Origin of the sequence: Gemmata sp. SH-PL17 (assembly GCF_001610855.1) — a bacterium.
Taxonomy (GTDB): domain Bacteria; phylum Planctomycetota; class Planctomycetia; order Gemmatales; family Gemmataceae; genus Gemmata; species Gemmata massiliana.
Genome location: NZ_CP011271.1, coordinates 7,194,315 through 7,425,000, shown reverse-complemented (window position 1 = coordinate 7,425,000; position 230,686 = coordinate 7,194,315). Strand labels below are relative to the sequence as shown.

The following is a 230,686-nucleotide window of genomic DNA, read 5'->3' as shown; positions in this document are numbered from 1 at the left end:
TCATCTTGCGCATCACGAGTTGCAGGTCGAGCAACTCGTCGGTGGTGAGATCGTTCAGACCGGCCTTGTGCGCGAGCGGAGCGACCAGGAGGTGCCCGTTGTTGTACGGGAACCGGTTCAGCACCACGGCCGACAATGCGGTGCGGTACACCACCAAGTTCGCACGGTCCTCTTCCTTTGTGCCCGCTCCGGTGCGGCACAGGAAGCACTCGGGACCGGTCGCGGGTGGCTTCTCCTTCGGCGCGGTGATGTACGATAGCCGCCACGGTGCCCAGAGCGTATCCATAAAAGTCTCTCCCATCCCTCCCGTGCGTTTCGGGCGGGTCCAAAGCAGCCGGTACCTCGGACTCAGGACCGTTTTCTCCCGTTCTTTTTTACGGACCGGGAGCCGTTCTCCCCGCGAGAACGCTTTTGCCCACTGTCCGATTCCCGGTGGCGGCGTAACTTGTGATTTCACGAACGGGGGAGTGGGTGGGCGCGTTCCTTGACTGTCGCGGGGGGCGGTCCTAACATGACCGTCTTAACTCGGAATTCGACACGACCGCGAGAATCGTCATGGCAGTACCCAAAAGGCGCACCTCACGCTCCCGAAAAGGCACGCGGCGCAGTCACCACCACGTGACCGCGGTGCAGATCCAGTTCTGCGCCCGGTGCAACGAGCCGGTGATGCCGCACCGCGTTTGCTCCAACTGCGGGTTCTACCAGGGCCGCGACGCGATCCTGGTGGAAGACGACAAGCAAGGGAAGTGACCTATGCGGATCGCCCTCGACGCGATGGGCGGCGATCACGGACCGGCCCCGAACGTGGGCGGCGCCGCACTGGCGCTCGCCGCGAACCCCGACCTGACGCTGGTTTTTGTTGGCGACCAGGGGCAACTCGACCCGTTGCTCGCTGCCGCCTCGTTACCCGCCGGGCGGGTCGAGGTGGTTCACGCGCCGCAATTCGTTGAGATGAAGGAAAAGCCGGGCGAGGCGCTCCGCCGGAAACCGGGGGCGTCCATTTTTCGCGCCTGGCAACTGCTGGCCGAAGGCAAAGTGGACGGGCTCGTCTCGGCCGGTAACACCGGAGCCGTCGTCGCCGGCGGCCTGATGTCTCGCCGGTTCCTCAAGGGCGTCCACCGGCCCGGCATTGCGACGGTCATGCCCACCGCCAAGGGGCGCTGCGTCATTATGGACGTGGGCGCCAACGTTTTCCCCAAACCGCGTCACTTGCTCCAGTACGGCGTGATGGGGAGCGTGTTCGCCAAGCACATCCTCAACATCGAGCGCCCCAGCCTGGGCCTGATGAACGTCGGCGAGGAAGAGGGCAAGGGCCACGAACTCGTTCAGAAAACCTTTGAGTTATTCCGCTCCAGCACCTTCACCGACCGCTTTGTCGGGAACATTGAAGGCCGCGACATCCACCGCGGCGCCGTCGATGTGGTCGTCACCGACGGCTTCACCGGAAACGTGGTGCTGAAGCTCAGCGAGGGCGTGCTGGAATTCGTTGTGGGACTGGTGAACCACGAAGTGATCGGTTCACTCCAGGCCGAACGCGAACAGGCGCAACTCGCACTGAAGGGGCTGCTCGCCAAGTACCACTACAGCGCGGTCGGCGGCGCGCCGCTCCTGGGGGTCGAGGGCGTGTGCATCATTTGCCACGGTTCCTCGAAGGACAAGGCGATCGCGAGTGCGCTGGGGATGGCCGCACTCGACGTGCGCGTGAAACTGAACGAGAAGATCGTCACCGAACTCGAAGCGCTGCCCAACGGCGACGAGTAGGGAAGGATGAAGAGCCGCGGATCATGCAGATAACGCGGATCAGACAAAGACAATATTGATGGAACTAACGAGATCGCCAGGATGAATAAGTCCTGGCGATTTTTGTTTGATCTGCGTGATCCGCGTTATCTGCGGTTCTAATTTCATCCGCCGCCTCAGTGTGGCATGAGTACGGTGTAGCTGTACTTCAGCTTCTTTTCTTCGCCGCCCTTCAGTGGCAGTGTCCAAACTAGTTCCTGGCGCTTGTTCACCGAGTACACGCCTTCTTCGCGGAGCTGTTGCTTCGGTGATGCGTCTGCCTGAATCAGTTCACCCGAGAAACGCCGGCGCACCAGGACCGAGATCGTTTCCTTGCGGTGGTTGCTGACGGCCAGTTCACCCTCCACGGTCGTCTTGCGGTACTGCCGCCCGCCAATCCAGATGAGGTCGCGCCCGCTGCCGTCCTTGTTCAGTTGCTCGTTCTCCGTCGCCCGCGTGCGGACACTCAGAGCCTTCTCGACGCGGAGCAGCGTTTCCTCACCCGAATTGACCCAGTACGACGTGCGCTGACCGTTGAACTGGCCGTTTGCGGTGACCGTCGCGGGGCCGGTCGTCATCGGGAACGGGAGCGGGTTTTTGAACTTCAGTGCGTCCCACGCATCGCCCTCGCCGGCGTTCTCGGGCTGGCCGTAGGTGTTCCGCGTGTCGGGCACCATCCACTCGACGATGCGTTCGTACTCCGACTTCCCCTTCGCCACCGTCAGCGCGAGCGCATCGCCCTCGGCGAGCGTGCGCGGCCCGATCGACTGGTAGTGTAAGTCGACTCCTTCGCCGCTCGGGGTGGCGCCAAGAGCGAGTTCCGCGCGCCCGCTCCAGGGGTTACTGGTGATCCGTTGTTGTGAAGAGATGGAGTTGCCCAGTGCGTCGATCTCCCGTGCCCGGTACCCCGCAAGCTCACTGAAGAAATTCGCCCAACTCGTGCGCGGCGCGAGCGGCGAACGGACGTGGGCGTACTCGACGCTGGGGTATCCGGAGATGAGCCGCACCTCGGCCCCGGTGAGGTCGGCGAGTTCGTTGCGCACGACCGCGTGCTGTTCGAGTTGGAGCGTCTTCGGGTCGGAAATGTCGATCCGGTAGCTCGGCGCCCACGACAGTCCGTGCGCGATGTAGCGGATCGTCACCTTCGTTTCGGGCCGGTCGTTGTTCGGGAGCGTGAGAACGAGTTGCGGGCGCCGGCGGGTCACCTTGTCGCCCGCGTCCTCTGCTTCGACGGTGGCGACTTCGCTCGGGTCGACATACACGCGGCCCTTCGGCGTCTGGAGCACGAGGAACCGGCCCGCCGCGGCCTCTTCGCCATTCGCGGGCTTGATCTTCATCATTACCCCGGCGGCCGGGGCGCGCTTGTCGCTCTTGAAGTACACCGTCACCTTTTTGCCCGCGAGGTCGTCTTGCAGGTTGCCCGGGGGAGCCTCGGATACGGGCACTTCCACGTCGCGCATCTTCACGACGGCTTCAACGGTACCGGTGCTGTCGATCCAGAACGTGCCGTGGACCGGTTGCGGAACGTCGTCGACCGAGTACGAGCCGGCTTTGCCCAGCGTGACCTCGCGCTTGACGATGGCGAGGCCGTTCTTGAACAGGTCGACGCTGACGATCTTGCTCTTCACCGGTGGGTCATCGGCGCGGGCCGGTGCGGAAAACGTGGCGACCAGTGCGAGCGCGAGTGCGCGGAGCGTGCGCATGAGTTCCCTTTCGCAAGAGGAGGCTGGCCCGACAATGTAGCGTCTCCCGCTTACGAGCGAAACCGTTTTGCGCGTAACCCTTACAACCGCGTTACGTTTGGGGCGGGACCGGGGGCGTGCTTTGTTTGAGCAGGTCACGGATCTCGGTGAGCAGTTTTTCAGTCGGGGTCAGTTCGGCCGGCTTCACCTCGTCGTCCTTGAGAATGTACTTGTGCAGCGCGTTCATCCCCTTCACCACGAGGAACATGCAGAACCCGACGATGACGAACGTGATGAGCGTTTGGGCGAAGACGCCCCACGCGAGCTTCGCGTCCTTGTAGAGCGTGATCGACTGTGCGGACACGTCGAACCCGCCCGTTGCGAGGCCCACGATCGGCATGAAGATGTCGCGTACCAGCGATTCCACGATCTTCCCGAACGCGGTGCCGATCACGATCCCGACCGCGAGATCGACCACGTTGCCGCGCAGGATGAACTTCTTGAACTCCTCGAAGAACGAGCGCATGCCGCCTCCGGATTGAGAAAGGGGAAGGGAGATGCGCGGGAGACCTGCGAATTGCGTTCCGAACGGCCAAGAGGGACGAGCCGCTGTGGGGCACATGTGGCCCCACGGGTCAGTTCGTGACGTGCGAGCGGTTGTCACCGATGCGGCTGCCGATCCACGCGATGAGGATCACCAGGCCGATAATGCCCAGGATAATCAGGATGCCGTCGAGCGGCGGGTCTTCGCGCTCAGCACCCGGTTCGGCTTTGGTGCGGGCGGTCGCGCGCGCTGTCGGTTGTGCTTGTTCGGTTTGTGGCGTAGCAGTCGCCGTTGAGCCGGCGAAAATCAGCGCGACCGCGAGCAGCAGTGTGCGAACAGATGTAGCAACGTAAGCAGGCATCGGATGCCTCCCCGGTATGAGGTATGTGCCGGGAATCGTGTCCCTATTGACACCCGAGTTCACTCTATTGTTCGCTCGCCACGAGCCAAAATTAAAGGGGCACGCACACGAATTGCTGTACCGCGTGATACGAACAGGAGTTGGAGCAGAAACGCAACGAGGTCAACCACGAAAGGACACGCGAAGCAGAGGTGCGGGTCGGACAAGAGAAACGAAAACAGATTGGCCACAAAAAGGCACAAAGGGCACAAAAGAAAACCGAGCACCAAGCATTTCTACCTTCTGGTTTTCGGCTTTTTTTTGTGCCCTTTGTGCCTTTTTGTGGCCAATCTCTTAGCTACTCAGCCTCACGTCGCCTTGCGCGCGGCGGCGACGAGTTCCGAGCAGTGCCCTTCGAGGTCGCGGTTACCAGTGCGCCGAGCGGTTTCGAGTCCGCCTTCGGCGAAGTGCAGCGCCTTCGCCCCGTTCTTCATCCGGAGCATTTCTTCCGCGGCGGTCGTGTAAAACTTGCCCTCGTCCGGGTGCATCGCGACGAGCGCCTCGAACTCGGCCGCGGCCTTCTCCGCCTCCTTCGACTTCACGTAGAGTTGGGCCTTGCGGAGCTTGTACTCGGTCGCGCGGTGTCCGCCGTTGTGGTCCGCGTCGTACTTCGTGCCCTGGTCGATGAGTTCCACAGCACGTGCCGTGTCGCCGGTCGCTGCAGCGCCGGTGATCGCCGTCGCGTACAGTCGGTAGCGGTCCGGGGTGGTCGCGTCGAACGGCTTCAGCAACCCGGCCTGTGCGAGCGCGACCGCCAGTTCGCGGGCGTCGAGCTTCACGGCCGTCAGCATCGCCTGTTCCAGTTCGCCTACAGACAGCGCGGCCAAGTCCAGGGCCGCGAGTTCGGACGTGTTCATCGAGCCGATGTCGCGCTTCTTCGGAGCGGGCGGTGCTTCCGGCTGACGCGGGGCTTCGGGGGCCGCTTTCGCTTCGGCTGGCGCGTCGACAGGGACGTGAACTTGCGGCGGGGCCGCGCTCACGTACTCCATGCCGAGCTTGTGCCGGAGCTGCGCAAAGTCGTAAACCTCGATCGGGACGGCTTCTTCGCCGACTCGCTTGTGCGGCAGGGCCGATTTGAGGCAGTCTTCGAGGAACTTCACCACGCCGAACACGTGCTTGCGCAGCACCTTGCTGCCCATCGCGTCGATCGCGTTGTTCCCGGAGAGCGCCTTCAGCGGCTTGTGAATCCAGAGGTTCTCGAAGTAGTTGGTCGCGTGCCCGCGGAGCTTGGCCTCCAGCATGGCCTCGTCCCCGGACCCGGCCGGCTGCGCCAGGGCTTCCAGCACCACGTCGCGGAAGTTTAGCGGGTTGGTGCTCTCGACCGGTTGCTCGACGGCCAGTTGCAGCGCGGTGCGCAGCTCGTCGGCTACGCGCGCCACCGATTCGCGGTTCGGGTGGCTGAGCCGGACGATGCCCTGGCCGATGAGCACCGTAACGCGGGCCGTGATGCGGGCCAGGTTCACCGTGCCGACCGTGAGCAGCGACGGGATCTCTTCGACGATCAGCCCGAACAGGATGCCACGCTCCTGGTCGACCTGGGCGCCGCGGAGCTTACCGGCCTGTTCGTAGGCCCCGAGCAGGCGCATCACCGCGTTCTGGTCGCGGATCGGCAGCACGAACGAGTGGCCCAGGTGGTCGGAGTCGTTCTCCATCCCGAACCCGCACCGGAGCACTTCCGCCAGCGCGCCCGCTTCTTCCGCGCGGTAGTCGTCCGTTTCCAGTTCGATCGACTTCACGAGCGCGGCCACGGCCTTGGGCTGTTCACCCAGCCACGCGAACACGAGCCCCAGGTTGAACCACGCGGCGGGGTCGTCCGGGGTGACGGAGGTCAGGTTCTCGAACGCTTTGCGGGCGTCGGAGAGTTTACCGGTCGCGGCGCTTTCGGGAACCGGCTTCGCGGTCGGGCGGAACGTGTACTTCTTGCACGCCGCGGCCGGGAACGGACCGTCCGGGCCGAATTCGCCGTCGAGTTGCGCCCGCAGTTCGGCGTCAGCCGGTTGCACGTGGGCGGCCCGCTCCAGTGCCGCACGCGCGGCGACCGGGCGGTTCAGCATCGACTCGCTCTGGTAAATCTTGACGTACACGGCCGCGATCTGGTCGTGCGCTTCCGGGTCGTAGGCTTCCGCGGCCTTACGGTAGAGCAGGAGCGACCCGATGAGTTCGCCCTCGTTCTCGCGGAACTGCCCGCGGAGGAAATACGCCATCCCGAAGTTCGGGTTCAGTTCCAGCGCTTTGGACAGCGCTTCTTCTGCCTGCTCGAACTTCTGGGTGTACCCGGGTGGCGGTTCATTCGCGCCCGCCACCCTGCGCGCCGCAGGACCGCGTGCCGCGGTTTCGAGTTCCGCCGCGCCCGCCTTGTAGAGGAACTGGGCGTAGTACAGCCACACCGAAGGGTTAGTGGCGTGGGTCGTGAGCAGCCCCTTGATGGTCTGAAGCGCCGCGTCGTGTTGCCCCTGCTCCTCTTGGTCGAACGCCTTCTCGACGGTCTCGAAGTAGGGGGCGCAGCACCATTTAAACTTTTTCCCGCTGCCGCACGGGCACGAGACGTAGGGATCGAGAGGCATTTTCGGTCACCTTGGGGCGGAAATTGAGAGCCGACGATAGCGGTTGTCGGAGTTACAATGGTGTCGTGGGGCGAATCGCGCGACCCGATCGGGGGCGCGCCGGCTCCGACGTTACCGTTCGTTCTGCTCAGAATAGTGGGTCTGGTTACACCTGAAAACGGGACGGCGGTAGTTTGACAGGGGCAAAACTCGTCCTAATTTTGCGTGCCGCGATCCCGGTGTGGCGGAACGCGAATCCGTCGTGCGGGGTCGAAACCGCACCCCGACCCGACCAATTTGCCGGTCCGCACCGGCTTCTCGAAGGACGAATTCCCAATGGTGACGAGCGACCTCGGAGCGTGCGAGTGGTTCGTGTGGGACCTGCGGCGCAGCGGGCTCATCGACCGCGGCCCGCTCGATCAGATCGTCGGCGAGTTCCTCAAGCGCAACCCCCGTGCGGAAGCCCCGTCCCTGGCCGAGTTCCTCGTCGACCAGGGCACTCTGACCGCGTTCCAGGCCGAGCGAATTCTGAACGGTAAGAGCCAGGGCCTCGTGCTCGGGCCGTATGTGCTCCTCGACGCGATCGGCGCCGGGAGCATGGGGCAGGTCTACAAGGCCAGCTCGAAGAACGACAACAATCACTACGCGGTGAAGGTGCTCCCGCGGCGCAGCATGTGGAACGTCCGGCTGGCCCGGCGCCAGGTGCGGTCGTTCGGGAGCTTCACGCACCCGGCCGTCGTCCCGTTCGTGGACGTGGGTACCGCCGGCGGGCTGCACTACCTCGCGTGGCCCCTCGTTGAAGGCACCACGCTCGACGCGATCATCCAACACAACGGCAAACTGCCCCCGAACCAAGTCGCGCTCTATGGCGTGCAGATCGCGCAGGGGCTGACGATCGCTCACCAGAGCAACCTGTTCCACGGCCTCGTGAAGCCGTCGAACGTCATGATCGGCTCGGACAACCAGGCCCGGATGCTCGACTTCGGCATCGGGTCGCTGCTGGTCGAGAACGAGGGCGAGAGCCTCGTGGACACGATGTCCACCGCGAACACGCTGACGAGCGGCCTGGATTGCGCCAGCCCCGAAAGCATCATGGAGCCGACCAACCGGACCCCGGCCGGCGACCAGTACAGCCTGGGCTGCGTCCTGTACTACGCGCTCACGGGCCACGTGCCGTTCCCGGAAGGGTCGGCCGTCGAGAAGATGATGGCCCACCAGACGAAGGAGCCGACGCCGATCCGCGAACTGGCCCCGAACGTCCCGCCCGGCCTCGAAGAGATCGTGCAGCGGTTGATGGCGAAGGCGCCCGAAGGGCGCTACAGCGGGTGCGACGAAGTCGTCGAAGCGCTGGAGCCGTTCCTGGGCGACCTCAACCAGATCCCCGGCGGCATCCCGGGTGGGAGCCGCGCGGGAGCCGCCGGCCTCGGGAACCGTTCGAGCGGCCACATGCCCGGTCTGCCGGGCCGGTCGAACCCCGGATCGCGCATCACCCTTCCGAACAAACCCTCGCCGAGTTCCGGCGCCCGCCCAATTCCCAAACCGCAGTCCGGCCCGGTCACACCGAACACACAGACCCCGCAACCGCCCCGCTCCACGGTGAGCGCGAACCTCCCGGGCCGGGCCTCGTTCCAACTGCCCGTTCCGGACGAGAACGACACCGGAGCCGGCGTGCCGATCAACACCCCGCCCGCGGGCGCACGCAGCGCGCTGCCGAAGCTCCCGACTCGTAGCGCCACGAGCACCCGGCCCGAACCGAAGCCCGTGAAGGCCGCCCCGCCGCCCGCCCCGGTTATCGAGGAGGACGAGGCAGAACTCGCGGACGCTTGGGCCGAGGAAGTGCCGGAGCGCAAGAACAACACCGGGGCGATCGGGCTGGCCGCAATAGCGATCGTGCTGATGATCGCCGTCTACATCGGCGCGACCATGCTCATGAAGTAACCGCGTGAAGTGAACCACACCCGTCCGCCGACTCGCACGCCCCCGGGAGCGCCAGCTTCCGGGGGCGTTTCTTTTTCCAGGAGACGAGCCGCGACCGCTTGGTTTGGAGGAGGGCGGCGCTTGCCCCGCACGGATCGGGCGATTATCACTATGCCAGTCACCTAACTCGATGGAGGCTCACCCGTGTCGAGCACCCCAGAAAAGCGCGTTCAAGAACTGCACCTCACGCTCCCGCCGGCACCGAAGCCGGTCGCGGTGTACAAGACCGCGGTGAAGTTCGGCAACCTGCTGTTCGTGTCCGGGCACGGCCCGCTCAAGGCCGACAAGACGCTGATTACCGGGCGCGTCGGCAAGGATCTGAACACCGAACAGGGGAAAGAGGCGGCGCGCCAGACGGGGTTGGCCATCCTCGCGACCATCAAGGAGCAACTCGGTTCGCTCGACAAGGTGAAGAAACTGCTGAAGACCTACGGCATGGTGAACTGCACCGACGACTTCCTCGAGCAGCCGAAGGTCATCAACGGCTTCTCGGAACTGATGAAGGACGTGTTCGGCGACGACGGCGTCGGCGCGCGGAGCGCGGTCGGCCACAACTCGCTGCCGGGGAACATCGCCGTCGAGATCGAGTGCATTTTTGAAGTGGAAGCGTAATTGTCTGCAAAAAGTCGTCGGCCGGTTCGCGCCGGCTGATGAGAACTCGTTGCGCTGGGCGCGGAGTTTTCATCAGCCGGCGCGAACCGGCCGACGACTTTTTGCAGACAATTTACGACATCGCGGTGACGAATCGGCCCACGCCGTCGGCCTCGGTCACGAACTTCGCGCCGACGAACTCGGCGAACTTCTCGCGGCCCGCGGTGCGCTCCGAACCGACCACCACGACTTTCAAGTCGGGCAGCGTCTGGCGCAGTTTGACGCAGGCGAGGTACCCGCTCTCTTCCCCGGTGTTTTCGGGGAGCAGAACCGCGTGCGGATCGGTCTCCGCGGCGGTGGCGTGAACATCGTGATCGGCGTTAACCGTGTGAACCTCCCAGCCCAGCTTGCGGAAGTGGTCGGCCACGTTCGCTCCGAGCGCGAACCGGCCGGCCAGAACGACCCGCTTGGCGGCCCGTTGCGGAGTAAGTGTCGCGGTGCATTTGCTACCGGTGATAGTCATGATCCTCATTTTCCTTTCCTACCGACTCCCACCAGACAGACACGGTAGTTTCCCAATAGTTCGCGTCCGGGGGGATTAACTTGCGCCCGACGGCCAAAATTTGGCATTTCTTCGTCTGGGTTGCTGCCGTCGGGCGCTCGGGCGTGAAATCGGCGTGCGCGCTCCGGATACTTCTTGCCAGCGCCGAAAGTCGCGGCTAGAACCGAGCTTCCGGCGCCCTGATCCCGGCGCGATCTTCTGTCGAATGCACCAGCATAGAACAGAGTCCCGCGCCGAGGGAATGAGGAACATAGTGGGTGCGGTGGAGCGAGTCGAGGTCGGATGGTTTGAGGGACGCTCGCTATAATCACTTGCACCGGACCGCCGTTACGCTTCTCCCAATGTCACCAGAGGTTCCGTCATGGCGAAGGCTCGCATCTCGATCGGCACGTGGGCGTATTTATTTAACCAGGAACAACCGACGAACGACTTCCACGTCATTCTGCACAAGCTTCAGGATCTCGGTTACGACGGCGTGGAACTGGGCAGCTTCGGCCCGCACCCCAGCCCCGTGTCGCACCCGACAAAGGCCAGCCGCCAAAAACTCCGTAAAGAGATCGCCGATCACGGGTTAGCGCTCTCGGGGATCGCAGTGGACCTGTGGGCCTTTAAGAATCCTGGTACCTCCATTGTTGACGAGAACCCGGCCGCGTACCTAACGGCGTTCCTCGGGTGGTGCGCGTTCGCCGCGGACCTCGATGTTAAGACGATCCGGGTCGATACAGTGATTGCGCCGGATTATTTTGAAAAAGAAGGAAAAGAACTCGGCGCGGAAAAGGGGATGGAGCGGATCGCGTCCGCGTGGGACAAGGCGAGCAAGATAGCCGCGGACTACGGCATGAACATCTGCTGGGAGTTCGAGCCGGGCTTCGCGTTCAACAAGCCCTCGGAAATTGTGCGCCTGGTCGACATGGTACGGGCGAAGGGGAACAATAACTTCGGCGTGCTCTACGACACCTGCCACGCGCACATGTGCGCCGTGGTCGCGGCGAACCAGACCGGCACCAAGGAAACGCTCCCGGGCGGTGAACTGGAGTTGCTTGAGAAACTGAAGGGTAAGATCACCCACGTCCACGTGATCGACAGTGACGGCAGCCTGAACGAGCACAACACCTCGACGCACAACCCGTTCGGCACCGGCAAACTCGACTTCGACAAGCTCGCCCCGGCGCTCCTGAAGGCCGAGGTACCGCACGACTGGTGGTGCGTGGACCTGTGCTTCTGGCCGCACGCCTGGGACGTGACCGCACAGAGCAAGAAGTACCTCGACAAGCTCCGCGATAAGTTCGCCGCAGCGTGATACAATCGGGGCTGGCGAGCGGGGGGCGTGAAGCCCCCATTTCTTTCGTTTCGAGGGCCAGCGGATGGTGACGGCGACGGAGGCACCGTACTCCTTTGCGGACCTGCACGCACAGCTCGGCGGCATCCCGCTGAACCGCATCCGCATGCGCCCGTCGCCGGGCAGCGCGACGGAAAGCGATCTGGCGCGCGCGGGCAAGCCGGTCTGTGAATTAATCGACGGCGTCCTCGTGGAGAAGCCGATGGGGACGCTCGAATCGCTGCTGGGACTATACATCGGCCGGTTGATCGCTGCTCACGTAGAAGCCGGCGATCTGGGCGTCACGCTCGGTGAAGCGGGATTCATTCGATTGGGCGAGAATCTCGTTCGCGCGCCCGATGTGACGTTTATCCCGTGGTCCGAGTTCCCGAACGACGAGGTTCCCGCCGACGAAGCGTTCTGGACGGTCGCACCGGGCTTGGTCGTCGAGGTTCTCAGCCCGTCGAACACGGTCGCCGAGATCGATCGGAAGCTCGCGGAGTTTTTCGCGGTCGGGTGCAAGCTCGCGTGGACCATCGACCCGCGTGCGAAGACGGCGCGAGTGTACACCTCGGCGAAGAAGTTTAAGGAACTGGACGAGGCCGGTATTCTCAGTGGCGGAAAGGTGTTGCCGGGGTTCAGCCTCGCGCTCGCGGAGTTGTTCGCGGCGCCGAAGCGCAAGAAGAAAAAGCCGCGGTAAGGCTGTGCGCCCCTGCTGACCAATTCGCTCGTGCGTTTGAGCGGTCCCGCCGTTGCCGAAGGGCGCGCGGGTTCGCATACTCGCTCTAACTCCCCTCTCTTCACACCGCGATTCGGGCCTTCATGCACCGGGCGTATCACCGCTGGTGGAGTCCAGCGCTCCACCGCGATATGGAACTGCTTGAATTCGGGCACGGCGGGGCGCGGGTGATCGCGTTCCCCACGTCGCGCGGGCGCTTCTTCGAGTGGGAGAACCGCGGGCTGGTTCACGCACTGGGGCACGCGCTCGAAAACGGGTGGCTGCACCTCGTGTGCCTGGACGCGGTGGACGCCGAGAGCTGGTACGCCTACCACGAGCACCCCGGCGCCCGGGCGTGGCGCCACGAGCAGTACACAAACTACGTCATGAACGAGGCGCTCCCGTGGGCGCGATGGCGGAACGACCACCCGTTTACGATCTTCGCCGGGGCGAGTTTCGGGGCGTTCCACGCGCTGTCGATGGGGCTGCGGTACCCGGACCGGGTAAACCGCATTCTGAGCATGAGCGGGCTGACCGACATTAAGATGTTCATGGGCGGATACCACAACGAAACCGTTTACTCGCAGAACCCGGTAGACTTTATCCCGAACGAACACGACCCCTGGCGCCTGGACCGGCTCCGCGAGCAGGAACTCATTCTCGCGGTGGGGCGCGAGGACCGCTTACTGAACCAGAACCGGGAACTGTCGGGTAAACTGTGGGACAAGGGAATCGGGAACGCCCTGCGCGAGTGGGACGGCATGGCCCACGATTGGCCCGTGTGGCACGACATGGTTCGGATGTATATTGGTGGGCACGATTGATTGCGGTTTTTTGATCGCGGATTGGAAGGCACTCGGCGCGGATCGTTTCTCCGTTTTGCAATCAGCAATCTGCGATCGAAAATCTTGATTCACCGAGGGCATGACGTGAAACGTGTCGGCGTGATCGTGGGGCGCGAGTGGTCGTTCCCACCGCGGTTCATCGACGAGGTGAACGGGCGGAACGCGGGCGTCGTCGCGGAGTTCGCCAAGCTCGGCGGCACCCGGATGGACGAGCCGGTGCCGTACAGTGTGCTCGTGGACCGCATCTCACACGAGGTGCCGTACTACCGGAGCTACCTGAAGCACGCCGTTCTCGAAGGCGTAACGGTCATCAATAACCCGTTCATGTGGACGGCCGATGACAAGTTCTTCGGCGCGTCGCTGTGCGCGAAACTCGGCCTCGCGCACCCCAAGACGATGGCGCTGCCGAACAAGGACTACGTTCCCGGCATCGTGAAGACGGAGAGCTTGCGGAACCTCGAGTACCCCATTAACTGGCAGGGGATCGCGGACTACGTCGGGCTGCCGTGCATCCTCAAGGACGCCCACGGCGGGGGCTGGCGTGGGGTGTACGTGTGCCACAGCGTCGAGGAACTGATCCGCTACTACGACAGCTCCGGGCTGCTCACGATGATCGCCCAGGAGTTCATCCAGTGGGACCAGTACGTCCGGTGCATGTGCCTGGGCCGGAACCTCGTGCTCCCGATGCCCTACGACACCAACAATCGCCGGTACGTTCCCGACCAGAATTACCTCACGCCCGCGCTCCGGAACCGCGTGATCGACGACTCGCTGAAGCTCGTCGACGCGCTCGGTTACGACATGAACACGGTGGAGTGGGCGATCAAGGACGGCGTGCCCTACGCGATCGACTTCATGAACCCGGCGCCCGACATGGACGTGAACTCGCTCACCCCCGAATACTTCGAGTGGGTGGTGAAGCACATGGCCGATCTGGTCATCGACCAGGCACTCAACCCGCGCCCGCAGTTGGCGGAATTGAAGTGGGGCAAACTCTTTTAGGCGAACGGCCGGTGTGAGCCGGCTGGTTACTGTGTTGCGAGCGGCGTGGCGTAAGCCCGCCGGTTTTTTAAGGCACCACCGGCGGGCTTACGCCGCGCCGTTCGCCAATTCAGCGCGCAGAGAGGCACCAGCCGGCTCACGCCGGCCGTTCGCCCGGAGAGTTGCCATGTCCGACGCCATTTCCTGCTACCACGACCTGCTCGCGTCCGGGTCGGCGCTCGCGGCCGATTCGCAGGCCGCGCTGGAGAAGGTGCAGCAGCTCCGCGGGCTGCTTTTCGGGACGCGCCCCGTGTGTACCGTGTTGCGCCCGCGGTTCTTGACGCCGGCCCAGTACCGGCTACTGCACGACACGGTAAGCACGCTGCTCCCCGCGTTCCAGACGATGTACGACCGCGCGCTGGCCGATCCAACCTTTCGCCAGCAGTTCCGCGTGCTCGACTGGGAAGAGCAACTGCTCGGGATCGACCCCGGGTTCCCCGACCCCAGCCCGACGAGCCGCTTCGACACGTTCTTCGCGTCGGACGACGAGTTGCTGTTCACCGAGTTCAACACCGAAACCCCCGCCGGTGCCGGGTACTCCGACGCGCTCGCCGAGCTTTTCTACGGCGTACCAGTGTTCCAGGAGTTCCAGCGCCGGTTCCGCGTGAACCCGATCCCCGCGAAACCCGGTGTGTTGCACGCGCTCACGGACTCGTTCAAACAGTGGCAGGGGCACGTATCCGACGCACCGCGGATCGCGATCCTGGACTGGCGCGAGGTGCCCACGTTCAGCGAGTTCGTGCTCTTTTACGATTACTTCAAGGCGATGGGCATCGAGGCCCGGATCGTGGACCCGCGCGAGGTGGAGTACCGCGACGGCAAGCTCATGGCAGGCGACTACCACATCACGCTCATTTACAAGCGCGTACTCATCAGCGAGCTGGTCGAGCGCGGCGGGATCGATCACCCCGTTGTGCAGGCGGTGCGCGACCGCGCGGTCTGCATGGTGAACTCGTTCCGGTGCAAGATCCTGTTCAAGAAGGCGTCGCTCGCGGTGCTGTCCGATGAGCGGAACGCAGCGCTGTTCACGCCGTCACAACTAGCCGCGATCGCACGTCACATTCCGTGGACGCGCGTCATGGAGGCGCGAAAGACCACTATCGACGGCGTAGAGATCGACCTCGTGCCGTGGGCGTCGGCGAACAAGGACCGGCTCGTGCTGAAGCCGAACGACGACTACGGCGGGAAGGGGATCGTGCTCGGCTGGCTCGTCGACCAGCGCGCGTGGGACGACGCGATCCAGACCGCGCTCGCGCTGCCCTACGTCGTCCAACAGAAGGTGAAGCTCCCCTACGAGGCGTTCCCGAGCTTCGAGAACAATTCGCTCCACGTCCTCGACCGGATGCTGGACACGAACCCCTACGTCGCGTTCGGGGCGTTCATGCACGGGTGTCTCACGCGCATCTCGACCGAGGAACTCGTCAACGTCACCGCGGGCGGCGGGTCCACCGTGCCGACGTTTCTCGTTGAGCCCCGCTGACGCGAAGCGCGAAGTTCCAAGTTCCAAAGTTTCGAGTTCCGAGTTACAACACGGTACCTCTCTGGCTCGGAACTCGGAAACTTGTAACTCGGAACTTCTTTATGAAAGCCCCGTCGCTCACGCTCGGCATCGAGGAGGAGTACCAGATCATCGACCCCGCGACGGGGGAGTTGAGGTCGTACATCACGCAGATTCTGGACGAGGGCAAGGTCACCCTGAAGGAGCAGATCAAGGCCGAGTTGCACCAGTCGATGGTGGAAGTGGGCACCGAGATCTGTCAGACGCCGAACGATGCCCGCAACGAACTGGTGAAGCTGCGTCGGAGCATCAGCGAACTGGCGGGACGGCACGGGCTGGTGATCGCGGCCGCCGGTACGCACCCGTTCTCGAATTGGGAGAAGCAAGAGATCACGCCGTTCGAGCGCTACCTCGGCGTTCAGAACGACATGCAGGATCTCGCGCGCCAGTTGCTCATCTTCGGCACGCACGTTCACATCGGGATCGAGGACCGCGACTTCCTGATTGATGCGATGAACGTGGCCCGGTACTTCGCGCCGCACATCTTGTGTCTCAGCACGTCGTCGCCGTTCTGGACCGGGCGCAACACCGGTCTGAAGAGCTACCGCTCGATCATCTTCCGCCACTTCCCTCGATCCGGCGTCCCACCGCTGTTTACTGACTGGAGCGAGTACAGCGGCATGGTGGACACGATGACGCGAACCGGGTGCATCCCGGACGGGTCCAAAATCTGGTACGACGTGCGCCCGAACCACCGCTACCCGACTCTCGAATTCCGCATCTGCGACGTCTGCACAAAAGTGGATGAGGCGGTGTGCATCGCGGCGCTGTTCCAGGCGATCATCGCGAAACTGTGGAAACTCCGGCGCGACAACATGACGTTCCGCGTGTACCCGACCGAGTTGATCGAGGAGAACAAGTGGCGCGCGGTGCGGTACGGCCTGGACGGTAAGTTGCTCGATCTCGGCAAACAGAAAGAAGTGCCGGTCCGCGAGCTGATTCACGAGCTGATCGACTGGTTCCTGCGCGACGTGATCGACGAACTCGGCACGCGCAAGGAGATCGAGTATGCGTATAAGATTCTGGAAAGCGGTTCCAGCGCCGACCGCCAACTGAAGACGTACACTCAAACCGGCACGACGCGGTCAGTGGTCGACCAGTTGGTGCGGGAGACGCAGGAGGGGATTTCTTAGGCGAACGGCCGGCGTGAGCCGGCTGGTGGGAGCGTGCCTGTTGCACGAGGGCCTACCAACCGGCTCACACCGGCCGTTCGCTCGGAGACGAGCATGAACACATTTGAGCGCGACCGTATCGTCATTCGCTACCCAACGAACTGGACCGTGGACGAGGCCGAAGACCCCGAAAGCGGCGGCTGGACCGTGACCGTGTCCAGCCCGGATACCGCGTTCTTCATGATGTCGCTTCAGCCCGACGCCCGCGATCCGGGTGACCTCGCGGACCAGACGCTCGAGGCGCTGAAGGGCGAGTACAAGGAGCTGGACTCGGAAGAAGTGATGGAGACGATTTGCGGGCAGCCGGCTATCGGTTTCAACGCGGACTTCCTCACGGTCGACACGGCCACAAACTGTCGCGTGCGGTGCATGGACACGTTCGCGGGACCGTTGTTACTACTCACCCAAGTGAGCGAGTACGACCGTGAGCAAAACGAACCCGTGCTGAACGCCATCATCAAGTCGCTCAATGTCGATGCCGAGTGATGCGTACCGCGTTTCTCGTTCTGCTGGGCTGTGCCGCGCTCGATTTGATCGCAATTGTTGTGCTGCTCAGCATTGTGTGGGTGTTGCACCGGCAGATGCGCAAAGAGGCCGCGGCGCGAGGCGAGGTGATCGTGTCGGCCGCGTCGCAGTTCGGGTACGTTTTCGCGGGATTGATGTTGTTGCTCGCGTTGTGCTGCGGGTTGGCCGCGGCACTCGTGCTGTGAGCGTGACGGCTGTGTAACACGGACCGCGATTTTCTCATTTCACCGTTGCGTGCCGCGCGCCGGCTCGTTTCACTGATAGTTGCCTTTTTGTTCGTCGGCCCTGACCCATTGAGGGGCTGTCATGCGCCCGCTTGCTCGCAATCGTTGCGCGTTCACGCTGATCGAACTGTTGGTGGTGATTGCGATTATCGCGATCCTGATCGGGCTTTTACTCCCCGCGGTGCAGAAAGTCCGTGAGGCCGCGGCCCGGATTAAGTGCGCGAACAACATGAAGCAGGTCGGGCTCGCGTTCCACAACTACCTCTCCGCACACGACACGTTCCCGCCCGGCTGGCGCGCGGACTACCACAACTACGTGGTGTGGCTGTTGCCGTACATCGAGCAGACCGCGGTCGCGGCGCGGTACGATCTGAACCTGCCGTACACGCACGCCTCGAACGTCCCCGCGGTCGAAAATGACATCACGATTCTGGTGTGCCCGTCCGCACCGGCCCGGTCCCGGATGTTCGCGTGCGATTACCCCATTTCTGAATCGGTTTCTGTGACGCAGAGCGAGTTCGGGATACCGACCACGACCGACACGAACTGGAGGACCGGTTTCTTCCGCGCGAGCAACGAGTCGGTGCGGGTGAGCGCGGTCAGTGACGGACTCTCGAACACATTTATGGTGTTCGAGGACGGCGGGCGCCCGGAATCGTGGGCGAACGGGAAACGCATTTCTGGCGGGATCATGAACGGGAACGAGCGCTGGGCCGATTCCGAGAACCGGATCACGATCGAGGTGGTGTGCAACGGGACCAGCCCGATCAACTGCCACAACGGGAACGAGATCTATTCGTTCCACTCGGGCGGGGCGAACTTTCTTTTGGGTGACGGGGCCGTGCGGTTCTTCCGCCAGAACATACCCGGGGCCGCGTTCGTCGCGTTGTACAGCCGGGCCGCGGGCGACGTGGCGCCGAACGAGTGACGGCGGGTCGCGTTCCGGGGCGGCGGTCGGTAGGATGTTGACACCGACTGCTCCCGATGGAACCCCGAATGTCCACCGACCCGTTCGCCGTGAAGCGCCAGGAGATGCGCGACGAGTTCTTCGCCAAGTTGTTCTTACTCGGCGGGTGGCTCGGTGGGACCGATACGTACAAGCGCACGATGTGGACCGCGGTGCCCGAAATCGCGCTCCAGCGCGCGGCGTACACCCTCACGTTCCGCAAGGGTTTGCCCGAGGTCGGCGCGAACAATCGGCTCGTCATGGCCGGGCACGAAGCCATGCTCGCGCAGTGGTTCCACCGGCCGCTCAAGCGAGCCGACATCGAACTGTCACGCGCGTGGTACGCGACCCAATCTGCAACGAAAGCGTTTCCGACCGAAGTGTGGGACGCGGTACTCCAGCAACCGGGTGAAGACCTCACGTTACCCATCGACATTTGGGGCTTCCCCGGCGGGCAGACGTTCCTCGCCGGCGTACCGAGTATCACCTTTGAAGGCGCGGGCGGGCTGATTTCCTACCTCGAACCCGCGATGTGCCGCTACTTCGCGCCGATCATCCAGGCGACCAAGGCCCGCCTCATGAGCGAAGCGACCCCGCGCGACGCCGAGTTCGGGCTGCGCTCCGCGCCGGTCGAGGTGTGCAACCTCGTTCTGCTCCTCGCGCGGTTCGTCGGCGGGGCCGGGACATCGGGGGGCGCGCAACTCACTTCAAACGACACGGCCGAGTTCGTGTGGCCGGAGCTGTTCAAATCGATCGGCACGATCGGTCACGAAATGATGTGTGCCGCGCAGTCGTTCGATAAGACACTCGCGGCGAGCGAGTATGAGATGATGGACCGGTTCGTATCGAAGATGGGCACCGCGTCGCTGCTCTGTGACCTCGTGGACGCGGAAACTGTCGGCTTAGAGAACGCACTTCGGGTGATTCGCACGCACCCAGAAACCGACCGCGTGGGCGTGCGTGTCGATAGCGGCGACATCGCGGCGCAGTGCGTACTGTACTTCCAGCGCATGAAGGCGCTCGGTATCCCGCCGCGCGTGATCGTCTTCGAGGACGAAGTCACCCCCGACGGCGTGCGCCGCGTCTACGACGTGTTCCGCACGCAGACCGGTATCGAGCCGACGATGCTGTTCCCGGGGGCGGGCGGGTACTGGTGGAAGCTTGTTCATCGCGACACCGTGAGCGCGGTGTTCAAGCGCACCGCGACGGCGGACCGGCCGAACGTGAAGTTTTCTAATTCGCCGGGTAAAGAAACGATTCCGGGGTACGTCCGCGTGTACGCACGCGGCGATACGCTCGTCGTCGCGGACAAGAGCGAGGACATCGACGGCGAACCGCTGTTCGTGAAGCTAGTCGAGCAGGGCCGTGTGGTGTACTCGGAGGATTTCCGCACTCAAGCGGCTCGCGCGGAACGCACCTGGGCGCGGTACACGCGGTGGGAGCCGTCGCCGTTGGTAGCTGAACACCTGAGCCGCTTCAACGCGATGCGCACGGCTGAAGTCGCGGAGGCCCGCGCGAGGTTGTCGGTGGGGACTACGGAATAATTGCCCGTTCGCCACATCGCTGGTCGCTGCGCACGGGGGCGCACTTGGTAGAATGTTGGTGGAGGGCGAGCGATGGACGACGGGGTCCGACGTTCGGTACTGCAATTGCTCGGTAACGCGATGAGTGACATTTCGGAAGACTGCTGGGCCGCTGGGTGGCTCGGCGGAACCGAATATCACGTTCCGGAACTGTGCCGCCGGGCCGCCGAGTCCGGTCGCGCTCAACGTTGGGGCGCCGGTACGGTTACCCCTGATCGGGCGCTCGGCCTCGTGTACCTCACGGAACAAATTGGGTGCTGGGCGGATCTCGATGCTGCCGGTGTTGCGTATGTGCCTCATCACCCGTTCCCGATTCCGCTAGAACATCTCGCGGTACTGGACCGGCAGTAGTCGTAACGGCCGATTCGGTGCCCGGTGGATCAACGCCCTTGGTGCCTTGTGGCCATGAAGATAAACGGTTTCCTTCGCGTCGCGGCGGCCAGCCCGGAACTGCGGGTCGCCGATTGCCCGTTCAACGCGGACCGCACGCTCGCGCTCATGGCGCGGGCCGAGGGGCAGGGGGTCAACCTGCTCGTGTTCCCGGAGTGCGGGCTGACCGGCTACACCTGTCACGACCTGTTCCACCTGGCGTCGCTCCAGCGCGCCGCGGAGGAGGCGCTCGCGAAGGTGGTGGAGAAGGGTGCGACCGTGTTCCGCGGGGTCGCGGTGGTGGGGCTGCCGCTCGCGATCGAGGGGCAGCTCTTCAACTGCGCCGCGGTCATCCACGCGGGCAAGGTGCTCGGGATCGTCCCGAAGACGTACCTGCCGAATTACAAAGAGTTCTACGACGCCCGGTACTTCTGCCCGGCCGACAACGCGAACTTCTCCGCCGCGTCGTGTGCCGGCCAGAGCGTCCCGTTCGGCACGAACCTGCTGTTCGATTGCCGCACGATGAACGGGTTCACGCTCGGCGTCGAGATCTGCGAGGATCTCTGGATGCCGGTCGCCCCCAGCGCGCTTCAGGCGCTGATGGGTGCGACCGTGTTCGCGAACCTGTCCGCGAGCAACGAGGTGATCGGCAAGGCCGGGTACCGGCGTCAGTTGGTCAGCTCGCAGTCGGCCCGGTGCATCAGCGGGTACGTGTACGCTTGCTGTGGTGAGGGCGAATCGACGACCGACATCGTGTTCGGCGGGCACTGCATGGTGGCCGAGAACGGCGTGATCCTCGCCGAGTCCGAGCGGTTCCGCCACGGTCAACAGTTGCTCGTCACCGACCTCGACCTCGACCGGCTCCTGCACGATCGCATCCAGACGAACACGTTCCATGACGCCAACCGCGTCGCGGACTTGGGCCTGGGGAAGTATCGCACACTGTCGTTCGATTTGGAGGCTACCGCGCGCGAGCCGAAACTGGTGCGAGCGGTGGACGCGAGCCCCTTCATCCCGTCCGACCCGGCCACTCTCGACGACCGCTGCCGCGACATCTTCCAGACGCAGGTCGCAGCGCTCGGGCGCCGGCTCTCGCACGTCGGGCTGCCGACCGTTTCCATCGGCGTGTCGGGCGGGCTGGACTCCACGCTCGCGCTGCTCGTCGTGTGCAAGACGATGGACGAACTGGGGGTGCCGCGCGACGGCGTTCACGCGCTCACGATGCCCGGGTTCGGCACGAGCGCGGGCACGCGGACGAACGCACACGACCTCGCCCGGGCGCTCAACATCCAGTTGCGCGAGATCGACATCCGCTCGATGTGCCTGGACCAGATGCGGGCGCTCGGGCACGCCCCGTTCGGCATCCGGCTCGAGAACGAAACCGTGGTCTCGCTCTCGGAACGGCTGCTCCGGCTGGCGCCGGACAACCGCAGCGACCTCACATTCGAGAACGTGCAGGCCCGCGTGCGTACCGCTCTCCTGATGAACGCCGGGTTCGTGATCGGTACCGGCGACCTCTCGGAACTGGCGCTCGGGTGGTGCACTTACAACGCCGACCACATGAGCATGTACAACCCGAACGTGAGCATCCCGAAGACGCTGGTGAAGTTCCTGGTAGAGTGGGCCGCGCACAACGAGTTCGACGGACCCGCCCGAGACACGCTGCTCAAGATCGTGAACACGGAGATTTCGCCGGAACTATTGCCCACGACCGCGAGCGGCGAGATCGCGCAATCGACCGAATCGACGGTCGGCCCGTATGAGTTGGTGGACTTCTTCCTCTACCATTTCCTCCGCTTCGGTGCGGAACCCGAGAAGATTCTGTTCTTGGCGGGGCACGCAAAGTTCTCACGCGAGTACACCGCGGACACCTTGCGCCACTGGCTCCGGGTGTTCCTCAAACGATTCTTCGCGAACCAGTTCAAGCGGAGCTGCCTGCCCGACGGCCCGAAGGTGGGGTCGGTGAGCGTCTCGCCTCGTGGCGACTGGCGCATGCCCAGTGACGCCGCGGCCCGCGTGTGGCTCGATGCGGTGGAGCGGAGCGAGTAGGCTTTTAAACGAATCGTGAATCACGAAACGCCAGCGGGCCGATTGGATGAATCCAATCGGCCTGCCGTTTCACAGTAGGTTACTTCTGGTAGATCGGTAAGTAGTGCGTCGGCACGCTGAGGATCAGCACCGCGATGGCGGTCTGGTACGAGGCGCCGTAGGCCGCTTCGAGGCGCGAGTCGTACCACTCACCGTTGCCCTTCTGGTAGCCCGGCGAGAGCAGCTTGTCGCGCATCCGCTTGTAGTACTTCTCCCACAACTCGCCGCCAATCTGGTTCATCGCGTGGCAGGCGTAGTAGTGGCCGTACCAGTAGTGCGCGCGGTCGTCGCTCACCTTTTCCAGGTACTCCACCGCCTGCTTGATCTCGTCCGCGTCGTACTGGCCGCACAGTTGGAGCACGCACACCCCGGCGGCGGTCCGCGCGTAGCCCGCGCCGGCCGAAAAGGGCTGGTACTTGTAGCCCCCGGTGCGCCGGTCGTAACAGCGGTTCACGTACTTGATGGCGTCCTTCATCACCCGGTCCGGGACGTGGATGCCCGCGTCCTGCGCGCCGCGGAGCGCCATCACCTGCATGATCGTGACCGAGATGTCCGCGCCCGTGGGGGCCGGGTCGTAGCGCCACCCGCCCTCGTTGTTCTGCGTCTTGTTGATGAGGTCGATGGCGCGCTTGGTGACCTTCTTCACGTCCTCGTCGCCGGTCGTGCCGTAGGCCTGTGTGAGCGCGAGCGTGGCCATGCCGTGGCAGTACATGTTGCCGCCGCGTGCGCCGACCAGGTAGCCGTCCTCGCGCGCGACGGAGCACAGGTTCCGGATGCCCTTCGCGACCGCCCGGGCGTGGTCGCCCTGGGTCGGCATGTGCCCGTTCGACATGAACGCGAGGAGCACGAACCCAGTGATCGCCGTGTTCCCCCAGGAGCCGTCGGACTCCTGTTTGTCGGCGAGGTACTTGAGCGCCTTGTCGACCGCTTTCTTGGTGTCGTCGTCCATCTTCACGTTGTCTTTGGGGACAACGCTCATCGGCTTCTCGTCGGCCGCGGGCGGTTGAGTGGCGGCCGGGGCCGCGAACACGCCGCCGAGGGCAGCGGCGAGCACGGTCGCGAGGACGGTTCGGCGCATAGAAAGCTCCCGCGAACGAGATCCGGAGGGCACTTGCATTCTGTCGCTTAGCGGAACCGGTCGATTGGCTCGAACGGTTGCCAGGGACGGGACACCAGCGCTTTCCGCGAAGAGTCATTGAGACGGAAGGCCGGCGAACCGACACGTTCGGTTCCCGGCCCTCAAGGTCGTTACAGGTCGTGGGGCTTGTGGGTCACTTCCCGCTTCCCGGAGCGGGGGCATCCCGGCCGGTTTCCCGTTCTTGATGTTGATGTTGTACTGCTTAATCAACTCGCGGAACTCGGCCGGGAACTGAGTATCGGCGGTTTGCTGGACCTTGTCGCGGTCCTTGTTGCGCAACTTGATGAAGTTGCTGTCACCGGTCGCATTGTTCCCGGCGGACCCGGTGTTCTTCAGTTTGTCGCTGCCATTCACGTCGCCTTCGCTCACCCCCATGTTCATCGGCTGGCCCATGTTCATGCCCATGCCGGGTTGCATTCCGGGCTGCATACCCATGCCAGGCTGCATCCCCATACCGGGTTGCATGCCCATTCCGGGCTGCATCCCCATCCCCATCATTCCCATGTTCATACCCATGCCGGCCTGGGCCATCATCCCCATACCGGGTTGGGCACCCTGCATGCCCTGGGCCATTGCTGCTTGGTTGAGAGCTTCGAGTGCCTGTTGAAGCCCCTGGGCGGCTTGCTGTTGGTTCATCCCGGCCTGACCGGGTTGCCCCTGTTGGAGCTGGTCGTTGGCCTTGCCGAGTTGCTCACCGGCCTTTTGCAACTGGTTCTGCACGGCCATCGGCGCGTTCGCCTGGGCTTGTTGCAGCGCGGCTTGCGCCGCGGCGTTTGCTTGCTGCGACTGCTGGAGCGCCTTCGCTGCTTCGAGAATTTTCTGCTGCAGCTCGGCGAGGAACTCGGGCGTGGGATTCACGGGCAACCCGTCTTCGTCCAGTTCTTCAAACAGCTTCTTGTCTTCGGGTTGCAACTCTTTGTCGTTTGCCCCCTTCTCGTCCTTTTGCAAGCGATTCTCGTCTGGCTGCCCTTTCTCGTCCGGTTGGGCCTTCTTATTTTTCTCCTTCGCTTCGCAGACCTTTTTCAATTCGTCGAGCGCCTTGTACCCGTGCTCGACGGCCTTTGGCAGATCGCCCTTTTCGAGCGCTTGGGCGGCCAAGTCTGCGGCCTTCGCGGAATCAAGGAGTTTTTGTTCGGCCGCTTTCTTCGCGATGTACTTCTGAAGCTTCAGGATGCTCAGCTTCTTCTTGTTCATCATGTCGTTCATGTCGTCCATCATGCCCTTGTCGCCCATCATCGGGTTAACAATGGGGATGTCGGCCATGTTCGCTTTGTCGGCGGCCATGTTCGCTTGCTCGATGGCCTTGGCGAGTTGCTGAGCTGCTTGTTGCGGGTCCACCTTGTTCGGTTGCAGCGCGGCCTGGTCCACGGCTTCCTGGCTCTTCTTTTCGTCGAGCTTCTTTTGAACCTCTTTCGCGGCGTCGGCCAGTTTGTTGGCTGCGTCCATTGCTTTCTCGCCGCCCATCATCGGCATGTTCATGGCGAGGTCGTTCTTCGCGCCCTCTTGCTTCGTGGTGGCCTCGTCGACCTTCTTGGCCGCGTCCGGGGCGAGTTCCTTGAGTTCCATCCCCACGTCCTTCGTCGGCGGCGTGAGGTCGTCTTGCTTCTTGGCGAGGTCGCCCGTTTCGGGCTTCTTGGGGTCCGAAGCGGCCTTGTCCGCGGCCTTCGCCAGTTCCTTTTCGTTCTTAGCGAGTTCTTCGAGTTTGTTCTTCAGTTCGTCCAATTTGGCGATCTCGGCGCGGCGCTCTTCGATGGCCTTCGCTTGCTTTTCGAGTTCGTCCCGGGCGTCTTGCAGCGCTTTGAGGGCTTCCTGCTGGTTCGGCTTGGCGTCGACCGGCTTCTTGTTGTCGAGCTTATTGCTGGCCTGCTTTTGTGCGTCCACGGCCTTGTCGAGCGCTTTCTTGGCGTCGGTGTTCGGCGGGAGCGGGGTGTTGCGCAGATCGTCGGTCTTCTTGGCCACGTCCTTTTGGGCGTTGGCCGCGTCCGGGGTGCGGTTCGGTTGCTCCGCGGCCTTTTCGGTCTTGGCGTTCGTGTCCTTCTGTTCCTTGATGATCTGTTCGACCTGCTCGATGGCCTGTTTGGTCGCGGCCAGCGGATCGACCTTCGCGAGTTCCGCGGCGGCGATCTGGCGGTCGAGTTCGTCCTTCGCGGCCTTCAGTGCCTCGAGGGCCTTTTCCTGCGGCTCCTGGGCGCCGGGGATGTCGCGGTCGCGGAGCTTGTCCTCGGCCTTCCACTGCTGCGTTTCGGCCGGTTTGAGGGCGTCGGCAACTTCCGGGGCCGCTTTCTCGGCAGCCTTGCGCGCGTCGCGTGTGGCGAACTCGGCCTTAGTCTGTGCGTTCGCGAGTTCGTTCGCGCGGACGGTCTTCGGGTCGGTCCCGGGGCGCCGCGGGCGTTCCAGTTCGACGCGCTCGGGCTGTTCGGCGGTGTCCTTGTTCACCTTCGTCTGGGCGTCGATGGCCTTCGCGACCTGCTTCTGGGCCTCTTTCAGGGCCTCCATGCGGTTGCCGGGCGGGTTGCGGAGTGCGGCGGCGAGGTCTTTGAGTTCCTTCGCGTGCCGGCGCTGGCGCTCGACTGCTCCGCCTTCACCGACGAAGTTACCGGCACGAAGAGCCGGTACGGTGTTACCCATGTCGGCCGCGAGTTTGATCCCGCGGGCGTGAGCTTCGGCCTTTTCGACGCGGGCGAGTTGTTCCGGGGTGAGTTGCTTCTCGTCGATGAAGCGCTTCACCTGTTTGAACACCGCGAGCACTTCCGTGCGGAGGTCGGCTTGCTCGATGGCGAGTTCTTCGCGGTCGTCCATGCGGAAACCGGAACGCGCCGGCAGCGTGCTGTTGGTGTGCGCCGCGGTGACGAGCTTAATTTGCTTCTCGGCGGCGAGTTCCAACCGCTCGGCGGCTTCGTCGAGGTTCTTGATGACGTCGAGTTGGCCGAGCATGACCTTGAGCTGCTGCACGATCCGCAGGTGCTTCGCGTAGGCCTCTTTTTGTTCCTGGGTCGCGGCCACCGGGTTCGGCGCGTTCACGGCTTTTTCCAGGTGCGCGAGTACCTGGGCCATTTGTTCCTGGCTCAGCCCGCGGAGGTCGTCGGCGACGCCGCGGAGCATCTTCTGCTCGGCGTTGGGGGCGAGTCGCTGGAACATCATGGCGTCGAGCGTGGACGACGTGCGCCGGGCGGCTTCGTCCACGCGGGCCTTGACCTTCTTTTGCTCGTCCCGCTGCTTGATCGCTTCGGGGTCTTGGGAAATGGCCATCGGGACGACCGTCCCGACCAGCACCAGAGCGGCCACGAACCAACCACGGCGAGCGGTCATCGGCGGCCTCCTTGAGGCGGTTGGGACGCGGAGAGCGGCGGCCCGGTGAGAAGTCTTTCCAGTATCCAATCGCAGTAGACGGAATTCAATCGGAAAGCATTCGCTCTGTTACGCGAACGTTTCAGAAAACGCGCCCCGGCGGCAAGGCATGCAAATGACTCGCCGGGCGCCCGAAAATCCCCAGTAACTAATACCCGTTCCCGGCGCGGGTCAGACACCGGGGTTACTTTTTCGGCTCTTTCGGCGGAGTCACGGTTTCGCGGAAGACGTTCGCTTGGTCCGCGGCGAGATCGCGCAACTTGTCCTGGAGCCGGCGGTTCTGTTCGTCCCGCATCTTCAGGGCCAGCATCGCGTCCTCGGCACTCACGAGCGTTTTTCGACGCGCCTCTTTCGTGTACCCGGGCGCGCGCCCGGGCGTGGGGTTCTTATCGAACACCTCCATGAACAATTCAACCGTGTCGCCCAGTTCGAGTTTCGCGGTGGTGAATCCCCCGCCGCTGTCGGGCACCTTTTTAATGAGTCCGTCGATCTCGAACATGTACCGCCCGCCCGCTTCCAGTCCGCCCGGTTCGGTGCTCGGATCGGGTGAGGGGAACGAGTAAAATTCGACGTTCACGCGGAACCGGTCCAGTTTGCTCAACCCCTGCCAGGACTTCTCGAACAGACCTAGGTCCGGGACGTACTTGCCGACCGTTTTGAGGTCCGCCGTGACCGGCTTCAGCGTCAGTCGCGTGAACACCTTGTTCTCGGGATCTTGCCGCGGGTGCTGGATGTCCTGAAGCTCCTTCGGGTAGGCGTCCGGCGCGACGCCCTTGGGAATCACCCGGTACGCGATGTTCGCCCGGCTGATCCCCTGTTCGGACCGGGCGTGGTAAATCACCATGATCCGACCGCCCTCGGCCAGCGGGAACTTGTCGCCCCACTCGTGCGCGATCTTCGCGTCCGGGCTGCCGTCGTAGTCCGTCGGGTCCGGGTGGCGCATCGATTCGGGCATGAACGCGACGGTTGGGGGCCGATCTTCCAGCATGCGCACGTTGCGCCGGATCGGGACCGAGTTCACGAACCCGCGGTCGTCGGTCAGCTCGATCCGGTACCCGATGGTTTTGCCGGTGGTGGGGAACAGCCACACGGCGGACTTGCGATCCGCGCCAACGTCGCGCGGGGCGTGGAAGTCGGCGGGGCCGTCCGGGTAGTCCTTTTCGCGCACGCCGTCGCGCACGATGGGGATCAACCGCGCTTTCTGCACGGGCTTGTTGAACTTCGCTTCGACGAGGATCTGGGACAGTGGCAGGGCGTCCGTCACCTCTCCGCGCACTCCGCCGTCGCTCTTGCGGACGTAAGGCGCGCCGGTGGGTTGAGTGCCCAGGTACTTCGGGAGCCACTGCTCGGCGGTGATCGCGTCGCTGTCGCTGCTCAGTTGTGGCGGCGGCTCGAACCGGATGCGCCCCGATTCGCGCGTCCGCCCGTTGTCCAGGCGCGCGGTGAAACTGAAATCGAGCGACGACGCGGGGAGCTTCGCCACGAAGTACGCGGCCCCGTCCTCGCCCTCAATGGCCTTCTCGTAGACGAGGTCGTAGCTCTCTTCCGGTTGCCCGTCCGGTTCGACTCGCAGTCGCCCGGAGAACCCGCCCGTGGATGGGGGGAGCGTGAACCCGTGCTCCGCACGGAGCCACTCGGTGAACCACGGGCGCGGGTAATCACCGGTAACCTTGTACCGCACTTCGACTTCCGCGCCGGTCGGCCACACTTCTTGCGAAACGTTTTGCAGGTGAATTGTGCGAGGGATTTCCACGCTCTGGAGCAACTGGCGCTTCACCAGTACGCTGGCCAGCGCGGGCTTCGCGACCGCGTAAGCCGCCCACCCGCACAGTATCGGACCCGCGACCAGTGCCGCGAACGCGAGGCGCCGGTAGTCGATCAGCTTGAGGAGATTGTGGCGCGCCGCGATCTCGCCCGCTTCGCGCGTGACGTCCGCGATCAGTGACGGGGACATGCCCTGTGTGCGGGCCGTCGGGCGGTTCAGTTGGAGCGCGGTTACGAGCCGGTGCCCGAACTCGGGGATCGCTTCTTCGGCCCGGCCCGCGAGTTCGTCCACCGAGGGCGTTCTGCGCCACGGGCGGACGAGCAAGTAGTACGCGAGTACGAGCGCGAAGAGTACTTGCCCGCAGGTCATACAGACCCGGAGCCATTGGGGGGAGTCGTCGATAACGGCCGCGGCCGGGGGCCGGAACCCGTGGTGGAGCCGGAGGTGTTCGGTGAGCCAGCGCTCTTCGGCCGTGGGCGCCGAGGCGGGGGCGAAGACCCAGGTGTCTTTGAGAAACTGGCGCCACGACTCGGAACCGAGGTAACGGTCGGCGGTCCAGTCGATGAGGCACGCGACCGCGAGCACGGCGCCGACGGCGGCCCCCACCGCGCGCCGCCCCACGCGAGCCGGACCAGTCGCTCCGTGAACCGCCAGTGCTGGAGTTGTCCGAGTATGTGAGTCATGTGCAACGGCGCGAAGCAGGGGTTTTAGATTTAGCCCCGGAGGGCGTAGGCGCGTAGCCAGGGGTGAAACCCCTGGCGGGGCAATACCGGTCGGGGCACGCGCCCATTTACGTTGTGCCGGCGCGTCAGATCTACGCGCCCGCGGTCTCCAACACGAATACGGCTCCGGTCGGCTCGGGTAGCCCGCCAGGGGTTTCACCCCCGGCTACACGCCCACGCCCCTCCGGGGCTGAGTACCGAGAATCGCCCTCAACTCAGTCCGCAGAATTTACGCAAGAACCATTCGAGCGACAGCAAGCAGATCAGGAGCCCCATCCACCACTTGTTCCACAGGACGATTTCGTCGCGCCGGGTGAATTTCGTGTACTGCGGCTTCACTTCGTTTGGCAGTTTGAACAAGTCTTCCTCGTGGTAGAACTTGCCGGGCTGCTCGACCGCGCCGCTATCGGCCGCGAGTTTCATCATTTCGAGTTCCGCCAATCCGCCGGGCGCTTGCTCGTGGTCGGGCGGCAAGTTGACGCGGTATTCCAGGTTCGCGGGAGATTTGTTGTTCGGCGTCACCGTGAGTTTGAAGCGCCCGAACTGGTTGAACGGCAACGGGGCCACGAACTCACCGTCCTGCCCGTGGAGTTTCCGCAGCTTGATCGCCGAGGTGCGGTTCTGGTCGTTCGGGTCCGCGTCGAGTTTCTCCAAGGTCGCGTCGATCTCCTCGGCGGTGTACGGTTTGAAGTTCTCGTCGAGCACGCGGGCGTAAATCTGGCCGCTCTTGCCCTGTATCGGTTCGAGCGTGTCGAGTGACGCCTGCGTTAACTTGGTCCCGAGCGCGCGGGGCACGCCGGCCAGGTACACGCACTGGCTCCAGAACCGGCCGAAGTACCGGTCGGCCTCGTTGAACCGCCACCGCCAGGTGTCGTCGAACGCACAGAACAGGACGTAGCCCTTGCCGTAGTAGTGCCCCGCGAGCAGCGGCATCGCCCGATTGTCCGGTTCGGGAGTGCGAGCGGTCGGGTGAACGAGGAACGCTTCCGCGCCCGGCTTGAGGCGCATAACGGGGTAGTACCACTCGATCGGCTGGAGCTGTTTCTTTGCGGTGCGGCTCGAATCGGGGGCCGGAGGGGTGTCGATCATCCCGACCGGTGTGACGCGCCCCCACAAATCCCCGTTGTCGAGCGGGTCGTCTTCGAGGGTCACGAGCGGGTTTCGCGTCGCGGTCGGCGCGAGCGCCGGGACGAACGGCTGGTAGTACCGGCCCTGGGGCGGCTGGATCGCGAACTTGACCGGCTTCAACTCGACCGGCAGAACGTCGGCGATGGTCGCCTGCCCGCTCTCTTCGTTGAGCCACCCGGTCGGCCCGTTCCACTTCCCGGCGACGTGAACCATCCCGCCGCCCTCGGCCACGAACTCCTTGATGACCTGCTGCTGCTCGCGCGAGAAGAACTTGCCCGGTACGTCGCCGAGGATGAGCAGATCGTACTCGTTGATGAGCTTGCGGAACTCCTCGCGCTCCAGACTGAGCGTGCCGTTGAGTTGGCGCGTGAATTCGAGCAACCACGGGTAGCCGGACTTCATCGCTTCGCGGTCGCCCTCGGTGAGGAAGAACCGCGCGTCCACGCGGCGGTCGCGCAGGAGCGCCCGCTGGAGGAACTGGAAGTCCTTGCGGGGCAGCCCTTCGACTACCAGCACCTTCAGTTTCTTGGTGGTGACCTGTGTGGGCTTGGTGGTCGAGTCGGTGAGTGTGTCCGTGGCGACACCGGCTGCTCCACCGGGGGTTACTGTTATCGTGACGGTAATTTCTTGCTTCTTGGACTCCGAGTCCTCTTTGGTCGGCACGAAGGTGAGCACCTCGCGCAGGTCGTCGCCCGCGCGGACCGGGATGCCGCGCTTGGCTACGACTTCGCGGTCGCCGAACTTCGCCACAATGTCGACCGTCCCCTCGCGGACGCCCCGAACCGCGTAGCGGACCGGGATGGCTACGGTGTCGTCGATGAACACCGACTCCGGCACGCTCGCATCGCGCAACCGGAGCTGGCCGAACGAGGAGCTGCCGACGCCGTAGATGTGGAGCGGAATTCGGCGCACGCGGTACCGTTCCGCGAGTTCGGCGAGGCTCTTGTCGCTGGCGTTCTCGCGCCCGTCAGTGACAAGGACCACGGCCGCGGGTTGCTCGTTCTCGTCGCGGTTGAGTAGCTCAAGGGCGGCGCTCACTAGTGCGGTGCGCGGTTGGTCCGCGGTGACGGTCTTGATCCACGCGGTGTCGCCGGAATCGCGCCCGGCGCGGCTGGTGCCGAACGTGGAGATTTCGAGCGGGCCGACCTTTTTGAGCTTGTTGAGGAGGTCGAGTCGCGGATTCGTGAGTGCGGCGCGTGCGACCTCCAGGCGCGAGGGGCGCTCGGACCCCGGTCCCCGGTCCGGGGGCGACTCCGCGGGGAAGGGCTTGCCGGGTTCGAGGAGGTTGAACGCGAGGGCCGCGCGCCACTGATCGTCGGCGTTCGGGCGCGGGTCTTTTTGGTCCATGCTCTGCGACACGTCGATGAGCACGGCGACGGTCCGGGGGCGCTCGCCGGTTTTGTCACTGACCCACACCGGGCGCATCAAGAGGAACGCGACCACGACCAAAGTCGCCGCGCGCACGCCGGTAAGGAGCAACCGCTGGCCGGTCGTCAGGCGCCCGGCTTCCTTCGCGTAGAGCACGACGACCGCGGCGACCGCGATCAGCCCCAGTGGGATCGCCGCCCAGGGGACGATCCCGCCCCGAACTTGCGGTTCGCCAATGAATAAGCCCCAGAACAGCCCCACGAGGGGCGCGTCGGCGAACAACGAGGTGGGTGCGAACAGTGTGTTCATAAGTCGTTACACTCGTCGTGACCGGCCACCGTTGCGAACCCCACTCCGAAAACCCTCACCACGTTTTCCCACAGAACCACGCCCAGGTCGCCTCGCCGACCAGCAGGACCAGCAGACCCAACAGGAACCAGTGGGTCCACTCGCCGCGGGTGCGGCGCTCGCGCACGGCCGTTTCGGTCCCGGCCCCTGCCGTGATGATCGCGGGGCGGAACCCGAGCAATTTTTCCAACTCGCCGTCGGAAATCGCGTCGAGGTTCTCCGTTTCGCGCAGGTCGGGGTTCACGGCGAACGTGACGCCGTCCGTTTCCGGCGCGCCGACGGGTACGATCGCGTACTCACCGGCCACGAGCGCATCGGCGGTGCTCACAGTGAGCTTCTGCCCGACTTCGGACCGCGGTTCGGCGAGCTTCACGCGCGGGCGCACCTTGTCGCTCGCCTTGGCGCCGCGCGGGCGCGGTTTCACCAACTCGAACCCCGGCGCGATCATGGGGGGCGTCCAGCTCAGCGTGTCCCCGGCGGTGCGGGTGCCGCCCGGAACCTTGCGGCCCGTGAGGTGCGAGACGATGTACGTCGTCATCGGGACCGCGAGCTGCCCGTCGGACATCACGCGCCCCCAGGTTTCGTCGAGCGACGTGGCGAAGAAGATCACCTCGCCCTCGCCCACGACCCGGGATGCGACCAGCGGCGCGCCCTGCGTGGTGCGCATCAGAACGCGCCCGCCGTTCGGGGCCGATTCGTCGAGGTCGAACATGCGCGTGGCCGTCGCGCGGCGCAGCCAGTCGGTGTAGGGCTTCACCTGTCCGAACACGGACGCGGCGTCGATGCTCTCCGCGGCCGGGACGAACGGGGTCGCGTCCGGGGTGTCGCGCGCGTCGCGCAGCGGGAACGGGAGCAGCCCGGCCCCGGCGCTCCCGAGCACGCGGTTGTACGCGCCCGCCTGAACCAGGTCGCCGCACCCGATCACCAGCCCGCCCCCGGCCCGCACGAACTCGGTGAGCTTCGTCACGAACGCGGGCGACAGGCCCGAGAGCGGGTCGTCGGTCCGGGCCGCGGCGTTGAGGAGGTAAACGATGTCCTTCCCCGCGAGCTTCTCGGGGCTGACCTCTTGGGGGAGCGCGGATTCCGTTTCGATGAAGTACCGCTCGATCTTGTCCTTGTCGCGGTCCGGGTCGAACGGGACGAGTGCCTTCCGCACGAACCAGTCGCCCGCGTCGGTGGCGGGTTGGCCCGCGAACGGGTACGCGACCAGCAACACGCGCACCTTGTCGCGCACGCCGACGATCTTGTACAGCACGTTGTCCCCCTCGACCCCGTCGCCGTCCACGAACACCGCGAGGAGCCGCGCGCCGGCCTCGTCGAGGCTGCCCGTCAGGGTCACTTCCGCGTTCGTGCCCGGGTCGATGTGCTCGATCTGCACCACGTCGCGCTCGACCGCCTTGCCGTCGAGTTCGAGCGCCACCTTCACCCCGCGGACCGGTTCGCGGCCCGTGTTGCGGACCGTGACCACGAACGGCACGCGGGTCCGGGTGTGCGGAATCGCGGCGAGCAGTTTTACGTCGGTGATGGAGACGTTCGACACCTTGCGCTCCGGGTTCCCGCACCGGATGAAGACGAGGTTCGCCCGCGCTTTGATCTCCTCGCACTTGGCGCGCACGGCCCCTTGCTGGCGCTCGAACCCGCTCTTTTGCATGTCGGAGAAGACGTAGATCTCTTTCGCGGGGGCGGTGCCGCTCTCGGCCGCGGTCAGGGCGTCGGTCAGCCCCGGCAGGACGTCCGTCGAGAGGCTCGTGACCTCGACGGACTGGATGACCTGCCGCGCCTGGTCGCGGTTGTAGCGCGAGACCGGGCCGAGGAGACTGGCGCGGTCGGCGCAGGCGTAAATCTGGACCGACGACTTGTTGGGCAGCGTTTCGAGAACGGCGAGTGCGGCCTCCTTCGCGCGCTCGAGGCGCGTTCGCTCGCCGTCGCGCGCGGCCATGCTGTACGACGTATCAAACACGAACACCGCGTCGATAGTTTCGGCCCCGGTCGACGCGGTGGACTCGCGCCCCGGGCGGGCGATGGCGACGGCGAGCAGGATCAGCGCCAGGCACCGCAGCGCGAGCAGCACCCACTCTTGGAACTTGAGGCGCCGACTGGTCTGCTCGACGGCCTCCTTGATGAACTTCATCGGCGCCCACGGCAGCGGCTTGTACCGCGCGCGGTAGAAGAAGTGCAGCGCAATCGGCACGGTCACCGCGGTCGCGCCGAGCAACATCATGGGGGCCAGGAGCTGCATCGCGTGAGAACCTGGGAGGCGGTCGGAGTGCTACTTTGAACCGGTCGGCTGGGGCGGTTTCACGGGTTGAGCGACAGGTTTCTCTGTTGTCTTCGTGAACCGTAAGACCGTAACCATTGGGGCCGGAGGCTTTTGTGAGGGAACCTGTGCTTTAAATTCTGTCGGTGTTGTTCCGTCGCTGAATGCGACGACTATCGCGTCGCCCTCGAACTTGTAGATCCACACCTGCGCCGCACGAGCAGAGGGCTTACCGCCAGGCTCGATTGTGTTCAGGGTCAGCGTTTTGGGATTCTTGGTCGAATCCCATGTTGCCACGTGAGGTTCGCCGGGGTCCGTTGCGGATTCACGGAGGCTTAACCGGTCGCCCTCGACTTGGAGGCGAGGGACGCGATCCCCACTAAGCTCCTTCGGTCCCTTACCGTTATCGGCGGACGCCGCTTTCCACACCCCCTGGAAGCGTTCCTTGTCCGACAATGCGTTATCCGGGGATGGTCCGTTTGAGTTGGTTTCGGAAGCTCCGCCCCCGGTAGCGGACGAAGATGGTTCGGTTTTCTTGCAACCCGCGCCGAGCGCGATGAGGACCGCGAACAGTGCGAACACAGCGAACGTGCGCATCAATTCAACTCCTTTACTTGGCGGTGGCACGGGACGTACCGCGGAAGGTGCTTCGCGATGTGCCGGAGCGGGAGGTGCCGCTGAACGATCCCGACGACTCCTCGTTCGCCTTTTTCAGAACCATGAGAACGACGCCGGGCACATCGGGCTTCCCCGGTTCGGACACGTCCGGGCGGGACTTGAACTCCGTCGGAGGGGCCTTTTTCTCGTCCCGGGTGAACGCGACGATGAGCGCGTCCCCGTCGAACTTGTAGATCCACCTCCACCCGTTCGCCTCCTGCGGGGTCGCGGGGGCATCGCCCGATCGCGCGGTGCTGCGGACCGTTCCGCGGGTCGTGGCGCGTTGCGTACCCCGTGCGGTGCCTGGCGTCACCTCGTCCGCGCCGGCGCGGATGTGTGTCATGAGCTTCGGGTTCAGTTTTTCGTTGAGCGCGAACCGTGTAGCGAACTCTGCGCGCCCGTTGTCGAGGATCGTCATCCGGTCCCCGTCGAACCGGAACCGGACGTACTTCAGGTCTTCGTTGTCGCGGGCTTTCTCGGCGTCCGTGCGGTTCGGCCGACCGTTATCGAACGTGTCGATGCGCCACAAGCCCTGGAGTTTCTTGTGGTCGGCGCTGACGTCCGTAGAGCGCGCGTTTGGTTCGGTCAACCGGCCGCACCCGCCGCCGAGTGCGGCGCAGGACACGAGCAGCGTGAGCGCGATGAACTTGGGCATGACGGTCCCTCACTTTTTGGCGCGGGTAAAGGTCAGCGACGCGACGGTCTCCCCGTCCTTGCCGCTGAACCCCTTGGGGGCTTCCTTTTGGTCGCCGGTGTTGATGGCCAGAACGAGTGTATCGCCCTCGATCTTGTAAATCATCACGAACGCTTCGGGGGCCAAGGTCGCCGACGGTTTACCGTTGAGGTCGGTCTCCTTCATGTCGGTCGAGGTCAGGCGCCGCGGACTCGCGTTCGTGTCGAGCTTGAACGTACCGGACAACCGCGCGTTCAGTTTGGAGAGCGTGATCGCGACCGTGTTGTCACGCACCTCGGTGGTCACTTCCAGTTGATCCAGAATAACCGGCCCGAGCGAGGTGCCGTTGAGCCCGATGTCGGTGAGCGACCATTTTCCCTGCAGCGCGGCGAGGTCCGGGTGCTCACCCTCTTTCATGAGGTGTTTGGGCACCGGCGCCGCGGGTGTGGGGCCGACCAGTACGACGAGCAGCACCAGTACAGCGCAACGCACGGCGTTACCTCCCTTGCAGTTCCAGTACCCAAACCGGGGGACCGTCGTCCGCGTCGAACGTGGTCGGGCGCGGGAGCGGGTTGGGGGCGGTCACGAGTTTCGCTTTGTCGCCCTCGATCGTGTAAATCCCCCGGAGGACTACCGGCACGCTGCTTCCGCCGCGCCGCTCCTGGAGCGGGGAGTCGTCTGCGGTGAGTTGCGTGAGGTCGATTTCCTTCGGGTTCGTGTCGGGGCGGAGCGTCATTGCGTAGCGCTTCTGGTCCGTACCTCCGACCAACCAGGTCCACTTGTCACCGGACACGCGGACCGTGATCGGCATCTGCTTCTCGCGGTCGGCCACGGTCAACTTCCACTCACCCTGGAACCGGCTGAAGTCGTCGCGCGGCTCGGGTGTGCGGAACGCGAAGTACCACACGGCGAACGCGACGGCGGCGACCCCGGCTGCGGCAACTACGATCCGGCGACCTGTTCTTTGCCCCTCTCCCTTTGGGGGAGGGGGTGGAGAGGGGCTGGGGGCCGAACCTCCCCCCCCGTCCCCCCTCCCTGAAGGGAAGGGGGGGACAGAAGCTTCGCGCTCAATGAGAGCGCTGCCCGTTGCAGAGGAATCGCGCGCCTGCTCCCCCTTCCCTTCAGGGAGGGGGGACGGGGGGGGAGGTTCCACGGTCATCGTCGTCCCATCTGGAGCCGGCGCACGAGGTACTCGGACAGGGCCACCTCGAGCGGCCGGTCGGTCATCATCTGCACGTAGTCCACGCCGCTGCCGTCGCAGCCCTTTTGGATGTCCGCCAGGTACTTGTTTACGATCCGCAGGTACGCCGGGCGTAGCAAGTGCGGGCGCGTCATCCGCTCCTCGAACCCCTCCAGCCCGATGAAGCGGATGTTGCCGTCGAGCGGGAACTTGACCTCGTCCGGGTGGAGGACGTGGAACAGGATCACCTCGTGCCCGCGGAACCGCAGGTGCCGGAGCGCGGCGAGGATCGGGTCGAGGTCTTCGAGGCAATCGGAGATCAGGCACACGATCCCGCGCCGGCTGATGCGATCGGCCACCTCGTCGAGCAGCGGGCCGATGTTCGTGCGGTCGCGGGGCTGCGTGTCTTCGAGCGTGTGGGTGATCGCGTTGATGTGGGCCAGGGAGCTGCTCGCCGGCAGTTCCGCGACCCACCCGGTGTTGAAGATTCGCAGGCTCACGGTGTCGCGCTGGCGGATCGTCATGTACGCGATGGACGCGGCCAGGAGCTTCGCGAACTCGAGTTTGTTCGTGTCGCCGCGCCCGTACCGCATCGAGTTGCTGCCGTCGAGCAGCAGGTGGCACAGGAAGTTGGTTTCCTGCTCGTACTGCTTAATGGTGTAGCGCTCGGACCGGCCGTAGCTCTTCCAGTCGATGTGCCGGATGTCGTCGCCCGGGACGTACTCGCGGTGCTGGACGAACTCGACGGAGAAGCCCTTGAAGGGGCTCTTGTGGTCCCCGACGCGCAGCCCCTCGACCACCTGCCGGGCTTTCATGCCCAGGGCTTCGGCGCGGGCCAGGATTTGGGGATCGAGATAGGACGGCATCACTCAGTGTTCCACGTTCCACGTTTCAGAGTTCAGTGCAGCGCCCGAGTGGGTAGCTACTTCTTGTTGTTCAACTTGGAACATGGAACTTTGAAACTTGGAACTCTTTGTTACGCAGCTACCGCCTTCGCCGCGCTCTTCACGAGCTGGCGAATCACCTCGTCGATTGTAACGCCCTCGCTCTGCGCGGCGAAGTTGAGAATGAGCCGGTGGCGCAGGATCGGCGTCGCCACCGCGACCACGTCGTCGCCGGCCACGTGGTTCGAGCCGCGCAGGAGCGCGTGGGCTTTCGCCGCGAGGATCAGGTTCATGCTGGCGCGCGGCCCAGCGCCCCACGTGAGCCACTTCTGCACGAACTCCGCGGCCTCTGGGGTGCCCGGGCGCGACAGCCGGGTGATCCGCTTCGCGAAGTGGAACACCTTGTCGGACACCGGCACGCGGCGCACGATCTGCTGCAGCCCGAGGATGTCCTCGCCGTTGAGCACCGGGCTGACGCTCACCTTGGTGTCCGAGGTGCCCATGCGCATGATCTGTTCCTCTTCCTCGTCGGTCGGGTAATCGACCTTGATGAGGAACAGGAACCGGTCGAGTTGCGCTTCGGGGAGCGGGTACGTCCCTTCTTGCTCGATTGGGTTCTGCGTCGCGAGCACGAAGAACGGGCTGCGCATCGGGTGGTCGGTGCCGCCGATGGACACCTTGCGCTCCTGCATCGCTTCGAGGAGCGCGGCCTGGGTTTTGGGCGGGGTCCGGTTGATTTCGTCCGCCAGCACGATGTTCGAGAAGATCGGCCCGGCCATGAACTTGAACATGCGCTCGCGCGTCACCGGGTCGTCCTGGATCACCTCGGAGCCGGTGATGTCCGACGGCATCAGGTCGGGGGTGAACTGGATGCGCTTGAACCCGAGGTCGAGCGCCTGGGCCAGCGTCGAAACCATGAGTGTCTTCGCCAACCCCGGTACGCCCATGAGCAGCGCGTGGCTGCGGCAGAAGATCGCCATCAGCAGTTCGTCGACCACCTTCTCCTGGCCGACGATGACCTTGCCGATCTCTTTTTTCAACTTCTGGTGCGCGACCCGAAGTTTCTCGATCATCGCAACGTCGGTGTCCGCGTGGTCGGCGCTCATGGTTCGTTGATCGGTTTTGGTGGTGATTGGGCGGGAGAGGGGCCGGCAGGTCAGGATCTATCTAATCACACGGGGCGAACGGACGCAAAGGGATTAAACCCCGCTCGCGCCAGAAAGTAGCGACGAGAAATGGAGGAACGTTCGGGGCGCGATTTGATTCAAACCGTGATTGGTAACCGCGCCGGTTCATTGACCGGCGCGGTTCTGGGATTCGTCGTTCGTTCGGAACTTATTCCCCGAACCCGTTCGGGTGCGACTGGTGCCAGCGCCACGCGGTGTCGAGGATCGCGCGGAGGCTGTCGTACTTCGCGGACCAGCCGAGTTCGTGCCGGATCTTGTCCGCGCTCGCGACGAGTACCGGGGGGTCGCCGGCGCGCCGCGGGCCTTCTTTTACGGGTACCTTCAGCCCCGTGACGGCTTCTACTGCGGCGATCACCTCGCGCACACTGTACCCGCGCCCGAGTCCCACGTTGTACGCGAGCTTCGAGCCGGGGGCGATTTTGTCCAGCGCCAGAGCGTGGGCCGTGGCGAGGTCGTCCACGTGGACGTAGTCGCGAACGCAGGTGCCGTCCGGGGTCGGGTAATCGGTGCCGAAGACCGTGACGTGCGGGATCTTACCCTGCGCCGCCCGGAACGCGAGCGGAACGAGGTGCGTTTCCGGGGTGTGGTCCTCGCCAATGGAGCCGTCCGCGGCGGCGCCGGCCGCATTGAAGTACCGCAGCGTGCAGAACCCGAACGGGTGGGCCGCCGCGTAATCCGCCAGCGCGCGCTCGAACGCGAGCTTCGTGTGACCGTAGGGGTTCACCGGGTTTTGCGGCGCGTCTTCCGGGATCGGTACCTGTGTCGGTTCGCCGTAGGTCGCGCACGAGCTGGAGAAGACGAACTTCTGGATGCCGTTGCGCCGGCACCGGTCGAGCAGTTGCAGGGAGTAGATGAGGTTGTTCGTGTAATACTTCGCGGGGTTCGTGACGGACTCGCCCACAGAGGCGAGCGCCGCGAAGTGTATGACCGCCTCGATGCGGTTGACGACCAGCAGTTGGTCGAGGTGATCGATGTCTCGCAGGTTGCCCACTACAAGGGCTTCGGCCGGAACCGCTTGTCGGTGCCCGTACTCGAGGTTGTCGAATACGGTGACTTCGTGCCCGTTCGCGAGCAGGTGGCGGACCGTGTGCGAGCCGATGTACCCGGCCCCACCGGTGACGAGAATGCGCATGGTACTCTTGGAGTGTCCGTGTTCAGTGTTCAGCCAGGGGCGGGGCGCCCCTGACACTGTCGTTATGCGGACGCGGGAACACTTCGTCTGCTCCGGACGGGCACCGGGCGCGGACTAGCTCGTGATCCCCTTCGTGATGGTGAGGAAGATGTGCTCGATGTTGATCTCTTCTTCCCGGAAGCTGTGGAGCTTGAACCGGTCGGCGATGAGGCGCTCGGGGATGAAACTCCCGTCGTCGTAGTCCCCGCGGAGCGCGACGCGAACAGCGCCGGCCTTCGGGTCGAGTTCCGCGCTCGCGACCTCTTTAAACGCGCTTAACTTCTTGGCGGCTTCGGCGTTGCGCTCGCCGACGGAAACCAGGAACGCGCGCCCGCCGCGGAGCTTGCGGACCTCGTTCTCGGCTTCTTCGACGGTGCCATTGAAGATCAGCTTCCCGCGCTCGATGATGCCGAGCGTGTTACAGATCTCGGCCAGCTCCGGGAGGATGTGCGACGACAGCATGATCGTCTTCTGTTCCTGGCGCAGGCGCTTGATGAGTTCCCGCATTTCGATGCGGGCGCGGGGGTCGAGGCCGCTCGCGGGTTCGTCGAGGAGGAGCACCTGCGGGTCGTGGAGCAGCACGCGCGCGAGTCCGAGGCGCTGCGTCATCCCGCGGCTCAGGCTCGTCACGAGAGCGTCGCGCTTGTACCCGAGGTCGACGTAATCGAGCACCTGTTCGACCTTCTTCTTGCGCTCCGCGCCCTGGATGCGGTACGCGGCGGCGAAGAACTCCAGGTACTCGGTCACCTTCATGTCGTCGTACACGCCGAAGAAGTCCGGCATGTACCCGATCGCGCGGCGGATCTCCTTCGATCCGGTGTAGATCGAGTGCCCGCACACGGTCGCCTCGCCCCAACTGGGGTTCAGCAGCGTGGCGAGCATCCGCATCGTGGTGGTCTTCCCGGACCCGTTCGGCCCGATGAACCCGTACACGTCGCCCGGCGCCAGCTTCAGCGAAAGCCGGTCCACCGCGAACAACTCGCCGTACTTCTTCGTCAGGTCGCGGCACTCGATCATGGCGTGAGTTCCAAGTTCTGGAGTTCCAAGTTCTGGAGTTCCAAAGTTCCAAGCTTCTGTCCGCACACCTCATTCTGGCCGGCTCGGGGTTAGGCGTCTTCTGCGAACTTCCGACCTTTGAGGTCGGATTGGTCGAGGTAACGAATGAACCCCTGGACAAGCCTCGTCGTATCGAGGGCCAGTGTCGTGATGCGCTCGAACGTCTCTTGATCGATGTATTCCACGTCGAGGGCCGCGTAGAGTTGTGCGCGAACCTCGCCCGCCGACCCTTTTGCAATGTAAAGGAACTGTCGAAATTCCGCGTTCCCGTCCCTTTCGTACCCTTCCGCAATGTTCGACATCGCAGAAATTGTTGCTCTGCGAATTTGATCGCGGAGAGCGAAGCCACGAGCGAACGATTCTCCGCGCGTGATTCGGTAAACCTCGCGGTTCAACTCACGAGCTTTTTTCCAAGCTTCGATGTCCTCAAGTCGGCGGATCGTGGGCATGATCGCTCCGGTGTGATTTCAACTTGGAACATGGAACTTGAGAACTAGTGAACTATTTGACCGGGATGTAAAATCGGACCCACGTTTCTTGTCGCGCGGTGCCGGGGATCGGTCGGCGCTCGCCGGAACCCGGCAGGCCCTTCAGCCACAGTTTCGCGGGCGCGTTCGGACCGGTGAGGACGTCTTCTGCCGAACCGAGCGGCGGAGCGACGCGGCCGACGACGATTACTTCGTCGCGGTTGTCGGGTGCGAGCCGCCACGACTGATCCAGGCGCCGCAGTGATGCGTTCCCCGCGATCACGCCCTCGTCGTTCTTCAGTGCCCCCTCGTGGAACAGCATCCCCATGAGCGGGAGCGGGCCGCCGAGCGCCGTCTGTTGCAGCGACTGGCGCTGCACGTTCTTCTGTACGGGGCGCTGCGCGTAGGCCGGGTCGCGGGCGAGCAGTGCATCAAGTCCGGCGTTCTTCTGGAGCCACTGCGTTGCGGGGGTACCCTGATCGAGAACCAGGCGCACGGGGGCGCCGCGAACGATTACCTCGCCCGGGAGCGGGTAGGCGTGGCCCGCGTAGAACGCGACGCACTCCGTCAGTTCCGGGAGCGGGAGGTTGTGCTCGAAACTGCCGAGCACCTTCGCACGGTCGCCCGGCGGGTGGACGAGGTTCGCTTCGAGCCGGCGGTGCGTCTGGCCCGTCGGCGCTTGTGACGCTGGGATGTCCAACGGGGACGACCAGTTCGCGGAGAACGCCTTCGTGGACCATATTTGAATGGGCACGTTCTCCAAACCGGTAGGTTCCACCGCGTACTTGCGGCGGGTGATGCCCGCGCGCCCGCTTCGCGGCGCACCGATGCACTCGACCGCGGTCCCTTTGGGCTGTTCGTCGGTTCCCCAATCGCTACCCGGAGTCACACCGACGGTGTACGAATCGATCCGCGGGCTGAAGATCGTGAACCACGTGGTGCCGTAAATGCGGTTCGACGGCGCGTCCACGTCCACCACGTCGATCTTGTTTATCTTCAGGTCGCGCCCCTTCACCGCGGACGCGGAGACGTATGTCAGCACGCTCACGGTCAGCACGATGATCGGGAACGTGATCCAGGTGAGTTCGAGCCGGCCCAGGAACCGCTTCAGAACGTAATACTCGACCGGACCGATGAGCAGGATGTACAGCACGATGAGCAGCGCGACCCAGCCGAACGACACCACGGGAACGCCGTCGAACGTGTCGTTGTGAACGCGCATCGCGACCGTGGCCGAGTCCTCTTCTTCGGTCACCACCCCGGGCGGGCGCGGTTTCCCGTCGCCGCCACTGGAGGCCCGGTTCGCACCGCATTCGCGGAGCACGAAGTCCCAGAAATCGGGCCGGGCGGAGAACTCGGCGAACGGCGCGCTGTCCAGATCGAAGCCGATCACCGTGACGCGCCCGAGACCGAACGCCGCTTGCGCCACGATCGGCTGCCGCTCCTCGGTGGACTGACTCGGCGGGATCAGCACTCGCGCGGGCCGGTCCGATTGCGGCACCAAGTTCGCCATCGCGAATCGCGTCCCGCGCCCGGTTAGTGCCGCGCTCGCGGTGTTCGCCTGACCCGACCCCGCGGACCACACGAGACCAGTGATATCGACCTGGCGCGCTGGTGCGTCGGGCTTCACTGTGAACGGGAGGAGCGGCTTCAGTGCGGGAAGTTGAGCCACGAGCGCTGCGTTCGAGCCGGCTGAAATGACCAGACGTCCGCCGCGGCGCACCCACTCGATCAGTGCCTCGCGCTTCTGCTTGTTTTGAGCCGTGGCGTCGTCACCGAACAGTTGCTTCAGGAAGTCCGGGGCCGTGCCGGTGTTCAGGACGGCGAGGTCCGCGCCCTCGTAGCCGTACCATCGGTCCGGCAACTGGGCCACGCTCCCGATGTGTGTGAGTTCGACCCGGCCCGCACGAAGGGGGGCCGTTTCTGCGCTGGCGCCTGCGGGCTTGGGAAGCTCGAACCCCGCAGGAGCACCGCCCAGCGCGAGGACGACGTATTGCAGTGGCTCGTGGGGACGGACGCGAACACGGAACGGTTCGGAGAGCGCTCCCCCCTTCACGGCCCGCACGGTGATGGTGACCTCGCTCGCGGCGCCGCCCGGGCGCACGTAGCCGATCGCCGTGCGGTCGGTCGCGAGGTTCAGGGGCACGGCGAACGTGGTCGTAACCTCGTCCGCGTCCGGGGACTCGATCACAAGTTCCGCCGGCTCGGTCACTTCGCGGAGCGGTTCGAGTTGAACGTGGACCGGCGCCCACGCGCCGAACTTCGTCACGTGCGCATCATCGCGCCCGGTCGGTAACCCGACCGAGGCGCCGGTAATCTTCACACTGTCTTTGGCGCTAACGGGCGCGGGGATGAGTAGGAACGTGAACGCGACCGCGAGAATGCGCCCGATGGTGGCCGCCGTTGGCATGAATCGTCTCGGCTTCTTTCTTGCCCCCGCGCTGCGAGGGCGGGGCAAAAACTCACGGTTTGGCGGCGCCGCACACACAGGGTGTCGCGTGGCACTTCGGACAGCCGGCGCCGTACTTCTGCCGCATCGCGTCTTCGAGGTCCACGCCCGCGATGTTCGCGAGGGTCGCGAGCCACGCCAGCACGTCGGCGAACTCCAACCGGAGGTTGTCCGGGTCCGCGGACGGGTCGCGGAGCGCGGCCGACAGTTCGCCGACCTCCTCCATGAACCACATAAACGTGCCCTCGACGCCGCGCTTCCCGTCCTTGGCCCCGAACAGGGCGCGGATGCGGTGCTGAACGTCGCGGAGGGTCATTGGTGCTGGTTGTTCCGTCACGCACCTGATTCTACGGCCGAACGCGCTTGCCGGCAGCGCACGGAGGCGCGGCCGGTACCGGGCACGGTATTCGGTACGTGCGGAGCGGGAAGGGGGTTCGCGTGTTTGTGCTACGGCTTGACCTGGACCCAGCGCTTTTCCGATTCGACGGCGTCTGCGTCGTAGAAGAAGATGTCTTCGCGGGCCAGTTTGCCCGCCGGGGCGAAGGTGCGGGTAATTTTCCGGTACCAGTTCTCGGTTTTGGCGCCGACCGCTTTACCGCCGGTGAGAACCGTGTCGTACCGCTCCTCGTGCGTCGCCAAACCCGTGTCCGCGTCGTACTCGCGGTTCAGTCGGACCACGGACGGCCCTTGAGGGAGTCGGACGCACACCGCGCGCCGCTTCCCGGTTTCGGGATCGAACCCGGTGTTGACGTAATACGCTCCGGCGTCGAGGCCGAACTCGTTGTCCTTGCCCAACCTCGTGTGCGTTTCGGCGAGGAGCAGCACACCGGACGCGGGCATCTTTATCTCGAAGTCGCTCATCCCGCTCCACAACCCCCAGGATGCGTATGCGTCCACGCGCGTACCGGGAATCTCCTTTTCCCACAACATTTTCGCGTCCCTCTCGACGCGCACGCGCCATTTGTCCTTTTCGCTCACTCGCCCGTAGGTGAACTTTGTCTTCGGGTCGTACTGCGGGTGCCAGCGGAACGTATCGGCTTTTACCGCGTCGTCGAGGGCCTTCGCTTTCGGGTCTTTCTCTCCCAAGAAGTCGATGACGCCCTGATTGTGTTTCTCGTAATCCCAACGGGACGCGAACACGAGCCAGTACCGTTCGCCCTTTTTGAGCGAATCGGGTTTCAGCGGCAGAGACAGTTTCGGGACAAAGCCCGGCGGACGCAGGCCGCCGAACGCGGTGGTGACTCGGACCTCGCTACGGAACTCGCCCGATCCGCGCACGAGCTTGAATTTGAAGCACACGCCCGCATCACCGTCGGCCGGGCGCGCGTCGTACTCTTCGACACTCACGACCTCAATGAGCGCTACGCCCGATGCGTGCGGGGCGAGTTCGTCAAGCTTTGGATCGATCGCGCGCAAACCTGGCGTTAAAAGGAGCACGAACGCGAGAGGGGCGTAGTACCGCATGATGGCACCTCGGGTGTGGCTACTTCTCGGCGCGTTCGAGTTGAACCTTCGCGGCTTTTGCGGCCTCGTCGATCTTCTTTAAATCGTCCTTGGGCGGGAACTCGAACCCCTTGATTTGGTGGGTCCAGAACACCATCTCGTTTTCCGCGAGTAGTTTCAGAGCGGCGGTGAACTTGTCCGCGCCCGCGTAAACGGTCGGCGCGGTCTTCACCTCGTTCTCGGTCTTGTTGCGGTTCGTGCCGTCCATAATTGCGAACTGCCAGACGGCCTTATCGTTCTTCCAACTGTAAACCTCGACGCCCTTGAACCGCGGTTTCGGCTCACGTTTCGGTTCATCGGCCGCAGATGTGAACGGGCTGGCGAAGAAGACAGCGAGGCAAACGAGCACGAGCGTACCGAGCTTCATCTGAGTTCTCCGGAGGGGGCGTCATTTCGCCGGGAGTTCCAGTCGGAAACACGAACCGGAGGCGCCTTCCGCCGGGCGGTACGCGACCGTGCCACCGAGTACCCCGGCCCACTGTTTGGCGAGTGCCAAGCCCAATCCCGCGCCTCCGGCTGCGGCGTCCGCGCTCGCGCCGCGGCGGAACGGCTTGAAGATCGTTTTGCGCTCGCTCGGTGGCACCCCAACGCCGCGGTCTTCGACCTCGAAGATTATGCGGTTCAGGCCGTCGGGTTTGGCCCAGAGCCAGATGCGCTGGTCGGCGGCGTCGCGTGTGTACTTCCGCGCGTTGTCGATCAGGTTCCCGACGATCTGATGGACCATCGCCGTGTCGGTGCAGACTTCCAGGTCCGCCGGGAGTGTAGAGACGACAATCAGTTCCTTGCCGTCGGCCGCGACGCGGTCCGCCCACGTCTGTTGGAGTTGATCGAGCAATTTGCTGGCCTTGATCGGCTTCAAGTCGCCGTTTTTCCGGCGTTTTTCGAGCTTGGCGAAGTCCAGCACGTTGTCGATGAGCCGGTGCAGCCGGTCGGACTCGGTCGCGAGTGTGTTCAGGTATTCCTGCCGTTTCGCTTCGTCGTGAATCATCCCGCTCGTGAGCAGATCGAGGTACAGGCGAAGTGACGTGAGCGGCGTGCGCAGTTCGTGCGTCACGGCGGACACAAACCGGATTCGGCGCTCGGCGAGGTCGATGAGCGACCACCCGCTCAACCCGACCGCCGCGCACGCGATGAACGCTGCGACCCACGCCAGCACCAACCCGAGGCGCAGCGGGGTCCAGCCCGTGGGCGGCAATTCGGGCGCGAGGGCGGGGTCGAGTTGCACGGGCAGCGCGGTCATCGCGCGGTCGAGTGAAACGCCGTCGGGATTCTTCACTGGGACGAGGCGCGCGTCCGGGAATAGGTCGCGCACTTCGTCCTTCAGGACCGGCTCCAGTTTCGCCCAGTCGAGGATCACGCCCTGATAGACGGTTTTGTTGTCGAGTTTCGCGACCCGCACGAGAGCAAGCGTTTCCGAACCGTCGGCTGCGGTGATCCACTGGGGCCGCATCGACCCGAGGTGAATGCTGACACCCGGCGGACCCGCGAGCATATTGAACGGGTTGTTCAGAACCGTATTGCCGGTGGTGTTCGTCAGCGCCGGGCGCTCTTCGGCGGGCGGGACTGGGTGAGGGCTCCCGGTGAGGTACGCCGTCCCCGCGATGCTCCACGCAGCAGCGACCAGCGGTGGGGTGTCCGCGATCGACGACTTGCGGAATCGCTCCTGGAATTCATCGAGTGGGAGCCGACCGTCGAGTTTTGCGCGCAGAAGCGACAGGTGTTCCGAAAGCGAATCGATCTGAGCTTTCTTGAGCGCGTCGGAATCTTTCGAGGCACCCAGCTTTTCCGTATCGGCCTTTTTGCCGGGATCAGTTGGGGCGCTCGGCTTCGCGGGCACGGGCGGGACGAGTGATTTACCTTCTTTGCCCCTATCGCCGAGGTACCCTCCCGGGGGCGCTCCGCCGGGCATTCCCCCTCCTGGCATTCCCGGGCCTCCGGACGCTCCCGGGAATCCACCTGCACCAGCGACGCCCGAAGACGGTGTGCCGCCCGCACCCGGCCCACCGGGGCCAGCCACAGGTGGAATAGTTGGATTTGAAGGGGTTTTTGACTCGGGATTCGGTCCCGAGTTCTGCGTGTAGCCCTTGCCGTATAGGGGATCGACGCCCGCGTTCTTCGAGTCCTGAATCGCGCGCTGACTGGTTTGCGCGCGGTTCAGGTACTCGTTCAGCGCGCGGTCTTTGTCCGGTGCTTGCCCGAACCCGCCGCGCCCGGCGCTAACACCGGGCGCTTGGGCCGGTAGGTTGGGTGCTTGAGACCCACCGCCCGGAGGCTGAGCTTCTTTCTTCGGGCCGGGGCTATTCTCGGGAGCGCGCGAGTTGCCCGCGAGTGCTTCGCGCGACTTGAATTCCCATCCGAACAGGCGGAACGTGTTCGTGTTTGTGTTCGTCGAGTCGAGTACCGGGGGAAGCGGTGGTAGCCCGCTCACCGGTCCCATCTCAGGTGGGGGAGGGGGCTTGGGCGGTGAACTGGGGGCACTCGGGTACAACTGGAGCGAGTTGTTGGCAAAGAGCGGCGCCGCGAACGGTGGCGAATCGGCCGGGATCGCACGCTCGCGGGCCGCGAGCAGTTCGCACGTGGCGGTGGCCGGGTAGTTCGCGCGCAGGTCGCGGAGCGCCTCCGCGCGTTCCGGCGTGTCGTTCCGGAGCGGGAGATCGGGCCAAGCTTCCTGCACGCGCTCGCGGGCGCCGGGAGCGAGCACTTGCGGCGATTCCCACCCGGTCGACGGATCGAGCTGAACGTGGAGTTTCATCCAGTCCGGGAGCGGTGCCGCAAGGAGCGGCGTGGGGCCGGCGGTGGAGCCGGAGAGCGGATCGGCCGGGCTGTAGTGATAGAAGGGCCGACTGTCTTCGACGCCCAGAGCCGGGAGCATGCGCCCGTCGAGGCGCCAGAGTGCGACTCGGAGGTTATTGCCGAGTTCGGCTTGGGCCGCCGCTTCCCGTTGTGCGCGCTCGACGCGCAGAGCTGTGATCGTAACCCAACCCAGCCCGGCGAACACCAGGGCGGCGACGAGGAGGAATACAACCGGTCCGCCGACCGGACCGAGCAATCGCCGCGACATCTCTCGCTCCGATGTAAGTCGCAAGGTCCGGGCACGCGGTTCGAGGCTTTCGACCTTGCGACGTTACGACCTTACGACTTGAGGGCCGATTCTTCTTCCGGAATGGCCAGTGCGGGACCGGCCATGTATCCGTGTGCTCGCACCGTGACGATGGCCTCGGGCTGGTCCTCGCCTCCGTGCGGGTCTTTGAGTTTCGCCCGCAAGCGGGCCACGTGCATATCAACCGCCCGCGTTTCCAGTCCGGCGGTTCCGATCCCCCATACGCGGGAGAGCAGTTCTTCGCGGGACACTGCGCGCTCGCGGTTGCAAACCAAGTATTTGAGCAGCGCGGCTTCCGTTTCGGAAAGGTCCGCCCGAGTAGTGTCGCTCCACCGGATCTCGCGGCGCTGGAGGTCGATCATTCCCCCACCCATTTCTACGAGGCGCACGTCCGGGACCGCTCGCATGGTGCGCCGGAGGATCGCTTCGACGCGGGCGATCAGTTCCTTCGCGGAGAACGGTTTGACGACGTAGTCGTCGGCCCCCATTTTGAGCCCGCGCACGCGATCGTCTTCGCTGCCGCGTGCGGTGAGCAGGATGACCGGGCGCGTGGGGTTGGTGCGACGCAGTTCGCTCAGCACTTCCAGACCGTCACGCTTTGGGAGCATGATGTCGAGCAGTACCAGATCGACGCCCGCAGAAGTGGCTTCGCGCAGCCCGACGATCCCGTCCGCCGCCTCCGTGACCTCGTAACCGCTTAAACGGAGCGCGTCGGACACGCCCCGGCGAATAGCTGGCTCGTCTTCCACAACTATGATGCGTGCCTTCGGCATGAAATCACCCGTGTGCGGCGTCTAAATGGGAGCCAACAGTAAGACGAGGCACGGGGCGGTTTCGTTTGATATGTCTCTCGCGCTTCGCGATTAGTGTGCACAGAAGGCAAAAATTTGAGTGATTCGCATGCGTATCAGTGCGATCGAGTGGCGAAAAACCGAAACAGAATTGGTTTTCCGCGTTCCGCTGAACGGGGGGACGATCGGGAAAACGGAATCGCCTTCCGGCGAGTTTGGTGCGGCTACTTTGGAAACTGGCACCCCGGATCGATACCCCCGGAGCGAATCCGAAGCAAAAGCACGGGCATACTGCGTTGAAATCTTGCGAACGGCGCGGCGTAAGCCCGCCGGTGATGGCAGAAAACAACTGGGAGGCTTACGTGGCCCGACGGACGGGCCGAACCACAGTTGACGCGCGTGCCGGTGGTGGCAGAAAACAACCGGCGGGCTTGCGCCGCGCCGTTCACTCGCACCCGGATTTCAACGCTGCAAATCGCGCACTGGAGCCTACCCGCCTCATTCGGGGCAAAAGAGAACTCGGAGCGTTGAACGGCATTCTGTTTCGTGCAATTCCGGGTTTTCCTTTGTGCCCCTGTGCCTTTTTGTGGCCAACATGCCTTGATCGGATTTGCACCGTCTCGCGCTTCCTATTGTTCCCATTCCCTTGACGCTCGCGCGTATAACCCTTACGTTTATACTTTCCTGAATTTTGCATAGCCGGACTGCGGCGAAGAGAGCCGAGGAGCAATCGTGGCCGGACCAACTGGTGAACGCATTCGCATCCGCATGGAAGGCTACGATCACGAGGTGCTCGACCGCACCGCGGCGGAGATCGTGAAGACCGCGCGCGACAACCAGGCGGAAGTCCACGGGCCGATCCCGCTGCCGACCCGCGTGGAACGGTACACGGTGCTGCGCTCGCCGCACATCGACCGCAAGAGTCGCGAGCAGTTCGAGATCCGCACCCACAAGCGGCTCATCGACATTCTGAAGCCGAACCAGAAGACCATCGAGGCGCTGAACAAGGGCCTCAACCTGCCCCCGGGCGTGGACATCAAGATCCGCGTCATCACGGGCGCGTAAGAAAACGGGTTCTGTAGAAATTGAGTTGTCTCTGCTGATACGCGCGGTACAAAGATTAACTCCCGCCCGCTGCGGCCCTCCGATCGGAGACCCAAGCGGGCGGTTTCACGCGAGAAAACGACCCCGCTTCACCGCCGACATCACCCGTCGCTAAACCGATAGGCGAAGTCAACACCGCGGTTCCGCCGGGCAAACCGGCGACGGCAGGGTTTGGAGTGGCTGAATAATGGCTGATAGCACCACACCGGAAACCCCGGAAACCGGGGCCGTGGCTCCCGTTGCCCGTCACATCGAAGTTGCGACTTCGATCACGGTGCCGGTCGTGAACCGCGCCGGCGAAGAAGTCGGCACGGTGACCATCGATCCGGCCGAGTTCGGCGGCAAGATCAGCCGGCAACTGATGCACGACGTTGTGCTGATGTACCTCGCTAACCAGCGCGCCGGTACCCACCACACGCTTCGCCGCGGTCAGGTGGCCGGTAGCACCAAGAAGCTGTTCCGGCAGAAGGGCACCGGTAATGCCCGCGCCGGTACGAAGCGCACGAACAAGCGCCGCGGTGGTGGTACCGCCAAGGGGCCGAAGCCGCGCGACTACGAATACCACCTGCCGAAGAAGGCGGTGAAGGCCGCGACCCGGATGGCCGTGCTGTCGAAGCTCCTCGATAAGCAGGCGATCATCATCGACGACCTGACGATGGCGGCGCCGAAGACGAAAGAAATGACCGGCGTCCTGAAGGCCATCAAGATCGGCAAGAAGGCGACGGAGAAGGGCGAGCAGGACGTGACGCTGCTGGACACGACCGTCCTCATCGGCACCGACAAGCTCGACCAGAACGTGTACAAGTCGGCCCGCAACATCCAGGGCGTGAAGGTCCTGCCGGCCGCGGAATTCAACTGCTACACCGTGCTGAAACAACGGCGCCTCGTGCTGACCCGCTCCGCGCTGGAGTCGCTCCGGGCCGTCGGTAAGAAGTAAGTAGTTCCGGTCGTTTCGGGCTCCACGTTCCAAGTTGGCGGAACCCGAAACGTTGTCATCGAACGGGAACTTGGTACCGGGTACTTCGTCATGGCTACGACACGACCGAAACCGAAGAAATACCGGCGGAAGTTGGCGCTCCGCCAGCCGTGCGTCCACGGCGAATCGGGTATCGAGCTGCGCTCGTACCAAGTGGTGCTCCGCCCGCTCGTGACCGAAAAGGGCACGCACCAGAGCACGCGGTACAACGCCTACACGTTCCAGGTGAACCCGCTCGCCACCAAGACGCAGATCAAGGCGGCGGTCGAGGAGCTGTTCAACGTGAAGGTCGAGGGCGTCCGCACTCAGGTGCGCGAGGGCAAGAAGCGGCGGTTCCGCCAGGCGATGGGCCAGCTCCCGACGTGGAAGAAAGCCATCGTCACGCTGAACGAAGAAGACAAGATTGAGTTCTTTTGATCTGAGATTTCAGAGTTGCGATTCTCGATTGCCGGCTGAGGCGTGGTTGGTCGCGGCCTGATTGAGATTATCAATCAGAAGTCTTCAATCAGAAATTAACGGGCGAAGCAATGGGTATCAAACAATACAAGCCGACTTCTGCGGGCCGCCGCTCCGGGATGGTGTCCGACTTCGCGGACTGCACCTTCCCGCGCGAGAACAAGCCTGAGAAGTCGCTGCTCGCGCCGAAGAAGAAAAAGGGCGGGCGCAACAACCAGGGTATCACCACCACGCGGTTCCGTGGCGGCGGTCACAAGCAGCGCTACCGGGTGATCGACTTCAAGCGGACCCGCGACAACGTGGCCGCGACGGTGATCCAGATCGAATACGATCCGAACCGCACGAGTCGCATCGCACTGGTCGAGTACCCGCGCGACGACAAGCACGAGTTCTCCCGGACCTACATCCTGGCGCCGAACGGCCTGAAGGCCGGCGACAAGGTTATCTCCGGTGAGTCCGATGCGGTCGAGCCGAAGCCCGGCAACTGCATGCCGCTGTGGAAGGTGCCCCTGGGCATGACCGTCCACAACATCGAGATGGTACCGGGCAAGGGCGGCCAGATCTGTCGCTCGGCCGGGTGCGGTGCGGTGCTCACGGCCCGTGAAAAAGACTGGGCGCAGCTCACGATGCCGAGCGGTGAAATCCGCCGCGTGCCGAACAAGTGCCGCGCGACGATCGGGACCGTGTCGAACGCCGAGCACATGAACATCAGCATCGGCAAGGCCGGCCGTATGCGTTGGAAGGGGCGCAAGCCCCACAACCGCGGTACCAGTATGAACCCGACCGACCACCCGATGGGCGGTGGTGAGGGGCGGACGGCTGGTGGTCGTAACCCGTGTTCGCCGACCTCGGTGCCCGCCAAGGGCGGCAAGACCCGCCACAAGCGGAAGCCCGGCGGCAAGGCGATCATTCGGCGTCGGCCCGCGGGTCCGTTCCAGAACACGGCGTGATTTTGGCGCGGTGGTTCGCTGGGGCCGCGCGACGCGGAACGGCCGGTTGGCGAAAAACAACTGGTCTTCCACACGAGTTGTTCATAGATGTAATAGTCCCGGTCCGATAGAGCCGGGTTTTCGTTTTGTGCCGGCGGTCGGTCCGAGAGGCGTCCAAGAGGCGAGAGTAGAGTATGAGCCGGTCACTAAAGAAAGGCCCGCACTTCGACCAACGTCTCCTCGACAAGGTCACGAAGCAGCAGGGTGCGAACAGGGAACCGATCAAGACGTGGGCGCGTGACTGCACGATCCTGCCAGACTTCATCGGGGCGACGTTCCTCGTTCACAACGGCAAGACCTTCGTCAAGGTGTACTGCACCGAAGACATGGTCGGGCACAAGTTGGGTGAGTTCTCCCCGACGCGGACGTTCAAGGGGCACTCCGGCGGTAAGAAGGCCGCGGCCCCGGCGGGTAAGTAGTGAGCCTGTTCGGTTTTGAGCGTTCGGTTTCAGTCGGCACGCTAAGTGACGTTAACTGATCGAACGCCGCGAACTGGATGCTGAAAACTGAACACCGAAACTGAACACTGCTATGGACTATAAAGCTCTGCACCGGTTCGCGGACGTCGGCCCCCGGAAGATCCGGTTGTTCGCCGACCTCGTTCGCGGCAAAAACGTAGACGAAGCGCTGCAGCTCCTGCGGTTCTATCCGAACCGTAGTGCGAAGTTGCTCCTGGCCGTGATCCAGAGCGCCTACGGCAACGCCGACGACCGCGAGTGCCCGGACCCGGACGCCCTGATCGTCTCGGAGTGCCGCGTAGACGGCGCGCCGACGTTCAAGCGGATCCAGCCGCGTGCCCGTGGGACCGCGTTCCAGATCAAGCGGCGGATGTCGCACATTCACGTGACGCTGTCCGATCCGCTCGAAGAGACGGTCGAGGCCCCGGTAACGGAAGCCCCGGCAGCAACGGCACCAGCGCCCACCGCGTGACGGTTCGCGCGATCGCGGCGCGGGGGCCGGCAGAGGGGCCGGCCCCTCACTTGTTTTCAACGTTTGTCAGCGAACGATTTAGCCGCGGCGCGCCTTCCGCGCCCTCCGAATGTGCGGTGTTGCACGGGTGGCACCGCGAGCGAGGACGGGAGCGGTACCGAAGCGAGCGAGGATAGACATGGGCCAGAAAGTTCGACCGACAGGGTTCCGAACCGGCATCATGCGGCCGTGGCGGAGCACGTGGTACGCCAGCAAGCAGGACTTCGCCGAGTTGCTTCTCGAAGACGTCGCGATCCGCGCGTTCATCCAGAAGTTCCTCACGAACAAGAAGGACCGCAAGGAGCAGCGGCCCGCGATCGCCGAGATCCGGATCGAGCGCACCCGCGAGCGCGTGACGGTCGTCGTCACCAGCAGCCGCGTCGGGGCGATCATCGGGAAGAAGGGCGAGAAGATCGACAAGCTCACGAAGGCGCTGGAGAAGTTGACCCGCCGGCACATCGAGGTGAAGACCGTCGAAGTGACCCGGCCGGAGATCGACGCCCAGCTCATCGCTGAGGACATCGCGGAACAGCTCGAGAAGCGGGCCAGCTTCCGCCGCACGATGAAGCAAGCCATGCAGCGGGCAATGGAGGGCGGCGCCAAGGGCGTCAAGCTCCAGCTCTCCGGGCGGCTCGGCGGTGCGGAAATGGCCCGGTGCGAGAAGGGGATGGAAGGGTCCATCCCGCTCTCGACGCTCCGGTGCAAGGTCGAGTACGGGTTCGCCGAGGCGGTCACGCCGCAGGGCAACATCGGGATCAAGGCCTGGGTGAACCAGGGCGACTACCTCACCGGCGACATCGCCGACACGACCGACGCACAAGCCGGCCAGAACCAACGGCGGCGCCCCCGGCGCGGCGGCGCCCCCCGCAACAACGGCTAAGCGGGCAACTGATTTCAGCGACCATCTGACGGGAGACAGCGCCGATGCCACAGATGCCCAAACGGGTCAAGTACCGCAAAGCACAGCGCGGCGTTGTCCGCGCGCGGACGACTCGGGCTAAGTACAACGGCCCGATCAAGGGCAACGCGCACCGCGGTAACTACGTGGCCTACGGGGACTACGGGCTGCAAACGCTCGAGGGCGGTTGGTTGTCGGCCGAGTGCATCGAGAGCGGGCGCGTTACCATGACGCGGTTCGTCTCCGGTGAGGGCCGGTACTACATCCGCGTGTTCCCGCACAAGCCGATCACCTCCATTCCGGCCGAAACCCGGATGGGTAAGGGTAAGGGCGAGCCGGAATACTGGGCCGCCGTTGTGCGCCCCGGGCAGGTGCTCTTCGAGTTGGGCGGGGTGCCCGAGAGCACGGCCAAGGATTGCCTGGCCCGTGTCGCGTACAAGATGCCGTTCAAGTGCCGGTTCGTGACCCGGCGCCCCAACGTCTAAGATTCGAGACAGAAGATTCGTGATTTGAGATTGGGCGGACGGCGCGAGGGCCGTGGGTCCGCGAGACACCGGAGCCGCTAGTCGCCTTCAGCCGTACATCCGCGATCTTGAATTCACCGAGGTGGGTGATGCCGAACCGCATGAAAGAGTTCCGGGGCATGAGCGACGAACAACTGTCGCTCGCCCTCAAGGATACCGAAAAGCACTTGTTCCAGCTCCGCTTCCAGTCGGCAACCGACCGGCTCGAAACGCCGTCGGAGATCCGCAAGGCGCGCCGCGACATCGCTCGCATTCGCACGCTCCAGCGGGAAAAGGAACTGGCCAAGCTCAGCGGTCTGTCGACCGAGCAACTGAGTGTCCGCATCGCCTCGCTCCAAGCGAAGGAAGACGCGGGGCTGCCCGGCAAGCGCACCGCGCACCGCCAGGGTGCCCGCCTCAAGCGGTTCTACGTCGCGAAGGGTGGGACGCTCCCCATCGCGCCGCCCGCTCCGGCGGCGCCCGCTGCCCCGGCCGCGAGCGAGAAGAAGACCGACGCCAAAAAGAGCACGCCGAAGGGGAGTGGTAAGTAATGGCCGATACCAACACGCCGGCGGCGGACGGGAAGACGACCGGGCGCCGCATTCTCGAAGGCGTCGTGACCCGCGACAAGATGGCCAAGACCCGCCGCGTCGAGGTCGAGCGCCTGGTCCGGCACCCGAAGTATGGCAAGTTCGTCAAGCGCCGGACCGTCTGCTACGTCCACGACGAAGCGAACGACTCGCACCTCGGCGACACGGTCGAGATCGTCGAGAGCCGGCCGCTGTCGAAGACCAAACGTTGGAACCTGGTGAAGGTCGTCAAGCGTGCCCCGAGCCGCACGCTCTCGAACCTCGAAGGTGCTGTCGCCGGGAGCGACGCCGCGGCCCCGACCGTAGAGAAGAAATAGCCGACTCGATTTCAGGTTTGTGATTTCCGATTCGAGGTCGCTCGGCTCGCGCCGGGCGATCGCCAATCATAGATCTGCAATCTGAAGTCCCGTTGAGGGATACCCATGATCCAGATGTATACCTACCTCGATGTGGCCGACAACACCGGGGCGAAGGAAGTGATGTGCATCCAGGTGCTCGGCGGCAGCAAGCGCCGCGTTGCGTACCTGGGCGACATTATCCGGGCCAGCGTGAAGAAGGCGCTGCCCGGTGGCGACGTGAAGCAGGGCGACGTGGTGAAGGGCGTCGTGGTCCGGACCCGCGTCGCGACTCGCCGCGAGGACGGGAGCTACGTCCGGTTCGACCGCAATGCTCTCGTTCTGCTCGACAACGACAATAACCCGCGCGGCACCCGCATTTTCGGGGCGGTTCCCCGCGAACTCCGGGCGAAGTTCAATAAGATCCTCAGTCTGGCGGCCGAAGTCGTCTGAGATTGGTGATTTCAGATTTGAGATTTGAGATTGCATTGTGGCCGCACCTCCCCTCAATACCGGGTGGTTCGTGGCCATCAATCCTGGATCTAAATCTGTCAGAAATCTGAAATTGAGGCTGAAATGTACATCTGCAAGAACGACGTGGTTCAGGTGATCGCCGGGGACGACAAGGGCACTCGCGGGAAGGTGCTGCGTGTCATCCGTTCCGAGGGTAAGGTCGTCGTCGAAGGCGTGAACCGCGTGTACCGGCACCTGAAGCCGTCGCGCCGGAACCCGCAGGGCGGGCGGCTCTCCAAGGAGATGCCGGTCGACGCCTCGAACGTCATGCTTATCGACCCGGTCCAGGGCGTACCGACCCGCGTCGGGGTGCGGAGCTTGCCGGACGGGAGCAAAGAACTCTTCGCCAAGAAGAGCGGCACCCGGATCCGCGTGCTCAAGAAGGCCAAAGTCACGCAGAAGTGAGCCAAAACGCTCTTCTCGTGTGTTGTTGATTCACAGTGGTGCTCGGCTCGTTTGAGTCGGGCGCTGCTTTAAACCGAGACCCGTACCGGACCCGTTACCGTGGGTTCGCCATAGGTCGCACTAGCGGACATTCAGATGGCAGTTGCTCCCGAACTCGTTTCGCCACGGCTCCAGGAAAAGTACAACAAAGAGATCGTCGACACCCTCGGTAAGAAGTTCGGGCGCACGAACCGCCTGAGCCTGCCGAAGCTCTCGAAGATCGTCCTGAACATGGGCGTTGGTAAGGCCCTCCAGGACAAAGAGCGGATGAAAGTTGCGGCCGAGCAACTCGGACTGATCGCCGGTCAGCGTGCTCAGATCACCAAAGCTCGCGTGGCCGTGAGCGGTTTCCGCCTCCGCGAAGGTTACGAGATCGGGTGTCGGGTTACTCTCCGCGGTAAGCGGATGTACGAGTTCCTCGACCGCCTCATTAACCTCGCGCTGCCGCGTATCCGCGACTTCCGCGGGATCAACCCGAAGAGCTTCGACGGCAACGGGAACTACAGCATGGGGCTGACCGAACAGCTGGTCTTCCCCGAAATTGATCCAGACAAGGTGACGTTCACGCAGGGTATGGATATCACTTTCGTTACGACCACTCGGAACGACGACGAGGCCCGCGAACTGCTTCGCGCCTTCGGCATGCCGTTTCGCGACGATTCCAAGTAATTTCGCGAGCCGCGCTCACTAGCTGTGGCTCACCAAGATAGTGGAACGGCCGACTTACTCGGAGTGCGTAACTCCGAGGCCCCAGTCGGAACGCCGCACCGAGACCCCCACGCGATGTCAACCAACGCGAAAGAAGCGAAGTACCGCCGTCAACTCGACGCGGTCGTGAAGCACAAGGCCGAGCTGAAGAAGCCGGTCGATCAGCGCGACGCGGCGAAGGTGCTCCCCGGGCGCACGCTCGTCAAGATCGTCCGCCGGTGCCAGCTCTGCGGCCGCTCGCGGGCGGTGTACCGCAAGTTCGGCTGCTGCCGTATTTGCTTCCGTAAACTTGCCAGCGACGGGTTGATCCCCGGCGTGCGCAAGGCGTCCTGGTAACCACGAACGGGGAGGAACCGAACCATGATGACCGACCCGATCGCGGACATGCTGACTCGCATCCGCAACGCCAACAGCATCGAGCGCCCGCTCGTCGAAATGCCGGCCACCAAATTGAAGGTCGCCGTCGCGAAGGTGCTGCTCGAAGAGGGCTTCATCCTCGGCTACCGTACCGGTAAGTACAGCGAGACGCAGGTCGAAGGCGGCGGCAAGCAGAAGGACTTCCAGGAAGTCGATCAGCTCGGCGAACCGCACGTTGTCCTGCAAGTGTTCTTGAAGTACGGCCCGGACGGTGAACGGGTGATCCGCCACGTCGAGCGGTACTCCAAACCCGGTCGCCGCGTGTACCAGGGCTACAAGGACGTGAAGCGAGTCCTCGACGGCCTCGGCATCGCGATCTTGTCGACGAGCCGTGGGGTGATGTCCGACCGTCAGGCGAAGAAGGCCAAGGTCGGCGGCGAAGTGCTCTGCACCGTGTGGTGATTGCCTGAACTGGCGAACGGCCGGTATGATCCGACCGGCTGGAATAGAAACGAACGCGGTTGGTTAGTGCCAGCCGCAAGCACGAAAACCAGGCCGCGATTCGGACTCGTTATTAGCACGATGTCCGGCGAAGCCAGAGGAGAGATCGATGTCGCGTATCGGAAAGCAGCCGATTGCCATCCCCGCGGGGGTGAAGGTCGCGGTGACCGGCGGGAACGTGAAGGTCGAGGGGCCGAAGGGCAAGCTCGAAATCACCGCCCACCCGAACATGAAAGTCGAGTCCGACGGGAAGGTGATCAAAGTCACCCGCCCCGACGACGTGCGCCAGAACCGGGCGCTGCACGGTCTCACCCGTGCGCTCATCAATAACATGGTCGTCGGCGTCACCAAGGGCTACGAGAAGAAGCTCAAGGTCGAGGGTGTCGGCTTCCAAGTGGCGGCCAAGGGCAAGGGGATCGAACTGACGGTCGGCTACGCCAATCGTATTGTTCACAACCCGCCCGAAGGGATCACCGTCGCGGTGCCTGACCCCACGACGATCATCGTGAGCGGCGCGGACAAGCAGCGTGTCGGACAGTTCGCCGCGGAGATCCGCGCGAGCCGCAAGCCGGAACCGTACAAGGGCAAGGGTGTCCGTTACGATAACGAAGTCGTTCGCCGCAAGGAAGGGAAGTCGTTCGCCGCGGGCAAATAGTCATTGGTCATTTCGTCTCGGGTTCCTGGTTCATCTTGTTCGTCGCGGCCTTGTGCCGCGGCTTTTTAAGATGGGCCGGTACGAGCGGAAAATGACAAATGACCAATGACTAAGGACCAAAACAATGAACGCACAAAAACTCAAATTGAAGCGGTCGGAGCGGCGGCGGTACCGCGTGCGCAAGGCCATCTATGGCACGCCCACGAGGCCCCGGCTCAGCGTGAACCGGAGCAACCTGCACATCTCCGCGCAGCTCATCGACGACCTGAACGGCGTCACGATCGCCGCGGCAACGAGCCAGGGCAAGGCCTCCGGCTTGAAACACGGCGGGAACGTGAAGGCCGCCGCGGAAGTCGGTAAGAAGCTCGCGGAAGCGGCCAAGGCGAAGGGGATCACCGTCGCCGCGTTCGACCGCGGAGCGTTCCGGTTCCACGGGCGCATCGCGGCCCTCGCGGTCGCGGCGACCGAAGCCGGCCTGGTTTGCACCGACCTCGAATCGATGAAGGCGAAACTCGCGCCGAAGGCCGCGAGCGAGGCGCCCGCCGCCGAGAAAAAGGAAAGCAAGCCGAAGGGCGAGGCCAAGCCGAAGGGCGAAAGCAAGCCGAAGAAGTAGAACACTCACGGTCGGTGAGCGGGGACGGATCGGGCCACTGGCGCTGTGGTTTGTTCCCCACGACCATTTTTCAACGAGAACCAGCACGGGGGATGTCCCATCCCCCTCAGAGGGTCGACTAAATGGCGCGTGAGCGACGAGATAGGGGCGAAGGTGACTCGCGCGATAACGCGCTGGTCGATTTCGTCGTGAAGATCCGGCGGTCCGCCTGCGTCGTCAAGGGCGGCCGGCGGTTCAGCTTCAACGCCCTCGTGGTCGTCGGCGACCGCCGGGGCAAGGTTTCCTACGGCTACGGTAAGGCCAACGAAGTGCCGCCGGCCGTGGAAAAGGCGATTAAAGAGGGCGAGGGCAACGTCCAACGCTCCAAGAAGATCGCCGTTCGCGGCAGCACGATCCCGCACCGAGTGATCGGTAAGTACGGCGCGAGCAAGGTGATCCTCGTTCCCGCCGGCCCCGGTACCGGTGTGAAGGCCGGCCCCGGTGTCCGCGAGGTGCTGCAAGCGTGCGGCATCACCAACATTCTCACCAAAGTTCACGGCAGCACGAACCCGCTGAACCTCGTGAAGGCCACGCTCGCCGGGCTGACGCAACTCCGCACGAAGGAAGACGTTGCCCAACTCCGAGGGGTGCAACTCTAATGGACCTGACTAGCGTTTCCTCCGCGGGTATCGAAAAGCGCCGGCTCAAGCGGCGCGTCGGGCGCGGCATCGGCTCCGGCCACGGCAAGACGTGCGGACTCGGTCACAAGGGTCAGTACGCCAGCGCCGGTGCCCGGCTCCCCAGCGGGTTGTTTGAAGGCGGTCAGATGCCGCTGTTCCGCCGCTGGCCGAAGCGCGGCTTCAGCCACGCGACCTGGGACAAGACCGCGGCCGTCGTGAACGTCGGCGACCTCGATCAGTTTGATGCGAACAGTACCGTCGACATGGCCGCCCTCAAGGGGCGCCGGCTCGTCGTCGGGACGTTCGATCACCTGCGCATTCTCGGCGAAGGGGCGACCGCCCTGACCAAGAAACTCACCGTGCGTGCGGACCACTTCACGAAGTCGGCGAAGGCCGCGATCGAGAAGGCCGGCGGCACCTGTGAACTGATCCCCAAGCCGAAGAAGCCGGTGCGCAACAAGATGGGGTCGAAGAAGAAGGCGCTGGACGCTGCTCGCGCGGCCAAAGCTGCCAAGGCGTGAGTTCCAGATTCGCGGTTTCGGGTCCGTGACTGAAGGACAGGGACGGTTTCTTCTCAGTCAGTTGCGGACCTCGAGCCGGTACTCGAAATCGGCACCCCGAAATCCCGGCTGAGAAGGGCCGTAAGGACCACGGACATGAATTGGCGCTCCATCTGCCTCGTCGCCGGTATCGCGAGTCTCGTCGGTGGTTTGGTCACGTTCTCCTACGGCGGTGAGTCGTGGTTGGGGTGGACGCTCACCATCTTCGGTGCCGCCGCTAGCATCCTCGGCTTCGTACCGGATCAACTCCTCACCATTTTCAAGATCCCGGAACTGCGGAAGAAGATCTTCATCACACTGATCTTCCTCGCGGTCTATCGCATCGGCTACTACGTTCCGCTGCCGATGATCGATCAGGCGAAGATGGCCGAGAAGATGGCCGACGCCCAGCGCGGCGCGCTCGGTCAGGTGCTCGGGTTCGTCTCGCTGTTCTCCGGTGGTAACCTCAGCAACGCCTGCATCTTCTCGCTCGGCATCATGCCGTACATCTCCGCGTCCATCATCGTGCAACTCCTGTCGAGCGGCGTGGTGCCGTCGCTGGAGAAACTCCGCAAAGAAGGTGAGAGCGGGCGGAAGAAACTCAACGAAATCACCCGCTACCTTACAGTACCGATTTGCATCATCCAGGCGATCATGGTCGTGCAAACGGTCATGAAGCCGGACACCGGAGACGGCGGGGGGATGGGACTGGCCCCGACGGGCTACAACGACGGCTTCGAGTTGTGGTGGTTCGGGTTCACGGCGGTTATCACCCTGACCGCAGGGACCGTGCTCCTCATGTGGCTCGGCGAGCAGATCGACGAGTACGGAATCGGTAACGGGATCTCGCTCATCATCATGGCCGGTATCGTGGCCCGCATCCCGGACGCGACGAACTCGCTCCTGATCGACAGCGCGACCGGTAAACTCAAGGACTCGGTCTTCACGCTCGGTGGCGGATCGGGGGCCGATATTAGTCTCGAGAAGCTAATTGTCCTTGCGTTCCTGTTCGTGACCGTGGTTGTTGGCGTGATTGCGATGACGAAGGCCCAGCGCCGCATCCCGACCCAGAGCGCCAAGCACGTTCGCGGGCGCCGGGTGTACGGCGGGACGCGGCAGTTCCTCCCGATGAAGGTGAACGCGGCCGGCGTGATGCCCGTGATCTTCGCCAGCACGCTGCTCATTCTGCCGTGGTTCTTCTTCAACGCGATTTACAACCTGTCCGACAGTTCGCTCGGCTGGGCCGGGACGCTCTCGACGATGTTCCAGAACCACCGCGGCTGGCTCTACAACTTCATGTACGTGATCATGATCTACGTCTTCACGTACTTCTGGGTGGCGATTACCTTCAACCCGAAGGAAATCGCGGACAACCTGAAGGACCACGGGAGTTTCATCCCCGGGTACCGGCCCGGTAAAAAGACGGCCGACTACCTGGAGCGGGTGCTGATGCGGGTCACGTTCGTCGGGGCCGCGTTCCTCGCGATCATCGCGATCATCCCGAACGTCATCTCCAGCGAACTGGAGATCCCGGTTCAGGTCGCCAGCTTCTACGGCGGTACCGGGCTGCTGATCGTCATCAGCGTGGCACTGGACCTCGTGCAGAAGATCAACAGCCACCTCGTGATGCGGAACTACCCGAGCCTCACCGACGAGACGTGAGATCGGATCGGGAGCAAAGAAAGTGTTTCACGAGGCGCGTCGTTTAGAGACGCGCCTTATTCTTTTCTGGTCCCCTTGCTGAAGTTTAAGCTGCTGGAGACAATACGGGGGTTGTGAAGGATCGGTGTCCCCACTTGCCCGTTTCCCGACAACAACGTTCGCCCGGCCCCGAGCCGGTACTTCGCAGGGTAGCGGTTCATGCGATTGGTGCTCGTCGGACCACCGGGCAGCGGCAAGGGAACGCAGGCCGAACGGCTCGTTCAGCGGTTCGGCCTCACCGTCATCGGCACCGGCGCGATGTTCCGCGACGCGATCACCCGCGACACCACGATGGGGCGCCAGGTGCGGCCGATGATGGACCAGGGGCTGCTCGTCCCCGATCCGATCGTCAACGATGTGGTGGCCGAACTGTTTCGCGGACCCGCGCGCCCGGAACGGTTCGTGATGGACGGGTACCCGCGAACGTATGCCCAGGCGATTGCGTTCGACGCGCTCTTGCACTTAGAATACCTGTCGCTCGACGCGGTCATCAACCTGGCCATTCACGACGACGAGGTGGTGCGGCGCATCGGTGGGCGGCGGTGCTGCTCGAACCCGGAGTGCGGGGTGTGCTTCCACTCGATGGCCCGCCCGCCCAAGGTGGCGGGGCAGTGCGACGTCTGTGGGCACCCGTTGCTCCAGCGCGACGACGATAACGAAGAGACGATCCGGCGGCGGCTCGGCGAGTTCCACAAGAACACGGACGACCTGCTGACCCACTACCGGAAGCAGAAGCTGGTCGACGACATCGCCGCGACCGATCCGCCGGACGTAATATTCCAAAACATTCTGGCGGCACTGACGCGACGGAATCCCAAGACCCAAGAAGCTCTCTGACTTCAATAGGGCCGCCCATAGAACAGGACCGATTCGGGGCACCGTAGCCCGCTCGAATGAGTTTCGCACCCCGCGTTCCGCGCTCGACACCTATGCTCAAACCCAACGCCAACCGCCCGCCGGAACTGAAATCCGCCCGTGAAGTCGCGCTCATGCGCGAAGCGGGCAAGTTGGTCGCTCGCGCGCTGAAGATTTGCCGCGAGATGGCCAAGCCGGGCGTGAAGACGATCGAGATCGATCAGGCGGTCGAAGCGTTCTACGCGAAGCACATGGCGGTGCCGCTGTTCAAAGGTTACCCCGGCAAGACGCCGTTCCCGGCTGTGACCTGTTTGAGCGTGAACGAACAGGTGGTCCACGGCATCCCGGGCCAGCGTGTGCTGAAAGAGGGCGATCTGTTGAAGATCGACACCGCCTGTAAGCTCAACGGCTGGTGCGCGGATCGCGCGATCACGGTTCCTATTGGGACTATCTCGCCGGAAAAGGCCCGGCTCCTGAAGATCGGCGAGGAAACGCTCCAGATCGCGATCGACCTGCTCCCGCGCCGAAAGTGGTGGAGCCAGGTCGCCAGCGAGATGCAGCGGCACGTGGAGAAGGCCGGGTTTAGCGTGGTGACGTCCTACGTCGGGCACGGCATCGGGCGCACGATGCACGAGAACCCGCAGGTGCCGAACTACGTCGACCACGAGACCCGCAAGTCCGACTTCAAACTCGAACCGGGGCTGACGCTAGCGGTCGAGCCGATGGTGAACATGCGGCGCCCGGAAGTGGACACGCTCGGTGACCAGTGGACGGTCGTGACGCGGGACCGGCTCGCGAGCGTCCACGTCGAACACACGCTGGCACTCACGTCCAACGGCGTGTTGATCGTGACAAGCGACGAGGGGGCGTTCGATGACGATGCGCCCGCGCCGGTCGCGGCGCCGCCTGTATAATTCGGGGAACGGCCCTTGTCGGTTTACCGGCCTCCCCTAGATTGGAGGTTTACCGGATGTGCGGCTTTTTCGGACTTTGGGTGTCCCATGAAGGTACGAGCCAGCGTGCGACGGATCTGCGATAAGTGCAAGCTGATTAAGCGCAAGGGCGTCGTGCGCGTGATCTGCGAAGACCCTCGCCACAAGCAGCGCCAGGGTTGATACGCGGTTTCAGTAGAAGTAAAGTGCGACGCGCGGTCGGTTTTGTGGGAGCGAGCGGCAGCGACTGAAGCCACTGATCGCCTCAAACTGAACATCGAACACCGAACACTGAAGATTACCTATGCCCCGTATTCAAGGCGTTGACATTCCGCCGGACAAGCCGACCCACATCTCCCTGCGGTACATCCGCGGGCTGGGGCCGACCACCTCGCTGGAAGTGTGCGAGAAGCTCAAGATCGACCCGCAGCGCCGGGCCAAGGAGCTGAGCGACAAGGAGATCGCCGAGATCGCCGTGTTGCTCGACAAGGAATACCTGGTCGAAGGGCCGCTCCGCCGCGTCGAGGGCGGGAACATCGCCCGGCTCAAGGAAATCAAGTGCTACCGCGGGGAACGGCACCGCAAGAACCTGCCGGTCCGCGGCCAGCGATCCAAGACGAACGCCCGGACCCGGAAGGGCATCCGCAAGACGGTTGCCGGTAAGAAGGGCGTTAAGGACATGCGGTAACGGAGCGTGCCTGGTGGTGCCGGAGCGTGCGGGGCGGGCCTGTGGAGGCCGGCCCCGGTTCGCGAGTGCCCGCCACCCTCCGGTTTCGGTTTTCACTCGCACCCACACTGACCACCCACACTACAGATGGCAAAGTCCAAGAAGAAAAAGGCGCGTCGCAACGTAAGTCGCGGGATCGCGCACGTGCAGAGCACGTTCAACAACACGATCATTACCATCACCGACACGAACGGCGACACGCTGTGTCACTCGTCGGGTGGTGCGGTCGGGTTCAAGGGCAGTCGCAAGAGCACGCCGTTCGCGGCGCAGCGGGCCGCCGAAGAGTGCGCGTCCAAGGCGTCGAAGTTCGGCGTCAAGGAAGTCGAAGTACGCGTCAAGGGGCCGGGCGCGGGCCGCGAATCTGCGGTGACGGCGCTCCAGGCCTCGGGCCTGAACGTCAAGGCCATCGAAGACGTCACGCCGCTCCCGCACAACGGCTGTCGCCCGCCCAAGAAACGCCGCGTGTAATTTTCGCCGCTCCCGAGTCCGTGGTCACTGGTCCCTCGTTGCTCGAACGCGGGATCATTGGCCACGTCTGTTATTAGCCTTCCGTGTTTCGACGCTGGGGTTCGCCACGGAATTAATAGCGGGCGCTGGACCGGGGCGCGATTGACCGTCGTCTCATGACGACTCAGACCCCTGGTTTCTGTTAGATCCTCAACTATGGCCCGTAACACAGACCCCGTTTGCAAGATGTGCCGCCGGGAACAGATGAAGCTGTTCCTCAAGGGCGACCGGTGCTTCAGCCCGAAGTGCCCCATCGACCGCGAGTCGCTGCCGCCCGGTATGCACGGCGCGCGCCGCAGCAAGACCTCGGAGTACGGCATCCGTCTCCGCGAGAAGCAGAAACTCAAGCGGTTCTACGGGGTGCTCGAGGCCCAATTCCGCCGGTACTACACGCTCGCGACGCGGGCCACGGGGAACACCGGCGAACAGTTGCTCTCGATTCTGGAGCGCCGGCTCGATAACGTCGTCCACCGGCTCGGGTTCGCAATCAACCGCAACTCCGGCCGCCAGATGGTCGCCCACGGGCACGTTCTGGTGAACGGTGTGAAGTGCGACATCCCCAGCATGCTGGTGAAGCCCGGCGACATCATCAAGGTGAAGACCCGCGATTCTAGCCTGAAGATGGCCCGCGAGACGCTCGCGAAGGGCTCGGTCCGTATCCCGGACTTCCTCGAGTTGACCGGCAGTCAGGACGCTCCCGAGGGGCGCATGACCCGCATCCCGAGCCGCCAGGACGTGGACGAGCGGATCACTGACATTCGCGAACAGCTCATTATCGAAATTGCCACGCGGTAAAGTGAACCCCGCCCGCAAGGGCGGCGGGTTAACTGACAATTTGGCAACCCGCCGCCCTTGCGGGCGGGGTTCGCCAAAAGCCTTCCGGCCGCGACCACCGGTTTTGTTTCGACAGGTCGCCGTCTGGTTCGTCCCTCTCTTCGGTCGCGGAGCGGGGCGGAAAACCGACGGCAGGAGAACGGACCATGCGCGTTCGCTGGCGCGGACTAGAACTGCCGAGTCGGGTTCAGGCCGACCGCTCCACCCTCACCGACGTCTACGGGAAGTTCCACGCCGAACCCTTTGAAAAGGGCTTCGGGATGACCCTCGGGAACAGCCTCCGCCGCATCCTGCTCTCGAGTCTCGAGGGCAGCGCGATCACGCGGGTGAAGATCCAGGGCGTGCAGCACGAGATCTCGACCATCACCGGCGTGGTGGAAGACGTGACGGACATCATCCTGAACGTCAAGAGCCTCGTGGTGAAGAACCTCTCGGACCAGCCGAAGACGATCCGCATTCAGAAGCACGAGGCCGGCTCGGTGCGCGGCGTCGACGTGCAGCACGACGAATCGATCCAGATCATCAACCCCGAGCACCACATCGCGACGCTGACGAGCGATGTGCCGTTCGTGATGGAGATGACGGTCGAGAACGGGCGCGGGTACCGCACCGCCGACGACAACGCCGGTAAGGAGCGCGAGGTCGGGGTGATCCCGGTCGACTCGAGCTTCTCGCCGGTCGTCCGGGTGAAGTACGACATCGAAGAAACCCGCGTCGGTCAGAAGACGAACTACGACCGGCTCGTGATGGAGATCTGGACCAACGGCACGCTCGCCCCGCAAATGGCGGTGGTCGAAGCGGCCAAGATCCTCCGCAAGCACCTGAACCCGTTCGTGCAGTACACGGAGCCGGGGCCGGAACTGCAACTCGACGAGCCGATCGAGATCGGGCCGAACGCCTCCGTCGCGGACGCGGCCAACGCCGAACTCGAGCGCAAGCTGAACATGAGCCTCGCCGAACTCGATCTGTCGGTGCGGGCGACGAACTGCCTGGAAACCGAAGGCATCCAGACGGTCCGCGATCTCGTGATCCGGTCGCCCGAGGAACTGCTCGAGGTCCGTAACTTCGGCGAAACGACCCTGCGCGAAGTGAAGTCCAAGCTCGAAGAACGCGGCCTGGCACTCGGGATGCGAATCCCGCCGCGCCGCGGATAGTTGCTACGGTCGCGGCGCGTGCCGCGACGATTTTCAGGGGCCGGAGAACGGCGACCGGAACTGAGCCGGCGCCGTTTTGTCACCTCCACCTTCCTTGGCACGGGGTGGGGTTCTTGCTTCTGGCTCTTTTTTTACCCCCTAAAGCTGAGGGAATGCCATGCGCCACCGTAAGCGCGGTCGTCACCTGAACCGCAACGCTTCGCACCGCCGGAGCTTGTTCCGCAACCTGACCCGTGCGCTCATCACGCACGAGAAGATCGTCACCACGGTTCCGAAGGCCAAGGAACTGCGCCCGATCGTCGAGAAGATCATCACCCTCGCCAAGAAAGCCAACGCGGTTACCGCGGGCGCGGCGGGTAAGGGCGACGCCGAAGAGAAGAAGGCCCGGGTCCAGGCGCTGCACTACCGCCGTCAGGCGATGGCGCTGCTCGGCCCGACCCACGGCACCGGCATCTGGGACAAGAAGGACGAGACCACCGGCGACACGGTGCTGAAGAAGCTGTTCCGCGAGATCGGGCCGCGCTTCGCCGATCGCCCGGGCGGGTACACGCGCATCCTCAAGCAGCACTACCGGCGCCTCGGCGACGCCAGCCCGACGGCGGTGATCGAACTGCTGAAGTCCGGCGAGAAGAAGGTGCAACTGAAGGCCAAGCAGCCGGTCGCGCCGACGGCCCCGGCGCCCGTCGCTCCGGAACCGGCCCCGGCCGCTCCCGAGACCCCGGCCACCTGATTCGGTCTGCGACGCAGAACGAACGACCACGCGACCCCCGCACCTTGCGGGGGTTTGTTCGTTTCTGTTTGCCCGTTCGCGCGGGATCGGGTCCAATTACTTGACAACATTCGTTCAGGGCGGGGCGGTTTTATGAGCAAGCGCGTCGTCGCGGTGCTGATTATCGGTGCGTCGGTGTTCTGTGCGGCTTGTTTCATCGGCCTCATCATGTTGGTGAAGTCCGCGGGCGAGCGCCGAGACGCGCGCCGCGCTGTGGAAGAGGCGCGGGAGCAGGACCGCGAACGCGAGGTCGGGCGCGCGGAGGCCGCGGCCGTGTTCGCAGATCCACAAGCCCCCACACCGGCCGAGGGGCGCGAGTTCGTCGCCGTATTGGACGAACTCGGACGGGCGCTCCAGAAGGAAGACGGGGAGGCGGTGGTACAAACCTTCGATGCCGAACGCATGTTCGACGAGGTGAATCGAAGGGGCGCGCTCGAGCGTGCGGGCGTTCGGGGCGGCCCGCGTGAGCGGGAAGCGTTCGTCCGCGGGTTCCGCAAGGCCGGGGCGAGCATCGTGTCGAACCCTCTGTTCCGCTGGCAGCGCACCGACGCGCACCACGTGCGCTGGTCCCCCGGGCGCAACGAGGCGGTCGTGATCGCGACCCACGTGAACGATCTGGAGCTGATCGGGCGCACGAAAACCAAGGTGCGCTGGTGGTTCGTTCGCGGGGCCGACGGGTGGCGGGTGTACGACTTCGAGGAGCTGAGTCAGGGGCTCCGGGTGACCACCATCATGGGAACGTTTCTTACGGACAACGTGGTGGCCGGGCGGTTGCCGGAGGTTCGGGAGGCGGTGCAAGCACTCCGGGAAGCAATGACTGCGATCGTCCGGCGCGACGTTGAGGCGAGCGAGGAGGCACTCGCTCGGTGCCGTAACGTCGAACTCCCGAAACCGCTGACCGCGGTCGTGTGCCTGATCGATGCGATGCTGCGCCTCTATCGCGGCGAGCCGGCCGCGGCGCACGAATTCATCGATCGGGCGGCGCTCCTCGCGCCCGACATGCCGATCCTGGACTACCTGCGCGCGACCTGTTTCCTCGAAATGAGCGAGAACGAAAAGGCGCTGAAGGCGATCGATTCTTACATCGCCCAGCTCGGGACCGACGAGGACGCAGAAGTGCTCCGCGGCCGCGCCCTGGAGGGGCTGAACCGGCTCCCGGAGGCCAAGGCCGCGTACCGCCGGGCGCACGACCTCGACCCGGACGCGGTCGAAGCGCTGGGGGCGCTCCGCCGGGTGCTGGCGGCCGGAGAATTGAAGGAACTCGGTGAGCGCTTGGCGCGGGCGTCCGACCCGCGCAGGGTTTACGCCGAAGTGTTACTCGAAGGCGAGCCCAACGAGGCCGCCGATGACGTGTTGCTCGACGCGCTGCGGAAGGCCAAGCCCGACGACCCGCGCGGGCTGTCGGATGATATTCGTCGCAAGGTAAAGGCCGAAAAGTTCAACGAAGCCAAGGCACTGATGGAGCACGGGTTGAAAGCCGCCACTCACCGTGACCGCGTGGAGGTACTCAATTCGTACCTGCTCGCGATGGCGAGTGCGAAAAAGTTGCTGAAGGGTTACGCGAGCGTCCCCGCCGAGCACGCGCCCGCGGCGTTCCGCACGTTGGCCGGCAGCCTTGATGATGACGAGTTCGACCCCACAGGCGAAACACCGGCCGATGCGCTTGGGAGCTTGAAGGAACTCGTCGCGGCCCACCGGAAGCGCGTGCCGAACGATCCGTGGATCTGGTTCTACCAGGGCGTGATTTACGAGCGCGAGAAGGAGTACGAGAAGGCCGCCGAAGCGTTCGCCGCCGGTAGCGCACGTTTGCCGAAACCCAAAGCCAAAGATCCCGACGCGGAGGACGAAGAGGCGAGCGACGAGGAGACGTTCCGCTGGCGCCGGGTCGAGTGCCTGTTCAAGGCGAAAAAGGGGCTCGAAGCCTACGAAAAGATCGAGCCGACCGCGGACGTGTTTCAACAACTCGCGCGCCTGTACGACCAGAGCGAGGACTTCGACGGTCTGGCCGCGCTCCTTGCGGCGCACCGCAAACGCACCCCGAACGACCCGCAAACGCTGTATTGGCAGGGGCACCTGAGCTTCCGCAAGCGGGACTACGCGGCCGCAACGGTGCTGTTCAAGAAGTTCCTTTTGGACAACGATGAGGAGGTGCAGAATCGGTGGTTGGCGCGCAGCGAATACGTGCGCGGGGTGCTGCGCACAAAACCCGCAGACGCGGAGAAACTATTGTCCGAGTTCGGGAATGAGATCGCTCCAGCACTGCGCGCGGCGATCGCGGCGGCGAACGGGAACCGGCCCGAACTGGAGCGCCTGCTCGCGGACGCCACCAAACGGGGCGGGAAGTTGTGGTTCTACTCGGACGAGGACTTCCGCAACGCCATCAACCAGGAGCGGTGGAGCGACCTGCGGGCGAAGTACCCTAACCCGACCCCATCGCCCAAAGCCGATGACTAGAGTGACGCCGTGAGCGACGAAGAGGCGCTACTGGCCGCGATTTCCGCGCACCTGGACGAGGACACCCCGCGCCTCGCGTTCGCCGATTGGCTCGACGAAAACGACCGAAACATTCGCGCGGAATTCATCCGCGTGCAGTGCGCATTGAAGCAAACCGAAGATCGCCCGGCGGAAGAGCAACGGAAGCTCGCGGCACGGTTGCGGTACCTCCTTGAGAACCACCGACGGGACATTCTCGGCCCGCTCGGGGCGGATCTCACGGTCTTCAACGTCACGTTCGACCGCGGGTTCGCAACGGATCTGAATATCACGGATCTGTTGTTCCTCCAACGCGCAACAGCCATTGGCGAACTGCGCCCCGCACCGAGGATTCACGTCCACACCGCGAGCGCGGCCAAATTCGCAAAGATGCTCTGTTGTCCCGAGATGGGCTTGGTGGTCGAGTTCATTGCCACGTGTCGGGTTGGGGAGCACCGGGCGCGTCAACTCGCGACGTGTCCGCATCTTGCGCGTCTGGAGATACTCAACTTCGGTCCGTACAACACACTTGGGAACGCGGGGTTGGAGGCGCTCGCGTTCAGCGAACATTTACCGGTGCTGGTCGATCTCCGCCTGTGTGGTAACGAGATCAGCGACGTGGGTGTCGAGCGGTTGGTGGCGTCCCCGCTCTGGCGCCGGCTCAAGCGCTTGGACCTGTCGGGCAATGTGCTTTCTGACGCCAGTGCCGACCACTTCGTGACCGCGCCGGCCAGCTCGGTCGAATATTTGAACCTTCCTCACGTGAACTTCAGTGCCGCCGCCCGCCGGCGCTTGATGCGGACCTTTGGTGACCGCGTGGGACTAATCGGATGTGTTCGATTCCACAACGACGAGCCTTCAAATGAGTTGGAAAGCTGACTCAGGTGCCGCATTTTCTGGCGGCAGTGGGCAGATGGCGGTGATCGGTGAACTTCTCCACCGGAAGTGCAACGCCGCCATTCCGCACGTCGATATCGGCACCGATGTATTCGCGTTTCGAGACGACCGCGAAGAAGTCGCTCGAATCCAAGTAAAAACTTCACCAGGAAAGCTCTACAAGAATGGAAAGGGGTACTCAGCAAAGTTCGGTATACCCATGAAGCAACTGGAGCGGACTGACGAACCGCCACTGTTCTACGCTCTGGCCGTTCGTTTGGACGGCGGGTGGGGGCTTTTTGTTGTTATCGGTCGCACCAAACTCAAAGAACTGTGGAACGCAGGCTGCGGTTCGAAAAACAACAAATCGGGTGATTTGGAGTTGTACATTCAGTTCCGTCCCGAGAACGAGGGCGAGCTGAAGGCTTTCTGCGGGAAGTTCGATTTGACGGCCCACATCAATGCTTGGGAGAGCCTGCCCCCGCTGAAGGCTCCCGTTCCCATCAACGCCGAGGAGCACGAGGGCGGTGTCGGGAGGGCCGAAGTTCACATCGAAGAAATCGCCCCGGAACGGCCTTAAGCCTGAACAAGGTCGCCGGGCCGCACGAAGACGAGCGTTCGTTCGGTATCATCCTCGATGAGGGCGTAGCCCAGCTTTTCAAGTTCCTGTGGCTTGAGACCAGTGAGTGTCGGTACGAGCTCTCGCGCGAGCGCGTCGATGGAGCCGTGGGTGGCCTGAAAATCTCGAAACGTCTCGAAGTTGATAGAGATGGTCGCAGCGGCACCCTTCGCAGCGGGAAATGCGGACTGGATCATTGCGCGACTGAGAGGGTGCAGCCCGAAAACCAACCCGTTCGCTCTTCTTCCCACCTGAACAATGATCGGACCCATAGGCCCTTCGGATGGTGGAGCAGCCACTTCGACAACAACCCAGGCGTCGTCGCGGGTCCGCTTTTTCAACTCGGTAGCAAAAGCTTGTGCCTTTTCTTCGGTGTCCCAAACGTACAACCAACGGCGCCCCGTGCCCGGTTCCGGTGCACGCGGCAACTTGCCGAGATCAACCCCCTGCTGTCGCAAGAGGCGGGCGTAAGCCTCGAACTCTGCGTCTTTGGTACCGCCGTCATTGCGATTGACAGTGAAGCCCATAATCGCCTCCTTCGGGTCTGCTCCCAATATACCCGTGTGCGGTCGCCCTGTCGCTCGCGGAAGTCGAGAAGCACGAACGATGTTGCGCCCACACCCAAAATCCCCTAGCGCCCCCGGCCACTGTTCGCGGTGTGCGAAAAGCTATATGCCATAACGTGTATCGTTCATAGCACCCGTGACGCGCACAACTACGCGATGACCCATTCGGCCGGCACTTTCGGCAGCCCGCCCGCGATCGGACATTGGACTCCGACCGGCGCGCCTCCATCCGACACGCCCGAAGCCTTCCGAAGTGCTGTCGGCGACCTGCGTTCGCCGGTGGTGATTGTTCGCGCCGGCACCGGGTTCGCCGTTGCGCGGGGCGGTTCGGCGGCGCTGGGGGCACAACCCGGGGCGAAAGACGGCTACCCGATTGCCGCGTATCTCCCACCACTGCCGCCGGAACAACTCGGCGACCCCTCGTTTCTGCGGGACCAGTCGCTCCGCTACCCATACATGACCGGGGCGATGGCCAACGGCATCGCGTCCGTTGAGATCGTGGAAGCGATGAGCCGAGCCGGGATGCTCGGCAGCTTCGGGGCCGCCGGGCAGTCGCTCGAACGCATCGGGGCGGCCATCGACCGGTTGAAGGCCAATCTCGGCACCGCACCGTACTGCGTGAACCTGATTCACAGCCCGAACGAGCCGGCCCACGAGATGGCCACGGCCGAATTGCTGCTGAAGAAGGGCACACTGCTCGTTGAAGCTAGCGCGTACCTCGATCTCACACCCGCGATCGTCCGGTACCGCGCGGCCGGGTTCCGCCGGGACGCAACCGGGGCCGCGGTCCCCACGAACCGGGTCATTGCGAAGATTTCGCGCGTCGAAGTCGCGACGAAGTTCCTCTCGCCGCCGCCCGAGAAGATCCTCCGCGAACTGGTAGCAGCCGGTCACATCACCGAGCAACAAGCTGTACTCGCGGCGCAGTTCCCGGTCGCGGACGACGTGACCGTGGAGGCCGATTCCGGCGGGCACACGGACAATCGCCCCGCAATTACGCTGCTCCCCACGATTCTCGCACTTCGCGACCGGCTTCAGGCGCAGTTTCAATACGCCATTCCGCCGCGCGTAGGATTGGCCGGGGGGATCGCGACTCCGGCGAGCGTAGCCGGCGCGTTCGCAATGGGGGCGGCCTTCGTCGTTACCGGGAGCGTGAACCAGGCGTGCGTCGAATCGGGTAGCTCCGACCCGGTGCGGAAGATGCTGGCCGAGGCCGGGCAAGCGGACGTGACGATGGCCCCGGCCGCGGACATGTTCGAGATGGGGGTGAAGCTCCAGGTGCTCAAGCGCGGCACCATGTTCGCGATGCGGGCACAGAAGCTGTTCGATTTGTACCGCGGGTACACCAGTTGGGAGGCGATCCCGGAGGCCGAGCGCGTCCAGGTTGAGAAGACGCACCTCCGCGCCACGTTCCAGGACGTGTGGGCGCTGACTCGCGAGTTCTGGGCCAAGCGCGAACCCGGGCAGTTACAACGGGCCGAAGCGGACCCGCGGCACCGGATGGCCCTGGTGTTCCGCTGGTACCTGGGCCTGTCGAGCCGGTGGGCGAACGCGGGCGAACCCGGGCGCCAGGTGGACTACCAGGTGTGGTGCGGGCCGGCGATGGGCGCGTTCAACGAGTGGGCAAAGGGCTCGCACCTGGAACACCCGAAGAACCGAACCGTGGTCGGGGTCGCTCTGAATTTGCTGTACGGGGCCTGCGTCGTCACCCGGCGCGCGGCGCTGCGGCAGCAGGGCGTGAACCTGCCGGACGGGTGTTTCCCGCTGGCGCCGCTCGCCACGGACGAGGTCGCCGCCCGGCTCCGTGCTTAACGTTTCACGCCCGAAGACAGAGACACGATGACACGAACTGCCGACGCACAACCCGAAACGTCCGGTGCGAAGCGCGAAACGCGGTTCGAGCCGCTCGCGATCGTCGGCCTCGGGTGCCTGTTCCCGAAGGCCGCCGGGCCGGGGTTCTTCTGGGCGAACGTGAAGCACGGGGTGGACGGTATCACCGAGGTGCCGGCCACGCACTGGAACCCCGACGAATATTTCGACGCGGACCCCAAAGCGCCGGACATGACCTACGCGCGCCGCGGCGGGTTCCTCAACGCGGTCGACTTCAACCCGCTCGAATTCGGCATTGCCCCGCGCGACATCGAAGCCACCGACACCACGCAACTCCTCGGACTCGTCGCGGCGAAGCAGGCGCTCGTGGACGCGGGTGTGATCCTGGCTAACCCCTCCCCAACCCCTCCCCCAAAGGGAGAGGGGCTAAAAGCCGCCAATGGTTCTGTTCCCCCTTCCTTCCTAGGGAAGGGGGTTAGGGGGTTAGGTTCTGATGGCTCTCGCTCGCCCAAGACTGTGGACCGCAACCGCGTCTCGGTCGTCCTCGGGGTGACGGGTACGCTGGAACTCGTGATCCCACTTGGTGCGCGACTCGGGCACCCGAAGTGGAAACAGGCAATGCACGACGCGGGCATCCCCGCGGACCTCGCCGCTGATGCCGCCGCTCGCATCGCCGAGAGCTACGTCCCCTGGCAAGAAAACAGCTTCCCCGGTCTGTTGGGGAACGTGGTCGCGGGGCGCATCGCGAACAAACTCGACCTCGGCGGCACGAATTGCGTCGTCGATGCCGCGTGCGCCAGTTCGCTGTCCGCGGTCCACCTCGCCGCGCTGGAGTTACAGGCCGGGCGCTGTGACGTGGCCGTCACCGGCGGGTGCGACACGTTCAACGATATCTTCATGTACATGTGCTTCAGCAAGACCCCGGCGCTGTCGCCGACGGGGGACGCGAAGCCCTTCGCCGAAGACGGTGACGGCACCATTCTCGGCGAAGGTTTGGGCATGGTCGTACTGAAGCGTCTCGCGGACGCCGAACGCGACGGCGACACGATCTACGCTGTGATGAAGAGCGTCGGGTCGTCGAGCGACGGGAAGGGCAACGCGATCTACGCCCCGAGCGCGGCCGGGCAGAAAAAGGCGCTGCTGACTGCGTACAACCTCGCGGGAGTGGCGCCGGACACCATCGAGTTAGTTGAAGCGCACGGTACAGGGACGAAGGTCGGCGACACGGTCGAGATCACCGCGCTGACGGACGTGTACACGACGAGCGCTCGCACCGTGGGGGCACCGAAGTCCCGCCCGTGGGCCGCGATCGGGTCCGTGAAGTCGCAGATCGGGCACACGAAAGCGGCAGCGGGGGCCGCGTCGCTCATCAAGGCGGCGCTGGCGGTGTACTTCAAGGTGCTGCCGCCGACGCTGAAGGTCACGCGCCCGGTCGATCCGCTGCTCGCGGCCGATACGCCGTTCTACGTCAACGCCGAGATGCGACCGTGGTTGCCGCGAGCCGAGCACCCGCGGCGCGCGGCGCTGTCCGCGTTCGGGTTCGGTGGGAGCAACTTCCACGCGGTACTCGAAGAACACCGCGCGGAGAAGTTCGAGCCGGACTGGGACGGCTCGGTCGAAATCGTGGCGCTCGGCGCGAACTCGACTCGCGTGCTGGCTGAAGAACTCGACCGGTTGTTGGGGGTGTTGAATAACCCCTCCCCAACCCCTCCCCCAAGGGGAGAGGGGCTTAAAACCACCGATAGTTCTGCTCCCCCTTCCTTCCTAGGGAAGGGGGTTGGGGGTTAGGTTATTCCGCCTGGGACGCTTTCGCGCGTGCGGCCGAAGCCTCGCGTGCGGCGTTCGACCCGGCGAGCGCGTGCCGATTGTGCTTCGCGGTCCACCGCACGCTCACCGATTTGCCGAAGTTACTCGCGGGCGCCAAGGCGCGTCTCACTGCCGAACCTGATGCTACGAGTTGGCACACTCCGGACGGTGCGCACTTCGGGCGCGGCGCGGCACCGGGTAAGCTCGCGGTGCTGTTCCCGGGGCAGGGCTCGCAGTCCGTTGGGATGCTCCGCGATCTCGTGTGTCTGCTGCCGGAAGCGCTCGATACGCTCGCGTCCGCGAACGATGTCATCACCGCGCTGTCGCACGAAGCGACCAACTCGCGCCGGTTGAGCGATTACGTCTACCCGCCGACCACCTTCAGCGCCGAGCGGAAGAAGGACAACGACCGCGACCTCCGCGACACGCGGAACGCACAGCCCGCGATCGGGGCCGTGAGCTTCGGCGCGTGGCGCGCCCTCGCGGACCGCTTCGGGGTTCGTGCCGACGCCTTCGCGGGCCACAGCTACGGCGAACTCGTGGCTCTGGCCGCGGCCGGGCGCCTCGGGGCACGCGACCTGTTCACGCTCTCCGGGCTGCGCGGGCAACTCATGGCGGGGCACCGCACGGGCGACCCCGGCTCGATGCTGGCCGTCCTCACGCCGCTCGCGGATGTCGAAGCGGTTCTCGCGCGCGAAAAGCTCGACGTGGTCGTCGCCAACCGCAACGCGCCGAAGCAGAACGTGCTTTCGGGTTCGACGGCTCACATCGAACGCGCCGCGAAACTGTTGTCCGAGGCCGGGCTGAAAGCGACTCGACTGCCGGTGGCGGCGGCGTTCCACTCGGCGCTCGTCGCGGACGCCGCGGGGCCGTTCCGTGCCGCTCTCGATAACGTTTCGCTCGCGGCCGGTGCGGTTCCGGTTTACGCGAACACCACCGCCGACGTGTACCCTGCCGACGAGCGTGCGGCGAAGGATCTGCTCGCGAACCAGCTCGCGCGCCCGGTCGCGTTCGTGGAGCAGATCCGCGCGATGACCGCGGCCGGCGTTCGGACCTTCGTCGAGATCGGCCCCGGATCGGTGCTCACGCGCTTGGTCGAAGCGATCCTGGCCGATGCGCCGGTCGCGGGGGCAACCGCCTTCGCGCTGGATGCGTCCGGCGGTAAGCGCCCGGGGGCGCTCGACCTGGGCAACGTACTGGCGCGACTCGCGGCCGGCGGGCACGCGGTCGCGCTCGCGGCGTGGGAGCGCGAGAGCCGCTGCCGGCCGCCCGCGCCGCCGACCGGGAAGCCGGGCCTCACCGTGAGCGTGTGCGGGGCGAACTCGGTGACCCCGCGCGAGAAGCGCCCGCCTCGCCCCCTCCAACATTTGTCCTCCGCGAACGGGAACGGCAAGGCGCACGCCAACGGCCCCGCACTCGCGATTCCGACACGGCCGAAGGGTTCTGTAATGTCCGACGCCGCTTCCGGCCCGACCGATCCGAACGCGCTGGCTCAAGCGCTCCTCATGACGCAGCAGAGCCTAGCCGCGCTCCAGCGCATGCAGGAGCAGACGGCCTCGCTCCACAAGCAGTTCCTGGAGTCGCAGGACACGGCCCAGCGCACGCTGCAAACGCTCGTCGATCAGCAGCAGACGCTGTTGATTGCGGGACTCGGTGTGGGAGCGCCGATCGCCCTGGCGCCGACCGCGATCCCGCTTCCGCCCGCGCCGGCTCCTGTGGTGCGGTCCGCGCCGCCCGCAACGACCATCCTTCCCGCGTCCGCGCTCCCGAAGGAAGCGTTCGCGCCGCTCCCGCCGCGTGCGTCCAAACCCGCGGCTCCGCCCCCTCCACCACCGGCCCCCGCGCCGCAACCGAAGGTCGTTGCCGCGCCGCCCGCCCGAGCTGCCAACACCCAACTCCGCGACAAGGTCGCTTCGGTGTTGTTGTCGGTAGTATCGGAGAAGACGGGTTACCCGGCGGACAGTTTGGACCTGTCGATGTCGTTGGACGCGGACCTGGGTGTGGACTCGATCAAGCGCGTGGAGATCCTGTCGGCGTTGCAGGAGCGTTTGCCCGAGGCCCCGGCGGTGAAGCCCGAGCACCTGGGGGCGCTGCACACGCTCAAGGACGTCGCCGACTTCCTCGCCGGACCGCAGACCTCCGCCCCCGCGCCTGTGACCGCGGAAACCGAAACGGACGACGATGACCTGATTCGCACTCTGCCCGTCACACGCGACCAGCTCTTGTTGCTGAACGGCAGTGCGGGGGCATCCGCGGATATTGCCTCGGTGCTGTTGTCGGTGGTATCGGAGAAGACGGGTTACCCGGCGGACAGCTTGGACCTGTCGATGTCGTTGGACGCGGACCTGGGTGTGGACTCGATCAAGCGTGTGGAGATCCTGTCGGCGTTGCAGGAGCGGTTACCCGAGGCCCCGGCGGTGAAGCCCGAGCACCTAGGGGCGCTGCACACGCTCAAGGACGTCGCCGACTTCCTCGCCGGACCGCAAGCGCCGGCCACGGCCAAGATCTCGCTCCTCGACGTGAGCAGCACTCTGACAGTGGGAAAAGCGGAAGCGGACACGGTGTCGGCACCCGTGTCCGCGCAAACTCCCGCCAAGACGCCCGAACTGACTGACACGCGGCCGAGCGGGACTTCCGGCTCCGTTCCGCGCCCGGGAACGGGGCAAGCCGCCGCCGTCAACACCGACCGCATCGAACGCAGCGTGCCGAAGGCCGTCGACCTGGACGTGAGCACCCCGCGAACGCGGCTCCCGCTCCCCGCGGGGAGCGACTTCTGGGTCGTGGGTGAGTCCGATCCGCTCACGCACTCGGTGGCTGAACACTTGCACGCGGCCGGTTTTCGCCCGCAAGTCTTCGACTGGATCGACGCGCCCGCGACGAAGATGCTGCCCAAGGGATTGGTGGGACTGGTGCTGCTCGCGCCCGTTTCGCCCGGACCGGACTCCGGCTTCAACCGCCGGGCGTTCGACTGGCTCAAAGCCGCCGCGGGCAAGTTGCGCCAGGCGGGGCGCGCGGGTGGGGCCGTGTTTGCCACCGTCGCGCGCCTGGACGGGGCATTTGGACTGACGGAGCTTCCGCCGGACGCCGATCCCACAGCCGGCGGGCTGGCCGGGATCGCTAAGACCGCGCGCCACGAGTGGCCCGAAGTGAGCTGCCGGGCACTCGACCTCGCGCCGGCCTTCACCGATGCGGTTGCCGCGGCCGCCGCGGTCGTTGACGAAGTGCTATCCGCCGGTCCGCCGGAAGTCGGTATCGCCTCCACGCACCGCTGCACGATCGAACTGGCCCGCGCTGCGCGCCGGCCGAGCAATCAGCTCATCAACATCAGCTCGCGCGACGTGATCCTGGTGACCGGGGGCGCACGCGGGGTGACCGCGGAAGTGGCTGTCGCGCTGGCCGAAACGTACTGCCCGACGCTGATTCTGACCGGTCGCACGCCGACGCCGACTCCGGAACCGGAGTACCTCGCGGGGCTGACCGCGGAACCGGAGATGAAGAAGGCGATCGCGGACGCACTGGGGACCGAGGGCACCCCGCGCACGGTCGGCGAACTGTACAAGAAGGTGATCGCCCAGCGCGAGGTGCGCAGCACGATCCAGCGCGTCCAGCAGGTCGGCGCGAAGGTCGCGTATTTCCCGGTGGACATCACGGACGGCCGCGCCGTGGCCGACATGCTGCACCAGGTGCGCGTCAAGTTCGGGCCGGTATCGGGTCTCGTTCACGGCGCCGGGGTATTGGCCGATAAGCGCATCGAAGACCTCACAGGTGAGGGGTTCGACCACGTCTACGCCACGAAGGTAGACGGGCTGCGCACACTGCTCGATCTTTTGGGGCGCGACGAACTGAAGGTACTCGTGCTGTTCAGTTCCACGACGGCCCGGCTCGGGCGCGTGGGGCAACTGGCTTACGCCTGTGCCAACGAGGTGCTGAACAAGACCGCTCAGGTGGAATCCCGCCGGCGCCCCGGAACCCGCGTGGTGGCGATCAACTGGGGACCGTGGGACGGCGGGATGGTCACGCCGGGATTGCGGAAACTGTTCGAGTCCGAGGGCGTGGGCACGATCCCGCTGCTCGAAGGCGCGACCTTCTTGATTCAGGAACTGAACGCCGCGGGACGTGCGGTAGAGGTAGTGGCGCTGGTCAAGGGCACGGGTCGCTCCACGACGCCCACCCCTCTGCCGGTTCCCCCCGCCGCGCCCGTGATGTCCCCGCCCAACCCGCTCCCGTCGGCCGACATGACGGTCGCGTTCGAGCGCGCGGTGGACGTGACGACGCACCCGATCCTCAAGTCACACGTGCTCGACGGCCTCGCAGTGTTGCCCGTTTCGCTCCACTTGGAGTGGCTCGCGCACGCCGCACTGCACGGCAACCCGGGCTTCCAGTTCCACGGGTTCAACGATTTGCGGGTGACGAGCGGGGTGAAGGTGGAAGCCGGTTCGCCGGTGCCGGTGCGCGCCCTCGCGGGCAAGGCGACGAAGCAGGACAAGCTGCTCATCGTGCCCGTAGAACTGCGCGGGAAGAAGAAGGACGGCCGCGACGTGATCTACTCGCGGGCCGAGATCGTGCTCGCGCCCGCGCTGCCCAAGCCGCCGCCCGCGGACCGGCCGCCGGCTGTTGCGCCAGTGCCCTACGACAAGGCCCGCGCGTACCGCGAGTTCCTGTTCCACGGGCAGGATCTTCAGGGGATCGCCGAGATCACAGGGCGCTCGGAGAAGGCGTTCGTGGGCACCTCGTACCCGGCTCCCGTGCCGGCCGACTGGTTCGAGTTCCCGCTCCGCTCGGGGTGGGTCGCCGACCCGCTGGTGCTCGACGTCGCGTTCCAGATGATGATCCTCTGGACCCAGGGGGCGCACGACTGCGCCTCGCTCCCGAGCTTCGTCGGGCGGTACCGGCAGTTCCGCAAGACCTACCCCGCGGACCCGGTCACGATCGTCGTTCGCGTCACGCGCGACGACGCGCGGTTCGCGCGAGCGGATATTGATTTCCTCGCTCCGGACGGCCAGGTAATTGCCCAGATGCAGGATTACGAGTGCGTCATGGAGCCGTCGCTCAACGCCTCGTTCCGCAAGAACCAACTCGCTCTGAAGTAGTCACGGGTCGTAAGGTCAAAGGTCGTAAGAGGTGCTATCGGCTCCTCGATTTTTGACCTTACGGCCTTACGACTTGATGATTTGAGACTTTCCCCGATGACCGAACGCATCGCGATTGTGTCCTTCGCCGGCCGCTTCCCCGGTGCGGGCTGCGACCTGGACCGATTCTGGGCGAACGTGTCCGCGGCCGCGGACTGCTCGCGCGAGGTACCCGCGCACCGGTGGGCGCTCCCGCCGGACCGGTGCGCGGACCCGCGTGTCGCGAACCCAGACACGGTCTACTCCACACGCGGGTACTACCTCGATCCCTTCGACCCGGACCTCACCGACCTCGATCTCGATGCGGGGCTGGTCCGCGCCCTCGACCCGCTGTTTCACCTCGTGCTCGACGCCGGTAACCGGGCGTGGCGCGGCGCGGAGACGGCGCGCGTCGATCGGTCGCGCGTCGGTGTCGTGCTGGGCAACATCTGCCTGCCCACGGACCGCGTGAACGACCTGTGTCGCGAGGTGCTCGGCGCGAAGGTGGGGCTGCCGACGGGTACCCCGACGCACCCGCTGAACCGCTTCGTTGCGGGGCTGCCGGCGGGGATGCTCGCGAAGGGCTTGCGGCTCGGTGGTGGGAGCTTCACGCTCGACGCGGCGTGCGCCTCATCGCTGTACGCGATCAAGCTCGCGGCCGACGAGCTACTCGCGGGGCGCGCGGACGCGATGCTGGCGGGCGGGTGCTCGCGCCCGGACTGCCAGTACACGCAGATGGGCTTTGCGCAGCTCCGGGCGCTCGCCGTGAGCGGGCGGTGTTCTCCCTTTGATACGCGCGCAGACGGACTCGTGGTGGGGGAGGGCGCCGGCGTTTTCGTGTTGAAACGCCTCTCGGACGCGCTCACCCACGGCGACACGATTCACGGCGTGATCGCGGGCGTCGGGTTGTCGAACGACATGCACGGGAACCTGCTCGCGCCCGCGAAGGAGGGGCAACTCCGCGCGATGCGTGCGGCTTACGCGCGGGCCGGTTGGCACCCACAGGACGTGCAGTTGATCGAGTGCCACGCGACCGGTACGCCGGTCGGCGACGCGATCGAGTTCGACAGCTTGCGCGAGTTGTGGGGCGAGAGCGGGTGGGCGCCCGGGCAAACCGTGATCGGCTCGGTGAAGTCCACGGTGGGGCACCTGCTCACCGGCGCAGGCGCTGCGGCGCTCACGAAGGTGCTGCTCGCAATGCGGGCCGAACAGCTCCCGCCGCAAGCGAACTTCGCGGAGCCGGCTGCGGGCCTGCGCTACGCGAACGGTCCGTTCAAGGTGCTGAGCAAGTCGGAGCAGTGGGGCCAGAAGTCGGGACTTCCGCGGCGCGCTGCAGTGAGCGGGTTCGGTTTCGGCGGGGTCAACGCGCACCTGCTCGTCGAAGAGTGGACCGGGAGCGAGTCCGCGAATTCCGGGCGCACGTCTCCGCCAAAATTCGTCGCCGTCGACGGGCGGAATGGGAGCGTACCGTCAGAGAACGCGCAGGCAGAAGCGATCGCCGTGGTGGGGATGGGAGCACACGTCGGTTCGTGGGGCGACGCGCGCGCGCTCCAAGAATACCTGCTCAACGGCGAACCGGGCGAGGCGCATGCGAAAACGAACGGCTGGGCGCTGGCGTCCGAACCGTGCCCGCCGGGGTTCTACATCGACGAACTGAAACTGCCGATCGACAAGTTCCGCATCCCGCCGAAGGAACTCGAAGAAACGCTCCCGCAGCAATTGCTGGCACTGCAAGTGGCCGCCGCGGCGCTCGACGATCAGGCGAACGGGCGCCCCAAACCACGCGGAGATGGCGATCCCACGACCGGTGTGTTCATCGGGCTCGGGCTTGATCCGAACACGACGAATTTCCACCTCCGGTGGAGCGCGATTGCAACCGGCGCGAACCCCGACGACGCCTCTCCGCCTCTCACCGCGAACCGCACGATGGGCGCGCTGGGCAGCATCGCGGCGAGCCGGATTGCGCGGGCATTTCACTTCGGTGGACCGAGCCACACTGTCTGTAGCGAAGAAGGCTCCGCGGCGCGGGCGATCGAACTCGGTGTGCGCGCGTTGCAGGCGCGCGAACTCGGTCGCGCGCTGGTGGGCGGAGTTGATCTCGCGGGCGATCCGCGCTTGGTGCTCCCGGGTGAAACCCGCGTGCCCGGTGAGGGTGCGGTGGCACTCGTTTTGAAGCGCCTGGCCGATGCTGAACGCGACGGCGATCGTGTTTACGCGGTGATTCGAGGAACAGGCGTCGCGGCCGACGCGGACACCGCGCTGGCTCGCGCCGCAGCCGATGCCGGAGTCCCGCGCGACTCGGCGCTCGCGCTCGATGACGCGCCTACGCTGGTGGGGGATACCGGGCCACGTCCGGTGCGGTAAACGTGCTGAGCGCGTGCCTCGCGCTGTACCAGGAAGTGCTGCCCAACCCCTCCCCAACCCTGCCTCTATCTGTTCCCCCTTCCTTTTTAGGGAAGGGGGTTAGGGGGTTAGGTTCTGGAAGCAACCCCTCCCCAACCCCTCCCCTAAGCGGAGAGGGGCTTAAAACCGCCGAGGGCTCTGTTCCCCCTTCCTTCGTTGCCGGTCCGCGAGAAGCTCTGCTGACAGGACCGGCGCGAACGGAAGCGAAGGGGGGTAGGGGGTTAGGTTCTCCCTGTTACTGGCTCCACAACCGGATCGCCGGTCCGCGTCGCGCGCAAGTTCGAGCCAGTGGCGCGGACGGCTCGCACTTCGCGTTCATTCTCGAAGAACACGCGGCGAAACTGCAGCCTCCCGCGCCGGATCGTGCCCAGCCTCTTGGTGCGCGAGGCGAGGCCGTGTTCGTGGTAGACGGTAGCACGCCGGCCGATTTGCTCGCGGGGATCGAGACGTGCGCTGCGTTCGTGGGCGCGCGGCGCGAGCAGAACATCGAAGCCGTCGCACGCGAATGGTTCCGCACTTCGGCGCCAGACGGTGCTCGTACCCGGGCGGTCACATTTGTTTCGCGCTCGGTTGAAGAATTAGAGGAGCAACTGGGATTTGCCGCAGGTTCACTCCATGCGGACCCGAACGCCCCTCTACCCGTGACCGCGCGGGCCGCGCTCCGGGACCGCGTGTTCTACAGCCCGACCCCGCTCGGTTCGGGGGCGAAGGTCGCGTTCGTGTTCCCCGGGTCGGGCAACCAGTTCGACGGCATGGGCCGCGCGCTCGGGGCGCACTGGCCCGAAGTGCTGCGCCGGCAGCACGCCGAGAGCGAACAGCTCCGCGACCAGTACGCGCCGCACCTCTTCTGGGCGGACCGCATTGCGGACGCGCTCCCGCGCGACCTCATGTTCGGACAGGTGACGGTCGGTACGCTGGTCAGTGACATCGCGGTGTCGCTGGGAATCCGGCCCGATGCGATGATCGGGTTGAGCCTGGGCGAGTCGGCCGGGCTGTTCGGCGTTCGCGTGTGGCTCGAACGTGACGAGATGTATCGTCGGATGCAGCGTTCGACGCTGTTCGCCTCCGACCTCGCGCCACCTTACGCTTCGGCTCAACGGTACTTGAACGCGCCCGCGAATGAACCGGTGGACTGGGTGAGCGGGGTGATCGCTGCCAGCGCTGCCGACGTCAATGCGGCGCTACGGCCCGAGTCGCGTGCGTACCTGCTGATCGTGAATACGCCGAACGAGTGTGTAATCGGGGGGCTGCGCCCCGACGTGGAACGACTCGCCGCGAACCTCGGCAAATCGGTGCTGCTGCTCGAAGGGGTGACGCTCGCTCACTGCGAAGCCGGCCGACCGGTCGAGGGGCCGTACCACGAGCTGCACGTGCTACCCGTCACGCCGCAGGATGTAACGATCTACAGCGGCGCGCGCGGGAGCAGCTACAAGCCAAGCGAACGGGCGTGTGCTGATTCGATCACGGCCGGGCTGGTCGGTGTGATTGATGTGCCGCGTGTGATCGAGGCCGCGTACAGTGACGGCGCCCGGGCGTTCATCGAAATCGGTCCCGGAAACTCGTGTACGCGCATGATCGGCGCGATTCTCGGCGATCGACCGCACTTCGCGCGCGCTGCGCACGCTGCGAAGCAGGACGCCGTTTCGCAAGTGCTGCGTCTGGTCGCGCACCTCGTGGCCGAACGGCTGCCGGTCGACCTCGCAGCGCTCTACGGCACGGAAACGCGGTGCGTCGGGCACCGCACACCAAAACCGGGCCGGCGAAACGAAGTGGTGATCCCGGTCGGGATGCGCCCGGTCGTGCGGACGCCGGTCGTACCCGAACCGGTTGCTCATCCCGCTACCCCCAAGTCAGACGCCCCGCGCCCGCCCGCCATCGTTGCAGAACCCGCGAAACCGAAACCCACATTCGTTGAGGCTCCTCAACTGAATCCTCACGCCACAGCCCATCGCGCCCCCGTGCCTCACGCGACCTCGTTTGCAACGGCGATCGGCCCGGTCATCGAATCGGCTGCGAACGTACAAGTGCTGAACATGCAGGCCCAGGAAGCGTTCCTGCGGGTCAACGGGAGATTGATGGAGTCCGCCGCGAACGTGGTGCGGTTCCAGACCGCGCTCCTCGAAACGTGGATGCGCGGCGGCCAGTCGGTATTAAGCTCCTCTTCTCTTGGGGAGGGGGTGCAGTCACGACCTACCCCCCCGTCCCCCCTCCCTGAAGGGAAGGGGGAGGAAGAGTCATCGGTGGTTTTAAGCCCCTCTCCGTTTAGGGGAGGGGTTGGGGAGGGGTTGTTTGCAGAACCTAACCCCCCGGCCCCCTTCCCTAAGAAGGAAGGGGGAGAAGAGATTGGTGAGGGCGTGGATTCCGTCCCGCGCGCGCTCACTTACGAGCAGTGCTGTGCGTTCGCCGCGGGGCGCGTGGCGGATGCGCTCGGGCCGGTGTTCGCGGAGGTCGATTCGTTCCCGACGCGCGTGCGGTTGCCGGACGGCCCGCTCCAACTCGTGGACCGCATTACGCTTATTGAGGGTAAGCCGAAGTCGATGACGACCGGGCGCGTCGTCACAGAGCACACCGTTCATCCCGATCGCTGGTACTTGCAAACGGATCGCATTCCGACCGCGATCTGCGTCGAATCGGGTCAGGCCGACCTGTTCCTCTCGGGGTACCTCGGCATCGACTTCGAGACGCGCGGGCTCGCGGTGTACCGCCTGCTCGACGCGGTCGTGTCGTTCCACCGCGGGCTGCCGAAGGTCGGCGAAACGATCGTGTACGACATCCACATCGACAAGTTCGTGCAGCAAGCGGGCGCGTGGCTGTTCCACTTCTGGTTCGACGGCACCGTGAACGGCGAACCGCTCATCACGATGCGGAACGGTGTCGCTGGCTTCTTCACCGCGGAGGCACTGGCCGCGGGGAAGGGGATCGTTCAGACGACGCTCGACAAACAGCGACTTCCGGGCAAGAAGCCGAGCGACTGGACCGACCTCGTACCGCAAGCTTCGTGCTCGCTCAATGCGGCGCAGGTCGAAGCGCTTCGTGCGGGTGACCTCGTGACAGCGTTCGGGGCGGACTTTTCGCGGGCACACTTGCGCCGGTCCGCAACGATCCCCGGCGGAATGCTCCGGCTCGTGGACCGCGTGCCGCTCATCGACCCGGTCGGAGGGCGCTTCGGGATCGGGTTCGTGCGAGCCGAGTTCGACATTCACCCGGACGACTGGTTCCTGACATGCCACTTCGTGGACGACCAGGTGATGCCGGGCACGCTCATGTACGAGTGCTGCCTGCACACGCTCCGCGTGCTGCTGATGCGCATGGGGTGGGTCGGCGAAGCGGACGAAGTCGTTTACGAACCGGTGCCGGGCGTGAACAGTCGGCTGAAGTGCCGCGGGCAGGTCATCGCGTCCACGAAGACGGTGACTTACGAAGTGACGGTGAAGGAACTCGGGTGCCGGCCCGAACCGTTCTGCATCGCCGACTCGCTGATGTACGCCGACGGCAAGCCCATCGTCGAAATCACCAACATGACGCTGCGGATGACCGGGCTGACGCGCGAGCGGTTGGGCGCGATCTGGGCGGGGGAACCTAACCCCCCGACCCCCTTCCCTAGGAAGGAAGGGGGAGCAGAACCGAAGGCGGTATTAAGCCCCTCTCCGCTTAGGGGAGGGGTTGGGGAGGGGTCGTCTTTCCCTCTGTACGATTCCGCCTCCATCACGGCGTACTCCAACGGCAAGCCGTCGGAGGCGTTCGGCGCGCCGTACAAGGTGTTCGATTCCGAGCGCATCATCGCCCGGCTCCCGGGGCCGCCGTACCAGTTCCTGGACTGCATCACGGCCGTGACCGGCGAGCCATTCGTACTCAAGGCCGGGGCGAGCTGCGAGGCGAAGTACGCGGTCCCGCCTTACGAGTGGTACTTCGACGCGAATCGTTGCGAGAACATGCCGTTCAGCGTCCTGTTGGAGATAGCCCTTCAGCCGTGCGGGTGGCTCGCGGCGTACTGTGGGTCGGCGCTCACGAGTAAGGACGACCTGAGCTTCCGCAATCTGGGCGGGAAGGGGACGCAGTTCCGGGCGGTTACGCCGATTACCGGGACGCTGACGACGACCGTCAAGATGACGAACGTCTCGAACTCCGCGGGCATGATTATCCAGCACTACGACATGCTCGTGCGGGACGATCAGGGGGACGTTTACAAGGGCACGACGTACTTCGGGTTCTTCTCGAAGCCGGCGCTCGCGAACCAGGTCGGCATCCGCGACGCGAAGGTGCCGTGGCCCAGCGAACGAGAACTGATGCGAGCACAGAGCGAGGTGTTGCCGCACAGTTCGCCGTTTCCCGGGCCGATGCTCCGCATGGTGGACCGCGTCACCGCGTACATCCCGGACGGCGGGGCCAAGAGACTGGGGCTCGTGGTCGGCGCGATCAAGGTGGACCCGGAGTTCTGGTTCTTTAAGGCGCACTTCTACCAAGACCCGGTGTGGCCTGGGTCGCTGGGGGTGGAATCGTTCCTCCAGTTGCTGAAGTTCGCGGCTTGGAAGCGCTGGGGGAACCCCGAAAAGGCGTGGCACACGGTGGCGCGGAACGCGCCGCACACCTGGGTGTACCGCGGGCAGGTGCTACCGACCGACGGCGAGGTGACAGTTGTGCTTGAAATCGTCGCGGCGGACGACGATCATCGGCGCCTGACCGCGAACGGATTTCTCACCGTGGACGGGCGCGTCATCTACCAGATGACCGACTTTACTCTAGAGTAGCAGTCGGTACTCGCATGCGTCGCGGAGCACGGGCAGGACCGCCCGTGCCACCAGAAAACACCCGGTGCCGACCCTCGCATGAAATACAACCGCGTTCACCTCGAAGCGATCGGGTACGAGCTCCCTCCGGTGGTAGTTTCCACCGCGGAGCTGGAGTCGCGACTCGCGCCGGTGTACCAAGCACTCAAAATGTCGCCCGGGCAGTTGGAACTGCTCACCGGCATCAACGAGCGCCGGTGGTGGGAACCGGGCTACCCGCTCTCGCGCGGGGCCGCCGCCGCCGCGAAGAAGGCGCTCGCCGCGGCCGATATGTCGGCCTCCGAGATCGACGTGCTGATCTACGCGGGTGTGTGCCGCGAGAACTTCGAGCCGGCCACTGCGTGCGCCGTAGCTCACGAACTGAAGATCAACCCGAACGCGGCTATTTTTGACCTGAGCAACGCCTGCCTCGGGGTGCTCAACGGTATCGTCGAGATCGCGAACAAGATCGAACTCGGACAGGCGGAAGCGGGGCTGGTGGTTTCGGCCGAGACCGCGCGCGAGATCAACGAAAACGTGATCGACCGGATGGTGCGCACGAAATCGGTCGAACTGTTCCGCGAGAGCATCGCCACGCTCACCGGCGGGTCGGGCGCGGTCGCGGTGCTCGTCGTGAGCGCGGAAATGTCGCGCGAGAAGCGGCGAAAATTGCTCGGCGGCGTGACGCAGAACGCTCCACAGCACCACTCGCTCTGCCGGTGGGGGTTGCAATCGGTCCTGCCGGCCGCGGTCGGCACCGTGGAGCGCGTGCTCGGTCACAACGCGGCGGGACTGGTGCAGAAGGGCGTCGACAACGCCAACGCGATAATGCAGCGAGGACTCGACCTTGGTCTGCGGCACGTCATGATCCCGTTCATGGAAACGCACGCGGGCGAGGTACTGAAGTACGGCGTCGAACTCGGCAACCGCACGTGGCAGAAGTTCCTCGCCAAGTTCGGCTGGCGCTCGGACTACCTCGATAAGGTGATCTGCCACCAGGTGGGCGCCGGGCACCGCGAAGCGGTTCTGAAGGGGATCGGCATCCCGCCGGAAAAGGACTTCAGCACGTTTGAGTACCTCGGCAACATCGGCACGGTATCGCTGCCCATCACCGCGGCAATCGCGGAGGAGCGCGAGTTCCTCCGCCCCGGGGACCGGGTGGGCTTCCTCGGCATCGGCAGCGGACTGAACTGTCTGATGCTCGGCTTGGAATGGTGACCCGTATTTCATGTGAGCCGCGCCGGTCCCCGCGCGGTTCGTCAACGGACGCGAGCGGACGACCCCGATCTCTATGAGTAACACCGCGGCTCCCGGTTCCGACGCCCCCCCGCCACTTCGTACCACGCACCCGTCGGCCGATGAAGACGCGCCGCCGTTCCCGAACCCGGCGATGCCGCTGTACCCGTTCCTCCCGCGCGTCGCGACGCGCCACGGGCTGCGGATGAGCTATTTGGACGAGGGCGCCGGCGACACGGTGGTGATGCTGCACGGCAACCCGACGTGGAGCTTCTATTACCGCAACCTCGTGCTGTCGCTCCGAGAATCGTACCGCTGCATCGTGCCCGATCACATCGGCTGCGGGCTCTCCGATAAGCCGCCTCTCAGTCGGTACGACTACTCGCTGAAGAGCCGCATCGACGACCTCGAATGGCTCCTCGAAGAGCGCGGGCTGACCAAGAACCTGACGCTGGTGCTACACGATTGGGGCGGGATGATCGGGATGGGGTTCGCCGCCCGGCACCCGGACCGCATCAAGCGGATCGTGGCATCGAACACGGGTGCGTTCCCGCTCCCGCCGGGCAAGAAGCTCCCGCGGTCACTCTGGTGGGGCCGCAACACCAAGTTGGGTGCGTGGCTCATCACCCGGCGTAATGCGTTCTGCAAATACGCTGCGAAGTGGTGCGCGACCCGGCGCCCGCTTCCGGCCGACGTGCGAGCGGGCTACCTCGCGCCCTACGACACTGCGGCACATCGCGTCGCGGTCCTGAAGTTCGTGCAGACGATCCCGCTGGCGCCGGGCGACGAAGGGTACGACATCGTTGCGGGGACCGCGGCCGCGCTCGACAAGTTCCGCGACACCCCGACACTGCTGCTGTGGGGGATGAAGGACTTCGTGTTCGACCACCATTTCCTCGAAGAGTGGAAGCGGCACTTCCCGCACGCAGAGGTCCACACGTGGCCCGACTGCGGGCACTACCTCCTGGACGACGCGGGCGAACTCGCCATCATGCGCGTGTGGGAGTTCCTGCAACGGTACCCGATTTAGGAAGCACCGTGACTACACCTCAACTGACCGGGACTGTTGATCCCGAAAATGTCGCGCGCGTCTTCGATGCAGTTGCCGAGGTGTTGTTCAAACACGGGCGCGTGGAAATTGATGGTTTCGGCACGTTCGAGTTACAAATGCGCAAGGCACGCAGAGGGCGGAACCCGCGAACGGGGGACTGGATCGACGTTCCCGCTAAGGTGACCGTGAAGTTCAAGCCGGCTGGTTCGCTGAAGCGCCGAGCAGAGCAACTTCCCGACGTGCCGGGGGCGTGACGCCGTCATCAGCAAAATCGAAGATATGCTTTCACCTCTCAACGTCGCGTCGCACCTCGAACGCATGGCCGCGCAGCACCCGACACAGGTGGCGATTCACGCGCCGCTCGGTCGAGTGAACGCGGACGGCCCGACCGAGCACCGCGCGATCACGTTCCTCGAACTCAACGCCAATTCCGATGCGATCGCGCACGGGCTGGCTTCCATTGGTATCGCACGCGGCACGCGCACGGCCCTCATGGTTCCACCCACACCGGACTTCTTCGCGCTCACGTTCGCGCTGTTCAAGGTCGGCGCGGTGCCGATACTAATCGACCCCGGCATGGGCGTGAAGAACCTAGGCAAGTGCCTCGCGGAAGCGGAACCCGAAGCGTTCATCGGGATCGCGAAGGCCCACGTCGCGCGGCGCGTGCTGGGGTGGGCGAGAAAGACTCTCCGCACGACCGTGAACGTCGGCCAGTGGCGGTTCTACTGCCACACGTCACTCGAGCGCTTGCGCACGTTGGGCCACGCACGCGGCGCGCACAGCATCCCCGAATCGGAAGCGACCGAACCGGCCGCGATCCTCTTCACGAGCGGGAGCACGGGCGTCGCGAAGGGCGTGGTGTACACACACGGGATCTTCGCGGCGCAAGTGGAGTTGCTGAAGGCGACCTACGGCATCGAACCGGGCGAAATCGATCTCTGCACGTTCCCGTTGTTCGCGCTGTTCGGCCCCGCGCTCGGGATGACGTGCGTGATCCCCGACATGAATGCGAGCCGGCCCGCACAGATCAACCCGCACAAGGCCGCGGCGCAAATCAAGCAATTCGGCGTGACGAACCTGTTCGGCTCCCCCGCGGTGATCCGGCGGTTGGGGGAGATGGCAGAACCTAACCCCCCAACCCCCTTCCCTAGGAAGGAAGGGGGAACAGAACCGAAGACGACAGACGCTCCACTGCAAGCGCCGGTTTTAAGCCCCTCTCCGTTTAGGGGAGGGGTTGGGGAGGGGTTGGAGACACAACCTACCCCCCCATCCCCCCTCCCTGAAGGGAAGGGGGAGCAGGTGTTGGGTGCCTCTGGGCGAACCGCGAGTGTGAACGAGCGGGTGGTTCCCGCCCCCTTCCCTTCAGGGGGGGGAGGTTCTGCCCGCCTCTCTTCGCTCCGCCGCGTCATCTCCGCTGGTGCTCCGGCTTCGGCGACCTCCCTTGAGCGATTCGTCCGACTCCTCGGCAGCGGCGTGGAAGTGTTCACGCCGTATGGCGCGACCGAAGCGCTTCCCGTTGCGAACATCGGCAGCCGTGAGATCCTCGGCGAGACGCGGTCCCTCACCGAGCAGGGCAGGGGAGTGTGCGTCGGGCGCCCGGTCGTTGGTGTCGATGTGTATGTCATCCGTATTTCCGACGAGCCGATTGCGGAATGGAGCGATTCGCTACTCGCGGCGCCGGGCGAGGTCGGCGAGTTCGTGGTCCGCGGGCCGATTGTAACGCGGCAATACTACAACCGGCCCGACGCGACCAAACTCGCGAAGATTCGCGACCCAAAGACCGGGGACGTACTGCACCGCATGGGCGACGTCGGGTATCTTGACGCGCACGGGCGCCTCTGGTTCTGCGGCCGGAAGTCGCACCGCGTCGTAACGCCTCACGGCACGCTGTTCACAGATATGGTGGAACCCGTGTTCAACCGCTGCAATCTGGTGGCACGTACCGCACTGGTGGGGGTTACGCGGAGTGGGGTGACGTATCCGGTATTGTGCGTCGAGCTACCAAACTATCGGGCGCTCACAGATCACTATCCGGCGCTCAGAGAACAATTGCCCACTCCGGAAGCGATCAAGACCAAGTTGCGTCAGCGCGCCGGGGCGACGGTTCATACCGAACGAGTCACCACCTATTTACTGCACCCTGGTACGTTTCCGGTAGACGTGCGGCACAACTCGAAGATCTTTCGCGAGAAGTTAGCGGTGTGGGCCGATAAGCAACTCGGCCCGAAGTGGACCCCGGAGGCGCAAGCGTGAAAGCAGTGGTGACCGGCGGCGGCGGCTTTCTCGGCGGGGCGGTCGTGCGCCTGCTCCGTCAGCGGGGAGACTCCGTTCGTTCGTTCACCCGCTCCGCGTACCCGTGGCTCGATGAACTCGGCGTCGAACAGTCGCTCGGCGATCTGTCGAACCCGGAAGCCGTCGAGCGCGCGGTGGAAGGCTGCGATGTGGTGTTTCACGTCGCGGCGAAGGCCGGGGTGTGGGGGCGCTACTCCGATTACTTCGACACGAACGTGACCGGCACGCTGAACGTGATCGCCGCGTGCAAGAAGCTCGGCGTCCGCCGGCTGGTGTACACGTCCACGCCGAGCGTCGTTCACGAGGGAAAAGACAACGAGGGCGCGAACGAGGCGCTACCGTACTCCAAGCACTTCTACACGTACTATTCCGAGACGAAAGCGAAGGCGGAGAAGGCGGTTCTCGCCGCGAACGGCCCCGACCTGGCGACCGTGTCGCTTCGGCCGCACCTGATCTTCGGCCCCGGCGACCCGCACCTGATCCCGCGAATCATCGCGTCGGCACGCGCCGGCAAGCTCAAGCGGATCGGCGCACGCCCGGTCAAGGTGGACGTCACGTACATCGACAACGCGGCGCAGTCGCAACTCGACGCGGCCGACCGGCTCGACATCGGTTCGCCGCTCGCGGGCAATGCGTACTTCATCTCGAACAACGAGCCGGTGGAACTGTGGCCGTTCATTGACCGCGTGCTGACCGAGGCCGGGGCGCCGCCCGTCACGAAGCGCATCTCCGCTTGGAAGGCCAAACTCGCGGGCCGCGTATTGGAATGGCTGTATTGGGGCCTCCGCTTGCCCGGTGAACCGCCGATGACGCGGTTCATTGCGAGCCAGATGTCCACGTCCCACTGGTACGACATCTCCGCCGCGCGCCGCGATTTGGGGTACGAACCGCGGGTGTCGGTTGAGGAAGGTTTGAAGCGACTGGGCGAGCGGTTACGCGCCGGGTGATTCGTTCGATCTGGTTTGACTCATTTCGGTGGCTTTCTGTAGCCGGCCCCTGCGTTATCCGCGATTCGAGCTGCGGACAGCGCTCGTTCCACCCCATCTGTTTCGACCAAGTGGTTAGCACTACAGCGCGGGTTTAGATGATGCATCTATGTCGCCATTTTTTGTGCGCTCTCGTGGCCTGCTCGTTCCGCCGTTGGTGGTAGCGGATGACCTCTCCGACGTGCAGTAGTTCCGGCGTCCCGCGCCTCCGACGGAACGTCACCGCACATCGGGCGTTCAGCGCCCGGCACACCTGCTCCATCGTCACCTGCGGTTTTTTCCCCCCGCAGCCGGTCCGTGTGGATCGACACGAACCCGAGCACCACCAGGCCCAAGATCAGATGCCGCACCAACCCGACGTACTGCCGGCCCTCGTAGTGCGTCATCCCCGCTTCGCTCTTGGCCACCCGGAACTGGTGCTCGATCGTCGCGCGCCGGAACGCCACCCGCAGCACACGCGCCAGCGGTTCGTCGGTCGCGTTGGTGACGAAGTACTTGACCTCGGCCGTCGATTCGTTCTGCGCCACCACCAGCATCCAGCGGCACCCACGCACCTCGATCAACCGGCTCGTCGCACGCCACCGGGTGTCGCCAACGGTCTTGCGCGACACCCGGAATCGTCGGCCCCGCCGGGCGTCGTCGGCACGCAGCACCGAATCCGCGCGCCGCGGCTCGTCGCGCGCGGCCGTTGTCACCGAGAAGCTCACGGGCACTTCGCCCACGAACGGCTGGCCCACGGCGTCGAGGGCGCGCAAGAACGGCACCTTCGACCCGTACCCTTCATCGAACACGAGCCAGTCGAACCGCACCCCGTGGGCATCCAGGCGCACCAACTGCTCGTAGGCGATCCGCCACTTGGGGCGATAGCGGACCTCGTCGGGGATGCCCGCCGCCTGGCACCGCGGGCGATCCGCGTTCCACGACTCGGGCAGGTACAGGTCCGCGTCCAACAGGGCCTGGAACGTGCCCTTGGCGACGCCCACGTGCACGGTCACGATGCCGTTGTCGATCTTCCCGACGCACCCCAGGTACTGTCGTTGCACGCCCGGCGTCCGGTCCCCCTTCTTCACGGCACTGGTCTCGTCGATCACCCCGACCGTGCCCAGGTCATCGCCGGGCAACCCGTCGAGCACCTCGGCGCATCGCCGTTGGAGTTGCTCACGCGCCGACTCGTGTTGCCAGTCGGCGGTCGTGAGGAACTCCTGGAGGGTGCGGACCGCCGTTCCACAGGCCAGGGCGATCGGCTCGACGCTCTTGCGCGGCAGCTCCGAGAGCAAACCACGACCGTAGTTGTCGAAGTGGTCGGCCGTCCGCTTCTGTAAGAAGCAGCCGCGATACCGACCCAGATAGTGGGCGAACGCCGGCCCTAACCTTGCGATTTCCTGGTCCGTCATCGGATGCCCTCCGATGGCCCATCTTATTCACCGGCCGCGAACCCGCGCTGTAGTGTTAGACCAGACAAGTCGGGCAAGATTTGCACACCGTGCGGCCTGTGTGGGACTTGCACGACACGTCTCGGCGACTTTCTTTAGCCTCACCCACCGTTAGAGGGGCGATTCTAACTACGGGGCGAACTGCGCTCACAACGAACCACTGGCGGGAGAGAATCATGACCTTCGCAGCGCTCGGCCGCCTGGGGCTCGTGCTGTTCGCCTGCGCGGTCGCAGGGTGCGCCGGTCGCGCCCAGTCGTTGTCCCCGGTTCACAAACTACCCCCGGAGTCGATCCCCAACGACGCCGCTCCCGGTGAGCGGTTCTACATCATCGTGTTCGGCTCCGAGCGGACGCTCCGGGCGCCGCGGTACACGCACACCTGGGCCACGCTCGTCAAAACCGTCGAGGTGCCGGGTTCCGCGCCGCAAGTGGCCGAAACTCACACCATCAGTTGGATGCCGGCTACCCTGGAAATTCATCCGTGGAAATTCACCCCGGAACCGGGGCGCAACCTGGAACTCCACGAGACGATCCGCATGGCCCTGGAACTCCGCGAGCACGTCGTGTCGTGGGGGCCGTATGAGATCCAGCCGCGCGGGTACCGCCGGTTCCTGCTCCAGAAGGAGTTCATGGAGAGGGGCCAGATCGGGTACCAGTGCATCGATACCATCGGCGCGGGGGCCGACGGCACCGGGTGCGACTGCATCCACGCCGTCACCGACATGGACTCGCAGTTCCAGCGGGGCTACTACCGGCTCACGCGGTTCGGAGTGGCCGGCAGCGAGTTCATCGTGCGCCAACTGTTCGAGCGGGATCTGCTCGTCAGCGGGGAAACACACTCCTGGCTCAACGGCCCGCTCGGGCTGTGCCAGTACCCGATCGACCACCGTACCTACGATCGACGGCCGTTGCGGTGACTCTCTTCGTTCGTGTGGTAGCCGCAACTTGTATCAGAGCCGAATCCGAAATAAGAACGACTGTGCGTGTCGTTCGCCTCACATCATTATCATTTGCACGCGACTCGGCGCGACGGATATCTTGGGTGTGGTTACGCGCTTCGCACAACTTTGAGGATCGCACTCATGCGGAAGCTCCTCCCCCTCGCGGCCGTTCTGATTGCACTGACGAGCACGCGGGCCGACGAAAAGATCAGCGCGCCCGTTCCCAAGACCCCGCCCCCGCCCTCGATCGAGGGCAAGTACACGCTCGTGGCGACGTACAACGGGGCCGTTGCTGTGAGAGAGAAGGGCGGGTTCGGCGGCGGTCCTGGCGGTGGCGTTGGCGCCGAAGTCGGCGGCTTCGCACCCTCCAGGACCACCATCGTGCGCGGGGAAACAGTCATTTCCCGAACCGAGATCGTGATCGAGTCCCGCACAGTGACCGGCATCCCCACCACAATGGAGTACACGCTCGATCCGACGAAATCGCCCATCACGATCGACGTCGAGATCGTTCCCGTGCGCGGAAAGAAAACGCGGGGGCTGGGTGTTGTTGAGATCACCAATAATCGGGTCGTGATCGCGCTGGCCAAGGAAGGGGCCGACCGGCCCAAGTCAGTGGAAGAAGCCGAGGGTGTAACGGTGTACTACTTCCAGAAGGCTCCGCCCGCGCCGCGGACCGAATTCCGGATCGTCGCGCTGACCGTTGGGAAGGAAGAAGAGGCCGAGAAAGAACTGAACCGCCTCGCGAAAGAGGGGTACGAACTCGTGTCCACGACGAACCCGACCGCCCCGGATGCCAAAGCGTCTGTCACGACGGTTCACTTCATCCTCAAGCGCATCGTGAAGTAATCGCAACAGCGAAGGGCCTGCGACATCGCTGCAGACCCTTCGCTGTAGGTACTACTGGAAACTGATTAGTCTTCGTCTTCGACCCACATGCACCCCGAACGTTCTGGTCCAATGGCAAGGATCCCCATATCGAACGTAGCTGAGGTGACGGGATCCCAACTCGTTACCGCGGCGGCGCCGTCGGACCGAATTGTACTGAGCGTGTGCCACGTTCCATTCGTGAAGTATCGGGTGCCCGGACCAAATTGCCCGAGAAAGCGGTTACCCAATTCCTCGGCTTGAGCCGCCGACATCAACTCGGCGTTGTACGCTAAATCGCGGTGGAGAAGCGTGTGTACTAACTTTCGGGCGCCATCTTCGCCGATCTCTTTGTAACGCCATTGTTGATCGCTTAGCCCAAACTCTCGTGCCAGCTCCGGGATGGTCGGAGAGGCCAATGACGACAGGCCACAGCGAGCATCGCGGATCTCGACGATCTCATCGCAGACACCCATCGAAAACCCTCTAATCCCGGGCTTCGCTATTCCTTCTCGGTATCTTTCTTCTTCCGCGTGCTGTCGTTATCGAGCTTGTTCAGCGTGTCGGAGCGGTAGCGCCCGAGGTTCTCTTCGGCGTGTGCGGCCTCGTCCGGGTTGTCCGCGAGGTTCTTCTTCAGCTCCGCTCGGCGGTGCTTGTTCCCGCGCTTCTTGAGTGCCCGCTTGAGGTCGCGGAGCATCCGTTTATCGGGATCTGGCACGGCACCAACCTCCGGTTCGCAAGGGGACAACCCGCCCAACCCAAACACGCACGTTTAACACTTCACGCGACTCACATGTGAGGGAACTTGAAACTCGCGGCCCGAAGCGCGAAACTTCCCGCATGGCACGAATCCTCATCGCGACCGATGCGTGGCACCCGCAAGTGAGCGGCGTCGTGCGGACGCTCGACACCACCGCTCGTCTGCTCCGCCAGCAGGGGCACGCGGTCGAGGTCATCGAGCCGACCGGGTTCCCGCAATTCCCGGTGCCGTTTTATCCGGAAATTCCGCTCTGCGTGATGCGCACCGGGCGCGTCTACGAACGCATCGGCAAATTCCGTCCCGATCACGTCCACATCTCCACAGAGGGGTCGCTGGGCTTTTGGGTTCGCAGGTTCTGTCGGCGAATGGGGTGGCGGTTCAGTTCGTCGTACCACACGCGGTTCCCGGAATACCTCAAGCGCCTCGCCCGCGTGCCCGAAAGCATCACCTACCAGTTCCTCAAGTGGTTCCACGGCGGTTCGTCGTGCATGATGGTCGCGACGCCGAGTTTGGAGAAGGAACTCATCGGCCGCGGGTTCCGGGCGCCCATACGCAGGTGGTCGCGCGGGGTCGATCTCGGCACGTTCCGCCCGCGCCCGAAAGTGGAAACGAGCTACCCGCGCCCCATCCTACTTTACGTCGGTCGCGTTTCGCACGAGAAGGGCATCGACGACTTTCTGAGGCTCAAAACGACCGGCACGAAGCTCGTCGTCGGCGACGGCCCCGCTCGCGCGGAGTTGGAGCGCCAGCACCCCGAAGCCGTGTTCCTCGGCTATCGCCGGGGCGAAGCGCTCGGCGAAGTGTACGCAGCGGCGGACGTGTTCGTTTTCCCGAGCCGCACGGACACGTTCGGCATTGTGCTCATTGAGGCGCTGGCGAGCGGGCTGCCGGTCGCGGCGTACCCGGTCACCGGTCCCGTGGACATCGTGACGCGGGACGAATTGGGGGCGCTCGACGAGGACTTGGGGTGTGCGGTTTCGCGCGCGCTCGTGAGCGGAAATCCCGCGGCATGTGCGGAAGAGGGCGCGCGGTACACCTGGGAGAATTGCACCTCACAGTTCGTGAACAATCTGGTGCCGATCAAATGAAGCCGGTGGAGCAGGCATTTTAATCACTTTTGTGGCCTCGGGCGCTGACACAATGGCTTCGCCACCAAGTTCGCACGGGAGTGCCTGTGATCGATCACCGCCTGGGATTTGGGCTCTTGTTTTTCACCGGTGGTTTGCTCGGTGTCGCGGGCGGGGTCGAGCAGTGGCGCAAGAAACAGCACCTGCTTCGCCGTGCAGTTCGCGTCAAAGCGCGGGTCGTGTCCGTTCGCACCGAGTCCTCGAACGACGATGGAGGTACCGACTTCCACTACCCGACGATCGAATTCCGGGTTAGTGGAAAGGTCGTGCGTACCGAGGTGATTGTTGGTCGGAGCCGCGGTGAAGAGGTGATGGCAGGGTACGAGGTGACGGCGTACTACGACCCGCTCGCCCCGTCGCGTGCCGTACTCGCGCCCGGCGATTGGCCGGGCGGCGGGTGCGTGACGGTCCTCGGGTTCGCGAGCGCGCTTCTCGGGGGCATGCTCCTGTGGGACTCACTGTTCCAGAAATGACCGTCCCAAGCTTGTCAGGTCCGTACTTTTCGCGATTTTCCTGGATGGGCATTGAGATTGGGAGCCACGCTTGATGTCTCGTTGGGGGTGAGGTATCCTCACATCTCGTGAGGCGCACGATCTCAACTCCAACGGCGGCACAGTTGTCCGTGCGGTTGTGGTTGAAGTTCGATGCTACCCACCTCACACCCATCCTCTTGTCCGATACGATTCGCAGTCGCGACGAAATCCGCGCAGACCAACAGCGCGCCCGTGACGCGGCCCGCACTGCCCGAGAGCGCACCCGAACTGAAGCGCTCACTGAGTTGGGACTTACGGCAGCAGACGCAGCTCTTTTCACCGTGATCTACTACGGCATTACTGTACCCCCATCTGACTTGCCCGATATCGTTAGACGAGAAGACTACGGCAAGGTGACTGAGGCGGAATGCCGGGTCGCACTGACCAATTGCCTAGCCAAGGGCTGGCTGCAAGTCATCGACGAACCGGCCCGTAAGAGGATCGTGAGCGAGCTTCAAAGGGGTGGGGTACTCGGACCCGTATATGGCCATCCGAACGTTGGGAGTGTTGACTTTACCGATTCCGGAGCGGGCTTGTGGAGACGGCTCGTTGAACGGTGCTGGCCCGAGAAAGGGCTTTCTGACTACACCGACGTTGTTCACGAGAAAACCGCCCAATACTTCCGAACCGAGGCGGCTGCGATCGCGGCAATTGAGGAGATCCGGAGCGGGGATGATGTTGTGGCCGTCACCGGTCCTGCTCCGGTGGGGTCTTGGAGAGTCCAGTGGTGGCGCCGCTTCCCCGAAGGCTACCGCATCGACTTTGAGGAGCAGAGACGGTGGCAGGGGCGTGGCAGCGGCGGCGAAACCTGTTACCTCGACCGCTCCGTGCAAAGCGGCGACCCGAATCAACTACAGCACGTCCTCGACTGCCGCAACATTGCGCTCGCAGAGTGGCTCTTGTTGCAGAGCATGGAGTCGGGTTGTTTCCGGAACTCGGCCGTCAATCTTGCGCGCGATGCTGCGAAATCCGGGAACCGGTATTTCGGTGTCACTGTCTCGGACGAACAATGCCGTGAAGGGTTGGAGGCATGTCTGCGGTACGGGTGGTTGCGGGTTGTGGATCAGATTGCGACTGACGAGGTTCGCACGCTCCTCGGTGCCGACTCCGCGCACCTTGCGCTTCCCCGAACAGCGGAGAACCGCCCACAGGAGTGTTGTTACACTTTCGACCCACTCCGCCATGACAAACTGGTGCCGAAGCCGTTCCCGGCCACGTACTGGCTGGGCAGGATCGACTTTTCCCCTGCCGGGGCCGCGCTCTATCGGACGATCTCGTCCGAGTGGCTCGGGGGCGATTGGGAGGACGCGCTACTCGTCTCACGGGGGTATTACTGGGAGGAGCACCGCTACTGTGCCGCCAAAGAGGGATTCGAGGGCGTCATAGAAAAGCACATCGCCGAAGGCACTCGTGTACTGGCCAACCGCGTCGTGTCAATCGGTCCGTGGTGTGCGCGCTGGTGGGACCGGTTCCCCGCAGGGTTCCGCCTGGAACTCGAACTTAGTGAGCCTTAACGTGAATTCTGCCCCAACATGTGCGGGTGGCATCCGCACGTGTTGGGGCAGAATCCACCATAAGCAATTCAAGACGAGCTACTTCGTTGTACTTACTCGCGCACGCTGTGCGAACTCAAGTCGCGGGCCTTCTGAACCAGTTCGATGAACTCCTTGCGGTGGCCGTTCGGGTCGAAGCTCACCGCGCCGCGGGCACGTTCGAGCACGCGGTCGAAGTTCGCGTCGCCCTTAAACTTGGAGTCGCGGAGAATCAGCCCGAACTCGATCACCGCGCTCGCGAACCGGAAGTCTTCGCCGCCCGAAGCCGTACCCGCGCCCTTCAGCACCGCGGCGAGTTCTTTGCTCTGTTCGTTGTCGGGGTGTTTGTATCGCATTTTCACGGTCAGCCACTCGCTCGCGTTGCCCTTCGTTTGTGCGGGCTTCTGGTACTTCAGCGGTTCCACTTCGGGCAGGTCGATCTTCACGCCGGTGGGGACGATCTCGTACAGCGCCGTCACCGTGTGCCCGCTGCCGATGTCGCCGGCGTCCTTCGCGTCGTTCTTGAAATCTTCCTGTTTCAGAATGCGGTTCTCGTAACCGATCAGCCGGTAGGCGTTTACCTTTGCCGGGTTGAAGTCCACCTGGAACTTCACGTCCTTCGCGACGCACACCAACCCGCCGCCCTGCTCGACGAACACCTTGCGCCCCTCCGCGATGGTGTCGATGTAAGCGTGCTGGCCGTTGCCGTAGTTCGCGAGCTCCTTGAGCCGGTCGTCCTTGTAGTTGCCCATCCCGAACCCGAGGACCGACAGGAAGACCCCGCTCGCTCGTTCCCGCTCGATGAGCTGGCGCAAATCACTCTGGTTCGACACACCAACGTTGAAATCGCCATCAGTACAGAGGATCACGCGGTTCGCGCCGCCCTCGACGAAGCCGCGACGGGCCATCTCGTAAGCGAGCTTGATTCCGCCCTCGCCGTTGGTGCCGCCGCCCGTGTGTAGGCCGTTCACCACGTCGCGGATCGCTTGTTTGCGGCTGCCCGGCGTCGGCGGGAGTTTCAGGCCCGCTTCGCCCGCGTAGGTCACGATGGTGACGCGATCCTTGTCGGTCAGCCGGTTGACGAGGAGTGTGAGCGATTCCTTCACGAGCGGGAGCCGATTGGAGTCGGCCATTGATCCCGATGTGTCAATGAGGAACACGAGGTTCCGCGCGGGCATGTCTTCCAGTGAGAGGTCTTTCGCGTGAACGCCGATCCGTGCGAGCTTGTGTTCGGTGTTCCACGGGCACGGTGCGATATCCAGTGTGAGCGACACTGGATCGTTGCCCGCGGGCGCCGGGTACTGGTACGGGAAGTAGTTCACGAACTCCGCGAGCAGCACCGCGTCCTTCGGCGGGAGTTTGCCCTCGTTGATGAACCGGCGCACGTTCGAGTACGAGGCCGTGTTCACGTCGGCGGAAAACGTCGAGCGCGGTTCGACGAGCGGCGACCGGTACTCGTTCTCGACGATCGCACTGTAACTTTCAGCGTTCTGCTTGTTGAAGGAGTCGGGCGCGGGTGAGGCGGCTGTTCCGTCCGCGCGGCGTGCGGAGCCTGATTGTTGCGTCGATGAACCGCCGCCGCCGCAACCGGTGAAACCGAGGCCCGCGCTCGCAATGAGCGCGAACGCGACCGCGTGTACGTACCGCTTTCGCAACCCGTTCGGGTTCGTCTGGGACATGACCTGCTCCGTACCCGGTGATTGGGATGACCGCTGACTTGCTTGCTGGAAACCTGACGCCGCGCGGGGCGGTTTATTCCCAAACTTCGGTACGAAGCCCGATCAGTCTCTTCACGACGGCAGAGCATTTTCATCGGTGAGTGGCTGATTCTCACTCTCGAACTGTTTGATGGAGGCCAGCGCTTTCTCCATGTCTTCGCCCTTAACCATCAGTTCCACCGAGTTCGGTACCGCGCTTCCGAAGCTCGCACTCAGTTCCAGTCCAACAACGGTGCTCTCGATCCCGTCTTCCTTGAGCGCTTGCTGGTACAACTCGGCCGTGACCAGCGATCCGGAATAGACCTTCACCACGTCGTTTTGTGTCTCGGTTGCCATCGCACTGCCCTCGGGCGAAAGGTTGTTTGATCTGCCACTGTGATCGCAATTCGCGTACCGATGTGACCCGATTCCGACGAAGGCGGCTCAAAATGCGTTACGTGACTGTGCGCGAGGCGGTTGCGGGATCTTCGATCCGATTCGGATGTGAAGCCGTGACTCGCGCGTGGAGCGCCAGTGTCCTTTCTGGCTAACGGGCGCATTGTACCCCATCGATTCCCGCGCCCATAGACCCCACACACAGACCCAAAGGAATTTTAACTGGATTTTAGTTCACTATGTGCGTAGAATTGACTTGAGGATCGGATGTGAACGCGACACCGGCCCTTCCAAACACGAAGGAGCGGGCCGGCTAACAATTGCTGCCATTTGTTAGCCGAATTTGGTACTCTCCGGAGGGCGCGGAAACGGAAATGTGCTGAAAATCACGGTGATTCGTGCGAATTTGGCAGACGCGCTGCCCACTCGGGCCGAAACGTTAGCAAATGTGACTGCCCGCACGGATCACACCCGCGAAGCCGCCCTCACTGCCTCAAAGGGACAATGGAGTCTCCGAAATGCGATCCCTCGCTGCGTTGCTGTTCACCGCGTGCATCGCGTTGCACGCCCACTGTGCCGACCCGAAGATCAAAGTCCTCATCATTGATGGCCAGAACAATCACAACTGGCAACAAACGACACCGATCCTGAAGAAGATCCTCGAAGACTCGGGGCGATTCACGGTGGACGTGGCGACCAGCCCTCCGGCCCTGAAGCTGCCGGCACTCGCGAAGGACGCCACGCCCGAACAGAAGAAGGTTCACGAGACACAAGTGGCCGATCTGCGGAAGAAGCACAAGGCCGCGTTCGACGAGTTCCGCCCCAAGTTGAGTAACTATCAGGTCGTTGTGAGTAACTACAACGGCGAATCGTGGGGCAGGGGGCTGAACGATGATTTCGAGATGCTTTTGAAGTCGGGGGACATCGGCTTCGTCGTGGTCCACGCCGCGAACAACTCCTTCACCGGGTGGAAGGAGTACAACCAGATGATCGGCATGGGCTGGCGCGATGCGAAGTTCGGCAAACGGTTGAAATACAGCGACGAAGGGAACGAAGTCATTGTTGGCGCGGGCAAGGACAAGACGTCGAGCCACGCCTACGTCGGGCCGTTCACAGTCAAGGTCCGCGATCCCGAGCACCCGGTGACGAAGGGGATGCCAAAAGAGTGGGCGCACACTAGCGACGAACTGTACGACAACATGCGCGGCCCGATCGAGAACGTCAAAGTGCTGGCGACCGCGTACTCCAGCGGCACGAAGGCGCACGAACCGATGATCTGGACCGTGAGTTACGGCAAGGGCCGCGTGTTCCACACCCCGCTGGGCCACGACGCGAACGCGATGCGCTGCTGGGGGTTCGCGGGCACGATCACACGCGGCACCGAATGGGCCGCGACCGGCCAGGTAACGCTCGCGCTGCCGAAGGCGTTCCCGACCGCTGAAAAGGCGAGTCCGATCCCGGAAAAGTGAGTTTTTGGCGTGCCTCGTGCATTGCTGCTCACGCGGGCGGCACCCGGCGGCGGACTCGCGAAGCAAGTCCCCTGTTCACGCGGTTTCTTTCGCATTACGCTATCAACGTTGAGAACCGCGCCGCCCGAGGAGTGGGCATGACCGAGCCGACCAGCGTACAACCGTCCCCGCCGCCGGCTCCCGTGACCGAGCAACCGGTGGCGTCGATGATTCCCCCGGCGATTCTGCCGCTCATGCGGCTACTTCCGCCCCCTCCGGTCGGGACCATCCTCGCACCACCAGAGCCAATGGAGCCGGCCCGCCGCGGGTGGTTCGTCGCGCAAATATGGGCTGAAGTACGGCTTGCGATGCGGATGTACTTCGACCCGCGGTATCGGATCAGCCGTACCGCGCAGGTGGCGTTCCCACTCGTCGGGGTGCTACTCGCGCTGAACTACTTCTTGTTCTCGGTGTGGTTCTCGGTCGCGTTCGTCAGCCCGATCGCGGAACGGCTCCTCGACGCGCTGGTTGTACTGTTGGGGTACCGCATACTGATCCGCGAACTCGACCGTTACCGCGCCGTACTCGACTACCTCAGCCGCTTCAACACCCGCTGAATGCGGGCGGCGTAAAGGCAAAAGGAGAAAGGAAAAAAGGTAAAACAGAACAATGGTCGGGTGACTGAATCTGTTGCCTTTTGATTCTCCTTTTTTGCCTTTTATCTTTTTCCTTTTGCCTTGAGAGAAAATGATTCGCCTCGGTGTGAATATTGACCATGTCGCGACGGTACGGCAAGCGCGGCGGGCGAACGAGCCGGACCCGGTTGCGGCGGCCGTGCTCGCGACGCTCGGCGGCGCGGACGGGATCACGATCCACTTGCGCGAGGACCGCCGGCACATCCAGGACCGGGACGTGTACCTCCTGCGCGAAACCGTCACTACCCGGCTGAACCTGGAAATGGCCGCCTACGATGAGATCATCGCGATCGCGCTCAAGGTGAAGCCAGACGAAGCCACGCTCGTGCCCGAGAAGCGCCAGGAACTGACCACCGAGGGCGGGCTGGACGTGATCGCCAACGCCGCGAGCGTCCAAGGTGCGATCGAGAAACTGAAGTCCGCGAACATTCACGTGTCGCTATTCATCGACCCCGACTCGGCGCAGGTCGACGCGAGCGCGCGACTCGGTGCGGACGCCATCGAGTTCCAGACCGCCAGCTATTCCGAAGCGAAGGGCGCGGAGGCCGTTCAGCGCGAACTGGAGAAGCTCCGGACCGCGACCGCACAGGCGGTGGGGCTAGGACTTCACGTTCACATGGGGCACGGGCTGAACTACTGGAACGTGCAGCCGATCGTGCGCATCCCGGGCGTGGAAGAACTGAACATCGGGCACAGCATCGTGTCGCGTGCGGTGCTCGTGGGCATGGAGCGCGCGGTCCGCGAGATGAAGCACGTCATGCAGGAGCACTACCCGAACCCGCGAAAGAGTGGGTAAACACATACGGGGTGCGTATGGCAACGAACACCGAAATCGAAATGCGGTGGATCGATGCGTGGAACGACTTGTACGACCTCGTTGGTTCACGTCACGGGGTGAAGTGTCAGCTCGCTGACTCCACCGTGGTCGACGTTGAGGCGTGTAAGGGCTGGCTCCGGGATTCGGTCTACGAAGGCTATCACGTCCGGGTCGAGACCGGGTGGGTACTCGGCAGACCCGGAGTGATCGCATCGCGTTGGCGTGACCAGGACGCCAACGCGGGTGAAAAGCCCTAACCTGTATCAATCCGGGAAGATGCGGACGCTGTTCTTGCGCCACAGGTCGTCGACCAGCTTCTTGTACTCGGTGTCCATGATGGTCTTGGTCAGTTTCTCGCGGATCTTGTTTTGGACGGCCGAATCGAACGGCTGTACCCCGGCGTAGTCGCGCTCGACCACCTTCACGATGTGGTACCCGGTCGGGGTCTGGATCAACCCACTGGTCTGGCCCGGTTTCAGGGACCAGACCGTTGTTTCGACGTCAACGGGCTGGATCTCGTTGCGCTTTTCCCCGGTACCGAACCCCTTTTGCTGTTTCGCGATGCCCTCGTCGAACTTCATCGCGAGTTGGCCGAAGTCGGCCCCGCTCGACGCCTGCTGCCACAGCGCGGTGGCCTGTTTTTGTGCGTCCTCGGGCGTCTTGTAGTTCTTCATGGCGACGAAGAGGTGCTGCCACTTCACGCGGTCCGGGGCCTGGAACTGGTCGGGGTACCGGTCGTAGTAGTCGCGGATCTCGCCCAGACCGGCCCGGTGGACCTTCTCCCGCAGCGCGCTGCTGATGTACTGTTCGGCCATCATCTGGCGCTCCAGTTGGCGCCGGATCACCTCGACGGTCAACCCCTGTGCGCGCAGGATCGCGGCGAACTCGGCATCCGTCTTGGCCCCCATATCGCTCCGGATCGCGCGCATCTGGCGGTCGGTCGTTTGTGTCGCGATCACCTTAATATCGTCGATGATGTTCATCTTGTTGGCTTTTTTCAGCTTCGCGTACATTTCGTCGAGAACCAGTTCGCGCTCGATCGTTTTGCGGAGCACCTGTTCGTACATCTGCTTCTGTTTCGCGCTCCGGGCGGTCCCTTCGAGGGCGGCCAGTTCGCGGTACTGCTGGTACACGGCCTCAATGACTTCTTGGTCGGTGATGACGTTGTTCGCGCCGACGATGGCCACGATCTTGATGCGCGGGTCGCTGGTCCGGAGCAGGTCGGGTACAGCGCCCTTTGTGCCGCCGACCGCGGCCGTCTTCTGGATGTCGCCCTTTGCGCCTACGGGTACCGGGCTACCCATGACCGGTCCCCCACCGATCGCGGGAACCACGGTCGGGAGGTCGGCCGGTTTGGTCGGGGCGATCGGCCCGAGCGGGTCCGTGGTTGCGGGTGCCCCGGGTACGACGGGCGCGCCCACAACCGGCGCGATTGGGGCCGGCGGGGTAATCGGGGCAGGGGGCGCGATAGGCGCGACCGGGTCGGCGGTTTGTGGGAACTGCCCGCGTGCGATCTGGCTGCCCTTATCTGACTGACAACCGATTACGGCGAGTCCGGCGACCAGCAGCAAACAGCGGCACAGCGGGTTTGCGGCGTCCATGCCTGCCCTCAGCGCGTAGATACGAGTGTTGCGACTCGCGGGTATAGCGTGGAATGGTGGAAGTGCAAGTGAGAAGCGCCCCAGGGCCGTTCCTTGTTTCATGTTGTGGATTTGAGTGCGGTTGGGTAATCGGGGCGCGTTGCCTCTTGGTCCCGGAGTTGCGCATGCCCCCTCGCACCCTGTACGACGCGCTCGCCACGCTCCCCGACCCACGCAGTCGCCACGGTCGTGTCCACCCCTTGCCTGCCGTTCTGGGACTCGTCGCGTTGGCCCTGCTCATGGGACGCAAGAGCCTCTCCGGGATCGCGCGATTCGGGCGACAACACGGAACCCCACTGGCCCACGCACTCGGGTTCCGACGGGGCCAAACGCCTACCACGTCCACGCTCTCGCGCACGCTCCGGCGCGTCGACGCGCAACAACTCGAAGGCGCCCTGTCGCGCTGGATCGAGGGGCGCATCGACCCCGCCGCGTTTGAACACCTCGCGCTCGACGGCAAGACCCTGCGCGGGAGTCGCGACGGGGACGTGCCCGGACTGCACCTGGTCGCCGCGTTCGCGCCGGCGGTCGCGGCGGTTCTAGCTCAGGTGCGCTCAGGTGCGCGTCGATTCCCGGACCAACGAACACAAGGCCGCGTTGGAACTGCTGGGGATCCTGCCCCTGACGGGCAAAGTGGTGACGGGCGACGCGATGTTCTGCCAACGGGATCTGGCGAAACAGGTGATCGAAGCCGGGGGCGATTACGTCCTCGTGGCCAACAACAATCAACCGGCCCTGGTCATCGACATCGAGGGCGGGTTCGCGTTCGCAACCGCCGCCCGCTCGATCGCGGCGGCTACTTCCCCCTGAACCGGTCCCGACGCCCGCGCCGTCGGGCCGGTCGGCCACCTCAACGGACAAGGGCCACGGGCGTCGGGAGACGCGCACCCTTGAGGTCACGCGGATCCTGACGGTGAGCCCGATGTGGAAGGGACTCAAACAGGGCTTCAAGGTAACGCGCGAGCGCATGGTGAAGGGCGCGCGGACGGTGGAGGTGGTGCACGGGATCACCAGCCTCTCGGCGGAGCGAGCGGACGCGGCGACACTTCTGGGCCTGGTTCGGGATCACTGGCGCATCGAGAATCCGTTGCATTACGTCCGGGATGTAACTCTGGGCGAGGACGCGTGCCGGGTGCGCAAGGGCACCGCCCCTCAGGTTCTCGCGGCCTTGCGCAATGCCGTGGTTCATTTGTTGTCCGGAGTCCGGGCCAAGAATCACCCCGAGGCCATCGAACAACTTCAAATACACCCGGACCAAGCACAGGCGCTTATCGGCATCCCGCAGTGTGAATAAAGGAACGGCCCTGAGAAGCGCCCGGGGGGTGTCCCTATTCAGGGCTACTGAAAGTTTCACATTGGCAGATTTAGGGAAGTCGCTATTCCGGTTGGCTCGCTACGCGCAGTTGGGTAGCGTGTCACCGGAGTAGTCGGATGAGTCGTCCGTGTTTGTTGGAAGCTCTCCGTGCGGTGCCCGATCCCCGATCCCGGCAGGGGCGTTCGTACCCCTTCACCCCGATTCTCGCCCTGCTCGTCATCGGCATCCTCGTGGGGCGCCGCTCGCCGGCCGCCATCGCGCAGTTGGCCGACGATTATGGGGCCGAATTCGCCCTGCTGCTCGGGTTCCCGCGCCTGAAGACTCCCACCGGATCGATGCTCTCCAAACTGCTCCCCCGCATCGATGTGACGGCACTCGAAGCCGTCCTCAGCGCCTGGATTGCCGCCCTGTTCGCGCCCGCAACGGACCCCGCGCAACCCGCGCCCGGACCGGCGCATCCACTGGTCGTGAACATGGACGGCAAGTGCTCGCGTGGCAGCGCCCATCGGTCCGCGGGTCTGCCCGGCGTTCATCTGTTGGCCGCCTTTGCCCCACGACTCCAGGCCGTTCTGGGCCAACTACGGGTCGATACCAAGACGAACGAACACAAGGCCGCGTTGGAACTGTTGAACATCCTGCCTCGACGCGCCGGCGGGTATATCTTCACCGGCGACGCCATCTTCACTCAGACCGAGGTGTGTCAAGCGATTCGTGACCGGAACGATGACTATGTGCTCGTGGTCAAAGACAACCAACCGGCCTTGGCCATCGACATCGAAGCGGGACTCACGTTCGTGGCGGTGGCCGCAACTTTTTCCCCCCGCGGGCCGCGTGGCCCCGAAAGAACCCGTGCCCGGCCCGCGGTTCGCGCGCCGTCTCGACAAGGGCCACGGTCGGGTGGAACACCGGAGTTTGGAGAGCACCTCGATCCTGACGGTGCATCAGGAGTGGCCGGGGTTGAAGCAGGGGTTTCGCGTGCGCCGATGGGGGATTCGCAATGGCAAGCCGTTTGAAGAAGTAGTCCACGGGATCACGAGTCTGCCTCCCGAAAAGGTGGACGCCCAACGGCTGTTGGAACTCGTGCGGGAGCATTGGCGGATCGAGAACAGCCTGCACTACATCCGCGATGTGACCCTGGGTGAGGACGGGTGTCAGGTGCGCTGTGGTCAAGCCCCGCAGGTGTTGGCCGCGCTGCGGAACGTGGCCGTCCATGTGCTGGCGCAAGTGGACACCGACAATCACGCACAAGCCACACGGCGCTTGGCCGCACGATTCCACGAAGCCATTGATCTCCTCACTTCACCAATGTGAAACTTTCAATGGCCCTGTGTCCCTATTGTTTGGGGCGGTTAAGCAGGTATCCTCATCTCATCGCTTTTTGGGGAGGCACGGATGCCCACGCTGACCATCGAATACAGCACGGAGGCCGAGCGCCTGCAGTACGAGCGGGCGATCGCCTACGTGCAGGAACTGAACCGGTTGGGAACCACTGCGACTCCCGGCACCGTTCTTGACACCTGCGAACTCTTCGCCCTGGAGCGGGGGCGCGAACTGCTCCGGGACAACCTCGCCGACACCCTTCAGGCGCGCATCGACGCGGCCCCCAAAAAGTGCCCGGCTACCGGTGCAAAGGGAACAAGCGGCGTGTCGTGACCACGGCCCTGGGGCCGATCGAGGTGTGCCGCCCGTACCTGTGGCACCCAACCGAGAGCGGACGGTTCACCGCGGACGAGTTGTTGGGCCTCGACGGGTTCCTGACCCGACACGCCCGGCGGTTGGTCACGCTCGCGGGGATCGAACATTCGTTCGCCCGGGCCCAACAGGTGCTGGCCGAGTTCTGTGGCTGGGACGTGGATGACGAGGTCATTCGCCAGACCACCCACGCCGAGGCCCGACGGGTGGCCGAACAACGCCCCGAGCGGAACGACGCGTGGCCCTTTGCGCAGGCCGAAGGGGAGATCGAGGTACTGATCGACGCGGGCAAGGTGAACACCCGCACCGGATGGCGGGATGTCAAGTTCGGCTTGTTTCTGAAGCGCAAGCCGGGTCCCGCCGCCACGCCCGCCGGATGGGATGAACGCCACCTGCCGCCGCCGACCACCCGTGCCGTGGTTGCCGCCATCGAAGAAGCCGAGTCCTTTGGGGCGCGCCTTCGCCGGGAATCGGATCGCCTGGGGGTGACCACGGCCCCGGCGGTGACGGTACTGGGCGACGGGGCGGAATGGATCTGGAACCTGGCTTCGGAGCACCTCCCGCAAGCGGCCGGGGTGTTGGATATGTACCACCTGATGGAGCACGTCAGCGGCGCGATGAAGGCGATGGGCGGAGCCGGGGACGCGATCCGCACGCGGTGTGATGCGGCACGGCAGGTGGTGCTGTCGGAGGGGAAGCCGGGCCTCGAGCGCTGGCTGGGAGCGGTGTTTGCGGGTACCCGCCGGAGCGCGCGACGGAGCCACTGCTGGACGTGGCCGCGTATGTGGCCAAGCACCCGACCCGGTTGGGGTACGCCGAGCGGCTGGCGGCCGGACGAAGCATCGGCAGCGGGGTGGTGGAAGGGGGGATCAAACAGCTCCTGAACCTGCGGATGAAACGGACCGGCGCGCGTTGGCGGGCCGAACACGTTGGCCCGCTCGTGGAACTCCGGGCCGCCAGCCAAACGGCGCTCTGGCCATCTCTCTGGAACGCCGCTTAAACGCACCGCCCCAAACAATAGGGGCGCCCCACCCCTGATGCCTCATGAGCCGAACAGGTAGTCCGCGAAATCGCCAGCACTTCCGCGGGCGCGGATGCCTTTTCTTACGTATCAGAGCCCGAACCGGACGCGCTCGGTGTGACCTCCGGTCCCGCACACCCACCATGGGTATGGGTGAAGTGCGGAACCGAGGGCGATCGACTCGTTCGATCCGGTCAGCGGGTCAGCGAGATGCGGCACGGCGTCAGTTCGGGAAATGCCCGGACCGCGGCCCGAATCGCTCGCCGCAGGCGGTCCATGAACTCATCCCCGGCCAGCGTCTGCCGGACGGCGTCGACATCGGCTTCTGGAAGGTCGTTCGAGACGCGGATGGTCAGGTGCCGGTCGTCGATCAGGACGGTCTGCTTCGCCATGTGCTCCTCCGGCAACGAGAGGGAGGCCGCGCCGCCCGACCGCTCAGTTCCCGATCTGGTCCAGCACGCCGAGTACGACGAGTCGGGCGACGAACGAACTGACCGCCAAGTACAGAAACAACACGGCGGCGCGACCGGCGGGCAGACCGAGTCCGGCGAACGCGGCGATACCCCACACCGCCAGCCCGACCAAGTAGCCGACCGGGAACGATGCAAATGAGGTCAGGGCCGCGACACCGACGGCGACAACCGCGGTCGTGGAGGAATCCGGCGAGGCGGTCTGGATCGTGTCGCCGAACGTGTTCTTGTAAAACGCGACGGACACGAACCAACACGCCGCGGACAGCGCGACGAAGATCAGGAAGGCGATCGGGTATCGGGTAATCGGGTAGGCCACGGCGGGCGCCTCTCTTTGGGTTAATTGAAGAAGAAATGTTGTGCGGGCTTGAGCGGCGGATCGGTGAGTGGAACGTCGGAATCGGGGTTGAGGTCCGCACGGGCTGACGCACCCCACGCGGGAGTGCTTGACCGGCCGAGCCTTTCACTCGACTTCGACGTTCGACTCACTGCCTCGCCGTGTTCATGTCGTCAGCCCCTGCCGAAGCCGAACAGTCCGGCCGAGCGGCGGAACCAGCGACCCACCTGCACGCAGACGGCGGTCGCGGTCCCGCACACGCCGCTCACTGCCGCCGAGACGCTGTGCGGGCACACGTAGCTGACGGCGGCGACGGCTACGCCGACCCCGGCACCGACCAGCAGCATCTTCTTCAGCGGCATGATCGCCGACAGGCTCCGTGCGGTCGTCACCACCGCGGTCTTGGCGGCCCGGCACCGGCGCACGGTGGCATCCTTCACGTTCTTGCACGTCTCCTTCACCCGGCCCCAGAACTCGGACTTCGCGGGTGCGGACTCCACGGGCTGCGGGGCGGTCGGCGTTTCCACTGGCGCGGGCGGGGCGGTTGGGGCCAGGCTCGCGATCAGGGTGCGCAGCTCCGGGTTCGTCAGCAGTTCGAGGATGACGTCGCGGACGGCCTGGCGGGCACCCTCGCGGGTGGCGTCGGCCACGGCTTCCGGCAAGCGGTCGGCCAGGCAGTCGATGATCCCGTCAAGGCGGTCGAGCTGGTCGGCGAGCTGCTTGCGCTGGGGCTTACCGTTGGTCATGGTGGCGGTCGAAGACATGGTCGGTCTCCTTCGGAATAGTGGTGTTGAGGTTCGGTGATTGATGGCTGAGAGTCGGTCGTGGTCGGTGAGTTTGCGGGTGATGCTGTTCGTGTGCGCGGTGCCCCGGTCCGGCCATGCGCGCACCCCGGCTGTGACCCGCGGGCGATGAGCCCTGGGGCTGGTGACGGGCGAGCGGTGTGAACGGATCGGGGCGTTCGTCAGACGTGTGCGAGCCGGGCGGCGCCGTCGTCGAGGGCGTCGGTGGCGGTCAGCACGTCTGCGGTAGCGGCCAGAACGGCGACGGCGGTGCGGGCGAGCGGCCCGCCGACGGCACCCTGCTGGCCGCCGCCGAGGCCGGGCCCGCGGCGGCCAGCAGGGTGCCGCGGCGGACCAGCCACCACCTGGCGACGTACACACCGGCGGCGACGGCGGCAGTCATGCTCGCGCTCACGGCAGACGGCTCGGCGATCGGGGGTTCATGCCGCGTCGGGGTGGCCCGGCGTGAGCCGCGACTGCGGTCGTAGTCGTCATCGTCGTCATTACGGTCACGCCCGGTTTCACCCCACGGGTCGCGGGGTCGGTCCCAACCGTCGCGGTCGTCCTCGTCCTCGTCGTCCCAGCGGGACGCGGGCGGGCGACGTGCTGCCGGCGGTTCGGGCCTTTCGGCGACGACCGCCTGAACGACCTGCCGCACGGCGTCCCCGACCGCCCGGCCCAACTCACCAGCGACAGCGATACGTACCCGCTCTTTCAGCTCGGCCATCGTGCCCGCGAGGCCGGTCAGTTTTGTGGTCACGATCTTGGTCACGACTGGCCCCCCGTCCGAGGTTGAGGGCCTTCATGCTCGACCACACCTGGGTCAGAGCCTTCTTCTCCTTCTTCTGATGCTTGAGCGCGGCCACCAGCCGACCGGCCGCGGTCAGGGCGTCGCCCAGCGCGGCTCGCAACTCTTCCGCGAGCAATGGGGAATCGGCGTCCGGCGGGTCGTGCCGGCCGTTGGGCGGGTGCCCGTTCGTCTCGCTCTTCACGGCAGTCTCCTTGTTGTTTCTGGTGTTGGTGATGGTGGGGTTGGTATCAGGCTTCGGCCCGACCGCGAGGGCCGGATCGAGTGCCACGGTGAGAAGGGTCGTGTCCTTGCGCTCGAACACGACCGGCTTGTCAGGAGTGAGGCGAACGGTCCGGCAGCCGAGCGCGAGGGCACGGCCCAGGACGCGCCGGTCGATCACCGCCCGGACGCCGGGGCCGTTCGCAGTCGAATGGCGCAGCCGCACCTCGCAGATCTTCTCGCTCTTCTCTTCGCCGGCCCGGACGACGAATCCGCTGTCGACGGCGAGAGCGACCGGGCGGTGGTCGGCCTCACCGCCGGGCAGGCCCGACAACTTCTCGATCAGTTCGGCGGCGTCCCGGTCGTCGATCGCCACGGTGGTGGGAGCGTTGCGCGGCACAACACCGGCGACATCCGGGTAGCGGCCGGTCTTGTCGATCGGCAGGAACACGCGCCACGACCCGGCGGCCACGATCAGGTGCGTCGTGGTACGCCCGAGACGCACCGCCCGCTCGCCGACTAACTCGCGAGTCCCGAAGACGGGGAGTGCCGGGGCCAGCACGTCCTCTGTGAACGGGAGTGAGAATCCACCGCGGAGGAGTGCGGTGCGTCCATCGGTGGCGACTACCTGACCCGCCTTGCCCCTGAGCTGCACGCGGGTCAAAGAGAAACGCCCGGCGTCCTTCGCCGCCGGCCGGCCGCACTCGTGCAGAGCCGCGAGGAACGCGATCGGGACCGCGTGCCACGCCTCCGGCGCGTCGGGCGGTCGGTGCTGCTTGCCGGGCAGGATCGCCTCGAACGGGTGGGATTTCGGAACACCGCGCTCGGACCACCGGTCCTCGCCCTTGAGCTTCGATCCCACGCACAACTCGACAGGCTCACCGCCCGGCCCCGCAGCAGCTTCGAGCATGGCCATCGGGGCCACGAGCACCTCGTCGCTACCCTCCGTCGGGGCCGTGTACGCGAGGGCCGCGTCGTCGGTCTCCACCCAGACGGTCCGCGTCCCGCCTTTCGCCTCGAACACGACAGCAGGTGCCGGCCCACCGGACACGCACTTTCGGGCCAGAGCCGGGAACGCCCGGCACAACCCGTGTGGAATCGCAATCACGTTTGTAACCTCCGGGGATGAGTCGAAAGTCGATCCACCTGCCAGCCGCCGTCGAACAGCTCGTCGGCCGAGTCGCAGGCTTGGCGGGAGAGCAAGAAGAACTCGTCGATGGTGGGCGGCAGGGCGAACACGTTGGTCAGGAACACGCAGGCCGAGAAGCCGGTCCGCCCGCACACCGACCGGGCGTCGAACACCACGCCCAGTTCTTCCCGCCCACTGGTGCGGCGGACGACGGGGAGAAACGGCCAGCACGGCCACAGGGCGGGAGTGGTCAGGAACAAGACTGTCCGGTCGCGGGCACGGGCCACGCCGGTAGTCATGTCGATCTCCGGGTTGGGGTGGCGGGAGTGAACGGGCCGTGCGGCCCGGCCTTCGAGACGGGTGCGAACACTCACGCGGTCGCGGTCGGCTCCGTGGCGAGCCGCTCGACCTTCTGCCGCAATTCGTCGCGGGCGGTCGACAGTTCGCGATCCAGCCGCCCCTTCTCGTCAAGCAGGTACTCCGCGTACGCCTGGACCTTGAACTGCGTCGAGCGGATCTTCTCGGCGGCCCGCTTCAGTGTGTCGTCGCGGGTGTCGCTCCCGAACTGCGCGACCGCCTTGCGGTGCTCGTCGATCAGGGCCGCGAGCCCTGCGGCCACCGCGTCCTTCACGCTCCGGTCGCCCTCGGCCGTCCCCGCGGGGACCGGGAACCGGAGGATCTGGCCGTTGAGCCGACCGAGCATCGCCTGCACCTTGTCCACAAACGCCACGTGCCGCTCCGGCACGAAATAGGCCCCGCCTTGCGGGCGCACCGGGAAGAGGTCGGCGTGCCGGTCGAACAGCTTCTGGATCACGCGAGTTACGTCGGCCCCGCTGCGGTCGTCGATCGCCCGGTTCAGTTCCTCCTGGGCGAGCGTGGCGAGGCCCGGCAGGTCGCACGTCACCGCCCCGGTCTTCTTGTCGAGGGTGAGGAGCGTCTCCAGCGTGTACTCGAAGCGGTCGCCGTCGCGGGACTCCTGGGTGAATTGGAACTTAACCGTGCCCTGGGTGGGTAGCACTTTAGTTGGTGGACGTTTGTGTCAGGCGGCGGTGGATCGTCTCCAGAAGTCGGTCCACTGGCTGTGTTCACTGCGATACAGGGCGCGGACGTGGCAGAGTGCGTGTGCGCCCTCTTGGCTCCATCGCATCCCCGATCCCTTCAATCGTTGGCCCACCACCGTCTTGCACGCGCTCTCCACCGCACCCGATCCGATGTACCAGCCGTTGGCTTCGTAACTCGGATAGTCCATCCGATGCACCTGATTGCCGAAGTAACCCAGCACCTCCGCACGGACCGCCGGCAGCCCCTTGCGATTCGGCCACTCCCATTCTTCCAGCACCCTCATCATCACTTCGCCGCCTTCATCCCGTAGCACACGCGACCACGACGTCGTCTGCGCAAGCGCCGCTTCTTCGTCGGTTGGGTGCAACGCCGCCGCCAGTTTCGCCAGATACTCCGCCGCGTGATAGAAGTCCAAGATCACCGCTTCCACGCGCGGGAAGTTCAAACGGACGAAGTCCTCCAAACCCGCGCCGCCGTCGGTGATCGCCACCCACACCTCCGCGTGACCCAACCCCACTTGCGCGCCTTGGCGGCGTAACAGCGGTCCCATTTCCGCCAATGGGTACAGCCCGCTTGTGTACCGGGCACGCATCGACTCGCCCGGCTTGGGCAAGCCCTCGAACACACGCTCCCGATCCGGAAGCGGATTGAAAATCATCCCGACGTCGGCCATCCGCCCATCGGTCGCTTCGCCGTTTGGTCCCTGTTGCCGAACGCCGGTCGCGTCGATCTCGATGTAACCCACGGTCCGGCCACAGGCGTCGCGGAACCAGTCCCACGCCACTTTGCCGCCGAAGGTGCGGCCCTTCTGAAGGTGTTCGGCAATTCGTTCCCCGGTCGCTTCGGTGGTCCGTTGCACCGTCGATGCACTCAGCACAACGCCGGTGGTCTCCTTCAACAGTTCGGCTCCCTTCTCGAAACTGTCGGCGACGGCCCCGCAGAGCGTGGCGAGTCGTTCCACCGCCGGCGAGAGACGCCCAGCGGTCAATCCGACTCGCCCGTCCCAAGGGCAGGAGCCTTTGGCGCAGAGCCCGCAGTAGTAATAGGCGCGGTTGCAGGTGACCGGCCCGCCGAGCGTTTCGACCGTTTTCTCGCGGTACCCGTGGAAGGGGGCGCGGTGGGAGCAGTGGGGGCAGTCGATGGCGCTGGTGGTGTAGCCACTTTTTGGGGGAGGTGTTCCGCGTAAGCATCGGCGACGATGCCTTGGGCTTGGTCCCGCAACGCGAACTCCGTGTCACCAAAGAGGTCGTCATCGGTGGTCGCAACGAGCCGACGTGCCATCCCCAAGATGGCGTCGGCGGATCGAGCCTTGATGCGCGCGGCCAATTCTTGGGCTTTGGCTTCGAGTGTAGGTTCAAGCGGTTCGGACATAACGACCTCCTGCCCGGGTAAATTCCCCACGACGCTCAAAGCTACACCGAACTGAACACAGTTCCCACCAACTTCCCCGATGCCTACCCGCCGTTCACTCTTCCTCGGCCACCTGGCGGATAATGCGGCGGTCACACAGCTTCTTGCACGCGCGGGTGAAGGCGTGCTTCGGGGCCAGCTCGCGGGCGACGCCCTCGTCCAGTTCAGCGTCGGTGAGAGCAGCGACCAGGGCGGCGTAGGTGACGCTCACCCCGGAGCAGGTCCATGAGATCACCTCGCCCAGCAGCCGCGTTCCGGCGGCGAGGGGGAACGGGACTGCCGTTGCGGTCGTCGTGGCAAGTACCTCCAACGGGAAGGGAATGGAAACGGCCCGACCGCGACCCACAACGGATCCGATCGGGCCGCGAGAAGAACGTGGACTACAGCGAGAGAACCCGGCCGACGGCGTCGGAGTCCGGGGTGAGCGAGCGGACCGTGTGGACTTCGTCACTGACGTGCGCGAGGTCGCCGGACTGGTTGTCAATCACTAGAGCCTGTTATGAACCCAGGGCGTGCGCACTATGAACGGCTGACGGTGTAGGAGTTTATGTCTACACCGAGGGTATCCGGAGGATACCCAATGCCCCTTTCGTTGACCGCCGTGTTCGCGGACGTGCCCGACCCCAGGATCGAGACCGCGAACAAGCTGCACCCGCTGACGGATATTCTGGTGATCGCCACCTGCGCGGTGATTGCTGGGGCCGACGGGTGGGATGAGATCGCGGAGTACGCGCGCACCAAGGAGCCGTTCTTCCGCCGGCTCCTCGAGCTGCCCAACGGGGTGCCGAGCCACGACACGTTCGAGCGCGTGTTCGCCAAACTCGATCCCGATGCGTTCGCCGACCGGTTCGGCCGATGGGTGGGCGCGTTGTGCGAATCGACGGGCTTGGTCCACATCGCCATCGACGGGAAGAGCGCACGGCGTTCGGCCCAAGGCACGTTCACCGGGTGCCTGCACGTGGTCAGCGCATGGGCCACCGAGAGCCGGTTAATCCTGGGCCAGCGGTCGGTGCCCGAGGGCGGGCACGAGATCACGACCGTTCCTGACCCGTTGGCCGCGCTGGACCTGCGCGGGGCGGTGGTGACGCTGGACGCGGCCGGGTGCCAGAAGGCCACGATCGAGCAGATCCGGGCACAAGGCGGCGAGTACGTGGTGTGCGTGAAGGGGAACCAGAAGGGCCTGCGCGACGCGGTGGGCGACGTGTTCGACATGGCGGCCGAGGCGGGTGTGGGTCACGGGCGCGAGGAAGAGCGGTATGTAACGGTGGTCCAAGACCCGGATGGTTGGTCGGATGTGGGCGCGGTGGCGCTGGTGTGCCGGGAGCGCCGGGTAAAGGGTCAGAAGAACGAGGGCACCGGGCACTATTACATCACCCGCCTGCGCGTGAGCGCGGCGGTGCTGGCCGGTTACATTCGGAACCATTGGGGCATCGAGAATGGGCTGCACTGGGTACTGGATGTGGCGTTCCGAGAGGACGACAGCCGTGCCCGAACCGGCCACGCGGGGGCCAACCTGGGGATGCTCCGGCGCGTGGCCGTGTCGCTCCTGAAGCGCGCCAAGACCAAAGGCAGCACCAAAACGCGGCGCATGAAGGCCGGTTGGGATGACAACTACCTATTGCAAGTTATCCCAGGAATTACGGCCCAATAAAGTGCGCACGCCCTGGTTATGAACCTAAACCCCGAGTGCGGTGAGGACCGTTCGGGCGATGAGCAGGTGCCCGTCGTCGCCCGGGTGTACCTTGTCCTTTGAGAACGGCTCGGTACGCCCGTCGCGCGCCTTCCGCATCGCGGTGTGTAGGTCGATCACCCGGACCCGGGAACCTTCAGGCCCGTTTCCCACTTCGCGTACTCGGCCAGGACCGCGTCGTAGTCGACCTCGGTGCCCTTCGGCACCGCGTCGTAGATCGGCGGGGTAACGAGGACGATCTGCTTCGCGCCCGCGGCCTTGCACTGTTCGATCAGTTTCGTGATCCCCTTCTGGAACGCGGCCATCCGCTCCTTGTCGAGCGGGAGGTAGATCCCGTCGTTCATCCCGTAGCACGCGACCACGACCTCCGGCTTGGCCTTCTCCAGCACGCGCCCGAGGCGCTCGAACAGGCACGGGCGGGGGAACTGACCGCCCGCGTGCCCGTCTTCGCTCAGCCCCGATACCGTCTCGCTCGCGAGACCGAGCCCGAGGATGTCGAAGTCCTTCTTCGGGTACAGCTTTTCGAGGTAGTACGTTGTGAACGCTACGTACCCGCCGGCCTGTGTGATACTGTCGCCGAGAAACACGACCCGCTTACCGGCGATGGCGTCCACGTCCTGTGCCCCCGCTCGTGGCACGAAGAGCGCCCCAAAGCTACGGCGAATGCGAACCGGATCATATCTCCCCCGTGTCAATCGGCGCGCGTTGCGCGGCCTTACGGTTTAGGTGGTGTTGGAGCGGCCACGGTTCAGTCGTAGCCCGAACGAAAACGCGACCGTTACAAGGCCGGATGTGGGTGGTGCCGCACGGTTCCTGTCTCCAGCGGCGCGCTGCGAGATCTGGAAATTGTGGCGCGGCTTAGCGCGCTCAAAACGGCCCCGGCCTAATGCGCTCCGACGCGGCTCGCGCCGGCCATTGGGGGGGGCGTGGGGAACCGGAGGAACGCCGCGTCGTCGTTCGGGTTCGGCAGATCGGGCAACTTCGGCGCATCGAGTTTGGTCGAAAGGAGCCCCGGGCTCCCGGGACCGGAGTTCGGTTCGTAGAAATTGTCGGGCGCCCCAAATTTGATCGGCCCCTGTACTTTGAGCAGGTCCGGGATGCGCGCGAAATAGTTCAGTGATATCTTGAGGTCATACACTCCGAGTTCGGCCCCGGGGCACTCGAACAGAAACCCGACGGGCATTTGGTAGAACGTGTTGTTCGCGAACGTGCCCCGGGACGGGCGCCCGAGCGGACGGACGAACACGACCCCGGCGCCGACCAAGTTATAAAATCGGTTGTTGGTGACCTCGAAATCGGTAATCGGCCCGTCGATGCGAATCCCCGAGCGTCCCGGTCCCTCGAAACGGCTGTTCTTGATCGTGAGGAACTTGTTGTCCACGGTGGTTGCGTACAACAGCACCCCGGCCTCGCTCTCGGGCGGGAGAATAGTGCGCACCCGATCAAGGGTCACCGGGCGCCCGGCGGCGCCCGCAATGTGCCACAGGTGAATCCCCGTCTTCTGCACGTTGCGCAGGGTTACATTCTCGACCGTGGCCCCGGGCGAGGTACCGTTCACCTGTAGCCCGATCTCGGCCTGCCCCTTCCCATCGAATTCCACGTTGCGCAGGCGAAAGCCCTCGACGTTGCTCGCGTCGAACATCGCTCCGCCCCTCGACGCGAACTCGATCACGGCGGGGCGGCTCTCGATCGCGGACTCGATGGTGAGATCCTTGTGCTTCTTGCTGTCGAGCCGGATCGTGGATTCGACGAGCTTCGGTTCGGCGATCACGATGATGTCGCCGGGTCCGGCCTTCTGGAGCGCCTCGCGGAGCGAGCCGACCGCGTTTTCGCCGCCCGCTTTCGAGACCGTGATCCTTTTGGGACCGGTCCCCGGTCCCGTCGCGGGCGCCGCGGGTAGGGTCGAGCGGTTGAAGAACACGAAGTACGCGGCCGCGACCACCGCGACAAAAATGAGCGCGCAGGCGCAAGCCAGGAGCACGACCTTCCCGGTACCGGCCCCCACGGGCTTCTTGCGCCCGACGCGCGACGGGCGCTCTTCCTCTTCGGGGATCGGGAGCTCGATCGGTTCCGGTTTTTCGGTGTCGCTGCGGGCCTGGTCTTGCGTTTCTTGTTCGAGGTTGGCCCACACCGCGGCCGGCTCGGTACGGGGCGGTGCGGGGGCCGGGCGCGGGGTCGATCCCGTGATAACGGTCGCGGCGGTGGTGAACGTGGGCGGGCTGGGGGCCGGGTTCGAGCGGTTAAAGCCGCCCGTCGACGTGGAACTCGTCAGCGCCGGCGAAAGGCCGGTTCCGCGCCCGCCCGCGGCATTGACCACGGCAGGCGACAGGGTGGGCATCTCGCGCTCGGCCGGGGGCGGGATCGGCGTGGTCACCCAACCGGCCAGTGCCGCCATCACCTCGGCCGGGGTCTGGTAGCGCCGGGCGGGGTCTTTCGACATCATGCGCTCGACGACCGCGACGAGTTCGTCGGGGGCGTCGGCGCGGAGCTGGCGGAGCGGGCGCGGGGTGCGGTTCTGGTGCCAGATCAGCTTTTGGGCCACCGACCCCTCGGGGAACGGCGGGCTGCCGCTGAGCAGGAAGTACATCGTCGCGCCGAGCGCGTAGATGTCCGCCCGGATGTCCACCGTGTGGCTGTCCATCGCCTGCTCGGGCGCCAGGTAATCGGCGGTCCCGAGCACGTTCTCGTCGTGCAGTCGCGTCAGATTGTCTTCGGTGTCGTGCGTCAGGCGCGCCAACCCGAGGTCCAGCACCTTCACCACACCGAACCGGTCCACCAGGATGTTCCCGGGCTTAATGTCGCGGTGAATCAGCCCCATCTCGTGAGCGTGCTGCAGCCCGATCGCGGCGCCGTATGCGTAGTGACACGCGCGGGTCGGGTCGAGTGGCCCGAACTTCTTGACCAGATCCTGAAGGTTGATCCCGTCCACCCACTCCATGACCAAGAAGTGGAGGTTCTCGTCCTGATCGATGTCGTAGGCACGCACGATGTTCGGGTGGTCCACGGCCGCGATCGCGCGGGCCTCTCTGTAGAACCGCTCCAGGCTCGCCTTGTCGCCGCCCTTGGAGATCGGCAGCACCTTCACCGCGACCCGGCGGCGCATCAGTTTGTGTTCGCACAGAAACACTGTACCCATGCCGCCGGAACCCAATTTCTCCAGCACCTTGTACTTGCCGAGGCTGAACCGCTTGTATTTGCCCTGCAGGAGTTGCTCGGCCTGAAAATAGGTCAGCACCGCGTCGCGGACGAGGATCTGCGCGATTTTGGTCGGGTCGGCGGGGATCGCGTCGGATTCGCGCAACTTCTGGACGTAATTGCGGAGCCGGACCTCGTCAACGAGGCCGCTTTTCTGGACGAGGTCCAGGATCTCGTCCGCGGTTGTCGGTGCGGGCATGGAACATCTCCGGCGCGAAACCGGGCGGGGCGAACCAAGCGTCCGGCGCCGGAATAACCAGAATCTGGGCGCAGGACCGCCATAAGTATAGTGTACGGCGGCACTCCAGGGTTACGGATTCCCGAATCGCACCGAGCGGAACCAGATTTGACGGGACCGGTCACATCGGCCGAACCGAGTCCGCAGGCGCATTCGCTTCTTTGGCGCCCTTGCCGACCTGATAAGCAACGACCATACCGACTACGAAAAGGACCGCGACCACAAGTGCGATCGCGACAATCAACCAGACGCGCGAACGGGCCGGAGCCGGTACGGTCGCGGCTTCGACCGTCGGCGCCGGGCGCTTCTTGGCGGTGCTCGAAGCCGGTTTCTGGCGCCCCGGAATCGGGGCCGTTGGTGAGGCGCTCGCGCGCCCGGTAGAAATCGGCCCGTTCACGGGTGTGTCCGCACCCGAGCGGAACCGGGCATTTGCGGCCGTCGGATTTGGAGGGAGCGCGGCCGCACTCGCCGTCCCGCCAGAACCGGGGGCGCGCGACCGACTCCGGATCGAACTCTCCCCGGACCGCGCGAACACCCCTCTCCCAGGGCCGAACAGAACACGCGCCAACGGCGGGGACGCACCCGAACGGTCCGGTGCCGGCGGACCGGCCAGTTCCCGCACGAGGGGGCACAGCACCGGCATTTCCACTTCCGGCGGCAGACCGAGCGGGGCTTCGGCCCATTCCGCCAGCGCCTCGGCCACTTCGATCGGTTCCTGGTACCGATCGATCGGGTCTTTCGCCATCATTTTCCGCAGAACGGCCAGCACCCCGGCCGGCACGTCGGACCGGAACTCCTCTACCGCGCGCGGCTCGCTCGTCTGGTGCGCGACCAGCTTCGCCGCGATGGTCCCGTCCGGGAACGGGGTCTGCCCGGTCAGCATGAAGTAGAGCGTGCCGCCGAGCGAGTAAATGTCCGCGCGCACGTCCACGATGTTGCTCACGGCCTGTTCCGGCGCGAGGTAGTCCGCGGTGCCGAGCACGCACTTGTCGTCGTACTTCTCGGTCACGCTGTCCTGCTGCTTGTTGAAGAACCGCGCCAGCCCCATGTCGAGAACTTTGATTACGCCGGTGCGGTCGAGTAGCAGGTTCCCCGGCTTGATGTCGCGGTGAACCATCCCCAGTTCGTGCGCGTGCTGCATCCCCACCGCGGCCTGCGCGATGTAGTGCGCGGCGCGGACCGGGTCGAACAGCTTCTTCTCGGTCGCGTGGCGCGCGATGATCTCCTGAAGGCTCGCACCGTCCACGTACTCCATGACGAGGAAGTGGAGCTTCTCGTACTGGTCGATGTCGTAGGCGCGCACGATGTTCGGGTGGTCGAGCGCCGCGACCGCGCGGGCCTCACGGTAGAACCGGTCCAGGTTCGAGGGGTCTTCGAGCTTCTCGACGGGCAGCACCTTGAGCGCCACGAGGCGTTTCATGAGCGTATGTTCACACAAATACACCGCCCCCATGCCGCCGGCCCCGATGAGTTCGAGGAGCCGGTACTTGCTACCGATGGTGAACCGCTTGTAGCGCCCGAGTTTGAGCTGTTTGGCCTGGAAGAACGTGAGCTGCGCGTCGCGCACGAGGGCGGCGGCCGCCTGGTCGATCGTCTGTGGTGTGCCCGTGGTTTGGTGACGACCGAGGAGGTCGTTGAGTTTCTTGTCCGGCACGAGTCCGCCTTTGCGGACCAGTTCCAGAAAGTCGGGCACGGTGGCGGGTGCCGGCATTGATGGTGTCCTTCGGCCCGGTACGGCACCCGCTGGCATGGCAACGCGGCGGGGTCATGCGTGATAATCTGGTCGGCGCAATCGGCGAGAGCAAGAGAGCAGTTCGTAATTTTTACCACGAATTCGGCCCGGCGGGGCCGATCGGAACTGTCTTCTCGCTATCCCCCACCGCGCTGTTAATACGACGCATAGGTTATCATACCCGAATCGTTGGATCGTGAGGGAACTCCTCGACGGGCCGTGAAGACCGGTTGAGCACCGCGTGGGCGAGTGAATGCTCGCGGTAAGCTCCGGCGCGAACGGACAGTTCCCGCGGGGAAAGTCGGACACTTGGGATGAACTCGCGGTACTCGCGCGGACGATATCGAGCTTCTGCGACCGATCCCGCGCACGCCCTTCTGCTCTCCGGGTTGACATACGGCGGTGCGGCGCTAAGAATGTACAAGCTGCGACCAGTGTCGCGTCTGGAACTCGGAACCGAACTGAGACGCGCATGCCCCTCCTCGTCCGAACTTACTTCCGACCGCCACGCGACCCGCGACTCCCCACACACCTCATCGCCGCCGCCCGATTCGTTGCTTATAAAATCATTCTGCTTCTGGTGTTGGCAGGGGCGAGCACCAACGGTGGGGCGCCCGAAGACGTTTCGAGCGAAGCGGCCGAGGTACTCAAAGAGGCCGTAGTCTGTTCGGCCCCGGTCGCACCGAACCACCCGAGCACGGGTCGAGCGACGTGGACCGGATCACCGCTCGCAGTAACTCCCCTCCCCCGACCGAACACTTCCGACTCTCTCTCCCACCACTCCAATCACTCGCTCCCCAACGGCCACTGCGCACCACTGCGCTGTTAAAGCCTTCGCACCCGCGCGCCTAGCAGTTTCACGGACCGGTTTTGCGCATTAAGCGCAACCGATCCGGTACGTCATTCTGCGCTCGCGCCGGCCTCACAGCTCCCCCACAACATCGCACTCCAGCGCCGATCGTCGCAGCACCGACCGCTCTCGGTCGGCGCGGGAGCGTTTTCGTTTCACTCAATCATTCATTGGGGCCGCATATGACCGAGCACCTGTATTCGCACGTGTTGGTGCCAACGGATTTCCGCGCCGAGTGCCGGGCCGCGTACCGCGTTGCTTTCGCCGCCGCACTCGGGTCCGGGGCGACCGTTTCCCTGCTCCACGTGCTGCCCGCGGAGAGCGAGGACGAGTACCAGGGACTGGACGCGATCCGCTTGCTGCACCGCGCCGCCGAGCACGTGAGCAGCGGGAAGCCGTTGCCCCCCGCGAACCCGGCCGCCGCACGTGCCCTGCAACTGGAGCGCCTGCGGGCCGAGATCCACCCGGAGTGGATCGGGCCGATCGAACTCCGGCTCGAAGTCCGCACCGGGGACGTGGTCGCGGAGATCGCTCGGTACGCGGACGAATCGGCGGTGGACCTGATCGTGATGGGCGGCCCGCGCCCGGGGCTGTTTCGCGGATTCGGGCGCAGTTTGGCCGATCGACTCGCCCGCGCGACGCCGGTCAAAGTCGTCCGCGTAACCCCGCCGGCGCTGGTGTAGGGGCACCGCTAACATTTGCTAACGTTTTCGGACGCGGGAACAAATTCGGGGCTGCGCAATGTTCGCCAACTGCTGGTATTTCAAGAAAATTCGCGTTCTGGTTGCCGGTTCGCGGCGGGTGCATTTGGCTAACATTCTCTCCCGTTCGGTTCCCCCATCGATCGACGCGGGGTGCGAAACCGTGCCCCCGAATAGCAACGAGCCATTATACGCAAGAAGTGAACAAAAATACAAGAAAACTCTCCCTGCCGGTCTACGGGGAACCACTGCGCCGTTCCCACCAGGTGCCGCACCTGCCCCCGGCGGTAAACCCATAGCGCTTACTCGCGAGATGCACTGATGCCCTACGTCCTCCATACGCCCGACACGATTTTCTCCGCGCGCCACACCCCGAGCTGGCTGCTCCTCGCAGGCGCCTCCGGCATGGTAAACGGACTCGCGTTCCTGGCGTGCGAACAGTACGTGACCCACGTGACCGGTACCGCCACCCGGCTCGGACTGGAGTGGCCCCACGCCGGGATCGCGCTGGAATATGCCGTGGTCGTACTGAGCTTCATCTTCGGGGCGATGGCTTCGGTCCTCGCGCTCCAGGCCCGGGTCACTCGAGGCAAACCCCCTCGTTGGGCGACGCCACTCGTGATCGTCGCCCTGACGCTGACCGGGGTCGCTCTGGCCGGTCTCACTGGGGTGTTCGGTCCGTTCGGCGGGGCGGTCACAACCGAGCCACCGTTTGTTCTGCTCTCGCTCCTGGCGTTCGCGTCCGGGCTTCAGAACGCGGCCGTGGCGACGAGTACCGGACTGGCCGTGCGAACCACGCACCTGACGGGGCCGGCAACGGACCTCGGGATTCACCTCGGCGTTGCCTATTTCACAAAAGGGGACGACCGCCGGGCGGCCCTACGGGGGGTGCTCCTCCGCAGTGGGAAAGTGTTCGCGTTCGTCGCCGGAGCCGGCCTCGCTCTACCGCTCGCCGGGGCCACGGGGTACCTCGCGTTCTTCGTCCCGGCCGTTGGTGTCCTGATGGCAGCCGGACTGAGCTTCATCCCCGCGTGGGGGCCGAGCGACTTTCCGGACCACGAGGAGAGCGTCCCGGCCGATCCGCCACCTGCGGCCGAACCGGTGATGGCGGGCGCTCAGTCGGGCCGGTGACGCACGAGTAGTTCCACGCTCTCGCCTCGTCTACGAAGCCCCAATAATCATCCGGAGAATGAGGGTTTCGTAGACGTAGACGAGCGCCCAGCATGCTATAAGCCCGCGCCCGAAGTCGATCGCTTCCCTCGTGCTGAACTGGAAATCGAGAAGAGGTGACGGCCTCAAAGAAGAGAGGCCAATTCGGTGAGTTAGCCGAGCGGATCACGGCTATTCGGTTGCTCTGCCCGCGCATCTGTCGGGTGGTTACGCCAGTACGTCGATAGTCTGCCCGAGGTGCGTGTCGATGCCGGCCGCGGCAGCACCCAAGAGGATGGCCATCTCCGGGCTCACGGGCGGCGCGGCAGCCGCCTGAGCAAGCACCGGCGACGCGGAGCCCGCTACCGACTGGAGCAGTGCCAACACGGGCGAATACTGAGCGCCGATGGTCACGGGAGAATTCCTCCAGAAGCGCAAAACGCAACGGTAGCAACTCTAGAATACAAATCGAGTCCGTGCCCCTCATACGGCCCACCAACAAACGGAACAGGCGGTGCCGAACGTTCCGGAACAAGAACGAAGTACAAGCGCTGGCGGAGTAGCGAGGCGACTCCGTGTGCGAAAGTGGCAGGTACGAGCGCCATCTGCTCGTTGGCACTCAATCAATTTTCAGATCGGTCTCGTGGAGAAGTGTACCGCCACACGCCTGCGGCAACTGCCGCAAAAAATGCGACAGACGTGGAACCGATCAAAAGTCGCGTATCTCGCCAAGGGGCGGGCCGCGCAGGTTTCAAATGTACGACTTGCCTGTCCTCCTCAGTTCTCGTTGTTGGCTCGCGAAGCAAAAAGCAAGCCGCAACAATCACAGACAACCAGGCGATGATCGACACAATCACCACAGTCAATATTGAACCATATAATCTTGATGCCGAAGCCATACAATCGCCCCTGGTATTGCTCGGGAGTAAATTCAATCCATCCGCGTTTGCAAGAACTGGATACCTCGCTGCACGTGCCAAAGCTTGCGCTGATTGACCCCGCTCTTTACCGGCGCCGGCATCTACGTGTCTACCCCGTCTACGTCTACGCTACCCCAATAATCACCGAGGAAACGAAGGTTTCGTAGGCGCGGGCGGATCGACGACCGAAAGCCACAGAGGGGCATAAAGGCCAGCGCGGCGCGCGGAATTCGTGAACTCGACCATTCGGGCCGGTGTCCCGAATACAAAACACGGTACCACCCGCCCCACGGAACCCCATGAGCACAAAGCGCGAACTCGGTCTGGTCCGCACCGTGAAAGCGGTCTGCCCGCACGACTGCCCCGATACGTGCGGCATCGTGGTAACCGTGGACCAGGAAACCGGGCGCGCGGTCGACCTCCGCGGCGACAAGGAGCACCCGTTTACGAAGGGATTCCTGTGCCAGAAAGTGTCCAACTATCTCGAACGGGTGTATCACCCGGACCGTCTCCTCTACCCGATGAAGCGCATCGGCCCGAAGGGTGAGGGGAAGTTCGCGCGGATCTCATGGGACGAAGCGATTCGCACCATCGCGGAGAAGTTCCGCGCGATCGCGGCGTCCGAAGACGGCCCGCAAGCGATTCTGCCCTATAGCTACGCCGGCACGATGGGCAAGCTGATGTATTCGAGCCTGGACCGGCGGTTCTTCCACCGGCTCGGCGCGAGCTTGCTGGACCGCACCATCTGCGCGACCGCGGGCGCGGTAGGGTGCGACGTGACGCTCGGCACGCGCGCGGTGACCGACCCGGAAGCCGCGGTGAACAGCCGGTACATCGTGAACTGGGGGTCGAACACCGCCGTCACGAACATTCACTTCTGGAAGATCGAGCACGAGGCACGGAAGCGCGGCGCGAAGATCGTCACCATCGACCCGTACAAGTCGCCCACCGCCGCAAAATCCGACTGGTGGATTCCGGTTCGTCCGGGCACCGATGCGGCACTCGCGCTGGGGGTGATGCACATCATCTTCCGCGAGGGGTGGCAGGACGATGCGTACCTGAACGATCACTGCGTCGGAGCGGAGCAACTGCGCACCCGGGCGCTAAACGAGTACCCGCCCGAGAAGGTCGCGTACATCACCGGACTTTCGGTCGAAGAGATCGAGCGGTTCGCACGCGAATACGCCCGATCGCAAGAGTTGTTCGGTGGCCCGGCCCTGATCCGCCTGAACTACGGGCTCCAGCGTCACGGCGGTGGCGGAATGGCCGTGCGCACCATCGTTTGCCTCCCGGCGCTGACCGGTGACTGGCGCTACCCGGGCGCGGGGGCGCTCCTCAGTACGAGCAAGGCGTACCCGTTCGACGACAACTATTTGATGCGCCCCGACTTGGTGCCAAAGAACACGCGCACCATCAACATGGTGAACCTCGCCGAAGCCCTTCACGGAGAGCTTCCCGGCCCGTCAGTTCAAGCACTGTTCGTGTACAACTCGAACCCTGCCGCGGTGAACCCGGACCAGTCGCGTGTGCTCTCGGGGCTGGCCCGCGAAGACCTCTTCACGGTGGTCCACGACCAGTTCCAGACCGATACCGCGGACTTCGCCGACATCGTGCTCCCCGCGACCACGCAGCTCGAACACTTCGACATCCACAGCAGTTACGGGCACCTGTACGTCCAGGCGAACAATCCCGCAATCGCGCCGCTCGGCGAAGCGAAGCCGAACACGGAAGTGTTCCGCCTGCTCGCGCGGGCGATGGGGTTCGAGCCGGAACTGTTCGAGGAGAGCGACGAGGAGATCGCCCGTCGATCGATCCGAGACGGCGAGAATCCGCCCGAACCCACAGCAATGACCGGCATTACCCTCGACGACACGAAGGCTGGCCCCGTGCGGTTGAAACTCCCGTCCAACTGGGCGCCGTTTGCTACGGGCGAGTTCCCGACACTTTCAGGGAAGTGTGAACTCTATTCGGAGCGCGAGGCCCGCGCCGGGCGCGACCCGCTCCCGTACTACGCCCCGCCGCACGAAGACCCGCAGACAAAGCCCGAACTGGCCGCGAAGTACCCGCTGCAACTGCTCACGCCGCCCGCGTCGTCGTTCCTCAACTCGACGTTCGTGAACGTGAACACGCTCCGCAAGTCCGCGGGCGAGCGCACGCTGGAGATCCACCCGACCGACGCGACCCGGCGTAACATCGCCGACGGTCAAATGGTGCGCGTGTTCAACGGCCGCGGTCGCTTCCGTGCCCGTGCAATCATTGCAGAAAGCGTGAAGCCCGGCGTAGTGGTGTCGCTGGGTTTGTGGTGGCGCAAGTTCACCGACGACGGCGCGAACTGCAACTCCACCACGAGCACCGCGACGACCGACTTCGGCGGCGGCGCGACGTTCTTCGACAACCTCGTGGAAGTGACCGCGCTGTGACGCCGAACGAAGTTATTGTCGACCAACTCACCCGGCGCGACGAACGGGTCGCGGTGGCGTCGCTGAGCGCCGCGTTCGCGAACTACGACCTGCTCACCGCGCTGTGCCCGGACGCCGCGCGCCGGCGGTGGGCGGCCGAAGCGTTCGCGCGGTTCCTGTTCCGCATCGCGGTGCGAACGGGCGTCGTGTTCGCCACGCGCGACCGCGCCGCGGTCGTCTGCGCGCTGCCGCCCGGGAGCGAGTGGCCGAGTGAATGGGAGTACGTGCGGTGCGGCGTGCTGTCGCTCGCGGTGCGGCTCCGGTGGCGCTCGGGGCTGTGGTTCCTGCGCCTCGGCCCGTGGTTCGACTCCACGCGCGAAAAGCACGTGGGCGCCCGACCGCACTGGTACGTCCACCTGCTCGGCGTGCGGCCAGAAGCACAAGGACGGGGGTTGAGCCGCGCCGTCATGCGGCCCATCTTCGAGTCCGCCGACCGCACCGGGACGCCGGTCTATCTGGAAACCATGCCGGAAGCGAACGTCGCGATCTACAAGAAACTCGGGTTCGCGCTGGTCGGCCGCACCGAACTCCCGGGCGGCCTGCCGAACTGGGAGTTGCTCCGCGAACCGAGCACGTCCCTCGCCACTCAAGCGACCGGGGCGACGTAGTAGTAGTTGATTAAGTCGTGCGGCAGTTCTTTCACCGTAATTTGGTCGAACCCGGCCTCGCGGAGCATCGCTTGGGCGCGCTCCTTCCCCCACATCGCGCCCAGTCCGGGGCCGCCGTAGGCCAGCGACACCGACATACAGTGCATGCACGAGATGCCGTAGAGGAACGGCGCGAGCGGGTGCTTCATGTCGCCAGCGAGGTGGCTCGATCCGGCGATCTCCTGCATCAGGAACACCCCGCCCCGGCGGAGCGCGGTGCGGACGTTCTCCAGCACGCGGGCAGGTTGCGACTGATCGTGGATCGCGTCGAACGAGGTCACCAAATCGTAAGCCGCGATTTCGCCGAGCGCGGACAGGTCGCGGTCCTCGAACCGCACGTTCTTCAGCTCCTGGCGGGCGGCCTCTTCGCGGGCCACGCGGATTGCCTCGGGCGAGAGATCGTACCCGGTAAACCAACTGTTCGGAAACGCCCGCGCCAACGCGATAACGGCCCGTCCGGACCCGCACCCGATGTCGAGCACGTGGATACCAGCCGCGAGGCGCGTGGTGAGTCCGGGAACGAGTGGCAAAATGTGTTCGTGGAGGGCGGCAACGACCGTCTGCGCGCTCTCTTCGGCCATCACCTCGTGGAACCGGTGGTACGCGCCGTACTCCACACCGCGCCCGTGCGCAAACGCTTCCACCAGCGCGTCCTCGGCCGAACCGAGCACCGCCATCCACTGCGCGGACGTGGCCATATTGCTCGGCGTCCCGACCCGCGTGAGGAGCGCCGCGTGTTCAGGCGGGAGCCGGTACGTGTGCGTGTCGATGTCGTACTCGACCACGCCGCCCGTTACCATCGAACCGAGCCACTCGCGCACGTAGCGTTCGTTGAGCTTGGCTTCGAGCGCGATCTGGGCCGATGTCGCGTGCGCGGTCAGGCGCCCCATCGCGTCGAACAGCCCGGTGCGATGCCCGAGCGAGGTCATCAGCGCGAGCACGGAGTGGTTCAGTACGCCGATCATCTTCCCGGCGAAGGCGTTCATCTTGTCGGCGTCGAGCGCGGTCGGCATCCGGTTCTCCAGGGGAGATTTGGGTTCGCGGGTTCCGAGAGCTAATCCGCGAACCGCCCGGTGCCGGCCAAAAATTACGCCGTGGTGAGAGCACGTTCGAGGTCGGCACGCAGGTCGGCCACGTCCTCGATCCCCACACTCAGCCGAATCAGCCCGTCGTCAACGCCGCGGGCCTCGCGCACGTCCTTCGGGATGCTCGCGTGCGTCATCGTCGTAGGGTGACACACGAGCGACTCCACACCGCCCAGGCTCTCCGCCAAACTAAAGAGTTTCGTGCGCGTGAGGAACAACTGTGCGGCAGGGATGCCGCCGTGCAACTTCAGTGAGATCATCCCGCCGAACGACTTCATCTGTTTCGCCGCGACCGTGTGCCCGGGGTGGTCGGCAAGCCCCGGGTAGTAAACCTTGGCAACGGCCGGGTGCGCCTTCAGCCAGGGGGCAAGCTCCATCGCGTTCGCGCAGTGGCGGTCCATGCGGACGCTCAGCGTTTTCAGCCCACGGAGCACGAGGTACGAGTCGAACGGTCCCGGCACCCCGCCGGCCGCGTTCTGGTAGAATTTGATCGGGTCGAGCAGGTCTTTCGCGCCCACCACGCACCCGCCCACCACGTCCGAGTGCCCGCCGAGGTACTTGGTCGTGCTGTGGATCACGAGGTCCGCGCCGAGCCGGAGCGGGCGCTGCAAGTACGGCGACGCGAACGTGTTATCGACCGCGAGTTTGGCCCCGTGCTTGTGGCTCACTTCGGCGAGCGCGGCGATATCGAGGACTTGCAGCAGCGGGTTGGTCGGCGTTTCGATCCAGACGAGCTTCGTCTTCGGTGTGATGAGTTTCTCGAAGCCCGCGGCCGAAGAATCGTCGGTGTATTTCGCGACCAGGCCCCAGGGCTTGAACACCTTGTCGAGCAACCGGAACGTGCCGCCGTAGAGGTCCGCGGACGCGACGACTTCGTCCCCGGGCCGCAGGAGCGCCCCGAACACTGCAGTTGTGGCAGCAAGCCCCGACGCGAACGCGAGCCCGCGCTCGCCTTCTTCGAGAGAGGCGAGGGCCGTTTCGAGCGCCGTGCGCGTGGGGTTCCCGCTGCGGCTGTACTCGTAGCCCTTGTGCTGGCCCGGCGCGGCCTGCGTGTAGGTGCTCGTCGCGTAGATCGGCACGACGGTCGCCCCGGTCGCGGGGTCCGCGTCCTGCCCCGCGTGAATGGCCCGCGTGCTGAACCCCTGCGCGTGATCGGTGGACATGAAAACGCTCCTCAAGCGTGATGGTGTCGGCACCACCAACCTACCGCGAACGCACACGGCGCGGCCAGCCAAAGAGGTGAACCACCCGCGGCGAGAGACGCACTTTTCCATGTCCGAGTCGTTTCAACACAATCAGGAGGCGCATCATGTCTGATGAAGAGAGTTTCCTGGCCAAAGTGCTCGAAAGCCCGGCCGACGATACGACCCGACTCGTATTCGCCGACTGGCTCGATGAGCAAGGCGACGCCGAAAGCAAACTCAAGGCGCAATTCCTTCGCACAACAGTCCGATTCAAAACCACCGGCAACACCACAGACGAAATCGAAGCGCGACGGAAAGAACTCCAGCCATTGGCCGCACAGTTACCGACCGACTGGCTCGCGGTCGTGAGTTGGATGAAGCTCGAGGGGTGCCCCGCGAAGCGCGCCCCGGTTGGTTCACTTTGGCACTACCGACCACTGTTCGAGTTCGTTTGCGATAAACGTTGGGACGAAATGGCTCCGACCGAAAACACGAGCGTGCGGCTTTGTAACGGCTGTCGCGAGAACGTCCATTACTGCGACACGATCACTGTCGCACGTGAGCACGCCCAATTGGGGCACTGCATTGCCATCGATCTCGGCGTCATTCGACGCGAAAACGACCTCGCGCCGCGGCAATACTGGGCCGGGCGCCCGAGTGCCGAAACTCTGCGGAAAGAAGATGAACGTTGTCAGGTTGATACAGTCTCGCAAGAACGCGAGGAGCGCAAGCGCCGGCAATCGGGCGCGGCAAGCGCGAACGGTTAGCGCGTTCAGGGCGCACAAAATACGACGGAAATCGGCGCGGGTGCTGGCGGCCCCCGCCCCGGACTGATACCCTCAATCACATCCACCTCTCCGCACACAAACTTCGCCCCCCACCAATGCGCGCCGTACTTCAACGAGTCCGTCGGGCTAAAGTCGTAGTAACCGAATCGACCGTCGGCGAAATCGCTCACGGCTGGCTCGTGCTCTTCGGCGTCGGCCCCAACGACACGCAGAAGGCCGTGGACTGGCTCGCGGAAAAAGTTGCGAACTTGCGTGCGTTCGACGACGCCAACGGCAAAATGAACCTGTCGGTGCAAGACGTCAACGGCTCGGTGCTGGTCGTGAGCCAGTTCACGCTCTACGGCGACTGCGCGAAGGGCCGGCGCCCGAGCTTCATCGGCGCGGCGCAGCCGGCCGTGGCGGAACCGCTGTACGAAGCGTTTGTTACGGCGCTGAAACTGCTCGGCGTGCCCGTCGCGACGGGGCGATTCGGGGCCGATATGCAGGTCGAACTGGTCAACGATGGCCCGGTGACGTTTGTGCTGGATTCGCCCGCGCAAATGGAGGCCCAGTCGTGAATCGGCGCACGTTTCTCTCCACGGCGCTCGCGGTCGGTAGCTCGGGTACGCTCGCAGCCGCGCCCAAAGAAAAGGTGAAAATCGTTTCGAGCCTACCTCGAACCGGCAGCGCAAAAGGACAAACCGACGGCATCGTGAACGCGATCAAACTAGCGCTCGCGGACTTCGAGAAAGTGTTGCCGTTCGAGGTAACGTACCTGGATCGCGACGACGCAACGCCGCGAACCGGCACGTGGGCGCCCGAAAAGGAAGAGGGGATTGCCGAAGAAGCGGTCGAAGACAAAGACGTGATGGCCGTGATCGGGCCGTACAACTCGGGCGCCGCGCGGATCTCGGCCCCCATTTTGAACCGGGCCGGATTGGTGCAGGTTTCACCAGCCGCGTCCTACCCCGGGCTGACTAGGGGCGGCCCTGCGTCCGACGCGGACGAACCGGACAAGTACCGCCCCGGCAAGAAGATCACGTTCTGCCGCGTGTGCCCGCAGGACGGCAGCCAGGGGCCACTGTCCGCCGATTTCGCGGTCGAAGAATTGAAGATCAAGAGCGTGTACGTGATCGACGATAAGCAACTTTACGGTCTGGGTATCGCGACGGCTTTCAAGTCGCGGTGCGAAGAGTTGAAAGTGAAAGTGCTGGGGCACGAAAGCGTCGCACCGACTCAGCGCGACTTCCAACCATTGGTGAAGAAGATCAAGGCGGCCGCCCCGGACCTCGTGTACTTCGGCGGCACGACAATCAGCGGCGGGGCGGCCATCGCAAAAACGATGCACGCCGAAGAGGTGAACTGCCCGTTCCTGGCACCCGACGGGTGCTACGAGCCGGCCTTCATTAATTCGGTCGGAGTCGACACCCTGGACGCGATGAAGTGCTTCATCACAGTGGGCGGAATCGACCCAGCGCGACTCAAGGGCGCGGGGGCCGATTTCGTGAAACGCTACAAGGAAAAGTATAAGGCAGATCCGGAGCCCTACGCGGTGTACGGCTACGAAGCCGCGGCCGTGGTGCTGGAGGCACTCCGCACCGTCGGCAAAAAGGACCGCGAAGCCGTGCGCAAGGCGGTCGTATCGACGAAGGATTTCGAGAAGGGCGTGCTCGGCAAATGGAGCTTCGACGCCGACGGCGACACGACGCTGCAACCGCTGACCGTCGCGCGCATCGAGAAGGGGAAGTTCCGCGCGGTCAAGGTGATGGGCACAAAGTAGAGGGAATAGGCCGCCGGTTGGGGGATCGGAATCTTCGGAGGTCCGCGCACCGAAGAACCAACCGGCGCAAGTGGTTAGCTAGACGAGTTCGGGGTCCGGGCCTACATTCTGGCTTGATCGACACTCTGACACCAACGAGGGGTTCGTCATGAAGAATCGCGAAGCCGAACAAAACGAGGCTCAGGCGCGCCCGGTCGATCGCCGCAAGTTCCTCGCGCTCGGCGGCAGCGTGGCCGCGGGCGCGTTCCTGTCCGGGTGTGGTGGTGACGGCGACACGGGTGGCGGTGCCTCCGGGGGTGAGGAAGTCATCCGCATCGTGTCCAGCCTCCCGCGCACCGGCAGCGCGAAAGGGCAGACCAACACGATCGTCAACGGCATCCAGATGGCGATCGAAGATTACAACGGCAAAATCGGCTCTTTCAAGATCGAGTATTCGGACTGGGACGACGCAACCGCCGCGGCCGGTGCCTGGGACGGCCCGACCGAGAAGGCCAACGCACAAAAGGCGGTCGCCGACCCGGACGTGATGGCGTACATCGGGCCGTACAACTCGAACGCGGCCAAGATCTCGATGCCCGAACTGAACGAGGGCGGGCTGGTTCAGATCTCCCCGGCCGTCACGTGGCCCGGGCTTACCAAAAAAATCAAGGGCGTCGCCGCCGACGAACCGGAGAAGTACCGCCCCGCGAAGCGGAAGACGTTCTGCCGCGTCTGCACCACCGACGACCTGCAAGGCCCCCTCGCGGCCGACTTCGCCAAAGAAGTGCTGAAGGTGAAGCGAGTCTACATCCTCGACGACAAGGAGTTGTACGGCGAGGGGCTGGCGAAACTGTTCAAGCAGCAGTGCGAAGCGATCGGCATCGAGGTGGTCGGGCACGAGGGGATCAATACCAGCAGCATCGAGTTCGGCGGGCTGATGACCAAGATCAAGGGCATGAACCCGGACCTGCTGTACTTCGGCGGCACCACCCAGAGCAAGGGCGGCCAGATCGCCAAGGACATGGTCAACGTCGGGCTGAAGTGCCCGATGCTCGCCCCGGACGGGTGCTACGAGCAGGCATTCATCAACAGCGCCGGCGCGGACAACCTGAACGGCCGGTGCTACGTCAGCATCGTCGGCCTGGACCCCGCGCAACTGACCGGTAAAGGCGCCGAGTTCGTCAAGCGATACAAGGAAAAGCACAAGACGGACCCCGAAGCGTTCGCGCTGTACGGGTACGAGTGCGCGAAGGTGGTGCTGGAGGCCATCAAGAAGGTCAACAAGAAGGACCGCGAGGAGATCCTGAAGGCGGTCCTCGCCACCAAGAACTTCACCGCGGGCGCCGTGGGCGGGTCCGAGGGGTGGGGGTTCGACGCTAACGGCGACACGACGCTCCGCCAGGTCACCATCAGCGGCGTCGAAAACGGGAAGTTCGTCCCCAAGAAAACCGTGACCAAGTGACCTGCGACCGGGGCGGACCGATGTGCGGTCCGCCCCGGTCGAGTTTTTATACCGATCCGGGGCCAGCCCCCGCGCGCCAAGGGTACCGATGCCCGAGTTCCTTACCGCCCTCCTCGGCCCCGAGTTCTTCCAGTACCTGCTCATCGGGCTGGTGACCGGCCTGCTGTACGCACTCATCGCGCTCGGCTACACGATGGTGTACGGCATCATCGAGCTGATTAACTTCGCGCACGGCGACCTGTTCATGCTCGGGTCGTTCCTCGCCCTCCAGGTAGCAATCGGGGTGGGTGCGGCAACGGCCACAGGTGAGGCCATATCGGGCGCGGGGACTGGGGCCGTGATCGGGGCCATCGTGCTCATACTGGTCGCCGCGCCACTGTTCTGCGCGACCCTCAACGTGGCCGTCGACCGTGTCGTCTACAAACCACTGCGGAACGCGCCGAAGCTGGCCCCGCTGGTGTCCGCGATCGGCGTCAGCTTCATCTTCATGAACGTCGGCGTGTTCTGGATGGGCACCTACGACCTGAACTTCCCCAAGCTGATCCCGCAAGACAACCTCACCCCCGGAACCTCGGTCGCGCTCACCTACAAGCACGTCATGGTGCTGGTCGTCACCGTCCCGGTGATGATCGCGCTCACGCTGTTCGTCCGGTTCACGGCGCTCGGCAAAGCGATGCGGGCGACCGCCCAGAACCCGACCGCGGCCCAGCTCATGGGCATCAACGTGGACCGCGTCATCTCCGCGACGTTCGCCATCGGCGGGGCGCTGGCGGGGTTCGCGGCCGTCGTGTACGGGCTTTACAACAACACGGTCGGGTACCAGATGGGGTTCCAGACCGGTCTGTACGCCTTCACCGCGGCAGTTCTTGGTGGGATCGGCAACATCCCCGGGGCGGTACTCGGCGGAATCATCATCGGTATGGTTCGGTCGCTCGGCAGCGCCTACGTGGGCGAGCAGTGGAGCGAGGCCCTGATCTTCGGGATCTTGATCGTGATTCTCATTTTCCGGCCCAATGGCTTGCTCGGCACCCGCGTGCGGGAGAAGGTATGACCCTGCGCGGCGTGGCTAGTTACTGGATGGTGTTGGGGTTCCTGCTCCTGGCGGCGGTGCCGTTCCTACCGGGCCGCTACGTCGCCATCTACGGCACCCAACTCATCCCGGTGTTGTGTTTCGTGATCCTGTCCCTCGGCCTAAACGTGGTCGTCGGGTACACCGGTCTGTTGCACCTGGGGATCGCGGCGTTCTTCGGAATCGGCGCGTACACGGCCGGGATCTTGACCACCACCGCGTTTCCGTTTGGAGCGAGTTTCGTTGTGGTCGCGGTCGCGTCCACAGTGGTGGCCGCCGCAATTGGCGTCGCGACCACGGCCCCGACGCTGCGGTTGCGCGGCGACTACCTCGCGCTAGTCACCCTCGGCTTCGGGCTCATCACGATCTACGTCATCCGCAACCTGGGCGGGATCACCGACGGGACACAGGGGCTGACACCGGTGGCACCGAACCTGCTGCCGGGGATCGAAGACCCGGTGCTGCCGAAGTCCCGGACCGGGTGGGGCAATTCGTGGCGCAAGTACCCGTACCTGTATTTCCTCTGCCTCGGGCTTCTGACCGCCGTGGTCGTGTTCCTGCGCAACCTGGAGCGCAGCCGATTGGGGCGGGCGTGGGTCGCGCTGCGCGAGGACGAACTGGCCGCGTCGTGCATGGGTTTGAACCCGGCGCGCCTGAAACTGTCGGCGATCGCACTGGGCGCGGGGCTGGCAGGGCTGGCCGGCGCCCTGTTCGCGGTGTCACAGAACGGCACCACCGAACCGAAGGCGTATGACTTCAACCGGTCCATGATTACCCTGTGCTGCGTGATCCTCGGCGGGCTGGGGAACCGGCCCGGCGTGATCCTCGGCGTGTTCCTCCTCATCGGCTACGACCAGGTTCTCACCCCACTGGCCGACAACTGGCTCCAGGCCCAGAAGCTCAACCCGCGGGGCAAGGAGTACCTGAAGGTGAGCGGCTGGCGCCTGTTCATCTTCGGCGCGGCGCTCATCATCATGATGCGGTTCCGCCCCGAAGGGCTGCTCCCCGCCGAGCGGCAGAAGCGCGAGTTGCACCCGGAGGCGGACGAGGCCGCCGGAGAATCGGCCGCCCGGCGCGAGGCCGCGGGCGAGAGGGCCGAACCGAAATGACGTATTCTGTCTCGTTCCCGCCCCCTCGGAACCCGCGCTGATATGTCGGTTCTCACCATCCAGAAGCTGACGATGCGGTTCGGCGGGATCACCGCCGTTAACGGTGCCGACCTCGTCGTCGAGCACGGACAGATCTTTTCCGTCATCGGACCAAACGGTGCGGGCAAGACGACCGTCTTCAACGCCGTGACCGGCATTTACGAGCCCACCGAAGGCGCCGTGCTGTTCGAGGGGAAACTGCTCGTCCGGCCCCTGACCTGGCGCGTCGGGCTGGTCGCCGCACTGATCGGACTGGCCGTCGGGCTGGTCCTGGCAGCACTTGCGGTAAACGCGGACACCATGTGGCGGCGCTCGATCCGCGGCGTCGAGGCGGCGCGCCGGACCACCGTGGCGGAGAAGGTACAGGCCGCGGCCGAAGCGGACCCGACCGCCGACTCGGACGAGTTGGGCAAGCGGTTCGACGCGGAGACCCGGTTCCCGTGGGGCACGGCGGTGCACGAGGCGCGGGCGCACGTGAGCGAGCGCCCGGTCACGGCCGCGGTCGCGTTCGGGTTGGGGCTCCTGATCGGGGCCGCAGGCACGGTGGTGACGTGGCGCCGGTCGCGCCGGTCCCCGGACGTAATTACCCAGGGCGGTATCGCCCGCACGTTCCAAAACATTCGCCTGTTCCAGTCCATGACGGTGCTGGAAAACATCCTCGTCGGTATGACGCGGTCCATTACCGGGCACCCGGTGATGGCGGCCCTCGGTCTCGGTTCCCAGAAACGAGCCGAAGCTGAAGCTGAGAAGCAGGCGGCCGAGTTGCTCGCGTTCGTCGGGCTGGCGGGCAAGCACAACGAGCTCGCGAAGAACCTCCCCTACGGCGACCAGCGCCGGCTCGAAATCGCCCGCGCGCTCGCCACAAAGCCGAAGCTCCTACTGCTCGACGAACCCGCCGCCGGGATGAACCCCAGCGAAACCGTGGACCTGATGGAACTGATCCGCCGCATCCGCGACCGCGGCATCACCGTACTGCTGATCGAACACCACATGAACCTCGTGATGGGCATTTCCGACCGCATAGCCGTGCTGAACTTCGGCACGAAGCTCGCGGAGGGCACGCCGGCCGAAATCAGCCGCGACCCGAAGGTGATCGAGGCGTACTTGGGGCAGGAGGAAGTGTCGTGAGTGCCCCCCTGCTGGTCGTCGACAACTTGGAGGCCGGGTACGGCCCGATCAACGTGCTGCACCGGCTCTCGCTCACGGTGAACCCGGGCGAGATCGTCACCATCATCGGGGCGAACGGGGCCGGCAAAACGACGACGCTGATGTGCATCTCCGGGGTCGTGAAGACGCGCGCCGGGGGCATCACGTTCGACGGCAAGTCCCTCGCCGGTATCCCCGCGCACAACATCGTGCGCCTGGGGCTTGCGCAGTCGCCGGAGGGCCGCAAGATCTTCGCGCGGCTCACGGTGCGCGAGAACCTGGAGATGGGCGCGTTCACGCGATCCGATCCCGAGGGCGTGCGCGAGGACATCCAAAAAGCGTACAAGATGTTCCCGATTCTGGAGAAGCGCCAGGCACAAGCCGGCGGGCTGCTCTCCGGCGGTGAACAGCAGATGCTCGCGATCGCCCGCGCGCTCATGGCGCGGCCCAAGCTGCTCCTGCTCGACGAACCTTCGCTCGGGCTGGCCCCGCAAATCGTGGTTCAGATCTTCGACGTGATTCGCGAACTCAACAAGCAGGGCATGTCGGTGCTGTTAGTTGAACAGAACGCGCGTATGGCACTGAAGGTCGCGCACCGCGGGTACGTTCTGGAAACCGGCCGCATCACCTGCACCGACCGCGCCGACGTGCTGCTGCACGACCCGCGCATCCGCGAAGCCTACCTGGGCGAGTAGTATCGGCCCACGGGTCGCGTCCGCAGTTACTGTCACTCAGACTGCGGACGCGACCACGAAAGCGGCCCACCTCATCACCGACCAATTTCAGCCGCCCCTCTGCGCACTTCGCTAACAGACGCGCCGGTCTTCGCATGCGCGAATAGTTGCCCTTCGCACGACCGGATGGTTGATGCAACCTTCGGAGGCATTCGGTAGTGTATGATCGGCTAAGAGTGCTACTTTCGGGCGGATGGAGTTCCAAGGTGAACAACAAGAAGCGGCTCCGCCGAGCGATCCTTGTATCAGCAATACTCGTTCTCCCACTCTTCGTTGTTGGTGCCGCGTGGTGGGTGAGCCGCACTATTCAAAGCTCTCTGCTCGGACCGGTCCACACCTTTCAAATCGCCAATTCGCCGCCATATCTGACTGACGTGCTCGCGGTGGAAAAGGCGAAAGAGGCGCTGGCTCTCGACGGCTACGATCTCTCCCGATGGGCTCCTCGCGAAGATCGAAGATCGACCGCACCGGATGGGACACCTGACATCTACCTCGCGCGGAACGGCATTAACCCCGATAACGGGTATGTCGTATTCGAGCGGAAGGAAGGAGAACCGTCCGCTCCCCGCCCTTCAGTGACGGTCGAACTCAGGGGAAATCAGATGACATGTCAAGTCTGCCAACCGAAATAGCGGGACACCCGTCTTGGTAGTTCACTGAACACTATTCCCAACCGCAGGAAATCGCATGCGCCTCTTCCTTTCGACACTGCTTGTAGCCTTTTCGACCGCAGCCGTTGCTGCCGACAAGCCGGCCCCTCTCTTCAACGGCAAAGACCTCACCGGTTGGGAAGGCGACACCGCGAAGACCTGGAAGGTCGAGGACGGGTGCATCACCGGCGGGACGCTCGATACTGTCGTCCCGAGAAACGAGTTCCTTTGCACGAAGAAGACCTACACGGACTTCGAGCTGAAGGTCACGTTTAAGCTCACTGGGGAGAAAGCAAAAGCCAACGCGGGCGTCCAGTTCCGCACCAAGCGCATTCCGAACGACCACGAGGTGAGCGGCTACCAGGCCGATGCGGGCCAGGACTATTGGGGTGCGCTGTACGACGAGAGCCGTCGAAACAAGATCCTCGCGAAGCCCGCGAAGGACGTGATCGAGAAGCTGGTGAAACACGACGACTGGAACGAGTACGTGATCCGGTGCGAGGGGCCGCACATCAAGCTGTGGCTCAACGGCACACTCACTGTGGACTACACGGAAGCCGACGACAAGGTCGAGCGCAGCGGCGTGATCGGGCTCCAGATCCACGGCGGCGCGAAAGCGAAGGTCTTCTACAAGAACATCACGATCGAAGAGCTGCCCGCGAAGAAGTGAAGCCCGTCGACCCGCGCGTTGTCAGAAACGCGCGGGCACTCACAGCCATCCCCCCCGGCACCTCACACAGTTAGCACGCGGACGCGCGACGCCACATCCCACCGGCTCACGACCTTCCCACCTTCCGCGACGAGCACCTGATTGTGCAGCGCGACCGTCGGGCAGATGTGCCCCGGGAGCGCGTAAACCACGTCGCCCGGCTTGTACGCGGACGCGCCGGCCGTTTCGACGATGAGGTGTTCCTCATTGTGGCCGACGGTCTTGTACTCCGGGAAATCGAGCAGCGTCACGCGCTTCTCCAGCACCGGGTCGGCCGCGACCGCCTTGTTACCCAGATCGAGCGTCACGCGGTTCGCGGTCGGCCGACTAATCACGCGGGTCACGAGCACCGCGGCCGGAGTGATGCCGGAAAGGTCCGCGTACTTCGGCCCGTACCCCGCGTCGTGCAGCACGAACGTACCCGGCGAGCACTCGATCCCCGGCACGTCCGTCATGGCTGCGTAAACGGGGAAGCTCGGAGTCCCGCCGCACACAAGGCGCGGAACCGGAATCCCCTTCCCCTCCGCTTTCGCGCGCAGTTCCAACACCGGCTGAATGAACTCGCGCACGGCCTTCTCGCGCTCGGCCCGATCGGGCTGGCTGTTGTGCCCGTCGTAAAGCTGAAACCCTTCTGGTCGCAGACCGGGCAGCGAACCGGCCAGTTCGTACAAGGACCGCGCCGCGTCCCCGATCGCAATCCCCGTGCGGTGCTGCCCCACGTCCAGGTCGAGCACGACCCCGATTTCCAACCCGGCCGCTTTCATGGCGGAAGAAAGGGCGCGGGTCATGTCCGGGTCATCGATGAGCGCGGAGAACCGCGTGCCGGGGAACTTGCGAATAAGGGCGCACGCGCGTTCGATGTTCGGCCCCACCAGCGGGTACGCGATCAGCACGTCGGGCGCGCCGGCGCTCGCGAGCATCTCGGCCTCGGCGATGGTGGCGCACTTGTGTTTGGTCACGCCCGCGTCGAGGAGCATTTTCGCGATCTCGACCGTCTTGTGCGTCTTCACGTGCGGTCGAAGGCGCGCCGGTCCGCCGGCCATTTCGATCACGCGCGCGATGTTCTGGCGGATCAGTTCCGGGAAGAACACCAGCGCCGGGCTGAACACGGTCGCGGCGTCGGAAAGGGCGTAAGCGGGGTGCATCGTGGATCGGCCTCGTTTTGAGGGGCGTCGGGGAGGGTACAAAAGCAGTCCCGGTTCTCTGGGCAACACCGGGCGGGGGAAAATTCGTCTGGGGTCTTATTCTCCCTCTCTTTTTAGGAAACAAGCGGGAGGTGAGGGGGAGTACCGGGTCCGCGGCGATTTTTCCCCTCTTGTCACCTAGTCGGGTGCCGGTACATTGCATAAATCCAGAAAGAGTGTGTAACGTAAACGTCGTTTCGTAACTGATGGCAGGAGTGCGACGCGGCGGAGGAAGCGGAGACCGGGACGATGTCGATCACGAAGGAAGAGAAGTCCGGACTCATTACCCAGTTCCGGCGGGACGATACGGATACCGGGTCGCCCGAAGTGCAAATCGCTTTGCTCACCAAGCGGATCACCTCCCTTACCGAGCACATGCGGGCGCACAAGAAGGACTTCTCCAGCCGGCGCGGGCTGTTGAAGCAGGTCAGCCAACGTGCCGACCTGCTCAAGTACTTGCGCCAGACCGATCGTAACCGCTACCTGGCGGTTATCGGTAAGCTCGGGCTCCGCAAATAGCTCCGCCTTACAGCGGTGCGTTGAATGTCGTGCAGTCGAAAGTCGTAAAATCGCAATCACGGTCGCGTCGTTAGCCGCACGGATTCGATTTTACGACTCCTCGATTCTACGTATTTCGACCCAAGAGACGCTCCTGCCGGCAAAACGGAAAGGGTCACATCCGTGCCGGTTAATCCAGCTCGTGTTGAATGTCAATTCGGCGGTCGTACTCTCACCCTCGAAACCGGGAAGTTCGCTAAGCAGGCTCACGGGGCCGTTCTCGTCACCCACGGGGAAACGTCCGTTCTGGTGGCCGCGGTCGAAGGGACACCGATCCCGGGTCGCGACTTCTTCCCACTCCAGGTCGAGTACCGCGAACGCACCTACGCCGCGGGTAAGTTCCCCGGCGGGTTCATCAAGCGCGAAACGCGCCCGAGCACTAAAGAAACGCTCACGTCCCGCCTTATCGACCGCCCCTCGCGCCCGCTGTTCCCCACGAACTACTTCAACGAAGTGCAGATCCACTGCACCGTCATCTCGTCCGACCGAGAGAACGACGCGGACATGCTCGCCCTCATCGGGACGAGTGCCGCGCTGCACGTTTCGCACATCCCGTTCCTGAAGCCTTATGGAGGCCTCCGGCTCGGGCGCGTGAACGGCGAACTCATCGTGCTCCCCACCGTCACCCAGATGGAAGAGAGCGACCTCGACCTGATCGTGGCCGCCACACGCGACGCGGTGTGCATGATCGAGGGTTTCGCCCGCGAGATGCCCGAACAGGAAGTGGGTGATGCGATCATGGAAGCGCACAAGCAGTGCGCCGTCCTGATCGACCTCATCGAACGCCTCCGCACCGAAGCGGGCCTGGAGCCCAAGGTGCTGCCCCCCGCGACGCCGGACAACCCGCTGGCGGAAGAGCTTTACGCGAAGTACGGCACCACCTACCGCGAAAAGTACCTGACGAAGGGCAAGAAGGAGCGGAACGCGGCGCTCGACGAACTCAAGGACGAAGTGAAGAAGGTTTACGTGCCGGAAGGCGAGCTGAACCCGAAGTGGACCTCGTCGCAAGTGTCGAGCGCGCTGGGCGTGCTGCGCGAGCGCGTGTTCCGCGAGATCACGCTCGGCGGCACCCGCATCGACGGCCGCGCCCCCAAGGAACTCCGCTCGATCTCGGGCGAGGTCGCGGTGCTGTCCCGCACCCACGGCACGGCCGTGTTCCAGCGCGGCGAAACGCAAGCTCTCGTCGTCGCCACCCTGGGCACCGTCGCCGACGAACAGAAGGTGGACGGGCTCCAGGACGAGTACTCGAAGAAGTTCTTCCTCGACTACAACTTCCCGCCGTACTCGGTCGGTGAGTGCAAGCCGATCCGCGCCCCGGGCCGCCGCGAAATCGGCCACGGGATGCTCGCCGAGCGCTCACTGAAGGCCGTCATCCCGCCGCCCGCGCGGTTCCCATACACGATCCGCCTCGTGTCCGAAATCCTCGAGTCCAACGGCTCGTCCAGCATGGCGAGCGTGTGCGGCGGCACCCTCGCACTCATGGACGCGGGCGTGCCGATCAAGCGCCCGGTGGCCGGGATCTCCGTCGGCCTCGTGATGGACAAGGAGGAGTTCACGCTCCTGACCGACATCCAGGGCGACGAGGACCACTACGGCGACATGGACTTCAAGGTGGCCGGCACGCAGAAGGGCGTCACCGGTATTCAGCTCGATATCAAGGTGGACGGCATCAACGAGGCGATCGTTCGCGGCGCCCTCGAACAAGCGAAAGAGGCCCGGCTCCAGATCCTCAAGGTGATGCTCGCGGCGCTCCCGGCCCCGCGCAAGGAAATCAGCCGGTGGGCACCGCGGTTGATCCAACTGAAGATCAACCCGGAAATGATCGGCAAGCTGATCGGCCCCGGCGGGAAGATGATCCGCGCCATCCAGGAAGAAACGGGCGCGAAGATCGACATCGAGGACGACGGCACCGTGTCGATCGCGTCGGCCGACGCCGAGAGCGTGGAAGCCGCCCGCCGCATGGTGGAGGGGCTCACGGCCGAAGTGAAGGTCGGCGCGGTGTACGACGGCAAAGTGATTTCGCTCAAGGAGTTCGGCGCGTTCATCGAAATCGCGCCCGGACGAGACGGGCTGTGCCACGTCTCCGAACTCGACTCAGGGTTCGTCCAGCGCCCCGAGGACGTGGTCCAGGTCGGCGACAAGGTCCAGGTGAAGGTGATCGCCATCGACGACCAGGGCCGCGTGAAGCTCTCGCGCAAGGCGCTGCTCGCTCCGCGTGAGGACGACGGCAGCGGTGGCGGTTACAGCGATCGAGGTGGGGACCGGGGCGATCGCGGAGACCGAGGCGGAGACCGTGACCGGGGCGATCGTGGGGACCGCGGTGGGCGCGGCGGCGATCGGGGCGGGCGCGGTGGACCGCGGGGCGGCGGGCGCCGCGACTAAAGTGTGAGCGACGCACTGGGGGCTTCGGCCCCCAGTTTCGTTTACTGCGCGAGCCACGCCACAACCCGGTCGGTTGACCCGGACACACTTCTCTTGCCCGACCCACCGCTCAATAGAACTCGCGCTCACGCGGGCATTCGCCACCTTAAATGACTCAACCGAGCAATTGATAAAATCCGCTATTTTGGGCAAGTTCGGACAAATCCACCCATTCTACTTTCCGAGCGGTAACAAAAGCCCAGCTCTGCCGGCCCGCAACGCGGGCGAGCAGCCGGCACCTCTTCCATGCCCGTTTCGGAACAACATCGTGAGTCACTCAACAACTGGAAATAGTTCGGGGTTCGATCGGCGCCGGTTCCTCGGTGGGGCGGTCGCCGGTACCGCGGCTCTGTCGTGCGGGTCGTGGATCTCGGCCGTCGAGCCAGAAGTGGTAGCGGTCGATCCCCGGGCGCTCGAAGACGCCTGGAAGCCGCTGGCAGAGGAACTGGCGCAGGCGCTTCAACTGGAAGCCCAAGCAGCGCTGGCTCACCGGGCAGACGAAAAGAAGTTCGCGCTCGCGGGGGCGAGCGAGTTCCAAAAGGCCGTCTTTACCTGGGCCGACAACCTGAAGCCCGAACTGCGGAAGGTCGCGTTCGACTCGGCCGCCCGTGCGTCGGCCGAACTCGCACCCGCGCGAAAGGCGCGGTTCTCCCGGCTCCCCGACATCGACCCGCACGGAGAAGTGTCCGTCGAAGCCCAGTACGCGAAGCACCTCCGGACCCGTGCGCCGCTCGTGTCGAAGGCAATGCTGGAGGACGTGTTCGACGGGGACTTGGCGAAGCAGGTGAAGGCGCTCGAAGCCGCGGGGAAGATGAAAGCGGCACCCGCGCCGGCCGCGGCCGGCGCGGTGAACAAGATGGCCCTCCAGTTGCTCAACTTCAAGGTGCCCAACACCCAAGACCCGATCGGTAAGGACGAAGTCCGGATGTCGGGGATTCGGCTGAATACCAACGGTACCGCCCAGAAGATCAGCGCCATTTCGCTGGGCGATTTCAAGAAGGGGCAAAAGAAGACGTATTCGCCGCCGAAGACGCTCACGACCTTCGACCTGAACCTGACCCACGCGCTCCCCAAGTCCGGCGGGTTCTGTTTCATCCCGTTCGAGCACGACGTCGGGGGCGGGTACGCGGACGTGATTGATAAGGCACTGAAGAAAGTAAAAGAGTGGCTGGCGAAGGAGTTACCCGCGGCGGCGGCGAAGGCCGGCGTGGCCTTGGGAACGCTCATCAGTTTGCCGGAGTTCGGTGCGATCCTCGGGCAAATTCTGGGCAAGATACTCGGCTGGCTGCTGGGCAAGCTGGGCGACCTGATCGCGAAGTGGCTGAAAGACGACGTGTTCCCGGTCCCGGTGTGGCTGAAGTTCCACATCAAACAGCCGGCGATCTGGGCCAACGGCGCGACCCACGGACCGGCGCACTCGTTCTGGGTGTCCGGAAACGGCGGTAAGTGGGAGTGGCAAGTGCGATGGGCGGCAGCTTGATGCAGCCCGAGCCGCCCGGGTACACCCGATCGGATTGTGCCCGGGCGGCGCTCCAATTTCACCGCTCAATTTCTGTCCCGCGAGCTTTTCACCGTAACCTCTCGGCCCCGCGCCCTTGCCGCGTTTCGTGTCGCGCCTTAACCGTGTAGCAGACGGCCGCACGCGAGTAGACGAAGGGCACGACATGATCGTCGTCGAACACCTGACGAAGTATTACGGCGAGTACCACGCCGTGCGGGACGTGTCGTTCCAGGTCGAGAAGGGTCAGGTGGTCGGGTTCCTCGGCCCCAACGGGGCCGGCAAATCCACCACGATGCGGATTCTGGCCGGGTTCCTCACCGCCAGTTCGGGCAAGGCCACCATCGACGGCAAGGACGTGTTCTGGGATCCGATCGCGGCCCGCCGGCGCATCGGGTACATGCCCGAAAGCTGCCCGCTCTACACCGACATGCGAGTCGACGAGTACCTCCGCTTCCGCGGCGGGCTGAAGGGCCTGAGTCGAAGAGAGTGCAAGACGCGCCTCGGGTTCGTCCTTGAACGCTGTTGGCTCAAGGACGTGAGCCGGCAGATCATCGGCACGCTCTCGAAAGGGTATCGGCAGCGCGTGGGGTTGGCCGACGCGCTCCTCGCCGACCCGCCCGTACTCATCCTCGACGAACCGACCGCGGGCCTCGACCCGACGCAGATCCGCGAGACCCGCAAGTTGATGCGCGAACTCGGCGAGGTCCACACGATGCTACTGTCCACGCACATCCTGAGCGAGGTCGAGGCGACGTGCGACTCGGTGATCGTGATCTACCAGGGCCAGGTGGTCGAGGACGGGTCGCTCGCGGCGGTGCGCAAGCGGCACCGGAACAAGCCGCTCGAAGACATCTTCGTGCAGCTCACGGGGCAAGAAGGGATCTAGTCGGCGTTCGGGGTATACGGCGAACTATTGAGCAAGCACTGACGGTCGCGAGGAACGAGCGAATGCGAGCAACGTGCAGTCTGATCCGCCGCGAGTTCGCCGCGTACTTCACGGGGCCGATCGGGTACGTCGCGCTGTTCGGCTTCCTCGTGCTGAACGGGTTGCTGTTCTGGCTCGTCGTCGGGTTGCTCACCGAGAAGGGGCCGCAGGGCGTCGAGTACCCGATGCAGGTGATGCTCGGCGGGCCGAGAACCCGCCCGGCGCGCTGGTCGCCGGGGTGCTGTTCTGGGGGCTGTTCCCGGCGGTCACCGGTATCATCACGTCGCGCCTGATCGCCGAAGAGCGCGGCAGCGGCACACTCGAATCGCTCCTCACGGCCCCGATCCGCGACTGGCAGGTGGTGCTGGCCAAGTTCGTCGCGTGCTTCGCCTTCTACCTGCTCCTGTGGGCCACGACGCTGGTCTACGTGCCCGTCCTCGCCGACCTCCGCGCGGAATGGCAGGGGAACTTCACACTTTACTCCGTGATGCTGCTCGTGGGCATCTTCCTGCTCGTTTCGGCCAAGTTCGGGTTCTGGTTCGAGTCGAACGGGTGGCTCGTGCTGCTGTTCGGGTTACTCGGGTTGGGCTTGGCCGGCGCCGGCGGATACCTGCACGCCACGAAGGACGCCCGGCACCTCGTCCACATCACCGCGAACATCGACCCGATGCCGGTACTCACGTCGTACCTCGGCGTGGTCCTGGCTGGTGCAATGTTCCTCGCGCTGGGGCTGCTCGTTTCGAGCTGGGTGAAGAGTCAGTTGGTCGCGTGGATGCTTTCGCTCCTGCTCGGTTTGGGGTTCGTTCTGCCGGCCGCACTGAGATGGCAGGTTGATTCGGGCAGCCAGTGGGACGCGTTCCTGTACTACGTCAGCGTGCCGGAACACTTCCGCCGCGACTTCACCCGCGGGGTGATCGACACCCGCCCGCTCGTGCTCTACGTTACCGCGACACTGTGTTGCCTCTACCTGACCGTGCGCTCGCTCGAAGCCCGCCGGCTCCGTTAAGTGGTCCGCTGGCGGCACCGGGAAACACGAAACACACAACGCGAAACCGTCATGGCTACTGATTCACGCCAACGCACGACTTGGGGGAGCCGGTTCCGGTTCCTGATCCGCGCGCTCGGGCCACCGGCTTCATGGCGGTCGTGATCGGGCTGCCGCTCGCTTCGATTGCGCTCCCGCGAATCGACCTCACATCGTGGAGCGGCTGGCAGTCGGTACCCGATGTGCTCAAGGCCGGAACCACCGGCGCCCACGGCGAACTCGCGAAGTTCGCGTCCTGGGCGATCGTCGGCGGGCTGGGCGCGGTGGCGCTCGCGCTGGTGGTCGAAGCCCTCGGACTGCTCTTCGGCGCCACGCGGCGCGCGGCCGCGAGTACGACGGCTACCATCGGCGCGGTCGCAGCCGTCGCGCTGCTCGTGTGCGTGAACGTCTACTCGTTCTCGCACTACGGCCGGCTCGACGCCACCCGCGACCAGCGGTTCACACTGCCGGCGCAAATTACGAACGAATTAAGCCAACTCCGGGCGTCTTCACCAACCACGATCGTCGTCCACCAGACGCACAACTTCGGCCGGGTCGCCCCTCAACGTGACTCGTACACGAAGGCCGCCGAGGAGAAGGTAACAGAGAAGGTGCGCGACCTGGTAGACCGGTTCCGCGCGCTCGGCCCGCAGTTCAAAGTGGTGGTGCTGGACACCGAAGCGTTCGGGTACCAGCGCGAGCGCGACGCACTCACCAAGGACGCACCCGAACTGCTCGCGGCCCTCAACGCGGCCCCCGAAAACAGCATCTTCTTCCACGCGAACAAGCGCGTGCAGCGGCTCTCGTTCAACGAGTTCATGCAACTGGACAAGACCGCCAGCGAGGAAGCCAACGGCGGGCGGGCCAACCTCGTGCTGCTCCCGCAGGGAATCGAGACGTTCGCCCGGCGCATCGTCACGGTGCAAGAGCGCCGACCCAAGGTCGCGGTGTGCGTCGTTCACGAACTGCTCACCACCGGGTCAGACGACACGCGATTCACCCTCGCCGGGCTGAAGCAGTCGCTCACCCAGCAGGGGTTCGACGTCGTCGACATCGTGCTGAAGAAGGGGTGGGCCAGCGCCCGCGCGCTCACAGACCTCAAGCCGGCCGCGGACACGCGCGAAGAGAGCACCCTGGAGCGCCTGGAGGGGGAATTCGAGGACGCCGAGGCCGAAGCCGTTTCCGCCCGCGCGGAAGTAGCTCAATTCGAGGCCATTCGCGGGCTGGTCGAGAAGATCAAGGGACGCCCCTGGGAGGAGCGCAAAGCGTTCTACCAGCGGTTCGTGCGCGGGGCCATCACCGAGGGCAGCGAACCGGAGCTGCTCGCGCTCCTCGCCAAGAGGCTGAAACGCGCCCAGGACGAACTCGAAGAAGCGAGCAAGAAGAAACAGGAAGCAGAAAAGCGCCTCGCCGAGGCGATGAAGGACGAGCGCCCGATCCAGGACCGGCGCATGACCGACGTGAGCGCGAAGTTCACGAAGCAACTCGCCGACGTCGACCTGCTCATCGTCCCGCGGTACACGACCGAGGACGCGATGAAGGGACCGGGCGTGGAAGCGAACCTGCACGCGCTCAGTAAAGAACAAGCGAAAGTGGTGAAGGCGTTCATGAAGCAGGGCAAGCCGGTGCTCGCGTGCCTGGGGCCGATCACCCCGCAAGTGACCACCGCCCCGGGCGCGCCGGCAGACGAGTTCGACAAAGAGTTCGCGAAAGAAATCGTGAACGCGACCGATGATCTTGAGAAGATGCTCGCCGAGCGCGGGATCGATCTGGGGCGCTCGGTGATCCTGTTCGACGGCGAACCGAAGGCGCTCACCCGCGGTGACCAGTTCGGCGGCGGGGCGTCCAGTGTGCCCCGGCTGACAATTGGGAGCTTGAGTTCCGAATCGCAACTCAAACTCAACCCGATCGCCGCGGCGTACCGGCTCACCGAGCGCACCTCCGCTCAAACCGACGATCGCATTGTTCAGGACGCGCCCAACCAGAAGTTCGGGATTCAACTGCGAGCCGTGCGCCCGGTTTCGGTCATCCCCGATTGGCAACACTTCCAACCATTTGCCGGAGAAATCGCGTTCACCGCGGCCGACAGTTGGAGCGAACTGCAACCGTACCCGCGGGTCGGTCGGCGCCCGGACGGGAGCCGGGCACTGGTGTACGCTCCCAAGTACGAACCGACCGCCCTCGATGACCCGAAAAAGGGCGGGCGCGACGAAGAAAAGCGTGGCCCGTTCTCGATCGGCGTGGCGATCGAAAACAAGATTCCCGCGTCGTGGGTGGACGAGGACTACGAGCGTCAGGAAGCTGCCGCCGCGCTGCTCGCCCCGGTGGACAGTATGCTGGCCGCCGGCCTCTCGGTCGCGGCCACCAAGATCGAGCGCCCCACGCAGCGCACGGTCGTGTTCGGCAGCGGGCACCTGTTCAGCGGCCAAGAGCTGAAACCCGCGCAGGAAAAATTGCTGCTCCACACGGTCAACTGGCTGACCGCGCGCGAGGACCGGCTGCCCAAGTCGGACCAACCGGCGTGGCAGTACCCGCGCGTCGAACTCGACGATCGCGCGAAGAACTTGTGGCAACTCGGGGCCGCCGTCGGGTTGCCCCTCGTGGCGGCTTACGCGGGGCTGCTCGCGATGATGCGCCGACGGATGCGGTAAACGTGAGTTCGCGAGTGCTGTCCTCTTGGCCCCGCACCGGGCCGTAACACCGGCACCTGTTGGTAACCGAGATGAACTGGAAATCGACCTTCGTCCTCGTGATCCTCGCGGCCGGCGCCGGCGTGTGGCTGTGGAAGGGCGACACGTGGGCGCCGAACGTCGGCCGGAAGCCCGCCCCCACGGACCCGTCCGCACTCACCGCGCTCGAAACCGACTTCACCCCCGCGACCGTGACCCGCGTCGAGGTCCAACCGGTCGGCGGCGAACCGTTCGTGCTCGAAAAGGGCACCAAAGGGTGGACGCAGCCGGGCAACTGGCCGCTCCGCTCCGTCGAAGTGGACGAACTCGTCGGCGCCCTCGCGAACCTGCGCACCCGGTTCCAGCCGATCGCCCTACCCGACACCTCGAACCTCGCGGCTTACGGACTGGCGGACGACCAGAAACCGCTCACCGTTAAGGTGACCGCGAACAGCAAAGAGTACGTCCTCAAGTGCGGCGAACCCAAGCCGGGGGCCGGCGAGACCGCGTTCACGCGTGCCGCGTTCGTCCGCGTGAACGGTGCCAACGAGGTGCTCAAGCTCGGACCGGACGTGATGCCGGTGCTGCGCCGACCGGCCGAAGCGTACCGCCGCCGACAACTCTTCTCGGACGTGGAGCGCGTCAAGATCGCGGGCGGCCCGTCGCTCATGCAACCCGGCGCGCCCCCGGAACCGAGCCTCCCCACTACCGTCACGCTCCCCGGAGCCGCGATCGAGGAGATCCGAGTCACCAACAAGAACACAACGATCTTCGGCCTGACGCCGTGGCCCTCGACCGGTAACTTCACCCTGAATCGCACCGGACCGACCCCGGCCCCCACCGTCACCACGCGAGGTGCGGAAGCGACCGTCCAGCCCGACCGTCTCGCGGACGCCTGGGCACTCGAAGCTCCCGTGCGCGACCGGGTTGATCCCACGAAACTCCAGCAGATCCTCACCACGATCCCGGAACTGTGGGTCGAAAACTTCGTGCCTGCCGGACAGGGCGGACACACGGTCGATCAGCCGTTCGCCCTCGCGCGCCAGTTCGCGGTACCGGCGGAATCGTTCCTGGCTGCGGTCACGCGGCTCCACCCCGAAGTCGTTCCGAACCCGCTCGAAGACCTGAAGAAATCGAAGCAGTCCGTCAGCGTGCGGTTGAAGGACGGGAGCACGGTCACGGTGAAGTTCGGTGGTACTGCGAAAGTCACCACCCGCGAAGAAATGGTGACGATCCCCGGCCCGATGGGGACGCCCCCGCGCACCGTTCCGCGTCCGGTCCAAACCACGTACCGGTACGCGCAAATCGAGGGCAACTCGCAGCTCTTTACCGTCGCCGCCGACAAACTGGACGGGCTGTTCGCGAAGGCCGGCGAACTGGCCGATTCGACCGTCGCACGGTTCGCCACAGAAGACGTTCAAGCGGTCACGATCGCGGCCCCCGGCAAACCGCCGATCGCGCTGACCAAGAAGGCGGGGAACCCGAAAGCGACCAAGGACGACGAAAAGCAGGACCGCTGGCTCATCGACCAGAAGCCGAACCCGCTGCTCGCGGACACGGCCCGCGTCGAGGAACTCGTCAACCGGCTCGCGGGCTTCCGCGGCGATTCCTCAACCGATCTCTATCGGGCCGATCCCCCGAAGTACGGATTCGCGCCCGCGACCACGACGATAATCACCGTTGTAGCCCGCGAGAAGCGTCCCGAGGGCGAGCCGGAAGCACCTGCCCGAGAGTACAAGCTGCTCGTCGGCGCACCGGATTTCGCAAAGGGGAAACTCCCCCTTCAACTCACAGGCTGGCCGCGCATCACACTCACCGACGACCGCATCGCGGGCGCACCTGACGCGACGGGCTGGCTCGCGCCCAAGCTATTCCCAGAGCGCGTCTCCACCACCTTCACGCGCCCGGCCATCGCTTACCGCGGGCGCAAGCTGCTCGACACCGCGGACGCGAAGCTCGTCGCGCTGAGCGTGGACGGGCCGCTCGGTTTCACGCTGAAACAAGAGAAGGGGCCAGCGGGTGACGCCTGGAAGCTCACAGCCCCAGTCGCGTCCGACACCGACTCGGCGAACGTGGCTACCTTGCTCGGGCAACTCAACGGGCTTCAGGCCACGGAGTTCATCGCCGAAAGTGCCACGAACCCGGCCGAATACGGGCTCGACAAACCGAAGCTCACGGTTCAACTCACGTTCGGCAACGACCGCACGTACAAGCTCGAAGTGGGCGGCCCGCGCCCGGGTAAGTCGACTGAGGTGTTCGCGCGGCTCGACGGCGGAAACGTGTTCGGCCTCGCCGTGGCCACCACGGAGAGCCTCGCGGCCGGTCCGCTCGGGTTGCTGCCGCTGCAAGTGTGGAACGTGCCGGTGGACAAGGTCGCCAGCGCGGAGATCACCCGTTTCGACACGCCGAGCGATTCGTTCGCGCTCACAAAAGACGGCACGAACTGGAAGCTCTCCGGTCCGTTCACGGCCCCGGTCCCGTTCGTCACCGCACAACCCGCACTCACCGGTTTGGGCGTATTGAACGCGGCCAAGTACGAGGCCCTCTCCACCACCGACCCGGCGAAGTTCGGCTTCGACAAGCCGCTCGCAAAGGTGAAGTTCGCCTACACCGAAAAGACCGGCGACACGGAACGCAACGTGATGAGGACCGTCGTCATCGGCGGCGTTACGCCCGGCGGGTTCGACCGCTACGCGAAACTCGACGAGCCGAACGCCCCCGTGTTCGTGATTCCGCCCGGGTACCTGTTCGCGGTCCAAATGTCGCCGCTCGCACTGCTCGATCGGAACTTGCTGTTCCTCGATACCGCGAAGGTTACGAAGGTCCAAATCAGCGGCGAAAAGCCCGAGAGCGCTGTCACTCTGGCAAAAGACGACAAGGGTATGTGGAAGGCCGAGGGCGCCGCGTTCACCGTCGATACGGTCGCAGCTGGTCAGTTGGTGTCGCTCCTCTCACCGCTCCCGGTCGAGCGCCTCGCGGCCTACGGCGACGCGGTGAAGTGGGCCGACTTCGGACTGGACAAGCCTGCGTTCACGCTCACCGTCACATTCGGCGGTGACAAACCCACCACGCACAAAATTCAGCTCGGGAAGCTCGACGTGCTCGGCGGGCGGTTCGTGCGCGTGGACGACGGCAAAGCGGTCGGTGTGCTTCCTGGGGCCGCGGTCGCGCAACTCGCGCGGACCAAATTAGAGTTCGCCGACCGCACGCTCCTCGCGTTCGATCCGGCCACGCTGAACGGCTTACTGCGGACGAAGGGCAAAGAGGAACTCGAACTCACTCCGAGTGCGGCCGTAGGGTGGGACGTCGTGAAGCCCGCCAAGCAGAAGGCCGATCAACCGCTGATGGACGAACTCGCCGAGGCGCTCGGCCGGCTGCGGGCCGAAAAGGTCGCGGCGTTCGGCAAAAAAGACGACGTCCTCAAGCAGTACGGCCTCGAACCGCCCGAAGCGACGATCACTCTGACCGTGGGCGAGAAAGCCGAACAGAAGGTACTGCGTGTGGGGCGCCCCGTGGACGCCGCCAAACTCGACGGCGACCGCTACGTCACCATTGAGGCCGCAGGTGCCGACGCGACCGTGGGCGTCCTGAGCGGCGCGCTTGCGCAGAAACTGCTTGCCGCGCCGGTTTCCTTCCGTGACCGGACGCTCGTCAAGTTCGTGGACGCGGACAAGCTCCAGCTCGAACGCGGCGACCGGAAGGTCACCTTCTCCAAAGTGAACGGCACCTGGAAGGTCACCGCCCCCTTCACGGCCGACGCGGAACAGGCCGCGCTCGACGACCTGGTCAACGAACTCGGCAAACTGCGCGCGAGCGACTGGGTAGCCGAGAAGCCCACGGACCTAAAACCGTTCGGTCTCGATAAACCGGAAGCGACTTGGACCGTTACCAACGGCGACAAGACCGTACTCACGCTCCTGGTCGGCAAAACGGCTCCGGACGGCCGCGTGCACGTGCGGGCCAGCAAAGACGGCATGGTAGCCCTGCTGGGCGCGCCGCAAACCGGGAAGGTGCTCGCAGAATACCGCACGCGGAAGCCGTGGACGCTCGATGCATTCCAGGCGGAGACGATCGAAATCGCACGCGGTAACAAGACCTTCACGCTCCAGAAGAACGGGACCGCGTGGGCCGATCCCGCGGCCCCGACCGACGCGATCAGCGTGCCCGCCATCACAGAACTGCTCGGCAGCCTGACCGCCCTGCAAGTGGAGCGTTTCGCGGTGGACGAGAACGGCGACCCGAAGCTCTTCGGACTGGGCAAGCCGGAAGTGGCGCTCACGGTCACGTTCAAGGACGGCAGCAAGCGCGTGCTCGAAGTCGGCGGCGTGGTCGGTGGCACGAACGACAAACAGCGGTACGCGCGCGTGGTCGATAAGAACCGCTCCGACGTATTCGTCCTCTCCGCGGCAGACACCGCACGCCTCACGCGCGACCGCGAGACGTACATCCAGAAGAAATAGGCAAGATAGGCGCCGCGATCCTCGCGCGGCGCGATCGACTAATACGAAGCGCCCGACACAAGAATGCCGGGCGCGAGTGTCCCTATTGTTTGGGGCGGTGTTGAGCGGGCAGGGCCGTTCCTTTATTCACACTGCGGGATGCCGATAAGCGCCTGTGCTTGGTCCGGGTGTATTTGAAGTTGTTCGATGGCCTCGGAGTGATTCTTGGCCCGGACTCCGGACAACAGATGAACCACGGCATTGCGCAAGGCCGCGAGAACCTGAGGGGCGGCGCCCTTGCGCAGTGATCCCGCTGTTCCCGTTGCTCCGCCCGTACCTCGAAACGGCGTTCGAGCACGCGGAAGAAGGTTCGATGTTCGTACTTCCCCTCGAATACCGTCAACGGGCACACGGTCCGAACGGTTGGGTGAACGCGAACCTCCGAACCACGTTCGAGAAAATCATCCGCCGTGCCGGAGCCGATCCGTGGCCGCGGTTGTGGCACTCACTTCGAGCGAGTTGCGAGTCGGACCTCGCACAAACGTTCCCACTCGCAACGGTGACGAAGTGGCTCGGGAACACGCCTTCGGTGGCGCTACGCCACTACGTCGATCCGACCGAATCCGCGTTCGAGAGAGCCACCACATGGGTACCGGAGGGCGGCGCAAAAAGCGGCGCACCGTCGGCGCAAAATGCGGCACAGCAGGTTCCGGCAGCGAATGGCAAGGAGTCGCAAGAGAGGAGTACAAACGCCGACGGAGTAGCGGGTTACGCTACTCCGTGCGACCATCTGCGAGATACTACAAATCTGACCAGTGGAGGCGCGGGGAATCGAACCCCGGTCCCGAGGCGCTTCCGCGCCGGCATCTACGTGTGTAGCCCGTTTACTTCCGCGGTACGCCCTTACGGGCTACCGCGCGTTCGTCGGACCGGGTTCCTACGGGCGGGACCCCGGGACAACTATCGGCCAGATTTTTTTAGCGGGAACGGCCGCCGAGTCGGACCGGGTAGTGTCCCCGGCCCTCGAGTTCCCACGAGCCTGACTTGCGTCCGAACCAGTACCTCTCAGGCGAAGAGACCGGAACGGCTCACGGGTTATTAAGCCGCGAGGGAGTACTGCGGTTCAGCAGTTAAATTTTGATCAGTTTTTTACGTGGCCAACTGATCAACCACGACACGCCACCGAACACTTCCGACACCCGGTCGATACCAGATCGCCCCCGGTTAATTACCTACTCCTTCGATAGGCACCGGTATTATACGATTCACCCTGGCGGAAAAAAGTTCGCTTCCCACCGCTCCCACTCACCGTTCCTCCCACGCGGAGTTCCCGAGCATGTTCTGTGCCCCTCTGCTTTTCGCGCTCGTCGCGGCCGATCCCGCCCCGAAACCGATCCCATTATGGTCCGGCAAAGCGCCGCACGCGGTCGGGGACTCGGCGACCGACAAACCGGAACTCACCGCGTACCGGCCCGCGAAGCCCAACGGGGCCGCGGTCGTTGTGTGCCCCGGCGGGGGGTACGGGTTCCTGGCCGACGACCACGAGGGCAAGCAGGTCGCGGAGTTCTTCACCAAGGCCGGGGTGACCGCGTTCGTGCTGAAGTACCGGATCGTGGGGAAGGACCGCCCCGGTCCGCTCGGCGAGGCCCCGCTCGCGGACGCGCAGCGCGCCATCCGCTTGGTGCGCGCGAAGGCGAAGGACTATGGCGTCGATCCCAATCGCGTCGGCGTCATGGGCTTCTCGGCGGGCGGGCACCTGGCGAGCACCGCGGCCACGCACTTCGATAAGGGCGGGTTGAAGAACGACGACGTCGAGAAGGAGAGCTGCCGCCCGGACTTCGCGGTCCTTGCGTACCCGGTCATCTCGATGGAGGACGGCGTGACGCACGGCGGGAGCCGCAAGAACCTGCTCGGTGACAACCCGGGCGCGAAACTCATCGAGCTGTACTCGAACGAGAAGCAGGTGACGAAGGACACCCCGCCGACGTTCCTGTTCCACACGAGCGCGGACACGGCCGTGGTGCCCGAGAACGCGGTGCGCTTCTACCTCGCGTGCAAGAAGGCCGGCGTCCCGATCGAGATGCACATTTACGAAAAGGGGCGCCACGGGGTCGGATTGGGCCGCGACCCGAAGTGGACCGGCGGCGAGAAGTCGGTCGAGACGTGGCCCGATCGACTCCTCGACTGGATGAAAAGCCGCGAACTGCTGGGCAAGGCGGAAAAGTAAGTCGTTATTCGCGCACCTTCGCCAACCAAGGTCGGAGGTGCGCGTCGGCGAACCACCGGCTGTACTTCGCGGCCCCGTCCGGGGTCAGGTGGTAGCCGTCTACGAAATCCTCTTCGGCGAAATGGGTCGGGGCCGGGAACACCGTGACCCCGACTTCGTCTACTAGCGTTTGGGTGTAATACTCGACGCGCCCGTGCGCACACGGGCAGTACAACCCGCGCAACCACGGCGATTCGGGTGCCCACACGACCGCGACCGCGATCCCCTCCGCGCGGCACCGGGCCACCAAGTCGCGTATCGCCCGGTCCGAGATGTCGCTGATGTCCTTGCGGTTGGTCACACGTGCTTGAGCGCGTGCGTTCTCCCGCAACAGGTCGCGCTTCGTTTCCCAAAGGTGCTCGACCGGGAACCGGACGAAGCCGAACGAATCCATCTCCTCCCACGACCGGCTCTCGAACTTCACCGATCCGGCGCGCATGTCCGGGGCCAACTCTCCGACGATCGCGTCCCAGCGCACGGACCAGGGATTAATCCGCGCCGTTCGGAGCGCGCGGCGCAGCTCCGTGCCGCCCGCTTCGTAGGGCGCGAGTCGGCGGAGGTCGGCCCCGAAAGCCCGTCGCGCCGCGGCCAGACTTGCACCTCGGCCGGTCCGCCCGTGACCGTTTCGGCTTGGCCGACAAACAGCAACACCGCGCGGGGCTTCACACCGTCGTCGAGGGCACGGGCGAGCATCAGCCACGAAACGAGCGGCGGGGCGGCGCGGTACCCGAAGTTGTAGACGACCGGCGCGCCGGGTTCGTCCGGGAAGTTCATCGCGGCGGGCGAGACACCCATTTGGGCACGCGACGAACCGAGGACCAGAACCAGCGGGCGCTCGGGGCGCTCGGCCTGCCACGTTCGCACGTGCTTTAGTCGGTACACGTATTCCGGGTCTCGTAGCTCCGGCTTTACCGTTTCTGATGCTATGGTCAGTGCGCCGGTGAGTAACGCGAACAGTCCGAACCCGATCCCCAGCGCGACCCGGGCCGACCGGCCCCGGTTCGTGCGCGCCGAGCGGGGCGCACTCTGTGCGCGGGGGGGGGCTGCGGTGCCGGTTTTAACTTCCTGGTACCGGGCCGCAACGACCCGTTCCCGAGAAGCGTCACCGCTTTCGAGTGGTCGATCCAATCTGTTGCGGCGCTCTCGGAACGAGACGGCGCGGGACAGTTGGCCCAATATCAGCGAATTCAAGCGCGGCGAACCGGGCATCAGCGAACCTGGCGAAAGAACTAAGTGTGCTACCGAATAGACTCGAGCCACGGCTTGAGGTACCGGTCCGCCAGCACGCGACTGAACCGCGCCGCAGCGGGGCGCAGGGCGTGGTGCCCGTCGGCGAAGTCTTCTTCCGCGAAATCGGTCGGTGCGTCAAATACCGGACACCTCAACTCGTCCGACAGCATTCGCGCGAACGCGCCCAGAGTCTCCCGAGATTCGGGCGAGTACCAGCTTCGGAATATCGGCGACTCGGGGGCGAAGTAGAACGCGACCGGAACGCCCGCGGCGCGGCAATCCCCCACGAGGTCGCGGAACGCGCGCTCCGCAAGCGGGCGCACGTGGAGGTCGCGGACCGCGGTCCCGTAACCGGCGAACGCGCGGTCCCGCTTGCGCTCGCGGTCCGCGGGGGAAACGGTCTGCGGGTATGCGCTGAACCCCCGCGCGTCGGTCATGGTCCACTGGAACGCCACGCGCTCCGGCCACGGCTGGATCTCCGGTGCCAGGTGGCTGAGGATCGTCATGTGGAACGCCTCCCACGAGTTCACCCGGGTGCCGAGCCACCGGCGCCGGAGCGCGGCCGGGTCGTCGAGGTACGGTTCCAGGTGCTTCAGGTCGGTCGCGGTGAGGCGCGCGGGCTGGTCGCGGAACAGGTCGTCGGCGGACCCGTGGTACGCGAGCGTCCCGGGGAGAATTTCGACCACGACCGCGGCCGGGCGCACGCCGTCGTCGAACAGGCGCTGGAGCGCCAGGCGCAGGTGCGGCGGCCGGGCACCGGACTGCCCGAAATTGAACACGAGGGGCGATCCGGGTTCGTCCGGGAACTCCATTGCCGACGGGTCGATCACGTTCTGCGTGCGCGACGTGCCGACCACGAGCACCAGCGGCCGGTCCGGGTGGGCGCGCTGCTGCGCCCGCAGGCGCACGAGCCGGTAGCCGTACTCCGGGTCGCGCACTTGCGGTAGTGCTGTTTCAACCGAAACGGACAGGACCGCGTTCGCGACGAGAAGTGCGACCGCGCCCCACAACACCGTTCGCATGGCGCGCCGGCGGGTACTGGACCCGGACGAGGGGGATGCTTGTACGATCACGGGGTTACGCAAGTGAGGAACAAACCGTGAGCGAGTCAGGGGCGATGCGCCGGGCGCTTGGTTCACGGGGACTCTCCGGGCGCGGGGAACGCGGCACTAACGGCACGGCCGAACCGCGCGGCGAACGCTCCCGCGCCGGTGCGCGACAGGTGGTGACCGTCCGCGAGCTGGTCTTCTGTCATCCAGTTCCGCGCATTAATCACGGGAACCCTAAATTCGTCCACAAGTTTCGTGAGGTGCTCGCGTGCGGCACGTTCTACGGCCGGCGGATACCAACTCTGGAACTCGGACGATTCTGGAAGATAGAAGAAGCCAACTCGTGCTCCTTGCGCGCGAGCGAATGAAACAGCCTCGCGCAGCGCGCGATCCGAGTCCGGGTGAATCGCGTGCCCGGCGAACTGGCGCCGGTAGTCTGGGCGGTAGTGATCGAGGAACAGGCGCCGGGTTTCCACATCATCGGGGCGCACGTCCATTCCGGGCAACCACCCCCAACGGTCCAGTTCCCTCCAGGGGACGTTGGCGTGTTGGTTCATCGCGAGGTACTTGGGCGACGCCAGCGCCAGCCACCGTTCCCGGTTCGCGAAGATCGGATTCGCACGCGCGATAATCATCGAGCGCTCGGTCCGAGTGGGATCGCGGAAGTAATCGCGAACAACCGGCACATCATCGAAGCGCAACCGCTGACCGACGCGGTGCTGCTCCGCGAACGACCCATCCTGGCGGAGCACCGGCGGCCAGTATTCGAGTAAGACAACCACGGGGCGAAACCCGTCCGCATACGCGCGCCGGAGCGCGATCAGTTGTTGAATCGGTCCCGCTCCGACCGTTCCGAAGTTGAACAGGAGCGGGTCATGTGGTGTTCCGGGTCGCGCGTCCTCCCACGAATCCGGTTTCACACCCATACACGTTCGCGACGAGCCGAATACCAGTGCGAGCGGGCGGCCCGGGTTCTCGGCAACGCGCTCGCGCAGACGCGAAACACGTTTCCCGTATTCCGGATCGCGCAAGTTCGGCCAAGAGGCGTCGAGCGCCACGAGTGCCGCTACGTGCAAAAGCAGCGCGACTGCGACGAACCACCCTAACGCGGTCCACGGGCGGCGCGGGCTTCGGCGCGTGACGCGATCGGGGGTCCGGAACAGCCCGACGACACGGAGTTGCGTCCCGGGGCGCGTTCGCGACGTATTCGGAGCGCAGGTCGCGTTCACGACTCGCCTCCGTGACAGAACTCTCGGAGCCACGGACCGAGCTTTTCGCGCCCGAGGCGCTCGGTGAATACGTCCGCCCCGGGGCCACTCAGGTGATGGCCGTCCCCGAGGAACCCGTCCGCGATCCACGTGCGAGCATCGAAGAACGGTACGCGGAACTCCCCCGCGAGTTCGGACACAAGCGGCACGATTTGCGAGCGCCCCGGTTCTGGGAACCAACTGCGGAACTCGGTCGATTCGGGCGTGATAAGCAGAGCCGCACGAATGCCCGCGGTGCGGCAGATTTCGAGTGCGTCGCGCAAACCCTTCACCCCGCTACCGCCCGGGTGGTAGTCGGCCCAGCAATCGGAATACTGTCTGCGTGTCAGTTCGCGTAAACGGGCGCGCTGAGCCTCGGGTACTTCGGGAGCGCGCACAAAACCGTGCGGATCGGTCGCGTGCTCCGCAAGACGGAACTGCAACGCTGAAAACACGGGCGCATAACGATCGAGTAACTGAACGCGGTACTCGTGCCACGGTGTGATCCACCCGCGCGGGCCGTGAGTCGCGGGCGTGGGTATCGGAAGCCCGAGTTCACTCACGAGCGCGAGTTCGTCCGGGCGCAGGCGGACGGGGTGAAGCCATCGCGCTTCCGGGGGCGGTGACGTTTGTGCCGCAAGGAACGCCGGGTGAACTTCGATTACCACCGCACTCGGCTTCACGCCCGCTTTCAGCAACCGGCGCAAATACACCGCGGTGGTCACCGGTCCGGCGCCGGCGTGTGCAAAATTGAATGCCTCAACGGGCGCGCCGAGATCGCGCGATAAGGTCGAGCCGAGGGCTCCGGCATCGATCGCGTCGAACGTGCGCGAGCTACCGAGAAACAGGAGCGTCGTCTGACCGTTGTTCTCGCCCGCGAAGCCCGAATGCGTGCGAAGCAGGGCGAGCTTATCGCTGTATTGCGGATCGCTGAGCGGCACGCGATCGGTGCGTGCGATCCACCCGGTTGCAAGTTGAATCGTCAACGCGACCGCGAAACCAAATGTGACCGCGAGGGCTGCGCCGCGTGCTTTCCGCCTGTGGGCGAAGCACAGACGGCGTGATGGTTCCGCACCCATTTGCGTCAGGCGCGGGAACCGGATCGCGGGCGCGGCGACCGCCATTAGCGCCCCTCCCGCGAATTTCGCGTGCGAAGGAAGGGGAGGATCACGTCCCCCGCGAGCCGGTCCGTGAATGTTGTGGCCCCGGTGCGCAGCAGGTGGTGATTATCGAGGAACACGTCGTCGGTGATCCAGGTTCTTGCATCGGTGAACGAGCACCCGAATTCGGCCGTCAGTTCGGCAAAGAATCGCACCAGTTTCGATTCCACTGATGCGGGATAAAGTGCGCGGAACGTGGTAGCTTCAGGAAGGACCACGAGCGCGACGGGAATGTGTTCGTTGCGGCACAGCGTCAGCAAGTCGCGCAGCGCGGTGACGGATGGGCCTGCGGGGAGTTCGTGCTTAAAGAGATCGCGGTACTCGGCTGTTGCCCCCGCAATCCCCTTTTGGCGCTGCTCATCGCCAACCGTTTCCACATCGGAAGCGTTCCAGCCGTTCGGGTCCGGGGTGCGACCCCAATCGTACCGGAGCTGCCACGGGAGCGCGCTGGGGAAGATTCGACCAACTAGCTTAAAACGGTGCTCGTAGAGAGGTGAGAGGGCCGCGTCACGCCACTGCCGGCGCAGGCGCTCGGTCGGCATCGCGTACCGGTCTACAGCTTTGATTTCCCCGCGCGTAAGGAGATCGCCTTTGAGCATCCGCGCTTCAAACGGACCGTCGGGCAGCTCCACGAGTAGCGGCGGGAGCACTTCCAGAATGAGCAGGTCCGGGCGGTGGCCGTCGGCCAGCAGGCGCTTCAGATAGATCAGGTGTGTGATTGGTCCCGCGCCAGGAACGCCAAAGTTGAACACCACGGCCGGCGAACCGGCTTCCGTCGCTGCGGCTTGCACGCGCCCCGCAACGAACCCGTAACCGGTGCGCGAGGTACCGAGCAGGATCACACGCGGCGCGCCGACCGGTGCCGCACGTTCGAGGCGCTTGAGCCGGCGCTCTTTGTCCCCGTATACTGGGTCGGCGATCAAGTGCGTCACGACTGAGGCACCCGACAGCGCCGCTTGAATCACGACAAACGCCAACACCCCGGCCACAACCGCGATAACCGCTCCGCGGCGCGCGAACCCGCGTGCCACAGGCGTTCGCGACCGCTTCGCGAGAAGGGGTTTGAGCCAATCGAAGGTGAGGTAGGTCAACTTCACGTCACGGGCCGCCATCCGGTGCAGCGCGGGTCAAAGTGTCGCTCGGTGGAGCAGACGTGCCGCCCGCCGCCACCGAGGTCATACCCGAAACTTAAAACTGGAAGTAGATGAACGTGGTGCCGTTGTCCGGCGCCAGCACGAGCGCGGTGCAGAGGCAGATCGCGTAGCCCACGCCCAGCACCGGGGCCGGCAAACGCGGGTAGATCTTCGCCCACAGGCCGGACCTCACGAGCCACTGGCACGCGAACAGGAAGATGACCGTGTACCACAGGCTGCGGTTGTTCATGTCCAGCTTCAGCCCGCGCTGGATGTGGAACAGTTTCTCGAAGATCGCGAATGCCTTACTCAACTCGGGCTGGAACATGACCCAACACAGGCTCACGCACAGGAACGTGAAGAAGATCCGCAGGCCCGTGCCTAACGCGGTTTCCAGGAACGCGGTGAGTCGCGGCCTGTCATCGCAGAAGTCCTTAAATTGCTTGTGGCCCACCAACATCGCGCCGTGTGCGAAACCCCACAGGAGGTAGCCCCAGGCCGCGCCGTGCCACAACCCGCCGACCGTCATCGTGATGAGCAGGTTGCGGTAATTGAGCCAGCGTGACCCGCGGCTTCCGCCAAGGGGGATGAACACGTAGTCCCGCAACCACGACGAGAGCGAGATATGCCACCGGCGCCAGAAATCGGACACGTTGGTGGCCAGGTACGGCATGTTGAAGTTGTTGATGAGCTTGTAGCCGAGCAAGTGCGCGGCGCCGACGGCCATGTCCGAATAGCCGGAGAAGTCGCAGTAAATGCGGATCGCGTAGGCCAATACTGCGAACCACACCGCGACCGAGTTGTACGCTTCCGGGTCTTTGAACACCGGGTCGCAGAACATCGCCATCCGGTCCGCGATCGCCATTTTCTTGAACGCGCCGACCAGAAAAAGCTGAACCCCGACCTGCACGCGGACCCAGTTCCACCGCTTCGGGCGCCGGGTCTGCGTGAGGAAGTCACCGGCCCGGACGATCGGCCCCGCGACCAGGTGCGGGAAGAACAGGATGAACAGCAGGAACCGCGGGAGGCTCTTTTCTGGCTGAATCTTCCGCTTGTACACGTCGACCGCATAGCTGATCGCTTCAAACGTGTAAAACGAGATGCCGAAAGGGATAAAGATCGCGAGCGGGTTCAGTTTCTCGTAGCCCGGCTCCATGCCGAGTTTCACCATCCCGTCGAACAGTTCGTTCAGGAAGAACCCGCGGTACTTGAAGTAGCAGAGAATCCCGAGGTTCATGCCGACGCTGGTGTACAGAATCAGCTTGCGGAACCGCGGGCGGTCGGACGAACCCATCATCCGGCCGAACAAGTAGTCCGCGAACGTCGTCCCGGTGACCAGGAATGCCAGTTCGTAGCTCCACGCGGCGTAAAAGTGGAAGCTCGCGACCACGAGCACCCAGATCCGCGTCATCGCGAAGCGCCGCGGAATGCTCCAGTACACGAGCAACACGAGCGCGAAGAACGCGAGAAACGCCTGCGTGTGGAAGAACGGGGCCGGCAGCAGGTCGTGGAGCCAACGGAAGTACGCGAACCCGGATTGGTACACCGGTTCCGCGGTTGCTGTGGTGTGAGAAGTCGATGCGAGCAGAGACATTACCAACCGTCCTTGGTTGCGCATTGGCGCGGACGGGGAACTCGCTGAGACCCGCCGCGGGCGGGGACTATAGCGGGATTATGAGAAGTGGGTCAATGCCGGGTCTTGGGGAAAGACCCGCTCTGTGGTTCCTTCCCTAAGACATACAGGGGAACGGGATTAATTGCGGTACACAGCCACCGGCTTCCGTTTCGCCCGGCAGACAACGGGCGAGCGAAACGAGCGCGAAGGGGTTTTCGATGTCCGAGCAGTGGGATTACAAGAAGGCCGGGTTGGACCTCGATAAGTACGAACAAACCATCTCCGGCATTCAGGCGCACATCCAGCGTGCCCAGCGCCCGGGCGTGATCCCGCCGCCGTTTCCGCCGCGCAAGGGTGGAAAGGGTGTGGGTGGGTTTGCCAGCCTCTTCGATCTCTCGCTCGCGGGCAAATACACGAACCCGGTGTTGATTACGTGTACCGATGGCGTCGGCAGCAAGCTCAAAATCGCGTGCATGGCGGGGAAATTCGACACCGTGGGCATCGACCTGGTCGCGATGTCGGTAAACGACCTCATCTGCACGGGGGGCGAGCCGCTCACGTTCCTCGACTATTTGGCGATGCCGAAGGACGATCCCGACCTCACTTCGCAGCTCGTTAAGGGAATCGCGGACGGGTGCCTTGAATCCGGGTGCGCCCTCGTCGGCGGCGAAACCGCGATCCTGCCGGACTTTTACCAGCCGGGCGATTTCGACCTCGCGGGATTCGCCGCGGGCGTGGTCGAACGCGACAAGATCATTGATGGCCAAGCCATTCGCACCGGTGACGCGGTGATCGGCCTCGCATCAAGTGGCGTTCACTCAAACGGTTACAGCCTCGTGCGCAAAGTGGTATTCGAGGCCGCTGAGCTGAAAGTGACCGATCACGTACCGGAGCTGGGCAAAACTGTAGGCGAGGAATTGCTCACCCCCACGCGACTTTACGTGAAGCCGGTTCGTCGACTGCTCGACGCGCACGCGGCCGCGATTCACGGTCTGGCGAACATTACGGGCGGCGGCTTGCCGGACAACGTCGGCCGCATTCTTCCGCCGGACAAGCGCGTCCACGTGAACCGCAACTCGTGGCCCGCAGCGCCCGTGTTCACGTGGCTCCAGAAGTGCGGCAACGTCGCCGACGCCGAGATGTTCCGCGTGTTCAACATGGGCATCGGCTTCGTTGTCATCGCGGACCCGAGCGCGGTCGACGGCATCGTGAAGCAACTGGCAACGGACGGCATCTCCGCATGGAAGATTGGCGACGTGCGGGACGGCACTGTGGGCGTGGAGATCACGTAGGCGAACCACTCCGATGAGCACGATGTCCCTCCACAATTCCCCGTGGAGGGTTCAGCCCGTGACCGACGACGAATTCCTGACCGCATTCGAGGAATGCCGCCTCGTGCGAACCGACTGGACGCACGAGGCCCACGTTCGCATGGCGTGGCTGTACTTAATGCGGGTCGAAGCCAAAGCCGGTGCGGTCGACCGCGTGCGAGGCGGCATCCAGAAGTTGAACGCGACGTTCGTCCATCGCGATCGACTGGAGAACCCGAATCGGCCGCCCAAGCCCAAAGATCCACGTGGGCTGGACGGTTACCACGAGACTGTTACCGTCGCATTCGTGACCGTAATCGCGTCGCGGGTAAAAGCGAACGAAGACTTCGCCGCGTTTCGCGCTCGCAATCCCGATCTCTTCGACCGCAACCTTTCGGCACTTCTGCGGCACTATTCACCCGAACGACTTTATTCCCTACCCGCCCGAACGCAGTTCCTGGAACCCGATTTGGAACCTTTGCCGGGTTAAGCACTTGCGTTCGGGACGGTCGCGATCGCACCTGTTCTTTTGTTACGCTACGGAGATGGTGACCGGCGATTTGATGGGGTATATGGGTGGGAAAGAATGATTGGGGGAGCGAACCTCTCCCTCAACAAACTTGTCCACTCAACCACCCGTTCGGAGGAACCGCCGATGACTGACAGCGAATTCCTGACCAAGTTTGAAAAACGCACGATCACCCGCGAGGAGTGGACGCACGAGGCCCACGTTCGCATGGCGTGGCTCTACGTGACGCGGACCGACAACTACCGCACCGCCCGGAGCAAGGTGCGGACCGGCATCAAGAAGCTGAACGCCGCGTTCATCGCCCAGGAATCCCGGCCGTGCGGCGCGACCCGGCCGGACGATGCGAGCACGGAACCCGCCGTCGAATCCAAGCCGATCGGTTTCCACGAAACCATCACGACGGCGTTCGTTCGGGTCATCTCGATGCGAGCCGAAGCCGGAGAAAAGTTCGCCAGCTTCCGCAAGCGCAACCCCGACCTCTTCGACCGCAACCTCTCGGCTCTCCTGGCCCACTACTCGCCGGCCCAACTGTTCTCCGAAGAAGCGAAGGTCAAGTTCGTTGAACCGGACCTCGAACCGCTCCCGAAGCCGTGGCTCGCCCGCGTGTGAACCGTTTTCCAGCGCCCGTTACCCCTTCGGCTTGAACAACGGGCTTTTCCAGAGCTTCAGCTTGTTCATCCAGTATTTGTTGACGGTGGTCAGAGTCTGGATGCCGTACTTCGTGCTGCGGCGGAAGTTGATCTGGCTGGCCTCGTCGAAGTACCGCACGGGAACCGGGATATCGCCCAACCGGAACCCGAAGTGGACCGCTTGCACCAAAAACTCCGTGTCGAATACGAAGTCGTCGCTGTTCCGCTCGAACGGGAGCGTTTCCAACACGTTCCGGCGGTACACGCGGAACCCACTGTGGAACTCACCCAAATTCTGACCGAGCATCAGATTCTCGAACGCGGTCAACCCGCGGTTGCTCACATACTTCCACCACGGCATCCCACACTTCAGCGCTTCAGCCCGGCTCCGAACCCGGTTGCCCAGAATCACGTCGCAAATACCCAACTCGATCATCCCACAAGCGTGCGGAATCACCCGCGCGTCGTACTGGTAGTCCGGGTGGATCATCACCACAATGTCGGCGCCGTGCTCTAAGCAGTAGCGGTAGCACGTCTTCTGATTACCACCGTAGCCCGTGTTTTTCTCGTGAACGATGACCGTCAGGCCCATTTCGCGTGCGATGGCGACGGTGTTGTCCTTACTGCCGTCGTCGACGAGGAGGATTTCGTCCACGCTCCCCACGGGGAAGTCCGCGATGGTGGCAGCGAGCGTCTTTTCCGCGTTGTAGGCCGGGAGAACGGCGATGATCTTGTGCTTTCGAGGCGGGGTGATTTCCTCGGGCTTCAGGACGCGGTCCACGTGAAAGATCTCGTGGACCGGATTTAGCGGCGGCTCAGCAAGCAAGGTGGAAGGCATGAGGGTGAATCGTGGTGTAAGTGACGTAGCCGACGTTTCGCTCAGTATATGATGCGAAAAACAGTGTCCGAATTCCCGAAATCCGGCCCTTCCCGGTGAACCCGCGCTGCGTGGACCTACCGCAGTCGATACGGCACCTCTAACCCGTGTTGCTCCATCAGGTTAGTATCAGCCAGTAGCTTCTCGGCGGGGCCGTCGGCCGCGAGTTTCCCGCCATCCAGCACGAGCACACGCGAACACGAATCCAACACCAAGTCGAGGTCGTGTGTTGCGATGAGCTTCGTACCGGGCAATCCGCGGATGACACCGATCAGTTCGCGCCGGCCGCGCGGGTCGAGGAACATGCTCGGTTCGTCGAGGAGCAGCACCGAGGGGTGCATCGCGAGTACGCCCGCAAGCGCGGCCCGGCGTTTCTGCCCACCCGACAACTGAAACGGCACGCGATCGGCCGCGTCCGTCATCCCCACGGCCGCAAGTGCTTCACTCACACGCACATTGGCTTCTGCGACCGTGGCACCCATGTTCAGCGGGCCAAACGCGACGTCCTCCGCGACCGTGGGGCTGAAAAGCTGGTCGTCCGGATTCTGGAACACCACGCCGACCACTTCGGGCAGCTTCTTCCGGTGCTCGGGGACCGCGGGATCGAGTCCGCTCACCGAAACCTGTCCCGGTTTCCCCGGCAGCACGCCACATAGCCGCAGAAACAGTGTCGTTTTGCCCGCTCCATTGGGTCCGACGAGCGCAACGCATTCGCCCGGTTCGATGGCGAACGAAACGTCATCGAGCGCAACGCGACCGTCCGCGAAGCGGTGAGACAGGTTCCGGGCGGCCAGTGCCGAGTGGGTCAAGTCAGTTCCGGTCAGTGGCTTGGTGGAAGCGGCGATTTCGGTACTTGGGAGGCCGGTTCGTAGGACCGCATTACTGCTGGCTAACATTTGCTAACATTCCCCGGTAACCGGAACGACACTTCGGACGCGGCACGCACGAAACGCTGATATTTCTGGGCAATCGACGTTAGGGCGTCTTTCGGGGGTACCGGTTCAGTTACCAACAACTGCTAACATTTCTCCAAAATCGCGGCCCAAACAGCGGTTTTTCCGTCGCCTCCATCCATTTTCTCGCCGCGTAGCTCTCAGTGTTCTGGGCGAACGGCCGGCGTAAGCCGGCTGGTGATGGCTTCAGAGCCGTCTTTAACGAGCCGCGACCGCAAGGGAGCGGGAGGCATCACCGATTCTCTGCGACCGCACCCAACTCGGGAGCCTCTGCACCGCTCCCTTGTGGTCGCGGCTCGTTTACCCACCAGTGTTCTGGGCGAACGGCCGTGTAAGCCGGCTGGTGGTGCTTTCAATCCTGTTGATCCTGTCCAAAACTCTTCGCTACTCGCACCGGCCGGCTTACACCGGCCGTTCGCCTAAAGCTGGTCGATTCACCAGCCGCTCGCCAAATTATACGCTAGTGGACAAAAGATTACAAGCGATTCGGGAGGCACCTCAATCCAATACCAGACGATCCCAGATTACGAGAGCAGCAACCACCGCGGTGAGGGCCACGAAGGAAATGATATCGGCGGGCGTAGTACGAAATCGTGAAAGTGTGTGAAAGGTGCCATCGAACCCGCGGCACCGCATCGCGGCGGCGACGTGGTCGGCCCGCTCCGACCCGCGAACCAGGAGCGCGCCGGTCGCGTGCCCGAGGGCACGGTAGCCGTGCCGCGTGGCCCGCATCTGGAACCCGCGTGTGCGCATCGCGACGCGGAGCCGGCGCATTTCTTCGGCCAACAGGAAGGTGTAACGGTACGCGAGCAGCGTGAGCTGCACCAGTAGGCCGGGCACCTTCAGTTTGTGTGCTGCCGCAAGCGTATGGTGGAGCGGTGCTGTACCGATTAGGAGCAGCGCGAAGCACCCGATCGCGAGGCTGCGACAGAGCACTCCCAGCCCGGCGGTCAGACCGTGCAGGGAAACGTGGACGGGACCGATATCCCATCCAGGGCCGTCCAGAGTGAATGGCAGCACGAGCAGAAACGGCAGCGCTGAGAATGCGAAGAGGATCAGCCGCGAGCGCACCCACCCGCCGGGCAAGCGCGCGAGCACCAGTAGGAAGAAGCCGAGCGCGAACGCGACTGCGGCCGGCAGCAGGTGATCGAGGGCCGCGAATCCGCTGACGGCCAGCAGTGCGGCCGCGAGTTTCCAGCGGGCGTCCCAGTGCGCGAGCGGGGAATCGGGTATCGGACGGTGACGGAACGCCAGTGTCATCGCGACTTTCGCGGCAGCGGTTCGGGAGAAGCGGTTGTAGCGAATTCGGATCGCAGTTCCGCCTCGGCTTCCATCCAGTTCTGTACGTCTTGGTCGTGCGGTCGGCCCTTCCGGTCCCAGATTTCGGCCGCGCGAGCCGCGATTTTGTCGTGCGGGATCTCGACTTGCGTTGATTCCGGTGGAGATATAGGCGCACCATCTGCGCCGACCGGCGGATCGGTCTTTGCGAGTCGCCGTTTGAACCAGCGCAGCATGCCCGTTCCTCCGGAGGAGTTCGCGTCACATTAGTATGCGTCACAATGCGGAAGAACGGCAACGCGAGCGAAGTGACCTCACGTAACCTTCATGCCCTGCCCAAAAACAACCCGGGCCGACGAAGTGTGACTTCGTCGGCCCGGGGAAGAACTCCGTTCTTTCGCAGCATCAATAGATGCCGCCGTGAATTCGTTCGGGAGTCAAATGACTGGGGTGGTCGTTGAACCAGAACCGGCGCCACTCGTTATGGATTTGGCGCAAAGTTCCCGATTGGTACAACAATTCTTGCATCCCGATATGCTGCTGGGGCACTTCTGTAACTCCCAGCATCGCGGGCTTGACCGGTTGACTCATCACCGGAACCATCTCTTTCGGCTTATCAGACCGCGCGCGCGGGTCTTGTGTCGCGGTGGCATCGATCGTGATTGTGGCCGGCGCCGCGAACAGCGTGTGGCCGGTGTCTGCGTCGAAGCGGGCGGAGATGCGCACTTGCGTGATGTCCGATGTGTACGCCGACCACGGGAGGAACAGCACGTAACTCTTCTCATACGTCTTGTCCGGGATCGCCCATTTTTCCAGATCTTCTCTGCTGAATTGCCAGCGCTCCGGCGCGGCCGCGCGCTTCCCCGGGGTTTCGTCAACCAAGTCCACAGTGAGTGTGCCGCCGGTCTTGGTGAATTCCTGTTTCGACACGTCAAAGAGGAACATCCGGCCCACGATGCCCGGACTCAGGCGCAGGGTGTGCGATAGGTCCGGCATCACGCTGATTCGGTTTTGCCACCCCACTACCATCGCGGTCGGGACCGGCTTCTTTTTCTCAAGGGACGACAGGTCCGGTGGGGTCGGCTGCTTCATGAGCGGCGGGTTCGATTGGGGCGCCGACGGAGTGGCCGGCTGCGAGCCGCTCGACGGTACGATTCGCGGGACGGGTAGCGACTGCGGCGCGAGCAAGTCGCGGCCCAACTCGGCCGGTGACGGCACGCTGTACGGCTGTGGGTACGCGCTCCCGAGCTGCGGGTACGGTTGCGGGTACGCGGAAGCCGGCGGGATCGCCAGGCTCGGTACCGCAGTCGGTGCCCCCGGCATCTGGCGCAGGGCCGGATCCGTCATCTTGGTCGGCTTCGGTTTCGGCAACTTGTCGCCGGCGCTCTTGTAGCGCCCGGCCATGTACCCGCCCGGTTGCACGTCCATCCGGTCCGACACCATCGGCATCCGCACGTTCCCGATGACGAGTGCGTCCCCGTAGGGACGGAACGTCAGAGCGAACGGCTTGTCTTCCAGGACTTTTTGAAGCTCGCCGAGCATCTCGAAGAACGGTTTCGCGTCTTCCTGCGGGAAATCACCCTCGAAGCTGACGTCGACGCTGGTGACGAGGCCCACCGCGGTCACGCCGTCGCGGGCCATGTGGTAATCGGCGGTGAAGATCAGGCTCGCGGTCGAAACCTTACCGTCCTCCTCGACCGCCTCGTGGACTGTGAGCGTCAGGTGGTCCGGGGACACCTTCACGACGCACTGCTTACCCGCCACGTCACGGTACCACGTCCCCACGACGCCCCGTTTGGCGGGCGGCTCCGTGGACGCGATCGGAATCACGGGAGCAGCCGTCGTCGCGGCCGCTCGGCGCACCGCGCTCTCCGTCTCTTCTTTCACCAGTTCACGCGGGAGCGGGAACGCCGGGTCGGGCGCGAAGTATTGCGGGTAGTGCTCCAGGTACCGCGGCGTGGGCAGCGTCATCCCTTCGCCTACGCAGCTACCTCCGCTTCGTTGCAGCATCTGGCCGAACGCTTCCGACACCAGCGACTTCATCGTGTCGGGTACGGCGGTGTTGCACACGGGCCGCGGCGGAGTGCCCACAGCCGCGGGGGGCATAACCGGGCTTGGGAGCGTGCAGGCGCCACCAATCGGCTTCGGCGGAATCATCACGGGCGGGTTGAAGTTGAAGTCGATTCCGACGCGCGGGCACTCCGCCGGACACGGTCCGGCTTGGGGGGCCGGGCCGATCTTGCCCGTCGCCGCCCCGACCGCCGTACCGAGGGCGGACCCGAGAGACACATCGGGCGTGCTCGTGTCGGTGTTCAGCGGCACCGGGGCCGGCACGCGGCCGTCCTTCGCGAACTTGAACATCCCGCCGAGGATATCCGTTTCACCCCGGCTCAGCGGCGAACCGCACTTCAGGCCGCTCACCATCAGGCCGGACGACGTCATCTTCGTGCGGAACGAGAACGGCGTGTCCACGAGCGCTTGCAGTGGCGCCGACACTTCACTCCAGTCCGCGTTGACTTGCGCGGCGTTCGTTTTCGTGGGGCTTCGCTTCACATCGGCGTCGGTGCCGGTGACGGCCCCGTACACGAGCCCGTCTTTCGTCAGCGTGTAGTGCGCGGTGATCGTGAACGTCGCGGTGTCCCCGTCCGCGGCCTGCGCCATGCACAACTTGAGTTCGTCGTTCGTAAAGGTCGCGGAGATCACCATCCCGGGTAGTTCGCGGTACCACGTCCCGCTCAGTGCGTTCGCGGGCGCGTTCGTTTTGGCACTCGCGAACGAGGCGGTGTCTGCGGCCTTCGCCTCGAATTTGTACTCGTACTTCACGACGTTCTGAATCGGGAACGTCCAGTTGATCGATTCGCACGGCGGGAGCGGCGCGTCGTGTGGCCCCTCACAGGAGCCCACGATGTCACTTCCGAAGACGAGCGTGCCGACCCGGGTTTCCTTGCACTTCACGACCACGGCCGCGCCGTGCGGGTCCGCGCCCGGCCCGACGCGCTCGAGTCCGCGCGTGCCGATCGCGAGCACGGCCGGAGGAGGGGCGACCCGCGCGCGCCAGCTCCGCTGCGTGAACGGGTCGACGAAGTAGAATCCGGGCGCATAGCTTTCGGCCGGCGGGAGCAAATTATCGCTGTTCGTGGGCGTCGGGAACTCGCCCTCCTGGTGGGAGGCGATGTTCGGGACTTTGGTCGGGCGGGGCGCGTTCGTTTGTGGTGCGGGAGTGTGTGTGCCGTGCCCGGGCATGTCGAACTGCGAGAAGTACCGAAGATCGGGCCTCTTGGCCTTGGCCCGCGGCATCGGGGCGACGGGGCGCGACGTTGGGGCGGGATCGGAGTTCCGAGGGTTTTGGAACCCTCCCTCTTGAGCCACGGCGGGGGCGGCGAGTGCTACGGCGAGCAACCCGACCGGGACGAATCGCGGGACCGTCCGACCTGACATGCACGCGCTCCTTGTCGGAGAAATGTGGGCGAACCGGGCGGGATCATGCCGTGGGCGCCCCGAACGCACAACCCCAACGATTTCTCGGCAGAGCAGGGGGCAGGGTTGTTCCGTTATTCGCGCTGGGAGATGCCGATAAGCTTCTGGGCGCGTTCGGGGTGCAGTTGAAGCTGTTCGAGAGCTTCTGGGCGTGTTCGAGCGGGAACAGTGGCGAGTAGGTAGATCATGGCGTTGCGCAAGGTCGCGAGCGCCTGTGGAGCGGCCACGCGGCGCGCATCCTGGCGCAGGGGCACATCGCGCACGTAATGTAGTTGGTTCTCGATGCGAGGCCCCAAAATGCCGCACTGCGTAACATCTAAATCAGGTAAAATCTCAACCAGGCCGTAAATCGTCTTCTACGGTTGTGTTGTCTGATCCAACTCGCTCGTCGCTCCGCCCAAGACGCACCGAACACCACCGAGAATTTGTTCCGGTTCGCCACTCGGAACCCCAGCCGAGTCGGGTTAAGGCCGCCCCACGCGCCCTCGCTCCCCGAGCCGGCGGGTTCATACACCTGTTCGCCGCGACTGACAGTTTGTACCGAGCACACGTTCGCTTACATCGAGGTCACAATGTCTCAAGTGCCGCAGACCGCGACTTTGGCCCAAGCCATCGAAGAAGCTCAAGTGCCGTCCCCGGTTGAATCGCGGGACAACTGGCGCGAAGAGACGATTCGGGCCGGGGTGCTCGCGGCTCTGGGGCGCCCGCAGCAGTTGCTCAGGGTGTCGGTCCGTGCGCTGTGGGGAGGCAACTACCGGGTCAACGTCTGGACCGGCGAAAACGCATCGGCCACGGTTCCCAATAGCTACTTCGTGACCGCGGACGAACGGGGCATGATCCTCCGGTCGGAACCACCCATTCAAAAGCAGTATTGATACACCGCTAAAGGTGAGGTTGGTTTTGCAGAACGTGTAGCTGCTGGAAGCTTCGTTTGGGCTTGGCGACGTGAACATAAACCGTTCTTGGAATGGAATCTCAGTTCCCGAAATTGCCACTGTAATTGAAATGGTCGCGCAAAAAAGATCGGCCGCTAAATCATCACACTGTCGCCCATTCAGTGTGATAATCGCGGCCGATCTAATGTAATATTACACTCTGTTCACACCTGGTTTACGCGCAAAGCCTAATAAACACCAAGATTCTCGCCGCGGTTGTAACTCAATTCGCGCCGCAGTCGCAATTTTCAGTGGTCGCGAAACACTCTGCGAATTCTCATTAGTTCTTTCGAGGCGTCTGCGTTAGGATAACGTCTAGCCTACTGTAGGGGCTTCGCTCCCGCTAAGACACGGGATTCGCACGGTCGTTCGTTAACTGTGAGATCCTGCCGAATTGTCCCGGCTCGCCCTCGGGACGCCGCCCGGATTGGGTTGAGGCTGCCTCGTGCCCTCGCTTCCCCGATCCGGGCGGTCTTTTTCTATCGTGCGAGTTGCGCAAACTTCCCTCAAGCCTACAACCCGTGACAACTGCGCTCATCAGTGCGCGGACCTATCGGTATCTTTCATCTCAAGCACTTCACCTACGAGTAATCGCTCAACTATCACGGATACTTCCGCGCCACTTGTATGCGCGGTGGTGAATGCGAACTCGTCGTCGAATGAGATTTGAAGGGAGAATGCGGATGCGCGAGTTGCAAGTTTATCCACCAGCCAAGCGCAAACCGATCGAAGTCGTTCGCCGGCTCGAATTTCGCGCGAACGGTGCTGAGTTGGTCGCGTCGTGCGGGCTGGAAACGGTGATTAAAGACGGCCGTACCGGGTTCACCAATAAACTGCACGTCTATGACTGTGTGGCCGGCTCCGCGCGCGAATTGTTCACAGACTGGCTCTTCTATGAGTCATCGGGTGAGCGTACTCCCGATCCAGTAATCTCGCCAAACCGCGAGTTGATCGCGTTTGAGCACTTCGGGTACGATGACACCAGCATTTTCTTTGAGGAACTCGCTGTAACTGAAGCCGACTCGCGATTTTACCCGAGCCTACTGAGCTGTCCGCACGGGGCGGGTGGGTTGGTGTTCACCCGCGATGGCGCGGAACTGATCGCCGTTCGGAACCTCGTAGTTCACGGTAGGTTTGTGCCAGACGTCGTGAGGTTCACGATCGCTTCGCTGTTCAATGTGTTGGGAACGGAGGAGAAGATTAATCCTCTCAATGGTAAACCCTATCAGGCACGCATTTACGATGTCCGTTGGCAGGAGAGTTTGACGCTTCCTCCAGGCGAGCGATTGGTCACTGCGAGCCTTTCGGCGGACGATCGACTACTCGCGGCCGGTGGCGCAGAGGGTGTATTGCACGTCGCGGATTTGGAGCAGAAAAAAGTGCTCGCTTCGTTTCCGTGGGAGGGACGCAAACTGCGTGACCGATCCGCGGTACGGGTAGAGTTTAGCCCCGACGCGAAGTGGGTGGTGATGCTGGCCAACGGGCGGTTGTTCGCGCGCCCGCTCAGCGAAGGCAAGGCGTGGCAGACGAAGAGCACGCTGGGCTACGCTCATGACTTTGCGTTTCACCCCGCGGGGCGCACGCTGTGTGCGGTGTTCGCGGACGGTCGGGCGCGCGTGCTCGATGCACTCACGGGGAATGTGCTCCAATCGCTTCAGTGGAGCAAGAAGCCGCTCTACTCGGTCGCGTTCGCACCGGACGGCCTCACCTGTGCGGTCGGTGGGCAGAACGGGCGCGTCGTTGTTTGGGACATTGACGGGTAAATGTGTGCTCAAAGTTGAAATGGTCTGAACGAATTTCACCAACTTTCGTGATGCCTGACCAGACCGTTTTCGGTGGCGCGAATGTCATTGATGAGAGCCGCGCACGAGGGTACCTTGCTCATACTCTCGATGTTTGCACCTTGTAACGCGCAGGCTTGTCATGAACTTCAGCCCACTTCGACTCCTCTCACCAATCCAATTGTTCATTTGCCTGATCCTGTTCTTTCTTCCGTGGGTCGAAGTGCAGTGCGTCATGCCCAAGGATGGGCTGGGTGGCTTCGACGCGGATCCAATGCCCGGAATGAAAGCGGGTGCCGGTAAAGCCATATCTTCGGCGGGTCCGCGCCCATTTATTACCCAGAGCGGACTTCAGATCGCGACCGGCGGCCATTCTTTCGCCAGCCCTGAATTGAAAATGCTGATGGACGAAGCAGAGAAATCCGGGAAGAAGATGGGCGCGCCCCCCGGCAAGGGCAACGAAAAGGACGAATTGGGCAAGGGCGTCATCCTGTTCTTGTTCCCGATCCTCATCCTTGTGGGGGGAGTGCTCGGCATCGTACTGGGACCGGGGCTCCCACGTCGGCTCGTTGTGGCCGGGTGTTGCGCCGGGGCAATCGGGGTGGTCGGCATTCAGGCCGCAATCGGGTTCCCCATCGAGCAGCAGATCAAGAAAGAGGCCGAGAAAGAAAAGGAGATGGCAAAGCAATTTGGTGGGGACGCGAGCAAAGTCGAGAACCCGTTCAAGATCGTGTGGAAGTTCCCGCTCTATCTGACGCTACTGCTCCTAGTCGGCGCGACCGGTACCGCGTTCGTGGACGGTGGCGTGAAGAAGCGGAAGCCGAAGCGCGTCAGTTACGACTTCGACGATGATGAAGACGACGAGGAATACGAAGACGATCGACCGCGGCGCAAGAAGAAACCGATTGTGGAAGAGATACCCGACGATGACGAAGAAGAGCGGCCACGGAAACAAAGGCGCCCGCGCGACGACGATGACGAAGAAGATGATCGGCCGAGGCGGAAGCGGCGCCGCGACGATGACGACTGAGCCGCGTTGTCGGGGCGGAAATGACGAACCGGCCCTCGGGTGAGGGAACGAGTCTTTGGCTCGTTCCCTCACCCGAGGGCCGGTTCGTTTTCCGAAGCTCAATCTTCGCGCTTGGCTTCGGCGATGCTCTTGATCTTCTCGCCGAGCAGCGCCACGTCGAACGGCTTCTTGAAGATATCGTTGAAGCCGTACTGCGTGAGTTGCTCGGGAGCGGCCTCGTCCTCGCTCGCCAGGCCCACGATGAGCGTGGTCGCGTAGGCCTCGTCCTTGCGCAAGTTGGAGACGATCTGAATCGACTCGGCGCGCCCCAGACCGAGATCGATTACGATCGTGTCCGGGTGGAAGCTGCCGGCGAGGATACCGGCCTCGAACCCGCTGTTGGCGAGCTCGAACTTGAAGTCGTCATTTTCCGGAAGTATTTCTTTGATCCGGTCGTTGAACAACTTCTCAGTGCCGATGAGCAGCACCTTGTGCCACTCTTCTTCTTCAAGTTCTCCGAGCGGCATCCCGTGTTCCTTGAGGAACCGGATGAGCTGTTCGCGGGGGATGCGCCGGTCCTGGCTGCCGGGGATGCGGTACCCCTTGAGGCGACCGGAATCGAACCACTTGGACACGGTCCGGGGGGCAACCTTACAGATCTTTGCGACCTGTCCGGTGGTGAACACCTTTTTCATGGCGAGACACTCCGTTTTAACTCGCTTCGTCCCGCGCCCCGCCCATTACCGTCCTGGCGGGCTGCTGTGGGTTCCAGGGGCGAACCCTCGGGGCGAGGGGCGTGCCGCACGATCGGGGGCCTCGTGGCGGCGATGTATGAACGTCCGGCGGGGAGCCCGTGGGCCGGATTTCTAACGGCGCTGAGTTTCTCGCGGTCCCGACGGCGCCCGGGCGAACTGGGCGGATCGGGCGGTCCGGGCGATTAACCCGGGTGGCGCGGGAAACGGTTGCGACGCTAACTCCATCGGCTACACCAACCGTCCGTCTTCGCAAAACCCGCGAAATTGGGAGGTTGGTAAAGGCGGTGGGTTCCGGCGGGGTTGGGGCCGCTGGAGCGGGCGAACGGTCCAAGGCCGACCATCGACCTCCGGGCGCTCGCACTGTCAGTCACAATGATCGTTCGGGCTGGATGTGTAACTTGGGTGAGAACTCTTCGCCGTGACGTGCCTTCCGTGGCAGGAGGGCCGATCGATCCGGTTGGTCCGGTTCTACCGGCTCGCGAGGCATCATACGCAGTGGGGCAAGAGGGGCATTTTAAGCGCCCGGTGATCGGTAAAAATTGCATCGCGACGCATAATCGCGAATGTGCAGAGGATCCGGAGCCCGGGCGCGGAAAGGTGCCCGCAGAATGCTCAAAGTGCGCCCAATCGTTTTGTAAAAATCGCCATGCCGTCGCCGTCCGCGTAGAAGTCCGCGATCCGGCCCGCGGCGGTGTAGTTATGCTTGAGGTAAAACTGGCGGGTCGGCTCGTAGTGCTCGGTCGTGGACGTCTCGACGACGAGCAGGCGCCCCCCCAATTCGCGGACGTCCGCCTCTGCGAAGGCGAGCAGCTTCCCGCCGATCCCGTGCCCCTGCTGGTCGGCCGCGACCGCGATCCACCACAAGTACCAGGTGCGGTCGGTCATCTCTTCGGGCGCGTGGTAGACGTACCCCAGCGGGCGCCCGTCGTGCTCCCATACGAACGCGCGGTGCCCGTAGTCGTCGCGGTTGGACGCGAAGAAGTCGTTCAGCACGCCTTCGAGGGTTTCCACTTCAAGCGGCTTGAAGAACCCCGTACCGGCTGTGAGGTCCAGCAGGGCGGCGGTGTCGGCGGGTGTCGCGGGTCGGATCATGGGTGAAGTGTAAACGGGCGGTGGAAGAAGGTAAACTGGAGACGCGCGTTGCTGTTCTTTTAGCGAGCGAGTGTAGTTACTCTGGTAGGACAACTGGTACCTACTACCCGCGCGACCATGTCTTCATCACCCCTTCACCCCCCCACCCCTTCACCCCTTCTCTTCAATGGGCGTTTGGCGCCGTCGCCGACCGGCGCGCAGCACGTCGGGAACGCGCGCACGTATTTGGTCGCGTGGCTCTCGGCGCGGGCGCGCGGAGGGGTGGTGAAGCTCCGAATCGAGGACATCGATTCCCCGCGAATCAAGGCGGGCGCGGCCGAGCAAGCGATGCACGACCTGCGCTGGCTCGGTCTGGATTGGGACGGCGAGCCGGTGGTCCAAACGCAACGGCTGTCGTACTACGAAGCCGCGCTGGACGTGCTCAAACAGAACAAACTGATCTACCCCTGTACCTGCACGCGGTCGGACATCGCGTCCGCTGCCAGTGCGCCGCACGCCGGGGAAGAGGTCACGTATCCGGGGACGTGTGCGTACCGCTGTGTGGCAGACGCGCAGAAGCTACACGACGAGGGCCGGTCGTTCGCGTGGCGCTTCCGCGTGACGGAAAACGTGCCGTTCACGGACCTGTTTGCAGGTGAGCAGCACATCGACCTGAAGCACGCGGGTGGGGACTTCGTGGTGTGGAAGAATGGGGGTGGGCCGGCGTACCAACTCGCGGTGGTGGTTGATGATGCGGCAATGGGCGTCACGGAAGTGATTCGCGGCGACGACCTCGTCCCGTCTACACCGCGACAACTGCTCCTGTACCGCGCGCTAGACCTGACGCCTCCACAATTCGCCCACGTACCGCTCGTGGTGGGCGAAGACGGTCGACGGCTCGCCAAGCGGCACGGCGACACGCGGCTCTCCGCGCTCCGCGACGCGGGCGTGAAGCCGGAGGCGCTGGTCGGGCTGCTCGCGTGGTCGTGCGGCTGGCTTGATCGACCGGAACCGATTTCGCCGCGCGAACTGCTTCCGCGCTTCCGGCTGGAAAGCATCCCGGCGCCGCCATTCGTGCTGACCGCCGAGTTGCTGCACCGAATCGGGTATTCGGCGTCTACTTAACGAGCAGGGCGTCGCGGGCGAGTGTTTCCAGCATGGGGTTCAGCGTCGCGGTGAGGGCCGTGCGGAGTTCGTCCGCGTCGGTGATCGGCTGGCCCGCACGCTGAACGGTCAATTCGTCCGTAACTGCCAGTGCGGTCAGAGCTTCCACCAGCGCCTCGCGGTCGCGTGTGCCGTCGAGAAGCGGGACGAGCCGGAACGCCATGTCCGAGAGCTTCACCGTTTCGTGGCGCCGGTTCGTGACCGAGGGCTGACCGCTCGCGGCTCGCACCCGCGCGTGAACCAGCGCGACCGGGTTCTCGCCCGGCGTGCGCGCGAACGTGACCGGGGCCGCGTGCAGTTCGAGCAGGTCGGACGAGATGTAGGCGTTCAGCAGCCCGAGCGCGAGCGTCTGCATGTCGTCGTTGGTCGCGATCCGGTTGAGCTTCGCAGTCGCGTGCTGGAGCAGTTCGACGAACGGGATCGTCCCCGGCCACGCTTCAATGAGTGCCAGCATCGCCGCTTTGAACACGGCCCCGCTCGCGGAAATCACCATCCCGCTACGGCTCTGGAACTGCGCGGCGGTGTTCGTGGTGAGGTTCACCGGCCGCCCGCTGACCTTCGCGTTGCATGCGACGTGAAGGCCGTACACGCGCTCCGGCACGATCGCCCAGTTCGGCACCGCTTCCGCACGCACCAGGAGCGTTTCGCGGAAGGTCCGGTTGCGCACGAAGTCGAGGTACTGTTCCGTCTGGATCTGGTCCGTCGCCAGAACCGCGAGCGTCTTCTGCACTTCCGGGCCGAAGTTACCCGTCACCATCGTGTTGATGCGCGACTCGCCCAAATAGCGCAACCCCTGCGCTTCGGCCCGCGCCATGAACTGGTGGAAGTAGACCGGCTCGTTGAACTCTTCGAGCTGCTCGTGGTAGAGGTAGTGGTCGGACTGGCGCTTCAGGAGATCGAGTTCGGACCGCAGCAGCACGCCGTAAGCACCGGCGTCCTTTTCGGTCGATTGCGCGAGGAAGTCGAGCAGCGCCCGGGCCTGCCCGATGCGCTGATCCGGGCCGTCGAACCGGAAGGCGTGGTAGCGCATCATGTCGCGGATCATGCCGCGCATGTGCCAGCCCGGGTACGTGTTGTAGGAGATGTACGCGATCCCCGTGGGCGTGAGATGATTCGCGCACACGTCGAAGATCTTCTGCTGCACCTCGGGCGGAACCCACGAGAACACGCCGTGGCAGAGGATGAAGTCGAAGTGACCGTAAGTTTCGTCGATGTCGCTGATACTCGCGTGCCGGAGGCTCACGTTCGTGAGGCCCGTTTTGCGCAGCGCCACTTCGCCGTCGGCGATTTGCCGCCCCGAAAGATCGACCCCCACGAACCACGAATCGGGGAACGCTTCCGCCACCGGGATCAGGTTCCCGCCCGCCGCGCACCCGAGTTCGAGGACGCGGCACCGCGTGACGTCCGGGGGCGTCAGGCCGAACAGCGTAGCGATCGTCGCGAGGCGCGACGGGTGCGTTTGCGGGTACGCGAAACTGTCGTAGGGCACATCGTCGTAACTGTTGCTGGCGGGAGTTTCATTCATGGTGAATTTACTGTAGAAGAATACCCGCGCCGTAACCGTCGGTTCGTCGATAGGGCCGGTTCCGTGAGCGCCGCGCGGCCAGTTCCCCAAGAACGGATCTGGGCGCTAGTCGCGGCGCGGATCAGTCGGTATCATCGACGCATCCCGCCTGAGATTCCCCTCCCAGAGGTCGCAGCATGTCGTCGCGCCGTCCCCCCTGGATCATTGCGCTGGTCGGATTCGCGTTCGGTGTCGCACTGGTAACGTCCGCCGGCACGCGCACCGCGATCGCACAACCCAAAGCCCCTGCAATCGTACCCGCACCGCAAGCGCCCACGCTCACGACGCCGGCCACGCTCGGCGCCAAGCCCGGCGACGAGGTCGAACTCACGCTGACCGGCACCAACCTCGCCGACGCGATCGGCGTCACGCTGGGCTGCCCGGCGAAAATCACGATCCCCGGCGACAACAAGAACGGCACCGACGCGGGCAAGTTCCGTGTGAAAGTCGCTGTTGATCCAAAATGTGCGATCGGACTGTACACGGTCCGAGTTGCGACCAAGAACGGGGTCTCGAACGCGCGCCCCTTCTTAGTGGACACGCTCCCGCTCGTCGCTTCGACCGGCGCGAACCGCGCGAAGGACACGGCGCAGGCCGTTACCGCGCCGTGTGTCGCGAGTGGAGTGGTCGCGTCCGAAACCTCCGAGTTCTACAAGGTGAAAGTGGACGCAGGGCAGAAGCTCGCGTTCGAGGTACTGGCCCGCCGGATCGGGTCGCCGCTCGACCCGATCGTCGTCCTGCACGACGCGAAGACGAAGCGCGAACTCATCAGCCTGTACGCGGACGACACGCCCGGAATGCAGGGCGACTGCCGACTCGCACACACGTTCAAGGACGCCGGCGAGGTGCTGGTCGAGGTGCGCGACACGACCCACCGCGGGGGCGGGGACTTCTTCTACCGGCTGCGCATCGGTGACTTCCCCGGCGCGACGACCGCGTACCCGCTCGCGGCCGAACGCGGTAAGTCCGTGAGCGTCGGGTTCTCCGGTCCGGACACGATCCCCGCCGTCAGCACGACCGCGCCGAAAGATCCCAGCGTCGCTGCTTTCTACGCCGTACCGACGACCGGGAAGGACGCGGGCTGGCCGGTTCCCGTGCTGCTCACCGACTACCCGCAAGCGACCGAGCAGGAGCCGAATGATGAACCAGCGAAGGCAAACAAGCTACCGGTGCCGGGCGGCGTATCCGCGCGTTTCGACAAAGCGAAGGACATGGACCACTTCGCCATCACGGGGAAGAAGGGTCAGAAGCTCGTCATCTCGGTGGCCACGTTTGAAGTGAACGCGCCGACCGAGGTGCTGGTGCGTGTACTCGATGCGAAGGGTGGAGAAGTCGCGAGAAGCAACCCGGCCGCGCCCGTGAACCGGCTCGAATTCACACCGCCCGCTGACGGTGAGTACATCCTCGCGTGCGAACAGCAGAACTTCCTGAACGGGCCAAACGAGGTGTACTACCTCTCCGTTGCCCCGGCCGGTCCGGACTTCAGCGTTGCCCTCGCGTTCGATCGGGCCGAAGTGCCGGTCGGCGGGTCTACCGGTGTTCTTGCCACCGTTACGCGACTGAACGGTTTTGCCGGAGCCGTGGACCTGTCGATCGACGGGGATGCCGCTCTGAGCGGCAAGGTGACGCTCCCCGCGAACCAGACGATCGTGTTCGTGCCGCTCCAAGTGAAAGAGGGCGCCAAGGCGGGGGCGCACCCGTTCCGCGTCAAGGCGACCGCAGTCGGTGACACGACCGTCACCCGTTACGGCACGCTCCTGGACGCGGTGCGAGCTGGACTCAGTGGGATGCCGAACCCGCCCGCGGAGCTGCTCAACCAGTGCGCGGTCGGTGTGGTCGAGAAGCCGCCGTTCGTGCTCAAAGCGACGTTCGCCCCAACCCCACTTGAGAAGGGCAAGCCGAGCAAACTGCTGCTCGACGCGACACGCGGTGAGGGGGCCGGCGAAGACATCGTGATCGCACCGCTGTTCCTCCCGCCGACGATTGTCCCCGCCGTGAAGCCGATCGCGAAGGGCCAGACGAAGGGCGAAATCGGCCTGACCGTGCAACCGGCCACGCCCGTTGGTTCGACGCAGCTCGTGTTCCGCGCGACCACTAAGGCCGGCGGAAAGGACTATGCGTTTACAGTGATTACGACCGCGGACGTGATCGAAGCGAAGAAAGAAGAGCCCAAGAAAGACCCGCCGAAGAAGGAAGAACCCAAGAAAGACCCGCCGAAGAAAGAGGAGCCGAAGAAAGACGTCCCGAAGAAAGAAGAACCGAAAAAGGACGTGAAGAAAGAGGAGCCCAAGAAGGATGCTCCAAAGAAGGAGGAGCCCAAGAAAGATGTGAAGAAGGACAAGTGAACCCCGCCCACAAGGGCGGTGGGTGAACCACGGAGATAGGGCGACAGTGCATCGGTGAACCCCGCCCGCAAGGGCGGTGGGTACAGGTCTCATCCCGAATGCGGCTCCGGAACTCCGTGGGAACTACAATTGCAGGGATATGCCAAATCTGGCATAATCGATATGGGGGCAGGTGATAACAATGAAAGCGGTCCCCCGAAGCCGGTCTTCTGGGTGGCATCGAGCAAAAAAGACCTGAAGAAGTGCCCCGTCCCCGTGCGGCAAACCGTCGGGCAGGCACTGTTTGAAGCCCAGAAGGGCGGAAAACACCCCGACGTGAAACCCCTCAAGGGGTTCAAAGGCAGGGGCGTGCTCGAAGTGGTCGAGGACCACGACGGGAGCACTTTCCGGGCGGTGTACACGGTAAAGTTCGCTGGTGCGGTCTACGTGCTCCACGTCTTCCAAAAGAAGTCGAAGAGTGGCATCAAGACTCCCAGCGAGGAAATCGAGAAGGTCGAGGCCCGTCTCAAGGCCGCGGAGCGACACTATGCCGACTGGACCGAGCAGCAAAAGCAGGAAAGCAAAACCTGATGCTACCGAACTCGTTCAAATCGAGAAGGGGAGCGAAAACGTGTTCGATGATTTGTCCCTTCCGAACCCGGACGTGGTACTTGCCAAAGCAGAGCTCGTGTTCCGCATCCGCGGTTTCATCGAAAAACGCAAACTCACACAGTCGAAAGCCGCCGAGTTGCTCGGACTCGACCAGCCGAAGCTCTCGAAGCTCCTCCGCGGCCAAACGGAAGGCTACAGCATCGAACGGCTCTTCAAACTCCTGAACGCTCTCGGTCAGCGCGTCGAAATCAGCATTGTGCCGAACGACGAGAAGAAGGAATCCCGGGCCGTTGTGGTCACGGCGTGACCCTTCGCAAACGTCCCACAATCCCAGCAGAATTTTTACTCTACGCTGACGCACAGATTTTAAGGTGGGGGTTGGGGAGAGGTTCTTTTACCCCCACACCGCGAGCAGCCGCGTGTGGTCGGAGAGGTCGTCGAAAATCAGGTCCGGCTGGCACCCCGCGAGTTCTTCGACTGGGTGCCAGCCGGTCGCGACGGCCACCGCGTTCGCACCAATGGCCCGTGCGCAACTCACGTCTAAAGGCGTATCGCCGATCACCCACACGTCGGTCGGGTCCACGTCCTTCCCCACATGCTCGCGCACGCACGCGAGTGCCGCGCGAGCCACGTCGTCGCGGTCGTAGTGGTCGTCCCCGAACCCGCCGCACGTGAAGTGCTCCCACAACTGGAAGTACCCGAGCTTGTGCCGCGCCCCGGCCCGCACGTTTCCGGTGAGCAGTCCCAGCACCACGTCCGGTTTGCCCGCAATCGCCGCGAGCAGCTCGGGCACGCCAGGGCACACCTCGCCACCCCGAGCCTCCAGGCTGCCCGGTAAGCGCGCGAGGTACTCGTCGCGGAGCCGGTGCTGGTTCGCGAGCGTGGGGCTGACGCCGTGGGCTTCGAGGAGGTCGCGCGTGATGGCGACGTCCGTGCGCCCGCTGTACTTCACCACGTCGCGGATCTCGGTTACACCGAACGCCGAAACGAGGGCGGATTCCATTGCCGATTTACCGGCCCCGCCCGTGCGCACGAGCGTCCCGTCGATGTCGAAGAGAATGATTGGCATGGGGACGTTATACTGAAGAGTCTTCGGGAGACGCTCCATGCGCGTGCTTGCCATCGGCGACGTCCACGGCTGCCTCGTGGCTCTTAACGACCTCCTCGCGTGGGTGCAGCCCACACGGGCCGACGACCTCATCTTCCTCGGTGATTACGTCGACCGCGGGCCGGACACGCGGGGCGTCATCAACCGCTTGATCGAACTGAAACAGACGCGCCCGGTTGTGTGCTTGCGCGGGAACCACGAAATCATGATGCTCCAGGCCCGCGACGGCGGGCGCCCGGAGCGGAAAATGTGGCTCGGTGTCGGCGGCGTGCAGGCGCTCGGTTCCTACGGTCCGGCGCTCGGCATCAGCGGCACGTTCGATGACGTCCCGGGGGGGCACTGGGACTTCCTCGAAAACGAACTCGTCCCGTACCACGAAACGGACCGGTTCATCTTCGTTCACGCCGGCGTGTACCACGACGCGCCGATGGACGAGCAACCGGACAACATGCTGTACTGGGAGTTCTTCCCGGACGCGATGCGCCACTACAGCAGGAAAACAGTGATTTGCGGGCACTCGTCGCAGCGCTCCGGCGAGCCGAAGGTGATCCCCGGCGCGGTATGCATCGACACCTGCGCCTACGGGGGCGGGTGGCTCACCTGCCTCGACGCGATCTCCGGTCGTTACTGGCAGGTAGACACCCTCGGCCGCAGGCGCGAGGGCTGGGTAGATTATGAAAAGTGAGGCTATACCAGTGAGGCGAACGGCCGGTGTAAGCCGGCCGGTACGAGCGGCAACGTGGTTTAAGAGTGTAGCCCTGTGAGCCGCGTGCACACTGGATGCGGTAACGTGACTCGGGAGTCTCACCGACCGGCTTACACCGGCCGTTCGCCCGACCTCTTGGCGAACCGTGAGTGTTAACGCGCGGGTGGATTCTCGCCGCTATTTTACCGCTTTCACATCAAAGTGTGGGTTCTGAATCAATCCGATCTGGTTGCCGAACGGGTCCGCGATGGTCGCGACCTTGATGCCCTCACCCACATCCTGAACGGGTTGCGCGACGGTTGCGCCGAGAGAAACCGCGCGAGCGACCTCGGCCGCAATATCGGCCGTCCCCCAGTACGCGACCGTGCCGCCCGGCCCGGGCTCGCCCTCGGGGTGCAGCCCCAACTCGAACCCCGCGACGTTGAACCCGACGTAGAACGGCTGATCGAAGTACGGCGGCGCGCCCACGAACTGCGTGTACCACGCTTTCGCCGCCGCCAGTTGGTCCGAACGAACGTGGGCAATGAAGGTGCGAAGGCCGAGGATCATCGTGCGTGACTCCGGGGCGAGAAGTATTAGGTGATTTAAGTCGTGATTATATAGTTGTTTGTGTCGCGGGCGTATCGTTTCGCTATTGATGCCATCAATATAAGTTATCAGGTTTCAATCCTGATAACTTGATGGTGCCAGCATGCCCCGCAAGCCCAAGCCCTTTCTGCATCAAGGTCACTACTACACCACAGTAGGTGGCGCGTGGCGAAAGCTCTGCGCAGAGGCAGAGGGGTTCGACGCGGCCGTTGCTGCACTCGCCACGTTGACGGCAAAATCCGTCACTGCCTCTCCAGTTGCGATACCTTCCCCATCCCTCACGACTAGCCCGGCACTCTCCGAAGCGATCGCGAAATACCAAAGGCACTGCGAAACTTACTACCGGCTCCCGTCCGGAAAGCTCTCCGGTGAAATTCGGTCGATTCTGTTAGCTCTCCGCTTTTTGGCCCGTACCGCGGGAGAGGGGGCGCGAACCGTCGGTCTATCCCGCGACGTTTTAAAAGCCGCGCGGGAATCGATGATACCGACGTGTTCGCGGAAAACGGTGAATCAGCACATCGGACGGATTAAGCGGGCGGTCAAATGGTGGGTCGAGGAAAAACTGATCCCCGATGCTGTGGCCGACTCCTTGCTGCTGCTGCCCCCGCTCCCGGCGTTCCGGTCCGCCGCGCGCGAAACCGAACCGGTCGGAGCCGTAGAATGGGGAGTCGTTCAAGCGACTGTTGAGCAGTTGGTGGAACCGTGGCGGTCACTGGTGATGTACCAATGGTGGACCGGGCAGCGCCCTGGAGAAGCGTGCGGGTTGTTGGTTGAGTGGGTCACGCTGACCGAAGACGGCGGGCGTGTCGACTTCGGGCTGAACCACAAAACGGGGTGGCGCGGGACCGAAAAAACGCTCCCGATCGGGCCGCAAGCCGCGAACGTGCTGCGTCCCTGGATAGAATCTGCGAAACTCCGGAGCCGCGAATTCGTGTTCGCCACCACGTGGACGGCCCGTGGCGCGGAGCCGCGCCGCACGATTCCGCCGAGCTACGCGCGCGCGGTTCTGCGCGCGTGCAAAGCGGCGAAGGTCGAGCCGTGGCACCCGAACCAGTTGCGACACAGTTTTGCGACCCGCGTCCGCGCCGCACTCGGACTCGAAGCGGCTCAGCACGCGCTCGGACACGCGCGGGCGGACGTCACGCAGATCTACGCGGAGAAGAATCAGGCTACCGCTGCGGAAGTGGCTCGTCGGTTAGGGTGACTCACTCGCCGTCTCCCGATGAAGAGCGAGGGTAGCTCCGTACCTTCCGCGGCGTCGGGAGCGCTTTGTTGAGCATGTCGGCCGTTGGTTGGGCGGCGTAAGGCATGACCTCTGCGGAAATATCGAGCGACTCCAGCCACTTTGTCAGTTTCGCCCGCACCTTCGTTTCGCTACCGTCGTCCTCCGCCCAGATCCACGAAAGTAACGTCCATAGTGCTTTGGATTCTGGCCCGTACAATTCGGACGGCGACAGACGGAGTGGTTCGGTCCGTGAGATGCTTTTCAGGTGGCGTTCCAGCGCTTCCTCAACCAGCGTCGCGGGCACGTTCCCCGGCCATTTCCCCCGCTGCTTCGCCGCTTCATCTGCCTGTCGCTCCACTTCTTCGAGGTGCGATTCGAGCACTTCGCGGTATACTGTGGACGCAGTTTTGCCGAGCACGGCTGCTGCGGCGTCGTAACGTGCTTTCATGGCAGGGTCGACGCGCGTGTTGATTTGGTCGCTGATCGCCACGAGAAACTCCGATTAGAGGAAAGCTAGCGTGTGCTCATCCGTTGTATCCTTCGACGCAATGTAACGGAAATTGCGTTGCATGTCAAATTTGTATCGCAACGCGAAATACAAAACGGGAGTTGCAATTTGTCCATCATGCCTTATGCTAGTGTCGTGGTTCGCATTTCGCGGGCCGCGGAGGGTGTCGCATGTATAGGGTGAAAGTCGTCCGCGCTGAGCGTGGCGCGGTGGAACTGGACATCGACGGGCGCACGGTCTGCGCTTCGCTGACGACTACGGGCTTGAATTTGGCCGCGGTCGATGAAACGCGATGCGTCCCGTGGCCCGCCCTCGTGGGCGTGCCCGCGGGTTACGGGATACTCCGCAACGGTTGGCACATCGAAACGGTGCCGACTGAAGTGGAAGCAATTGACCGAGTTAACGACCTGCGCGGCGTCGGCGATCAGGCGAGTTACTTCCGTATCGCTCATTGACTCGTTCGGCCGGCGCGCGGGAGCCGGCCTTTTATTTCACTCGATTTGTATTGAGATTTGCGTTGCAATGAAATACGATTTAGTAGTCAACTTGAATCGCAATTGCTTTCCTCAATCCCAGGTGCCCGCATGTCCGAGTCCGCAACCGCAACGCAACCGAAAATCCAATCGACGGCGCAACTTCCGCTGTTCGCCGCGGAAATGAACCGTAAGCTCGCGAAAAAGCTCATCGACTCACCGAAGGTCACACTCGCCGCGGCGGTGCTGGCGTTCGGGACACTCGATCCCGAAATCCAGGTCGATCTGATCGCGAAGGCGCGAGCCGAAATCCTGCGACAGTAACCCGCTCCGTCGCGGCGATCTTCTGATTCCCGCGGGGCGCGGTTCTCGCGCCCCGTTTTCTTCCCCACACAACCTCATGCCACACAAGCAACTTCAATTGCTCGCGAAGCCGCGCGACTACCAAGACACGTTCCTGTGCGACGTGTTGCAGACGCTCGACGATGCGGCCCCCGGCGACTCGTTCCTCTACGCTTCGCCGACCGGAACGGGTAAGTCGTTTATGGAACTGCTGCTCATGCCGTGGCTCCCCGACGCGCTGCTCATTACGCCGCGGTTGGAGATCGTCGCCGGGATGCTGCAAAAAGGTGGCGTCGATACGTCGAAGTGGAGCGACGAGCGGCTCGCGAAGGAAGCACTCGAATACCGCATCACGACACCGATTCGCGCGCGGAACATGCTCGCGAAGGGTGAACTGCCGTGGCGACCGGACGCGGTGATCTGGGACGAAGCACACCACCGCAGCGCCGACAGCTACGAAGACATCCGCGCGTATTTGGGCGGTGCAGTCGAGATCGGGCTGACCGCATCTCCGTTCCGGGGAACGCCGCTCGGAACGGAACAGTTCCTCGAATCGTGGAAGTCGTTGACGTGGGTAATGACGTACCCGCAAGCCGCCGTAGATGGCTACATCGCGGTTCCCCGGTGCGAAACGTGGGCACTGAGCGACGATGACGAAGTAGAAGTCACCAACGGCGAGATCACTGTCCGCGGCGCGGAAGAGATCGTGCGGCCGCGGCTCGCGGATGTCGTGGAGCGGTGTAACACCTTCCGCCGCTTCATCGGTAGCCCCGACGAGAACGGCAACCTCGAAGATCGCACCACCTGCTGGGACCGCCCCACCATCTTCGCCGTCCCGTCTACCGACATCGCGCGGGAACTGGCCGCGATGCTCGAAGCGGCCGGGCTGCCCGCGCGTGCCGTCACGCAGGACACGCCCCGCGCGGAACGTAACACGATCTTCGCCGCGTGCGAGCGGGGCAGCGTCGCGATCGTACAAATCGACGTCGTGAGTGAGGGCGTCGACCTGAAGCTCCGGCGCCTCATCGACCTGCGCCCGACGCTCAGCCCCGTGAAGTGGCTGCAACAGGTCGGGCGGATCACGCGACCGGGAGAAGCGGCCCCGGAATACATCTGTTGCAACCGCAATCTCGAACGACACTGTTACCTGTACGACGGGCTGATTCCGCCCGCGGCCGTCGCCGCATCACAAGCCGCGTTCGGCAACCCGTCGCGCCGGGCCGGGGTGCGCGTCGTCGGTGCCGAGAACCTCGGACGCTTCAGTGCCGCGGAACTGCCGTTCGCAGACGGGACCGTGGGCGTGATGTACAATCTGACGGCCGTTGAGGGGTTCCAAAAGAAGGAATACGCGATCCTGATGCACCCGTGTTCCTCGCAGCCGCTGTACGCGGCGCGGGAGAACGAGCGGAGTACGGAGGGGCAAACGGTGTCATGGGGCCGGTGGCGTGCCGTTGACAAGCTCCCGGACCTGCGCGGGTTCGCGAGCGCGTCGGCGAAGTCACTCTCGGACAAGCAACGTCAGTGGTGGCAGCGGGCCGCGCAGTCGAAGGGACTTTCCGCGACCGCAGACGTGAACCGCAAAAACTTCGTCGCGCTGCCGATCCTCACGGATCTGGGATTGAAACTGGGGGTGTAATACCTCGCATTTTTGACATGCATTATAAAATGCGATACATTGTATTGCGTCGCCCGAAACCCTGATGCAATGGTGATGTAATGGAACTACTTAACCGGGTGCTCGATTACATTGAGAAAGATGCGGCGATTGCCTACCGTCATCTTTTCGACGATATCAATGTGGCTCCGGATGGCACAATGCTGCTAGGCGCGATTAATCGTGATTCGTGGGCGAACTCCGAAAACCTCGTGGCAGTGGACGCTAGTGGCGTGCTGGACGTGCTCGATCAGATGCCCGCAGATGAAGTAACAAAAGTCCCGTTGGCACTACCTTCTGACGAAGTGTGGGTGGAACGGGTGGGTGGTATTCCAGACTACTACGCTGCTGAATATCCTGTGACACGTCAAGGGTACATGTTGCAAGGAGAGCAGTGCCGGCCACCAAGAGTTTACACGTTTACCGCATCGATTTGGACCGCGCCTACCATCTCGACGAAACCGGGGTTCGTCTACTTCACTATGTTGGGGCGATACAACGTAGTGGCGGGGCACGCGATTCGGGCTGATGTGCCGGAGATATTTAACAGTCGACGTGACCCTGCGTGGGGTTATTATCACGACGGCGAAACGGGGTTACTGCGAACGGATGACACTGCGATGGTGGACCACCTCGCGTCACATGAAACGTGGCTGTTTAAAGCTCTCGCGCTAATGAATTGCCGCAATATCGAGGCAACACCAACTGGTAGCACAACGCCGCGACGAATCGCAGCAGCCGTAAAACGCGGGCCTGATATCGTTCACCGGACGCTCAAATTGACCGTTCCCGCGACCGTCCGCAAGAGCACCGGGAGCGAGAACGACGCCGACCCGAACGCGAGAACCCGGTTCCACTTGTGCCGCGGTCACTTCAAGAACCTGACACACCCACGGTACAAGACCCCCGGTTTGCACTGGTGGCCGGCGCACTGGCGCGGAGATCCCGACGCGGGTGAAGTGCGAAAGGACTACCAACTCGTGCCGGCGAACTAGAATAAATTGCGTCGCAATTTGTATTGCGACGCAATTTTCTTTTGCCTACAATCTCTGCGGCACAACCCCACACCGAAAGTATCCATGTTCAACCCCGCGATGCTCGGCAGCGCCGACAAACCGCTGCGCCCGTCGGCGCTGGCGTGGCTTATCAAGTGCCCGGTCAAGGTGGTACTGATGCTCGACGAGTTGGACGAGGGCGGTCCGGCCGCGCAGACCGGGAGCATGGTTCACGCGGGCGTCGAAGCGTTCCATGCGGAACCCGACGCGACGAAACGAGTGGCCGCGGCCGTCGCAGCGATGCACGGCGCGGCCGGGAAGTTTCCGCTCGCCGACCCCACGGAAGCGCGCCTCTACCTCGAACCCTATTTGCTCGATCCCCGTAACGAGAACGCGGCGGTCGTCGCGTTAGAGCACAAGGTTGCGCTCGTGCTCCCGCCGCACGACCTTGATCCGACGGGGTTGCCGATCCACATCCGCGGCACGCTCGACCAGATCCGCGACGAGAACGGCCGGTTGCTCGTCTGCGACCTGAAGACCGGACAGACCACCGGTTGGCAGATGATCCACGACTACGCCTATCAGCAAGCGGCCTACGTTCTGGCCGCTCGCGCGTCGGGCTTCCCCGCAGCGGAACCCGGCTACCTGATTCGCGCCTACGGCTACCGCGCCCGTGGTGCGAAGCTCCCGTCCCCGGACGGGGTGCAGTGGTGGCTGCCGCTTGATGTCGCCGCGTGCGTGGCGCTCATGGACCGTGTGCGACTGCAAATCGCCCTGATCCGTCGCGGGGAGATTGATTACGGACCCGGCACGCACTGCACGTTCTGCCCGTTGAAGGGGCTGGATTCGTGCGTACCGAAGGCGAACACGAAACTGTTCGCGTTGCCGATGGCGTAAAAAATAATTGACATGTAAAATGCGACGCGATACAATTTGTGTGTCGGGCCGTGCGACACGCGAACCCCAACATCCCACGGCACACCTGAACCGAAACCTGTACCATGCCTGCCGTTCGCACTCTCGTCCCACCGAAGCAAACGACCCGCGAAGCCGATTCCGCCGGCGCCACGGTGGACGCCCCGAAGCAAACAACCGCGCTCGCGAACCTGCCCGCGTGGGCAACCGCGGTCCCGGCCGTGCCGCAGATGGAAGGGGGCGGCGCCCCACAGTGCTACGTGGGGCAACTGCAACCCAACACCGGCAAGCGCAACCAACTGCTCGCGGCCGGTGTCGAGGAAGGTGGGTTCTACCTCGACAATCTGGGAACGGTCACCCCGCTGAAGCCGTTGAAGTTCTGGCTGGTCGAAGCCGCGGTGTACCAAACACAGATGAACGCGGCCGGTAATGTTGTGTTCGCGACCCGTGATATGTCCCTCGCGCAAAACGACCTGCACGAACACGCGGTCGCGGTCGTGATCGTGCAAACGCCGAACGGGTTGGTGCCCGCGAAGTGCGACTTCCGCAAGGCACAATCTCCGGCGTACAAGGCCGCGGCCGACACGCTCGCCGAAGTGCTCGACCCGGAGAGCGGTTGGGCGCGGAAGTCGGACGCCCACAAGGTCGCGAGCGCGTGCCCGATCCCGTGGGGCCGGTTCACGACGACCGCGGACGTGCAGCGGAAGGTCGGGAAGGGTTCGGGCAAACCGTACTTCGCCGCGTTCGGCCGCACGGCGCCCGCGACCGTCACGGAAATGGAGCAACTCGGCGCCGCGATCCAGACGCCGGAGTTCGCGCAAGCCTACGAGACGGCAAAAGAGTCGTTCAAGTCTCGCTGCGAGTACATCGAAAAGGCCATCAAGTCGTAACCAGCGGCCGTGTTCGATTCCCTCAACCCGGCCTAACCGCCGGGTTTCTTTTTCCCATGCGACGCGCACATGCCAACCCTCACCATCACGCGCGCCTCTTCGACGAAACACGAAGTCAAACTCGCGGCCGACGACGGCACGATTCTCGAATGCTACGAAGCGAACTTGCTGTCACCGCGGGCGCAAGCGAAGCTCGCGGCGACCACCGGGCTGACGCAAGCCGCGATCGCGAAGGCCGCGACCGAAGTGCGCGACGCCACGCGGCTTCCGAAGGCACCGCGCCCGGCCCAACAGATCCCGTACACCGGCCCCACAACCCCGGAAGTCGCCGCGAACGCGCCGTTCCGCATAATCCTGCGCGGAATCGGGGAACCCAAAGAAACCGGAAGAACGATCGAAGGTCAAACACCGATTGAGGCGTTTTTCCGCGCCTTCGATGCCCTCGACTACCCCGTTGGCGATCCGCTGATTACCTGGACCGGAAAAGACGTCGTGTGTTGTCTCGATGTGGACTACCACAGCGGGTACAAACCGACACCGGAAACGCTCGAAGTACGGGCCGCACAACTCCAACCCCGACCGTTCGCGTACCACGTCAGCCACGGGCGCGGGTGCAAACTCTTCTACGTGGCCGCGGACGGCTACACAGCGGAAGAACTCGCGGCCGTTGGTGCGATCTGTTGGCTGAACCAAGACCGGCGCGCGACGACGGACCTTATCACACAATCCCGTCACCCCGGTTACGCTTCGAGCAACCACGGCACGAAGTGTGGGCCGGTCTACACTCAAACGCCCGGCGCGGACGTGTCCCCGGTGAGCGCGTGGTTGCGCCGGTCCGTGGACGAACAAGCGGTAACCGACTGGCTCGAAACGCGCGGCTGGAAACTCGGCGACCGGCTGGCGCACGAAGAGTGCCCGATTGACCCCGACACAGAGTCATCGTCCGACGACCCGGTACAGATCCAATCCGGCGGGATCATGTGCTTCCGGTGCCAGGGAAAAGGGCTGTCGTGCGGGCGGACACCGGGGTTCCAGCCGTGGGCGTCGATCGTGGGTGGCGCGCCGCCGAAGGCCGTGGCGATGATCGTCAACGCGGTCCACTGGCAGCACGCACGATTGGTTCTGCGCCACGAGTTCCCGCGGCTCCCGGAATCGATCGCGCGGGCCGCGTACACCGCCGCCGTGAAGCTCCAACACGGTGCCGACTCGCCGCAAGCGCTCGCGGCCGGGCGCGCGGGCGCGGACCTGATCCGCATGCAAGGGCGCTGGGTGTCTCCGGACGGGAACACAACGTACACGCAGCACTTGAGCGGGATGGTAAACGCCCTGCCCGCAGTTTGGGTTCCGGGCGAGCGAACGGTGATGGGGGACCGGCGCGACTTGTTCCTTCAAGCCGCGGACCTCTCGAAGTACGGTTACTTCCACGTGACGCCGGTTCACGGCTGCAAGATCTACGGCCGGCACCTGGATTACCCGGACGGCCGAATCGCGTTCGCGTCTCCTTCGCGGCACTTCCACAGTGAGGGTGCCCGCCGCTTCGCGCCGCATTATCGGAAGCCGGAAGACCGCATGCCGCTCGACGCGGCATGGGGCGTCGTCGAAGAAGCGTTCCCCGGAATTCACCATAACTACGTGTACCTGTTGATCGCGCTGAAGGGGCTCGCGGAAGGGGCGACCGTGCAAGCCCCGTTTACGATCGTAACCGGTCCGAGCGGGAGCGGGAAAAGCAGCACGGTTCACGTGGCCGCGGGGCTGTGCGGCGACGCGGCCAGCGAGCCTACGTATTCCGCGGACATGGTGCGGCTCATGCAAGCGGTCGGTGAGGGGCTCGACGCGGGTAGCTTCGTCGTGCTCAACGAGATCTTCAAGGAAGCGGCGAAAGCGCGATTGAAGCCGCGGGCCGCGGTCGACCCGATTCTGACGATGACACCGAACTCGCTTTCGCACCGGCTCTACATCGGACCGCGGCCGTTGGGCCGGCTACCCGCGCTCGTGCTCACCGATATCGAGATCCCCGCCGTTGTTCACTCGGACGTTCAACTCGCTCGGCGGCTCGTGTGGGTGGATCTGCCGAGCAAAGTCGAGTGGGGACAGTCCCTCGCGAAAGCGGGTTTCGGTGACATGGCCCGTTTCCGCTTGTGGAAACCCGAAGCGGCCGCAGCCGCCGACGCGATCGTGTCCGACGTCACGGACCGGTTCTTCCGTGATGCGTGGACGGTGGCAGACGTGGCAAAGGAACTCGGGTTCGGAACACTCGAAGATCTCGGAGATTGTGGAACGGTCCGGGACTCGCTCCGGCGGTTCTTCAAACTCGTGTGCGACGCGCCGGCGCTGACGGGTTCCGACGCGGACCGCTACCCCGCACCGGGTTGGAAGGCCATCGGGCGCGGTGACACGTCCGACCTCGCGGACCTTTGGAACCAATTGGCGAACGGGCTGCAAGGGGACGAGTGGGGGGAATCGCGGATCGTTACGGGGGAAGATTGGGGCCGGTTGCTCGGTAAGAAAGAGTCGATAAAGTTCGACCGCGCGATGTACCGGAACACTTTGTATGTGCGGTTCCGAATCGGACAGAAGATGGCGCCAACGTGGACGTCGGCCGAATCAATTTGACATGCAAAATGTGTTGCGATACATTTAAACTATGCACTGGAACCACCCCGCTCCCGTCTTCATCGACCTGGAAACACAGTCCGCCTGCGACCTGAAGGAAGCGGGCGGGCGCGTGTACGCGGCTGATCCGTCCACGCGGATCATGACCGCGGTCTTCTGGATCGACGGGGCTTATCACGTGTGGGTTCCGCGCCACACCACGGACGCGACCACGTTCGCGCGCATGGACGTCGCCCAGATGTGGCCGCGGGAGCTTGGCGCCCCAGACCCGATCGTGTTGCACTTCGCGGATGTTCCCCCGGAACCGGCACAAGCCGCAATCCGTGCAGGGCGCCCGTTCGTCGCTCATAACGCATTCGGGTTCGATCAACACGTTTGGCGCGGCGCGGTCGTTGAACGCGGTCCGGCGTGGAACGGAAACGTTGACCCTCAATGGCTCGATACGCTCCCGCTCGCTCGCGCGGGTGGGTATCCGGGGCGGTTGAACGCGATCGCGCAGGAAGTCGCGGGCGCCGGGAAAGACGCCGGGCACCGCATCCTGATGAAGTTCATTCAAGCGGATGTTGAGGGATCGGAGATCGTTTACAAGCGCCCTGGTGTCGGGGATCTACAGGTTATCTGCCGGTACAACGTCGTGGACGTGGAACTGCTCCGGCGCGTGTGGGGCGCGCTCGAACCGGTCCCGGTCGAAGCGGACGTGATTGAAGCGCACCGGGCCGTGAATCATCGTGGTGTTCGCGTCGATGTCGCACTGGCGACGTCGCTTTCGCGGGTAGCGGGTGAGTCCGTTCAGCGCGCGGGGACAACGATCGAGAAGATCACCAACGGAGAATTGAAGCAAACGGAACTTCGGAGCGTGCAGAAGGTCAACGCTTGGCTCGACGCGAAGGGCGTCCGCATTCGCGACTACGGCGGGAAGCGAACGCTTCGGAAGGATTTCGTGAACCAAGCGATCGCGAACCCGTGGCTGATGCTCGAAGACGATTCACCGGTCGCGGCCGTCGCAGACATTGACCCGCTCGTGTTCGAGGTGCTCCGGTTGCGCGGGGCCGCGATCCGTATCACCGGCGGCAAATCCGAGCGCGCCGTGATGCGGGCCGGGCGAGACGGGCGCGCCCGCGACCTGCACACGTACTGGCAGGCGCACACCGGCCGATGGAGCAGCGCGGGGATTCAGGTTCACAATCTCCCGCGCCCGAAGAAGGGCGTGCCCGTGCTCGACTTGCTCGCGCGGCACGAAGCAGATGGGTGGGGCCAAAACGCTGGTACGGCGTTTGAGATGATCGCGGGTTCGCTCCCCGCGAAACTGACAGTTGATGACGCAATCTCCTCGCTGCTCCGACCGCTGTTCGTCCCCGCGAACGGGTGCGCGTTCGCGATCTGCGACTACGCCGCTGTGGAGTGCCGCGGAATCGCGTGGATCGCGGGGGAAACGGGACTACTCCACACGCTCGCGACCGGGGGCGATGTTTACAAGGAAATGGCTTCCCGCATCTTCGGGAAACCGGCGGACCAGATCACCGACGCGGAACGACAGGTCGGCAAGGTGACGGTTCTCGGGTGCGGCTACTCAATGTCCGCGGAGAAGTTCCGGTTGTACTGCGGGCTGCAACAAATCGATCTTGCGGCCGCGGGCACGACCGCGGAAGCGTGCGTCGAGGCGTTCCGGGGCGCCTACCCCGCAATCGCGGGCGAACCGGCCGGGATGATCGAAGGCAAGCCGTACCGCGCGAACGGCGTGTGGGCGAAACTCGCGAAAGCGGCGCACGCGGCCGTTGAACAGGGCGGCATCCACACCGCGGGCAAGACGCGATGGGCTTACGACGGCTCAACGTTGGTTTGTGAGTTGCCGTCCGGTCGGCAGCTACGTTACCGGTGCGCACGGATCGAAGACCGCGTGCCCGGCTACGCGCGAGCGCTCGGTATCGACAAAACGAAGCCGACGCTGATCTACGAAGGCGCGTTCGGCGAAAGCTATCTTTACGGCGGGAAGATCGCGGAGAACGTCGTTCAGGCGATATGTCGGGATTTGCTCGCGACATCACTCGTGATGACAGAGAACGCGGGGCTGAACCCGGTGCTACACGTTCACGACGAAGTCGTATGCGAGGCGCCGGGCGACGGTTCCGCGGCTTTGGAATCGCTCGCGTCGCTCATGACGACGGTCCCGGAATGGGCCGCGGGCTTCCCGATCGCAGTCGAAGGGTTCGCGGCCCCGCGATATCTGAAGTCCCCGCCGAAGGGGTGGGCACACAGCGCGAAACGGTCCAAAACAATTTGACATGCGAATTGCGTTGCGATACAATTTAGCAGCCCACCCTAAACTGGAGATTCGCATGCGTGGCGTTTCGTTCCTGACGTTCGTCGTGTTCCTCACCCTGAAATTGTGCGGCGTTGTTGATTGGTCGTGGGGCTTCATTGTGCTCCCCGCGGGCGTTCTGTTCGGCTGCGCGGCCCGCGAAGGCGAGATCGAGAAGGCACTGAATAAAGACCTGTCGAACGTGTAATTTGAAATGACATTTGCATCGCATTTCATTATTTCTTAGAGCCACATCGGGAACGATCTTCGTCGCCCTTTTCTCCTAACCGGAACCCACCATGCCGCGCAAATCCGTTCGCGACTGGTCCGACGACCCCGCAGCCGACCTGCTCACTTGCACGGGCACACCGTCGCAGCCCGGCTGCGGGCGCGGGTTTGCTGCGCTCGCTAAGCACCCGCGCACCGGCGTCCGGTGCGGTCGGGATAAGTGCCCGCACTGTGGCGTCCGACGTGCGGTCCCGGACGCGCTACACGCGACCTACACGAAGTGGTTCGGACTGGTCGCGAAGTACACGCCGGAAGCCGCGAAGAATCTCGGTGACTACGACGCCGCGTTCGACCTGATCCACGACGCTTACATCGTCGCGCTGCTCCGGTGGGTTCCCGCGCGGGCCGCGTTCTCGACGTTCGCGGTTTGGCACCTGCGGCGCGCCGCGGCCTACGCGCGGCCGACCGCTCAACAACAGTTTGAACGTTCCGTGGTAATAACCGGCCCCTCGGAAATAGAAGCCACCCCCGCGGTGGAGATTTCGGCGCTGATCGAACAGGCGACCCCGGCAGATATGTCGCGGTTGTTAAACGTGCTCCCGAAGCGGCACCGCACCGTGGTTGCGATGAAGCTCGGATTGCCCCCGCACTCGCGCGCCCACACGCACCGCGAGATCGCAACGGATCTCGGTGTTTCTCCGCAGCGATCGCAGCAGATGTACGAGCGCGCGATTTCGACCCTGCAACAGTCCTTCTAACCCGGAGTTCCCCAATGCTCGGAATCGAAGGCGTCGGCAAAGACGCGCCCACAGTTACGAACGCGACCGGCGGCAAGCAATCCGCGTCACCGTATCGCGCGGACCTGCTCCCGCCGCACGCGCTGCTCGAAGTGTCGAAGGTGCTGAAGGAAGGCGCGGACAAGTACGGCGAGAACAACTGGCACAAGATCCCCGCGGCAGACAACGTGAATCACGCCCTGGTTCACTTCTATGCCTTCCTCGCGGGCGATGCCAGCGACGCGCACCTTGAACACGCGGTGACTCGCGCGCTGTTCGCTTTGGATCAGGTTAAGAGCGGACGCGATCAACAGATGCGCAGCCGCGCGCAAGAAATGCTCCGCCCGCTCACCGTGTCAGACTTCAAACCCGGCGAGCGAGTTCGGACCAAGTACGGACACCCCGGCACTGTCATCGAATACGAGGACTGTGAGTGCGTGGGCGTTCGGTTAGACGGTTCTGGTCGCGTGTGTGGTTGGCTACCGCACACACTCGCAAAAATCTGACCCCACCACGCGGCCAATTGGCCGCGTTTCTTTTCGCCCGTCCCCTCAATCATCGTTGGAGTGTCGCCATGAGTCGGCCGGTAATCTACATCGCGGGACCGATCAGCAAAGGGGATCTGCTTCATAACGTGCGGCAAGCGGACACGGCGTTTCTCGCGCTCGTCCAGGCCGGGTTCGCGCCCATCAACCCGATGCTGAGCGTGTACGCGGGCGCGGCCAAAGGCGTGCCCGCGTACACTTACGACCCGGCGTCGGATGAAGATCGCATGACAGGGTACCGCGTCGTGGCAGAAGCGACGCGGACCAGCGCGTTGCCCATGCGACACCAAGATTGGCTTGACATCGATCTAGCGTTCGTTGAGCGATCGGACGCGGTTCTCCGACTGCCCGGCGAGAGTATCGGCGCGGCCGCGGAAGTGTCGCACGCGGAAGTGAAACAGATCCCAGTGTTTTACGACGTCGCACACGTTACCGATTGGTTCTTCGGTAACGCGAGGCGGTCGCTCTCGCACCCGTGGTTACGGCGGTTGCTTCCGCCGCGCCGGAACGGGATGTCTCACACCGACAACCAACTCTCTGGTTGGGTGCGGCGTGGGCTGGAAGACGTGGACGGGATCACGCACAAACTCACGGCCATCAAAGACGGGGGACAGTGGATGGTGCGTGACGCGGATCTGCGTTCATTCCTCGCAGCGGTAGGCAACGCGGCACGTAATTGAGTATCAACCTCGTATTCACGCGGCCGGGGCTTAGTGGCTCCGGCCGCGTCGTTTTCTGCGCGGATCAAGGCGCGAAACGCAACTGTGCATTGCTTTACGGGGGCGTTTCGCGTCGTAACATGCGTCCGTGGAATATGTTCAGGTCTGTCTGGCGCACATCAGCGGTTGCACACAACGGCCGTCGTATACCCCCGCGGAAAAACAAAATGCAGATACGTGACCGCATTGCTTTAAAAGCCGAAAATATCGATTGCTATTACTATTTATTATATGTTGTATATTGCTTTGTTTTTGTGGAGGGTGTACGGCAGCCGTTGTGTGCAACCGTTTACGCTGGCTTGAATGTAGTTAACCACTTGAAATCGTTGGCGTTTCGCGCGATTTTGGGCCGCGAAACGACTGCACAGTTACGCTTCACACCTTGAACGTCACAAGTGAAGTTGCTTTGCGACGCATTGTGCGTTGCGTTTCATTTCGATGCGATATACAATTCACACGCTCTGATACAGACGCCACGCATGCTCGCGCTGGTTCCGTCCGATCTCGGGCACGAATGACAGAGGGCTGCGAAGTGAAGATCCCGACACCGAAGCAGGCCCGCGCCGCGAAGAAGCTCGCTCCGGCGCCCGCGACGATGCCACCGAGCGTGCCGCAAGACTTCCGGCCGTTCGTGATCGACACGCCCGGCAAGTGGCTCGCGATCTTCGACATCCACGCGCCGTACCACGATATTCCGACGCTCGAACTGGCCGCCAGTTACGGGCGCCGCGAGAAGGTCGCGGGAGTGATCTTCGGGGGCGACTTCCTCGACTGTCACGACCTGAGCGACCACGACAAGGACAGCGACGCGGCCCGCTATCAGGACGAGATCCAGATTGGTGCGCAGTTGATGCGCTGGTTCCGCTCGCAGTTCCCGAAGGCGCGGCTGATCGTGAAGGAAGGGAACCACGAAGAACGGCTGCACCGTTACGTGATGCGCAACGCCCGCGCCCTGTCCGGGCTGCCCGGTGTTTCGACGCCGGAGTTTCTCGGGCTGGGCGACATCGGCGCGGAGTGGGTCGGCGACAAACGAACGATCGCGCTGGGCAAGCTCGACATCGTTCACGGCCACGAGTTCCACGGCAGCGGCGGCGTCTATCCCGCGCGCTGGTTGTGGGCGAAGACGCGGGCCGTCGTGATGTGCGGTCACTTCCATCGCACGAGCGCGTACCACGATCGCGATCTACGGGGCCGGCCCGAAGCCGCGTGGAGCGTGGGTTGCGCGTGCTACCTGCACCCGCGGTACGCGCGAAACAACTCGTGGAACCACGGGTTCGCAATGATCGAAGTTGAACCGTCGGGCCGGTTCCGTGTTGAGAACCTGCGCGTCCGCGACGGACGAATTGAGTAACGATTATGACTTCTACCGGACAACTAACGGCCGAGCGATTGATTGAAGCGCTGGCCGCGGGGAAGACTGCGACCGAAGCCGCGGCGGAAGTCGGCGTCTCGGTTTCGACCGTCTACCGCTACATGCGCGACGCCACGTTTCGCGCTTCTGTGTCGGCTCGCCGCGGTGACATGTGGGCACCGGATGCCGAGTTACTTCGCTCCGAGGTGCGGAACTCGATCCGCCGGTTGATCGCGCTTCGCGATAGCCCGCTGACTCACGATTCGACGCAACTTCGAGCGTCGATCGCGATCATCGAATTGGCGACGCAGATCAAGAAGATCACGGACGATGAACCCCGACTCGCCGCGATTGAAGACAAGCTCAACGGAACCGACGCCTCAACGGAGGCTTGAACGATGTTAGGTATCGCAATCGTGCTGGTGCTGCTCGTCGCGGTTCTCGCCGCTCGTTGCTTCGGTTTTGGTGGTAACGACCGCATCGACGACCAGTGCGAATTCAACCGACTTCGGGCCACGTGGAAAGCGGGTCGCGCGGGACCGATGGCCCCTGTGATCTTCACCGCACGGGTTCGTTAATCGCTGCCGGGTGACCCATGACCACACACGATACCGATGGCGACAGCCCGCCCGCGATCCGCGCGGCGGTTGTGTTCCTGAAGCATCTCGACATCATCCGCTGTCCGCCGTGCGACGGTGGTTACTCGCGCGACAATGGCCGCGAGCTTACTGCCGACGAGAGCGACGCGGAATCGGCGGCTCTCGACCTGCTTCGGTGTTACTTCCTCGACGCGCGCCGGTTCCTGTTTCCGGGAACGGGTGCCAGCAACGGAGACACAACGTGACTTCGCGACCCGCTTTATCGCCGCAACCGTCGCGCGGTAACAAAACGCCGCGCATTCTTCCGGACAGCGACTACAGCGTGTGGTGGCCCGAACCGCCGCACGGGTGCAACTGCGTCGATGCGTTTTGCCGCGGCGTGCTTACGGGCGCGGCCGTTGTGCTGGTGATTTTCGTGACCGCCATCGCGTTGAAGTTACTGTGAACCTCAAATCGCTCGAACGCCGTCTCGCGAAACTCGCCACGAACGAAGCGGAAGCCGCAGTCGCAGCCCGCTTCGCCGCCTACGCGAAGCGCCCCGTCGCTTACGTCGAAAAGCACCTCAAAAGCTACGTCACGCCAAAACAGCGTGAGATCCTCGAACTACTCGATAAACCGCCATACCGCGTGCTCGCGCGATCCGCGAACACGCAGGGCAAGACGTTCATCGCGGCGTCGAAGTGCTGTCACTTCTTCGATACCGAGCGACCGTCGATCACACTCGCGACCGCACCGACCGCCAAGAGCGTGACGGACCTACTGTTTAAGGAAATCCGGAGGTTGCGTCCGGGCGACAGGCAACTCGCGCCGAAAGCGCCGCGGTTGCAAGCGAGTCACGAGCACTACGTTGACGGCTACACGTCGAACAACCCTGATGCGTTCCAGGGGCGCCACGGCGCGCGGCTGGGACTCGTATTTGACGAAGCGACCGGCATCGATCCCGCGTTCTGGGCGCGCGCGGAAACGATGTTCGAGTCGCACGGCGGCCACTGGTGGCTCGCGACCTACAACCCGAACGATTCGGCTAGTCCCGCATACCTTGCGGAAGAATCCCGCGGCTGGCACGTGGTCGTCCTGTCCGCGCTCGAACACCCGAATGTCCTCGCGGAACTCAACGGCGACACACCGCCCGTTCCCGCCGCGGTGCGCCTCTCAACCGTGCTGCGCCGAATGGCCGCGGAGTGCGAGGAAACCCGCAACCCCGATCCCGCAGTAGATTTCGAGTTCCCCATAGGTTCGGGCGTCTGGTGGCACCCGAAGACGCCCGACTTTGAAGCGCAGATCATGGGCCGGTGGCCCGTCTCGCCGACGTCCGCGCTGTTCAGCCCGTTTCTCGTCGAATCGTGCTTCCGGATGCAGCGCGCAGTCGATCCGCGGTGGCAATTCGCGATGGGCTGTGACGTGGCCCGTTTCGGCGATGACAAAACCACGATCGCGCTGCGGTGCGGCCCGTGCCTATTGCGGCTCGAATCGCACTCCGGCGTTAACACGACGTGGATCGCGGACCGGCTCCGGACCGTGATCCGTGAGACGTTCGGGAAACTGGGTCTTGTTCCAGACGACTCAATGAGCGTACCAATATTTATAGATGATACCGGCGGTTACGGTGCGGGCGTGATCGATCAGGCGCACGGATACAACTTCATCGGTGTGAACAACTCCGAGAAGTCGCCCGATCCGCGGTACCCGAACACCCGGAGCTTCGTTTGGTGCGAACTGGCCGCGCTCGCGCAGGCCGGCGCGCTGGACCTGAGCCGGCTACCGCTCAATGAGCGTCAGAACATCAAGGCGGAACTGACCGCGGCCCGCTACCGAATCGATAGCGCGGGCCGGCGCGTGGTGGAACCGAAGGCACAGATTAAGGAGCGGCTAAAGCGCTCGCCCGACCGGGCCGACGCGCTCACGCTCTGTTACTACCTCGCGGCGCAGAGCGTACCGCGGTTGTGAACGGGGTGAAGCGTGACACTGGCACAGGCTCAGCACCTTCTCGCCGAATTGGTGCGGCTCAAGTCGGATGTGGAACGGTATCAGCGCGCTATGGGCGCTCTTGGTTCAGTGCCAGAGGTCCGCACCAGCGCTCACGACAAGATTGCGAATCTCGCGTACCACGCGCACCGGAGCTACGCGAGTCTCGAATATCGGCTGGCCCGGATGCTGTCGGGGCAAACGCACGATCCGTGTTCGTCCGCGCCGTCCATACCGTCCGCTCCGGGCGCCACGATGCCCCGAATCTGAGGACGAGTCATGATCGAGAACCCGGCCCTATTGAAGTTCACGAACGAGAGCGTTCGCACCACGGCGGATCTGCTCGCGGGACTGTTAACCGTGCCAACCGCCGTTCTCGACGCGGTGGTTGGGCAGGGGCTTTCGGCCACACTCGGCGCCAATGACACGGCATTGCTGCGGAGCGCGGCGTGGGAGGCGAGCGACTACACGGCGATCGGGGCCGCACAGGGTATCGCCGGGACCGACACCGGCGCCCGGGCGATGTTGACGAACCACGACGTTATCGCGCTGCTGCGCGTGCTGGTGGTTGTGAAGCAGATGATTGCGGCGAATTCCGACCTGGGGCCGTTGGTCCGGAAGATCGCCGTCAACCCCCGTCCCAACTCGGTGGTGTAGTCGTGGCGAACGCGATCAAGTACGTGGACAACGTTCTCGGATCGAACGGGAACACGGGTGACAACCCCGGTTCCGGTTCGACAGGGGCGTATGCGGACCTCGATACCGCACTCGCCGCGATTACGGGCGGCGGGAACCGGATCTGGGTGCGAAACACCGGAACCGACTACGCGAAGGCGTCGGCGGTCACGTTCCCGGCGAGCTTGAAAGGGGACACGACGGACGGCAAGAACGTGATCGAGGGGTACGCGACCACACCCGGCGCGCGGGACGGGCGCCCCACGTTCTCGTGCTCGCAATCGGGCGGGAACGTGTTCGCCCTCAACGACAACGACTTTTTCGAGTTCACGCACTTGCGGTTCACGCAGACGCACGCCACGAAGGGCGGCGCGTTCAGCCTGGCGACCTCGGCCAGCTCCCCGTTGGTGTGCCGGGATGTCGTGGTAGACGGTTGCCTCGCTCCCATTAACGCGAATATCGCGAGTGTGTTTTGGACGTGGGAGAACTGCGAGGTGCTCAACTGCACCACGACGGCGAGCCTGTTCCCGGGCTCGAACGGGGGCTTCATAAAGCTGTTCGGGTGCGACGTCCACGACTGCCCGTCTTCGGAGTTGTCCCGCGGGGGATCGTTCGGGATCGGCTATCAAGTCGAGGTCGTCAAATCGATCATCGACGGGTTGGCGGCGGGGATTAACGGGAACACCGGCGGCGCGACGCCGATCACGTGGGTTTCGCGGGACTCGATTTGGGTGGACATCACCGGAAGTGCCGTCAAGACCTCGACGACCACGGGCACGATCAGTCTCGAAATCGAGAACAGCATTTTCTACGCGATCGGTTACGGGATCGAGAACACGGCGCTAACTCAGAATATCGTGATGTCGCAAGTGCGCGTGCTGCGAAACAACGCTTACGGATCGTACACATCGGGGGCGTACACGGGCATGGGCGCCGGGTTCGGGGACTTCGCCCTGACCGCGGACCCGTTCGTGAACCGGGCCGCGAGAGACTTCACGCTGAATAACACAGCGGGCGGGGGCGCTCTGCTCCGGGGCAAGGGATTCCCGACCGCGTTCCCGTCCGGACTTACGAACAACCGCGACGTGGGCGCGCTCCAACACGCGGACAGCGGCGGCGGGACTGTGGGCGGTCCGCCGCGCGTTCTTCAGCCCAACACATGGTCCTTAGTGGGGTAACAGATGGCCGGAATTGTCGCGCACGTGAATAGCGGTGAGGTCGCGTTGGTCGCGAGCACACCAAAGACCGTTTTGCAGATCAAGGCGCCGACGAATCAGCGCGTGCTCATCAAGAGCCTGCGATTGTTCGGCAAGGCGGCGGCGGGCGGGACGGGTGTGCCGGTCAAGGTGCGGGCCACGCGCTCAACCGCGAACTTCGGCACCCTGAGCGCGGCCGCGCCCGGGAAGAACGATCCGAGCGACACGGAGACGCTCCAAGCAACGGCCGGCGCGAACGCGACTGTTGAGCCGACCACTCCCGCTGACACCGGACTGATCTGGGAAGTGCCGGACCAGTCGGGCGTGATCGAGTTCTTGCCGCCTGGGATGGAGATTCGCATTCCGGGCGGCGCGGCGCTGAACATCGAATGTACCTCGACGGGCACTCCGACCGTTGCGGTGCAGGCGACCTACGAAGAGTAACCCGTGCCCAAGACGATCGTAGCCGTTCGGCGCCGCCGACCGTTCATCGGAGAACCCCGGCGGGCGGCTGCGGTCGTTTCGGCCCGGCCCCCAGCGCGCCCGCTCGTCGTCGCCCAGATCCGCCGTACACACGTTGGACGCGGTACCATCGGGCGCCCTACGAAGCTCGCGACCCCGGTTGTGGCGAAGCGCCCGCCCGCAGTGCTCGTAGCCGCGCTCCGGCGCCCGGTCCGGCCCCCATTTCGTGGCTTCGTCGGACGGCCGACGAAGCTATCCGTCGCACCAGCCGCGACCACGATACCGCGCGTTCTTGTCGTATCTCAGCGCGCACAAGTCCTAATCATTCGCCGAGCATTTATTGGGCGACCTGCGCGCGCTGCCACCACGAAGCGGCCCCCTTCGGTACAGGTCGCCGCGCTGCGATTGGCACGGTTCGCGGGAGCCGCGCGACTGATTCGCACACCGGTCGCGAACGCGCAGCCGGCTCCCGCGACCGGGCACCGCGTGACCGTTATAGGTCGCCTCAAGAACCGTCTGAACGTCACCGGCCGGCTGTGGAACGTGGTGACCGTGATAGGAAGGGGGCAACCGTAATGTCCGCGTCACTCGTCGCAAACCCGCCGATCAAGATCCCGCGCGGGCAGGACACCACAATCCGGGTCAAAACGTTTCCCGCAACTGATATCAGCAGTTGGGGCGCGGTTTTACTCACGATCCGTGCTGATCCCAACTATCCGCGTGCGTCTTTGGTGGATGTCACTGCGGCCCGTACCGGTGACCTCGATACGAAGTCGTGGAGCGTCGCACTCACGTCTACCGCGTACACGGTCGTTGACGCCGCAAAGGGGATCTTCGATATCGCGATCCCCCGGGCCGCTGCGCTCGCACTCGAAGCGGGTACACAGCGTTACGTTCTCGACGTCTGGCGTACCGATCCGGGTTCGGAGTGGCAGGTCGTCGAGCCGACGTGGGTATCGATGTTGCCATCGATCCGCGACAATTGACATGCGATATGTGTAGCGACGCATCTCTTAGCGACATACAATATTCAAGCACACTTTGAGGCGTTGCCGTGTCCGACGTTTCTGAATTGGATCGGGAGCTTCGTCGCGCGGTCGCGGCCGAAGCGAAGCTCCGCGAAGCGACGATTGACGTTGTTCAGTCGCTCGGCTCGTGGACCTCGCGCGACCTCGCGTTCGCGGCGTCCGATGCAATGGGTGTTGCCGGCTGTGGGATCTACAGCCCGCCGCTCTATCAGGACAACACGAAAAGCGGCGAAGTCATCCCGGTCTACAAGACGGAAGGCGAGCTATTCTCAGCGTACCCTGGAGTGACACAATTTATCCTTGAGGAGCCTGGTGCTGTAGCGGAAGATCGGTGCTCACCGTAATCCGTTACCGGGAGAGGCTCCATGCGTCCCACGTACTCGTTCCCCGAGTCGGTTGTCGAAGCGATTGTGCGCGATCGGTACGGGCACCCGGACCCGCGCGTTCAGGAGCGCATGGAGATCCTGTGGCTCAAGAGCAAGAACGAGTCGCACGGGCGCATCGCCGAACTCGCCAACGTGTCCCGGTCCACGGTTCAGCGGACCTTGCACATCTTCGCGGCGAAGGGCCTCGATGGGATTCGGTCGTTCGGGTGGAAGGGACAACCCAGTGCCCTGACGCCACACGCGGCAACGATCGAACAGGAGTTCCGCAAGCACCCGCCTCACACGGCTCACGAGGCGGCGCGGCGGATCGAGGAGCTGACGGGCGTCCGACGAAAAGTGTCGCGGGTGCGCAAATTCCTCAAGGACGACCTGGGGATGAAGTGCTTGAAGGTGGCACCGATCCCGGTCCCGCCCAAGAAGACGATCGAGGAACACGCCCGAGCGCAGGCGGACTTTTTAAAAGGCGGACCTGGAACCGAAGTTGGCGGAGGCGCGGAGCGGTAAGCGGTCGGTGTACTTCGTGGATGCGTCGCACTTCGTATTGGCGTCGTTCCTGGGTTGGGTGTGGTGCTTCGTGCGGTTGCACGTGCGCGCGGCAAGTGGTCGGCAGCGGTACAACGTGCTGGGCGCGCTGAACGCGGTCACGCACGAACTGGTGACGGAGATCAACACGACGTACATCACCGCCACGTCGGTGTGCGCGTTGCTTCACACGATCGCGCGCCGGGCGGGCTCGGTGCCCGTCACGTTGGTGCTGGACAACGCCCGGTATCAGCGGTGCGTGTTGGTGCAGGACGCGGCCAAGCAGTTGGGGATCGAGCTGCTGTTCCTGCCGTCGTACTCGCCGAACCTGAACTTGATCGAGCGCCTGTGGAAGTTCGTGAAGAAGGACGTGCTCAACAGTCGGCACCATCAGGACTTCAAGAGGTTCCAGAGTGCCATCGACGGGTGCCTCGCGGATCTGCCGACCAAACATCGAGAGAAACTGGCGACTCTGTTGGCCCACAACTTCCAGACCTGGAACAATGTGTCACTCCTGGGCGCGTAAAGCATAAAGGCCATCCGGGACCGGTCGCGCGTAATGGCGGCGTACAACGAGTTCGCGATTTGCGCGCTCGAAAACCGGGTCAATTACGTCGTCGGCGAAGGGCTGAAGTACACCGCAACGGGCAAAGACCCGCGGAACGCCGCGCACCGCAAAAGTGCGGAGTGCGTGCAGCACGTTATCGAGGTGTGGGAATCGCTCAACAACCTTCCGGAGATGGAAGCAGAGGCGCTCTGGCGGCTCGACGTCGAAGGCGAATTCTTCATCCGGCGGTTTCCCGACAAGAAAGGGTTCGATCACCTTCGGTTCGTCGAACCGGAACTCGTCCGCGCACCGATCGCGAGTACGACCGACCCCGCGATGTCGTTCGGCATCGAAACCGACGCCGAAGACGTGGTGTCCGTGCGCGCGTATTGGATCGTGGACGCGCCCACACAGGACATGGCACCGACGCGCGTGGTCGCCGACGACGTGATTCACGCGAAACTCAATACGTGGAGCAGTGCGAAGCGCGGCGTGCCCACGTTCTACCCGGTCGAAGCGAACCTGAAGCGTTGCGAAGATCTGCTCGCGTCGATGACGTCGGTTGCGAAGGCGCGCGCGAAGATCGCGCTGATCCGCAAAATCACCGGGCTGACGAGTTCGACCGCGGACACGTTGCTCGCACGGCTCACGGCCGCTCGCGCGACCGACCCGAACACCGGCGAGACGCTCAACATCGAGCAACTCCGGTACGGAACAGTGCTCACCGCGTCCGGGAACACGGATTACCAGATGCCCGCGGCCAATCTCGGCGCGGGCGACATCGTGGAAGTGCTGCAAGCGGAACTGCGCGCGGTCGCGTCGCGAATGGTCATGCCGGAGTGGATGTTCACCGCGCTGGCCGATGCGAAGTTCAACAACGCTTTCATCGTCGAGGCGCCGACAACCAAGAGCTTCAAGCGGTTGCAAAAGCGGATGCGCGACGCCTTCGGGCGGATCGCGCACGGGCCGCGCGTCTCACTCCTCTGGCGCCAACTCCGGGCCGCGGTCGCCGCGGGTTTGCTGTGCGCGAACGACCTGGAAAACGTCGTCATCGGGTGCATCGGCCCGACGCTCGAAGCTCGCGACCCGCAAGGCGAAGTAACGCGGCACAAGGAAATGGTGGAAGCCGGGTTCGAGTCGAAGGAAACCGCTCAACGGTCGTTAGAACTTGACCCGGAAAAGGAAGCCCCGCAGATCGCGCGCGAAATGGCGGGGCGCGCCCGACCGACCGCCGACGCGAGTGCGGTCGCACAGACGCAGGAAGCGTTCTACGCCGGGAAACTCCCGCGGGACGCCGCAGCCGCCAACCTCATGATTCTGTTGGGGTTCACGCGCGAGCAGGCCGAAGCGCTGCTCCCCGCGTCCGACTGCGTGAAGCGAACCGACGACGGACCGCAACCCGGCGGTATGCCGGGAACGCCCGGCGCGCCCGCAATCCCGGGAGACACTCCGCCCGATAGTGGTGGCGACGTACCAGTTGGGGACGGGTCGCAGCCGGCGCCGCAAGCTCCGGAGCACGGTGCGGACGATGGGGTAATGGACGCGATCACGCGCGAAGCTATGCAAGCGCTGGGCGTTGACACCCCGGAACCGGTGCAGGAGCAGTTCCGCGAAGCGCATGCCGAAGGTGAGGTGTTTCAAGCCGGGCAGCGTTGGTACGTGGTCAAGAACGGCCACGTCCAGCCCGCACCGGCGCCGACCAGTAGCGTCGGCGCAAAATCAGGTGCGCGCAGCACCGGTAAACCGGTCGCACCCGCGGCCCCGCAAACACCACCGACACCGACCGACGCAAAAGCCGCGAACACTGTGTGGGCGAAGGTTCCGGAAGCGAAAAAGAACACCGCCGCGGCAAAGATCGCGACGGCAGCCAAAGCCGCAAAGGATAAAGAGCTTCTTGCAAAAGCGGCTGTGTGGGCTGACAAGATGGCGGCTAAACATGCGGACGCGGTGGCGAAGAAACTGAACGTCTCGCCCACGCTCGCGCGCTACTTGCTCGCGAACGCAATCAAGTCGCTGTGCGCGAAGGCCGTCAAGACCGGCGGCGCGGCCACGATGGACCTCGACACGTCCGGTTCGTTGGGCGGGGGCAAGATCAAGCTCGGCGTGAAGGTGAAGCCGCGCGAGGCGTTTGACCCCAACGAAGCGCGCGACGCCGCGGGGCAGTGGACCGCCGACGGTGGCACGTTGACGAGCGACCCGGCGGACTACGAACAGACGGTACACATCGGCGGTTGGGGCGGTGCGAAGGTACGGCCCGCCAAGCGGCCGGACGGGTCGTGGGGCTGGAAGCGCCAGGGCAAAGGGTACTCGCCTACCGAACAGTTGACCGCGGAGCAAAAGGACTCAAAGGGGTATTTCACCGAAGACGGGTGGTTCTATCTCGACCGCGATCAGACGCCCGGTGCGCGGTGGAAGGCGGGGTACGCGCCAAAGCTGGCGAGCGTGCATCCGCTCATCCGCGCCGCTCTCGAACCGGACGCCCACGGTATTGACTGGCGCCCGACATCGGCCGTTCCGGAAGACTTCTACATCGAACAAACGGCCGCGGCCCCGTCCGGCGCGCTGGTGCTGCGCGAGGCGGGATTCACCGGCGTTGTGACCGCGACGAACGGTGTCACCTACCACTACGTCGACGGAAAGCGCGTCGCAGCCGCGGCGCACGAAGATCACGTCACGAAAGGCGGGCAACCGTCGCCCGTCATCAAGGCGCCCGACGCGAACCAGTTCGCGGACATCATCCATTTAGTGGGCGATCACTACGTGAAGGGCGAAGCCGACTGGAAGGCCGCGGGGAAGGCGATCGACAAGGTTCTGAAGAAGTACGGGGGTGGACAGGCGGAATGGGACAAACTCGCGGCCCAATTCGGGTTCGATACCGGCGGTAAAAAGTCCGTCGGCGCGCTCCTCAACGCCATCAAATCGCACTTCGACGCGCACGGCGTTGACGAATCGAAAGTCGTCGCGGCAAAGGGAGAGGCAGCGGCCGAACCCGCGCCGCAATCCGCACCTGAAAGCGCGCCACAAGCGACGTCCGAAGCGGCGCCGCAAGTCACACCCGAAGAGACGGTCAACGAGCTAAAAACGTACTTGAACAGCACGGTTCTATCGCCGGCTGAAGCAAAAGACGCCATACATCACGCCCTGTACGACGCCATCGTTGCCGGGCACGACGGCGCCGCGCTGATGGCGCAGGCGCTCGGCGTACCGAGCATCGATACATCGAACCTGAACGCGCTTCTGGACTCGCATTTTGCGAACAAGGCCACCGCGACCGAATCACCAGAAACCGCGGAACCAGATGCGCCCGAATCGCCGGAACAGGCCGCGGAGCCGGAAACACCTGCGGCACCGAACGCGGACGCGCCCGAACTCGGCTCGCGCGACGGTTACAAACCGGCCACGTTCGACCCGGCCGCGGCGCCCGTGAAGGATTACACGGGTAAATCGCCGCAGGAAATTGACCCGACGTGGAAGGTCAACCCGAACCCCGCGAAGCAGGCTTACGGCGGCGTGTTGGTGCGCACCGACCCCGCGACCGGCAAGACGCAAGTGCTACTCCGGAAACCCACGGGTAACTTTGACGGCTACGTGTGGACATGGCCGAAGGGGAAGTTAACGGACGCGCAGAAAACGCACCCGGACGCGCAGACGGCCGCGCTCGCGGAAGTCGCAGAAGAGACGGGGCACAAGGGCGAAATCATCGACCACGTCCCCGGCGTGTTCAAGAGCGACGGCAGCACGACGAATGCGTTCTTCCTGATGAAGTCCGCGGGCGAAGATCCCTCGTTGATGGACAAGGAAACCGCGGAAACGCAGTGGGTCGACATCGATAAGGCGCACGAGTTAATCGAACAAACGACTAAGGCCGCGGGCAAGAAACGCGACTTGGAGATCCTCGAAGCGGCGAAAGCGAAGCTCGGCAGCGCGGACGATCCGAAAATCAACGCCGCAGCGGACGACCTGAAAGCGGCCGTTCACGCGCTCGCTGAACAAGGCGCGTCGCCGGAGCAAGTCGCGGCCACGTTCAAACAGAAGTTGAGCGGTTTTCACCCGCACGCGGTCGCCGCGATCGCATCCAAGACAATCACGAGCGGTGATCCCGCGGACCTGATCCCGAAAGCGGTCGATTTCGTCACGGAGCACAAGGGATTGCCCGTGTTGGCGAATATCAAGAACGTGAAACCGATCGGGAAAGGTTCTACCGGCGCGAAGATCGGCACAACGGCGAGCGGCGCGAAGGTCGTCATCAAAGACGGCGGCGGGAAGCCGCACGGTCAGGAGCAAGTCGGCAACGAAGTTGCGGCCGACAAGATCTATCAGTTGCTTGGCGCCAACATCGCGAAGTCGAAAGTCGAAACGAAGGACGGGGTCAAGCACAAGGTCGCGCAGTGGGTCGAGGGCGAATCGCTCAACACCTATTTGAATAATGCCACACCGGAACAAGCGGGCGCGGTCAAAAAGGAAATCCAGAAGCAGTTCGTCGCAACCGCGCTGCTCGGTAATTGGGACGTCGCGGGGCAGACACTCGACAACATCAAGGTGTCGCCGGACGGGAAGCCGTACCTCATCGACAACGGCGGATCGTTCGACATTAGCGCGAACGCCACGAAGAAGGGCGGGACACAGAAGCCGTTCGCCGCGGACAGCGTGCCGGAACTGGCAACGCTGCTCGATTCCGCGAAGGCGCCACAAGCCGCGTCGGTGTTCGCGGGCATCTCGAAAGACGAAATCGTCTCGCAGATCAACGACGTGGTCGCGAAGAAAGACGCGATTCTGACCGCGACCCCGACCGCGCACAAAGCGGCGATGGCGAAGCGAATCGAGTACCTCGCGACGTGGGCGGCGAAGGACGGGAAACCGAACGCGGTGAAGGTCGACGGGGGCGCACACGGCGACATTTGGCTGAACCCGAAGCCGGGCGTCCACGTTCACCGGAACCACCTCGCGAAAGACATCGGTTCCCCGGAAACGGTCGATTACATCAACCACATCGACCCGCACGAGTACCAAGCGATCCGAAAGTACACGGGTAACAGCTACGCGGCTCTAAACTCGGCACTCTACGCGAAAAAGCCGCTCGACGCGCACTCACAGGAAGTGGACGATGGGCTTCAGGGTACGTTCGCGAAGGCCGCGACGTTCCCGCCGAAGACGCTTGTGCGGATGATGAACAGTCCCGGCCCGAAGTTCCTGGACGTGCTACAGCGGGCGATGGCCAGCGACCGGCCGATTAAGTGGCGCAATTACCAGAGCGCGGGGCCGGGGGGCACGTTCGGTAAGCACAGAAACATGAAAATCACGTTCGAGAACGTCACGGAAGGTGCGATCGACGTGGAACCGCTGACGTCGGTTCCCGGTGAACACGAATTGCTGCTCAACCGCGGCACCTTCTACAAGGTGAAGTCCGTTACCGAAAACAAAGGCAAGGTTCACGTCGTCATGACCCAGATCCCGAAAACTGTCGCCGAAACCGGACACTACCTGGAAGCCGCAGCACCCGTGTCGGATGGCCCCGCGGTAACCGGGACGCCGGGCGATCCGCCCGCACAGAAAGACCCGGACCGGGAATGGACCGCGGAAGAACTGGCCGCACGTGCGAAGCAGAAGGATGACGAGTTCGCCGCGCAGTTCGTCGCCAACATGACCGCGCATCACGGCTGATCGAATCACCCCGGAACCCGGCCACACGCGCCGGGTTCCTGCTATCCCATTACCTCGCTATTGTTTCCCGTCCGAATTCGATCGTACACTTTAACGAACAGTTATTCGTTGCGTGGTGCGGTCGCGTGGAAATCACCCTCCGAGAATCTCTGACCGTCGGCAGCATCGGGCGCGTGGACCGGGCCGCGAACACGATTCGTGACGTTCGTGTGTGCGGGCTGCGGAGCACGAACGGGCGCCGGTACAGCGCCGGCGCGCTTCGCAACGCAAAGCAACTTTACGAGGGCGCCCGCGCGTTTTTTAATCACCCGGACGGCGAGAGCAACACGCGCAAGTTCGGGGACCGCATCGGGCGCCTCGTGAACGTTCGCGAGGCCGATGACGGCGGGTTGATCGCGGACCTGAAGTACAACCCGAAACACCGGGACGCCGAAGCGTTCCTTTGGCTTGCGGAACACGATCCCGCGGGTATGGGGTTGAGTCACAACGCCGAAGGGCGCGGCGTCCGCCAGGGCGACGGCGAGATTCTCGTTGAAGAGATCACGAAGGTTCACTCCGTCGATATCGTCGACAACCCGGCCACCAATCTCAGTCTTTTTGAACAGGACACCAGCATGGACCCGGTAGTTGATCCCGCGGCCGGCGCGAGCGGTTCGGGCGGGGGCGACGTGAACGACAAGCTCGCCGCGCTCGCGGCCGACTTCGCCAAGCACCCGGAGTGGGACAAGAAGACGAAGATCACGAAACTGAAAGCGCTCATCAACCTGATGGAAGACGGCGACGCGGACGCGAAGGGCGCCGACGACGAAATGTCCGAAGGCGAAATGATGGAGCAACTCGGTGCGTTCCGCAGCCCGGCCGTGCGCCGCGCCCGCGCGCAACTGCTCGTCGAGAGCCGCCGTCGGCTCGCAAGCGAAAAGGGACTCGCGGGGGATCTGGTCACTGGCGTGTTCCTCGAACAACTCGCGGCCGTGCCGGAGGCGACCGCGCTGAAGCTGATCGAAGATCGGCGCGGGGTCGCGACCGTAGCGAAGGCCACGGCACCGAAGTCTACCCAACAGGTCGTAGCCGTGGAGAAGACCGCCGCCGAGATCGCGGCCGAAATCAACTGGTAAGCGTTCGCGGCGCCGCGAACCGCTCAACGTCCGTCCGAACGACACAGGTAACAACCATGCCGGTTCCGCAGTACATCGAAGGCGAAACGCGCCCCCGTAAGGTCGCGATCGCAACCGCGAAGCTCGTCGATAAGGGCGATCTCGTCGGTATGAACGCCGGTACGCTCGTGCGCGCCGAAGACGAGACGTGGACGACCGACCTCGCGACCACACAGAGTAACTTCCGCGCGCGGTTCGCTGGTGTGGCCGCGCAGTCGAAGCTCAGTACCACCAACCCCCGCGTCTTCGGCAACAGCCAAGACAACGTAATCATGGTGAACACGTCGGGCGTGTTCGAGTTCGACTGCGCGAGCGCGACGTTTGAGGTCGGCGACTTCGTGGGGCCGGCAAAGGACACCGGGAACGCGCTGCTCAGTGACCGGGTGGTTGCGGTCGGGGCCGAAGCCAACGCGATCGGGCGCGTCGCCGAGCGCGGCACCGCGATCACCCGCGTAAAGGTCGAAACCCTAAGCGTGCTCGCGCCGGCCGCGCGCCAATCGTGATGACATCTTAATCGCGACGCAATTCGTTGCGATATTTCCTTCACAGCGAACACAACGGAGATGCGACCGTGGCTCGAATCGGACTGAAGTTGCGCGAAGTGATGGCGGGGAAGCCCGCCCGCGAGGGCGCGAAACTGGCTACGGACGTGCTCCGCGAGGGCATCAAGTCCGGGCGCATTTCGCGCGACGACATCTCGTTGCGCGAAATGGCACATTCGCTGATCGGCGACGATTGGGAATCGCACCTGCGGAACTATACCGGCCGGTTGCGCGAAGCGGTCGACGCCGTGGACTCGTCCGGGTTCTCGCCGATCACCGGGCAACTGCTCGTGGACGAGATCAAGGAAAAGTACAAGCTCGCGACGTTCGTGACGGACAAGATGTTCCGCACGATCAAGGTGACGAACGGGAACCTGGGCACGCAGGTCGTGCCGTACCTGACGGACACGATCGACGACCCGGGTATCGTGCAACAGGGGCAGAACTACCCGGCGACGCAGTTCAACGGGCAGTACATCACGCTCCCAGCGCCGGAGAAGTTCGGCCGCATCTGCCGCGTGACGTTCGAGATGATCTACAGCGATCTGACGCGACAGGTCATGGACAGCGCGTCGAGCGTCGGCAAGCGCGTCGGGCTGTGGGTCGAAAAGAAGCGGCTCCGCGTCGCGCTGGGACTGGACAACAACCACGTTTGGAACGGGACCGCGTTCAACACGTACCTGACCGCGGGTAGCTGGGTTAACGCGCTGACGGACTTCACGCTCGTGGACTGGACGTCGATTAACCGGTTGGAGCAACTGTTCGCGAACATGCTCGACCCGGTACTGAACGAGCCGATCGAAATCGACGGCGCGCAGATGCTCGTGCTGCCCGCGCTGAAGTACACCGCGAAGCGCGTTCTAAACGCGACGGAAGTGTTGTCCGGTAACATCACGAGCGGCGCCGGTAACCAGATCGTGAGCGCGAACCCGCTCGACGGCAACTACGAACTGATGTCGTCCAAACACGCGCGCCGGCAACTGCGGACCTACGGGGCCGGTACCTTCACGACCGATCCGATAGCCGATTCGCTGGTTCTATTCGGCTCGTTCAAGGAAGCGTTCGCGTGGCGGGAGGTGTTCGCGCCGCAGTTCGTGCAAGCGCCGCCGCAGGCGCCCGCGGAGTTCGAGCAAGACGTCGTACTCCAAGCGAAAGCGAACGTGTACGGTGTCGCCTGCGTGACCGAACCCCGCAAGGTGATCCGCGCTTACAACTCCAGCGCGACGTGAGAAGATCGGAATAACAACTTGTGGCCGCGAAGATCGATCTTCGCGGCCACTTCATTCATCTCGGAGATATACTCACGATATCCACGAGTTCATAATTACACGTTTTTTTGATTTCAGCAAGAAGTCGGGTTACCTCTTCCGCCGACGCATCCCCGACAGAACAATTCAATACAATTACAATTGTTTTATTTTTCCTGCTTGTGCAGATGCCCGTCGTGTTGTACTCGCGTGTCATCAAGTTGCCGGCCGCATCGTACTCGTACTTCACCGAGTTACCCGCAACGTTGGCAAAAATTCTTCCCTCTACTCTGCGCGTGTTAAGAGGTGGGGTACTATCGCCATCGACGTCACCGGAAGCGACTCTCAGGGGGTAGGTAAGTTCACTTGCTGCATCGAGAGGGGGCGTTGCAGTGGCGAGACGGTTGTTTGCGTCATAGGTGTAGCGCTTGGTGCGGTTCGTGCCGGTCGCCGCAGTTGAAAACAACGGTTCGTCAGTTTTTTCGGAACCCGATCCGGCATCTTCGCCAGCGTTATCAGTGTCTACCCACATCTCAATGCGAGGAACTCCACCAAAGATATTTATTCTCGGCGATGCTATGTGGTCGAGAGCATCAGTAGGAATAAACATCTTGCCAGCTTCCGCATCTGTAACGTGAACCTGACCAGGAAACAGCCTGCCAAATCCACCATCTGTAAGGTGAATCCGCTGCCGGACGGGTTTCGTAAAGCGAACGTCGCCCCGGCTCGACACGTGAACGTGAAAGGTTGGCATTGCTCCTAACACAACGCTCACTTCGACCGGCCGCGCGAGTGAGGTCAGAGCTAATTTGTTGACCGAGGGATATCGCGGGACTTCAAAATACAAATGGGAGCGGAAACCGCCGCCATCAAGGGCCAAATGAAACGGCGACTTGGATAATTTGTTCCAGTGGTGATAAATCGGCAGCCATGCCGCAGCGTCGTTGGCAACTTGGTTAAAATGTTCCGGCGCCGGAAGCGAAGAACTGTATTCAATTTGCGTCGCATGCGATTGGACCGGTACTGGTTGCGACGGCTGCGGTTGCGACTTCACCGCCTTAAACGCATCTGTAGCAACACCAAGCGCCTCCGCCAATTTCTGCACAGTTTCCCAACCGGGTTCGCGCTTCCCTCCCTCAAGGCGAGCAATTGCGTTCGGGAGCAGGCCGGTAAGTTCCCCCAGCTTGGCTTGTGTAAAGCCCGCGGTGTTACGAATTTCCTTTAACCGCAGACCAAACGTCGGATCGATTCGTTTTCTTGGCACGGTTGTTTCGCTTTGCCGCGAGCGGATTCACCAACTGGTGAAGTGAAAATATCACCAGTTGGTGAATCCGCTCGCCAAAAGGCATTGACATCACCAACTGGTGAAGTAACATGCCTGCGGCGGTCTTCTTAACGGCAGTTCAACCGACGATTTGCGATGCCACTCACGTTCGTCGATTGTCCCCCTAACATGAGGGATTCGTCTGTGACTTTATCTCCTTTTGCAACCGCGGTCAATGTCGCGAACCCCGGACCACACGCCGTGATCTGCGACGGTGCCCTCATGTTTATCTACCCAACGTACCTCGAAGCGATCGACCGGGCGGCGGATCTTGAAACCCCCAAATCCCCCGTGTCTGTCGTGCGAGTCGATCTTCGCAACGTCACGCTGGAGCTTGAGGCTAATCGCATCGCATCATGAGTCGCAATGCGATCCGCATCGCGGTTTCGTGACGCCAATTGGTCGAACGATCACCGCCCATGCGACCGGGCGTGGTTACTTCGGCTTGCAGTTGATTACTGCGATGGCATCTGTTGATACGCACGTCTGATCGAACATACAATCCTGTAGCGTGATATCGCCCGGCGACGAACCGGGCGATACCGCACCGCTCAACCCCTACAGGATTCCCCAATGCCGAGAGTGACCGATATTCGCGAAGCCGTGGCCGGCGCGGGTGCGCCGCTGGCGGAGCCGGAAGAAAAGCCCGCAGTCACCGAAGAGAAGCCCGGACGTGCTACCAAACCTAAGCCTGCGCCCACCGAAGACGAGAACGACGAAGCCGGCCCGCTGAAGAAGTACCGCGTGGAACTGACGCACCTACCCGCGCGCGAAGTCGAGGCGTTCGACCGACTCGACGCGATCGAACGCTACAAGACGCAGATGGGCGTGATTTCGACCCCGCACAATTTCACAGTGCAACGTTCCAAGTCGTGATACACGGGCGCCGCGGTGAGTTGGGGGCCGCGGCGCCCCGTTTCTTTTCGGGTGTGCTGTGGACATCGCAACTGAACTACGAACTGTGCTCGAAAACTTCGTGACCGCGCTGAAGCTCGCGAGCGCGGCGCCAAAGCCCACGTACAGCATCGACGGGCAAAGCGTGTCGTGGGGCGAGTACCTGAAGATGCTTCAAGAGGGCATCAAAGCCACATCGGAACTGCTCGGGACGTTTGACCCGGTGGAAGTGCGGACGTCGATCATTTGAAGCGCGAAAACCCGCGCCATCGCGGGGTTTCGTCGTTGACCGTCACAGGTTCGCCCGTTACCGTCTCGACATGTCTAAGCAACGCCCCCTCGACATCGAAGATGACGATCGCCCACGGCCGCACTCCCGACCCGCGTTACCACCGCCGGGTGCAGTTGCAGCCGGGTTCTTCAACCTTGCGAAATGGTTCGCGCTCGGTGCCGCGGCCATGCTCGCGGCTGTAGCGATCACACAGGGCGCGGTTTGGGCCAGTGCCTTCGCGGGACTGGCGTGCTTCGTCGCAATCGTCGCCCGCATCCTACAGGCCGAAGAACACATTCGACGACGCTAATGCTGTGTTGGGGTTTGCAGTCCTCGCCCCCCTCGGCTCTAATGTCCGCGGCTTCATCGCCCGCCCGGTGACAGGGGCGTTAGGCGACACCAGTAAGAGTCGCAAACTCGAACGAATCAGTAGCCGCTGTCATGGGGTAAGGCGTGAGTACCCTGCGGCCGGGCGGTCGCGACCACGTCTGTCGAAGCGCGCCACACCCTGGAGCGGCTCCGACCTCTGCCCGACGGCCGGGCACAAGGGGCAACCTAGCCGTCTATTCAATTTGGCCGCGGTGATCGCCGCGGAGGGGTGTACTACGACCCAACGGGGTACATTCTGTAAACGCAACTTCAATTCGGCCGCGACTCGCGCCGCGGAGATACCCCAACCATCTGGAACCGCGACTTGTCCGGCTCGATCATGCTTCAATTCGGCCGCGGCTTGCACCGCGGAGATACCTTGCTGCCCCGGCGATCATCCACGATTACCACGCGGCTTCAATTCGGCGGGGTTTGCACCCCGGAGATACTCAAGAATGCTTCGGGTCCAACACCGAGCGCTTGAGCGCTTCAATTCGGCCGTGAGTTGCCCCACGGAGATACGAAACTGACCCTCGAAGTGGTCGATGCGAAGACCGGCTTCAATTCGGCCGTGAGTTGCCCCACGGAGATACCGGCTGACCGAGCTTGTAAACGGTGCCTTCAAACGGGCTTCAATTCGGCCGTGAGTTGCCCCACGGAGATACTGCGAACACTCAATCACTTGGTCCGATCTACACTTCCGCTCCATTGCGCGAGCAGGCCGCCCACACGCTGCACTAACCCACGTTTTCAAAGACCTTTCGCAGCTATGTCCCGTTCACCACTGACGCACTCGCGATGCGATACAAAATATATCGCGATCGGATGCGAATCAAATGTCAGTTATGCAGATCGACAGGCACCACAACCGCGGTGCAGCCGACCGATTCGAGGTCGCACGCCCGATCCGCGGCTTCAAGGTAGGTGGGATACTGGAACAACAGCACCCCGTCGCAAATGACAGCGTGGGGACCGGGGTGGGCCGCGTTGACCGTTTCGGTGAAGGAAGTTAACATGGGTGCGAGTCCCGAGGGAGTTGAGGATTCGTCGCAACGGGTAACAGCCAATTGCGGCGAGTGGTAGACACCACCGAGCCACCGTGGATGCAGCATACCCATCATATATGACTGGTGTCAATCCATATTTGATGGGTTTTGCACGGTGAGCGCAATCGAAATCGAATGCGGTGAGCAAATCGAAAGAAACAGCAAGTGGGTTTGGGGCGCGACTGCGGGCTATCCGCGAATCGCGGATGATGACGCAAGAGCAACTCGCGGCATTGGTTGGGATCTCGTACCAATCTCTCGCAAGGTACGAGCGAGGGGCGGTCGAACCAACGTGGCCGAAAGTGCTCCAACTTGCGAAAGCGCTGGATGTTAGCCCCGAAGCATTCACAACGGCCGAAGATCAACCGGCCCCACTGGAACCGATCGCTGAAACTGACGTGATGCACGCGATGCCTGCAACTGTCTCGCCGGTCCAGCACGTAGACCTAGAGATTACGATTAACCGGAAGTTCGACTCATACACCGAAGAAGATCAACGCAAACTCATGGAGGCGATCGCCAGACTGCTGGAGATCGACGGAATCAAAGTGACGTCGCGGAAAAAAGGCTGAGTCTCAGCGGTGGTGGCGTCGCAACGCACTATGCAACTCAATACGCAATCGCCGATTAGAATTTGATCCGTTCCACCTCGCGCGGTAATCTCGCTGGGTCCGTTCGGCCCAAAGGGAACCGCTCATGTATTGTTTTAGCGTAAGAACGATATCTACACTTCTGGTAGCCACCCTCTTTGGAGCTACCATGCCAGAAACTCCCGCCGCAGACACCGAGAGACTGACCCTCGAAGTGGTCGACGCAAAGGGAAAAGTTCTTCGCACCGTAGAAGGTGTCGAAGCGACGCGCGTCGAGAAGAAAGACGGTGCAATTGGTTTCGTGCTGAAAACAACCACGTTGAAGGGCGAGCGCCCGGAAGCGGGTTGGCGCCTCGTGGACGCCAACAAAGACACATGGACCATTAAACGCGCGGCACGGGGCGGACAGGGCGAATCGTGGAGTGCGTCGTGCGAGAAAAAGAAACCCTAGCTCACCTTAAACAAGTCGTTCAAATCGATTGAATTGTAGATCGACACCCCGTCGTCGAGCACGTCGGCGGGTTGAACGCCGCTACCCGGTTTGCCCACGAAGTAGAAGCCGCTGTTCGTGTGGGTAGTCGGGTCCATGAAGTACACCCAATTCCAGCCCGACGGCTTGAAGCTGAACTCGAATGTGACGTCCCACTCGAAGCCGTCACCGAGCGGGGACCGGCGCCGAACGGGTTTGATGCCGGAGAACAGCACGCACCCTTGCGGCATGCCGAACATTTCGGCCGAGTTGATCTTCCCCAAGAACGGGTCGTCGCCTTCGTCGCTACCAAACACCCGCTGCCACAACGCACTTCCGGGCGCCCACACTTCATCGGGCAACCGCCACCACGTCACACTCACCACCGCGGACGGCATGATCTTGCCAACGTTCATCGGGATCGACTGACCGTTCGGGGCCGCGGCCGTGCCGCGCTGCCACACGAAGGCGGCGCCCGGTAGCTGTAGGTACTCGCCCGAAACGTCGTACTGATCCGTGGAGCAGTACCGTGCGACCTCGCCGTTTACGATGACCTGTTCGTCGTCGTCGGGTAAATTGGGGAATGGCATTGACTCGTATTGGAAAACTAGCTCCGCGTTCTCGAACTCGTTGATTTGCGCGGCGCTGAACTCATAGCCGATATCGGGATCAGGATCGATCGGCACCGCGTTATCGATCCATCGGTGGCCGCGGATCGACGTGCATTTCGTGCAGATCAGCCCCGGGAAATTCGGGTGAACCTGCGCGGGCAACCGCGAGAGCTTCAACGTACCCGAGTCATCCCATACGATCGCGTGCCCCAGCATCCATTTCACAACTTCGCCGCGGTGCTCCCATTTACAGAAAAACGTTCGCTCCGCGTGCGAGCTAGACCCCTCGAACGTTTCGACCGGGCTTCCCCCGTCGCGAACTCCGCGTTCCCGAATTTCCCACGTCGCGATCGTCGCTGCGTCCGGCGGCTCGATAGCTGGCATGTCGGTCCCTCACGTCACATGTAACATCGCCACGCGGATTGTAAGTACGACCGGCGTCCTCAAAACAACGACGCTTATTGTTTTGTGCAACAGTCGGTACTTACAATCGGCATGGAACTTTCCGCGGCCGATCTCGTCGCCGACTTCGATCTGTTCGACGGGCGCGGTACCGCCACGATCCACCAACGCGACCCGGTATCGGGCGACGTGACAGCAACGGAAACGGCGACAGTGCTGCGACGGCAGACGAGCGCGCAAGCGGTATCGATCGGAGACGGGGAACTCGCCGCGACAACGTGCCGGTTCCACCTGAAAGCCACAGACCTGTCGTTCGCCCCGAAGAAGCGCGACCGCATCATCTACTGCGAAGTGACGTGGGACGTGGAACAGGTGACCGTCGCGGGCATGGGCACGCGGTACATGTGTGACGTGATTCAGGTGCGCGAATGAGCCGCGCGGGACAGATTGCGGACGCGGTGGTCGCGGGTGTGAACGCACTGGCGCTCCCCGGCGCGCCGGCCGCAACGCGGCTCAAAACGCCGTCGCTGCCGCCCGGAACCGAACCGTCGCAGATCGTTGTCACGATGAGCAACGTGCCGCGGTCCGAGTTCGTCACGAACGATAGCTACATCGACCGTTACGCCGGGGCCGTCACGATCATCACGGCCGGCGGCGACGTGCTGGGCGATGACGAAACGGTTCGCGCGTGGGCGGAAGCGATCCGCGCGAAGCTCCAGCGCTGGGAGACGTTCGCGAGTATGGCGACGTTCAACGATTGCCTCGTCGAAGACCTCGAATTCTTCCCCCGGCCCGCGCTCGACAAGACGCTGAATTACACGACGCAAAAGTTCACGGTGGAAGTAAAGGAATCCCGCTCATGAGCGTTAGCGGCAAGTACCTGACGGCGAAGATCGGCGCGGCCGAAATCAAGGGCACCTATGCGTGGCGCGTCTCGGAACGGTACGAGAAGCTCGATGCGATCACGGCCGCGGACAACGGTAACAACCGCAAAGACTTCGGCGTCGGCGAAGCAGAAATCTCGCTCCGGCTGCTCATCGACATCGCGAGCGGCGCATACGAACCCGTCGCGGCCGGCACGGAAATCACAGCCCTGACACTGTACCGGAAGAAGGGTGACGCACAGCCCGCGTACAGCTTCCCGCTCGTTCGCATCTTCGACTCGGAACAGGGCGCGGAGATCCGCGGGCGCGTCGAAGTCAATGCAACCGGCGAGAACGTGGGCATCTACGCTCGAAACGAACCGGCCGCGCCGTAATTGCAACGCGATTATAAACGCAACGCGAAGTGTAGCCCAACATGAACCAATCACTTGCGGATCTCCTGAACTCGCCGGGCGACTTCCCTTTCGAGGGCGTCACGTACAAGCTCGGTCAGCCGACCGTGATGCAGATGGGTCAGTACGCGCGCTGGCTCGAACAGCGGGCGCGCGAGGCCACGGTGCGCGCGACGGACCTCGACGACGACACGCGGCGGGTGCTGCTCAAAGACGTCATCGCGGACATCGCGGCGGGCGTCTACGAGTGGGGCAGCGAAACCTGTTGCAAGGCGATGCAACTGCCGCGCGGACAGGCGAAGTTCCTCGCGATCATGCTCGCCGATCAGGGCGTTGACGACGAGACGGCGGACCGGATGATCGCCAGCCGCCTCGCAGATGTCGTGTCGCTCATTCAGATCGCGGTGTCCGACGACCCAAAAGCGATGGCGGCAGCCCTGAACCAGTTGGGGCTGCCGTCAAA

At 64.1% G+C, this 230,686-nt stretch carries 215 protein-coding genes, 1 other RNA gene and 6 pseudogenes (2 of these 222 only partly in view); 149 read left to right on the top strand and 73 right to left on the bottom strand.

Annotation, left to right across the window (positions count from 1 at the left end; all coding sequences use genetic code 11):
* Nucleotides 1-286: the 5' portion of an HIT family protein gene (locus VT84_RS30810; protein ID WP_082842215.1), read on the bottom strand. 218 nt of this gene lie to the left of the window's left edge; the window shows 286 of its 504 coding nt (coding positions 1-286); it begins with the start codon at nt 284-286; its stop codon lies beyond the left edge, outside the window.
* A gap of 269 nt (nt 287-555) precedes the next feature.
* Here VT84_RS30810 and rpmF point away from each other — a divergent pair, with 269 nt between their 5' ends.
* Both rpmF and plsX read left to right on the top strand, forming a co-directional pair.
* Nucleotides 556-750: a 50S ribosomal protein L32 gene (rpmF, locus tag VT84_RS30805; RefSeq protein WP_082842214.1), complete on the top strand. Its 195-nt coding sequence runs from the start codon at nt 556-558 to the stop codon at nt 748-750.
* 3 nt (nt 751-753) lie between these two features.
* Nucleotides 754-1,761, top strand: coding sequence for a phosphate acyltransferase PlsX (gene plsX / locus VT84_RS30800; protein WP_082842213.1), 1,008 nt, complete (start codon nt 754-756; stop codon nt 1,759-1,761).
* Between the two features lie 155 nt (nt 1,762-1,916).
* On the opposite strand, the gene VT84_RS30795 is transcribed toward plsX, so the two are convergent.
* From VT84_RS30795 to VT84_RS30780, 4 genes are all read right to left on the bottom strand, one after another.
* Complete coding sequence (locus VT84_RS30795) at nt 1,917-3,482, bottom strand: DUF4139 domain-containing protein (protein ID WP_082842212.1); 1,566 nt, start codon at nt 3,480-3,482, stop codon at nt 1,917-1,919.
* Between the two features lie 91 nt (nt 3,483-3,573).
* Nucleotides 3,574-3,987 (bottom strand): large conductance mechanosensitive channel protein MscL, encoded by a 414-nt coding sequence (gene mscL / locus VT84_RS30790; protein WP_082842211.1) that lies wholly within the window; start codon nt 3,985-3,987, stop codon nt 3,574-3,576.
* 109 nt (nt 3,988-4,096) lie between these two features.
* Entirely contained in the window at nt 4,097-4,366 is a 270-nt protein-coding gene (locus VT84_RS30785) for a hypothetical protein (protein ID WP_082842210.1), read from the bottom strand.
* A gap of 347 nt (nt 4,367-4,713) precedes the next feature.
* Nucleotides 4,714-6,969, bottom strand: a complete 2,256-nt coding sequence (locus VT84_RS30780; protein ID WP_082842209.1) for a tetratricopeptide repeat protein — start codon at nt 6,967-6,969, stop codon at nt 4,714-4,716.
* A gap of 315 nt (nt 6,970-7,284) precedes the next feature.
* Here VT84_RS30780 and VT84_RS30775 point away from each other — a divergent pair, with 315 nt between their 5' ends.
* Both VT84_RS30775 and VT84_RS30770 read left to right on the top strand, forming a co-directional pair.
* The gene (locus VT84_RS30775; protein WP_082842208.1) at nt 7,285-8,886 is read left to right on the top strand and encodes a serine/threonine protein kinase; all 1,602 of its coding nucleotides are present in this window, start codon (nt 7,285-7,287) and stop codon (nt 8,884-8,886) included.
* Nucleotides 8,887-9,069: 183 nt separating this feature from the next.
* Nucleotides 9,070-9,537: a RidA family protein gene (locus VT84_RS30770; protein WP_052556963.1), complete on the top strand. Its 468-nt coding sequence runs from the start codon at nt 9,070-9,072 to the stop codon at nt 9,535-9,537.
* A gap of 112 nt (nt 9,538-9,649) precedes the next feature.
* On the opposite strand, the gene VT84_RS30765 is transcribed toward VT84_RS30770, so the two are convergent.
* Complete coding sequence (locus tag VT84_RS30765; RefSeq protein WP_157470016.1) at nt 9,650-10,048, bottom strand: hypothetical protein; 399 nt, start codon at nt 10,046-10,048, stop codon at nt 9,650-9,652.
* Between the two features lie 391 nt (nt 10,049-10,439).
* Between VT84_RS30765 and VT84_RS30760 the strand changes: the two genes are divergently transcribed.
* The 12 genes from VT84_RS30760 to VT84_RS30705 all read left to right on the top strand — a co-directional run bounded on the left by VT84_RS30760 (nt 10,440) and on the right by VT84_RS30705 (nt 22,426).
* Nucleotides 10,440-11,378 carry a sugar phosphate isomerase/epimerase family protein gene (locus VT84_RS30760; RefSeq protein WP_082842206.1) on the top strand — a complete coding sequence of 313 codons (939 nt, stop codon included), beginning with the start codon at nt 10,440-10,442 and terminating at the stop codon, nt 11,376-11,378.
* 64 nt (nt 11,379-11,442) lie between these two features.
* Complete coding sequence (locus VT84_RS30755) at nt 11,443-12,096, top strand: Uma2 family endonuclease (RefSeq protein ID WP_082842205.1); 654 nt, start codon at nt 11,443-11,445, stop codon at nt 12,094-12,096.
* Nucleotides 12,097-12,266: 170 nt separating this feature from the next.
* A complete protein-coding gene (locus tag VT84_RS30750; protein WP_204249668.1) occupies nt 12,267-12,938 on the top strand; it encodes an esterase family protein in 672 nt (223 codons plus the stop codon).
* A 105-nt stretch (nt 12,939-13,043) separates the two neighbouring features.
* Entirely contained in the window at nt 13,044-13,961 is a 918-nt protein-coding gene (locus VT84_RS30745; RefSeq protein ID WP_239465503.1) for a RimK family alpha-L-glutamate ligase, read from the top strand.
* A gap of 166 nt (nt 13,962-14,127) precedes the next feature.
* The gene (locus VT84_RS30740; RefSeq protein ID WP_082842204.1) at nt 14,128-15,480 is read left to right on the top strand and encodes a hypothetical protein; all 1,353 of its coding nucleotides are present in this window, start codon (nt 14,128-14,130) and stop codon (nt 15,478-15,480) included.
* A gap of 101 nt (nt 15,481-15,581) precedes the next feature.
* Nucleotides 15,582-16,691 (top strand): carboxylate-amine ligase, encoded by a 1,110-nt coding sequence (locus VT84_RS30735; RefSeq protein ID WP_082842203.1) that lies wholly within the window; start codon nt 15,582-15,584, stop codon nt 16,689-16,691.
* Between the two features lie 93 nt (nt 16,692-16,784).
* A complete protein-coding gene (locus VT84_RS30730) occupies nt 16,785-17,216 on the top strand; it encodes a hypothetical protein (protein ID WP_082842202.1) in 432 nt (143 codons plus the stop codon).
* Entirely contained in the window at nt 17,216-17,440 is a 225-nt protein-coding gene (locus VT84_RS30725) for a hypothetical protein (protein ID WP_082842201.1), read from the top strand. Before VT84_RS30730 ends, VT84_RS30725 begins: the two co-directional genes overlap by 1 nt.
* Nucleotides 17,441-17,561: 121 nt before the next feature.
* Nucleotides 17,562-18,407 (top strand): DUF1559 domain-containing protein, encoded by an 846-nt coding sequence (locus VT84_RS30720; protein WP_082842200.1) that lies wholly within the window; start codon nt 17,562-17,564, stop codon nt 18,405-18,407.
* 68 nt (nt 18,408-18,475) lie between these two features.
* Entirely contained in the window at nt 18,476-19,969 is a 1,494-nt protein-coding gene (locus VT84_RS30715) for a hypothetical protein (RefSeq protein ID WP_082842199.1), read from the top strand.
* A 72-nt stretch (nt 19,970-20,041) separates the two neighbouring features.
* Nucleotides 20,042-20,359, top strand: coding sequence for a hypothetical protein (locus tag VT84_RS30710; RefSeq protein ID WP_052556935.1), 318 nt, complete (start codon nt 20,042-20,044; stop codon nt 20,357-20,359).
* Nucleotides 20,360-20,413: 54 nt separating this feature from the next.
* Nucleotides 20,414-22,426, top strand: a complete 2,013-nt coding sequence (locus VT84_RS30705) for an NAD(+) synthase (protein WP_082842198.1) — start codon at nt 20,414-20,416, stop codon at nt 22,424-22,426.
* A gap of 79 nt (nt 22,427-22,505) precedes the next feature.
* Here the strand turns inward: VT84_RS30705 and VT84_RS30700 are convergent, their stop codons facing one another.
* From VT84_RS30700 to VT84_RS30605, 20 genes are all read right to left on the bottom strand, one after another.
* Nucleotides 22,506-23,543 carry a prenyltransferase/squalene oxidase repeat-containing protein gene (locus tag VT84_RS30700; protein ID WP_052556930.1) on the bottom strand — a complete coding sequence of 346 codons (1,038 nt, stop codon included), beginning with the start codon at nt 23,541-23,543 and terminating at the stop codon, nt 22,506-22,508.
* A gap of 114 nt (nt 23,544-23,657) precedes the next feature.
* Entirely contained in the window at nt 23,658-26,912 is a 3,255-nt protein-coding gene (locus VT84_RS30695; protein WP_082842197.1) for a hypothetical protein, read from the bottom strand.
* A gap of 223 nt (nt 26,913-27,135) precedes the next feature.
* On the bottom strand, nt 27,136-29,322 hold the full coding sequence (locus VT84_RS30690; RefSeq protein WP_157470014.1) for a hypothetical protein: 2,187 nt from the start codon (nt 29,320-29,322) through the stop codon (nt 27,136-27,138).
* A gap of 326 nt (nt 29,323-29,648) precedes the next feature.
* On the bottom strand, nt 29,649-32,243 hold the full coding sequence (locus VT84_RS30685; protein ID WP_082842195.1) for a hypothetical protein: 2,595 nt from the start codon (nt 32,241-32,243) through the stop codon (nt 29,649-29,651).
* A 55-nt stretch (nt 32,244-32,298) separates the two neighbouring features.
* Nucleotides 32,299-34,521, bottom strand: a complete 2,223-nt coding sequence (locus tag VT84_RS30680) for a BatA domain-containing protein (RefSeq protein WP_082842194.1) — start codon at nt 34,519-34,521, stop codon at nt 32,299-32,301.
* A gap of 30 nt (nt 34,522-34,551) precedes the next feature.
* Nucleotides 34,552-35,136 (bottom strand): TIGR03067 domain-containing protein, encoded by a 585-nt coding sequence (locus tag VT84_RS30675; RefSeq protein ID WP_082842193.1) that lies wholly within the window; start codon nt 35,134-35,136, stop codon nt 34,552-34,554.
* A gap of 13 nt (nt 35,137-35,149) precedes the next feature.
* Nucleotides 35,150-35,851 carry a TIGR03067 domain-containing protein gene (locus tag VT84_RS30670; RefSeq protein ID WP_082842192.1) on the bottom strand — a complete coding sequence of 234 codons (702 nt, stop codon included), beginning with the start codon at nt 35,849-35,851 and terminating at the stop codon, nt 35,150-35,152.
* 9 nt (nt 35,852-35,860) lie between these two features.
* A complete protein-coding gene (locus VT84_RS30665) occupies nt 35,861-36,361 on the bottom strand; it encodes a TIGR03067 domain-containing protein (protein ID WP_082842191.1) in 501 nt (166 codons plus the stop codon).
* Nucleotides 36,362-36,365: 4 nt separating this feature from the next.
* Entirely contained in the window at nt 36,366-36,776 is a 411-nt protein-coding gene (locus VT84_RS39770; RefSeq protein WP_162271894.1) for a TIGR03067 domain-containing protein, read from the bottom strand.
* Nucleotides 36,777-37,024: 248 nt separating this feature from the next.
* Nucleotides 37,025-37,915: a DUF58 domain-containing protein gene (locus tag VT84_RS30655; protein WP_052556900.1), complete on the bottom strand. Its 891-nt coding sequence runs from the start codon at nt 37,913-37,915 to the stop codon at nt 37,025-37,027.
* A 110-nt stretch (nt 37,916-38,025) separates the two neighbouring features.
* On the bottom strand, nt 38,026-39,039 hold the full coding sequence (locus tag VT84_RS30650; RefSeq protein WP_052556897.1) for an AAA family ATPase: 1,014 nt from the start codon (nt 39,037-39,039) through the stop codon (nt 38,026-38,028).
* Between the two features lie 229 nt (nt 39,040-39,268).
* Nucleotides 39,269-40,252, bottom strand: coding sequence for a UDP-glucose 4-epimerase GalE (gene galE / locus VT84_RS30645; RefSeq protein ID WP_052556894.1), 984 nt, complete (start codon nt 40,250-40,252; stop codon nt 39,269-39,271).
* 114 nt (nt 40,253-40,366) lie between these two features.
* Nucleotides 40,367-41,308 (bottom strand): ABC transporter ATP-binding protein, encoded by a 942-nt coding sequence (locus tag VT84_RS30640; RefSeq protein WP_082842189.1) that lies wholly within the window; start codon nt 41,306-41,308, stop codon nt 40,367-40,369.
* A gap of 89 nt (nt 41,309-41,397) precedes the next feature.
* A complete protein-coding gene (locus VT84_RS30635) occupies nt 41,398-41,796 on the bottom strand; it encodes a four helix bundle protein (RefSeq protein ID WP_082842188.1) in 399 nt (132 codons plus the stop codon).
* 52 nt (nt 41,797-41,848) lie between these two features.
* Nucleotides 41,849-44,224 (bottom strand): hypothetical protein, encoded by a 2,376-nt coding sequence (locus VT84_RS30630; protein WP_082842187.1) that lies wholly within the window; start codon nt 44,222-44,224, stop codon nt 41,849-41,851.
* Between the two features lie 52 nt (nt 44,225-44,276).
* Nucleotides 44,277-44,579 carry a MazG nucleotide pyrophosphohydrolase domain-containing protein gene (locus VT84_RS30625; protein WP_157470012.1) on the bottom strand — a complete coding sequence of 101 codons (303 nt, stop codon included), beginning with the start codon at nt 44,577-44,579 and terminating at the stop codon, nt 44,277-44,279.
* A 131-nt stretch (nt 44,580-44,710) separates the two neighbouring features.
* Nucleotides 44,711-45,727, bottom strand: a complete 1,017-nt coding sequence (locus VT84_RS30620; protein ID WP_082842185.1) for a hypothetical protein — start codon at nt 45,725-45,727, stop codon at nt 44,711-44,713.
* 19 nt (nt 45,728-45,746) lie between these two features.
* The gene (locus tag VT84_RS30615; RefSeq protein ID WP_082842184.1) at nt 45,747-46,133 is read right to left on the bottom strand and encodes a hypothetical protein; all 387 of its coding nucleotides are present in this window, start codon (nt 46,131-46,133) and stop codon (nt 45,747-45,749) included.
* A gap of 21 nt (nt 46,134-46,154) precedes the next feature.
* A complete protein-coding gene (locus VT84_RS30610; RefSeq protein ID WP_082842183.1) occupies nt 46,155-48,827 on the bottom strand; it encodes a sensor histidine kinase in 2,673 nt (890 codons plus the stop codon).
* Nucleotides 48,828-48,898: 71 nt separating this feature from the next.
* Nucleotides 48,899-49,639 (bottom strand): response regulator transcription factor, encoded by a 741-nt coding sequence (locus VT84_RS30605; RefSeq protein WP_052556878.1) that lies wholly within the window; start codon nt 49,637-49,639, stop codon nt 48,899-48,901.
* Between the two features lie 750 nt (nt 49,640-50,389).
* Between VT84_RS30605 and rpsJ the strand changes: the two genes are divergently transcribed.
* From rpsJ to VT84_RS30450, 31 genes and pseudogenes are all read left to right on the top strand, one after another.
* Complete coding sequence (gene rpsJ / locus VT84_RS30600) at nt 50,390-50,722, top strand: 30S ribosomal protein S10 (RefSeq protein ID WP_082842182.1); 333 nt, start codon at nt 50,390-50,392, stop codon at nt 50,720-50,722.
* Between the two features lie 226 nt (nt 50,723-50,948).
* Nucleotides 50,949-51,698 (top strand): 50S ribosomal protein L4, encoded by a 750-nt coding sequence (gene rplD, locus VT84_RS30595; RefSeq protein WP_082842181.1) that lies wholly within the window; start codon nt 50,949-50,951, stop codon nt 51,696-51,698.
* A 90-nt stretch (nt 51,699-51,788) separates the two neighbouring features.
* On the top strand, nt 51,789-52,154 hold the full coding sequence (gene rplW / locus VT84_RS30590; RefSeq protein WP_082842180.1) for a 50S ribosomal protein L23: 366 nt from the start codon (nt 51,789-51,791) through the stop codon (nt 52,152-52,154).
* A gap of 110 nt (nt 52,155-52,264) precedes the next feature.
* Nucleotides 52,265-53,143 carry a 50S ribosomal protein L2 gene (rplB, locus tag VT84_RS30585; protein ID WP_052556873.1) on the top strand — a complete coding sequence of 293 codons (879 nt, stop codon included), beginning with the start codon at nt 52,265-52,267 and terminating at the stop codon, nt 53,141-53,143.
* Nucleotides 53,144-53,316: 173 nt separating this feature from the next.
* On the top strand, nt 53,317-53,601 hold the full coding sequence (gene rpsS, locus VT84_RS30580) for a 30S ribosomal protein S19 (protein WP_052556870.1): 285 nt from the start codon (nt 53,317-53,319) through the stop codon (nt 53,599-53,601).
* Nucleotides 53,602-53,713: 112 nt separating this feature from the next.
* On the top strand, nt 53,714-54,112 hold the full coding sequence (gene rplV, locus VT84_RS30575; RefSeq protein ID WP_082842179.1) for a 50S ribosomal protein L22: 399 nt from the start codon (nt 53,714-53,716) through the stop codon (nt 54,110-54,112).
* A gap of 178 nt (nt 54,113-54,290) precedes the next feature.
* Nucleotides 54,291-55,031 (top strand): 30S ribosomal protein S3, encoded by a 741-nt coding sequence (gene rpsC / locus VT84_RS30570; RefSeq protein WP_082842178.1) that lies wholly within the window; start codon nt 54,291-54,293, stop codon nt 55,029-55,031.
* A 44-nt stretch (nt 55,032-55,075) separates the two neighbouring features.
* The gene (gene rplP / locus VT84_RS30565; RefSeq protein WP_082842177.1) at nt 55,076-55,534 is read left to right on the top strand and encodes a 50S ribosomal protein L16; all 459 of its coding nucleotides are present in this window, start codon (nt 55,076-55,078) and stop codon (nt 55,532-55,534) included.
* Nucleotides 55,535-55,662: 128 nt separating this feature from the next.
* A complete protein-coding gene (gene rpmC / locus VT84_RS30560; RefSeq protein ID WP_082842176.1) occupies nt 55,663-56,103 on the top strand; it encodes a 50S ribosomal protein L29 in 441 nt (146 codons plus the stop codon).
* Entirely contained in the window at nt 56,103-56,459 is a 357-nt protein-coding gene (rpsQ, locus tag VT84_RS30555) for a 30S ribosomal protein S17 (RefSeq protein WP_082842175.1), read from the top strand. The genes rpmC and rpsQ overlap by 1 nt, the downstream gene beginning before the upstream one ends.
* Before the next feature lie 105 nt (nt 56,460-56,564).
* The gene (gene rplN, locus VT84_RS30550) at nt 56,565-56,930 is read left to right on the top strand and encodes a 50S ribosomal protein L14 (protein ID WP_052556863.1); all 366 of its coding nucleotides are present in this window, start codon (nt 56,565-56,567) and stop codon (nt 56,928-56,930) included.
* Nucleotides 56,931-57,053: 123 nt separating this feature from the next.
* Nucleotides 57,054-57,395, top strand: coding sequence for a 50S ribosomal protein L24 (rplX, locus tag VT84_RS30545; RefSeq protein WP_052556860.1), 342 nt, complete (start codon nt 57,054-57,056; stop codon nt 57,393-57,395).
* A gap of 135 nt (nt 57,396-57,530) precedes the next feature.
* Complete coding sequence (gene rplE, locus VT84_RS30540) at nt 57,531-58,103, top strand: 50S ribosomal protein L5 (protein WP_082842174.1); 573 nt, start codon at nt 57,531-57,533, stop codon at nt 58,101-58,103.
* A 243-nt stretch (nt 58,104-58,346) separates the two neighbouring features.
* Nucleotides 58,347-58,478, top strand: a pseudogene (locus VT84_RS42555) (30S ribosomal protein S14); the annotation flags it as partial.
* A gap of 24 nt (nt 58,479-58,502) precedes the next feature.
* Nucleotides 58,503-58,961, top strand: a complete 459-nt coding sequence (gene rpsH, locus VT84_RS30530; protein ID WP_052556853.1) for a 30S ribosomal protein S8 — start codon at nt 58,503-58,505, stop codon at nt 58,959-58,961.
* Nucleotides 58,962-59,109: 148 nt separating this feature from the next.
* Nucleotides 59,110-59,655: a 50S ribosomal protein L6 gene (rplF, locus tag VT84_RS30525; protein WP_052556851.1), complete on the top strand. Its 546-nt coding sequence runs from the start codon at nt 59,110-59,112 to the stop codon at nt 59,653-59,655.
* 124 nt (nt 59,656-59,779) lie between these two features.
* A pseudogene (gene rplR, locus VT84_RS30520) lies at nt 59,780-60,133 on the top strand (50S ribosomal protein L18); the annotation flags it as partial.
* A 257-nt stretch (nt 60,134-60,390) separates the two neighbouring features.
* Nucleotides 60,391-60,906, top strand: coding sequence for a 30S ribosomal protein S5 (gene rpsE / locus VT84_RS30515; RefSeq protein ID WP_052556846.1), 516 nt, complete (start codon nt 60,391-60,393; stop codon nt 60,904-60,906).
* The gene (gene rplO / locus VT84_RS30510; RefSeq protein ID WP_082842172.1) at nt 60,906-61,448 is read left to right on the top strand and encodes a 50S ribosomal protein L15; all 543 of its coding nucleotides are present in this window, start codon (nt 60,906-60,908) and stop codon (nt 61,446-61,448) included. Before rpsE ends, rplO begins: the two co-directional genes overlap by 1 nt.
* Nucleotides 61,449-61,583: 135 nt before the next feature.
* Complete coding sequence (gene secY / locus VT84_RS30505; RefSeq protein ID WP_082842171.1) at nt 61,584-63,128, top strand: preprotein translocase subunit SecY; 1,545 nt, start codon at nt 61,584-61,586, stop codon at nt 63,126-63,128.
* A 198-nt stretch (nt 63,129-63,326) separates the two neighbouring features.
* On the top strand, nt 63,327-64,004 hold the full coding sequence (locus tag VT84_RS30500; protein WP_052556843.1) for an adenylate kinase family protein: 678 nt from the start codon (nt 63,327-63,329) through the stop codon (nt 64,002-64,004).
* Nucleotides 64,005-64,096: 92 nt separating this feature from the next.
* Nucleotides 64,097-64,936 (top strand): type I methionyl aminopeptidase, encoded by an 840-nt coding sequence (map, locus tag VT84_RS30495; protein ID WP_052556841.1) that lies wholly within the window; start codon nt 64,097-64,099, stop codon nt 64,934-64,936.
* Nucleotides 64,937-65,023: 87 nt separating this feature from the next.
* Nucleotides 65,024-65,137, top strand: coding sequence for a 50S ribosomal protein L36 (gene rpmJ, locus VT84_RS30490; protein ID WP_052556838.1), 114 nt, complete (start codon nt 65,024-65,026; stop codon nt 65,135-65,137).
* A gap of 121 nt (nt 65,138-65,258) precedes the next feature.
* Complete coding sequence (gene rpsM, locus VT84_RS30485; RefSeq protein WP_052556836.1) at nt 65,259-65,642, top strand: 30S ribosomal protein S13; 384 nt, start codon at nt 65,259-65,261, stop codon at nt 65,640-65,642.
* Nucleotides 65,643-65,768: 126 nt separating this feature from the next.
* A complete protein-coding gene (rpsK, locus tag VT84_RS30480; RefSeq protein WP_052556834.1) occupies nt 65,769-66,149 on the top strand; it encodes a 30S ribosomal protein S11 in 381 nt (126 codons plus the stop codon).
* 195 nt (nt 66,150-66,344) lie between these two features.
* Nucleotides 66,345-66,983 carry a 30S ribosomal protein S4 gene (rpsD, locus tag VT84_RS30475; protein ID WP_052556833.1) on the top strand — a complete coding sequence of 213 codons (639 nt, stop codon included), beginning with the start codon at nt 66,345-66,347 and terminating at the stop codon, nt 66,981-66,983.
* A 185-nt stretch (nt 66,984-67,168) separates the two neighbouring features.
* Complete coding sequence (locus VT84_RS30470) at nt 67,169-68,176, top strand: DNA-directed RNA polymerase subunit alpha (RefSeq protein ID WP_052556831.1); 1,008 nt, start codon at nt 67,169-67,171, stop codon at nt 68,174-68,176.
* A 157-nt stretch (nt 68,177-68,333) separates the two neighbouring features.
* Nucleotides 68,334-68,906 (top strand): 50S ribosomal protein L17, encoded by a 573-nt coding sequence (gene rplQ / locus VT84_RS30465; protein ID WP_082842170.1) that lies wholly within the window; start codon nt 68,334-68,336, stop codon nt 68,904-68,906.
* A 132-nt stretch (nt 68,907-69,038) separates the two neighbouring features.
* Nucleotides 69,039-71,399 carry a hypothetical protein gene (locus VT84_RS30460; RefSeq protein ID WP_082842169.1) on the top strand — a complete coding sequence of 787 codons (2,361 nt, stop codon included), beginning with the start codon at nt 69,039-69,041 and terminating at the stop codon, nt 71,397-71,399.
* Between the two features lie 9 nt (nt 71,400-71,408).
* On the top strand, nt 71,409-72,296 hold the full coding sequence (locus VT84_RS30455; protein WP_082842168.1) for a TIGR02996 domain-containing protein: 888 nt from the start codon (nt 71,409-71,411) through the stop codon (nt 72,294-72,296).
* On the top strand, nt 72,250-72,873 hold the full coding sequence (locus tag VT84_RS30450; protein WP_157470010.1) for a hypothetical protein: 624 nt from the start codon (nt 72,250-72,252) through the stop codon (nt 72,871-72,873). The genes VT84_RS30455 and VT84_RS30450 overlap by 47 nt, the downstream gene beginning before the upstream one ends.
* Here VT84_RS30450 and VT84_RS30445 read toward each other — a convergent pair.
* Nucleotides 72,870-73,439, bottom strand: coding sequence for a hypothetical protein (locus tag VT84_RS30445; RefSeq protein WP_082842166.1), 570 nt, complete (start codon nt 73,437-73,439; stop codon nt 72,870-72,872). The two genes, VT84_RS30450 and VT84_RS30445, sit on opposite strands and share 4 nt — an antisense overlap.
* Before the next feature lie 195 nt (nt 73,440-73,634).
* On the opposite strand from VT84_RS30445, the gene VT84_RS30440 reads away from it, so the two are divergent.
* From VT84_RS30440 to VT84_RS30395, 10 genes are all read left to right on the top strand, one after another.
* Nucleotides 73,635-75,290, top strand: a complete 1,656-nt coding sequence (locus VT84_RS30440; RefSeq protein ID WP_082842165.1) for a PfaD family polyunsaturated fatty acid/polyketide biosynthesis protein — start codon at nt 73,635-73,637, stop codon at nt 75,288-75,290.
* Between the two features lie 27 nt (nt 75,291-75,317).
* Nucleotides 75,318-77,096: a beta-ketoacyl synthase N-terminal-like domain-containing protein gene (locus tag VT84_RS30435; protein ID WP_082842164.1), complete on the top strand. Its 1,779-nt coding sequence runs from the start codon at nt 75,318-75,320 to the stop codon at nt 77,094-77,096.
* Between the two features lie 77 nt (nt 77,097-77,173).
* Nucleotides 77,174-82,204: an SDR family NAD(P)-dependent oxidoreductase gene (locus tag VT84_RS30430; RefSeq protein ID WP_082842163.1), complete on the top strand. Its 5,031-nt coding sequence runs from the start codon at nt 77,174-77,176 to the stop codon at nt 82,202-82,204.
* Between the two features lie 96 nt (nt 82,205-82,300).
* Nucleotides 82,301-84,586: a beta-ketoacyl synthase N-terminal-like domain-containing protein gene (locus tag VT84_RS30425; protein ID WP_082842162.1), complete on the top strand. Its 2,286-nt coding sequence runs from the start codon at nt 82,301-82,303 to the stop codon at nt 84,584-84,586.
* Between the two features lie 434 nt (nt 84,587-85,020).
* A complete protein-coding gene (locus VT84_RS30420) occupies nt 85,021-89,373 on the top strand; it encodes a hypothetical protein (RefSeq protein WP_082842161.1) in 4,353 nt (1,450 codons plus the stop codon).
* A gap of 78 nt (nt 89,374-89,451) precedes the next feature.
* Nucleotides 89,452-90,609 carry a 3-oxoacyl-ACP synthase III gene (locus VT84_RS30415; RefSeq protein ID WP_052556806.1) on the top strand — a complete coding sequence of 386 codons (1,158 nt, stop codon included), beginning with the start codon at nt 89,452-89,454 and terminating at the stop codon, nt 90,607-90,609.
* Nucleotides 90,610-90,682: 73 nt separating this feature from the next.
* Nucleotides 90,683-91,657 carry an alpha/beta fold hydrolase gene (locus VT84_RS30410; RefSeq protein ID WP_082842160.1) on the top strand — a complete coding sequence of 325 codons (975 nt, stop codon included), beginning with the start codon at nt 90,683-90,685 and terminating at the stop codon, nt 91,655-91,657.
* A gap of 8 nt (nt 91,658-91,665) precedes the next feature.
* The gene (locus tag VT84_RS30405; protein WP_204249667.1) at nt 91,666-91,932 is read left to right on the top strand and encodes an HU family DNA-binding protein; all 267 of its coding nucleotides are present in this window, start codon (nt 91,666-91,668) and stop codon (nt 91,930-91,932) included.
* Nucleotides 91,933-91,957: 25 nt separating this feature from the next.
* Nucleotides 91,958-93,931 carry an AMP-binding protein gene (locus VT84_RS30400; protein WP_157470008.1) on the top strand — a complete coding sequence of 658 codons (1,974 nt, stop codon included), beginning with the start codon at nt 91,958-91,960 and terminating at the stop codon, nt 93,929-93,931.
* Nucleotides 93,928-94,917, top strand: a complete 990-nt coding sequence (locus VT84_RS30395; protein ID WP_082842158.1) for an NAD-dependent epimerase/dehydratase family protein — start codon at nt 93,928-93,930, stop codon at nt 94,915-94,917. Before VT84_RS30400 ends, VT84_RS30395 begins: the two co-directional genes overlap by 4 nt.
* 146 nt (nt 94,918-95,063) lie before the next feature.
* On the opposite strand, the gene VT84_RS30390 is transcribed toward VT84_RS30395, so the two are convergent.
* Nucleotides 95,064-96,350 carry an IS701 family transposase gene (locus tag VT84_RS30390; protein WP_082838323.1) on the bottom strand — a complete coding sequence of 429 codons (1,287 nt, stop codon included), beginning with the start codon at nt 96,348-96,350 and terminating at the stop codon, nt 95,064-95,066.
* 215 nt (nt 96,351-96,565) lie between these two features.
* On the opposite strand from VT84_RS30390, the gene VT84_RS30385 reads away from it, so the two are divergent.
* Complete coding sequence (locus tag VT84_RS30385) at nt 96,566-97,306, top strand: hypothetical protein (RefSeq protein WP_082842157.1); 741 nt, start codon at nt 96,566-96,568, stop codon at nt 97,304-97,306.
* Between the two features lie 165 nt (nt 97,307-97,471).
* Complete coding sequence (locus VT84_RS30380) at nt 97,472-98,179, top strand: hypothetical protein (protein ID WP_082842156.1); 708 nt, start codon at nt 97,472-97,474, stop codon at nt 98,177-98,179.
* Nucleotides 98,180-98,244: 65 nt separating this feature from the next.
* Here VT84_RS30380 and VT84_RS30375 read toward each other — a convergent pair whose 3' ends face one another.
* Nucleotides 98,245-98,673, bottom strand: coding sequence for a hypothetical protein (locus tag VT84_RS30375; RefSeq protein ID WP_082842155.1), 429 nt, complete (start codon nt 98,671-98,673; stop codon nt 98,245-98,247).
* Nucleotides 98,674-98,699: 26 nt separating this feature from the next.
* Complete coding sequence (locus tag VT84_RS30370) at nt 98,700-98,915, bottom strand: hypothetical protein (RefSeq protein ID WP_239465502.1); 216 nt, start codon at nt 98,913-98,915, stop codon at nt 98,700-98,702.
* 122 nt (nt 98,916-99,037) lie between these two features.
* Here VT84_RS30370 and VT84_RS30365 point away from each other — a divergent pair, with 122 nt between their 5' ends.
* The 3 genes from VT84_RS30365 to VT84_RS30355 all read left to right on the top strand — a co-directional run bounded on the left by VT84_RS30365 (nt 99,038) and on the right by VT84_RS30355 (nt 102,131).
* Entirely contained in the window at nt 99,038-100,045 is a 1,008-nt protein-coding gene (locus VT84_RS30365) for a glycosyltransferase family 4 protein (RefSeq protein ID WP_082842153.1), read from the top strand.
* A gap of 86 nt (nt 100,046-100,131) precedes the next feature.
* The gene (locus tag VT84_RS30360) at nt 100,132-100,557 is read left to right on the top strand and encodes a DUF3592 domain-containing protein (protein WP_162271893.1); all 426 of its coding nucleotides are present in this window, start codon (nt 100,132-100,134) and stop codon (nt 100,555-100,557) included.
* 341 nt (nt 100,558-100,898) lie between these two features.
* On the top strand, nt 100,899-102,131 hold the full coding sequence (locus VT84_RS30355) for a hypothetical protein (protein ID WP_157470006.1): 1,233 nt from the start codon (nt 100,899-100,901) through the stop codon (nt 102,129-102,131).
* A 92-nt stretch (nt 102,132-102,223) separates the two neighbouring features.
* On the opposite strand, the gene VT84_RS30350 is transcribed toward VT84_RS30355, so the two are convergent.
* On the bottom strand, nt 102,224-103,828 hold the full coding sequence (locus tag VT84_RS30350) for a vWA domain-containing protein (protein WP_082842150.1): 1,605 nt from the start codon (nt 103,826-103,828) through the stop codon (nt 102,224-102,226).
* A 111-nt stretch (nt 103,829-103,939) separates the two neighbouring features.
* Complete coding sequence (locus VT84_RS30345; RefSeq protein ID WP_082842149.1) at nt 103,940-104,203, bottom strand: putative signal transducing protein; 264 nt, start codon at nt 104,201-104,203, stop codon at nt 103,940-103,942.
* Nucleotides 104,204-104,760: 557 nt separating this feature from the next.
* Here VT84_RS30345 and VT84_RS30340 point away from each other — a divergent pair.
* The 4 genes from VT84_RS30340 (at nt 104,761) to VT84_RS30325 (ending at nt 107,459) form a co-directional block, all read left to right on the top strand.
* On the top strand, nt 104,761-105,711 hold the full coding sequence (locus VT84_RS30340) for a ThuA domain-containing protein (RefSeq protein WP_082842148.1): 951 nt from the start codon (nt 104,761-104,763) through the stop codon (nt 105,709-105,711).
* 137 nt (nt 105,712-105,848) lie between these two features.
* On the top strand, nt 105,849-106,307 hold the full coding sequence (locus tag VT84_RS30335) for a hypothetical protein (RefSeq protein ID WP_052556784.1): 459 nt from the start codon (nt 105,849-105,851) through the stop codon (nt 106,305-106,307).
* A 130-nt stretch (nt 106,308-106,437) separates the two neighbouring features.
* Complete coding sequence (locus VT84_RS30330) at nt 106,438-107,181, top strand: pyridoxine 5'-phosphate synthase (protein ID WP_052556782.1); 744 nt, start codon at nt 106,438-106,440, stop codon at nt 107,179-107,181.
* Nucleotides 107,182-107,198: 17 nt separating this feature from the next.
* On the top strand, nt 107,199-107,459 hold the full coding sequence (locus VT84_RS30325) for a hypothetical protein (RefSeq protein WP_082842147.1): 261 nt from the start codon (nt 107,199-107,201) through the stop codon (nt 107,457-107,459).
* 6 nt (nt 107,460-107,465) lie between these two features.
* Here VT84_RS30325 and VT84_RS30320 read toward each other — a convergent pair whose 3' ends face one another.
* Nucleotides 107,466-108,803: a peptidyl-prolyl cis-trans isomerase gene (locus VT84_RS30320; protein WP_082842146.1), complete on the bottom strand. Its 1,338-nt coding sequence runs from the start codon at nt 108,801-108,803 to the stop codon at nt 107,466-107,468.
* Between the two features lie 53 nt (nt 108,804-108,856).
* On the opposite strand from VT84_RS30320, the pseudogene VT84_RS41365 reads away from it, so the two are divergent.
* The 7 genes and pseudogenes from VT84_RS41365 to VT84_RS30290 all read left to right on the top strand — a co-directional run.
* Nucleotides 108,857-109,192: pseudogene (locus tag VT84_RS41365) on the top strand (transposase family protein); the annotation flags it as partial.
* A gap of 208 nt (nt 109,193-109,400) precedes the next feature.
* The gene (locus VT84_RS41360) at nt 109,401-109,652 is read left to right on the top strand and encodes a transposase (RefSeq protein ID WP_239465956.1); all 252 of its coding nucleotides are present in this window, start codon (nt 109,401-109,403) and stop codon (nt 109,650-109,652) included.
* A complete protein-coding gene (locus tag VT84_RS39100) occupies nt 109,543-110,136 on the top strand; it encodes an ISAs1 family transposase (RefSeq protein ID WP_157470004.1) in 594 nt (197 codons plus the stop codon). The genes VT84_RS41360 and VT84_RS39100 overlap by 110 nt, the downstream gene beginning before the upstream one ends.
* Nucleotides 110,137-110,273: 137 nt before the next feature.
* A complete protein-coding gene (locus VT84_RS30305) occupies nt 110,274-111,170 on the top strand; it encodes an ISAs1 family transposase (RefSeq protein WP_052556777.1) in 897 nt (298 codons plus the stop codon).
* Nucleotides 111,055-111,468 carry an ISAs1 family transposase gene (locus tag VT84_RS41820; RefSeq protein WP_255359517.1) on the top strand — a complete coding sequence of 138 codons (414 nt, stop codon included), beginning with the start codon at nt 111,055-111,057 and terminating at the stop codon, nt 111,466-111,468. Before VT84_RS30305 ends, VT84_RS41820 begins: the two co-directional genes overlap by 116 nt.
* 81 nt (nt 111,469-111,549) lie before the next feature.
* Nucleotides 111,550-111,810 carry a hypothetical protein gene (locus VT84_RS30295; RefSeq protein ID WP_082842144.1) on the top strand — a complete coding sequence of 87 codons (261 nt, stop codon included), beginning with the start codon at nt 111,550-111,552 and terminating at the stop codon, nt 111,808-111,810.
* Nucleotides 111,807-112,733, top strand: coding sequence for a hypothetical protein (locus tag VT84_RS30290; RefSeq protein ID WP_082842143.1), 927 nt, complete (start codon nt 111,807-111,809; stop codon nt 112,731-112,733). Before VT84_RS30295 ends, VT84_RS30290 begins: the two co-directional genes overlap by 4 nt.
* 331 nt (nt 112,734-113,064) lie before the next feature.
* On the opposite strand, the gene VT84_RS30285 is transcribed toward VT84_RS30290, so the two are convergent.
* From VT84_RS30285 to VT84_RS39085, 9 genes and pseudogenes are all read right to left on the bottom strand, one after another.
* A complete protein-coding gene (locus VT84_RS30285; RefSeq protein WP_082842142.1) occupies nt 113,065-113,262 on the bottom strand; it encodes a hypothetical protein in 198 nt (65 codons plus the stop codon).
* A gap of 43 nt (nt 113,263-113,305) precedes the next feature.
* The gene (locus tag VT84_RS30280) at nt 113,306-113,659 is read right to left on the bottom strand and encodes a hypothetical protein (protein ID WP_082842141.1); all 354 of its coding nucleotides are present in this window, start codon (nt 113,657-113,659) and stop codon (nt 113,306-113,308) included.
* Between the two features lie 191 nt (nt 113,660-113,850).
* Complete coding sequence (locus tag VT84_RS30275) at nt 113,851-114,567, bottom strand: hypothetical protein (protein ID WP_157470000.1); 717 nt, start codon at nt 114,565-114,567, stop codon at nt 113,851-113,853.
* A 124-nt stretch (nt 114,568-114,691) separates the two neighbouring features.
* Nucleotides 114,692-115,231: a hypothetical protein gene (locus VT84_RS39090; RefSeq protein WP_157469998.1), complete on the bottom strand. Its 540-nt coding sequence runs from the start codon at nt 115,229-115,231 to the stop codon at nt 114,692-114,694.
* Nucleotides 115,143-116,576, bottom strand: coding sequence for a hypothetical protein (locus tag VT84_RS30265; RefSeq protein ID WP_082842139.1), 1,434 nt, complete (start codon nt 116,574-116,576; stop codon nt 115,143-115,145). Before VT84_RS30265 ends, VT84_RS39090 begins: the two co-directional genes overlap by 89 nt.
* On the bottom strand, nt 116,573-116,896 hold the full coding sequence (locus tag VT84_RS30260) for a hypothetical protein (RefSeq protein WP_052556769.1): 324 nt from the start codon (nt 116,894-116,896) through the stop codon (nt 116,573-116,575). The genes VT84_RS30265 and VT84_RS30260 overlap by 4 nt, the downstream gene beginning before the upstream one ends.
* Before the next feature lie 71 nt (nt 116,897-116,967).
* Nucleotides 116,968-117,615, bottom strand: a complete 648-nt coding sequence (locus tag VT84_RS30255; protein WP_082842138.1) for a hypothetical protein — start codon at nt 117,613-117,615, stop codon at nt 116,968-116,970.
* Between the two features lie 21 nt (nt 117,616-117,636).
* Nucleotides 117,637-119,030: pseudogene (locus VT84_RS30250) on the bottom strand (ISKra4 family transposase).
* Nucleotides 119,031-119,124: 94 nt separating this feature from the next.
* On the bottom strand, nt 119,125-119,304 hold the full coding sequence (locus tag VT84_RS39085; RefSeq protein WP_157469994.1) for a hypothetical protein: 180 nt from the start codon (nt 119,302-119,304) through the stop codon (nt 119,125-119,127).
* A gap of 345 nt (nt 119,305-119,649) precedes the next feature.
* Between VT84_RS39085 and VT84_RS30235 the strand changes: the two genes are divergently transcribed.
* Nucleotides 119,650-120,720 (top strand): ISAs1 family transposase, encoded by a 1,071-nt coding sequence (locus VT84_RS30235; protein WP_082842135.1) that lies wholly within the window; start codon nt 119,650-119,652, stop codon nt 120,718-120,720.
* 24 nt (nt 120,721-120,744) lie between these two features.
* On the opposite strand, the gene VT84_RS41815 is transcribed toward VT84_RS30235, so the two are convergent.
* The 4 genes from VT84_RS41815 to VT84_RS30220 all read right to left on the bottom strand — a co-directional run bounded on the left by VT84_RS41815 (nt 120,745) and on the right by VT84_RS30220 (nt 125,903).
* Nucleotides 120,745-120,879 (bottom strand): hypothetical protein, encoded by a 135-nt coding sequence (locus tag VT84_RS41815; protein ID WP_255359516.1) that lies wholly within the window; start codon nt 120,877-120,879, stop codon nt 120,745-120,747.
* Complete coding sequence (locus VT84_RS30230; RefSeq protein ID WP_204249666.1) at nt 120,876-121,397, bottom strand: SGNH/GDSL hydrolase family protein; 522 nt, start codon at nt 121,395-121,397, stop codon at nt 120,876-120,878. Before VT84_RS30230 ends, VT84_RS41815 begins: the two co-directional genes overlap by 4 nt.
* A 245-nt stretch (nt 121,398-121,642) precedes the next feature.
* A complete protein-coding gene (locus VT84_RS30225; RefSeq protein WP_082842134.1) occupies nt 121,643-124,153 on the bottom strand; it encodes a serine/threonine-protein kinase in 2,511 nt (836 codons plus the stop codon).
* A gap of 160 nt (nt 124,154-124,313) precedes the next feature.
* Nucleotides 124,314-125,903 carry a serine/threonine-protein kinase gene (locus VT84_RS30220; protein WP_052556762.1) on the bottom strand — a complete coding sequence of 530 codons (1,590 nt, stop codon included), beginning with the start codon at nt 125,901-125,903 and terminating at the stop codon, nt 124,314-124,316.
* A 1,053-nt stretch (nt 125,904-126,956) separates the two neighbouring features.
* Between VT84_RS30220 and VT84_RS30210 the strand changes: the two genes are divergently transcribed.
* Together VT84_RS30210 and VT84_RS30205 are read left to right on the top strand one after the other, a co-directional pair.
* Nucleotides 126,957-127,457 (top strand): universal stress protein, encoded by a 501-nt coding sequence (locus VT84_RS30210; RefSeq protein WP_052556758.1) that lies wholly within the window; start codon nt 126,957-126,959, stop codon nt 127,455-127,457.
* 339 nt (nt 127,458-127,796) lie between these two features.
* Nucleotides 127,797-128,606 (top strand): YoaK family protein, encoded by an 810-nt coding sequence (locus VT84_RS30205; RefSeq protein ID WP_052556757.1) that lies wholly within the window; start codon nt 127,797-127,799, stop codon nt 128,604-128,606.
* Nucleotides 128,607-128,852: 246 nt separating this feature from the next.
* On the opposite strand, the gene VT84_RS30200 is transcribed toward VT84_RS30205, so the two are convergent.
* Nucleotides 128,853-129,038 carry a hypothetical protein gene (locus VT84_RS30200; protein WP_052556755.1) on the bottom strand — a complete coding sequence of 62 codons (186 nt, stop codon included), beginning with the start codon at nt 129,036-129,038 and terminating at the stop codon, nt 128,853-128,855.
* Nucleotides 129,039-129,843: 805 nt separating this feature from the next.
* Between VT84_RS30200 and VT84_RS30195 the strand changes: the two genes are divergently transcribed.
* Both VT84_RS30195 and VT84_RS30190 read left to right on the top strand, forming a co-directional pair.
* Nucleotides 129,844-131,964 (top strand): molybdopterin-dependent oxidoreductase, encoded by a 2,121-nt coding sequence (locus VT84_RS30195; RefSeq protein ID WP_052556753.1) that lies wholly within the window; start codon nt 129,844-129,846, stop codon nt 131,962-131,964.
* A complete protein-coding gene (locus VT84_RS30190) occupies nt 131,961-132,611 on the top strand; it encodes a GNAT family N-acetyltransferase (RefSeq protein ID WP_052556751.1) in 651 nt (216 codons plus the stop codon). Before VT84_RS30195 ends, VT84_RS30190 begins: the two co-directional genes overlap by 4 nt.
* On the opposite strand, the gene VT84_RS30185 is transcribed toward VT84_RS30190, so the two are convergent.
* Together VT84_RS30185 and VT84_RS30180 are read right to left on the bottom strand one after the other, a co-directional pair.
* Nucleotides 132,590-133,663, bottom strand: coding sequence for a class I SAM-dependent methyltransferase (locus VT84_RS30185; protein WP_082842131.1), 1,074 nt, complete (start codon nt 133,661-133,663; stop codon nt 132,590-132,592). The two genes, VT84_RS30190 and VT84_RS30185, sit on opposite strands and share 22 nt — an antisense overlap.
* A 74-nt stretch (nt 133,664-133,737) precedes the next feature.
* On the bottom strand, nt 133,738-134,898 hold the full coding sequence (locus VT84_RS30180) for a cystathionine gamma-synthase (RefSeq protein ID WP_082842130.1): 1,161 nt from the start codon (nt 134,896-134,898) through the stop codon (nt 133,738-133,740).
* A 146-nt stretch (nt 134,899-135,044) separates the two neighbouring features.
* Between VT84_RS30180 and VT84_RS30175 the strand changes: the two genes are divergently transcribed.
* The 10 genes and pseudogenes from VT84_RS30175 to VT84_RS30130 all read left to right on the top strand — a co-directional run bounded on the left by VT84_RS30175 (nt 135,045) and on the right by VT84_RS30130 (nt 144,324).
* The gene (locus VT84_RS30175; RefSeq protein ID WP_052556746.1) at nt 135,045-135,686 is read left to right on the top strand and encodes a TIGR02996 domain-containing protein; all 642 of its coding nucleotides are present in this window, start codon (nt 135,045-135,047) and stop codon (nt 135,684-135,686) included.
* 116 nt (nt 135,687-135,802) lie between these two features.
* Nucleotides 135,803-136,264, top strand: a complete 462-nt coding sequence (gene dtd, locus VT84_RS30170; protein ID WP_052556744.1) for a D-aminoacyl-tRNA deacylase — start codon at nt 135,803-135,805, stop codon at nt 136,262-136,264.
* Nucleotides 136,261-137,466 carry a branched-chain amino acid ABC transporter substrate-binding protein gene (locus VT84_RS30165; protein WP_082842129.1) on the top strand — a complete coding sequence of 402 codons (1,206 nt, stop codon included), beginning with the start codon at nt 136,261-136,263 and terminating at the stop codon, nt 137,464-137,466. The genes dtd and VT84_RS30165 overlap by 4 nt, the downstream gene beginning before the upstream one ends.
* A 148-nt stretch (nt 137,467-137,614) precedes the next feature.
* The gene (locus VT84_RS30160) at nt 137,615-138,907 is read left to right on the top strand and encodes a branched-chain amino acid ABC transporter substrate-binding protein (RefSeq protein ID WP_082842128.1); all 1,293 of its coding nucleotides are present in this window, start codon (nt 137,615-137,617) and stop codon (nt 138,905-138,907) included.
* An 88-nt stretch (nt 138,908-138,995) separates the two neighbouring features.
* Nucleotides 138,996-139,958, top strand: a complete 963-nt coding sequence (locus tag VT84_RS30155) for a branched-chain amino acid ABC transporter permease (protein WP_082842127.1) — start codon at nt 138,996-138,998, stop codon at nt 139,956-139,958.
* Nucleotides 139,955-141,085 carry a branched-chain amino acid ABC transporter permease gene (locus VT84_RS30150; RefSeq protein WP_082842126.1) on the top strand — a complete coding sequence of 377 codons (1,131 nt, stop codon included), beginning with the start codon at nt 139,955-139,957 and terminating at the stop codon, nt 141,083-141,085. The genes VT84_RS30155 and VT84_RS30150 overlap by 4 nt, the downstream gene beginning before the upstream one ends.
* 42 nt (nt 141,086-141,127) lie before the next feature.
* Nucleotides 141,128-141,322, top strand: a pseudogene (locus tag VT84_RS42550) (ATP-binding cassette domain-containing protein); the annotation flags it as partial.
* A 384-nt stretch (nt 141,323-141,706) separates the two neighbouring features.
* Nucleotides 141,707-142,252, top strand: a pseudogene (locus VT84_RS42545) (ABC transporter ATP-binding protein); the annotation flags it as partial.
* Nucleotides 142,249-142,965: an ABC transporter ATP-binding protein gene (locus VT84_RS30135; RefSeq protein ID WP_082842125.1), complete on the top strand. Its 717-nt coding sequence runs from the start codon at nt 142,249-142,251 to the stop codon at nt 142,963-142,965. The pseudogene VT84_RS42545 and the gene VT84_RS30135, both read left to right, overlap by 4 nt.
* A 726-nt stretch (nt 142,966-143,691) precedes the next feature.
* On the top strand, nt 143,692-144,324 hold the full coding sequence (locus tag VT84_RS30130; protein WP_052556734.1) for a DUF1080 domain-containing protein: 633 nt from the start codon (nt 143,692-143,694) through the stop codon (nt 144,322-144,324).
* Nucleotides 144,325-144,386: 62 nt separating this feature from the next.
* On the opposite strand, the gene VT84_RS30125 is transcribed toward VT84_RS30130, so the two are convergent.
* Nucleotides 144,387-145,508: a D-TA family PLP-dependent enzyme gene (locus tag VT84_RS30125; RefSeq protein ID WP_052556732.1), complete on the bottom strand. Its 1,122-nt coding sequence runs from the start codon at nt 145,506-145,508 to the stop codon at nt 144,387-144,389.
* Nucleotides 145,509-145,796: 288 nt separating this feature from the next.
* Here VT84_RS30125 and rpsO point away from each other — a divergent pair, with 288 nt between their 5' ends.
* From rpsO to VT84_RS30090, 8 genes are all read left to right on the top strand, one after another.
* Complete coding sequence (rpsO, locus tag VT84_RS30120) at nt 145,797-146,066, top strand: 30S ribosomal protein S15 (protein ID WP_052556730.1); 270 nt, start codon at nt 145,797-145,799, stop codon at nt 146,064-146,066.
* Between the two features lie 162 nt (nt 146,067-146,228).
* Complete coding sequence (gene pnp, locus VT84_RS30115; protein WP_082842124.1) at nt 146,229-148,487, top strand: polyribonucleotide nucleotidyltransferase; 2,259 nt, start codon at nt 146,229-146,231, stop codon at nt 148,485-148,487.
* 307 nt (nt 148,488-148,794) lie between these two features.
* Entirely contained in the window at nt 148,795-150,006 is a 1,212-nt protein-coding gene (locus VT84_RS30110) for a hypothetical protein (protein ID WP_082842123.1), read from the top strand.
* Between the two features lie 184 nt (nt 150,007-150,190).
* Complete coding sequence (locus tag VT84_RS30105; RefSeq protein ID WP_052556722.1) at nt 150,191-150,913, top strand: ABC transporter ATP-binding protein; 723 nt, start codon at nt 150,191-150,193, stop codon at nt 150,911-150,913.
* Nucleotides 150,914-150,975: 62 nt separating this feature from the next.
* Nucleotides 150,976-151,245 (top strand): hypothetical protein, encoded by a 270-nt coding sequence (locus tag VT84_RS39765; protein WP_162271891.1) that lies wholly within the window; start codon nt 150,976-150,978, stop codon nt 151,243-151,245.
* Nucleotides 151,191-151,958: an ABC transporter permease gene (locus tag VT84_RS30100; protein WP_162271890.1), complete on the top strand. Its 768-nt coding sequence runs from the start codon at nt 151,191-151,193 to the stop codon at nt 151,956-151,958. Before VT84_RS39765 ends, VT84_RS30100 begins: the two co-directional genes overlap by 55 nt.
* A 131-nt stretch (nt 151,959-152,089) precedes the next feature.
* Nucleotides 152,090-154,627: a hypothetical protein gene (locus tag VT84_RS30095; protein WP_082842121.1), complete on the top strand. Its 2,538-nt coding sequence runs from the start codon at nt 152,090-152,092 to the stop codon at nt 154,625-154,627.
* A gap of 71 nt (nt 154,628-154,698) precedes the next feature.
* Nucleotides 154,699-159,105, top strand: a complete 4,407-nt coding sequence (locus VT84_RS30090; RefSeq protein ID WP_082842120.1) for a DUF4340 domain-containing protein — start codon at nt 154,699-154,701, stop codon at nt 159,103-159,105.
* A 792-nt stretch (nt 159,106-159,897) separates the two neighbouring features.
* On the opposite strand, the gene ssrA is transcribed toward VT84_RS30090, so the two are convergent.
* Nucleotides 159,898-160,306: a transfer-messenger RNA gene (gene ssrA / locus VT84_RS30085) on the bottom strand.
* A gap of 114 nt (nt 160,307-160,420) precedes the next feature.
* On the opposite strand from ssrA, the gene VT84_RS30080 reads away from it, so the two are divergent.
* Complete coding sequence (locus tag VT84_RS30080) at nt 160,421-161,311, top strand: alpha/beta hydrolase (protein ID WP_082842119.1); 891 nt, start codon at nt 160,421-160,423, stop codon at nt 161,309-161,311.
* A gap of 4 nt (nt 161,312-161,315) precedes the next feature.
* Here the strand turns inward: VT84_RS30080 and VT84_RS30075 are convergent, their stop codons facing one another.
* The 7 genes from VT84_RS30075 to VT84_RS30045 form a co-directional block, all read right to left on the bottom strand.
* A complete protein-coding gene (locus VT84_RS30075) occupies nt 161,316-161,789 on the bottom strand; it encodes a hypothetical protein (RefSeq protein ID WP_082842118.1) in 474 nt (157 codons plus the stop codon).
* Nucleotides 161,771-162,478, bottom strand: a complete 708-nt coding sequence (locus VT84_RS30070; protein WP_157469990.1) for a hypothetical protein — start codon at nt 162,476-162,478, stop codon at nt 161,771-161,773. The genes VT84_RS30075 and VT84_RS30070 overlap by 19 nt, the downstream gene beginning before the upstream one ends.
* A gap of 110 nt (nt 162,479-162,588) precedes the next feature.
* The gene (locus VT84_RS30065; RefSeq protein WP_052556707.1) at nt 162,589-163,602 is read right to left on the bottom strand and encodes a hypothetical protein; all 1,014 of its coding nucleotides are present in this window, start codon (nt 163,600-163,602) and stop codon (nt 162,589-162,591) included.
* A 113-nt stretch (nt 163,603-163,715) separates the two neighbouring features.
* A complete protein-coding gene (locus VT84_RS30060) occupies nt 163,716-164,858 on the bottom strand; it encodes a hypothetical protein (protein WP_052556705.1) in 1,143 nt (380 codons plus the stop codon).
* Complete coding sequence (locus VT84_RS30055) at nt 164,855-166,000, bottom strand: DUF1574 family protein (protein WP_052556703.1); 1,146 nt, start codon at nt 165,998-166,000, stop codon at nt 164,855-164,857. Before VT84_RS30055 ends, VT84_RS30060 begins: the two co-directional genes overlap by 4 nt.
* On the bottom strand, nt 166,000-167,148 hold the full coding sequence (locus tag VT84_RS30050) for a hypothetical protein (protein WP_082842116.1): 1,149 nt from the start codon (nt 167,146-167,148) through the stop codon (nt 166,000-166,002). Before VT84_RS30050 ends, VT84_RS30055 begins: the two co-directional genes overlap by 1 nt.
* A gap of 76 nt (nt 167,149-167,224) precedes the next feature.
* Nucleotides 167,225-168,763, bottom strand: a complete 1,539-nt coding sequence (locus tag VT84_RS30045) for an MBOAT family O-acyltransferase (RefSeq protein ID WP_082842115.1) — start codon at nt 168,761-168,763, stop codon at nt 167,225-167,227.
* Nucleotides 168,764-169,002: 239 nt separating this feature from the next.
* Here VT84_RS30045 and purM point away from each other — a divergent pair, with 239 nt between their 5' ends.
* The 3 genes from purM (at nt 169,003) to VT84_RS30030 (ending at nt 171,232) form a co-directional block, all read left to right on the top strand.
* Nucleotides 169,003-170,076 (top strand): phosphoribosylformylglycinamidine cyclo-ligase, encoded by a 1,074-nt coding sequence (gene purM, locus VT84_RS30040; RefSeq protein ID WP_082842114.1) that lies wholly within the window; start codon nt 169,003-169,005, stop codon nt 170,074-170,076.
* A gap of 58 nt (nt 170,077-170,134) precedes the next feature.
* Entirely contained in the window at nt 170,135-170,584 is a 450-nt protein-coding gene (locus VT84_RS30035) for a hypothetical protein (protein ID WP_157469988.1), read from the top strand.
* Between the two features lie 165 nt (nt 170,585-170,749).
* On the top strand, nt 170,750-171,232 hold the full coding sequence (locus VT84_RS30030) for a hypothetical protein (RefSeq protein ID WP_082842112.1): 483 nt from the start codon (nt 170,750-170,752) through the stop codon (nt 171,230-171,232).
* An 18-nt stretch (nt 171,233-171,250) separates the two neighbouring features.
* Here VT84_RS30030 and VT84_RS30025 read toward each other — a convergent pair whose 3' ends face one another.
* The 6 genes from VT84_RS30025 to VT84_RS30000 form a co-directional block, all read right to left on the bottom strand.
* Nucleotides 171,251-172,090: a glycosyltransferase family 2 protein gene (locus VT84_RS30025; RefSeq protein ID WP_082842111.1), complete on the bottom strand. Its 840-nt coding sequence runs from the start codon at nt 172,088-172,090 to the stop codon at nt 171,251-171,253.
* A 116-nt stretch (nt 172,091-172,206) separates the two neighbouring features.
* Complete coding sequence (locus VT84_RS30020) at nt 172,207-172,938, bottom strand: energy-coupling factor ABC transporter ATP-binding protein (RefSeq protein WP_239465501.1); 732 nt, start codon at nt 172,936-172,938, stop codon at nt 172,207-172,209.
* A gap of 642 nt (nt 172,939-173,580) precedes the next feature.
* A complete protein-coding gene (gene cbiQ / locus VT84_RS30015) occupies nt 173,581-174,342 on the bottom strand; it encodes a cobalt ECF transporter T component CbiQ (RefSeq protein ID WP_082842109.1) in 762 nt (253 codons plus the stop codon).
* Nucleotides 174,339-174,596 (bottom strand): DUF2934 domain-containing protein, encoded by a 258-nt coding sequence (locus VT84_RS30010; RefSeq protein WP_082842108.1) that lies wholly within the window; start codon nt 174,594-174,596, stop codon nt 174,339-174,341. The genes cbiQ and VT84_RS30010 overlap by 4 nt, the downstream gene beginning before the upstream one ends.
* A 169-nt stretch (nt 174,597-174,765) precedes the next feature.
* Entirely contained in the window at nt 174,766-177,798 is a 3,033-nt protein-coding gene (locus VT84_RS39080) for a hypothetical protein (RefSeq protein ID WP_157469986.1), read from the bottom strand.
* A 113-nt stretch (nt 177,799-177,911) separates the two neighbouring features.
* Nucleotides 177,912-178,064 (bottom strand): hypothetical protein, encoded by a 153-nt coding sequence (locus tag VT84_RS30000; protein ID WP_157469984.1) that lies wholly within the window; start codon nt 178,062-178,064, stop codon nt 177,912-177,914.
* A 345-nt stretch (nt 178,065-178,409) separates the two neighbouring features.
* On the opposite strand from VT84_RS30000, the gene VT84_RS29995 reads away from it, so the two are divergent.
* The 3 genes from VT84_RS29995 (at nt 178,410) to VT84_RS29985 (ending at nt 181,583) form a co-directional block, all read left to right on the top strand.
* The gene (locus tag VT84_RS29995; RefSeq protein WP_082842106.1) at nt 178,410-178,712 is read left to right on the top strand and encodes a hypothetical protein; all 303 of its coding nucleotides are present in this window, start codon (nt 178,410-178,412) and stop codon (nt 178,710-178,712) included.
* Between the two features lie 743 nt (nt 178,713-179,455).
* On the top strand, nt 179,456-180,535 hold the full coding sequence (locus VT84_RS29990) for a WD40 repeat domain-containing protein (RefSeq protein WP_082842105.1): 1,080 nt from the start codon (nt 179,456-179,458) through the stop codon (nt 180,533-180,535).
* A 160-nt stretch (nt 180,536-180,695) separates the two neighbouring features.
* Nucleotides 180,696-181,583 carry a hypothetical protein gene (locus VT84_RS29985; RefSeq protein WP_157469980.1) on the top strand — a complete coding sequence of 296 codons (888 nt, stop codon included), beginning with the start codon at nt 180,696-180,698 and terminating at the stop codon, nt 181,581-181,583.
* Between the two features lie 98 nt (nt 181,584-181,681).
* On the opposite strand, the gene VT84_RS29980 is transcribed toward VT84_RS29985, so the two are convergent.
* On the bottom strand, nt 181,682-182,257 hold the full coding sequence (locus tag VT84_RS29980; protein WP_052556681.1) for a helix-turn-helix domain-containing protein: 576 nt from the start codon (nt 182,255-182,257) through the stop codon (nt 181,682-181,684).
* A gap of 672 nt (nt 182,258-182,929) precedes the next feature.
* A complete protein-coding gene (locus VT84_RS29975; protein ID WP_082842103.1) occupies nt 182,930-183,409 on the bottom strand; it encodes a GNAT family N-acetyltransferase in 480 nt (159 codons plus the stop codon).
* A 174-nt stretch (nt 183,410-183,583) separates the two neighbouring features.
* On the opposite strand from VT84_RS29975, the gene gluQRS reads away from it, so the two are divergent.
* A complete protein-coding gene (gene gluQRS, locus VT84_RS29970; protein ID WP_239465500.1) occupies nt 183,584-184,513 on the top strand; it encodes a tRNA glutamyl-Q(34) synthetase GluQRS in 930 nt (309 codons plus the stop codon).
* Here the strand turns inward: gluQRS and VT84_RS29965 are convergent.
* A complete protein-coding gene (locus tag VT84_RS29965; RefSeq protein ID WP_082843448.1) occupies nt 184,506-186,077 on the bottom strand; it encodes a methyltransferase regulatory domain-containing protein in 1,572 nt (523 codons plus the stop codon). The two genes, gluQRS and VT84_RS29965, sit on opposite strands and share 8 nt — an antisense overlap.
* A gap of 176 nt (nt 186,078-186,253) precedes the next feature.
* Here VT84_RS29965 and VT84_RS40325 point away from each other — a divergent pair, with 176 nt between their 5' ends.
* From VT84_RS40325 to VT84_RS29950, 3 genes are all read left to right on the top strand, one after another.
* Nucleotides 186,254-188,461 carry a hypothetical protein gene (locus tag VT84_RS40325; RefSeq protein WP_204249664.1) on the top strand — a complete coding sequence of 736 codons (2,208 nt, stop codon included), beginning with the start codon at nt 186,254-186,256 and terminating at the stop codon, nt 188,459-188,461.
* 162 nt (nt 188,462-188,623) lie between these two features.
* Nucleotides 188,624-189,031, top strand: a complete 408-nt coding sequence (locus tag VT84_RS29955; protein ID WP_082842101.1) for a type II toxin-antitoxin system RelE/ParE family toxin — start codon at nt 188,624-188,626, stop codon at nt 189,029-189,031.
* Complete coding sequence (locus VT84_RS29950) at nt 188,988-189,359, top strand: helix-turn-helix domain-containing protein (RefSeq protein ID WP_052556669.1); 372 nt, start codon at nt 188,988-188,990, stop codon at nt 189,357-189,359. The genes VT84_RS29955 and VT84_RS29950 overlap by 44 nt, the downstream gene beginning before the upstream one ends.
* Before the next feature lie 87 nt (nt 189,360-189,446).
* On the opposite strand, the gene VT84_RS29945 is transcribed toward VT84_RS29950, so the two are convergent.
* Nucleotides 189,447-190,121 (bottom strand): HAD family hydrolase, encoded by a 675-nt coding sequence (locus tag VT84_RS29945; RefSeq protein ID WP_082842100.1) that lies wholly within the window; start codon nt 190,119-190,121, stop codon nt 189,447-189,449.
* Nucleotides 190,122-190,158: 37 nt separating this feature from the next.
* Here VT84_RS29945 and VT84_RS29940 point away from each other — a divergent pair, with 37 nt between their 5' ends.
* Nucleotides 190,159-190,845 carry a metallophosphoesterase family protein gene (locus tag VT84_RS29940; RefSeq protein WP_052556664.1) on the top strand — a complete coding sequence of 229 codons (687 nt, stop codon included), beginning with the start codon at nt 190,159-190,161 and terminating at the stop codon, nt 190,843-190,845.
* A 198-nt stretch (nt 190,846-191,043) separates the two neighbouring features.
* Here VT84_RS29940 and VT84_RS29935 read toward each other — a convergent pair whose 3' ends face one another.
* Nucleotides 191,044-191,415 carry a VOC family protein gene (locus VT84_RS29935; RefSeq protein WP_052556662.1) on the bottom strand — a complete coding sequence of 124 codons (372 nt, stop codon included), beginning with the start codon at nt 191,413-191,415 and terminating at the stop codon, nt 191,044-191,046.
* A 544-nt stretch (nt 191,416-191,959) separates the two neighbouring features.
* Between VT84_RS29935 and VT84_RS39760 the strand changes: the two genes are divergently transcribed.
* Nucleotides 191,960-192,658, top strand: a complete 699-nt coding sequence (locus VT84_RS39760) for a tyrosine-type recombinase/integrase (protein WP_162271889.1) — start codon at nt 191,960-191,962, stop codon at nt 192,656-192,658.
* A 1-nt stretch (nt 192,659) separates the two neighbouring features.
* Here the strand turns inward: VT84_RS39760 and VT84_RS29925 are convergent, their stop codons facing one another.
* Nucleotides 192,660-193,169: a hypothetical protein gene (locus VT84_RS29925; RefSeq protein ID WP_082842098.1), complete on the bottom strand. Its 510-nt coding sequence runs from the start codon at nt 193,167-193,169 to the stop codon at nt 192,660-192,662.
* A gap of 188 nt (nt 193,170-193,357) precedes the next feature.
* Here VT84_RS29925 and VT84_RS29920 point away from each other — a divergent pair, with 188 nt between their 5' ends.
* The 31 genes from VT84_RS29920 (at nt 193,358) to VT84_RS29790 (ending at nt 222,953) form a co-directional block, all read left to right on the top strand.
* Nucleotides 193,358-193,642, top strand: coding sequence for a hypothetical protein (locus tag VT84_RS29920; protein WP_082842097.1), 285 nt, complete (start codon nt 193,358-193,360; stop codon nt 193,640-193,642).
* 129 nt (nt 193,643-193,771) lie between these two features.
* Nucleotides 193,772-193,984 carry a hypothetical protein gene (locus VT84_RS29915; RefSeq protein ID WP_082842096.1) on the top strand — a complete coding sequence of 71 codons (213 nt, stop codon included), beginning with the start codon at nt 193,772-193,774 and terminating at the stop codon, nt 193,982-193,984.
* Between the two features lie 76 nt (nt 193,985-194,060).
* Nucleotides 194,061-195,638, top strand: a complete 1,578-nt coding sequence (locus VT84_RS29910; protein ID WP_082842095.1) for a DEAD/DEAH box helicase — start codon at nt 194,061-194,063, stop codon at nt 195,636-195,638.
* 98 nt (nt 195,639-195,736) lie between these two features.
* The gene (locus VT84_RS39075) at nt 195,737-196,651 is read left to right on the top strand and encodes a hypothetical protein (RefSeq protein ID WP_157469978.1); all 915 of its coding nucleotides are present in this window, start codon (nt 195,737-195,739) and stop codon (nt 196,649-196,651) included.
* 84 nt (nt 196,652-196,735) lie between these two features.
* The gene (locus VT84_RS29900) at nt 196,736-197,548 is read left to right on the top strand and encodes a RecB family exonuclease (protein ID WP_082842093.1); all 813 of its coding nucleotides are present in this window, start codon (nt 196,736-196,738) and stop codon (nt 197,546-197,548) included.
* 104 nt (nt 197,549-197,652) lie between these two features.
* Complete coding sequence (locus tag VT84_RS29895; protein WP_082842092.1) at nt 197,653-198,456, top strand: hypothetical protein; 804 nt, start codon at nt 197,653-197,655, stop codon at nt 198,454-198,456.
* Between the two features lie 69 nt (nt 198,457-198,525).
* The gene (locus VT84_RS29890) at nt 198,526-201,069 is read left to right on the top strand and encodes a hypothetical protein (protein ID WP_082842091.1); all 2,544 of its coding nucleotides are present in this window, start codon (nt 198,526-198,528) and stop codon (nt 201,067-201,069) included.
* Between the two features lie 31 nt (nt 201,070-201,100).
* A complete protein-coding gene (locus tag VT84_RS29885) occupies nt 201,101-203,350 on the top strand; it encodes a DNA polymerase (protein WP_082842090.1) in 2,250 nt (749 codons plus the stop codon).
* Between the two features lie 55 nt (nt 203,351-203,405).
* Nucleotides 203,406-203,576, top strand: a complete 171-nt coding sequence (locus VT84_RS39070) for a hypothetical protein (RefSeq protein ID WP_157469976.1) — start codon at nt 203,406-203,408, stop codon at nt 203,574-203,576.
* Nucleotides 203,577-203,667: 91 nt separating this feature from the next.
* Nucleotides 203,668-204,354, top strand: coding sequence for a sigma-70 family RNA polymerase sigma factor (locus VT84_RS29880; RefSeq protein ID WP_082842089.1), 687 nt, complete (start codon nt 203,668-203,670; stop codon nt 204,352-204,354).
* A 14-nt stretch (nt 204,355-204,368) separates the two neighbouring features.
* Nucleotides 204,369-204,878 carry a dATP/dGTP diphosphohydrolase domain-containing protein gene (locus VT84_RS29875; protein ID WP_082842088.1) on the top strand — a complete coding sequence of 170 codons (510 nt, stop codon included), beginning with the start codon at nt 204,369-204,371 and terminating at the stop codon, nt 204,876-204,878.
* 68 nt (nt 204,879-204,946) lie between these two features.
* Complete coding sequence (locus tag VT84_RS29870; protein WP_082842087.1) at nt 204,947-205,597, top strand: hypothetical protein; 651 nt, start codon at nt 204,947-204,949, stop codon at nt 205,595-205,597.
* A 553-nt stretch (nt 205,598-206,150) separates the two neighbouring features.
* Nucleotides 206,151-206,987 carry a hypothetical protein gene (locus tag VT84_RS29865; protein WP_082842086.1) on the top strand — a complete coding sequence of 279 codons (837 nt, stop codon included), beginning with the start codon at nt 206,151-206,153 and terminating at the stop codon, nt 206,985-206,987.
* Nucleotides 206,988-206,992: 5 nt separating this feature from the next.
* Nucleotides 206,993-207,382, top strand: coding sequence for a helix-turn-helix domain-containing protein (locus VT84_RS29860; RefSeq protein ID WP_082842085.1), 390 nt, complete (start codon nt 206,993-206,995; stop codon nt 207,380-207,382).
* Nucleotides 207,383-207,385: 3 nt separating this feature from the next.
* The gene (locus tag VT84_RS29855) at nt 207,386-207,565 is read left to right on the top strand and encodes a hypothetical protein (RefSeq protein ID WP_082842084.1); all 180 of its coding nucleotides are present in this window, start codon (nt 207,386-207,388) and stop codon (nt 207,563-207,565) included.
* A gap of 17 nt (nt 207,566-207,582) precedes the next feature.
* Complete coding sequence (locus VT84_RS29850) at nt 207,583-207,831, top strand: hypothetical protein (RefSeq protein ID WP_082842083.1); 249 nt, start codon at nt 207,583-207,585, stop codon at nt 207,829-207,831.
* Nucleotides 207,828-208,031 (top strand): hypothetical protein, encoded by a 204-nt coding sequence (locus tag VT84_RS29845; protein ID WP_082842082.1) that lies wholly within the window; start codon nt 207,828-207,830, stop codon nt 208,029-208,031. Before VT84_RS29850 ends, VT84_RS29845 begins: the two co-directional genes overlap by 4 nt.
* Entirely contained in the window at nt 208,028-209,533 is a 1,506-nt protein-coding gene (locus VT84_RS29840) for a hypothetical protein (RefSeq protein ID WP_082842081.1), read from the top strand. The genes VT84_RS29845 and VT84_RS29840 overlap by 4 nt, the downstream gene beginning before the upstream one ends.
* A gap of 12 nt (nt 209,534-209,545) precedes the next feature.
* Nucleotides 209,546-209,821, top strand: a complete 276-nt coding sequence (locus VT84_RS39065) for a hypothetical protein (RefSeq protein WP_157469974.1) — start codon at nt 209,546-209,548, stop codon at nt 209,819-209,821.
* Between the two features lie 9 nt (nt 209,822-209,830).
* Nucleotides 209,831-210,208 (top strand): hypothetical protein, encoded by a 378-nt coding sequence (locus VT84_RS29835; RefSeq protein ID WP_082842080.1) that lies wholly within the window; start codon nt 209,831-209,833, stop codon nt 210,206-210,208.
* Nucleotides 210,209-210,210: 2 nt separating this feature from the next.
* Nucleotides 210,211-211,404 (top strand): hypothetical protein, encoded by a 1,194-nt coding sequence (locus tag VT84_RS29830; RefSeq protein ID WP_082842079.1) that lies wholly within the window; start codon nt 210,211-210,213, stop codon nt 211,402-211,404.
* A 3-nt stretch (nt 211,405-211,407) separates the two neighbouring features.
* Complete coding sequence (locus VT84_RS29825) at nt 211,408-211,866, top strand: hypothetical protein (protein WP_082842078.1); 459 nt, start codon at nt 211,408-211,410, stop codon at nt 211,864-211,866.
* A gap of 3 nt (nt 211,867-211,869) precedes the next feature.
* Nucleotides 211,870-212,460, top strand: coding sequence for a hypothetical protein (locus VT84_RS39060; RefSeq protein WP_157469972.1), 591 nt, complete (start codon nt 211,870-211,872; stop codon nt 212,458-212,460).
* A complete protein-coding gene (locus VT84_RS29820) occupies nt 212,460-212,870 on the top strand; it encodes a hypothetical protein (RefSeq protein ID WP_082842077.1) in 411 nt (136 codons plus the stop codon). The genes VT84_RS39060 and VT84_RS29820 overlap by 1 nt, the downstream gene beginning before the upstream one ends.
* A 68-nt stretch (nt 212,871-212,938) precedes the next feature.
* Nucleotides 212,939-213,256, top strand: a complete 318-nt coding sequence (locus VT84_RS29815; protein ID WP_082842076.1) for a hypothetical protein — start codon at nt 212,939-212,941, stop codon at nt 213,254-213,256.
* A 21-nt stretch (nt 213,257-213,277) separates the two neighbouring features.
* Complete coding sequence (locus VT84_RS42540) at nt 213,278-213,802, top strand: helix-turn-helix domain-containing protein (protein ID WP_052552795.1); 525 nt, start codon at nt 213,278-213,280, stop codon at nt 213,800-213,802.
* The gene (locus VT84_RS42535; protein ID WP_410000365.1) at nt 213,780-214,346 is read left to right on the top strand and encodes an IS630 family transposase; all 567 of its coding nucleotides are present in this window, start codon (nt 213,780-213,782) and stop codon (nt 214,344-214,346) included. The genes VT84_RS42540 and VT84_RS42535 overlap by 23 nt, the downstream gene beginning before the upstream one ends.
* 3 nt (nt 214,347-214,349) lie before the next feature.
* Nucleotides 214,350-220,028 carry a phage portal protein gene (locus tag VT84_RS29805; RefSeq protein WP_315850307.1) on the top strand — a complete coding sequence of 1,893 codons (5,679 nt, stop codon included), beginning with the start codon at nt 214,350-214,352 and terminating at the stop codon, nt 220,026-220,028.
* A 125-nt stretch (nt 220,029-220,153) separates the two neighbouring features.
* Nucleotides 220,154-221,143 carry a hypothetical protein gene (locus VT84_RS29800; protein WP_082842074.1) on the top strand — a complete coding sequence of 330 codons (990 nt, stop codon included), beginning with the start codon at nt 220,154-220,156 and terminating at the stop codon, nt 221,141-221,143.
* Between the two features lie 56 nt (nt 221,144-221,199).
* Nucleotides 221,200-221,685 carry a hypothetical protein gene (locus VT84_RS29795; RefSeq protein ID WP_082842073.1) on the top strand — a complete coding sequence of 162 codons (486 nt, stop codon included), beginning with the start codon at nt 221,200-221,202 and terminating at the stop codon, nt 221,683-221,685.
* 68 nt (nt 221,686-221,753) lie between these two features.
* Nucleotides 221,754-222,953 (top strand): hypothetical protein, encoded by a 1,200-nt coding sequence (locus tag VT84_RS29790; protein ID WP_082842072.1) that lies wholly within the window; start codon nt 221,754-221,756, stop codon nt 222,951-222,953.
* A 55-nt stretch (nt 222,954-223,008) separates the two neighbouring features.
* On the opposite strand, the gene VT84_RS29785 is transcribed toward VT84_RS29790, so the two are convergent.
* Nucleotides 223,009-224,235: a helix-turn-helix domain-containing protein gene (locus tag VT84_RS29785; RefSeq protein WP_162271888.1), complete on the bottom strand. Its 1,227-nt coding sequence runs from the start codon at nt 224,233-224,235 to the stop codon at nt 223,009-223,011.
* 633 nt (nt 224,236-224,868) lie between these two features.
* Between VT84_RS29785 and VT84_RS29780 the strand changes: the two genes are divergently transcribed.
* The 3 genes from VT84_RS29780 to VT84_RS29770 all read left to right on the top strand — a co-directional run bounded on the left by VT84_RS29780 (nt 224,869) and on the right by VT84_RS29770 (nt 225,770).
* Nucleotides 224,869-225,171 carry a hypothetical protein gene (locus VT84_RS29780; RefSeq protein WP_082842070.1) on the top strand — a complete coding sequence of 101 codons (303 nt, stop codon included), beginning with the start codon at nt 224,869-224,871 and terminating at the stop codon, nt 225,169-225,171.
* A gap of 58 nt (nt 225,172-225,229) precedes the next feature.
* Complete coding sequence (locus tag VT84_RS29775; protein ID WP_157469970.1) at nt 225,230-225,439, top strand: hypothetical protein; 210 nt, start codon at nt 225,230-225,232, stop codon at nt 225,437-225,439.
* Between the two features lie 70 nt (nt 225,440-225,509).
* On the top strand, nt 225,510-225,770 hold the full coding sequence (locus tag VT84_RS29770) for a hypothetical protein (protein ID WP_082842068.1): 261 nt from the start codon (nt 225,510-225,512) through the stop codon (nt 225,768-225,770).
* Nucleotides 225,771-226,668: 898 nt separating this feature from the next.
* Here VT84_RS29770 and VT84_RS39055 read toward each other — a convergent pair.
* The gene (locus VT84_RS39055) at nt 226,669-226,845 is read right to left on the bottom strand and encodes a hypothetical protein (protein WP_157469968.1); all 177 of its coding nucleotides are present in this window, start codon (nt 226,843-226,845) and stop codon (nt 226,669-226,671) included.
* A 170-nt stretch (nt 226,846-227,015) separates the two neighbouring features.
* Here VT84_RS39055 and VT84_RS29765 point away from each other — a divergent pair, with 170 nt between their 5' ends.
* Together VT84_RS29765 and VT84_RS29760 are read left to right on the top strand one after the other, a co-directional pair.
* Nucleotides 227,016-227,447, top strand: a complete 432-nt coding sequence (locus VT84_RS29765; protein WP_255359515.1) for a helix-turn-helix domain-containing protein — start codon at nt 227,016-227,018, stop codon at nt 227,445-227,447.
* A gap of 187 nt (nt 227,448-227,634) precedes the next feature.
* Complete coding sequence (locus tag VT84_RS29760; RefSeq protein ID WP_082842066.1) at nt 227,635-227,916, top strand: hypothetical protein; 282 nt, start codon at nt 227,635-227,637, stop codon at nt 227,914-227,916.
* Here the strand turns inward: VT84_RS29760 and VT84_RS29755 are convergent.
* Nucleotides 227,913-228,929: a hypothetical protein gene (locus VT84_RS29755; RefSeq protein WP_082842065.1), complete on the bottom strand. Its 1,017-nt coding sequence runs from the start codon at nt 228,927-228,929 to the stop codon at nt 227,913-227,915. The two genes, VT84_RS29760 and VT84_RS29755, sit on opposite strands and share 4 nt — an antisense overlap.
* 111 nt (nt 228,930-229,040) lie before the next feature.
* On the opposite strand from VT84_RS29755, the gene VT84_RS29750 reads away from it, so the two are divergent.
* The 4 genes in view from VT84_RS29750 to VT84_RS29735 are tightly spaced (at most 41 nt apart) and all read left to right on the top strand, a layout consistent with a single transcriptional unit that may run on beyond the window.
* Nucleotides 229,041-229,379: a hypothetical protein gene (locus tag VT84_RS29750; RefSeq protein WP_082842064.1), complete on the top strand. Its 339-nt coding sequence runs from the start codon at nt 229,041-229,043 to the stop codon at nt 229,377-229,379.
* On the top strand, nt 229,376-229,810 hold the full coding sequence (locus tag VT84_RS29745) for a hypothetical protein (protein ID WP_082842063.1): 435 nt from the start codon (nt 229,376-229,378) through the stop codon (nt 229,808-229,810). Before VT84_RS29750 ends, VT84_RS29745 begins: the two co-directional genes overlap by 4 nt.
* Nucleotides 229,807-230,205: a hypothetical protein gene (locus VT84_RS29740; RefSeq protein ID WP_082842062.1), complete on the top strand. Its 399-nt coding sequence runs from the start codon at nt 229,807-229,809 to the stop codon at nt 230,203-230,205. Before VT84_RS29745 ends, VT84_RS29740 begins: the two co-directional genes overlap by 4 nt.
* A gap of 41 nt (nt 230,206-230,246) precedes the next feature.
* Nucleotides 230,247-230,686, top strand: partial view of a hypothetical protein gene (locus VT84_RS29735; RefSeq protein ID WP_082842061.1) — the 5' portion only. 79 nt of this gene lie beyond the right edge of the window; the window shows 440 of its 519 coding nt (coding positions 1-440); its start codon is at nt 230,247-230,249; its stop codon lies off the right edge, out of view.

What these genes read in the sequence shown, in the direction of transcription:
- VT84_RS29875 (WP_082842088.1), top strand. Translation starts at nt 204,369, where the DNA reads ATGCTCGGAATCGAAGGCGTCGGCAAAGACGCGCCCACAGTTACGAAC.
- rpsK (WP_052556834.1), top strand. Translation starts at nt 65,769, where the DNA reads ATGGCAAAGTCCAAGAAGAAAAAGGCGCGTCGCAACGTAAGTCGCGGG.
- VT84_RS30155 (WP_082842127.1), top strand. Translation starts at nt 138,996, where the DNA reads ATGCCCGAGTTCCTTACCGCCCTCCTCGGCCCCGAGTTCTTCCAGTAC.
- VT84_RS30760 (WP_082842206.1), top strand. Translation starts at nt 10,440, where the DNA reads ATGGCGAAGGCTCGCATCTCGATCGGCACGTGGGCGTATTTATTTAAC.
- rplQ (WP_082842170.1), top strand. Translation starts at nt 68,334, where the DNA reads ATGCGCCACCGTAAGCGCGGTCGTCACCTGAACCGCAACGCTTCGCAC.
- VT84_RS29950 (WP_052556669.1), top strand. Translation starts at nt 188,988, where the DNA reads ATGCCGACTGGACCGAGCAGCAAAAGCAGGAAAGCAAAACCTGATGCT.
- VT84_RS30220 (WP_052556762.1), bottom strand. Translation starts at nt 125,903, where the DNA reads ATGCCGGCACCCGCCACCGTGCCCGACTTTCTGGAACTGGTCCGCAAA.
- VT84_RS30605 (WP_052556878.1), bottom strand. Translation starts at nt 49,639, where the DNA reads ATGCCGAAGGCACGCATCATAGTTGTGGAAGACGAGCCAGCTATTCGC.
- VT84_RS30385 (WP_082842157.1), top strand. Translation starts at nt 96,566, where the DNA reads ATGACCTTCGCAGCGCTCGGCCGCCTGGGGCTCGTGCTGTTCGCCTGC.
- rplF (WP_052556851.1), top strand. Translation starts at nt 59,110, where the DNA reads ATGTCGCGTATCGGAAAGCAGCCGATTGCCATCCCCGCGGGGGTGAAG.
- VT84_RS30755 (WP_082842205.1), top strand. Translation starts at nt 11,443, where the DNA reads ATGGTGACGGCGACGGAGGCACCGTACTCCTTTGCGGACCTGCACGCA.
- VT84_RS30610 (WP_082842183.1), bottom strand. Translation starts at nt 48,827, where the DNA reads ATGTCGCGGCGATTGCTCGGTCCGGTCGGCGGACCGGTTGTATTCCTC.
- VT84_RS30720 (WP_082842200.1), top strand. Translation starts at nt 17,562, where the DNA reads ATGCGCCCGCTTGCTCGCAATCGTTGCGCGTTCACGCTGATCGAACTG.
- VT84_RS30340 (WP_082842148.1), top strand. Translation starts at nt 104,761, where the DNA reads ATGCGATCCCTCGCTGCGTTGCTGTTCACCGCGTGCATCGCGTTGCAC.
- map (WP_052556841.1), top strand. Translation starts at nt 64,097, where the DNA reads ATGCTCAAACCCAACGCCAACCGCCCGCCGGAACTGAAATCCGCCCGT.
- VT84_RS30175 (WP_052556746.1), top strand. Translation starts at nt 135,045, where the DNA reads ATGTCTGATGAAGAGAGTTTCCTGGCCAAAGTGCTCGAAAGCCCGGCC.
- VT84_RS30080 (WP_082842119.1), top strand. Translation starts at nt 160,421, where the DNA reads ATGTTCTGTGCCCCTCTGCTTTTCGCGCTCGTCGCGGCCGATCCCGCC.
- VT84_RS30065 (WP_052556707.1), bottom strand. Translation starts at nt 163,602, where the DNA reads ATGCGAACGGTGTTGTGGGGCGCGGTCGCACTTCTCGTCGCGAACGCG.
- VT84_RS29990 (WP_082842105.1), top strand. Translation starts at nt 179,456, where the DNA reads ATGCGCGAGTTGCAAGTTTATCCACCAGCCAAGCGCAAACCGATCGAA.
- VT84_RS30390 (WP_082838323.1), bottom strand. Translation starts at nt 96,350, where the DNA reads ATGACGGACCAGGAAATCGCAAGGTTAGGGCCGGCGTTCGCCCACTAT.
- VT84_RS30125 (WP_052556732.1), bottom strand. Translation starts at nt 145,508, where the DNA reads ATGCACCCCGCTTACGCCCTTTCCGACGCCGCGACCGTGTTCAGCCCG.
- VT84_RS29795 (WP_082842073.1), top strand. Translation starts at nt 221,200, where the DNA reads ATGCCGGTTCCGCAGTACATCGAAGGCGAAACGCGCCCCCGTAAGGTC.
- VT84_RS30625 (WP_157470012.1), bottom strand. Translation starts at nt 44,579, where the DNA reads ATGACCCTCCGCGACGTTCAGCACCGCATCCGCGCCCTGTTCGGGGCC.
- VT84_RS30330 (WP_052556782.1), top strand. Translation starts at nt 106,438, where the DNA reads ATGATTCGCCTCGGTGTGAATATTGACCATGTCGCGACGGTACGGCAA.
- VT84_RS30160 (WP_082842128.1), top strand. Translation starts at nt 137,615, where the DNA reads ATGAAGAATCGCGAAGCCGAACAAAACGAGGCTCAGGCGCGCCCGGTC.
- VT84_RS29890 (WP_082842091.1), top strand. Translation starts at nt 198,526, where the DNA reads ATGCCAACCCTCACCATCACGCGCGCCTCTTCGACGAAACACGAAGTC.
- VT84_RS30365 (WP_082842153.1), top strand. Translation starts at nt 99,038, where the DNA reads ATGGCACGAATCCTCATCGCGACCGATGCGTGGCACCCGCAAGTGAGC.
- VT84_RS30435 (WP_082842164.1), top strand. Translation starts at nt 75,318, where the DNA reads ATGACACGAACTGCCGACGCACAACCCGAAACGTCCGGTGCGAAGCGC.
- VT84_RS30440 (WP_082842165.1), top strand. Translation starts at nt 73,635, where the DNA reads ATGACCCATTCGGCCGGCACTTTCGGCAGCCCGCCCGCGATCGGACAT.
- VT84_RS30305 (WP_052556777.1), top strand. Translation starts at nt 110,274, where the DNA reads ATGAGTCGTCCGTGTTTGTTGGAAGCTCTCCGTGCGGTGCCCGATCCC.
- VT84_RS30295 (WP_082842144.1), top strand. Translation starts at nt 111,550, where the DNA reads ATGCCCACGCTGACCATCGAATACAGCACGGAGGCCGAGCGCCTGCAG.
- VT84_RS30445 (WP_082842166.1), bottom strand. Translation starts at nt 73,439, where the DNA reads ATGGGCTTCACTGTCAATCGCAATGACGGCGGTACCAAAGACGCAGAG.
- VT84_RS30685 (WP_082842195.1), bottom strand. Translation starts at nt 32,243, where the DNA reads ATGAACACACTGTTCGCACCCACCTCGTTGTTCGCCGACGCGCCCCTC.
- VT84_RS30180 (WP_082842130.1), bottom strand. Translation starts at nt 134,898, where the DNA reads ATGTCCACCGATCACGCGCAGGGGTTCAGCACGCGGGCCATTCACGCG.
- VT84_RS30400 (WP_157470008.1), top strand. Translation starts at nt 91,958, where the DNA reads ATGCTTTCACCTCTCAACGTCGCGTCGCACCTCGAACGCATGGCCGCG.
- galE (WP_052556894.1), bottom strand. Translation starts at nt 40,252, where the DNA reads ATGCGCATTCTCGTCACCGGTGGGGCCGGGTACATCGGCTCGCACACG.
- VT84_RS30335 (WP_052556784.1), top strand. Translation starts at nt 105,849, where the DNA reads ATGACCGAGCCGACCAGCGTACAACCGTCCCCGCCGCCGGCTCCCGTG.
- VT84_RS30210 (WP_052556758.1), top strand. Translation starts at nt 126,957, where the DNA reads ATGACCGAGCACCTGTATTCGCACGTGTTGGTGCCAACGGATTTCCGC.
- VT84_RS30285 (WP_082842142.1), bottom strand. Translation starts at nt 113,262, where the DNA reads ATGGCGAAGCAGACCGTCCTGATCGACGACCGGCACCTGACCATCCGC.
- VT84_RS30470 (WP_052556831.1), top strand. Translation starts at nt 67,169, where the DNA reads ATGCGCGTTCGCTGGCGCGGACTAGAACTGCCGAGTCGGGTTCAGGCC.
- VT84_RS30045 (WP_082842115.1), bottom strand. Translation starts at nt 168,763, where the DNA reads ATGTCTCTGCTCGCATCGACTTCTCACACCACAGCAACCGCGGAACCG.
- VT84_RS29880 (WP_082842089.1), top strand. Translation starts at nt 203,668, where the DNA reads ATGCCGCGCAAATCCGTTCGCGACTGGTCCGACGACCCCGCAGCCGAC.
- rpsS (WP_052556870.1), top strand. Translation starts at nt 53,317, where the DNA reads ATGAGCCGGTCACTAAAGAAAGGCCCGCACTTCGACCAACGTCTCCTC.
- VT84_RS30010 (WP_082842108.1), bottom strand. Translation starts at nt 174,596, where the DNA reads ATGCTGCGCTGGTTCAAACGGCGACTCGCAAAGACCGATCCGCCGGTC.
- VT84_RS29955 (WP_082842101.1), top strand. Translation starts at nt 188,624, where the DNA reads ATGGGGGCAGGTGATAACAATGAAAGCGGTCCCCCGAAGCCGGTCTTC.
- VT84_RS29760 (WP_082842066.1), top strand. Translation starts at nt 227,635, where the DNA reads ATGCCAGAAACTCCCGCCGCAGACACCGAGAGACTGACCCTCGAAGTG.
- VT84_RS30785 (WP_082842210.1), bottom strand. Translation starts at nt 4,366, where the DNA reads ATGCCTGCTTACGTTGCTACATCTGTTCGCACACTGCTGCTCGCGGTC.
- VT84_RS30775 (WP_082842208.1), top strand. Translation starts at nt 7,285, where the DNA reads ATGGTGACGAGCGACCTCGGAGCGTGCGAGTGGTTCGTGTGGGACCTG.
- VT84_RS29915 (WP_082842096.1), top strand. Translation starts at nt 193,772, where the DNA reads ATGTCCGAGTCCGCAACCGCAACGCAACCGAAAATCCAATCGACGGCG.
- VT84_RS30320 (WP_082842146.1), bottom strand. Translation starts at nt 108,803, where the DNA reads ATGGACGCCGCAAACCCGCTGTGCCGCTGTTTGCTGCTGGTCGCCGGA.
- VT84_RS30795 (WP_082842212.1), bottom strand. Translation starts at nt 3,482, where the DNA reads ATGCGCACGCTCCGCGCACTCGCGCTCGCACTGGTCGCCACGTTTTCC.
- VT84_RS29835 (WP_082842080.1), top strand. Translation starts at nt 209,831, where the DNA reads ATGATCGAGAACCCGGCCCTATTGAAGTTCACGAACGAGAGCGTTCGC.
- VT84_RS30650 (WP_052556897.1), bottom strand. Translation starts at nt 39,039, where the DNA reads ATGAGCGCCGACCACGCGGACACCGACGTTGCGATGATCGAGAAACTT.
- VT84_RS39765 (WP_162271891.1), top strand. Translation starts at nt 150,976, where the DNA reads ATGCGAGCAACGTGCAGTCTGATCCGCCGCGAGTTCGCCGCGTACTTC.
- VT84_RS30150 (WP_082842126.1), top strand. Translation starts at nt 139,955, where the DNA reads ATGACCCTGCGCGGCGTGGCTAGTTACTGGATGGTGTTGGGGTTCCTG.
- VT84_RS29900 (WP_082842093.1), top strand. Translation starts at nt 196,736, where the DNA reads ATGTTCAACCCCGCGATGCTCGGCAGCGCCGACAAACCGCTGCGCCCG.
- rpsE (WP_052556846.1), top strand. Translation starts at nt 60,391, where the DNA reads ATGGCGCGTGAGCGACGAGATAGGGGCGAAGGTGACTCGCGCGATAAC.
- purM (WP_082842114.1), top strand. Translation starts at nt 169,003, where the DNA reads ATGTCCGAGCAGTGGGATTACAAGAAGGCCGGGTTGGACCTCGATAAG.
- rpsO (WP_052556730.1), top strand. Translation starts at nt 145,797, where the DNA reads ATGTCGATCACGAAGGAAGAGAAGTCCGGACTCATTACCCAGTTCCGG.
- VT84_RS30205 (WP_052556757.1), top strand. Translation starts at nt 127,797, where the DNA reads ATGCCCTACGTCCTCCATACGCCCGACACGATTTTCTCCGCGCGCCAC.
- VT84_RS39070 (WP_157469976.1), top strand. Translation starts at nt 203,406, where the DNA reads ATGCGTGGCGTTTCGTTCCTGACGTTCGTCGTGTTCCTCACCCTGAAA.
- rpsQ (WP_082842175.1), top strand. Translation starts at nt 56,103, where the DNA reads ATGGCCGATACCAACACGCCGGCGGCGGACGGGAAGACGACCGGGCGC.
- VT84_RS29870 (WP_082842087.1), top strand. Translation starts at nt 204,947, where the DNA reads ATGAGTCGGCCGGTAATCTACATCGCGGGACCGATCAGCAAAGGGGAT.
- VT84_RS29895 (WP_082842092.1), top strand. Translation starts at nt 197,653, where the DNA reads ATGCCTGCCGTTCGCACTCTCGTCCCACCGAAGCAAACGACCCGCGAA.
- VT84_RS29965 (WP_082843448.1), bottom strand. Translation starts at nt 186,077, where the DNA reads ATGAATGAAACTCCCGCCAGCAACAGTTACGACGATGTGCCCTACGAC.
- VT84_RS29820 (WP_082842077.1), top strand. Translation starts at nt 212,460, where the DNA reads ATGTCCGCGTCACTCGTCGCAAACCCGCCGATCAAGATCCCGCGCGGG.
- VT84_RS30460 (WP_082842169.1), top strand. Translation starts at nt 69,039, where the DNA reads ATGAGCAAGCGCGTCGTCGCGGTGCTGATTATCGGTGCGTCGGTGTTC.
- VT84_RS30655 (WP_052556900.1), bottom strand. Translation starts at nt 37,915, where the DNA reads ATGCCGTCCTATCTCGATCCCCAAATCCTGGCCCGCGCCGAAGCCCTG.
- VT84_RS30640 (WP_082842189.1), bottom strand. Translation starts at nt 41,308, where the DNA reads ATGATCGAGTGCCGCGACCTGACGAAGAAGTACGGCGAGTTGTTCGCG.
- VT84_RS30715 (WP_082842199.1), top strand. Translation starts at nt 18,476, where the DNA reads ATGTCCACCGACCCGTTCGCCGTGAAGCGCCAGGAGATGCGCGACGAG.
- VT84_RS30380 (WP_082842156.1), top strand. Translation starts at nt 97,472, where the DNA reads ATGCGGAAGCTCCTCCCCCTCGCGGCCGTTCTGATTGCACTGACGAGC.
- VT84_RS29920 (WP_082842097.1), top strand. Translation starts at nt 193,358, where the DNA reads ATGTATAGGGTGAAAGTCGTCCGCGCTGAGCGTGGCGCGGTGGAACTG.
- rplN (WP_052556863.1), top strand. Translation starts at nt 56,565, where the DNA reads ATGATCCAGATGTATACCTACCTCGATGTGGCCGACAACACCGGGGCG.
- secY (WP_082842171.1), top strand. Translation starts at nt 61,584, where the DNA reads ATGAATTGGCGCTCCATCTGCCTCGTCGCCGGTATCGCGAGTCTCGTC.
- VT84_RS29780 (WP_082842070.1), top strand. Translation starts at nt 224,869, where the DNA reads ATGCCGAGAGTGACCGATATTCGCGAAGCCGTGGCCGGCGCGGGTGCG.
- VT84_RS30325 (WP_082842147.1), top strand. Translation starts at nt 107,199, where the DNA reads ATGGCAACGAACACCGAAATCGAAATGCGGTGGATCGATGCGTGGAAC.
- VT84_RS29860 (WP_082842085.1), top strand. Translation starts at nt 206,993, where the DNA reads ATGACTTCTACCGGACAACTAACGGCCGAGCGATTGATTGAAGCGCTG.
- VT84_RS30260 (WP_052556769.1), bottom strand. Translation starts at nt 116,896, where the DNA reads ATGACTACCGGCGTGGCCCGTGCCCGCGACCGGACAGTCTTGTTCCTG.
- rplV (WP_082842179.1), top strand. Translation starts at nt 53,714, where the DNA reads ATGGACTATAAAGCTCTGCACCGGTTCGCGGACGTCGGCCCCCGGAAG.
- VT84_RS30185 (WP_082842131.1), bottom strand. Translation starts at nt 133,663, where the DNA reads ATGCCGACCGCGCTCGACGCCGACAAGATGAACGCCTTCGCCGGGAAG.
- VT84_RS30695 (WP_082842197.1), bottom strand. Translation starts at nt 26,912, where the DNA reads ATGACCGCTCGCCGTGGTTGGTTCGTGGCCGCTCTGGTGCTGGTCGGG.
- rpsH (WP_052556853.1), top strand. Translation starts at nt 58,503, where the DNA reads ATGATGACCGACCCGATCGCGGACATGCTGACTCGCATCCGCAACGCC.
- rpmF (WP_082842214.1), top strand. Translation starts at nt 556, where the DNA reads ATGGCAGTACCCAAAAGGCGCACCTCACGCTCCCGAAAAGGCACGCGG.
- VT84_RS29945 (WP_082842100.1), bottom strand. Translation starts at nt 190,121, where the DNA reads ATGCCAATCATTCTCTTCGACATCGACGGGACGCTCGTGCGCACGGGC.
- rpsC (WP_082842178.1), top strand. Translation starts at nt 54,291, where the DNA reads ATGGGCCAGAAAGTTCGACCGACAGGGTTCCGAACCGGCATCATGCGG.
- VT84_RS29975 (WP_082842103.1), bottom strand. Translation starts at nt 183,409, where the DNA reads ATGATCCGACCCGCGACACCCGCCGACACCGCCGCCCTGCTGGACCTC.
- rplP (WP_082842177.1), top strand. Translation starts at nt 55,076, where the DNA reads ATGCCACAGATGCCCAAACGGGTCAAGTACCGCAAAGCACAGCGCGGC.
- VT84_RS30700 (WP_052556930.1), bottom strand. Translation starts at nt 23,543, where the DNA reads ATGCGCCGAACCGTCCTCGCGACCGTGCTCGCCGCTGCCCTCGGCGGC.
- VT84_RS30130 (WP_052556734.1), top strand. Translation starts at nt 143,692, where the DNA reads ATGCGCCTCTTCCTTTCGACACTGCTTGTAGCCTTTTCGACCGCAGCC.
- VT84_RS30225 (WP_082842134.1), bottom strand. Translation starts at nt 124,153, where the DNA reads ATGCCCGCACCGACAACCGCGGACGAGATCCTGGACCTCGTCCAGAAA.
- rpmC (WP_082842176.1), top strand. Translation starts at nt 55,663, where the DNA reads ATGCCGAACCGCATGAAAGAGTTCCGGGGCATGAGCGACGAACAACTG.
- VT84_RS29750 (WP_082842064.1), top strand. Translation starts at nt 229,041, where the DNA reads ATGGAACTTTCCGCGGCCGATCTCGTCGCCGACTTCGATCTGTTCGAC.
- dtd (WP_052556744.1), top strand. Translation starts at nt 135,803, where the DNA reads ATGCGCGCCGTACTTCAACGAGTCCGTCGGGCTAAAGTCGTAGTAACC.
- VT84_RS29745 (WP_082842063.1), top strand. Translation starts at nt 229,376, where the DNA reads ATGAGCCGCGCGGGACAGATTGCGGACGCGGTGGTCGCGGGTGTGAAC.
- VT84_RS30105 (WP_052556722.1), top strand. Translation starts at nt 150,191, where the DNA reads ATGATCGTCGTCGAACACCTGACGAAGTATTACGGCGAGTACCACGCC.
- VT84_RS30710 (WP_052556935.1), top strand. Translation starts at nt 20,042, where the DNA reads ATGGACGACGGGGTCCGACGTTCGGTACTGCAATTGCTCGGTAACGCG.
- VT84_RS30410 (WP_082842160.1), top strand. Translation starts at nt 90,683, where the DNA reads ATGAGTAACACCGCGGCTCCCGGTTCCGACGCCCCCCCGCCACTTCGT.
- VT84_RS30235 (WP_082842135.1), top strand. Translation starts at nt 119,650, where the DNA reads ATGCCCCTTTCGTTGACCGCCGTGTTCGCGGACGTGCCCGACCCCAGG.
- VT84_RS30620 (WP_082842185.1), bottom strand. Translation starts at nt 45,727, where the DNA reads ATGCGGTACTACGCCCCTCTCGCGTTCGTGCTCCTTTTAACGCCAGGT.
- VT84_RS30375 (WP_082842155.1), bottom strand. Translation starts at nt 98,673, where the DNA reads ATGGGTGTCTGCGATGAGATCGTCGAGATCCGCGATGCTCGCTGTGGC.
- VT84_RS39055 (WP_157469968.1), bottom strand. Translation starts at nt 226,845, where the DNA reads ATGTTAACTTCCTTCACCGAAACGGTCAACGCGGCCCACCCCGGTCCC.
- VT84_RS29885 (WP_082842090.1), top strand. Translation starts at nt 201,101, where the DNA reads ATGCACTGGAACCACCCCGCTCCCGTCTTCATCGACCTGGAAACACAG.
- cbiQ (WP_082842109.1), bottom strand. Translation starts at nt 174,342, where the DNA reads ATGACACTGGCGTTCCGTCACCGTCCGATACCCGATTCCCCGCTCGCG.
- VT84_RS30055 (WP_052556703.1), bottom strand. Translation starts at nt 166,000, where the DNA reads ATGGCGGTCGCCGCGCCCGCGATCCGGTTCCCGCGCCTGACGCAAATG.
- VT84_RS39080 (WP_157469986.1), bottom strand. Translation starts at nt 177,798, where the DNA reads ATGTCAGGTCGGACGGTCCCGCGATTCGTCCCGGTCGGGTTGCTCGCC.
- VT84_RS30735 (WP_082842203.1), top strand. Translation starts at nt 15,582, where the DNA reads ATGAAAGCCCCGTCGCTCACGCTCGGCATCGAGGAGGAGTACCAGATC.
- mscL (WP_082842211.1), bottom strand. Translation starts at nt 3,987, where the DNA reads ATGCGCTCGTTCTTCGAGGAGTTCAAGAAGTTCATCCTGCGCGGCAAC.
- VT84_RS42540 (WP_052552795.1), top strand. Translation starts at nt 213,278, where the DNA reads ATGCGTCCCACGTACTCGTTCCCCGAGTCGGTTGTCGAAGCGATTGTG.
- VT84_RS30195 (WP_052556753.1), top strand. Translation starts at nt 129,844, where the DNA reads ATGAGCACAAAGCGCGAACTCGGTCTGGTCCGCACCGTGAAAGCGGTC.
- VT84_RS30740 (WP_082842204.1), top strand. Translation starts at nt 14,128, where the DNA reads ATGTCCGACGCCATTTCCTGCTACCACGACCTGCTCGCGTCCGGGTCG.
- VT84_RS30095 (WP_082842121.1), top strand. Translation starts at nt 152,090, where the DNA reads ATGGCGGTCGTGATCGGGCTGCCGCTCGCTTCGATTGCGCTCCCGCGA.
- rplO (WP_082842172.1), top strand. Translation starts at nt 60,906, where the DNA reads ATGGACCTGACTAGCGTTTCCTCCGCGGGTATCGAAAAGCGCCGGCTC.
- VT84_RS30750 (WP_204249668.1), top strand. Translation starts at nt 12,267, where the DNA reads ATGGAACTGCTTGAATTCGGGCACGGCGGGGCGCGGGTGATCGCGTTC.
- VT84_RS30350 (WP_082842150.1), bottom strand. Translation starts at nt 103,828, where the DNA reads ATGTCCCAGACGAACCCGAACGGGTTGCGAAAGCGGTACGTACACGCG.
- VT84_RS30090 (WP_082842120.1), top strand. Translation starts at nt 154,699, where the DNA reads ATGAACTGGAAATCGACCTTCGTCCTCGTGATCCTCGCGGCCGGCGCC.
- VT84_RS30050 (WP_082842116.1), bottom strand. Translation starts at nt 167,148, where the DNA reads ATGGCGGCCCGTGACGTGAAGTTGACCTACCTCACCTTCGATTGGCTC.
- VT84_RS29770 (WP_082842068.1), top strand. Translation starts at nt 225,510, where the DNA reads ATGTCTAAGCAACGCCCCCTCGACATCGAAGATGACGATCGCCCACGG.
- rpsD (WP_052556833.1), top strand. Translation starts at nt 66,345, where the DNA reads ATGGCCCGTAACACAGACCCCGTTTGCAAGATGTGCCGCCGGGAACAG.
- VT84_RS30730 (WP_082842202.1), top strand. Translation starts at nt 16,785, where the DNA reads ATGAACACATTTGAGCGCGACCGTATCGTCATTCGCTACCCAACGAAC.
- rpsM (WP_052556836.1), top strand. Translation starts at nt 65,259, where the DNA reads ATGCCCCGTATTCAAGGCGTTGACATTCCGCCGGACAAGCCGACCCAC.
- VT84_RS30025 (WP_082842111.1), bottom strand. Translation starts at nt 172,090, where the DNA reads ATGCCTTCCACCTTGCTTGCTGAGCCGCCGCTAAATCCGGTCCACGAG.
- VT84_RS40325 (WP_204249664.1), top strand. Translation starts at nt 186,254, where the DNA reads ATGTCGTCGCGCCGTCCCCCCTGGATCATTGCGCTGGTCGGATTCGCG.
- VT84_RS29850 (WP_082842083.1), top strand. Translation starts at nt 207,583, where the DNA reads ATGACCACACACGATACCGATGGCGACAGCCCGCCCGCGATCCGCGCG.
- rplD (WP_082842181.1), top strand. Translation starts at nt 50,949, where the DNA reads ATGGCTGATAGCACCACACCGGAAACCCCGGAAACCGGGGCCGTGGCT.
- VT84_RS29825 (WP_082842078.1), top strand. Translation starts at nt 211,408, where the DNA reads ATGGCCGGAATTGTCGCGCACGTGAATAGCGGTGAGGTCGCGTTGGTC.
- plsX (WP_082842213.1), top strand. Translation starts at nt 754, where the DNA reads ATGCGGATCGCCCTCGACGCGATGGGCGGCGATCACGGACCGGCCCCG.
- VT84_RS29910 (WP_082842095.1), top strand. Translation starts at nt 194,061, where the DNA reads ATGCCACACAAGCAACTTCAATTGCTCGCGAAGCCGCGCGACTACCAA.
- rplE (WP_082842174.1), top strand. Translation starts at nt 57,531, where the DNA reads ATGGCAGTTGCTCCCGAACTCGTTTCGCCACGGCTCCAGGAAAAGTAC.
- VT84_RS30615 (WP_082842184.1), bottom strand. Translation starts at nt 46,133, where the DNA reads ATGAAGCTCGGTACGCTCGTGCTCGTTTGCCTCGCTGTCTTCTTCGCC.
- VT84_RS29935 (WP_052556662.1), bottom strand. Translation starts at nt 191,415, where the DNA reads ATGATCCTCGGCCTTCGCACCTTCATTGCCCACGTTCGTTCGGACCAA.
- VT84_RS30075 (WP_082842118.1), bottom strand. Translation starts at nt 161,789, where the DNA reads ATGCGCGCCGGATCGGTGAAGTTCGAGAGCCGGTCGTGGGAGGAGATG.
- VT84_RS30345 (WP_082842149.1), bottom strand. Translation starts at nt 104,203, where the DNA reads ATGGCAACCGAGACACAAAACGACGTGGTGAAGGTCTATTCCGGATCG.
- VT84_RS30630 (WP_082842187.1), bottom strand. Translation starts at nt 44,224, where the DNA reads ATGCCAACGGCGGCCACCATCGGGCGCATTCTCGCGGTCGCGTTCACG.
- VT84_RS30500 (WP_052556843.1), top strand. Translation starts at nt 63,327, where the DNA reads ATGCGATTGGTGCTCGTCGGACCACCGGGCAGCGGCAAGGGAACGCAG.
- VT84_RS30670 (WP_082842192.1), bottom strand. Translation starts at nt 35,851, where the DNA reads ATGCCCAAGTTCATCGCGCTCACGCTGCTCGTGTCCTGCGCCGCACTC.
- VT84_RS29865 (WP_082842086.1), top strand. Translation starts at nt 206,151, where the DNA reads ATGACAGAGGGCTGCGAAGTGAAGATCCCGACACCGAAGCAGGCCCGC.
- VT84_RS30425 (WP_082842162.1), top strand. Translation starts at nt 82,301, where the DNA reads ATGACCGAACGCATCGCGATTGTGTCCTTCGCCGGCCGCTTCCCCGGT.
- VT84_RS30415 (WP_052556806.1), top strand. Translation starts at nt 89,452, where the DNA reads ATGAAATACAACCGCGTTCACCTCGAAGCGATCGGGTACGAGCTCCCT.
- VT84_RS30030 (WP_082842112.1), top strand. Translation starts at nt 170,750, where the DNA reads ATGACTGACAGCGAATTCCTGACCAAGTTTGAAAAACGCACGATCACC.
- VT84_RS29755 (WP_082842065.1), bottom strand. Translation starts at nt 228,929, where the DNA reads ATGCCAGCTATCGAGCCGCCGGACGCAGCGACGATCGCGACGTGGGAA.
- rpmJ (WP_052556838.1), top strand. Translation starts at nt 65,024, where the DNA reads ATGAAGGTACGAGCCAGCGTGCGACGGATCTGCGATAAGTGCAAGCTG.
- VT84_RS30780 (WP_082842209.1), bottom strand. Translation starts at nt 6,969, where the DNA reads ATGCCTCTCGATCCCTACGTCTCGTGCCCGTGCGGCAGCGGGAAAAAG.
- VT84_RS30680 (WP_082842194.1), bottom strand. Translation starts at nt 34,521, where the DNA reads ATGCAGCTCCTGGCCCCCATGATGTTGCTCGGCGCGACCGCGGTGACC.
- VT84_RS30675 (WP_082842193.1), bottom strand. Translation starts at nt 35,136, where the DNA reads ATGCGCACGTTCGCTGTGTTCGCACTGTTCGCGGTCCTCATCGCGCTC.
- VT84_RS30635 (WP_082842188.1), bottom strand. Translation starts at nt 41,796, where the DNA reads ATGCCCACGATCCGCCGACTTGAGGACATCGAAGCTTGGAAAAAAGCT.
- VT84_RS29940 (WP_052556664.1), top strand. Translation starts at nt 190,159, where the DNA reads ATGCGCGTGCTTGCCATCGGCGACGTCCACGGCTGCCTCGTGGCTCTT.
- VT84_RS29740 (WP_082842062.1), top strand. Translation starts at nt 229,807, where the DNA reads ATGAGCGTTAGCGGCAAGTACCTGACGGCGAAGATCGGCGCGGCCGAA.
- rplW (WP_082842180.1), top strand. Translation starts at nt 51,789, where the DNA reads ATGGCTACGACACGACCGAAACCGAAGAAATACCGGCGGAAGTTGGCG.
- VT84_RS29980 (WP_052556681.1), bottom strand. Translation starts at nt 182,257, where the DNA reads ATGAAAAAGGTGTTCACCACCGGACAGGTCGCAAAGATCTGTAAGGTT.
- rplB (WP_052556873.1), top strand. Translation starts at nt 52,265, where the DNA reads ATGGGTATCAAACAATACAAGCCGACTTCTGCGGGCCGCCGCTCCGGG.
- VT84_RS30725 (WP_082842201.1), top strand. Translation starts at nt 17,216, where the DNA reads ATGCGTACCGCGTTTCTCGTTCTGCTGGGCTGTGCCGCGCTCGATTTG.
- VT84_RS30765 (WP_157470016.1), bottom strand. Translation starts at nt 10,048, where the DNA reads ATGAGGATCATGACTATCACCGGTAGCAAATGCACCGCGACACTTACT.
- VT84_RS29995 (WP_082842106.1), top strand. Translation starts at nt 178,410, where the DNA reads ATGTCTCAAGTGCCGCAGACCGCGACTTTGGCCCAAGCCATCGAAGAA.
- rplX (WP_052556860.1), top strand. Translation starts at nt 57,054, where the DNA reads ATGTACATCTGCAAGAACGACGTGGTTCAGGTGATCGCCGGGGACGAC.
- VT84_RS29855 (WP_082842084.1), top strand. Translation starts at nt 207,386, where the DNA reads ATGTTAGGTATCGCAATCGTGCTGGTGCTGCTCGTCGCGGTTCTCGCC.
- VT84_RS29985 (WP_157469980.1), top strand. Translation starts at nt 180,696, where the DNA reads ATGAACTTCAGCCCACTTCGACTCCTCTCACCAATCCAATTGTTCATT.
- VT84_RS30705 (WP_082842198.1), top strand. Translation starts at nt 20,414, where the DNA reads ATGAAGATAAACGGTTTCCTTCGCGTCGCGGCGGCCAGCCCGGAACTG.